This window comes from Caulobacter sp. GW821-FHT09H08 (assembly GCF_059415885.1).
Window position 1 is genome coordinate 1 of record NZ_JBWKOC010000007.1, and the last position, 219,148, is coordinate 219,148.

225 protein-coding genes, 1 tRNA gene and 5 pseudogenes (1 of these 231 cut by a window edge) are annotated in these 219,148 nt (G+C 67.9%); 106 read left to right on the forward strand and 125 right to left on the reverse strand.

Annotation, left to right across the window (positions count from 1 at the left end):
- The 4 genes from AC07NN_RS22320 to rimP all read right to left on the reverse strand — a co-directional run.
- Positions 1-431, reverse strand: a 431-nt coding sequence (locus tag AC07NN_RS22320; RefSeq protein ID WP_494645961.1) for a translation initiation factor IF-2 associated domain-containing protein, incomplete at its 3' end; no start/stop codon positions are given.
- A gap of 274 nt (positions 432-705) precedes the next feature.
- Positions 706-1,356, reverse strand: coding sequence for an RNA-binding protein (locus AC07NN_RS22325; RefSeq protein WP_494646325.1), 651 nt, complete (start codon positions 1,354-1,356; stop codon positions 706-708).
- An 80-nt stretch (positions 1,357-1,436) separates the two neighbouring features.
- The gene (gene nusA / locus AC07NN_RS22330) at positions 1,437-3,128 is read right to left on the reverse strand and encodes a transcription termination factor NusA (protein ID WP_494645963.1); all 1,692 of its coding nucleotides are present in this window, start codon (positions 3,126-3,128) and stop codon (positions 1,437-1,439) included.
- Between the two features lie 2 nt (positions 3,129-3,130).
- A complete protein-coding gene (gene rimP, locus AC07NN_RS22335) occupies positions 3,131-3,706 on the reverse strand; it encodes a ribosome maturation factor RimP (RefSeq protein ID WP_494645965.1) in 576 nt (191 codons plus the stop codon).
- A gap of 264 nt (positions 3,707-3,970) precedes the next feature.
- Between rimP and ppa the strand changes: the two genes are divergently transcribed.
- Both ppa and AC07NN_RS22345 read left to right on the forward strand, forming a co-directional pair.
- On the forward strand, positions 3,971-4,504 hold the full coding sequence (gene ppa, locus AC07NN_RS22340; protein ID WP_494645967.1) for an inorganic diphosphatase: 534 nt from the start codon (positions 3,971-3,973) through the stop codon (positions 4,502-4,504).
- A 5-nt stretch (positions 4,505-4,509) separates the two neighbouring features.
- Complete coding sequence (locus tag AC07NN_RS22345; protein ID WP_494645969.1) at positions 4,510-4,920, forward strand: DUF5990 family protein; 411 nt, start codon at positions 4,510-4,512, stop codon at positions 4,918-4,920.
- Positions 4,921-4,923: 3 nt separating this feature from the next.
- Here AC07NN_RS22345 and AC07NN_RS22350 read toward each other — a convergent pair whose 3' ends face one another.
- Together AC07NN_RS22350 and AC07NN_RS22355 are read right to left on the reverse strand one after the other, a co-directional pair.
- The gene (locus AC07NN_RS22350) at positions 4,924-5,634 is read right to left on the reverse strand and encodes a hemerythrin domain-containing protein (protein WP_494645971.1); all 711 of its coding nucleotides are present in this window, start codon (positions 5,632-5,634) and stop codon (positions 4,924-4,926) included.
- A 78-nt stretch (positions 5,635-5,712) separates the two neighbouring features.
- The gene (locus AC07NN_RS22355; protein WP_494645973.1) at positions 5,713-6,384 is read right to left on the reverse strand and encodes a glutathione S-transferase family protein; all 672 of its coding nucleotides are present in this window, start codon (positions 6,382-6,384) and stop codon (positions 5,713-5,715) included.
- A gap of 113 nt (positions 6,385-6,497) precedes the next feature.
- Between AC07NN_RS22355 and AC07NN_RS22360 the strand changes: the two genes are divergently transcribed.
- Positions 6,498-7,412: a LysR family transcriptional regulator gene (locus AC07NN_RS22360; protein WP_494645977.1), complete on the forward strand. Its 915-nt coding sequence runs from the start codon at positions 6,498-6,500 to the stop codon at positions 7,410-7,412.
- Between the two features lie 6 nt (positions 7,413-7,418).
- Here AC07NN_RS22360 and trmB read toward each other — a convergent pair whose 3' ends face one another.
- The 14 genes from trmB to AC07NN_RS22430 all read right to left on the reverse strand — a co-directional run bounded on the left by trmB (position 7,419) and on the right by AC07NN_RS22430 (position 19,001).
- The gene (gene trmB / locus AC07NN_RS22365; protein WP_494645980.1) at positions 7,419-8,099 is read right to left on the reverse strand and encodes a tRNA (guanosine(46)-N7)-methyltransferase TrmB; all 681 of its coding nucleotides are present in this window, start codon (positions 8,097-8,099) and stop codon (positions 7,419-7,421) included.
- 195 nt (positions 8,100-8,294) lie between these two features.
- The gene (gene metK, locus AC07NN_RS22370) at positions 8,295-9,518 is read right to left on the reverse strand and encodes a methionine adenosyltransferase (protein ID WP_494645983.1); all 1,224 of its coding nucleotides are present in this window, start codon (positions 9,516-9,518) and stop codon (positions 8,295-8,297) included.
- A 132-nt stretch (positions 9,519-9,650) separates the two neighbouring features.
- Positions 9,651-10,076: a helix-turn-helix domain-containing protein gene (locus tag AC07NN_RS22375; protein ID WP_494645985.1), complete on the reverse strand. Its 426-nt coding sequence runs from the start codon at positions 10,074-10,076 to the stop codon at positions 9,651-9,653.
- Between the two features lie 61 nt (positions 10,077-10,137).
- Positions 10,138-11,697 carry an apolipoprotein N-acyltransferase gene (gene lnt, locus AC07NN_RS22380; RefSeq protein WP_494645991.1) on the reverse strand — a complete coding sequence of 520 codons (1,560 nt, stop codon included), beginning with the start codon at positions 11,695-11,697 and terminating at the stop codon, positions 10,138-10,140.
- Positions 11,694-12,605 (reverse strand): hemolysin family protein, encoded by a 912-nt coding sequence (locus AC07NN_RS22385; RefSeq protein WP_494645996.1) that lies wholly within the window; start codon positions 12,603-12,605, stop codon positions 11,694-11,696. Before AC07NN_RS22385 ends, lnt begins: the two co-directional genes overlap by 4 nt.
- 8 nt (positions 12,606-12,613) lie before the next feature.
- A complete protein-coding gene (gene ybeY, locus AC07NN_RS22390) occupies positions 12,614-13,069 on the reverse strand; it encodes an rRNA maturation RNase YbeY (protein WP_494646326.1) in 456 nt (151 codons plus the stop codon).
- Between the two features lie 34 nt (positions 13,070-13,103).
- The gene (locus AC07NN_RS22395; RefSeq protein ID WP_494646000.1) at positions 13,104-14,048 is read right to left on the reverse strand and encodes a PhoH family protein; all 945 of its coding nucleotides are present in this window, start codon (positions 14,046-14,048) and stop codon (positions 13,104-13,106) included.
- Positions 14,045-15,397 (reverse strand): tRNA (N6-isopentenyl adenosine(37)-C2)-methylthiotransferase MiaB, encoded by a 1,353-nt coding sequence (gene miaB / locus AC07NN_RS22400; RefSeq protein WP_494646002.1) that lies wholly within the window; start codon positions 15,395-15,397, stop codon positions 14,045-14,047. Before miaB ends, AC07NN_RS22395 begins: the two co-directional genes overlap by 4 nt.
- Positions 15,398-15,461: 64 nt before the next feature.
- Positions 15,462-15,869 (reverse strand): Fur family transcriptional regulator, encoded by a 408-nt coding sequence (locus AC07NN_RS22405; RefSeq protein WP_184714897.1) that lies wholly within the window; start codon positions 15,867-15,869, stop codon positions 15,462-15,464.
- A gap of 45 nt (positions 15,870-15,914) precedes the next feature.
- Positions 15,915-16,367, reverse strand: coding sequence for a ribosomal protein S18-alanine N-acetyltransferase (gene rimI, locus AC07NN_RS22410; protein ID WP_494646006.1), 453 nt, complete (start codon positions 16,365-16,367; stop codon positions 15,915-15,917).
- Positions 16,364-16,999, reverse strand: a complete 636-nt coding sequence (gene tsaB, locus AC07NN_RS22415; protein WP_494646008.1) for a tRNA (adenosine(37)-N6)-threonylcarbamoyltransferase complex dimerization subunit type 1 TsaB — start codon at positions 16,997-16,999, stop codon at positions 16,364-16,366. Before tsaB ends, rimI begins: the two co-directional genes overlap by 4 nt.
- Positions 17,000-17,003: 4 nt before the next feature.
- Positions 17,004-17,651, reverse strand: coding sequence for a DUF1131 family protein (locus tag AC07NN_RS22420; RefSeq protein WP_494646010.1), 648 nt, complete (start codon positions 17,649-17,651; stop codon positions 17,004-17,006).
- A 91-nt stretch (positions 17,652-17,742) separates the two neighbouring features.
- Positions 17,743-18,330 carry a malonic semialdehyde reductase gene (locus tag AC07NN_RS22425; protein WP_494646012.1) on the reverse strand — a complete coding sequence of 196 codons (588 nt, stop codon included), beginning with the start codon at positions 18,328-18,330 and terminating at the stop codon, positions 17,743-17,745.
- Positions 18,331-18,425: 95 nt separating this feature from the next.
- Positions 18,426-19,001, reverse strand: coding sequence for a NifU family protein (locus AC07NN_RS22430; protein ID WP_494646014.1), 576 nt, complete (start codon positions 18,999-19,001; stop codon positions 18,426-18,428).
- A gap of 124 nt (positions 19,002-19,125) precedes the next feature.
- Between AC07NN_RS22430 and AC07NN_RS22435 the strand changes: the two genes are divergently transcribed.
- Entirely contained in the window at positions 19,126-20,394 is a 1,269-nt protein-coding gene (locus AC07NN_RS22435; protein WP_494646016.1) for a cytochrome P450, read from the forward strand.
- A gap of 27 nt (positions 20,395-20,421) precedes the next feature.
- Here the strand turns inward: AC07NN_RS22435 and AC07NN_RS22440 are convergent, their stop codons facing one another.
- The 5 genes from AC07NN_RS22440 to AC07NN_RS22460 form a co-directional block, all read right to left on the reverse strand.
- Positions 20,422-20,925, reverse strand: a complete 504-nt coding sequence (locus AC07NN_RS22440) for a universal stress protein (protein WP_494646018.1) — start codon at positions 20,923-20,925, stop codon at positions 20,422-20,424.
- 31 nt (positions 20,926-20,956) lie between these two features.
- Positions 20,957-22,003: a tryptophan--tRNA ligase gene (gene trpS, locus AC07NN_RS22445; protein WP_494646020.1), complete on the reverse strand. Its 1,047-nt coding sequence runs from the start codon at positions 22,001-22,003 to the stop codon at positions 20,957-20,959.
- A 99-nt stretch (positions 22,004-22,102) separates the two neighbouring features.
- A complete protein-coding gene (locus AC07NN_RS22450) occupies positions 22,103-22,150 on the reverse strand; it encodes a hypothetical protein (RefSeq protein ID WP_494646327.1) in 48 nt (15 codons plus the stop codon).
- Positions 22,151-22,182: 32 nt separating this feature from the next.
- The gene (gene murJ / locus AC07NN_RS22455) at positions 22,183-23,814 is read right to left on the reverse strand and encodes a murein biosynthesis integral membrane protein MurJ (protein WP_494646023.1); all 1,632 of its coding nucleotides are present in this window, start codon (positions 23,812-23,814) and stop codon (positions 22,183-22,185) included.
- Between the two features lie 63 nt (positions 23,815-23,877).
- Entirely contained in the window at positions 23,878-25,143 is a 1,266-nt protein-coding gene (locus AC07NN_RS22460; protein ID WP_494646025.1) for a family 43 glycosylhydrolase, read from the reverse strand.
- A 147-nt stretch (positions 25,144-25,290) separates the two neighbouring features.
- Between AC07NN_RS22460 and AC07NN_RS22465 the strand changes: the two genes are divergently transcribed.
- Positions 25,291-25,737 carry a hypothetical protein gene (locus tag AC07NN_RS22465; protein ID WP_494646027.1) on the forward strand — a complete coding sequence of 149 codons (447 nt, stop codon included), beginning with the start codon at positions 25,291-25,293 and terminating at the stop codon, positions 25,735-25,737.
- Here AC07NN_RS22465 and AC07NN_RS22470 read toward each other — a convergent pair.
- The 4 genes from AC07NN_RS22470 to mutS all read right to left on the reverse strand — a co-directional run bounded on the left by AC07NN_RS22470 (position 25,734) and on the right by mutS (position 32,109).
- A complete protein-coding gene (locus AC07NN_RS22470; RefSeq protein ID WP_494646029.1) occupies positions 25,734-25,901 on the reverse strand; it encodes a hypothetical protein in 168 nt (55 codons plus the stop codon). The two genes, AC07NN_RS22465 and AC07NN_RS22470, sit on opposite strands and share 4 nt — an antisense overlap.
- Positions 25,902-25,963: 62 nt before the next feature.
- On the reverse strand, positions 25,964-26,500 hold the full coding sequence (locus AC07NN_RS22475) for a hypothetical protein (RefSeq protein ID WP_494646031.1): 537 nt from the start codon (positions 26,498-26,500) through the stop codon (positions 25,964-25,966).
- A 62-nt stretch (positions 26,501-26,562) separates the two neighbouring features.
- Positions 26,563-29,385 carry a [protein-PII] uridylyltransferase gene (locus tag AC07NN_RS22480; protein WP_494646033.1) on the reverse strand — a complete coding sequence of 941 codons (2,823 nt, stop codon included), beginning with the start codon at positions 29,383-29,385 and terminating at the stop codon, positions 26,563-26,565.
- Between the two features lie 21 nt (positions 29,386-29,406).
- Positions 29,407-32,109: a DNA mismatch repair protein MutS gene (gene mutS, locus AC07NN_RS22485; protein WP_494646035.1), complete on the reverse strand. Its 2,703-nt coding sequence runs from the start codon at positions 32,107-32,109 to the stop codon at positions 29,407-29,409.
- 128 nt (positions 32,110-32,237) lie between these two features.
- Between mutS and AC07NN_RS22490 the strand changes: the two genes are divergently transcribed.
- A complete protein-coding gene (locus AC07NN_RS22490) occupies positions 32,238-32,471 on the forward strand; it encodes a hypothetical protein (protein ID WP_494646037.1) in 234 nt (77 codons plus the stop codon).
- A gap of 6 nt (positions 32,472-32,477) precedes the next feature.
- Here AC07NN_RS22490 and dnaJ read toward each other — a convergent pair whose 3' ends face one another.
- The 3 genes from dnaJ to AC07NN_RS22505 all read right to left on the reverse strand — a co-directional run bounded on the left by dnaJ (position 32,478) and on the right by AC07NN_RS22505 (position 38,694).
- Positions 32,478-33,629 carry a molecular chaperone DnaJ gene (gene dnaJ, locus AC07NN_RS22495; protein ID WP_494646039.1) on the reverse strand — a complete coding sequence of 384 codons (1,152 nt, stop codon included), beginning with the start codon at positions 33,627-33,629 and terminating at the stop codon, positions 32,478-32,480.
- 161 nt (positions 33,630-33,790) lie between these two features.
- Positions 33,791-35,692 (reverse strand): molecular chaperone DnaK, encoded by a 1,902-nt coding sequence (gene dnaK / locus AC07NN_RS22500; RefSeq protein WP_494646041.1) that lies wholly within the window; start codon positions 35,690-35,692, stop codon positions 33,791-33,793.
- Positions 35,693-36,018: 326 nt separating this feature from the next.
- Positions 36,019-38,694: a M1 family metallopeptidase gene (locus AC07NN_RS22505; RefSeq protein WP_494646043.1), complete on the reverse strand. Its 2,676-nt coding sequence runs from the start codon at positions 38,692-38,694 to the stop codon at positions 36,019-36,021.
- A 93-nt stretch (positions 38,695-38,787) separates the two neighbouring features.
- Between AC07NN_RS22505 and AC07NN_RS22510 the strand changes: the two genes are divergently transcribed.
- Positions 38,788-39,405: an alpha-ketoglutarate-dependent dioxygenase AlkB gene (locus tag AC07NN_RS22510; protein WP_494646045.1), complete on the forward strand. Its 618-nt coding sequence runs from the start codon at positions 38,788-38,790 to the stop codon at positions 39,403-39,405.
- Positions 39,406-39,439: 34 nt separating this feature from the next.
- Here AC07NN_RS22510 and AC07NN_RS22515 read toward each other — a convergent pair whose 3' ends face one another.
- The 5 genes from AC07NN_RS22515 to AC07NN_RS22535 form a co-directional block, all read right to left on the reverse strand.
- On the reverse strand, positions 39,440-39,943 hold the full coding sequence (locus tag AC07NN_RS22515) for a hypothetical protein (protein ID WP_494646047.1): 504 nt from the start codon (positions 39,941-39,943) through the stop codon (positions 39,440-39,442).
- 451 nt (positions 39,944-40,394) lie between these two features.
- Entirely contained in the window at positions 40,395-40,733 is a 339-nt protein-coding gene (locus AC07NN_RS22520) for an NUDIX domain-containing protein (protein WP_494646049.1), read from the reverse strand.
- A 90-nt stretch (positions 40,734-40,823) separates the two neighbouring features.
- On the reverse strand, positions 40,824-42,308 hold the full coding sequence (dnaA, locus tag AC07NN_RS22525; protein WP_494646051.1) for a chromosomal replication initiator protein DnaA: 1,485 nt from the start codon (positions 42,306-42,308) through the stop codon (positions 40,824-40,826).
- 400 nt (positions 42,309-42,708) lie between these two features.
- A complete protein-coding gene (gene rpsT / locus AC07NN_RS22530; RefSeq protein WP_004617408.1) occupies positions 42,709-42,984 on the reverse strand; it encodes a 30S ribosomal protein S20 in 276 nt (91 codons plus the stop codon).
- 135 nt (positions 42,985-43,119) lie between these two features.
- Positions 43,120-43,908 (reverse strand): enoyl-CoA hydratase, encoded by a 789-nt coding sequence (locus AC07NN_RS22535; protein WP_494646053.1) that lies wholly within the window; start codon positions 43,906-43,908, stop codon positions 43,120-43,122.
- A 135-nt stretch (positions 43,909-44,043) separates the two neighbouring features.
- Between AC07NN_RS22535 and AC07NN_RS22540 the strand changes: the two genes are divergently transcribed.
- Positions 44,044-45,657 (forward strand): hypothetical protein, encoded by a 1,614-nt coding sequence (locus AC07NN_RS22540; protein WP_494646055.1) that lies wholly within the window; start codon positions 44,044-44,046, stop codon positions 45,655-45,657.
- Between the two features lie 46 nt (positions 45,658-45,703).
- Here the strand turns inward: AC07NN_RS22540 and mutM are convergent, their stop codons facing one another.
- Positions 45,704-46,567 (reverse strand): bifunctional DNA-formamidopyrimidine glycosylase/DNA-(apurinic or apyrimidinic site) lyase, encoded by an 864-nt coding sequence (gene mutM / locus AC07NN_RS22545; RefSeq protein ID WP_494646057.1) that lies wholly within the window; start codon positions 46,565-46,567, stop codon positions 45,704-45,706.
- 82 nt (positions 46,568-46,649) lie between these two features.
- On the opposite strand from mutM, the gene AC07NN_RS22550 reads away from it, so the two are divergent.
- Positions 46,650-47,408, forward strand: coding sequence for a class I SAM-dependent methyltransferase (locus AC07NN_RS22550; protein WP_494646059.1), 759 nt, complete (start codon positions 46,650-46,652; stop codon positions 47,406-47,408).
- A gap of 4 nt (positions 47,409-47,412) precedes the next feature.
- Entirely contained in the window at positions 47,413-48,930 is a 1,518-nt protein-coding gene (gene ubiB / locus AC07NN_RS22555) for a 2-polyprenylphenol 6-hydroxylase (protein WP_494646061.1), read from the forward strand.
- Positions 48,931-48,953: 23 nt separating this feature from the next.
- On the opposite strand, the pseudogene AC07NN_RS22560 reads toward ubiB, so the two are convergent.
- Together AC07NN_RS22560 and AC07NN_RS22565 are read right to left on the reverse strand one after the other, a co-directional pair.
- Positions 48,954-49,128: pseudogene (locus AC07NN_RS22560) on the reverse strand (hypothetical protein); the annotation flags it as partial.
- Positions 49,106-49,636 carry a hypothetical protein gene (locus AC07NN_RS22565; protein WP_494646062.1) on the reverse strand — a complete coding sequence of 177 codons (531 nt, stop codon included), beginning with the start codon at positions 49,634-49,636 and terminating at the stop codon, positions 49,106-49,108. The pseudogene AC07NN_RS22560 and the gene AC07NN_RS22565, both read right to left, overlap by 23 nt.
- 194 nt (positions 49,637-49,830) lie before the next feature.
- Here AC07NN_RS22565 and coaBC point away from each other — a divergent pair, with 194 nt between their 5' ends.
- Together coaBC and dut are read left to right on the forward strand one after the other, a co-directional pair.
- Positions 49,831-51,027 carry a bifunctional phosphopantothenoylcysteine decarboxylase/phosphopantothenate--cysteine ligase CoaBC gene (coaBC, locus tag AC07NN_RS22570; RefSeq protein ID WP_494646063.1) on the forward strand — a complete coding sequence of 399 codons (1,197 nt, stop codon included), beginning with the start codon at positions 49,831-49,833 and terminating at the stop codon, positions 51,025-51,027.
- Between the two features lie 187 nt (positions 51,028-51,214).
- Entirely contained in the window at positions 51,215-51,682 is a 468-nt protein-coding gene (dut, locus tag AC07NN_RS22575) for a dUTP diphosphatase (protein WP_494646064.1), read from the forward strand.
- On the opposite strand, the gene AC07NN_RS22580 is transcribed toward dut, so the two are convergent.
- A complete protein-coding gene (locus AC07NN_RS22580; RefSeq protein WP_494646065.1) occupies positions 51,679-51,816 on the reverse strand; it encodes a hypothetical protein in 138 nt (45 codons plus the stop codon). The two genes, dut and AC07NN_RS22580, sit on opposite strands and share 4 nt — an antisense overlap.
- Positions 51,817-52,207: 391 nt before the next feature.
- Between AC07NN_RS22580 and AC07NN_RS22585 the strand changes: the two genes are divergently transcribed.
- From AC07NN_RS22585 to AC07NN_RS22600, 4 genes are all read left to right on the forward strand, one after another.
- Positions 52,208-53,998: a HAMP domain-containing methyl-accepting chemotaxis protein gene (locus AC07NN_RS22585; RefSeq protein ID WP_494646066.1), complete on the forward strand. Its 1,791-nt coding sequence runs from the start codon at positions 52,208-52,210 to the stop codon at positions 53,996-53,998.
- Between the two features lie 231 nt (positions 53,999-54,229).
- Positions 54,230-55,336, forward strand: coding sequence for an HlyD family secretion protein (locus AC07NN_RS22590; protein ID WP_494646328.1), 1,107 nt, complete (start codon positions 54,230-54,232; stop codon positions 55,334-55,336).
- Between the two features lie 14 nt (positions 55,337-55,350).
- Positions 55,351-56,949, forward strand: coding sequence for a DHA2 family efflux MFS transporter permease subunit (locus AC07NN_RS22595; protein ID WP_494646067.1), 1,599 nt, complete (start codon positions 55,351-55,353; stop codon positions 56,947-56,949).
- Between the two features lie 16 nt (positions 56,950-56,965).
- Positions 56,966-57,574 carry a TetR/AcrR family transcriptional regulator gene (locus AC07NN_RS22600; protein WP_494646068.1) on the forward strand — a complete coding sequence of 203 codons (609 nt, stop codon included), beginning with the start codon at positions 56,966-56,968 and terminating at the stop codon, positions 57,572-57,574.
- A gap of 10 nt (positions 57,575-57,584) precedes the next feature.
- Here the strand turns inward: AC07NN_RS22600 and AC07NN_RS22605 are convergent, their stop codons facing one another.
- The 5 genes from AC07NN_RS22605 to AC07NN_RS22625 all read right to left on the reverse strand — a co-directional run bounded on the left by AC07NN_RS22605 (position 57,585) and on the right by AC07NN_RS22625 (position 62,803).
- Positions 57,585-58,400, reverse strand: coding sequence for an enoyl-ACP reductase FabI (locus AC07NN_RS22605; RefSeq protein ID WP_494646069.1), 816 nt, complete (start codon positions 58,398-58,400; stop codon positions 57,585-57,587).
- Positions 58,401-58,465: 65 nt separating this feature from the next.
- The gene (locus AC07NN_RS22610) at positions 58,466-60,370 is read right to left on the reverse strand and encodes an O-linked N-acetylglucosamine transferase, SPINDLY family protein (protein ID WP_494646070.1); all 1,905 of its coding nucleotides are present in this window, start codon (positions 60,368-60,370) and stop codon (positions 58,466-58,468) included.
- A 17-nt stretch (positions 60,371-60,387) separates the two neighbouring features.
- Entirely contained in the window at positions 60,388-61,602 is a 1,215-nt protein-coding gene (fabB, locus tag AC07NN_RS22615) for a beta-ketoacyl-ACP synthase I (RefSeq protein WP_494646071.1), read from the reverse strand.
- A gap of 70 nt (positions 61,603-61,672) precedes the next feature.
- Positions 61,673-62,185, reverse strand: coding sequence for a 3-hydroxyacyl-[acyl-carrier-protein] dehydratase FabA (fabA, locus tag AC07NN_RS22620; RefSeq protein WP_494646072.1), 513 nt, complete (start codon positions 62,183-62,185; stop codon positions 61,673-61,675).
- Positions 62,186-62,245: 60 nt separating this feature from the next.
- The gene (locus AC07NN_RS22625; RefSeq protein ID WP_494646073.1) at positions 62,246-62,803 is read right to left on the reverse strand and encodes an SH3 domain-containing protein; all 558 of its coding nucleotides are present in this window, start codon (positions 62,801-62,803) and stop codon (positions 62,246-62,248) included.
- Between the two features lie 72 nt (positions 62,804-62,875).
- Here AC07NN_RS22625 and AC07NN_RS22630 point away from each other — a divergent pair, with 72 nt between their 5' ends.
- Positions 62,876-63,862 (forward strand): 2-hydroxyacid dehydrogenase, encoded by a 987-nt coding sequence (locus AC07NN_RS22630; protein ID WP_494646074.1) that lies wholly within the window; start codon positions 62,876-62,878, stop codon positions 63,860-63,862.
- Positions 63,863-63,977: 115 nt separating this feature from the next.
- Positions 63,978-65,951, forward strand: a complete 1,974-nt coding sequence (locus AC07NN_RS22635; protein ID WP_494646075.1) for a S9 family peptidase — start codon at positions 63,978-63,980, stop codon at positions 65,949-65,951.
- Positions 65,952-65,954: 3 nt separating this feature from the next.
- Here AC07NN_RS22635 and AC07NN_RS22640 read toward each other — a convergent pair whose 3' ends face one another.
- Both AC07NN_RS22640 and AC07NN_RS22645 read right to left on the reverse strand, forming a co-directional pair.
- Positions 65,955-66,914, reverse strand: a complete 960-nt coding sequence (locus AC07NN_RS22640) for an alpha/beta fold hydrolase (RefSeq protein ID WP_494646076.1) — start codon at positions 66,912-66,914, stop codon at positions 65,955-65,957.
- Between the two features lie 65 nt (positions 66,915-66,979).
- Positions 66,980-67,717 carry a HesA/MoeB/ThiF family protein gene (locus tag AC07NN_RS22645; RefSeq protein WP_494646077.1) on the reverse strand — a complete coding sequence of 246 codons (738 nt, stop codon included), beginning with the start codon at positions 67,715-67,717 and terminating at the stop codon, positions 66,980-66,982.
- Positions 67,718-67,755: 38 nt separating this feature from the next.
- Here AC07NN_RS22645 and hslV point away from each other — a divergent pair, with 38 nt between their 5' ends.
- The 3 genes from hslV (at position 67,756) to hslU (ending at position 70,550) form a co-directional block, all read left to right on the forward strand.
- On the forward strand, positions 67,756-68,319 hold the full coding sequence (gene hslV, locus AC07NN_RS22650; RefSeq protein ID WP_494646078.1) for an ATP-dependent protease subunit HslV: 564 nt from the start codon (positions 67,756-67,758) through the stop codon (positions 68,317-68,319).
- An 84-nt stretch (positions 68,320-68,403) separates the two neighbouring features.
- Positions 68,404-69,258, forward strand: coding sequence for a Cif family virulence factor (locus AC07NN_RS22655; protein WP_494646079.1), 855 nt, complete (start codon positions 68,404-68,406; stop codon positions 69,256-69,258).
- Positions 69,255-70,550, forward strand: coding sequence for an ATP-dependent protease ATPase subunit HslU (gene hslU, locus AC07NN_RS22660; RefSeq protein ID WP_494646080.1), 1,296 nt, complete (start codon positions 69,255-69,257; stop codon positions 70,548-70,550). Before AC07NN_RS22655 ends, hslU begins: the two co-directional genes overlap by 4 nt.
- Positions 70,551-70,666: 116 nt before the next feature.
- On the opposite strand, the gene AC07NN_RS22665 is transcribed toward hslU, so the two are convergent.
- Complete coding sequence (locus AC07NN_RS22665; RefSeq protein WP_494646081.1) at positions 70,667-71,569, reverse strand: methylated-DNA--[protein]-cysteine S-methyltransferase; 903 nt, start codon at positions 71,567-71,569, stop codon at positions 70,667-70,669.
- 98 nt (positions 71,570-71,667) lie between these two features.
- On the opposite strand from AC07NN_RS22665, the gene nth reads away from it, so the two are divergent.
- On the forward strand, positions 71,668-72,375 hold the full coding sequence (gene nth, locus AC07NN_RS22670; protein WP_494646329.1) for an endonuclease III: 708 nt from the start codon (positions 71,668-71,670) through the stop codon (positions 72,373-72,375).
- A gap of 157 nt (positions 72,376-72,532) precedes the next feature.
- On the opposite strand, the gene AC07NN_RS22675 is transcribed toward nth, so the two are convergent.
- Positions 72,533-73,390, reverse strand: coding sequence for an ATP-grasp domain-containing protein (locus AC07NN_RS22675; protein ID WP_494646082.1), 858 nt, complete (start codon positions 73,388-73,390; stop codon positions 72,533-72,535).
- A gap of 146 nt (positions 73,391-73,536) precedes the next feature.
- Here AC07NN_RS22675 and AC07NN_RS22680 point away from each other — a divergent pair, with 146 nt between their 5' ends.
- The 6 genes from AC07NN_RS22680 to AC07NN_RS22705 are packed head-to-tail and all read left to right on the forward strand — an operon-like array spanning position 73,537 to position 77,621.
- Positions 73,537-74,526 (forward strand): adenosine kinase, encoded by a 990-nt coding sequence (locus AC07NN_RS22680; protein WP_494646083.1) that lies wholly within the window; start codon positions 73,537-73,539, stop codon positions 74,524-74,526.
- Between the two features lie 26 nt (positions 74,527-74,552).
- Positions 74,553-75,143, forward strand: a complete 591-nt coding sequence (hisB, locus tag AC07NN_RS22685) for an imidazoleglycerol-phosphate dehydratase HisB (RefSeq protein WP_494646084.1) — start codon at positions 74,553-74,555, stop codon at positions 75,141-75,143.
- Between the two features lie 12 nt (positions 75,144-75,155).
- Entirely contained in the window at positions 75,156-75,797 is a 642-nt protein-coding gene (hisH, locus tag AC07NN_RS22690) for an imidazole glycerol phosphate synthase subunit HisH (RefSeq protein WP_494646085.1), read from the forward strand.
- Entirely contained in the window at positions 75,785-76,519 is a 735-nt protein-coding gene (hisA, locus tag AC07NN_RS22695; protein WP_494646086.1) for a 1-(5-phosphoribosyl)-5-[(5-phosphoribosylamino)methylideneamino]imidazole-4-carboxamide isomerase, read from the forward strand. The genes hisH and hisA overlap by 13 nt, the downstream gene beginning before the upstream one ends.
- Positions 76,519-77,301: an imidazole glycerol phosphate synthase subunit HisF gene (hisF, locus tag AC07NN_RS22700; RefSeq protein ID WP_494646087.1), complete on the forward strand. Its 783-nt coding sequence runs from the start codon at positions 76,519-76,521 to the stop codon at positions 77,299-77,301. The genes hisA and hisF overlap by 1 nt, the downstream gene beginning before the upstream one ends.
- On the forward strand, positions 77,298-77,621 hold the full coding sequence (locus AC07NN_RS22705; RefSeq protein ID WP_494646088.1) for a phosphoribosyl-ATP diphosphatase: 324 nt from the start codon (positions 77,298-77,300) through the stop codon (positions 77,619-77,621). Before hisF ends, AC07NN_RS22705 begins: the two co-directional genes overlap by 4 nt.
- 36 nt (positions 77,622-77,657) lie before the next feature.
- Here the strand turns inward: AC07NN_RS22705 and AC07NN_RS22710 are convergent, their stop codons facing one another.
- Genes AC07NN_RS22710 through timA form a run of 3 tightly spaced genes read right to left on the reverse strand, consistent with a single transcriptional unit; the run spans position 77,658 to position 80,003 of the window.
- Complete coding sequence (locus AC07NN_RS22710) at positions 77,658-78,227, reverse strand: Smr/MutS family protein (protein ID WP_494646089.1); 570 nt, start codon at positions 78,225-78,227, stop codon at positions 77,658-77,660.
- Position 78,228: 1 nt separating this feature from the next.
- The gene (gene mltA / locus AC07NN_RS22715) at positions 78,229-79,401 is read right to left on the reverse strand and encodes a murein transglycosylase A (RefSeq protein ID WP_494646090.1); all 1,173 of its coding nucleotides are present in this window, start codon (positions 79,399-79,401) and stop codon (positions 78,229-78,231) included.
- A complete protein-coding gene (timA, locus tag AC07NN_RS22720; protein ID WP_494646091.1) occupies positions 79,401-80,003 on the reverse strand; it encodes a TIM44-related membrane protein TimA in 603 nt (200 codons plus the stop codon). The genes mltA and timA overlap by 1 nt, the downstream gene beginning before the upstream one ends.
- Positions 80,004-80,163: 160 nt before the next feature.
- Between timA and secB the strand changes: the two genes are divergently transcribed.
- Positions 80,164-80,664, forward strand: a complete 501-nt coding sequence (gene secB / locus AC07NN_RS22725; protein ID WP_494646092.1) for a protein-export chaperone SecB — start codon at positions 80,164-80,166, stop codon at positions 80,662-80,664.
- 170 nt (positions 80,665-80,834) lie between these two features.
- Here the strand turns inward: secB and AC07NN_RS22730 are convergent, their stop codons facing one another.
- Entirely contained in the window at positions 80,835-81,521 is a 687-nt protein-coding gene (locus AC07NN_RS22730; RefSeq protein ID WP_494646330.1) for a response regulator transcription factor, read from the reverse strand.
- A gap of 74 nt (positions 81,522-81,595) precedes the next feature.
- Here AC07NN_RS22730 and AC07NN_RS22735 point away from each other — a divergent pair, with 74 nt between their 5' ends.
- On the forward strand, positions 81,596-82,102 hold the full coding sequence (locus tag AC07NN_RS22735) for a L,D-transpeptidase family protein (RefSeq protein ID WP_494646093.1): 507 nt from the start codon (positions 81,596-81,598) through the stop codon (positions 82,100-82,102).
- Positions 82,103-82,246: 144 nt separating this feature from the next.
- On the opposite strand, the gene AC07NN_RS22740 is transcribed toward AC07NN_RS22735, so the two are convergent.
- Positions 82,247-82,906, reverse strand: coding sequence for a YggS family pyridoxal phosphate-dependent enzyme (locus AC07NN_RS22740; protein WP_494646094.1), 660 nt, complete (start codon positions 82,904-82,906; stop codon positions 82,247-82,249).
- A 15-nt stretch (positions 82,907-82,921) separates the two neighbouring features.
- Here AC07NN_RS22740 and AC07NN_RS22745 point away from each other — a divergent pair, with 15 nt between their 5' ends.
- Positions 82,922-83,557 carry a thiamine phosphate synthase gene (locus AC07NN_RS22745; protein WP_494646095.1) on the forward strand — a complete coding sequence of 212 codons (636 nt, stop codon included), beginning with the start codon at positions 82,922-82,924 and terminating at the stop codon, positions 83,555-83,557.
- Here the strand turns inward: AC07NN_RS22745 and AC07NN_RS22750 are convergent.
- Positions 83,554-83,964, reverse strand: a complete 411-nt coding sequence (locus AC07NN_RS22750) for an NtrZ family periplasmic regulatory protein (RefSeq protein ID WP_494646096.1) — start codon at positions 83,962-83,964, stop codon at positions 83,554-83,556. The genes AC07NN_RS22745 and AC07NN_RS22750 overlap by 4 nt on opposite strands.
- Positions 83,965-84,216: 252 nt before the next feature.
- Between AC07NN_RS22750 and AC07NN_RS22755 the strand changes: the two genes are divergently transcribed.
- The 4 genes from AC07NN_RS22755 to holA all read left to right on the forward strand — a co-directional run bounded on the left by AC07NN_RS22755 (position 84,217) and on the right by holA (position 89,026).
- Complete coding sequence (locus tag AC07NN_RS22755; RefSeq protein WP_494646097.1) at positions 84,217-84,744, forward strand: DUF3576 domain-containing protein; 528 nt, start codon at positions 84,217-84,219, stop codon at positions 84,742-84,744.
- A gap of 138 nt (positions 84,745-84,882) precedes the next feature.
- Complete coding sequence (gene leuS, locus AC07NN_RS22760; protein ID WP_494646098.1) at positions 84,883-87,468, forward strand: leucine--tRNA ligase; 2,586 nt, start codon at positions 84,883-84,885, stop codon at positions 87,466-87,468.
- Between the two features lie 5 nt (positions 87,469-87,473).
- Entirely contained in the window at positions 87,474-87,974 is a 501-nt protein-coding gene (gene lptE, locus AC07NN_RS22765) for an LPS assembly lipoprotein LptE (protein WP_494646099.1), read from the forward strand.
- Positions 87,974-89,026: a DNA polymerase III subunit delta gene (holA, locus tag AC07NN_RS22770; protein WP_494646100.1), complete on the forward strand. Its 1,053-nt coding sequence runs from the start codon at positions 87,974-87,976 to the stop codon at positions 89,024-89,026. The genes lptE and holA overlap by 1 nt, the downstream gene beginning before the upstream one ends.
- 8 nt (positions 89,027-89,034) lie before the next feature.
- Here holA and AC07NN_RS22775 read toward each other — a convergent pair.
- The 7 genes and pseudogenes from AC07NN_RS22775 to AC07NN_RS22805 all read right to left on the reverse strand — a co-directional run.
- Positions 89,035-89,142, reverse strand: a pseudogene (locus AC07NN_RS22775) (hypothetical protein); the annotation flags it as partial.
- Positions 89,143-89,366: 224 nt separating this feature from the next.
- Positions 89,367-90,281 carry a ParB/RepB/Spo0J family partition protein gene (locus AC07NN_RS22780; protein ID WP_494646331.1) on the reverse strand — a complete coding sequence of 305 codons (915 nt, stop codon included), beginning with the start codon at positions 90,279-90,281 and terminating at the stop codon, positions 89,367-89,369.
- Positions 90,282-90,327: 46 nt separating this feature from the next.
- Positions 90,328-91,131, reverse strand: a complete 804-nt coding sequence (locus AC07NN_RS22785; RefSeq protein WP_494646101.1) for a ParA family protein — start codon at positions 91,129-91,131, stop codon at positions 90,328-90,330.
- Positions 91,121-91,774: a 16S rRNA (guanine(527)-N(7))-methyltransferase RsmG gene (gene rsmG, locus AC07NN_RS22790; protein WP_494646332.1), complete on the reverse strand. Its 654-nt coding sequence runs from the start codon at positions 91,772-91,774 to the stop codon at positions 91,121-91,123. The genes AC07NN_RS22785 and rsmG overlap by 11 nt, the downstream gene beginning before the upstream one ends.
- Position 91,775: 1 nt before the next feature.
- A complete protein-coding gene (mnmG, locus tag AC07NN_RS22795) occupies positions 91,776-93,632 on the reverse strand; it encodes a tRNA uridine-5-carboxymethylaminomethyl(34) synthesis enzyme MnmG (RefSeq protein WP_494646102.1) in 1,857 nt (618 codons plus the stop codon).
- 168 nt (positions 93,633-93,800) lie between these two features.
- Positions 93,801-95,141 (reverse strand): tRNA uridine-5-carboxymethylaminomethyl(34) synthesis GTPase MnmE, encoded by a 1,341-nt coding sequence (mnmE, locus tag AC07NN_RS22800; protein WP_494646103.1) that lies wholly within the window; start codon positions 95,139-95,141, stop codon positions 93,801-93,803.
- 4 nt (positions 95,142-95,145) lie between these two features.
- Positions 95,146-95,388: a DUF6489 family protein gene (locus tag AC07NN_RS22805; protein ID WP_494646104.1), complete on the reverse strand. Its 243-nt coding sequence runs from the start codon at positions 95,386-95,388 to the stop codon at positions 95,146-95,148.
- Between the two features lie 124 nt (positions 95,389-95,512).
- Here AC07NN_RS22805 and AC07NN_RS22810 point away from each other — a divergent pair, with 124 nt between their 5' ends.
- Together AC07NN_RS22810 and AC07NN_RS22815 are read left to right on the forward strand one after the other, a co-directional pair.
- Positions 95,513-96,208 carry a dienelactone hydrolase family protein gene (locus tag AC07NN_RS22810; RefSeq protein ID WP_494646105.1) on the forward strand — a complete coding sequence of 232 codons (696 nt, stop codon included), beginning with the start codon at positions 95,513-95,515 and terminating at the stop codon, positions 96,206-96,208.
- Entirely contained in the window at positions 96,208-97,173 is a 966-nt protein-coding gene (locus AC07NN_RS22815; protein WP_494646106.1) for a quinone oxidoreductase family protein, read from the forward strand. Before AC07NN_RS22810 ends, AC07NN_RS22815 begins: the two co-directional genes overlap by 1 nt.
- Before the next feature lie 223 nt (positions 97,174-97,396).
- Here the strand turns inward: AC07NN_RS22815 and rho are convergent, their stop codons facing one another.
- The 5 genes and pseudogenes from rho to hemE all read right to left on the reverse strand — a co-directional run bounded on the left by rho (position 97,397) and on the right by hemE (position 101,732).
- On the reverse strand, positions 97,397-98,833 hold the full coding sequence (rho, locus tag AC07NN_RS22820) for a transcription termination factor Rho (RefSeq protein ID WP_494646107.1): 1,437 nt from the start codon (positions 98,831-98,833) through the stop codon (positions 97,397-97,399).
- Positions 98,834-99,082: 249 nt separating this feature from the next.
- A pseudogene (locus tag AC07NN_RS22825) lies at positions 99,083-99,181 on the reverse strand (hypothetical protein); the annotation flags it as partial.
- The gene (locus tag AC07NN_RS22830; RefSeq protein ID WP_494646333.1) at positions 99,182-99,691 is read right to left on the reverse strand and encodes a CopD family protein; all 510 of its coding nucleotides are present in this window, start codon (positions 99,689-99,691) and stop codon (positions 99,182-99,184) included.
- On the reverse strand, positions 99,646-100,677 hold the full coding sequence (gene hemH / locus AC07NN_RS22835) for a ferrochelatase (protein WP_494646108.1): 1,032 nt from the start codon (positions 100,675-100,677) through the stop codon (positions 99,646-99,648). Before hemH ends, AC07NN_RS22830 begins: the two co-directional genes overlap by 46 nt.
- Positions 100,677-101,732 (reverse strand): uroporphyrinogen decarboxylase, encoded by a 1,056-nt coding sequence (gene hemE / locus AC07NN_RS22840; RefSeq protein WP_494646109.1) that lies wholly within the window; start codon positions 101,730-101,732, stop codon positions 100,677-100,679. Before hemE ends, hemH begins: the two co-directional genes overlap by 1 nt.
- A 446-nt stretch (positions 101,733-102,178) precedes the next feature.
- Here hemE and AC07NN_RS22845 point away from each other — a divergent pair, with 446 nt between their 5' ends.
- Genes AC07NN_RS22845 through dnaQ form a run of 5 tightly spaced genes read left to right on the forward strand, consistent with a single transcriptional unit; the run spans position 102,179 to position 105,873 of the window.
- Complete coding sequence (locus tag AC07NN_RS22845; RefSeq protein ID WP_494646110.1) at positions 102,179-103,084, forward strand: pyruvate, water dikinase regulatory protein; 906 nt, start codon at positions 102,179-102,181, stop codon at positions 103,082-103,084.
- Positions 103,081-103,674: a Maf family protein gene (locus tag AC07NN_RS22850; protein WP_494646111.1), complete on the forward strand. Its 594-nt coding sequence runs from the start codon at positions 103,081-103,083 to the stop codon at positions 103,672-103,674. Before AC07NN_RS22845 ends, AC07NN_RS22850 begins: the two co-directional genes overlap by 4 nt.
- Complete coding sequence (aroE, locus tag AC07NN_RS22855; protein ID WP_494646112.1) at positions 103,671-104,528, forward strand: shikimate dehydrogenase; 858 nt, start codon at positions 103,671-103,673, stop codon at positions 104,526-104,528. The genes AC07NN_RS22850 and aroE overlap by 4 nt, the downstream gene beginning before the upstream one ends.
- Before the next feature lie 3 nt (positions 104,529-104,531).
- Positions 104,532-105,131, forward strand: coding sequence for a dephospho-CoA kinase (gene coaE, locus AC07NN_RS22860; protein WP_494646113.1), 600 nt, complete (start codon positions 104,532-104,534; stop codon positions 105,129-105,131).
- A 31-nt stretch (positions 105,132-105,162) separates the two neighbouring features.
- A complete protein-coding gene (dnaQ, locus tag AC07NN_RS22865; RefSeq protein WP_494646114.1) occupies positions 105,163-105,873 on the forward strand; it encodes a DNA polymerase III subunit epsilon in 711 nt (236 codons plus the stop codon).
- Between the two features lie 9 nt (positions 105,874-105,882).
- On the opposite strand, the gene AC07NN_RS22870 is transcribed toward dnaQ, so the two are convergent.
- The 7 genes from AC07NN_RS22870 to AC07NN_RS22900 all read right to left on the reverse strand — a co-directional run bounded on the left by AC07NN_RS22870 (position 105,883) and on the right by AC07NN_RS22900 (position 113,305).
- Complete coding sequence (locus AC07NN_RS22870) at positions 105,883-107,166, reverse strand: RNA polymerase sigma factor (RefSeq protein ID WP_494646115.1); 1,284 nt, start codon at positions 107,164-107,166, stop codon at positions 105,883-105,885.
- Between the two features lie 8 nt (positions 107,167-107,174).
- Complete coding sequence (locus AC07NN_RS22875; RefSeq protein ID WP_494646116.1) at positions 107,175-107,600, reverse strand: YciI family protein; 426 nt, start codon at positions 107,598-107,600, stop codon at positions 107,175-107,177.
- Positions 107,601-107,685: 85 nt separating this feature from the next.
- Positions 107,686-108,492: an exodeoxyribonuclease III gene (locus AC07NN_RS22880; RefSeq protein WP_494646117.1), complete on the reverse strand. Its 807-nt coding sequence runs from the start codon at positions 108,490-108,492 to the stop codon at positions 107,686-107,688.
- Positions 108,493-108,794: 302 nt separating this feature from the next.
- Positions 108,795-109,430: an outer-membrane lipoprotein carrier protein LolA gene (locus AC07NN_RS22885; protein WP_494646118.1), complete on the reverse strand. Its 636-nt coding sequence runs from the start codon at positions 109,428-109,430 to the stop codon at positions 108,795-108,797.
- A 112-nt stretch (positions 109,431-109,542) separates the two neighbouring features.
- Complete coding sequence (locus AC07NN_RS22890) at positions 109,543-109,758, reverse strand: hypothetical protein (RefSeq protein ID WP_494646119.1); 216 nt, start codon at positions 109,756-109,758, stop codon at positions 109,543-109,545.
- Positions 109,759-109,767: 9 nt separating this feature from the next.
- Entirely contained in the window at positions 109,768-112,248 is a 2,481-nt protein-coding gene (locus AC07NN_RS22895) for an FtsK/SpoIIIE family DNA translocase (protein ID WP_494646120.1), read from the reverse strand.
- Between the two features lie 208 nt (positions 112,249-112,456).
- Positions 112,457-113,305 carry a glutamate racemase gene (locus AC07NN_RS22900; protein ID WP_494646121.1) on the reverse strand — a complete coding sequence of 283 codons (849 nt, stop codon included), beginning with the start codon at positions 113,303-113,305 and terminating at the stop codon, positions 112,457-112,459.
- A gap of 122 nt (positions 113,306-113,427) precedes the next feature.
- Here AC07NN_RS22900 and AC07NN_RS22905 point away from each other — a divergent pair, with 122 nt between their 5' ends.
- The 3 genes from AC07NN_RS22905 (at position 113,428) to AC07NN_RS22915 (ending at position 117,355) form a co-directional block, all read left to right on the forward strand.
- Positions 113,428-115,569: a M3 family metallopeptidase gene (locus AC07NN_RS22905; RefSeq protein WP_494646122.1), complete on the forward strand. Its 2,142-nt coding sequence runs from the start codon at positions 113,428-113,430 to the stop codon at positions 115,567-115,569.
- A gap of 197 nt (positions 115,570-115,766) precedes the next feature.
- Positions 115,767-116,759, forward strand: coding sequence for a TraB/GumN family protein (locus AC07NN_RS22910; protein ID WP_494646123.1), 993 nt, complete (start codon positions 115,767-115,769; stop codon positions 116,757-116,759).
- A 65-nt stretch (positions 116,760-116,824) separates the two neighbouring features.
- Complete coding sequence (locus tag AC07NN_RS22915; protein ID WP_494646124.1) at positions 116,825-117,355, forward strand: SRPBCC family protein; 531 nt, start codon at positions 116,825-116,827, stop codon at positions 117,353-117,355.
- Positions 117,356-117,526: 171 nt separating this feature from the next.
- Here the strand turns inward: AC07NN_RS22915 and creS are convergent, their stop codons facing one another.
- Both creS and ahpD read right to left on the reverse strand, forming a co-directional pair.
- Positions 117,527-118,900, reverse strand: coding sequence for a crescentin (gene creS, locus AC07NN_RS22920; RefSeq protein ID WP_494646125.1), 1,374 nt, complete (start codon positions 118,898-118,900; stop codon positions 117,527-117,529).
- Between the two features lie 151 nt (positions 118,901-119,051).
- Positions 119,052-119,606 carry an alkylhydroperoxidase, AhpD family gene (gene ahpD, locus AC07NN_RS22925; RefSeq protein ID WP_494646126.1) on the reverse strand — a complete coding sequence of 185 codons (555 nt, stop codon included), beginning with the start codon at positions 119,604-119,606 and terminating at the stop codon, positions 119,052-119,054.
- Between the two features lie 225 nt (positions 119,607-119,831).
- On the opposite strand from ahpD, the gene AC07NN_RS22930 reads away from it, so the two are divergent.
- On the forward strand, positions 119,832-120,734 hold the full coding sequence (locus AC07NN_RS22930) for a hydrogen peroxide-inducible genes activator (protein ID WP_494646127.1): 903 nt from the start codon (positions 119,832-119,834) through the stop codon (positions 120,732-120,734).
- On the opposite strand, the gene AC07NN_RS22935 is transcribed toward AC07NN_RS22930, so the two are convergent.
- Genes AC07NN_RS22935 through AC07NN_RS22960 form a run of 6 tightly spaced genes read right to left on the reverse strand, consistent with a single transcriptional unit; the run spans position 120,731 to position 124,807 of the window.
- Positions 120,731-121,183 carry a hypothetical protein gene (locus AC07NN_RS22935; RefSeq protein WP_494646128.1) on the reverse strand — a complete coding sequence of 151 codons (453 nt, stop codon included), beginning with the start codon at positions 121,181-121,183 and terminating at the stop codon, positions 120,731-120,733. The genes AC07NN_RS22930 and AC07NN_RS22935 overlap by 4 nt on opposite strands.
- A complete protein-coding gene (locus AC07NN_RS22940; protein WP_494646129.1) occupies positions 121,173-121,943 on the reverse strand; it encodes an ABC transporter ATP-binding protein in 771 nt (256 codons plus the stop codon). The genes AC07NN_RS22935 and AC07NN_RS22940 overlap by 11 nt, the downstream gene beginning before the upstream one ends.
- Positions 121,940-122,752 carry an MlaE family ABC transporter permease gene (locus tag AC07NN_RS22945; RefSeq protein ID WP_494646130.1) on the reverse strand — a complete coding sequence of 271 codons (813 nt, stop codon included), beginning with the start codon at positions 122,750-122,752 and terminating at the stop codon, positions 121,940-121,942. Before AC07NN_RS22945 ends, AC07NN_RS22940 begins: the two co-directional genes overlap by 4 nt.
- Position 122,753: 1 nt before the next feature.
- The gene (mlaD, locus tag AC07NN_RS22950; protein WP_494646131.1) at positions 122,754-123,266 is read right to left on the reverse strand and encodes an outer membrane lipid asymmetry maintenance protein MlaD; all 513 of its coding nucleotides are present in this window, start codon (positions 123,264-123,266) and stop codon (positions 122,754-122,756) included.
- Positions 123,267-123,302: 36 nt separating this feature from the next.
- Positions 123,303-123,974 carry an MlaC/ttg2D family ABC transporter substrate-binding protein gene (locus AC07NN_RS22955; RefSeq protein ID WP_494646132.1) on the reverse strand — a complete coding sequence of 224 codons (672 nt, stop codon included), beginning with the start codon at positions 123,972-123,974 and terminating at the stop codon, positions 123,303-123,305.
- On the reverse strand, positions 123,971-124,807 hold the full coding sequence (locus AC07NN_RS22960; RefSeq protein ID WP_494646133.1) for an MlaA family lipoprotein: 837 nt from the start codon (positions 124,805-124,807) through the stop codon (positions 123,971-123,973). The genes AC07NN_RS22955 and AC07NN_RS22960 overlap by 4 nt, the downstream gene beginning before the upstream one ends.
- Positions 124,808-125,149: 342 nt before the next feature.
- Between AC07NN_RS22960 and AC07NN_RS22965 the strand changes: the two genes are divergently transcribed.
- The 3 genes from AC07NN_RS22965 (at position 125,150) to AC07NN_RS22975 (ending at position 126,668) form a co-directional block, all read left to right on the forward strand.
- Positions 125,150-125,743 carry a PadR family transcriptional regulator gene (locus tag AC07NN_RS22965; RefSeq protein WP_494646134.1) on the forward strand — a complete coding sequence of 198 codons (594 nt, stop codon included), beginning with the start codon at positions 125,150-125,152 and terminating at the stop codon, positions 125,741-125,743.
- Between the two features lie 20 nt (positions 125,744-125,763).
- Entirely contained in the window at positions 125,764-126,099 is a 336-nt protein-coding gene (locus AC07NN_RS22970) for a DUF2218 domain-containing protein (protein WP_494646135.1), read from the forward strand.
- 89 nt (positions 126,100-126,188) lie between these two features.
- Complete coding sequence (locus AC07NN_RS22975) at positions 126,189-126,668, forward strand: hypothetical protein (protein ID WP_494646136.1); 480 nt, start codon at positions 126,189-126,191, stop codon at positions 126,666-126,668.
- On the opposite strand, the gene AC07NN_RS22980 is transcribed toward AC07NN_RS22975, so the two are convergent.
- The 5 genes from AC07NN_RS22980 to AC07NN_RS23000 all read right to left on the reverse strand — a co-directional run bounded on the left by AC07NN_RS22980 (position 126,665) and on the right by AC07NN_RS23000 (position 133,570).
- On the reverse strand, positions 126,665-127,750 hold the full coding sequence (locus AC07NN_RS22980) for a GNAT family N-acetyltransferase (protein WP_494646137.1): 1,086 nt from the start codon (positions 127,748-127,750) through the stop codon (positions 126,665-126,667). The two genes, AC07NN_RS22975 and AC07NN_RS22980, sit on opposite strands and share 4 nt — an antisense overlap.
- 114 nt (positions 127,751-127,864) lie before the next feature.
- Positions 127,865-130,009: a prolyl oligopeptidase family serine peptidase gene (locus tag AC07NN_RS22985; protein WP_494646138.1), complete on the reverse strand. Its 2,145-nt coding sequence runs from the start codon at positions 130,007-130,009 to the stop codon at positions 127,865-127,867.
- Positions 130,010-132,136: a prolyl oligopeptidase family serine peptidase gene (locus tag AC07NN_RS22990; RefSeq protein WP_494646139.1), complete on the reverse strand. Its 2,127-nt coding sequence runs from the start codon at positions 132,134-132,136 to the stop codon at positions 130,010-130,012. It lies immediately after the preceding gene.
- Between the two features lie 53 nt (positions 132,137-132,189).
- On the reverse strand, positions 132,190-132,978 hold the full coding sequence (locus AC07NN_RS22995; RefSeq protein WP_494646140.1) for a potassium channel family protein: 789 nt from the start codon (positions 132,976-132,978) through the stop codon (positions 132,190-132,192).
- Positions 132,971-133,570 (reverse strand): hypothetical protein, encoded by a 600-nt coding sequence (locus AC07NN_RS23000; protein WP_494646141.1) that lies wholly within the window; start codon positions 133,568-133,570, stop codon positions 132,971-132,973. The genes AC07NN_RS22995 and AC07NN_RS23000 overlap by 8 nt, the downstream gene beginning before the upstream one ends.
- A 60-nt stretch (positions 133,571-133,630) precedes the next feature.
- On the opposite strand from AC07NN_RS23000, the gene dapF reads away from it, so the two are divergent.
- Genes dapF through AC07NN_RS23020 form a run of 4 tightly spaced genes read left to right on the forward strand, consistent with a single transcriptional unit; the run spans position 133,631 to position 137,261 of the window.
- On the forward strand, positions 133,631-134,485 hold the full coding sequence (gene dapF, locus AC07NN_RS23005) for a diaminopimelate epimerase (RefSeq protein ID WP_494646142.1): 855 nt from the start codon (positions 133,631-133,633) through the stop codon (positions 134,483-134,485).
- A gap of 4 nt (positions 134,486-134,489) precedes the next feature.
- Positions 134,490-135,821, forward strand: coding sequence for a tRNA (N(6)-L-threonylcarbamoyladenosine(37)-C(2))-methylthiotransferase MtaB (gene mtaB / locus AC07NN_RS23010; RefSeq protein WP_494646143.1), 1,332 nt, complete (start codon positions 134,490-134,492; stop codon positions 135,819-135,821).
- 32 nt (positions 135,822-135,853) lie between these two features.
- On the forward strand, positions 135,854-136,813 hold the full coding sequence (locus AC07NN_RS23015) for an endonuclease/exonuclease/phosphatase family protein (protein ID WP_494646144.1): 960 nt from the start codon (positions 135,854-135,856) through the stop codon (positions 136,811-136,813).
- A 13-nt stretch (positions 136,814-136,826) separates the two neighbouring features.
- Positions 136,827-137,261: a GFA family protein gene (locus AC07NN_RS23020; protein WP_494646145.1), complete on the forward strand. Its 435-nt coding sequence runs from the start codon at positions 136,827-136,829 to the stop codon at positions 137,259-137,261.
- Positions 137,262-137,340: 79 nt separating this feature from the next.
- On the opposite strand, the gene AC07NN_RS23025 is transcribed toward AC07NN_RS23020, so the two are convergent.
- Positions 137,341-138,021, reverse strand: a complete 681-nt coding sequence (locus AC07NN_RS23025) for a trimeric intracellular cation channel family protein (RefSeq protein WP_494646146.1) — start codon at positions 138,019-138,021, stop codon at positions 137,341-137,343.
- A gap of 90 nt (positions 138,022-138,111) precedes the next feature.
- Between AC07NN_RS23025 and ftsY the strand changes: the two genes are divergently transcribed.
- The 3 genes from ftsY to AC07NN_RS23040 all read left to right on the forward strand — a co-directional run bounded on the left by ftsY (position 138,112) and on the right by AC07NN_RS23040 (position 140,326).
- A complete protein-coding gene (ftsY, locus tag AC07NN_RS23030; RefSeq protein WP_494646147.1) occupies positions 138,112-139,053 on the forward strand; it encodes a signal recognition particle-docking protein FtsY in 942 nt (313 codons plus the stop codon).
- A gap of 3 nt (positions 139,054-139,056) precedes the next feature.
- On the forward strand, positions 139,057-139,668 hold the full coding sequence (locus AC07NN_RS23035; RefSeq protein WP_494646148.1) for an inner membrane-spanning protein YciB: 612 nt from the start codon (positions 139,057-139,059) through the stop codon (positions 139,666-139,668).
- Between the two features lie 97 nt (positions 139,669-139,765).
- A complete protein-coding gene (locus AC07NN_RS23040) occupies positions 139,766-140,326 on the forward strand; it encodes a MarR family winged helix-turn-helix transcriptional regulator (RefSeq protein ID WP_494646149.1) in 561 nt (186 codons plus the stop codon).
- On the opposite strand, the gene AC07NN_RS23045 is transcribed toward AC07NN_RS23040, so the two are convergent.
- Together AC07NN_RS23045 and AC07NN_RS23050 are read right to left on the reverse strand one after the other, a co-directional pair.
- Complete coding sequence (locus tag AC07NN_RS23045) at positions 140,323-140,616, reverse strand: hypothetical protein (protein WP_494646150.1); 294 nt, start codon at positions 140,614-140,616, stop codon at positions 140,323-140,325. The two genes, AC07NN_RS23040 and AC07NN_RS23045, sit on opposite strands and share 4 nt — an antisense overlap.
- Positions 140,617-140,623: 7 nt before the next feature.
- Positions 140,624-140,899: a hypothetical protein gene (locus AC07NN_RS23050; protein WP_494646151.1), complete on the reverse strand. Its 276-nt coding sequence runs from the start codon at positions 140,897-140,899 to the stop codon at positions 140,624-140,626.
- Between the two features lie 118 nt (positions 140,900-141,017).
- On the opposite strand from AC07NN_RS23050, the gene AC07NN_RS23055 reads away from it, so the two are divergent.
- The gene (locus tag AC07NN_RS23055) at positions 141,018-141,401 is read left to right on the forward strand and encodes a hypothetical protein (protein ID WP_494646152.1); all 384 of its coding nucleotides are present in this window, start codon (positions 141,018-141,020) and stop codon (positions 141,399-141,401) included.
- 4 nt (positions 141,402-141,405) lie between these two features.
- Here AC07NN_RS23055 and AC07NN_RS23060 read toward each other — a convergent pair whose 3' ends face one another.
- The 4 genes from AC07NN_RS23060 to AC07NN_RS23075 form a co-directional block, all read right to left on the reverse strand.
- Positions 141,406-141,918: a DsbE family thiol:disulfide interchange protein gene (locus AC07NN_RS23060; RefSeq protein WP_494646153.1), complete on the reverse strand. Its 513-nt coding sequence runs from the start codon at positions 141,916-141,918 to the stop codon at positions 141,406-141,408.
- Positions 141,915-142,082, reverse strand: a complete 168-nt coding sequence (ccmD, locus tag AC07NN_RS23065) for a heme exporter protein CcmD (RefSeq protein ID WP_494646154.1) — start codon at positions 142,080-142,082, stop codon at positions 141,915-141,917. The genes AC07NN_RS23060 and ccmD overlap by 4 nt, the downstream gene beginning before the upstream one ends.
- Complete coding sequence (ccmC, locus tag AC07NN_RS23070) at positions 142,079-142,822, reverse strand: heme ABC transporter permease CcmC (RefSeq protein WP_494646155.1); 744 nt, start codon at positions 142,820-142,822, stop codon at positions 142,079-142,081. The genes ccmD and ccmC overlap by 4 nt, the downstream gene beginning before the upstream one ends.
- Positions 142,823-142,970: 148 nt before the next feature.
- Positions 142,971-143,666, reverse strand: coding sequence for a Spy/CpxP family protein refolding chaperone (locus tag AC07NN_RS23075; protein ID WP_494646156.1), 696 nt, complete (start codon positions 143,664-143,666; stop codon positions 142,971-142,973).
- Between the two features lie 264 nt (positions 143,667-143,930).
- Here AC07NN_RS23075 and AC07NN_RS23080 point away from each other — a divergent pair, with 264 nt between their 5' ends.
- Positions 143,931-144,824, forward strand: coding sequence for a DMT family transporter (locus tag AC07NN_RS23080; protein WP_494646157.1), 894 nt, complete (start codon positions 143,931-143,933; stop codon positions 144,822-144,824).
- Positions 144,825-144,919: pseudogene (locus AC07NN_RS23085) on the forward strand (hypothetical protein); the annotation flags it as partial.
- Between the two features lie 9 nt (positions 144,920-144,928).
- Here AC07NN_RS23085 and ccmB read toward each other — a convergent pair.
- A complete protein-coding gene (gene ccmB, locus AC07NN_RS23090) occupies positions 144,929-145,594 on the reverse strand; it encodes a heme exporter protein CcmB (protein WP_494646158.1) in 666 nt (221 codons plus the stop codon).
- Positions 145,591-146,220, reverse strand: a complete 630-nt coding sequence (gene ccmA, locus AC07NN_RS23095; protein ID WP_494646159.1) for a heme ABC exporter ATP-binding protein CcmA — start codon at positions 146,218-146,220, stop codon at positions 145,591-145,593. Before ccmA ends, ccmB begins: the two co-directional genes overlap by 4 nt.
- A 182-nt stretch (positions 146,221-146,402) precedes the next feature.
- Here ccmA and acnA point away from each other — a divergent pair, with 182 nt between their 5' ends.
- The 3 genes from acnA to AC07NN_RS23110 all read left to right on the forward strand — a co-directional run bounded on the left by acnA (position 146,403) and on the right by AC07NN_RS23110 (position 150,884).
- Positions 146,403-149,090 (forward strand): aconitate hydratase AcnA, encoded by a 2,688-nt coding sequence (gene acnA / locus AC07NN_RS23100; RefSeq protein WP_494646160.1) that lies wholly within the window; start codon positions 146,403-146,405, stop codon positions 149,088-149,090.
- Positions 149,091-149,257: 167 nt separating this feature from the next.
- Positions 149,258-149,986: a DUF1223 domain-containing protein gene (locus tag AC07NN_RS23105; RefSeq protein ID WP_494646161.1), complete on the forward strand. Its 729-nt coding sequence runs from the start codon at positions 149,258-149,260 to the stop codon at positions 149,984-149,986.
- A gap of 559 nt (positions 149,987-150,545) precedes the next feature.
- Entirely contained in the window at positions 150,546-150,884 is a 339-nt protein-coding gene (locus tag AC07NN_RS23110) for a DUF2794 domain-containing protein (RefSeq protein ID WP_494646162.1), read from the forward strand.
- A 12-nt stretch (positions 150,885-150,896) separates the two neighbouring features.
- On the opposite strand, the gene AC07NN_RS23115 is transcribed toward AC07NN_RS23110, so the two are convergent.
- Positions 150,897-151,259 (reverse strand): hypothetical protein, encoded by a 363-nt coding sequence (locus AC07NN_RS23115; protein ID WP_494646163.1) that lies wholly within the window; start codon positions 151,257-151,259, stop codon positions 150,897-150,899.
- Between the two features lie 105 nt (positions 151,260-151,364).
- Positions 151,365-152,117, reverse strand: a complete 753-nt coding sequence (locus AC07NN_RS23120; RefSeq protein WP_494646164.1) for a Bax inhibitor-1/YccA family protein — start codon at positions 152,115-152,117, stop codon at positions 151,365-151,367.
- A 199-nt stretch (positions 152,118-152,316) separates the two neighbouring features.
- On the opposite strand from AC07NN_RS23120, the gene AC07NN_RS23125 reads away from it, so the two are divergent.
- Both AC07NN_RS23125 and thpR read left to right on the forward strand, forming a co-directional pair.
- Positions 152,317-153,369 carry an aldo/keto reductase gene (locus tag AC07NN_RS23125; RefSeq protein WP_494646165.1) on the forward strand — a complete coding sequence of 351 codons (1,053 nt, stop codon included), beginning with the start codon at positions 152,317-152,319 and terminating at the stop codon, positions 153,367-153,369.
- Between the two features lie 13 nt (positions 153,370-153,382).
- Positions 153,383-153,922 carry an RNA 2',3'-cyclic phosphodiesterase gene (thpR, locus tag AC07NN_RS23130; RefSeq protein WP_494646166.1) on the forward strand — a complete coding sequence of 180 codons (540 nt, stop codon included), beginning with the start codon at positions 153,383-153,385 and terminating at the stop codon, positions 153,920-153,922.
- 68 nt (positions 153,923-153,990) lie between these two features.
- Here the strand turns inward: thpR and AC07NN_RS23135 are convergent, their stop codons facing one another.
- From AC07NN_RS23135 to AC07NN_RS23145, 3 genes are all read right to left on the reverse strand, one after another.
- Positions 153,991-154,422: a hypothetical protein gene (locus AC07NN_RS23135; RefSeq protein ID WP_494646167.1), complete on the reverse strand. Its 432-nt coding sequence runs from the start codon at positions 154,420-154,422 to the stop codon at positions 153,991-153,993.
- Positions 154,423-154,447: 25 nt separating this feature from the next.
- Positions 154,448-154,900 carry a hypothetical protein gene (locus tag AC07NN_RS23140; protein ID WP_494646168.1) on the reverse strand — a complete coding sequence of 151 codons (453 nt, stop codon included), beginning with the start codon at positions 154,898-154,900 and terminating at the stop codon, positions 154,448-154,450.
- 913 nt (positions 154,901-155,813) lie between these two features.
- Positions 155,814-156,197, reverse strand: coding sequence for a DUF2237 family protein (locus tag AC07NN_RS23145; protein WP_494646169.1), 384 nt, complete (start codon positions 156,195-156,197; stop codon positions 155,814-155,816).
- A gap of 132 nt (positions 156,198-156,329) precedes the next feature.
- On the opposite strand from AC07NN_RS23145, the gene AC07NN_RS23150 reads away from it, so the two are divergent.
- Both AC07NN_RS23150 and AC07NN_RS23155 read left to right on the forward strand, forming a co-directional pair.
- Complete coding sequence (locus tag AC07NN_RS23150; RefSeq protein ID WP_494646170.1) at positions 156,330-157,223, forward strand: HpcH/HpaI aldolase/citrate lyase family protein; 894 nt, start codon at positions 156,330-156,332, stop codon at positions 157,221-157,223.
- Between the two features lie 25 nt (positions 157,224-157,248).
- On the forward strand, positions 157,249-158,232 hold the full coding sequence (locus tag AC07NN_RS23155) for a hypothetical protein (RefSeq protein WP_494646171.1): 984 nt from the start codon (positions 157,249-157,251) through the stop codon (positions 158,230-158,232).
- Positions 158,233-158,341: 109 nt separating this feature from the next.
- Here AC07NN_RS23155 and AC07NN_RS23160 read toward each other — a convergent pair whose 3' ends face one another.
- A complete protein-coding gene (locus AC07NN_RS23160; RefSeq protein WP_494646172.1) occupies positions 158,342-158,767 on the reverse strand; it encodes an HIT domain-containing protein in 426 nt (141 codons plus the stop codon).
- Positions 158,760-159,806 carry a MaoC family dehydratase gene (locus AC07NN_RS23165; RefSeq protein ID WP_494646173.1) on the reverse strand — a complete coding sequence of 349 codons (1,047 nt, stop codon included), beginning with the start codon at positions 159,804-159,806 and terminating at the stop codon, positions 158,760-158,762. Before AC07NN_RS23165 ends, AC07NN_RS23160 begins: the two co-directional genes overlap by 8 nt.
- A gap of 133 nt (positions 159,807-159,939) precedes the next feature.
- Between AC07NN_RS23165 and mdh the strand changes: the two genes are divergently transcribed.
- Positions 159,940-160,902, forward strand: a complete 963-nt coding sequence (gene mdh, locus AC07NN_RS23170; RefSeq protein WP_494646174.1) for a malate dehydrogenase — start codon at positions 159,940-159,942, stop codon at positions 160,900-160,902.
- A gap of 54 nt (positions 160,903-160,956) precedes the next feature.
- Here mdh and AC07NN_RS23175 read toward each other — a convergent pair.
- A pseudogene (locus tag AC07NN_RS23175) lies at positions 160,957-161,058 on the reverse strand (hypothetical protein); the annotation flags it as partial.
- A gap of 11 nt (positions 161,059-161,069) precedes the next feature.
- On the reverse strand, positions 161,070-161,501 hold the full coding sequence (locus AC07NN_RS23180; protein ID WP_494646175.1) for a CBS domain-containing protein: 432 nt from the start codon (positions 161,499-161,501) through the stop codon (positions 161,070-161,072).
- A 120-nt stretch (positions 161,502-161,621) separates the two neighbouring features.
- Between AC07NN_RS23180 and AC07NN_RS23185 the strand changes: the two genes are divergently transcribed.
- The 5 genes from AC07NN_RS23185 to AC07NN_RS23205 all read left to right on the forward strand — a co-directional run bounded on the left by AC07NN_RS23185 (position 161,622) and on the right by AC07NN_RS23205 (position 165,670).
- Positions 161,622-162,128 carry a DUF1993 domain-containing protein gene (locus AC07NN_RS23185; RefSeq protein WP_494646176.1) on the forward strand — a complete coding sequence of 169 codons (507 nt, stop codon included), beginning with the start codon at positions 161,622-161,624 and terminating at the stop codon, positions 162,126-162,128.
- 218 nt (positions 162,129-162,346) lie between these two features.
- Complete coding sequence (gene ffh / locus AC07NN_RS23190) at positions 162,347-163,873, forward strand: signal recognition particle protein (protein WP_494646177.1); 1,527 nt, start codon at positions 162,347-162,349, stop codon at positions 163,871-163,873.
- A gap of 25 nt (positions 163,874-163,898) precedes the next feature.
- Positions 163,899-164,444 (forward strand): 30S ribosomal protein S16, encoded by a 546-nt coding sequence (gene rpsP, locus AC07NN_RS23195; RefSeq protein ID WP_494646178.1) that lies wholly within the window; start codon positions 163,899-163,901, stop codon positions 164,442-164,444.
- Positions 164,445-164,501: 57 nt separating this feature from the next.
- On the forward strand, positions 164,502-165,083 hold the full coding sequence (rimM, locus tag AC07NN_RS23200; protein ID WP_494646179.1) for a ribosome maturation factor RimM: 582 nt from the start codon (positions 164,502-164,504) through the stop codon (positions 165,081-165,083).
- A gap of 23 nt (positions 165,084-165,106) precedes the next feature.
- Positions 165,107-165,670, forward strand: coding sequence for an NUDIX hydrolase (locus tag AC07NN_RS23205; protein WP_494646180.1), 564 nt, complete (start codon positions 165,107-165,109; stop codon positions 165,668-165,670).
- Positions 165,671-165,788: 118 nt separating this feature from the next.
- On the opposite strand, the gene AC07NN_RS23210 is transcribed toward AC07NN_RS23205, so the two are convergent.
- Positions 165,789-166,643: an acyl-CoA thioesterase gene (locus AC07NN_RS23210; protein WP_494646181.1), complete on the reverse strand. Its 855-nt coding sequence runs from the start codon at positions 166,641-166,643 to the stop codon at positions 165,789-165,791.
- A gap of 80 nt (positions 166,644-166,723) precedes the next feature.
- On the opposite strand from AC07NN_RS23210, the gene AC07NN_RS23215 reads away from it, so the two are divergent.
- A complete protein-coding gene (locus AC07NN_RS23215; RefSeq protein WP_494646182.1) occupies positions 166,724-167,635 on the forward strand; it encodes a histone deacetylase family protein in 912 nt (303 codons plus the stop codon).
- 136 nt (positions 167,636-167,771) lie between these two features.
- On the opposite strand, the gene AC07NN_RS23220 is transcribed toward AC07NN_RS23215, so the two are convergent.
- The 3 genes from AC07NN_RS23220 to AC07NN_RS23230 all read right to left on the reverse strand — a co-directional run bounded on the left by AC07NN_RS23220 (position 167,772) and on the right by AC07NN_RS23230 (position 168,999).
- Positions 167,772-167,870: a hypothetical protein gene (locus tag AC07NN_RS23220; protein WP_494646183.1), complete on the reverse strand. Its 99-nt coding sequence runs from the start codon at positions 167,868-167,870 to the stop codon at positions 167,772-167,774.
- 218 nt (positions 167,871-168,088) lie between these two features.
- Positions 168,089-168,508, reverse strand: coding sequence for a PaaI family thioesterase (locus AC07NN_RS23225; protein ID WP_494646184.1), 420 nt, complete (start codon positions 168,506-168,508; stop codon positions 168,089-168,091).
- Complete coding sequence (locus AC07NN_RS23230; RefSeq protein ID WP_494646185.1) at positions 168,505-168,999, reverse strand: PaaI family thioesterase; 495 nt, start codon at positions 168,997-168,999, stop codon at positions 168,505-168,507. Before AC07NN_RS23230 ends, AC07NN_RS23225 begins: the two co-directional genes overlap by 4 nt.
- A 137-nt stretch (positions 169,000-169,136) precedes the next feature.
- Between AC07NN_RS23230 and AC07NN_RS23235 the strand changes: the two genes are divergently transcribed.
- Positions 169,137-170,165 (forward strand): ligase-associated DNA damage response exonuclease, encoded by a 1,029-nt coding sequence (locus AC07NN_RS23235; protein WP_494646186.1) that lies wholly within the window; start codon positions 169,137-169,139, stop codon positions 170,163-170,165.
- 107 nt (positions 170,166-170,272) lie between these two features.
- Here the strand turns inward: AC07NN_RS23235 and AC07NN_RS23240 are convergent, their stop codons facing one another.
- Complete coding sequence (locus AC07NN_RS23240; RefSeq protein WP_494646187.1) at positions 170,273-171,430, reverse strand: citrate/2-methylcitrate synthase; 1,158 nt, start codon at positions 171,428-171,430, stop codon at positions 170,273-170,275.
- Positions 171,431-171,507: 77 nt separating this feature from the next.
- Between AC07NN_RS23240 and AC07NN_RS23245 the strand changes: the two genes are divergently transcribed.
- From AC07NN_RS23245 to queG, 6 genes are all read left to right on the forward strand, one after another.
- Positions 171,508-172,593, forward strand: a complete 1,086-nt coding sequence (locus tag AC07NN_RS23245; RefSeq protein WP_494646188.1) for a citrate synthase/methylcitrate synthase — start codon at positions 171,508-171,510, stop codon at positions 172,591-172,593.
- 58 nt (positions 172,594-172,651) lie between these two features.
- The gene (locus AC07NN_RS23250; protein WP_494646189.1) at positions 172,652-172,996 is read left to right on the forward strand and encodes a hypothetical protein; all 345 of its coding nucleotides are present in this window, start codon (positions 172,652-172,654) and stop codon (positions 172,994-172,996) included.
- A gap of 31 nt (positions 172,997-173,027) precedes the next feature.
- On the forward strand, positions 173,028-173,948 hold the full coding sequence (locus AC07NN_RS23255; protein WP_494646190.1) for a cation diffusion facilitator family transporter: 921 nt from the start codon (positions 173,028-173,030) through the stop codon (positions 173,946-173,948).
- A 31-nt stretch (positions 173,949-173,979) separates the two neighbouring features.
- Entirely contained in the window at positions 173,980-175,431 is a 1,452-nt protein-coding gene (gene rfaE1 / locus AC07NN_RS23260) for a D-glycero-beta-D-manno-heptose-7-phosphate kinase (protein WP_494646191.1), read from the forward strand.
- A 125-nt stretch (positions 175,432-175,556) separates the two neighbouring features.
- The gene (gene fzlA / locus AC07NN_RS23265) at positions 175,557-176,243 is read left to right on the forward strand and encodes an FtsZ-binding protein FzlA (protein ID WP_494646192.1); all 687 of its coding nucleotides are present in this window, start codon (positions 175,557-175,559) and stop codon (positions 176,241-176,243) included.
- Positions 176,224-177,381 (forward strand): tRNA epoxyqueuosine(34) reductase QueG, encoded by a 1,158-nt coding sequence (gene queG, locus AC07NN_RS23270; protein WP_494646193.1) that lies wholly within the window; start codon positions 176,224-176,226, stop codon positions 177,379-177,381. Before fzlA ends, queG begins: the two co-directional genes overlap by 20 nt.
- A 77-nt stretch (positions 177,382-177,458) precedes the next feature.
- Here the strand turns inward: queG and AC07NN_RS23275 are convergent, their stop codons facing one another.
- Positions 177,459-178,334: a UTP--glucose-1-phosphate uridylyltransferase gene (locus tag AC07NN_RS23275; RefSeq protein WP_494646194.1), complete on the reverse strand. Its 876-nt coding sequence runs from the start codon at positions 178,332-178,334 to the stop codon at positions 177,459-177,461.
- A 150-nt stretch (positions 178,335-178,484) separates the two neighbouring features.
- On the opposite strand from AC07NN_RS23275, the gene bamJ reads away from it, so the two are divergent.
- Complete coding sequence (gene bamJ, locus AC07NN_RS23280; RefSeq protein WP_494646195.1) at positions 178,485-178,982, forward strand: BamJ family beta-barrel-assembly machinery protein; 498 nt, start codon at positions 178,485-178,487, stop codon at positions 178,980-178,982.
- Between the two features lie 29 nt (positions 178,983-179,011).
- Here the strand turns inward: bamJ and AC07NN_RS23285 are convergent, their stop codons facing one another.
- The 3 genes from AC07NN_RS23285 to rfbC all read right to left on the reverse strand — a co-directional run bounded on the left by AC07NN_RS23285 (position 179,012) and on the right by rfbC (position 181,896).
- Positions 179,012-180,214 carry a threonine ammonia-lyase gene (locus tag AC07NN_RS23285; protein ID WP_494646196.1) on the reverse strand — a complete coding sequence of 401 codons (1,203 nt, stop codon included), beginning with the start codon at positions 180,212-180,214 and terminating at the stop codon, positions 179,012-179,014.
- Positions 180,215-180,289: 75 nt separating this feature from the next.
- Positions 180,290-181,189, reverse strand: coding sequence for an alpha/beta fold hydrolase (locus tag AC07NN_RS23290; protein WP_494646197.1), 900 nt, complete (start codon positions 181,187-181,189; stop codon positions 180,290-180,292).
- Between the two features lie 149 nt (positions 181,190-181,338).
- Positions 181,339-181,896: a dTDP-4-dehydrorhamnose 3,5-epimerase gene (rfbC, locus tag AC07NN_RS23295; RefSeq protein ID WP_494646198.1), complete on the reverse strand. Its 558-nt coding sequence runs from the start codon at positions 181,894-181,896 to the stop codon at positions 181,339-181,341.
- A 37-nt stretch (positions 181,897-181,933) separates the two neighbouring features.
- On the opposite strand from rfbC, the gene AC07NN_RS23300 reads away from it, so the two are divergent.
- Complete coding sequence (locus tag AC07NN_RS23300; RefSeq protein ID WP_494646199.1) at positions 181,934-182,956, forward strand: glycosyltransferase family 2 protein; 1,023 nt, start codon at positions 181,934-181,936, stop codon at positions 182,954-182,956.
- Here AC07NN_RS23300 and argE read toward each other — a convergent pair.
- Complete coding sequence (gene argE, locus AC07NN_RS23305; RefSeq protein ID WP_494646200.1) at positions 182,953-184,128, reverse strand: acetylornithine deacetylase; 1,176 nt, start codon at positions 184,126-184,128, stop codon at positions 182,953-182,955. The two genes, AC07NN_RS23300 and argE, sit on opposite strands and share 4 nt — an antisense overlap.
- Before the next feature lie 111 nt (positions 184,129-184,239).
- On the opposite strand from argE, the gene AC07NN_RS23310 reads away from it, so the two are divergent.
- The 6 genes from AC07NN_RS23310 (at position 184,240) to AC07NN_RS23335 (ending at position 190,189) form a co-directional block, all read left to right on the forward strand.
- Positions 184,240-184,875, forward strand: coding sequence for a glutathione S-transferase N-terminal domain-containing protein (locus AC07NN_RS23310; protein ID WP_494646201.1), 636 nt, complete (start codon positions 184,240-184,242; stop codon positions 184,873-184,875).
- Between the two features lie 90 nt (positions 184,876-184,965).
- Entirely contained in the window at positions 184,966-185,808 is an 843-nt protein-coding gene (gene purU, locus AC07NN_RS23315; RefSeq protein ID WP_492816341.1) for a formyltetrahydrofolate deformylase, read from the forward strand.
- Between the two features lie 94 nt (positions 185,809-185,902).
- Positions 185,903-186,970 carry a dTDP-glucose 4,6-dehydratase gene (gene rfbB, locus AC07NN_RS23320; RefSeq protein ID WP_494646202.1) on the forward strand — a complete coding sequence of 356 codons (1,068 nt, stop codon included), beginning with the start codon at positions 185,903-185,905 and terminating at the stop codon, positions 186,968-186,970.
- Positions 186,967-187,833, forward strand: a complete 867-nt coding sequence (rfbD, locus tag AC07NN_RS23325) for a dTDP-4-dehydrorhamnose reductase (protein WP_494646203.1) — start codon at positions 186,967-186,969, stop codon at positions 187,831-187,833. The genes rfbB and rfbD (AC07NN_RS23325) overlap by 4 nt, the downstream gene beginning before the upstream one ends.
- A gap of 124 nt (positions 187,834-187,957) precedes the next feature.
- Entirely contained in the window at positions 187,958-188,842 is an 885-nt protein-coding gene (rfbA, locus tag AC07NN_RS23330; RefSeq protein ID WP_494646204.1) for a glucose-1-phosphate thymidylyltransferase RfbA, read from the forward strand.
- A gap of 69 nt (positions 188,843-188,911) precedes the next feature.
- A complete protein-coding gene (locus AC07NN_RS23335) occupies positions 188,912-190,189 on the forward strand; it encodes a serine hydrolase domain-containing protein (RefSeq protein WP_494646205.1) in 1,278 nt (425 codons plus the stop codon).
- Here the strand turns inward: AC07NN_RS23335 and AC07NN_RS23340 are convergent.
- On the reverse strand, positions 190,186-190,623 hold the full coding sequence (locus AC07NN_RS23340) for a COG3650 family protein (RefSeq protein WP_494646206.1): 438 nt from the start codon (positions 190,621-190,623) through the stop codon (positions 190,186-190,188). The two genes, AC07NN_RS23335 and AC07NN_RS23340, sit on opposite strands and share 4 nt — an antisense overlap.
- Before the next feature lie 47 nt (positions 190,624-190,670).
- Here AC07NN_RS23340 and AC07NN_RS23345 point away from each other — a divergent pair, with 47 nt between their 5' ends.
- The 4 genes from AC07NN_RS23345 (at position 190,671) to AC07NN_RS23360 (ending at position 194,522) form a co-directional block, all read left to right on the forward strand.
- Entirely contained in the window at positions 190,671-191,795 is a 1,125-nt protein-coding gene (locus AC07NN_RS23345) for a DNA cytosine methyltransferase (protein WP_494646207.1), read from the forward strand.
- 71 nt (positions 191,796-191,866) lie between these two features.
- Complete coding sequence (gene cysK, locus AC07NN_RS23350; protein WP_494646208.1) at positions 191,867-192,853, forward strand: cysteine synthase A; 987 nt, start codon at positions 191,867-191,869, stop codon at positions 192,851-192,853.
- An 8-nt stretch (positions 192,854-192,861) separates the two neighbouring features.
- Positions 192,862-194,070, forward strand: a complete 1,209-nt coding sequence (locus tag AC07NN_RS23355) for an FAD-dependent oxidoreductase (protein ID WP_494646209.1) — start codon at positions 192,862-192,864, stop codon at positions 194,068-194,070.
- Positions 194,067-194,522 carry a very short patch repair endonuclease gene (locus AC07NN_RS23360; RefSeq protein ID WP_494646210.1) on the forward strand — a complete coding sequence of 152 codons (456 nt, stop codon included), beginning with the start codon at positions 194,067-194,069 and terminating at the stop codon, positions 194,520-194,522. Before AC07NN_RS23355 ends, AC07NN_RS23360 begins: the two co-directional genes overlap by 4 nt.
- Here the strand turns inward: AC07NN_RS23360 and AC07NN_RS23365 are convergent.
- The 3 genes from AC07NN_RS23365 to AC07NN_RS23375 all read right to left on the reverse strand — a co-directional run bounded on the left by AC07NN_RS23365 (position 194,456) and on the right by AC07NN_RS23375 (position 196,999).
- Positions 194,456-196,222, reverse strand: coding sequence for an ATP-binding protein (locus AC07NN_RS23365; RefSeq protein ID WP_494646211.1), 1,767 nt, complete (start codon positions 196,220-196,222; stop codon positions 194,456-194,458). The genes AC07NN_RS23360 and AC07NN_RS23365 overlap by 67 nt on opposite strands.
- Positions 196,223-196,407: 185 nt before the next feature.
- A complete protein-coding gene (locus tag AC07NN_RS23370) occupies positions 196,408-196,692 on the reverse strand; it encodes a DUF167 family protein (RefSeq protein WP_494646212.1) in 285 nt (94 codons plus the stop codon).
- Complete coding sequence (locus AC07NN_RS23375) at positions 196,685-196,999, reverse strand: YggT family protein (protein ID WP_494646213.1); 315 nt, start codon at positions 196,997-196,999, stop codon at positions 196,685-196,687. The genes AC07NN_RS23370 and AC07NN_RS23375 overlap by 8 nt, the downstream gene beginning before the upstream one ends.
- Positions 197,000-197,112: 113 nt before the next feature.
- Here AC07NN_RS23375 and AC07NN_RS23380 point away from each other — a divergent pair.
- The 3 genes from AC07NN_RS23380 (at position 197,113) to AC07NN_RS23390 (ending at position 199,318) form a co-directional block, all read left to right on the forward strand.
- A tRNA-Ala gene (locus tag AC07NN_RS23380) sits at positions 197,113-197,188 on the forward strand.
- A 70-nt stretch (positions 197,189-197,258) separates the two neighbouring features.
- On the forward strand, positions 197,259-197,975 hold the full coding sequence (locus tag AC07NN_RS23385) for a DUF6538 domain-containing protein (RefSeq protein WP_494646214.1): 717 nt from the start codon (positions 197,259-197,261) through the stop codon (positions 197,973-197,975).
- Between the two features lie 200 nt (positions 197,976-198,175).
- A complete protein-coding gene (locus tag AC07NN_RS23390) occupies positions 198,176-199,318 on the forward strand; it encodes an AAA domain-containing protein (RefSeq protein ID WP_494646215.1) in 1,143 nt (380 codons plus the stop codon).
- Between the two features lie 388 nt (positions 199,319-199,706).
- Here the strand turns inward: AC07NN_RS23390 and AC07NN_RS23395 are convergent, their stop codons facing one another.
- Complete coding sequence (locus AC07NN_RS23395; protein ID WP_494646216.1) at positions 199,707-200,033, reverse strand: ArsR/SmtB family transcription factor; 327 nt, start codon at positions 200,031-200,033, stop codon at positions 199,707-199,709.
- Positions 200,034-200,119: 86 nt separating this feature from the next.
- Positions 200,120-201,307 carry a hypothetical protein gene (locus AC07NN_RS23400; RefSeq protein ID WP_494646217.1) on the reverse strand — a complete coding sequence of 396 codons (1,188 nt, stop codon included), beginning with the start codon at positions 201,305-201,307 and terminating at the stop codon, positions 200,120-200,122.
- Positions 201,308-201,868: 561 nt separating this feature from the next.
- Here AC07NN_RS23400 and AC07NN_RS23405 point away from each other — a divergent pair.
- Positions 201,869-203,056: a carbohydrate porin gene (locus AC07NN_RS23405; RefSeq protein WP_494646218.1), complete on the forward strand. Its 1,188-nt coding sequence runs from the start codon at positions 201,869-201,871 to the stop codon at positions 203,054-203,056.
- Positions 203,057-203,168: 112 nt separating this feature from the next.
- On the opposite strand, the gene tkt is transcribed toward AC07NN_RS23405, so the two are convergent.
- Positions 203,169-205,127, reverse strand: coding sequence for a transketolase (gene tkt / locus AC07NN_RS23410; RefSeq protein WP_494646219.1), 1,959 nt, complete (start codon positions 205,125-205,127; stop codon positions 203,169-203,171).
- A 199-nt stretch (positions 205,128-205,326) separates the two neighbouring features.
- Here tkt and AC07NN_RS23415 point away from each other — a divergent pair, with 199 nt between their 5' ends.
- Together AC07NN_RS23415 and AC07NN_RS23420 are read left to right on the forward strand one after the other, a co-directional pair.
- Complete coding sequence (locus tag AC07NN_RS23415; RefSeq protein WP_494646220.1) at positions 205,327-207,369, forward strand: NAD(+) synthase; 2,043 nt, start codon at positions 205,327-205,329, stop codon at positions 207,367-207,369.
- Between the two features lie 87 nt (positions 207,370-207,456).
- Positions 207,457-208,767: a mannose-1-phosphate guanylyltransferase/mannose-6-phosphate isomerase gene (locus AC07NN_RS23420; RefSeq protein ID WP_494646221.1), complete on the forward strand. Its 1,311-nt coding sequence runs from the start codon at positions 207,457-207,459 to the stop codon at positions 208,765-208,767.
- A gap of 109 nt (positions 208,768-208,876) precedes the next feature.
- On the opposite strand, the gene AC07NN_RS23425 is transcribed toward AC07NN_RS23420, so the two are convergent.
- Positions 208,877-210,046, reverse strand: a complete 1,170-nt coding sequence (locus AC07NN_RS23425; RefSeq protein ID WP_494646222.1) for an AGE family epimerase/isomerase — start codon at positions 210,044-210,046, stop codon at positions 208,877-208,879.
- Between the two features lie 71 nt (positions 210,047-210,117).
- On the opposite strand from AC07NN_RS23425, the gene AC07NN_RS23430 reads away from it, so the two are divergent.
- From AC07NN_RS23430 to AC07NN_RS23455, 6 genes are all read left to right on the forward strand, one after another.
- Positions 210,118-210,660, forward strand: a complete 543-nt coding sequence (locus AC07NN_RS23430; protein ID WP_494646223.1) for a D-glycero-alpha-D-manno-heptose-1,7-bisphosphate 7-phosphatase — start codon at positions 210,118-210,120, stop codon at positions 210,658-210,660.
- Positions 210,657-211,538: a dTDP-4-dehydrorhamnose reductase gene (gene rfbD, locus AC07NN_RS23435; protein ID WP_494646224.1), complete on the forward strand. Its 882-nt coding sequence runs from the start codon at positions 210,657-210,659 to the stop codon at positions 211,536-211,538. Before AC07NN_RS23430 ends, rfbD (AC07NN_RS23435) begins: the two co-directional genes overlap by 4 nt.
- A gap of 72 nt (positions 211,539-211,610) precedes the next feature.
- Positions 211,611-212,264, forward strand: a complete 654-nt coding sequence (gene fsa, locus AC07NN_RS23440) for a fructose-6-phosphate aldolase (RefSeq protein ID WP_492816370.1) — start codon at positions 211,611-211,613, stop codon at positions 212,262-212,264.
- A 140-nt stretch (positions 212,265-212,404) separates the two neighbouring features.
- Entirely contained in the window at positions 212,405-212,638 is a 234-nt protein-coding gene (locus tag AC07NN_RS23445; RefSeq protein ID WP_494646225.1) for a hypothetical protein, read from the forward strand.
- 71 nt (positions 212,639-212,709) lie between these two features.
- The gene (locus AC07NN_RS23450) at positions 212,710-214,110 is read left to right on the forward strand and encodes a pyridoxal-phosphate dependent enzyme (RefSeq protein ID WP_494646226.1); all 1,401 of its coding nucleotides are present in this window, start codon (positions 212,710-212,712) and stop codon (positions 214,108-214,110) included.
- Between the two features lie 151 nt (positions 214,111-214,261).
- Positions 214,262-215,437, forward strand: coding sequence for a trans-sulfuration enzyme family protein (locus tag AC07NN_RS23455; protein WP_494646227.1), 1,176 nt, complete (start codon positions 214,262-214,264; stop codon positions 215,435-215,437).
- On the opposite strand, the gene AC07NN_RS23460 is transcribed toward AC07NN_RS23455, so the two are convergent.
- On the reverse strand, positions 215,367-216,356 hold the full coding sequence (locus AC07NN_RS23460) for a mechanosensitive ion channel family protein (RefSeq protein WP_494646228.1): 990 nt from the start codon (positions 216,354-216,356) through the stop codon (positions 215,367-215,369). The genes AC07NN_RS23455 and AC07NN_RS23460 overlap by 71 nt on opposite strands.
- 143 nt (positions 216,357-216,499) lie before the next feature.
- Between AC07NN_RS23460 and AC07NN_RS23465 the strand changes: the two genes are divergently transcribed.
- Together AC07NN_RS23465 and AC07NN_RS23470 are read left to right on the forward strand one after the other, a co-directional pair.
- Positions 216,500-217,660 (forward strand): DegT/DnrJ/EryC1/StrS family aminotransferase, encoded by a 1,161-nt coding sequence (locus AC07NN_RS23465; protein ID WP_494646229.1) that lies wholly within the window; start codon positions 216,500-216,502, stop codon positions 217,658-217,660.
- A 244-nt stretch (positions 217,661-217,904) separates the two neighbouring features.
- Positions 217,905-219,148 carry the 5' portion of a multidrug effflux MFS transporter gene (locus AC07NN_RS23470; protein ID WP_494646230.1) on the forward strand. It continues 7 nt past the right edge of the window, so the window shows 1,244 of its 1,251 coding nt (coding positions 1-1,244); the start codon lies at positions 217,905-217,907; its stop codon lies off the right edge, out of view.

Sequence of the window (219,148 nt, forward strand, 5' to 3'; positions counted from 1 at the left end):
GCGGCGGCCTTGGCGGCCGCCTCGCGCTGAGCCGCTTCCTGCGCCGCGCGGACGCGGGCGTCGGCGGCGGCCTGGTCGGCGACCTGGCGAGCCTGGGCTTCGCGAGCGGCGTCGACGACGCGCTGACGAGCGCGCAGCTCTTCCTGCGAAAGACCGCCGGCCGAGCTACCGCCGCCGCCGCCTTGCGGCGCCTGCTGCGGGCGCGGAGCCGGGGCGTCGGTCGCGTGGCGACGTTCAGCCGAAGACGGCGCGGCGAGATTGCCGGTCACGGGCGCATGGGTGCGCGTCCGCTTGGTTTCCACCACCACCGTCTTGGTCCGGCCGTGGCTGAAGCTTTGCTTCACGACCCCGGCGCTCACCGAGCCCTGGCGGGGCTTCAGCGTCATCGGGGGTCGGTTGCCGGGGCGGCCGTTTTCGTTTTCGTCGCTCATGCGCTCGCTTGTACTTCCGCCAGGCGGTACCTGGCTAAAAAACCGTCCGTTCCATGTGAGAAAGGGGCCAGGACGTACCTGCCGAAGCAAGCGCGTTTCCCGACCCTTCACTCACGAACGCGACCCGGATGGCCGCGTCCAACGTCGAAGATTCTAGAGTCTTTCGATCGGACCGGCGGCCCGGTGCGGTCGAAAGACTCTAGAGCCCGTCCGGGTCGGCAAGCCGACCGGGGCATACGGGCTCGCCCCTATAGCGTGGAGGCCTTACGAACCTCTAGCTATCCTCACGTCCGTTCGCCGACCATTCGGGAGGCAAAAGCGGGCGGAAGCCTGATAAACGCTCGACATCCAATGTCCAGCTATCGATGCCGCGCCCGGCGAGGAGCGCCGTGTGTATCACATTCTCCCCGCCCAAGGCCAAACCCAATTCGTCCGAAGTGAAAGCACCCAGCAAACGGGGCGGTTTCGGAGCCTTTCGGGCGGCGGACAGGATCTTTCGGCGGCCGTCCTCGGCGCTGTCGGAAGCTTCGATCAGCCACGCGACATTGCCCGTCCCCAGGGCGGCGACCACCTTTTCGAAGCCTGAGATAATGGTCCCGGCCTTGCGCGCAAGTCCCAGGCTGTCCAGCACGCGGCGGGCCAGCAGGGCCTCGACCTGGTCGGCCAGGTCCGGCGGGACGGTCAGCTTGGTCTTGGCCGCGCGCGAGAACAGACCCTTCTTGGCGGCGGTCGCGATCGAGTCACGATCGGCGCCGACCCAGATCCCCCGGCCCGGCAGCTTGCGCGCCACGTCGGGCACCACGACCCCGTCCGGCCCCGCCACGAAGCGGACCAGGCGCGCCTCGTCGGTCGCCTCGCCCAGGACGATGTCCTTGCGCAGGCGATTGGCTTCGGCGTGGGTCTTGGGCGCGTTGGCTTCGGTCATCATCCGTTGAGCTTGGGTCTTGTCGAACGAACGGCCCCGCGGATCGCTCCGCGAGGCCGTCACGCATCCGTCGAAGACTCTTAGGCTTCTTCTTCCGAGGCGGCTTCGTCGGCGACGGCGTCTTCGGCGACAGCTTCGCCTTCGACTTCGGCGCCATCTTCGGCGTACTCGGCCTCAGCCTCGACTTCTTCCTCGTATTCCGGCTCCGGCGGGGCCTCGACCCAGCCCATGACGATACGAGCGCGCATGATCAGCGCCTCGGCGTCTTCCGGCGACAGGTTGAAGGTCTCCAGGATGCCCGGCTCGCGCACGCGCTCGCCGCCTTTGTTCTCGAACCAGCCGCGCATGTCGTCCGGGACCAGGCCAGCCAGGTCCTCAACCGACTTCACGTCGCCTTCGCCCAGGGCCACGGCCATGGCCAGGGTCACGCCCTCGATGGCCAGGACGTCGTCCTCGACGCCCAGCTCCAGACGCTTGGCGTCCAGGGCGGCGGCTTCCTTTTCCAGGAACTCGCGAGCGCGGGTCTGCAGTTCGTCGGCGGTCTCTTCGTCGAAGCCTTCGATCGAGGCGATCTCGTGCGGCTCGACAAAGGCCACGTCTTCCACGGCGGCGAAGCCTTCGGTGACCAGCAGCTGGGCGATGACTTCGTCGACGTCCAGGGCTTCCTGGAACAGGCTCGTGCGCTCGGCGAACTCGCGCTGACGGCGCTCGCTCTCCTGGCTTTCGGTCATGATGTCGATCTGCCAGCCGGTCAGCTGCGAGGCCAGGCGGACGTTCTGGCCGCGACGGCCGATGGCCAGCGACAGCTGCTCGTCCGGCACCACGACTTCGACGCGCTCGTCTTCCTCGTCCATGACGACCTTGGAGACTTCGGCCGGGGCCAGGGCGTTGACGATGAAGGTGGCTTCATCTTCCGACCACTGGATGATGTCGATCTTCTCGCCCTGCAGCTCGGCCACGACCGCCTGCACGCGCGAACCGCGCATACCAACGCAGGCGCCGACGGGGTCGATCGAGCTGTCGTTCGAGATGACGGCCATCTTGGCGCGCGAGCCCGGGTCACGGGCCACGGCGCGGATCTCGATGACGGCGTCGTAGACTTCCGGCACTTCCTGCGCGAACAGCTTGGCCATGAAGCCGCCGTGGGCGCGCGACAGCATGATCTGCGGGCCCTTGGTCTCGCGACGGACGTCGTAGATGTAGGCGCGGATGCGGTCGCCGACGTTGAAGTTTTCGCGCGGAATCGACTGGTCGCGGCGCATGATGCCTTCGCCGCGGCCCAGGTCGACGATGACGTTGCCGTATTCGACGCGCTTGACGCTGCCGTTGACGATCTCGCCGACGCGATCCTTGTACTCGTCGTACTGACGCTCGCGCTCGGCCTCGCGGACCTTATGCATGACGACCTGGCGGGCCATCTGGGTCTGGACGCGGCCGATCTCGAACGGCGGCAGGTTCTCTTCGTAGACCTTGCCGATCTCGGCGTCGCGCCAGGTGCGCTTGGCGATCGACAGCTGCATCTTGCCGATCTCGCCTTCGAGCTCGGCGTCGTCGGCGACGACCTCGATCACGCGCTTCTGGTTGGTCTCGCCCGTGCGCGGGTCGATCTTCACCCGGATGTCGTGCTCGGCGCCGTAGCGCGCGCGGGCGGCCTTCTGGAGCGCGTCCTCGATGGCCTCGATGACGACTTCCTTCTCGATGCCCTTTTCACGGGCGACCGCGTCGGCGATCTGCAGGAGTTCGAGCCGGTTGGCGGCAATGCCGATGGCCATGGTCAGTCCTCTTCACTTTCGGACAGGTCTTCGTTGTCGGATTTGATCCGGGCGGCGCGTTGCTTGGCCCCCCGGTCCATCAGGGCGTCGGTCATGACGAGCTTGGCGTCGATGATCCACGCGAAGGGGAAGTAGACGGTGACGTCGTCCTCGCCCTCGATGTTCAGGCCCACCTGGTCGTCCTCGATCCCGGCGAGTTCGCCCTTGAAGCGCTTGCGGCCCTCGGCCACGCGGTCGAGTTCGATGCGGGCCTCCAGGCCGGCATAGTCGTCGAAGTCCTTCAGGCGGGTGAGGGGGCGATCGACGCCGGGGCTGGAGACTTCCAGCGTATACTCGCCGGTGATCGGGTCGGCGGCGTCGAGAATTTCGGAGATGCCGCGCGACAGCTTCGCGCAGTCCTCGACGTTCATGTCGCCGCCGCTGCCGTCTTCCAGCAGCGGATGCTCGGCCATGATCTGCAGGCGACGCTGCTCGGCTCCGCCCATCAGGCGCAGGCGGACGATCTCGTAGCCAAGCGTCTCGGCCACGGGATCGAGCATCTCGATCAGGTCACGGTCTTCCTGCGTCTTGCCGCGCAACGTGTTTTCTCAGCTCACTCACGGGTCGCCAGGCGATCTAGCCGAGCGACCAAAGAAAAAGCGGCAGCCTTTCGGGCCGCCGCTCGAAAGCGCCATCAGCGCTAACGGACGATGTAGGACGCTTTATAGGCGAACCGCCTCCCGTTGTCGACTCGCCCATCGGAAATCTCCGACTCCGGCTTCCGCACCGCAGCAATTTGGGCCTATAAGCCCAGCCGCGCAGGACCGCCTCCCCGCGGACCTAACAGAATACGAAGAGTCACAATGGACCTCTCCAAGATCCCTACGGGCATCAACCCGCCCTACGATCTGAACGCCATCATCGAGATCCCGCAGGGCGGCGAGCCGGTGAAATATGAGATCGACAAGGACAGCGGCGCCCTGATGGTCGACCGCTTCCTGCATACGGCGATGTTCTATCCCGCCAACTACGGCTTCATCCCGCACACCCTGGCCGACGACGGCGACCCCGCCGACATCATGGTCGTGGGCCCGACCCCGGTGGTGCCGGGCGCGATCATCCGCTGCCGCCCGATCGGCACCCTGATGATGGTCGACGAAGCTGGTTCGGACGAGAAGATCCTGGCCGTGCCGGTCGACAAGCTGCACCCGTTCTACACGGGCGTGACCAGCTGGCGCGACCTGCCGGTGATCCTGACCGAGCAGATCGCCCACTTCTTCCAGCACTACAAGGACCTGGAAAAGGGCAAGTCGACCAAGATCACCGGCTGGGCCGATCCGGACGAGACCGCCGACATCATCCGCACGGCGATCAAGCGCTACAACGAAACGTACTAAGCGAAATGGCCAGGATCGATCTCACACTGCGGATCATCCTGGCCGACCCGCCCACCGGCGTGGTCTTTTCAAAGCAGGACGCCAAGAGCCGACCCGTCGATCCGATCCGGGCGGAAGGCGACCTCTCCTTCGACATCCCCATCACCCTGACGCCGACGCCCGAGGGCATGCGCCCCGGCGGCGGTTTCGTGCGCGTCGATGGTCGGGGACGGTTCGTCTACATCGCCTCGGGCCAGCAGGCGGGCGAGGCCAACACCGAATGGTCGCGGCGCATCAAGGTCTATCTGCACGACCTGCCGGGGCAGATCGCCAGCGGCAGCGTGCTGGAGGCGACCATCGCCGGCCGCTCGGGCGACGGCGGACCGGCCTGCGCGACAGTTCCCCTGCTCTCGCCTTGGCGGCTCGTGACCGCCTGAAGATCAGGCGGCCATTTCCAGGTCGCGGACCAGGGCTTCCCACTCGGCCGGCGGCAGCGACGGCTTGGCGCCGAAGTTCAGCAGGCCGGCGAAGGCTTCCGGCTGCGCGCCGTCGCGGATCATGCGGTCCCGCATCCGGCTCAGCATGACCAGCCGCTCGGCCGGCCGCGCCGCCGGGATCACGAGCTGGGAATAGGCGATCATCCGATCCGGCGCCACGGCCGCGCTGATCCGCGCCTCGATGGCCGCCAGTTCCTCGTCGGTGAACAGGTCCTGCAGCACCGGCAGGATCTCCTCTTCCTCCTCGGCCATGTGCGCGAAGTCGTCGGCGACGAAGCGCGTGAAGGTCAGGTAGAGGCGATGCAGGGCGGCCGGGCGCTTGCCGGGGTCGGAGCCCTCGACCGTGCAGATGGCGTTCTCGAGGCCGACGAAGTGGGCGCGGTGACGGTCGTGGTCGGCGCAGAGCTCGGCGGCGGCGCCTGGAGCGCGGGTCTCCAGCGCGGCGTGGACCTCGCGCTCCTCATGGTCCAGATGGGCCGAGGACAGGATCATCTGGGCGCGAAGATCGGCCATCAGGATGGCGACCGCGCCGCGATCGGCGGCGTCGACGCTGCCCAGGCGCATCGCCAGGCGGCAAAGGGCCAGGCGCAGGCCCTTGTGGATCGGACCGTAGAAGTCGTGGGTGGCGGCGGGTTTGGCGGGCAAATAGGACATGGAACCTCCTTTCGGCGCCCGTCCGGGGAGCGCCGTTGCTGTGGTTGATGGGACGGGTGGACTTTTAGGGGTGGGCGGTCAGCTCGCTTGGCGCTTCTGGGCCTCGACGGCGCTGATCCAGCCGTAGAAGGCGGCGTTGGCGATCGGCCAGGACTCGCGGGCGCTCATGCGCTCCAGCCAGGCGGCGACCTTGGGATAGGGCGAGAAATCGAATTCGACGATCCAGCCGAGAGTCAGGATCGCCGCGCCGAAATAGTCGGCCAGGGTGATGGCGTCGCCGCAGACGAAGGGACGGTCGCCCAGCATGTGGCGGTCCAGCACCGTCAGCCACTTCTCCGAGGCATGGGCGCCAAAGGCGATCAGGGCCGGGGTGGCCGAGATGTCAGGCATGTGGTCCGGCGGCAGGACCTGCGGATAGACCAGCAGGTGACCGAAGTCGCGATAGAGGTTGGTGTTGAACCAATCCATCGCCTCGTTGACCTTAGCCCGCGCCTTCAGGTCCGTCGGATAGGTCGGCGAGCCGATCTTGTCGGCCAGGTATTTCAGGATCGCCGAGGCCTCGCCCATCTCCAGGTCGCCGTCGACCAGATAGGGCACGATGCCGTTCGGATTGATCCGGCCGTAGGCCTCGCCGCGCTGCTCGTTCGACAGCAGGTCGACATGACGGTGCTCCAGCACCACGTCGTGCTCGACCGCGAACTGCAGGATCGGGCGGCAAACGGTCGAGAGCGGATCGCAATAGAACAGCATTTCAGGGGTCTTCCAGGGCGGTGATGTTTCGCCGCGTCTGGATAGGGCCTGAGGGCCAGCTTCAGCAATCAGCGTTCTTGCAACGTCACTATGCGAAACTGCATACTGATTGAATGTTCGACTGGGACGACCTCAAGCACTTCCTGGCCACCGCCCGCGCCGGCAGCACCCTGGGCGCGGCCAAGCGCCTGGGCGTGAACCAGAGCACGGTGACCCGCAGGCTGGATGCGCTGGAGGCCGCCTGCAGCCTGGTGCTCTTCGACCGGGGACGGGACGGCGCGATCCTGACTGCGGTCGGCCGTGACCTGCTGCCCTGCGCCGAGGCGGTGGAAAAGGCGATGGAGGCCGTCGAGCACCGAGTGTCCACCCACCGGCGCGGCATGGCGGGCGTGGTGCGCCTCACCGCCAGCGAGTCCCTGGCGACGATCGCGGTGATCCCGGGCCTGGGCGAGTTTCGCCGGCTCTATCCCGACATCCAGATCGACCTGGTGCTGACCGACGCGTTCCTCGACATCGAGAAGGGCGAGGCCGACATCGCCCTGCGCGCGTCATACGGCCTGGAGTCCTCGAACCTGGTGTCGCGCAAGGTCGCCGACGACTACTGGGGCGTCTATTGCAGCCATGGCTATGCCGAGACGCACGGCCTGCCGACCACGCCTGAGGCGCTGGTCGGCCACCCCATGGTCGACGGCGAGGGCGCGCTGGAGAACCTCCCGCCGGTGCGCTGGCTGCGCGAGGCCGCCGGCGGCGTGACCGGTCCGCTCCGCTGCAGCACCCTCAACAACATGGTCTCAGCCGCCTCGGCGAACCTGGGACTGGCGGCCCTGCCCTGCGGTCTTGGCGACCGCGATCCGCAGCTGGTCTATTGCCAGCCGGTGACCCTCGACATGCAGGCCTCTTACTGGATTCTCACCACGCAGAGCTTGAGACAGGCGCCGAGGATCCGCGCCTTCATCGACTTCATCATCCCGCACATGATGATCACCCTGCGCCAGACGCCCGATCGCTCGGGCCTGAACCGCTGGTGACCGGCCTCAGGCCCTGACGAAGTCCAGGAACACCGGGGCGCAGTCGCCCAGCTTCTTTTCCTCGTAGCGCGTCGTGACGTGGTCGGCCGGGATCGCGTTGCGGTCGGCGTCCGCCTCGGCGAAGCGGAAGTTCGGGTCGGCCAGCACCCGCTCGGTCGTCCACTCGCCGTAGTCCGCCCAGTCGGTGGCGAAGCGTAAGGAGGCGCCCGGCTTCATGACACGGGCCAGCCTGGCGACGAACTCGGGCTGGATCAGGCGGCGCTTGTTGTGGCGGGCCTTGTGCCAGGGATCGGGGAACATGATGAACACCCGGTCCAGGCACGCATCGGGCAGCCAGTCGACCACGTCGCGGGCGTCGCCCTCGTGGACGCGGACGTTCTTCAGGGCCTGTTCCTCGATGTGACGGACGGCGCTGGCCACCCCGTTCACGAAGGGCTCCGCGCCGATCACCAGGGTCTCGGGATTGCGGCCGGCCTGGGTCGCCATGTGCTCGCCGCCGCCGAAGCCGATCTCCAGCCACACGGCCTTAGCCGCGGGCATCAGGTCCAGCGGCTGGAAAGGGCCCTGCGGCACCGCGATCTCGGGCAGCAGGGTGTCGAGCAGGGCTTGCTGGCGCGGCTTCACCGGGCGCGACTTCAGGCGGCCGAACGAGCGCAGGGGGCCATGGGGTTGGGTCGGATTGGTCATGGGGCGGCGTCTTAGTCCCAAGCGCGGGAAAAACAAAATCCGCCTTCCTAGGCCTTGTGCCTAGGACCCATGGTCGGGCCAGGCTGAGAGGCCCAGAAAAGCAAACCGCCGGCGTTGCGGATCTCTGTCGAGCGCAACGCCGGCGGTAAGATGGGTCCTAGGCACAAGGCCTAGGAAGGCAAGTTATAGCGGCTGTTACGCCAGGCCCTTCAGTTCGCCCACGAGATCGGTCTTCTCCCAGGAGAAGCCGCCTTCATTGTCCGGCGTGCGGCCGAAGTGGCCGTAGGCGGCGGTGCGGGCGTAGATCGGGCGGTTCAGCTGCAGGTGTTCGCGGATGGCGCGCGGGGTGGCGCCGCCGATCAGTTGCGGCAGCAGCTTTTCCAGCACGGCCGGATCGACCTTGCCCGTGCGGTGCAGGTCGACGTGGAACGAGACCGGCTGGGCCACGCCGATGGCGTAGGCGATCTGGATCGTGCAGCGGTCGGCGAGGCCGGCGGCCACGACGTTCTTGGCCAGGTAGCGGCAGGCATAGGCGGCCGAGCGGTCGACCTTGGTCGGATCCTTGCCCGAGAACGCGCCGCCGCCGTGCGGCGAGGCGCCGCCGTAGGTGTCGACGATGATCTTGCGGCCGGTCACGCCGGCGTCGCCGTCCGGACCACCGATCTCGAAGCGACCGGTCGGGTTGACCAGCCACTGGGTCTTCTTGGTGACCAGGCCGTCCGGGAAGACCGGCAGGATGTGCGGCTTGATCAGCTCCAGCACGCGCTTGGAGGTCGCGGCCTTGCCGCCGATCTTCTTGGCGTGCTGGTGGCTCACGACGATCGAGACGACGCGGACCGGGCGGCCGGCGCCGTCGTACTCCAGGGTCACCTGGCTCTTGGCGTCGGGCTCCAGCTCCGAGAGCTCGCCCGAATGGCGCAGTTCGGCCAGGCGCTTCAGGATGTTGTGGCTGTACTGCAGGGTGGCCGGCATCAGCTCCGGGGTCTCGGTGCTGGCGTAGCCGAACATGATGCCCTGGTCGCCGGCGCCCTCGTCCTTCTTGTCGGTGGCGTCCACGCCCTGGGCGATGTGCGCCGACTGGCCGTGCAGGAAGTTGGCGAACTTCGCCTTCTGCCAGTGGAAGCCCTTCTGCTCGTAGCCGATGTCCTTGATCGCGGCGCGGACCTTGGGCTCCAGCGAACCCAGGATGTCCTTGGTCAGCTGCTTGTTGGCTTTCTTGTCGCCGTCCGGCTTGCCGGCGCGGACTTCACCGGCCAGCACGACGCGATTGGTGGTCACCAGGGTCTCACAAGCCACGCGGGCTTCGGGATCGACCGACAGGAAGGCGTCGACGACGGTGTCGCTGATGCGGTCGGCGACCTTGTCGGGATGGCCCTCGGAGACGCTCTCGCTGGTGAAGATGTAGGACGAACGGTTCAAGAGACAGCTCCGGCCATGAGATTGCGCGCGAGCGCGCGGGCGCCCAGTTCGGCGTCCTGATAGACCGAAACCATATAAAGATATGTTTATGCGAGCAAGCCGAGAGAACCTGCGGTCGCTTTCAGCCTGGCCTTAATCGGCGCCGACCGCTTCGTCCTCGGCCATCGACCGGACCAGCTCCAAGATCCGCCGCCGCACCTTCGGCTTGGTGATCTTCGGGAACAGCGTCGCCAGCTCCAGGCCTTCCGGGGTCATCAGGAAGTCGTGGACGAACGGCTCGCCGGTCTCGGAGAGACCATCGACCGTATCGGCCAGGCCTTCGAAGAAATAGCCGACCGACGACTGCAGGCTCTTGGCGATCTCATAGAGCTTGCTGGCGCTGACGCGATTGGCGCCGCGCTCGTACTTCTGGATCTGCTGGAAGGTCAGGCCCAGGTCCTCGGCCAGCCGTTCCTGGCTGACGCCGAGGATCTTCCGACGCATGCGGATGCGGGCGCCGACGTGCAGGTCGACCGGATTGGGGTTGCGCTCGGTGTCGGACAGCTCGCTCATACCCACGCTTGATAGCTGAAATTGCGGTTTTAATTCAGCCTAACTCTTTCAAGCGCGCAATAGAGGATTAGGTTTTACCTGCCCGCAAGCGAGCTGACGCAACCCCAGATATCAGTAGAAGCGCCATAAACGGCAGGTTTCCGAAGTCGTCGAAAGGTGTAACTCCACCCATTCCCGGTATAATCGCGTCGATGACTCCGCTTTTTCCTAAGCCGAGGGCGGTTCCGGGCACGATTCGACCGCGCGCATCGATCACCGCACTGACTCCGGTCGGCGTGGCGCGCAGGATCGGCCTGGCGCTTTCGATCGCGCGGTAACTGGCCAGGTTCAGGTGCTGCAGCGGACCCGAGGTCACCCCGAACCAGGCGTCGTTCGAGACATTGATCAGGACACGAACGTTCGGATCACGCCGGGCGAGGCCCGGGAACAGGCTCTCGTAGCAGATCAGCGGCTGGACCAGCAGGTCGCGCGAGACCCGCAGCGGCGCTGGGCGCGGACCAGTGGCGAAGCCGTCGCCGAGGTGCGCCAGGCTCTTGAAGCCGATGGCGGTGAGGAGCTTTTCAGCCGGCAGGTATTCGCCGAACGGCACCAGGCGGTGCTTGTCGTAGACGCCGACGACCTCGAGATCGGTGGCCGTACGTCTCAGGGCGACGAGGCTGTTATAGTAGGTCGGCTTGTCGATCGGGCCTTCATAGCGGTAGCCGCCGATCAGCAAGGTCTGGCCGGGCTGAAGCGCGTCGACAATCGCCTGCCGCACCCAGGTCCCGGGCGCGAGGTAGTCGTCGATCGCCGCCGGCAGCGCACCCTCGGGCCAGATGACGAGGTCAGTGGGCTTGCCCGCATAGGGTTTGGCGGTCAGCGAGACGTAGGACTGGACGATCTGGCTGAAGCGGGCGGCGTCCCACTTGGCGTCCTGCTGGATGTCGGCTTGGACGATGCGGACCGATATCGGGTCGCCCTGGGCCAGCGGACGCGACTGAACCACCGCGCCATAGCCGTAGAGCCCGACGAGGCCCGCGAAAGCGGCGCCCAACGCGATCTTCCCGCCCCGGCCTTCGCGCCAGACGGCGGGGGCGGCGGCGATCGTCAGGGTGATCCAGGTCAGGCCGTAGGCGCCGACCAGGGCCGCGGCCTGCGACGGGAACGAGCCCGCCTTCCAGGTCTCGCCGGGCAGGTTCCAAGGAAAGCCTGTCAGGACGTGGCCGCGCAACCATTCCAGCGCCGCGAAGGCGCCGGCGAACGTCAGGACGCGCCAGGCGCTGGCCGGCCGGAAACGGCGATAGAGCAGCGCCGCCAATCCCCAGAACAGCGCCAATCCGCCGGCCATGGCCGCCACCGCGAACGGGGCCATCCAGCCCTGGTTGGCCGCGTCGACCATGAAGGCCTCGCCGATCCACCAGGTGCCGAGGCCGAAATAGGCCAGGCCCGCCAGCCACCCGCGCCAGAAGGCCGAACGCAACGGCTTGGCGGCGTGGGCGTCATCGAGCAGGTAGAGGAGGCCCGCATAACCCAGCAGGCCCGGCAGCACGCCGAACGGCGGATGGGCCAGGGCGGCGGCGAGGCCGGCGACCAGCGCCAGCAGCGGACCGCTCCAGGCCTTCTCGCGGAAACGACCCCAAGCGCTCACGAAGCGGCGGCGTCCACGGCGGCGGCATGCGAGGAAGCCGGCGAAGGACCGCCGCGCACCCGCACACGACGCACGCGACGCGGATCGGCCTCGACCACCTCGAACTCGTAGCCGTCGGGGTGGGCGATCACCTCGCCCCGTTGCGGCACGCGGCCGGCCAGGGCGACGACGAGGCCGGCGACGGTGTCGATGTCCTCTTCCATGTCGGAGGGCGCCAGCTCGCGGCCCAGTGCGGCCTCCAGCTCTTCCAGCGGCGCGCGGGCGTCGGCGTCGAAGACGCCGCCGGGACGCGCCACGATGGCGACGGCCGCCGCGTCATCGTGCTCGTCGTCGATCTCGCCGACCACCGCCTCGATCAGGTCTTCCATCGAGACCAGGCCGTCGGTGCCGCCGAACTCGTCGATGACCAGCGCCATGTGGATGCGGCTGGTGCGCATGCGCAGCAGCAGGTCGGCGGCCCGCATCGAGGCCGGCACGTACAGCGCGTCGCGGCGCAGCTTGTTCAGGATCGCGTCGCCCGGCGCCGGCAGCTTCTCGTCGTCGGCCAGCAGGCGGAAGATGTCCTTGATGTGGATGACGCCGATCGGGTCATCCAGGGTCTCGCGATAGATCGGCATCCGCGAGTGCTCGGCCTCGGCGAACTGGGCCACCACCGCCTCGAACGGCGTCGAAAGCTCGACAGCCACGATGTCGGCGCGCGGGGTCATGACGTCGGCCACCCGCAGGGTCTGGAAGGCCTCGGCCTGGTCGACGATGTCGACGGCGCCGGTCGCGGGCGGCGGTTCGGGCGGCCGCGACGGCTCGCCGCCGCCGGTGAGTTGCCGGCGCATGCGTCGAAGAAACGCCCGCACGCCCCGGCTTCTACGAGCCGGAACGGCGGGCTGTTGACTAGGCTCGTCGCTGGGCATGGCCCTGTTTAGCGCCCCTGTTCGTCACTGGCGTAAGGGTCCGGAACGTCCAGACCCGCCAGGATTTCGCGTTCGAGCGCCTCCATGGCTTCCGCCTCGTCGTCGCCCTCGTGGTCGTATCCTAGGAGATGAAGCACGCCGTGCGCCACCAGATGTTGCAAATGGTGCGCAAGTGGCTTGCCCTGCTCGGCCGCCTCGCGGGCGCAAACCCCATAGGCCAGGGCGATGTCGCCGATCTGGCCTTCCGGGTTCGGCGGCGAGGGGAAGGACAGGACGTTGGTCGCGTAATCCTTCTGGCGGAAGTCGCGATTGAGGGTCTGGACGCTGTCGTCGTCGGTCAGCAGGATCACGATCCCCTGGCCTTCGATGTCCTCATGGGCGTCCAGCACGGCCTGGGCCGCGCGCCAGACCAGGGCCTCGGCGTCCTCGGCCGCCTGGGTCCAGGCCTCGTCCTCGATCTCGATGTCTACGGTAATCGTCATTTAGCGGGGCGTACCCTTATCTCGGCGTGCTTTGGGCCGCGTCAGCGTCATAGGCCTTTACGATACGCTCCACGAGCGGATGTCGCACCACATCCGAAGAGGTGAAGCGCGACACCGCCACGCCCTCGACGCCATCCAGGATCGAGACGGCGTGAGCCAGCCCCGAGTCCCGCGGATTCATCAGGTCGACCTGGGTCGGGTCGCCGGTGACGACCATGCGGGCGCCCTCGCCGATCCGGGTCAGGACCATCTTCATCTGCAGGCGCGAGCAGTTTTGGGCCTCGTCAACGATGACGAACGCGTGCGCCAGCGTGCGGCCGCGCATGAAGGCGATCGGGGCGACCTCGATCTCCAACTTCTCGCGACGGCGGCGCAGCTGGTCGGCGCCCATGATGTCGGTCAGGGCTTCCCAGACCGGAGCCATGTAGGGGTCGACCTTCTCGTTCAGGTCGCCCGGCAGGAAGCCCAGCTTCTCGCCGGCCTCGACGGCGGGACGGGTGACGATCAGGCGATCGACCTCGCCGCGCATCAGCATGCCGGCGCCGTGCGCCACGGCCAGGAAAGTCTTGCCGGTGCCGGCGGGGCCGAGGCCAAAGACCAGCGGATGGGTCGCCATCCGCTCCAGATAGACGGCCTGGCTCTTGGTCTTGGGCGAGACATTGCCCTTGCGCACCGCGCGCGGCGAAGCCTGGCCGCCGGTCTCGTGAGCGCTGCCGATAGCGATACGCACGTCGGCCTCGACCACCTCCTCGCCGGCGTCGGCGCGGGCGGCCAGGGTCTGCAGAACGCGCTTGGCGCCGGTGCGGCCGCGCGCGTCGCCGGTGATGGTGACACCGCCGCCCGGGGTCTCGATCAACACCTTGAAGGCGTCCTCGATCAGGGCGGCGTGACGGCCCGACGGACCGGTAACGGCGACGACGGCGTCGTCGGACAGCGGCAGGAACTCAGGGGTGCGACTCAAGCGGTCTCCAGAACGGCATTGGTTTCCAGAACCCCGCCCAGGCTCATCTTGGCGGCGCTCTCGATACGGACGGGCACGATCATCCCGATCAGGCTTTCAGGGCCTTCAGCATGGACGGCCTGCAGATATGGGCTGCGACCCACGATCTGGCCAGGGTGGCGGCCCGACTTCTCGAACAGCACCGGCATGACCTTGCCGACCTGCGAGGCGTTGAAGGCCCGCTGCTGATCGTCGAGGAGCTGGTTCAGGCGATCCAGACGCTCGGCCTTGACCGCTTCGTCGACCTGGCCGGGCATGGCCGAAGCGGGTGTCCCAGGGCGACGCGAATATTTGAACGAGAAGGCGCTGGCGAAGCCGACCTCGCGGACCAGCTCCAGGGTCTTCTCGAAATCGCCGTCGCGCTCGCCGGGGAAGCCGACGATGAAGTCGCCGCTCATGGCGATGTCCGGACGCGCGGCGCGGATCTTCCCGATCAGCTTCACATAGCTTTCGGCCGTGTGGTCGCGGTTCATGGCCTTGAGGATCTTGTCCGACCCCGCCTGCACCGGCAGGTGGAGGTAGGGCATCAGCTCCGGCAGTTCGCCGTGGGCCTCGATCAGATCCTCACCCATGTCGCGCGGGTGGCTGGTCGTGTAGCGGATACGGTCCAGGCCATCGATCTTGGCCAGCTGGCGGACCAGCTTGGCCAGGGTCGAACCATCGCCGTCATAGGCGTTGACGTTCTGGCCCAGCAGCGTGACCTCGCGCACGCCCTTGCCGGCCAGTTGCTTGGCCTCCTCGACGATGTCGTTCACCGGCCGCGACCACTCGCCGCCGCGCGTATAGGGCACCACGCAGAAGGTGCAGAACTTGTCGCAGCCCTCCTGCACGGTCAGGAACGCGGTGACCCCGGTCACATGGCGCTCGGCCGGCAGGGCGTCGAACTTCTCGTCGGCGGCGAAGTCGGCGGCCAGGCGCTCGCCGGTCGCCCGGTGGGCGCGGGCGATCAGCTCGGGCAGCTGGTGATAGGCCTGGGGACCGACGACCAGATCGACCGCCTTCTGGCGATGCATGATCTCCTTGCCCTCGGCCTGGGCCACGCAGCCGGCCACGGCGATGGTCATGCGACCGCCGTCCTGGGCCTTCCGGTCCTTCATCTGCTTGATATAGCCGAGCTCGGAATAGACCTTCTCGGTCGCCTTCTCGCGGATGTGGCAGGTGTTCAGCACCACCAGGTCCGCGCCCTCCGGATCATCGACCACGCCATAGCCCAGCGGACGCAGGACATCAGCCATGCGCTCGCTGTCATAGACGTTCATCTGACAGCCGTAGGTCTTGATATAGAGGCGCTTTTGCGGGGTCTCGCTCATGCGCGAGGTTATGCGGGCCGAAACCCCATTCCGCAAGGACGCGGAGGTCACACCTCCGCGACGCTCACTCCTCCAGCGGCATCCCGTAGAGCTCGAGCCGGTGGTCCACCAGCTTGTAGCCCAGCTTGCGGGCGATCGCGTGCTGGAGGGCCTCGATCTCCTCGTCCACGAACTCGACGACCTTGCCGGTCTTCATGTCGATCAGGTGGTCGTGGTGATGATCGGGCGTCTCTTCGTAGCGCGAGCGGCCGTCACGGAAGTCGTGACGCTCGATGATGCCGCTTTCCTCGAACAGGCGGACGGTGCGGTAGACCGTGGCGATCGAGATGTGCGGATCGATGGCGTGAGCGCGTCGGTGCAGCTCCTCGACATCCGGATGGTCCTCGGCCGACGACAGCACGCGTGCGATCACGCGGCGCTGGTCCGTCATGCGCATGCCTTTTTCGATACAGGCCTTTTCGAGTCGATCCACGGCGGAGCTCCGTCTTGAGTCGCGGGCAAGATAGGGGGTCGGCCCCTAAGTGTTAAGCGCTCGCCGCATGACAAGCGCGTCCTTGGCCCCATCGGGATGGGGATAATAGCCCTTGCGTACGCCGACCTTGATAAATCCGGTCGATTGGTAGAGCGCGATGGCCGCCAGATTGTCGGCCGCCACCTCCAGGAACATCGCCTCGGCCTGGGTCTCGAAGGCGATTCCGGCGGCGACCTCGACCAGGGCCGCGCCCCAGCCGCGACGGCGGGCGGCGGGATCGACGGCGACGGTCAGGATCTCGGCCTCGCCAGCGATCGAGCGGCAGAGGATGAAGCCCTTGGCCTGCGCGGGTTCGCCCGCCTCGCCCAGGATCGCGAAGGCGCCGGGGGACTTCAGCAGGTCGTCGAACTCGAGCGCCGTCCAGGGCCGGTCGAAGGCCTTGTCGTGGAGATCGGCGAGATCGAACGCGGCTTTCGAGCCGACAGGACGCAGGTTCATGCGGCGGGCAACGTGGCGTAGGGCGCGCGCAGGTACAGCGGACGCGGCGAGTGGGTCGGGGCCGGCTTGGCGGCGGCCAGGCGCGCGACGGCGACCGGATCAGGCGCGGCGGGCGTCAGGATCGTCGCGCTCGACAGCGTCTCGGCCAGCAGCGGCGCGCCGGAACCGACGAGGGTCGCGGGTCCGCCCGAATAGAGCTCGGCCAGTCGCGCGGCGGCCTCGCCCAGGCCCAGGGCGTCCGGGGCCATCAGCGAGACGCCGTCGGCGAAGACCTGGATATAGACCTGGCTCATCCGCGCATCGATGACGGCGGCGGAAAAGCCCTTGGTCCCGAAGGCGAGCGCCTCCAGCGTGTTGACGCCCACGCACGGGATCGACAGCGCCGTCGCCAGGCCCTTGGCGAAGGCCAGACCCACGCGCAGGCCGGTGAACGAGCCAGGACCGACCGTGACGCCTATCCGTGAGAGGTCGGCGAAAGCCACGCCGGCCTCGGCCGCGACCTCGCGAGCGATGATGCCGATGCGCTCCTGGTGGCCGCGCGTCATGGGCTCGCTGCGGGCGGCCAGTACGCGCTCGCCGTCCAGCACGGCGACCGAACTGGCGCCGAGGCAGGTGTCGATCGAGAGGATCATGCGATCAGGCCGAACCGACGACCGCGCCTTCGGCCGGGCGCCAGATCAGCTCGTTCAGCTGGCCCTTGGCTTCCAGGGCCTTTTCCGAGGGCAAGGCGGGCTTGTTCCAGTCGGGCACGCCGATCGAATAGAGCACCGTCGGCGCCTCGGGGCGCACGCAGAGGGTCAGGCCGACCTCGCGGCCCGTTCCCAGGCGGCAGTTCTCGAGGCTGAGACCCAGGTCGCTCCACTTGGCCAGCAACTGCTCGTCCTTGGGGCCCCGGATGTCGCCGGCGGCGGCGCGGACATAGGCGATCTCGCCCTCGTCGGTCTTGCCGATCTCCAGCAGCGGGACGTTGTCCTGCTCGACATTGATGATCGGCTGCGGCGGGCCCGCGCCGAAATGCATGAAGGCGCTCTCGACCTTGGCCTTGGGGAACAGGGCCTTGATCGTCGCCAGGTCGAAGGCCGTGGCGCTGGTGATCGGTCCGACCCCGTCCTTCGTGATCTTCAGCGGCCCGCCAACATAGGGCGTGATGCTGAGCTGCACGGAGCCCTTGCCCTCGGGCGAAGCGGCGGCCGGCGGCGCGGCGGCGGTCTCGTCCTTCTTGGCCGGCCCGCAGGCGGCCAGCAGGATCAGCGGCAGGGCGAGGAGGGTGTGGCGCAGGGTCATGACTCTCTTCTAGCGAATGCGGCGTGGATGCACAAAAGCCCGCCGTCCCTGAAAGACGACGGGCCTTCGAAAATCCAAACGCGCGGACGGATCAGAGGATCTTCGCCGCCTCGTCGAAATCGAGGCGCGGATTGCGGGCGAAGAGGCCCTCTTCCGAGCCGTGGCCGATCGAGACGATGAAGTTGCTCTTGATGTTGGTGCCCGCGAAGAACTCGGCGTCGACGCCGGCGTTGTCGAAGCCCGACATCGGACCGACGTCCAGGCCCAGGGCCCGCGCGGCGATCATGAAATAGCCGCCCTGCAGCGAGCTGTTGCGCAGCGCGCCCCACTCGCGGGCGGTCAGGTCGTTGAACCAGTCCTTGGCGCCCGGGGCGTGCGGGAACAGTTTCGGCAGGGTCGCGGGGAAATCGAGGTCGTAGCCGACGATCACCGTCACCGGGGCCTGGCGGATCTTCGGCGCGTTCGAGCCCGACGACAGCTTGGCCAGGCGCTCCTTGGCCTCCGGCGAGGTCAGGAAATAGAAGCGGGCCGGGGTCGAGTTGGCGGCGGTCGGGCCGAACTTGGTCAGCTCGTACAGCTCGCGCAGCACGCTCTCGGGCAGCGGCTCGGCGGTCCAGCCGTTACGGCTGCGCGCCTCGGTGAACAACTGGGCGAGCGTGGCGTCTTCGAGCTTGGCCATAGGGAATCCTTATAACGGCTATTCGCAACTCATATAGTTACAGTATAGTCGCGCCGCGAGGGGGATAACACCCCCATCCGAAAACAAAGGGCGGATCAGAGCGTCTGCTCGACCCGGGTCACTTCCGGCACATAGTGCTTGAGCATGTTCTCGACACCGGCCTTCAGCGTGGCCGACGAGGACGGGCAGCCCGAGCAGGCGCCGCGCATGTGCAGCCAGACCACGCCGGTCTGCGGCTCGAACTTCGAGAAGACGATGTCGCCGCCGTCCTGGGCCACGGCCGGGCGGATGCGGGTGTCGAGCAGTTCCTTGATCTCGGCGACGATCTGCGAGGCTTCCTCGTCATAGACGCCGTCCTCGTCGTGACCGCCACCCTCGGCCGCCGCGTCCAGCAGCAGCGGGCGGCCGCTGGTGAAGTGGTCCATGATAGCCGCCAGGATCGGCGCCTTCAGATGCGGCCACTGGGCGTCCTCGCCCTTGGTCACCGTCAGGAAGTCGGGCCCGAAGAACACCCGCGTGACGTCGCCCAGGTCGAACAGCGCCTTGGCCAGCGGCGAGGCGTCGCCCTCTTCCGGCGTGCGAAACTCGCGCGCGCCCTCCACCAGCACTTCGCGGCCGGGCAGGAACTTCAGGACCTCGGGGTTCGGGGTGGTTTCGGTCTGGATGAACATGAGCCTGAAATGGACCTCGCGACGTCTTGACGCAAGACCGACGGAAGGTCGCATTTTAAAAGTGACACAGGCGTCATTTTCTGGCGTGATGCCCGTAGAACAACGATCCGCGGGAGGATCCCCCATGAGCGACGGTTCGGTCGATCTCAAAGAAGCCGCGCGCGCCAAGGCCTATGCCACGCCGCTGGAGGACTATCACATCGCCGATCCGGCCCTGTTCCAGGCCGACGCCATGTGGCCGTACTTCGAACGGATGCGGAAGGAAGACCCGGTCCACTGGTCCAAGGGCGACGAGGAAACCGGGCCCTACTGGTCGATCACCCGCTACAACGACATCATGACCGTCGACACGACCCACCAGGTCTTCTCGTCGGACGCGCACCTGGGCGGGATCACGATCCGGAACTTCGACGAGGACTTCGTCCTGCCGATGTTCATCGCCATGGACCAGCCCAAGCACGACATCCAGCGCAAGACGGTCAGCCCGATCGTCTCACCGGCCAATCTGGGCCGCCTGGAAGGCATCATTCGCGAGCGGGTCTGCCAGATCCTGGATGCGCTGCCGATCGACGAGCCGTTCGACTGGGTCGACAAGGTCTCGATCGAGCTGACCACCCAGATGCTGGCCACCCTGTTCGACTTCCCGTGGGAAGAGCGCCGCAAGCTGACCCGCTGGTCGGACGTCGCCACCGCCTCGCCCGAGAGCGGCATCGTCGAGAGCGAGGACGCCCGCCGCGCCGAGCTGCTGGAGTGCCTGGGCTACTTCACCAATCTGTGGAACGAGCGGGTCAACCAGACCGAGCCGGGCAACGACCTGATCTCGATGCTGGCTCATGGCGAGGCGACCCGCGACATGCCGCCGATGGAGTATCTGGGCAACGTCATCCTGCTGATCGTCGGCGGCAATGACACGACCCGCAACTCGCTAACCGGCGGCCTCTACGCCCTGTCCAAGAACCCGCAGGAAGAAGCCAAGCTGCGCGCCGACCCGACCCTGATCCCGAACATGGTCTCGGAGATCATCCGCTGGCAGACCCCGCTGGCCCACATGCGCCGCACGGCGCTGGAGGACTTCGAGCTCAACGGCAAGACCATCAAGAAGGGCGACAAGGTCGTCATGTGGTACGTCTCGGGCAACCGCGACGACACCGTCATAGAGAACGCCGACGCCTTCATCGTCGATAGGCCCCAAGCGCGCCGCCACCTGTCGTTCGGCTTCGGCATCCACCGCTGCGTGGGCAACCGCCTGGCCGAGATGCAGCTGAAGATCGTCTGGGAAGAGGTGCTCAAGCGCTTCCCGAAGATCGAGGTGCTGGAAGAGCCCAAGCGCGTCTACTCGACCTTCGTGAAGGGCTACGAGCGGATGATGGTGCGGATTCCGGAGCGGAACTGATCCCTCTCCCCTTGCGGGAGAAGGAAATTAAGCCAGCTCTTCGATCTCCGCGTCCGTAATATCCCCCGGCACGACCGTCACCGGCAGCTTGCGCCCAGAGAACCCGACGCCCTCCTTGGCGATGGCCGAGATCAGGGGTCCCGGCCCGCGCCCCGCCGTGGATGTCGCCAGGATCAGGATCTTGATCGCCGGATCGGCCGCGACGACCTGCTTCAAGGCCGTGCGGACGCTGTCGGCGTGCTTGATGATGAACTCGGGCGGCAGGCCCGTAGAGGCCACGACTTGAGCGGCCAAGCTCTGCAAGAGAACCTCGGCCTCCTCGCGCTCCTGGCGTTCGATCTCTTCGCGGACCCCGCTCCAGTGCTCGAACTCGGCGGGCGAGATCACTTTCAGCAGGGCCACGTGACCGCCGGTCGAGCGGGCGCGGCGGCAGGCGTATTTGAGGGCCGCGGCAAATTCCGGGCTGTCGTCGGCGACGACCAGGAACTTGCGGCGACTCGTCGAGGCGGCGGATGAAGCGGCGTCGGTCATCGGCGGAGATGACGCCGCTTTCGCTCTAGTCTCAAGCCCCCCAGAAACCGACCAGCTTCTTGACCTCGGCCAGGGTCGGGGCGGCGGCTTCGCGGGCCTTTTCCGCGCCCTTGGCCAGGATGGCGTCCAGCACCGCCGGATCGCCCAGCAGGCCGCGCATCTTCTCGCCGACCGGCGCCAGTTTCTCGACCGCGAGGTCCGCCAGAGCCGGCTTGAAGGTCCCGAAGCCCTTGCCGGCGTATTCGGCCAGCACCTCGGCCTTGGTCTTGCCGGCCAGAGCCGCGAAGATGCCCACGAGGTTGTCGGCCTCGGCGCGGCCGGTCAGCTCTTCCAGGGTCTCGGGCAGCGGTTCCGGGTCGGTGCGGGCCTTGCGGACCTTGGCGGCGATGTCGTCGACCGTGTCGGTCAGGTTGATGCGCGAATAGTCCGACGGGTCGGACTTGCTCATCTTGGCCGAACCGTCGCGCAGGCTCATCACCCGCGCCCCCGGCCCCTGGATCAGCGGCTCGGGCTGCGGGAAGAACGCCGGGACGCCGCCGGGAATGCCGAAGTCGTGGTTGAACTTGCCGGCGATGTCGCGGGTCAGCTCCAGGTGCTGCTTCTGGTCCTCGCCCACGGGCACGTGGGTGGCCTTGTAGACCAGGATGTCGGCCGCCTGCAGCACCGGGTAGGTGTAGAGGCCCACCGAGCTGCGCTCCTTGTGCTTGCCGCTCTTCTCCTTGAACTGGGTCATGCGGTCGAGCCAGCCGAGGCGGGCGACGCATTGGAAGATCCAGGCCAGTTCGGCGTGTTCGCGCACCGCCGATTGCGGGAAGATCGTCGCCTTGTCCGGGTCCAGGCCCGAGGCGATATAGGCGGCGGCGATCTCGCGGGTCTGCTGGGCCAGCAGCGCCGGATCCTGCCAGACGGTGATGGCGTGCAGGTCGGCCACGAAGATGAAGGTGTCGATCTCGTGCTGCAGGCGGGTGAACTTCACCAGCGCGCCGAGATAGTTGCCCAGGTGCAGGGCGCCCGAGGGCTGGACGCCCGAGAGCACGCGGGCGGGGCCCGTATAGGCAGCGGGAGCTTGGTCGGTCATGGCTTCAGCCTTGGCTGTAGAATTCGAATGGGGTGGCTAGGCGCGAGCGCGCGCTCTGCGTCCCCCATCCCTAAGAAAGGGCGGACGCAAAGCCTAAAGTCAGAACGAGCCGCGCCATCGCGGCGCGTGGAGACCGATCGGAGCCATGCCCCGCTGGTTAGCCTCCCCGCCCGCATGGATCAAGCCTTGCCCCGACGGAGGGCCGCCTTCAGCTCGGACGGCTTCACCCCGCCGAACAGGAACAGCAGCGGCGGATAGACCGCCACGCCGGCCAGGCAGGTCAGGGCCAGGGCGAACTCCTTGGCGCCGATCGCGTGGCCCGTCAGGCCGATCCCGCGCAGCGGCGCCTCGATCAGGTCGCGCCAGTGGGCGGCGGCGACCAGCAGCAGGCCCATCCCTAAGCTGGCCAGCAGGATCCGCGTCAGCCGCGACCAGGTCTGGCCCGTCGGGCCGTAGTGGCCCTTGCGCCAGAGGCCGAAGGCCATCTGGCCGACATTGACCCACGAGGCCACGGCGGTGGCGGCGGCGATGCCCTTCACCCCGAACAGGTTGAAGAAGACGACGCCCAGGCCGATGTTCACCGCCACAGAGATCAAGGCAAAGCGCATCGGGCTCTTGGTGTCGCCGCGCGCGAAGAAGGCCCGCGAATAGAGCTGCTGCAGTACGAAGGCCGGGGTGCCCAGGCCGTAGAAGAACAGCGCCGACGCCGTCTGGCTGGCGTCGAAGGCGGTGAACTGGCCGCGCGTATAGAGGGCGTCCGACAGGAAGCCCGGCATGGCCACCAGGGCCGCGGCGGCGGGAAGCGTGAAGGCCATGGCCAGGGTCATGGCCTGGTCCATGGCGGTCTGGGCGTCGCCCTCGTCGCCGGACTGCACGGCCCGCGACAGGCGCGGCAGCAGGGCGACGCCGATGGCCACGCCGACCAGGCCCAGGGGCAGCTGATAGAGACGGTCGGCCGTCGCCAGCCAGGTCCGGCCGCCGGGCACGTGGCTGGCCAGGTTGCTGGAGATGAAGATGTTGACCTGGGTGGCGCTGGCCGCCAGGGCGCCAGGGATGGCCTTGCCGATCAGCTCGCGCACTTCCGGCGTCAGGCGCGGCAGCCGCCAGTGGACCTTGGCGCCGGACTTGTTGACGCCCCAGGTCAGCAGCGCCGCCTGGGCCACGCCGGCGACGATCACCCCGACCGAGCCCCACTGCGCCGCGCCGACCGCCGTGGTCTGGGGCAGGATGAAGATCAGGGTAGCGATGTTCAGCAGGATCGGCGCGCCGGCCGACAGGATGAAGTGGTCGCGGGCGTTCAACACGCCCGACAGGTGCGCGACGATGGCCATGCACGGCAGGTACGGCATGGTGATCTGGGTCAGCAGCACCGCCAGCTTGTACTTCTCGGTGCCCCAGCCGAAGCCCGGGCTGATCAGCATCATCAGCCACGGCATGGCCAGCTGGCAGATGACGGTGATCAGGATGGTCGAGGCCGCCAGGGTGGCCATGGCGTCGGCCGCCAGGATGTCGGCCTGCTCTTCGCCGTCGCGCTGCAGCGACTTGGCGTAGGCCGGCACGAAGGCGGCGGCGAACGCGCCCTCGGCGAAGAAGCGGCGGAACAGGTTCGGGAACGCCAGGGCGGTGTTGTAGGCGTCGGCCGCCGGCGTGGCGCTGGCCCCCATCCGGTAGGACACGGCGAGATCGCGCGCGAAGCCCATGAACCGGCTGACCAGGGTCAGGCCGGAATAGATCACCGAGGACCTGAACAGCCCGCCCTTCTTGGGGGTCGCGGCGTCTTCGGTCGGAGCGGGGGGTACGGCGTCGGTCACCTCCGGCTTCTGGGCGCTTGGCGGGGGAGCGTCAAGGGTCGCTCGACGCTCTCCCGCCTCACCCTAGGCGAACGGCTTGAACGGCTGGTCGGCGGAGGCCACGACGCGGCCGGCCTTGTCGAACGCGACGGCGATCAGGCCAGGCTTTTCGCGGAACGGCATCTGGTCGTCGTTGCCGAAGAAGGTCTGCCACCAGCGCCCCGACTTGTCGCGGAACAGGTTGCCGCCGCCTCCGCCCGGCGGGCCTTCATGGCGTCCGGCATAGGGACCCCGCAGCTTGTCCGACGAGGCGAACCAGAAGGAGTAGCGGCCTTCGTCCTTGTTGCAGGCCCCCACATAGTACCGGCCATTGGCCTTGAAGAAGGTCGCGCCCTCGAAACCCACGCGGCGCAGCGGCTTGCCGTCCTTCTGGGCCTTGGGATCGATGCCGCTGTCGTCGAAGGCGAGGTCCTGCCACTCGCCGACGAAGCCGCTGAAGTCGGGCTCGATCTCGCGGATCCTCGTGGCCGCGCCCCACGACAGATAGACCTTGCCGTCGTCGTCGCGGAACAGGGTCGAGTCGATGCCGCCCTTGATCGGCTGGTCCGAGATGACGTGGACATAGGGGCCCTCGGGCCGCTTGCTCCTCAGCACGCCCATACCGACGCCGCTGATACAGTGGCAGATGTAGTAGTGCCCATCGATGAAGTGGATTTCCGGCGCCCAGATCGAGCGGAACGGCACGCCGGCGCGAGCGGTCCAGTTCTTCTCCCAGGTCCCGTCGCGCTCGATGCTCCAGACCAGGCCCAGATAGTCCCAGGTCGTCAGATCGCGCGAGCGCCACAGCTCGACCCCGTCGTTCGAGGCCCAGCAGTTATCGCCGGTGGTGCCGGTCATGTAGTAGGCGCCGTCGCCGCCTTGGCAGATGACGGTGTCGCGGATGTGCGCGTCCCAGATCGGACGGATGGCGGGCAGCTTGCCGCTCTTCACCGCCGAGCCGGAGTCGGCGTCGCCCCAGGCCGCGATCGGATAGGCGCGCGGCTCGGGTCCCTTGTAGCTGACCTCCGAGAGGCCCGAGCGCCAGCCGCCGTCCTGGGTGGCCTTGGTCACGGCCCGCCCCGCGCCGCTGATCCCGGCATAGGGCCAGTAGTCCTTGGCCGGGGCCGGGATGACCCGGCGACTGTTGTCCGCACCCTCCAGCTTCGGCGTGCCCGGCTTGGGATAGGTCGGATAGAAGGCCTGGGCGAAGGCGGGCGCGGCCGAGAGGCCCAGGGCCGCGGTGCTCAGGCCCGTCAGGAGGGATCGGCGATCCAGTCGCTTGTCGGCCGTCGGTTCCCGGTAACGCTGCATTCCACCCTCACCATGCGCTTATTACTCAGACAAATATCGCGACCGAGGGCGATGTCAAACGCCTGGCGGCAAAAATGGGCTGCGACGGTTGGCTTGACGCGGCTCGCCCTCTGATTGCTGATGCCGGCTCACTTCGAAGGGCGTGCGATGGACAAGAGAAGCGGGGGCAACTTTGTCCTGGGCGTGTGCGGCGGCATCATCTTCGGCGCGCTGATCCACAACATGGCCATCGGCCTGCTGCTGGGCTTCGCCGTCGGCTTTGGGCTGGTGAAATTCAACGGGGGGAAGCCGAAGACGGAAAGCGCCGCGCCCCCTGCGCCGCGCGTTCCCGTCTCGATCGCCTGGGCCGACTGGAAGCTCGCGACGCTTCCCACGGGAGACAGGTACTCCACGGTCTCGAAGTTCCCGGGCGACGATCTCCAGGGCGACCGCTGGAGCGTCACGCTCCATTTCGACAGCGCCCAGACCGGCGCGGTCTGGCGTGGCGAGGCGGAATTCCTGGCCGCCGAGGCTCCGGCGGAGAGGCTCAAGCCTGGCGCGGTGTTCGAGATGCAGGAAGGCGATCGGGTCTCGGCCGTGGTGACGGTCGACTAGCCCTTCGGCGCCAGGTCCGGACGCGACGCCAGGAACGCCGCCTTCTCCTCGGGGGTCAGCACCTTGGCGGTCTTGCGGCGCACCACCTTCGGCGTCGGCCGCGCATAGGCGCCGGCGGTGACCTTGGGCTTGAGGTCGGCGAGACTCTTGATGGGCGGCTTCATGCGCTTTCCCTGGGTCGGCGTCCGAAAACTATGCGGTGATCCGCCAGGATCGCCAAGACGGCCTATTCCTCGCGCAGTTCCAGGGCCGTGAACGGCGCCTGGCCGCGCTCGATGCGGATCAGGTCCAGCACGCCGACGATCTGGCGCGCGCGCCATTGGCCTTGCAGGTAGGAGATCGGACCCAGGGTGATGCCCGCCGCGACCTGGATCGCCAGAGTGCTGTGCTCGCGAAGAAAGCTCAGCATGCTGTCGCCCGCGAGATCGGCTGTCAGGGCCGCGATCGACAGCGGCACGGTCAGGTAGGCCACGACGACCGCCTTCACCATCTGGTCATGCCGGCGAGCGTTCAGGTTGGCCAGGGCCGACAGGGCGTCGAATGTGGCGTCGTCGACGCCATCCAGCAGCGCGAAGGCCTTCGCCGTCGAAGGATTCCTGCGGAAGCCGCTGAGAAAGTCGACGCCCATATAGCCCCAGGCGCCGGGCGTGTAGAAGCCTTCCAGGAAGAGGTTCCAGGCCGGAAACAGGCGCTTGAGCTTGTTCCAGAGGGCCCAGGCTTCGGCGGCCCCGCCGCTCGCCGTCACCGCTACATCCTTGGCCATACGCCACGCCCCGCACCGACTTGAGCGGACAGGTCTAGGCAGCCTCGCCCGCGCTGTCGACCCTAGCGTGCAACACTCGCCCGCGCCCGCCGCAGGCCCGGACGCGCGGCCGGCGCCGTCGCCTCGTTCTGCTCCAGTGCCGCCAGCAGGTCGGCCTTCAGCGCGTTGACCTTGCGGGTCTCGGTCACCTTCCCGCCCTCGGCGGTCTGGACGTAGAAGGCGTCGACCGCCCGCTCGCCATAGCCGTCGATATGGGCCGACTGGATCGACAGGCCGCTGTCGGCCAGGGTCTTGGCCAGGGCGTGCAGCAGGCCGGGACGGTCGCGACCAGAGGCCTCGACCACCGTGGCGTCGTTGGAGGCCTCGTTGTCGACCGTGACCGACGGGGCGATGGCGAAGGCGGCGGCGCGGCCCTGCTCGGCGCCCCGGCGGGACTCGACGGCCAGCGGCGTCCCCTTGCCGGCGGCCTCCAGAGCGTCGGCCAAGCGGCGCAGGGCGCGAGGGTTCTCGCAGCCGAACGGCGCGCCGGTCACGTCCTGCACATAGAAGACGTCCAGGGCCTGACCCTGGCGGGAGGTGAAGACCCGTGCGCCCACGACGTTGCCGCCCAGGGACGAGATGGCGAGCGCGAGGTCGGCGAACAGGCCGCGCCGGTCCTTGGCGGCGACCACGATCTCGGCGGCGTTGTTGCCGGCCCGCACCTGGCCCTCGGCGGCGGCCCCGCCCTGGATCGCGGCGCGACGGGCGAGCTCGGCGTGGTGGAACAGGTCGTCCTGCGAGAAGGCGCTGAAATAGGCGTTCTCCATCGCCGACACCCAGCCCTTGGCGGCCGGATCGGTCTCCAGCAGCAGGGCGCGGGCGCTCTCGGCGGCGTTCTCCTGGTGGCGCAGGACATTGGCGGCGGCGTCGCTGCCGCGGCCGCCCCGGAACACCGCCTCGGTGGCGTTGTAGAGCTCGCGCAGCAGCTGGCCCTTCCAGCCGTTCCAGACCCCCGGGCCCACGGCCCGGATGTCGGCGACGGTGATGATCAGCAGCAGGCGCAGGCGCTCGGGGTTCTCGACGATGCGGGCGAAGGCGGCGACCGTACCGGGATCGGAGACATCGCGCTTCTGGGCGAAGTCGCTCATCACCAGGTGATGCTCGACCAGCCAGGCCACCAGCTCGACCTTGGCGCGGTCTACCCCTAAGCGTTCGCAGGCGCTGCGGGCCGAGCGGGCCCCGGCCTTCTCCTGACCGCCGACGCCACCCTTGCCGGTGTCGTGCAGCAGCATGGCCAGGAACAGGGCCTCACGATCCTCGATCAGCGGCATGATGGAGACGGACAGCGGATGGTCCTCGACCAGCTGGCCGGCGGCCATGTCACCGATCACGCCCACGGCCCGCAGGGTGTGCTCGTCCACCGTGTACGAGTGGTACATGTTGAACTGCATCTGGGCCACGACCCGGCCGAACTCCGGGATGAAGCGGCCCAGGACCCCGGCGTCGTTCATCAGGGTCAGGGTGCGGTAGCTGCGCTTGCCGCGCGCCAGCAGGTGCAGGAAGGCTTTGCAAGCCTCGGGATCGCGGCGGACCTTCGAGGTGATCAGCGGCAGACCACGCGTCACCGCCGTGAAGGCGTCGGGGTGCAGATCAAGGTCGCGCTCGTCGGCGATCTTGAACAGGCGGATCAGGTTGACGGGATCGGCCTCGAACACTTCGGGGCCGTCGATGTTCAGGCGACCGCCGTCCTCGTAGAAGCCCTCGACGTCCAGCGCCTTGCGCTTGGGCCGGCCGCCGGGGAGGAAGCGCGAGATGCCCTTGGGCTCGTTCTTGAAGTGCTCGGCTTCCAGCTTGGCCGAGAAGGCGCGGGTCAGGGTCCCGACCTCCTTGGCGATCAGGAAGTAGCGGCGCATGAACCGCTCGACCGCCGGCGCATCGCCCCGGTCGCCATAGCCCATCCGCCGCGCGATCTCGGGCTGCAGGTCGAAGGTTAGGCGCTCTTCCGGCCGGCCCGTCGTGAAGTGCAGGTGGGCGCGCACGGCGTGCAGGAAGTCGAAGGCGCGGATGAAGGCCTTGGTCTCGCGGGTCGAGAACACCTCCATCTTGAAGACGTCCTCGGGCCGGTCGACCGGGTGCAGATATTCGGCGATCCACATCAGGGTGTGGAGGTCGCGCAGACCCCCCTTCCCTTCCTTGACGTTGGGCTCGACCATGTAGCGGCTGGCCCCGGCGCGGGCCTGGCGGTCGTCGCGTTCCTTCAGCTTGGCGGCGACGAACTGGGCGCCCGTGCCCTTCATGACGTCGTCGCGGAAACGCTTCCTGAGATCGGCGGCCAGGCGCTCGTCGCCGGTCAGGCGGCGGGCTTCCAGGATCGAGGTGCGGATCGTGAAGTCTTCCTTCGAGAGGCGCACGCACTCCTCGATGGTCCGCGAGGCGTGGCCGACCTTGAAGCCCAGGTCCCACAGCGCATAGAGCATGAACTCGATCACGCTCTCGGCGTGCGGCGTCTGCTTGTAGGGCCGCAGGAACAGCAAATCGATGTCGCTGAACGGCGCCAGGGTCGCGCGGCCGTAACCGCCGACGGCCAGCAGGCACAGGCGCTCGCCCTCGGTCGGGTTGCGGGCCCGGAACACGTGAACCGTCGTGAAGTCGTAGAGGGCGGTGATCACCTCGTCGGTGACGCCCGAGAGGAGCCGGGCGGTCTCGACGCCACTGGCCCCGTTCTCCAGCCGCTCCTTGGCGATCATCCGGCCGCGAAACAGCGCCTGCTTGAGGATCTCGATGGCCCGCGACCGCTGCTCGGCCTCGTTGCCGATGGAGTCGAGGGCGGCGGCGGAGAGCCGAGCCCGAAGGGCGTGACCGTCGACGACGTGTTCCAGGCGGGTGGGGCGAAGGCGACGGGGCATGATGTTATATAGGGGTACCGGTTAGGTCTTGAGCAGACCCTTAAGACGATAGAGCGCCTCGAGGGCTTCACGGGGACTCATGCCGTCAACGTCGAGATCCGAAAGTGACGTCTCGACGGCGCTCGGCGCCGCTTTTATAGGCGCCTGAACCGCTTGGCTGACCGCGAACAGGGGCAGATCGTCCAGCTTGGCCGGCGACTGGTCCTTGCTTTCGAGTCGATCCAGCACCTCGCGGGCGCGGACGACCACCGGACCGGGCACGCCGGCCAGCTTAGCCACCTGGACGCCGTACGAGCGATCGGCCGGACCCGGCGCGGCCTCGTGCAGGAAGACGAGGTCGCCGTTCCACTCCTTGGCGCGCAAGGACAGGTTGGAGACGTGCGCCATCCGCTCCTCCAGCGTCGCCAGCTCGTGATAGTGCGTGGCGAACAGGGCGCGGCTCTTGTTGGTGTCGTGCAGGGCCTCGGCGCAGGCCCAGGCGATGGCCAGACCGTCATAGGTCGCCGTGCCCCGGCCGATCTCGTCCAGGATCACCAGGCTGCGCGGCCCGGCCTGGGTCAGGATCGCGGCGGTCTCGACCATCTCCATCATGAAGGTCGAGCGGCCACGGGCCAGATCATCGCCGGCGCCGACGCGGCTGAACAGGCGATCGACGACGCCCAGGCGGAAGCTGGCGGCCGGCACGTAGCAGCCGGACTGGGCCAGGATCGCCAGCAGGGCGTTCTGGCGCAGGAAGGTCGACTTACCGGCCATGTTCGGGCCGGTGACGATCGACAGCCGCGCCCCGGTCTCGCCCGAGGCGTCCAGGCAGCAGTCGTTCGGCGTATAGGGGTCGCCCGCGCGCTTCACGGCCGCTTCCACCACGGGGTGACGAGCGCCCTTGGCGTCGAAGGCGTAGGACGTGTCGACGATCGGGCGCACTGCGCCGGCGTCCTCGGCCCACTCGGCCAGGGCGGCGGCGACGTCGAGACGCGCCAGGGCCTCGGCGGCGATCTGGATGGCGTCGGCGTGGGTGCGGGCCTGTTCGCGCCAGTCCTCGAAGGCGGCGACCTCCATGGCCAGGGCCCGCTCGGCGGCCTGGGCGATGCGGGCGTCCAGGTCGGCCAACTCCACCGTGGTGAAGCGGACCTGGTTGGCCAGGGTCTGGCGGTGGATGAAGGTGGCGTTCAGCGGCGGCTGAAACAGCGGGTCGGCCTTGCCGGCCGTCGACTCCACGAAATAGCCGAGCACGCCGTTGTGGCGGATCTTCAGCGGCACGCCGCTCTCGGCCATCAGCTGGGCTTCCAGGGCGATGATGACCTTGCGGCTGTCGTCGCGCAGGCCGCGCGCTTGGTCCAGCTCCGGACGGATGCCGGCGGCGACGAACCCGCCGTCGCGAGCCAGGGCCGGCAGGTCTGGGCCGAGGCCCTGTTCCAGCACGTTGAGGAACTGCGACAGGCCCTCGTGCAGCGACGGGGTCAGGGCCTTGAAGGCGTGCTCCAGCTCGAACGGCGGCGGCGACAGCGGATCGGGTGAGCCGCCCGCCATGCCGGCCAGGCGCTCGCCGATCTTCAGGGTGTCGCGCAGGCAGCCGAGGTCGCGCGGACCGCCTCGACCCAGGGCCAGGCGCGACAGGGCCCGAGCCATGTCGCCGGCGCCCTTCAGCACCTCGCGCAGGCGCTGGCGCAGCTGGCGGTGCTCGACGAACCACTCGACGGCGTCCAGGCGCTGGTCGATGGCGCCGACGTCCAGCAGCGGCCGGGCCAGGCGCGAGGCCAGCATCCGCGCGCCGCCGGAGCTGACCGTGCGGTCGATCACCGCCAGCAGCGAGCCGTCACGGCCGCCGCTCTGGGTGCGGTCGATCTCCAGGCTGCCGCGCGTGGCCGGGTCGATGGCCATCACGTCCGCCTCACCAGCGCGACGCGGCGCACGCAGAGCCGGCAGCTTGCCGGCCTGGGTCATTTCCAGGTGGGCGGCGATCAGGCCCAAGGCTCCGATCTCGGCCGGCGACAGGCCACCGAAGCCGTCCAGGGTCTCCACGCCATAGAGGCGCTTCACGCGGGCTTCGGACGCCTGCGGCTCGGACAGGGCCGAGGGCATCGGCTGCACCAGGCCGCCGCAGATCTTCAGGGTCTGGGACAGGCTGTCATCCGACAGCAGGCGGTCGGCGACCAGGGTCTCGGACGGCGCCAGGGCGGCCAGGATCGGCGCGACGCCTTCCTTGGCCACGGCGAAGACCTCGACCTCGCCGGTGGAGAGCTCGACCGACGCCACCGCCGCTTGCCCCGCGCGCATCGCCACGGCCGCCAGGCGGTTGGCCCCGCGCGCGTCCAGCAGGCCATCCTCGGTCAGGGTGCCCGGCGTCACTACCCGGACGATGTCGCGGCGGACCACCGACTTGGAGCCGCGCTTCTTGGCCTCGGCCGGGTCTTCCATCTGCTCGCAGACGGCGACCTTGAAGCCCATGCGGATCAGCTTGGAGAGATAGGCCTCGGCCGCGTGCTGCGGCACGCCCGCCATCGGGATCGGCTGGCCGGCATGCGTGCCCCGGAACGTCTGGCTGATGCCCAGGGCTGCGGCGGCCTTGTAGGCGTCGTCGAAGAACAGCTCGTAGAAATCGCCCATGCGGAAGAAGATCAACGCATCGGGCTGCCGCGCCTTCATCTCGAAGAACTGCTGCATCACCGGCGTCGCGCCGGTGGGGTCGAGAAGGTGAGCCGGCGTCGGCGTGGCGTGGGCGTTCATGACGCCCGAAACTACAGAGCGTCGCGGGTCGCGTTAAGGGGCGGCATTAAGGAATTCGGGGGATGGAACACCCGAAGTCGAGACTTTCGCGCGCTTGACCGGCGGTTGGATGCGACTGAGTTTGTCCCATGATCGACGCACCGCGCTTGAAGCCGCCGCCCGCCAAGGCCGACAAGAAGGAAACGACGCTTCTGAAGCTTCCAGGCGTCAAGATCGGCTTGGTCAACGAACCTGAACCTCCGCAGCCTTCCGCGAAGCAACACCACGCGCCAATGAGCGTCACGGCGCTGATCGCCTTGGTCGCGGCTACAATCCTCTGCGGACTGTTCGCGGTTCTGGGTCGCCGGAAACGATGGGCCTAAGCCGCCCTAGTTCCCCGTGACCTCTTCCCAGAAGCGCTTGGCCTTGCCGACGAAGTTGGCGGACTTGGGGTTCTGTTTCTCGCCGCACAGGCCGGCCAGTTCGCGCATCAGTTCCTTCTGACGGGCGGACAGGTGGGTCGGGGTTTCGACGAAGAGTTCGACCACTAGGTCGCCGCGCTGGCGGCTGCGCAGGGACGGCATGCCCTTGCCCTTGAGGCGGACGGTCTTGCCGGTCTGGGAGCCCTCCGGCACCGCGACCGAGATCTTGCACTGGCCGTCGCAGGTCTCGCCGCCCAGCAGACAGGGAGCCTCGATCTCGCCGCCCAGGGCGGCCGTGGTCATCGGCACCGGCACGGTGCACAGCAGGTCCAGACCGTCGCGCTCGAAGAGCTCGTGCGGGGTCACCGACAGGAAGATGTAGAGGTCGCCGCGCGGACCGCCGCGCGCGCCCGCGTCGCCCTCGCCCGCCAGGCGGATCCGGGCGCCGTCGTCGACGCCAGCCGGGATGCGGACCGAAAGGATACGCTCGCGGCGCACCTGGCCGTGGCCGTGGCAGTTACCGCAGGGATCGAGCACCATGCGCCCCGAACCGCCGCAGCGCGGACAGCCGCGCTCGACAGCGAAGAAGCCTTGCGTCGCGCGGACCCGGCCGGCGCCGCCGCAAGTGCCGCAGACCGTCGGGCTGGTGCCCGGCTTGGCGCCCGAGCCCTCGCAGACCTCGCAGGTCATGGCGGCGGGCACCTTGATCGAGACCTCGGCGCCGGCATAGGCCTGCTCCAGCGAGATCTCCAGGTCGTAGCGCAGGTCCTGGCCGCGCTGGGGGCCGTTCTGCTGGCGACGACCGCCGCCGAACATCTCGCCGAACACGTCTCCGAAGACGTCGTTGAAGATGTCGCTGGCGTCGAAGCCCTGGCCGCCGCCGGCGCCGCCCTGCGGGCCATTCACGCCGGCATGGCCGAAGCGGTCATAGGCCGCGCGCTTCTGGGGATCGGACAGGACCGAATAGGCCTCGTTGATTTCCTTGAACCGACCCGTGGCGTTCTCGCAGCCGCCGTTGCGGTCGGGATGGTGCTCCATCGCCAGCTTGCGGAACGCGGACTTCAGACCAGCTTCATCGATGGTCCGGGTCACGCCGAGGATTTCGTAATAATCGCGCATCGTCAGCGTCTGGCGCCCAAAAGGCCCACGAGAGTGGCGTTGATAGGGAAAGAGGTGGGATAGCACGCGGCCCGGCGCAAGGCGTCCTCGGGCCGCGAGACAAGACGTCGCGGCCGCGGAACAGACCTATTGAGCATGTTCCGCGGCGCGCGCATGGCGAACTAGTTCGCCGGCTTGTTGTCGTCGACTTCTTCGAACTCGGCGTCGACGACGCCATCGTCCGCGGCTTCGGCGCCATCAGCGCCTTCGTCCGAGCTTTGTTGCGAAGCATACATGGCTTCGCCCAGCTTCATCGAAGCCTGAATCAGGGCTTGGGTCTTGGCCTGGATGGCGTCGACATCTTCGCCTTCCAGAGCCGTCTTCAGCTCGGTAATCCCGGTCTCGATCGCGCTCTTTTCAGCCGCGCCGACCTTGTCGCCGTGCTCGGCCAGGGCCTTCTCGGTCGAGTGCAGGATCGCCTCGCCCTGGTTCTTGGCCTCGACCAGCTTCTTCTTGGTCTCGTCCGCGGCCTTGTTGGCCTCGGCTTCCTTGACCATGCGCTCGATGTCGCTGTCCGAGAGGCCGCCATTGGCCTGGATGCGGATCGAGTGCTCCTTGTTAGTCGCCTTGTCCTTGGCGTGGACCTGCACGATGCCGTTGGCGTCGATGTCGAAGGTGACCTCGATCTGCGGGATGCCACGCGGCGCCGGCGGAATGCCGACCAGGTCGAACTGACCCAGGATCTTGTTGTCCTGCGCCATCGGGCGTTCGCCCTGGAACACGCGGATCGTCACGGCCGACTGGTTGTCGTCGGCGGTCGAGAAGGTCTGCGAGCGCTTGGTCGGGATGGTGGTGTTGCGTTCGATCAGCGGGGTGAACACACCGCCCAGGGTCTCGATGCCCAGGGTCAGCGGGGTCACGTCCAGCAGCAGCACGTCCTTGACGTCGCCTTGCAGCACGCCGGCTTGCACCGCCGCGCCCAGCGCCACGACTTCATCGGGGTTCACGCCCTTGTGCGGCTCGCGACCGAAGAAGTCCTGCACCGCCTGCTGGACCTTGGGCATGCGGCTCATGCCGCCGACCAGGATCACTTCGTCGATGTCGCTCTTCTTCAGGCCGGCGTCCTTGAGGGCCTGTTCGCATGGACCGATGGTGCGGGCGATCAGGTCGTCGACCAGGGCTTCCAGCTTGGCGCGCGACAGCTTGATGTTCAGGTGCAGCGGGCCCGAGGCGTTCATGCTGATGAACGGCAGGTTGACCTCGTACTGAGCCGTCGAGGACAGCTCCTTCTTGGCCTTTTCCGCCTCTTCGCGCAGACGCTGGAGAGCCAGCTTGTCCTTGCGCAGGTCGACGCCCTGCTCCTTCTTGAACTCGTCGGCCAGGTAGTCGACGATCCGAAGGTCGAAGTCCTCGCCGCCCAGGAAGGTGTCGCCGTTGGTCGACTTCACCTCGAAGACGCCGTCGCCGATTTCCAGGATCGAGACGTCGAACGTGCCGCCGCCGAGGTCATAGACCGCGATCTTCTTGCCGTCGTTCTTGTCCAGGCCATAGGCCAGGGCCGCCGCGGTCGGCTCGTTGATGATGCGCAGGACTTCCAGGCCGGCGATCTTGCCGGCGTCCTTGGTCGCCTGACGCTGGGCGTCGTTGAAATAGGCCGGAACCGTGATGACCGCCTTGGTCACCGGCTCGCCCAGGTGGGCTTCGGCGGCTTCCTTCATCTTCTGCAGGATGAAGGCCGAGACTTCCTGCGGGCTGTAGTCCTTGCCGTGCGCCTTCACCCAGGCGTCGCCGGTCGGGCCCTTGACGATCTCGTAGGGCACCATGCCCTTGTCTTTTTCCACGACCGGGTCGCTCGCGTTGCGGCCGATCAGGCGCTTGATCGCGAACAGCGTGTTGGTCGGGTTGGTCACCGCCTGGCGCTTGGCCGGCTGACCGATCAGGCGCTCGCCGTCTTCTTGGAAAGCGACGACCGACGGGGTGGTGCGAGCGCCTTCGGCGTTCTCGATCACCTTCGGGTTCTTGCCGTCCATGATGGCCACGCACGAGTTCGTGGTGCCAAGGTCGATGCCGATAATCTTGCTCATCTCAGGTACCTGTTCGCTCCTTTAGGCGGACGGGGGTGACGAGGGCCTTCTCGGAAGCGCCCCTGTTTTTCTCTTCCGTCCCCAGTGGGTTCGTACGCTCTACGGTTGGGTCCACATCTTGTTCCGTCGATGAAAATCGAGCGGGCAAGATGCGTTGTTCGAAGTTGACGAGCCCGTCAACCCCGGTTCGCAGCCGGATATGGGGGATACGTATCGGGGCGCAAGCCCATAACCCCATGCAACAAGGGGGAATCTGGTACCGCGACCAAGAAAAATGGCCGCACCCTTTCGAGCGCGGCCATGAAAAATATCACGTTATCCGAGATTTAGCTGCTTTTCGCGACCCAGGCCGTGATGGCCGGCAGGCGGCCCTGACGGATCTTGGCGCGGTTCACGACCGCGGCGGCGGCCTTGTCGGCCTCCTTGCGCGAGCCTTCGGCCAGGTTGGCCGCCGCATAGGCCTTGATCTTCTCGGCCGTGGCCGGGTTCGACGAGCCAGCGCCCAGGCCCGGGATGAACCGGGTCCGCGAGCTGCTGTCGACCTTTTCGTTGACCTTGTCCTTGTTGGCCACGGCCCAGTCGAAGGTCATGTCCGGGTGGTTGCCGGCCACGCGCGAGATCATCGAGCTGGACAGGGTCTCGCCCGGCTCCGGCGTCAGGGCCAGCTCCAGGGCCTTCTTGGCCAGGGCCTCGTTCTCGGCCGCCGCCAGCAGCGAGTAGAGCTGGTTGCGAACCAGCGGGGTCTTCTCGGCCTGGGCCTGGGCGCGGATGGCGTCCCAGGTCGCCTGGTCGGCGTGCTTGGCCACGACGCCCAGGATGGTCTTGCGCAGCGGGCCGGGGACGGCCGACGGGTCGGTCTTGTCGGCGTTGAAGCGGCGCGTGGCCTCGGCCACCACCTCCGGATCGCCCAGGCCGCCCAGCGCGCCGATCAGGTCGCCGCGCAGGATGCCGACATTGTCGGCCTCGCCAGCCTTGGCGGCCCAGCCCACCTTGGCCAGCAGCGGCCGCAGCTGGCCGATGGCGAACTTGCGGAACGCCGCGCGCTCGGCGGGCATGCCTTCGTAATAGCCGTCGATGGCGGAGAAGGTGCCGGCCACCTTGGACAGCACCTGCGGATCGGTGTCGGACGGCGTAGCCTTGGCCAGGTCGAGGAAGTCGGTGGCGGGCTGGTAGCCGGCCAGGCCCATCGACCAAGCGTCGCTCATCACGCCCAGCTGGTCGATCGACGGCAGCTTGGCGAAGCTCTTGGCCAGGGCCGCGAAATTGGCCGGGCCGTACTGGGTGCGGAAGTAGCCGCTCTGGCCGGCGTTGACGACCACGGGGCCGCAGCCGTCGATCGTGACCGAGCCCTTGCCGCCGGTGACCAGGGTCTTGGCCTCGCCGCCGCCCAGCGCCTTGACGGTGACCGGCGTGCGCCAGGTCAGCGGCTTGCGGTCGGGCGCGTCCTTGCTGAACTCGCCCTGGGTCAGGGTCAGGGTGGTCTTGCCGGCCGCGCAGCTCGTGTTGCTGACCGTGATCAGCGGCACGCCCGGCTGCAGGGTGAAGTCGTGGGCGATGGCCTTGATCGGCTTCTTGGCCGCCGTCTCGACGGCTTGCCACAGGTCGTCGCTGACCGTGTTGCCGTGGGCGTGCTTCTTCATGTAGGCGCGCACGCCGGCCCGCCAGGCGTCGTGGCCCACATAGCTTTCCAGCATGCGGATGACGGCCTCGCCCTTCTGGTACGTGATGGCGTCGAAGGCCTGGCTGGCTTGCTCGACGGTCTCGACGTGCTGCACCACCGGGTGGGTGGTGGCCAGGGCGTCCAGGCTCATGGCGTATTCACGGCCGCCCACGGCGTTCAGGGCCGCGTTCCATTCGGGGTGGAAGTGCTCGGTCGCCCGGCCCTCCATCCACGAGGCGAAGCCCTCGTTCAGCCACAGGTCGTCCCACCAGGCCATGGTGACCAGGTCGCCGAACCACTGGTGGGCCATTTCGTGGGCTACGGTCGTGAAGACGTTCTGGCGGTCGGTCTCGGTCGAGATCTTCGGGTCCAGATTCATGGCGTATTCGAAGTAGAAGATCGCCCCCCAGTTCTCCATGGCGCTGAAGAACTGGCTGCGGCCCGGGGCGGCGATGTTGTCCAGCACCGGCAGCGGATACGGCGTGCCGAAATAATCGTTATACCAGGGCAGGATGTCGGCGGCCGACTTCAGGGCGAACGCGGCCTTGGGCGTGTCGCCCGTCTTGGTGACCACGCCGACGTCGACGCCGGCGACCTTGACCGAGGCGCGGTCGAACTCGCCCAGGCCGAAGAACAGCAGGTAGGTCGACATCTTCGGCGAGGTCGCGAACTTCACGACAGTCTTGCCGCCGCCGACGTCCTTGGACGAGGTCACCGGCATGTTGCCCAGGGCCATCTGGCCCGTCGGGATCGTCGCCTCGACGGTGTAGGTGGCCTTGTAGAACGGCTCGTCCCACGAGGGGATGAAGCGGCGGGCGTCGCTGTTCTCGAACTGGGTGTAGATCGCGCGCTTCTTGCCGGCCTCGGTCTCGTAGTCGAGGGCGAACAGGCCTGCGGCCTGCTTGTAGATCTTGCCGGCGTAGTCGATCGACAGGACGTACTTGCCCTTCGGCAGCGGCTTGTCGAACGTGAAGGCGGCGGTCTGGGCCTCTTCGTCGACCTTGACCTTGGCGGCCCCGATACCGGCGATCTCGGCCTTGTCGAAGGTCAGGTCGGCGGCCTGGAGCGTCACCGTGTTGGTGGCCTCGACCACGTCGATCGAAATCTTCACCTTGGCGGTGAAGGTCATCTTGTCGGCGTCGGGCGTGAACGCCAGATCATAGTGCGAAGGCCGGACATTGCGCGGCAACTGGGTCGTCACGGTGGCGAAGGTCGCGCCCTTCGAGCCCATCTGGGCCAGGGCGGCGGGTTTGGCTTTGGTCTTTGCGGCCGGAGCGGCGGAAACGCTCCCGGCGGCGAACAAAATCACGGCCACGGCCGCGGAGGACATGAGACGACGCATGTTCGGTCCTAATAAGGAAAATTCATCCGGCCCCCTCAGCCGGCGGCGCAAACCAACACCTTCCGCCCTTCGTCCGCGCGTTAATTATCGGTAATGTCCAAGCCGCTCTCTATCGTTCCGGGTTTCGACCTCTGGCCAAGCTTTCTGGACCTTCCGGCCCAGCAGGCGCTGGTCGACGCCGCGCTGGCCGCCGCCGAGGCCGCGCCGTTCGCGCATTACGACACCGCCTACGGCAAGGCGATGAGCGTGGGCATGACGGCCTTCGGCCCTCTGGGCTGGACCAGCGACAAGACCGGATACCGCTACGCCGAACGCCATCCGGGCACGGACCGGGCCTGGCCCGCCCTTCCGCAGCCGCTGCTCGACCTGTGGGCCCAACTGGGCGACCCGGACACGCCGCCGGACTCGTGCCTGATCAACCTCTATCGCGACGACGCCCGCATGGGCCTGCACCAGGACCGCGACGAGGCCGATCCGCGCTTTCCCGTGCTGTCGGTCTCGCTGGGCGACACGGCCGTGTTCCGCATCGGCGGGACGAGCCGCAAGGACCCGACGCGGAGCCTGAAGCTGAACTCGGGGGATGTGTGCCGGCTGTCGGGACCGGCGCGGCTGGCGTTCCACGGGGTGGATCGGATTCTGGCGGGGTCGTCGGGGCTCGTGCCGGGCGGGGGGCGGATCAATTTGACGCTGAGGCGGGCGCGGGAGGGTTAGGGAACTGGCGTCCGGGGTGGGGGGTTAGCCAACTTCAGCCCCACCCAACGGTGTCGAGCATCTCTTTGCGTTCGTCTTCGGTGAGAAGCGCCATACGGGCAAGAGTACGCTTCCCTTTTGCGAGGGCGAGCACGGCCAGGATGCTGCTGACCAACTCATCGTCACTCGCTGGCGGCAACTCCGCCAGCGCACATGCTTCCAATTCTGCCCACCCCCGCTCGTAGCTCGGGGCTAGCCAAGCTGGCATCACGGGATTGCCGTTGCCGTGCCGAGCTTCTTCGATCATCGCTGCAAGGGCGTAAACGTTCCAATCCGGCTGCGTCCGCTCCGCATAGATGCGTACGATCGCTGGGATGGCGGCATACGACGCTTCGCCTACGTCGCCTTGATGATGCAGTTCTTCCCAGAATTCATCCCACACACCCCGATCTTCTTCAGCGAGCCGTCGAAGCGCTGGCCTCACGTCATAAGGTCGCCGGAAGGCCCCCTGGAGTTCGCCCCAGCGCTCGTCGGAAAGATCAATCGGAAGGGCAGTCATGGCGGGATCAAGACCCGAAGTCGGTTTGGTTCGCAATGGGTCGGCAATCGACCTCGGTCGGTGCGATCTTTAGATCTCTTGGAGGCTGCAGCGTGCAGGGCGGATCAGGTCAGTCAAGGACCGCTCTCCGAGCGGCCGCTGCGCGGCGGCGAAGCCGTCCTTGAGTGACCTGATCCGCCCTGCGATCGTCTCGCCGTGAGATGTAAGGAGGGCTCCTTCCCGGGGCGGGAAGCGGCCTCCACTGCGCGCTCTTCGGCAAGTCTATAACCTCTCACCCTCCCACCGCTTCGCGGCGGGCCCCTCCCTCCCTCTATGAGAGAGGGGACCACGAGCCCCTAGTCGAACGCGCGCCAGACGCCGGCGCCCGCCAACAGGTCCGGCAGGTCCTCCGGCCAGACCTGCTCGGTGGTCGATCGCAGCTCGGCCGCCGACCACCAGCGATGTTCGGCCATCACCTCGTGCTCCAGCGCGGTCCATTGCGCCCGCGAGAGGTCGAACGCCGCAACACGGACCAGGAAGAAGCGCTCGTCACCCGCTCGCCGTCCGGCGTCTGGAATTCCGCCCGCCGTTGGGCGATCTGGGGGCCGGGACGGTCGATGCTCAGGCCCGTTTCCTCGAGAAGCTCGCGACGCGCGGCGTCCTCGTAGGTTTCGCCGGGATCGAGACCCCCGCCCGGCGTGGCCCAGAACGCCTGCCCCGCCAGAGGCCCGGCCTTGTGTTCGAACCGGAACAGCAGAAGCCGGTCCTCGGGATCGATCACCAGTAGGCGGGATGAAGGCCGTTCGCGCATCCGGCCACTCTAGATGCTCGGCGACGACGCTCAAAAAGAAAGGGCCGTTCCTTTCGGAACGACCCCCTCCCCACAGCTTGTAAGCCCCGATCAGCCGCGCAGCTTGCGCGTCAGCGTCTCGAGGTCGTGGCTCAGGGCGCTGTCCTCGGCGCGCAGGGCCTCGATACGGCGCACGGCGTGCAGCACGGTGGTGTGGTCGCGACCACCGAAGCGACGGCCGATGTCCGGCAGCGAACGGGTGGTCAGCTGCTTGGCCAGCCACATGGCGGCCTGGCGCGGACGGGCCACGGCGCGGTTGCGGCGCTCGCTGAGCAGGTCGGCCTGCTTCATGCCGTAGTGATCGGCGGTGGCCTTCTGGATGTCGTCGATGGTGATGCGCTTCTCGCCCGACCGCAGGTGCGGACGCAGGATCGCCTGGACTTCGTCGAGGGTCATGCGCGAGAGCCCTTCTCCGGCGCGGGCCGACAGGGTGTTGAGCGCGCCTTCCAGTTCACGAACGCTGTCGGTGAAGCGGTCGGCGAGGAATTGCAGCACGTCCGGACGCATGGTCGGCTCGAAGCCGTGCGCCGCCGACAGGGTCTGGATCTTGCGCTCCAGGATGCCCAGGCGGAGGTTGCGGTCGGCCGGCTCCAGGCCGCAGACCAGACCCGCCGACAGGTGCGAACGCAGGTGGGCGTCCATCTCGGTCATGGCCGCCGGCGGACGGTCCGACGAGAACACGACGCGGCGGCCTTCCTCGACCAAGGCGGTGAGCGTGTGGAACAGCTCTTCCTGGGTCGATTGCTTGCCGGCGATGAAGTGGACGTCGTCGATGATCAGCAGGTCGGCCGCGCGCAGCTCTTCCTTGAAGGCCGCCGTCTGGCGATCCATCAGGGCGCGCACGAAGGTCGACAGGAAGCGCTCGGCGGTCAGATAGACCACGCGCTTTCCGGGCGCGTTGCGCATGGCTTCCCAGGCCAGGGCGTTCAGCAGGTGCGTCTTGCCGAAGCCGTAGGGGCCGTGGAACAGCACGGGGTTGAAGTGGCCGTCGGCCCAGTTGGCGATCCGGCGCGCCACGGCATGGGCGAACTCGTTGGCCGGACCCGGGACGAAGGTCTCGAAAGTAAAGCGTTCCTGCAGGCCCTGGGTGCGGGGCGACTTGGCGCTCGGGGCCACGACGGCCGGCGCGTCGCTCGACACGGGCAAGACGATCTCGATGGGTTCGGCGGCGACGGCCTTGGGGGCGGCCTCGACATAGGCGCCGCCATTTCCGGCCAGAGCGGCTTCGAACTCCAGACGCGACTTCAGGTCGATGCGACGACCGGTCGGGTCGTTGGCCGACCACAACTCGCCAATGCGACGCCAGGCGCTGCGACGGATCCAGTCGCGTGCAATGCCCGTCGGCGTGACCAGGACGACATCACCGGTCGCGGCTTCGCGCAGCATCGCGGGCGCGATCCATGACCCGAAGGCCGCGTCCCCAAGCTCGCGTTTCAAAGCCACGCTGACCTTCAACCATACGCTCGTCGCCGGCTCACAAGCCGACGCGATCGCCGCCGAGAAGTCCTGGCTGGCCACCCCGCCCTTCATCGTCATTACGTCCACCGCCTCGCACAAAACAACCGCCGCACCAAACAGCCGCCGCCCCCCATGGCGTACGACCGGTTTTCTCAACGCACACAGGTTCTTACTCGGCGGACTCGATAGGTCCGCCGCCGCCTCGTTTTTTCCAAGACTGGGAAAGCGCTGAGACCCTCAAATTAGCCAGCGGCGAGGGCCGGTCAAACGGAAAACTTGAGTCCGATCGCGGATATTTCTGTTGACTCGCGAGACCCCCTCGCCTGGCAAGGGAATAGTGAAGCCAAGCCCTCAGATCACAGATTGCAACGCGAGGAATAGAGCTTTGGATTCAAAGCAAAAGCCGGTCAGGCGAACCTGACCGGCTTCTGTAAATACTTGAATTCGTTGGACGAACGGCGTTCGTCCGAATTCTGGACTAGGCGGCGGCCTTATCCAGCTTCTTCAGACGAGCGGCCAGGCGCGAAACCTTGCGCGAGCCCGTGTTGGGGTGAACGACGCCCTTCGAAACCGCGCGCATCAGCTCCGATTGAGCTTCCACGAAAGCGGCCTTGGCGACGGCGACGTCACCCTTGGCGATCGCGTCTTCGAACTTGCGCAGGAAGGTGCGCACGCGCGAGCGGCGAGCGGTGTTCACTTCGGTACGGCGGGCGATCTTGCGGATAGCCTTCTTGGCGCCGGGATTATTGGCCATAGGTTGGACCTTCAAACGGACAGCCGCGCGGGCAGCCGCGAAGCAGGAGGAAATCGAGCGCGCGGATATACGAGAAGCGCTCGCCGGGGTCAACGGTCCACAGGCAGGATTCTGCGGAGGGGTCGCGCGGGACGATCACGTCCCCTTGAACGCCGGCTTCCGTTTCTCGACGAAGGCGGCCATGCCTTCCTTCTGATCATCGAAGGCGAACAGCGAGTGGAACAGGCGCCGCTCCAGCGCCACGCCCGTCGTCAGGGTGGTCTCGTAGGCGGCTTCGACCAACTCCTTGTTCATGGCCACGGCCAGGGGCGACTGGGCGGCGATCTTGGCCGCCACGGCCAGGACCTCGTCGATCAGGGTGTCGGCGGGGAAGACGCGGGACACCAACCCCGAGCGCTCGGCCTCCTCGGCGCCCATCATCCGGCCGGTCAGGATCATGTCCATGGCCTTGGACTTGCCCACGAAGCGGGTCAGGCGCTGGGTGCCGCCGATGCCGGGCGCGACGCCCAGGGTGATCTCGGGCTGGCCGAACTTGGCCGTGTCGGCGGCCAGGATGAAGTCGCACATCATGGCCAGCTCGCAACCACCGCCCAGGGCGTAGCCGGCGACGGCGGCGACGATCGGCTTGCGGCACTGCTCGATCGCGCGCGCGCCGGCGGTGAAGAAGTCGGCCTTGAACATCTGGGCGTAGCTCTTGTCCGACATCTCCTTGATGTCGGCGCCGGCCGCGAAGGCCTTGGCCGAGCCGGTCAGCACGATGCAGCCTACAGCGTCGTCGGCTTGGGCGACCGCAAGGGCCTGGGCCAGCTCGCCCAGCAGCTGGGTGTTGAGCGCGTTCAGCGCCTCGGGCCGGTTCAGGCGGATCAGGGTCACGCCCGGCGCGCTTTCCGGCGCCTCGACGATCAGGGTCTGGTAGTCGGCCATTCGGCATCTCTCCTCTTGCGCGCTGCTTTTATAGAGAGGGCGCGGAGCTTGGGCAGCCCCCGGCTTGATCGAAACGGCCTCTGCGCCTAGGTTCCGCGCCATCGCGGGGGCGCGATCGCTTACGGAGTCCAGTAAGTGCTGTACATTCCTCACCGCGCCGGTCAGCCGGCCGCGCGGCGCCTTCTTGCGTCGAGCGCGCTGTGCGCCCTCCTCGTCCCCTTCATCCTGCTTTCGCCCCTTGGGGCCGGAGACGCATCCGCTCAAGTCCAGACTCAGGCGCCCAAGAAGGCCTTCGGCGAAAGGGTCCTGTCCGATGAGAACGACACCGTCGCCAACGACACGACGCTCGACCTGACCGAGGACAGCGACTTCGCTGGCGGCACCGACCTGGTGATCAACAACGGCGTCCTCACCATCGGCGCCAAGGCGACCTCGCCCGTGTCGGTGTCGTTGCTGTCGCTCGAGCAGTTCAGGAACAACGGCCTGATCGACATGCGCAACGGGCATATCGGTGACGTCCTGACCCTGTCGACCGACTATGACGCCACCACGAGCGCGCGCCTGGCGCTGGACGTCACCGCCGCTGGCGCGGACAAGCTGGTCGTCGGCGGCGCGGCCTTCGGCAAGACCGCCATCACCCTGGGTGTCACGGGCGAAACCGCCGCCCTGACGGGCGACAAGGGTCCGATCCTGGTCCAGGCCAGCGGCTCGACCAAGGCCGACGCCTTCGGCATCGACAACTACGAGGTCGGCTTCGTCCGCTACAGCCTAGTCTTCGACGCCGACGCCAAGACCTTCCGCCTCAAGGGCGTGGCCGGCCAGCGGGCCTTCGAGACGCTGAAGGTATCCGAAGGCGCCTCGACCGTCTGGCGCCGTTCGGCCGACGCCTGGAGCGCCCACGCCGCCAACCTGCGCGACGCCGGGTCCGAGGCCAACGGCGCGGGCGCCTGGGCCCAGGCCTATGGCGAGAGCGCCGACCGCGAGGACAAGGTCGCTGGCAGTGATCGTGTCGTCGACGTCGACTACGACCAGACGACCTATGGCGGCCAGATGGGCGTGGACCTGATCAACGCCGGCCTCGACGACGGTCGCGTGCTGATCGGCCTGACCGGCGGCTATGCGGATTCCAAGATGCGTTTCAGCGGCGTCGCGGGCCAGGAGATGAAGCTGAGCGTCCTCAATCTCGGCGGCTACCTGTCGCTGGCGCGCGACGGCTACTTTCTCAATCTGCTGGCCAAGGCCGACCGCCAGTCGATCAAGGCCCGGGGCCAGGACATCGCCGCCAAGTTCGACGGCGTCTCGTACGGCGCCCAGCTGGAGGCCGGCCTCCGAACGGAGAGCGAGGACGAGGGACTGGCGTTCGAGCAGCTGCTGGGCGTCAGCTATGTCAGCACCCGCCTGGACGACACGACCATCCTGGCCAAGCGCCTGGACTTCAATGACGACGCCGGCTTCCTGGCGAAGCTCGGCCTGCGCGGCACGGCGCGGGGCGAGCTGTTCGGCGGAACGCTTTCGACCTATGGCGCGGCCTTCGTGGTCCACGACTTCACGGTCAAGAACGGCCTGACCCTGGTCAGCGGCGACCAGTCCGAAAACCTGTCGCGCGACGGCGGCCACACCTATGGCCAGGTCGCCATGGGCGTCAGCTACCGCGCCGGCGCGACGCTGGCGTTCCTGGAGGCCAATGGCGACTACGGCAGCGGTCGCGAGGTCCTGGGCCTGCGGCTGGGCGCGCGGGTCGGCTTCTAGCGTCCAGGGTGGCGGGCGGCTTTCGGGTCGCCCGCTCGCTCTCGCCTTAAACCTGACAGACCGGGCAGAAGAAGGTCGAGCGACCCGCCTGGACCTCGCGCCCGATCACGCCCTTGCAGTCCGATGTCGGGCACGGCTCGCCCTCGCGGTCATAGACGCGGAAACGGTGCTGGAAATAGCCCAGCGCCCCGTCGGCGGCGGCGAAGTCCTTCAAGGTCGAGCCGCCGACCTCGACGGCCTCGGCCAGCACCTCCTTGATCGCCGTGGTCAGCGGACCCAGGCGCTTCCTGGCAATCCCGCCCGACGGCTTGAACGGCGAGATGTGCGAACGGTGCAGCGCCTCGCACACATAGATATTGCCCAGGCCCGCGACCGTCTTCTGGTCCAGCAGCAGGGTCTTTGGCCCCTGCTTGCGATTGGCGAAGGCCTTTTCCAGCGTCTTGACGTCGAAGCCATCGCCCAGCGGCTCGGGTCCCATGGTGGCGAACCAGGGGTGACGCTCGACATGGTCGGTGGCGATCAGGTCCATGAAGCCGAACCGGCGCGGGTCGTAATAGGTGACCGTCGCGCCCTCTTCGGTCTCGAAGACGACGTGAGCGTGCTTGTCGTCAGGCGTGACCTCGCGGGCGAAGTCGCCGGGGCGTACTGAGCCTTCCGGCGCGGCGATTTCGAAGCGTCCGGTCATGCCCAGATGCATCACCAGGGTGTCGCCCCGATCCAGCGGCGCCAGGATGTATTTGGCCCGGCGATCCAGGCGCAGGATCTTCGCGCCGGTCAGCCGCTGGACGAAGCCGTCGGGCAGCGGGAAGCGCAGGTCCGGCCGGTTGGCGCGGACGCGGGAGAGGCGGGCGCCGGACAGGACGGGCTCCAGGCCCCGGCGGACGGTCTCGACTTCGGGCAATTCGGGCAAGGCGGGTCCTTCGGCGGATGACTGGACGCGTGTCGCGAGCTAATAGCGGACGTACATATAGAGAGCGCGACCCAAAGACGTCATGAGCAACACCTCCGCCAGCTTCGGTTTCAAGGACGTCGACGCCTCCCAGAAGGCGGGTCTGGTGCGCGGGGTCTTCGACCGCGTCGCCAAGAACTACGACATCATGAACGACCTGATGAGCGGTGGCGTCCACCGGCTCTGGAAGGACGCCGTGGCCGCGCGCCTCAATCCGCAGCCGGGCGAGGTGATCGTCGACTGCGCTGGCGGCACCGGCGACATGGCCCGCCGCTTCGCCAAGATGGCCCGCAATGCGCAAGAGCGCCGGGGTGGTCCGGACGCGACCATCAACATTGTCGACTACAATGCCGAGATGATCATGGCCGGCATCGAGCGCGGCGGTGAACCGGAGATCACCTGGACCGTCGGCGACGCCCAGCGCCTGCCGCTGCCCGACAACTACGCCAACGCCTATGTGATCTCGTTCGGCATCCGCAACGTCACCGACATCGATGCGGCCCTGCGCGAGGCGCGCCGGGTGCTGAAGCCGGGCGGGCGCTTCCTGTGCCTGGAGTTCTCGCGCCCGGTGACCGAGGCCCTGGCCAAGGCCTACGACGCCTACAGCTTCAAGGTCATCCCGCAGGTCGGCGAGTGGGTCGCCAAGGACCGCGAGGCCTATCAGTACCTGGTCGAGAGCATCCGCCGTTTCCCCGACCAGCGGACCTTCGCCGGCATGATCGAGAACGCCGGCTTCAAGCGGGTGACCGTCACCAACTTCACCGGCGGCGTCGCGGCCCTGCACCAGGGCTGGGCGCTTTAGGCGCGTGGCTAGCTTTGGAGCCTTCTGGCGACTGACCGGCGCGGGCTGGGCCCTGGTCCGGGCCGACGCCCTGATCCCGCGCGAGGTCGAGCCGCTGCTGCCGCCCGCCGCCAAGCTGGCCGGTCGGGCGCTGCGCCTGTTCGCCGGGCCAGCGGCCAAGCGCGGACGGCCGGGCGAGCGCCTGGCCCACGTGCTGGAGCAGCAGGGTCCGGCCGCGATCAAGATGGGCCAGTTCCTGTCGACGCGGGCCGACATCTTCGGGACCCCCTTCGCCGAGGACCTCTCGCGCCTGAAGGACAGGCTGGCCCCCTTCCCGCTGGCCGACGCCAAGGCCGAGATTGTCCGTAACCTCGGCAAGCCGCTGAGCGAGGTCTATGTCGAGATCGGCGAGCCGGTCGCCGCCGCCTCCCTGGCCCAGGCTCACCCGGTCACCCTGGTCGACGGCCGCAAGGCGGCGGTGAAGGTGCTGCGTCCCGGCATCGAGCGCCGCGTGGCCCAGGACAGCGCCGTGCTGCGCCTGGCCGCCCGCCTGGCCGAGAAGCTGGCCCCGGCCGCGCGCCGCCTGCGGCCCACCGAGTTCGTCGAGGTGGTGATCCGGGCGCTGGACCTGGAGATGGACCTGCGCTTCGAGGCCGCCGGCTGCGCCGAGCTGGGCGAAGCCATGGCCGCCGACCCCTATATGCGCGCGCCGCTGGTCTGCTGGGAGGGCGTGGGCAAGCGCGTCCTGACCCTGACCTGGGCCGAGGGCGCGCCCCTCTCCGACCCGGAGACGCTGGAACTGCCCGGCCTGGACCGCAAGGCCCTGGCCGAGAACGTCACGCGCGGTTTCCTGGCTCAAGCCCTGGATCACGGCCTGTTTCACGCCGACCTGCACGAGGGCAACCTGTTCGTGGCCGCCCCCTCGGCGATCACGGCCGTCGACTACGGCATCGTCGGGCGCCTGGGCCCCGGCGAGCGTCGCTACCTGGCCGAGATCCTCTACGGCTTCCTGAACCGCGACTATCCGCGTGTGGCCAAGGTGCACTTCGACGCCGGCTACGTCCCCGCCCACCAGGACATGGACGCCTTCGCCCAGGCCCTGCGCGCCGTCGGCGAACCGGTCTTCGGCCGCAACGCCCGCGACGTCTCGATGGGCCGCCTCCTGGCGCAGCTCTTCGAGATCACCGCTCTCTTCGACATGGCCCTGCGGCCGGAGCTGGTCCTGCTGCAGAAGACCATGGTCACGGTCGAGGGCGTCGCCCGCCGCATCGACCCAACCCATGACCTATGGGCCGCCGCCGACCCCGTGGTGCGCCGCTGGATCGGCCGCGAGCTGTCGCCCGCCGCCAAGGCTCGCGACTTCGCCGAGGAAGCCCTCCGCGCGATCAAGGCCCTGGCCCGCCTGGCCGAGGCCCCGCCGGCGCCGGCGCCGGTAGCGGTCGCCGTTCCCGAGCGCCAGCACACCTGGCCGCTGCTGTGGTTCTTGGTCGGCGCCGCGACGTCAGGCGCGGCTTTCGTCACGGGGATGCTGCTGGCGCGGTGAGGGGTCCCCGTCGCTCCAAATCTTCCCGTCACTCCCGCCCTTGTGGCGGGAGCCCCTGGTTCAGCTGACACGTGAGATGCAAGCGGACGGCTCAGCAGTCCGCCCCTCCCGCACCTGCGGCCGATAGAGGGGTTCCCGCCACAAGGGCGGGAATGACGGATGGAAGATAAGCTTACTACCCCTCGGCCTGATCCCGATCGCGCTTCTTGCTCGCCGAGGCCCGGCGCGCTTCGCGGGACTTCTGCTCGTCCCAATAGTCGGCGCCGTTGTCCGGCTTGAACATCGTACGCGGCGCGCCTTCGCGCGAAACCACCGCGAAGATATTGCTCTTGGGATCGTAGATCAGCAGGTCGCCGTTCGAGCGCTTCAGCGTCTCCGAGCCCTTCGGCGGATCGCTGACGAAGGCGTGGACCTTGGCGACGAAGTCGTCGGTGCTCTTGGCCCGGAAGACCTCGCCGTTACGCTCGAAGGCCCGCTGGGCGTTCTCTTCGGCCGTGCGCGTGCGGTTGGCGGCCCAGTACGGCTTGCCGGAGACCAGCTTGACCGGCGCATCGCGCGGGTCGGAGCGGCGCCCGCCCTCCCCTTCGAACGACGAGCCTGTCGCCGTCGGCGCGCCGGTGTCGGCGGCGCTGGTCCGCTCGCTGGCCTTGGGCGCCTTTACGGCCGAGGCCCCGCTATCGCAGGCCGCCAATCCGGCCAGAAGCATGAGCGCCGCCGCGCTCGTCACGATTTGTCGTGCAAACTTCATGATCGCATTTGTCCATTTGCTCTACTTTTACGTTTATTGAACGAAAGCGGAACGGGAGTCGAGTCCCTATCTTCGCCGTATGTTTCTCTCTGGCGCTTTGGCGCGCGGGTGGGCATGTGCAGGGGACAAGACGAACGCGGACGGAGCGCGACGTGAGCGGCAAAAGGGTTCTCTTGATCGTCGGCGGTGGCGTGGCGGCCTACAAGGCGCTGCTGCTGACCCGCCTGCTGCGCAAGGCCGGGATCGGCGTGCGACCGATCCTGACCAAGGCCGGCGCGGAGTTCGTGACGCCACTGTCCCTGGCGGCGCTCGCCGAGGACAAGGTCTATGACGACCTGTTCTCGCTGACCGACGAGGCCGAGATGGGCCATATCGAGCTGTCGCGCTCGGCCGACCTGGTGGTCGTGGCCCCCGCGACGGCGGACCTGATCGCCAAGGCCGCTCATGGCCTGGCCGGGGACCTGGCATCGACCACGCTGCTGGCCACCGACAAGCCGGTGCTGATGGCGCCGGCCATGAACGTACGGATGTGGCTGCACCCCGCCACCCAGCGCAACATCGCCACCCTGAAGGCCGACGGCGTCAGCTTCGTAGGCCCCAACGAGGGCGCCATGGCCTGCGGCGAGTTCGGCCCCGGGCGCCTGGCCGAGCCGGAAGAGATCTTTACGGCGATCATCGCGCAGCTGGAGGGGCCTGCCGCCCGACCGCTCGCCGGCAAACGCGCCCTGGTCACCGCCGGCCCGACCTTCGAGCCGATCGACCCGGTGCGCGGCATCACCAACCGCTCCAGCGGCAAGCAGGGCTTCGCGATCGCCGAGGCCCTGGCCAGGCTGGGCGCGGACGTCACCCTGGTGGCCGGCCCGGTCGGCCTGCCCACGCCCGTCGGGGTCAAGCGTGTGGATATCGAGACCGCTCGCCAGATGCTGGCCGCCAGCCAGGCCGCCCTGCCCGCCGATGTCGGGGTGTTCGTGGCCGCCGTCGCCGACTGGCGCGTGGACGAGGCGTTCGGGACCAAGCTGAAGAAGGAAAAGGGCGGCCCGCCGGCCCTGACTTTCGTCGAGAACCCGGACATCCTGGCGACCCTGTCGGCCACCGGCCCACAACGTCCCAAGCTGGTCGTCGGCTTCGCGGCCGAGACCGATCATGTCGAGGAGCACGCCCGCGCCAAGCTGGCCCGCAAGGGCTGCGACTGGATCATCGCCAATGACGTGACCCAGCCGGGCGTGATGGGCGGCGGCGAAAACGCCGTGCTGCTGATCACCAAGGACGGGACCGAGCGTTGGGATCGCGCGGCCAAGGGCCAGGTGGCGGCCCAGATCGCCCGACGGATCGCGGACGCTCTGGCCTGAGCGATCGGGAAGCCGAAACCCCTCCCTTCGACAAGCTCAGGGTGAGGTTTCTACTGCGACGCTAAAAGTAGTCCTCAGCCTGAGCCAGCCGAAGGGCGGCGACGGACCCTGGGTGTTGACCGCTCTGGCCTGATCCCCGGCAAATCAGCTACAGCCGGGCGACCTTTCCAGATCAGGAACCGCCCGCATGTCCGCCATCCCCGCCGGTCTCGCCATCCGCTTCAAGCGTTGGGAAGGCAATGCCGACCTGCCGGTTCCGGCCTACGCCACGGCCGGTGCGGCGGGCTTCGACCTGCGGGCCCATGTGCCGGAAGACGCGCCGATCGTGCTGAAGCCCGGTTCGCGCTGCATGGCCCCGACCGGCTTCTCGGTGGCGGTGCCGGACGGCTGGGAGATGCAGGTGCGCCCGCGCTCGGGCCTGGCCTTCAAGAACGGCGTCACGGTGGTCAATGCGCCCGGCACCGTCGACAGCGACTATCGCGGCCAGGTCTGCGTGCTGCTGATCAATCTGGGCGAAGAGGACTTCACCATCCGCCGGGGCGACCGCATCGCCCAGGGCGTCATCGCGGCGGCCCCGCAATGGTCGCTGATCGAGGTCGAGGACCTGGACGCCACGGATCGCGGCGCCGGCGGCTTCGGCTCGACGGGCGTCTAGCCGGCGGGGTGGATGGTCCGCAGGCCTAGCGCGATATAGCCGCCGAACCCGGCGACGAAGCCGACCGCGGCCATCCAAAGCACCGGACGGAACAGACCCAGAGGCGATTGGCCGATCGGGGGATGAGCTTTCATCGGGACCTCCTGCAGCCTGTAGGCGGAACCGGCGGAACTGCGCCGGAGGAGATACGCGCTGCCGAGCCTTTGGTTGCGGCGGGGGAGCGATTTCAATGTGCCGTGATTCCACCCCGGACCGAAATTGCGGCGCGCTGTCGCATGGTCAAGCTTGGATCCGCAGGAACAGTCTTAATTGTCCGGGTACGGATAGTATTCGCGAAAAGTAGATTCAGGTGTAGTTCGCTGCGTCAAAACGTCGCCGAATTCGAGGATTCCTGAGATTTACTGGCTCAGAAAACGATTTCTGACCGCAGAATCTCGGCTAACGCCGATCTTCATCATATCCCTTCGGGTTTGTTAACCCTGTGACGGCAGCCTGATCTGGACTTCGGGTCCGGGGGCACTGCTCATGTCTAATCTTAAGGTTGCACACAAACTTCTGCTTGCGTTCGCCGTTCTCGTCTTCGGCGTGATCGCCGCGGGCCTGCTGGTCGGATCGAGCATGGGGTCGATCCAGAAGATCGCCCAGCTCAACGAGCACAGCTACGCCTATGTCGACGCGATCGCCGACACGACGGGCGCGCTGGTCGAAGAGCAGAACGCGGTGCGCGGCTATGTGGCCAGCCTGGACCCTTCGTTCCTGAAGAAGCGCGACAAGTACGCGGCTGAGTACGAAAAGAACTTCAAGCGCATCACGGCCGGCGTCGAGGACGCCGACGAGAAGGCTCGCGTGGACGCCCTGACGGCCGCCGTCGGCGTGTTCCATGCTGAGATCGCCAAGCAGATCTCCGACGCCGACGATCCCGCCGCCCTGGAAGCCGCCCGCAAGGAGATCGCCACCACCGGCCGCCTGACCAACACCCGCAAGGTGCTGGAGGCGATGACCAAGGTCGAGGAGCAGCAGCTGACTGAGCGTTCGGCCGCGCAGGCCAAGGCCTTCCGCACCGGCATGATCACCCTGATCGCCGGCGGGGCCGTCGCCATCGGCGTCGCCGTCCTGATGGGCTGGCTGCTGTCGAGCAGCATCGCTGCCCCGATCACCGCCATGACCGCCGCCATGCGCCGCCTGGCCGGTGGCGACAACAGCGTCGCCGTGCCCGCCACGGGTCGCAAGGACGAGATCGGCGGCATGGCCGCCGCCGTGCTGACCTTCAAGGAAGCCGCGATCGAGAAAATCCGCTTGGAGGGCATGTCCGCCGAACAGCGCGCCGAGGCCGAGCGCAACCGCGCGGCCGGCGAGGCCGAACGCGCGGCCAACGCCCGCGAACAGTCGGTGGTGGTCGGCCGGGTCGGCGAGGGCCTGGAAGCCCTGGCCGGCGGCGACCTGACCTTCCGCCTGAACGAGGCCTTCCCGCCCGCCTATCGCAAGCTGCAGGCCGACTTCAACGCCGCCATGGACCAGATGGCCCAGACTATGACCGTCATCAACGGCGCCGTGGGCGGCATCCAGGCCGGCTCGGGCGAGATCAGCCAGGCCGCCGACAACCTGTCCAAGCGCACCGAACAACAGGCCGCCAGCCTGGAAGAGACCGCCGCCGCCCTCGACGAGATCACCGCCACCGTCCGCAAGACGGCCGACGGCGCCGGCGCCGCCCGCCGCACCGTCGACAGCGCCCGCAAGGACGCCGAGAAGGGTGGCGACGTCGTCGAGCGCGCCGTGGCCGCCATGGGCCAGATCGAAAGCAGCTCCCGCGAGATCGGCGCCATCATCGGCGTGATCGACGAGATCGCCTTCCAGACCAACCTGCTGGCCCTGAACGCCGGCGTCGAAGCCGCCCGGGCGGGCGAAGCCGGCCGTGGTTTCGCGGTCGTCGCCCAGGAAGTCCGCGCGCTGGCGCAGCGTTCCGCCGACGCCGCCAAGGAGATCAAGACCCTGATCTCGAACTCGACCCAGCAGGTCGACGAGGGCGTCAACCTGGTCGGCGAAACCGGCGAGGCCCTGCAACGGATCATCGCCGGCGTGCAGGACATCAACCGCATCGTCGCCGAGATCGCCGCCTCGGCCACCGAGCAGGCCACCGGCCTGAACCAGGTCAACATCGCCGTGAACCAGATGGACCAGGCCACCCAGCAGAACGCGGCCATGGTCGAGCAATCGACCGCAGCCAGCCACAGCCTCTCCAACGAAGCGCATGAGCTGGGCCGCCTGGTGCAGCGTTTCCGCCTGGCGGAGAATGGCCAGGCCCGTCGCGCCGCTTAAGGGCGTCGCGAAAACTTCTTCGAACGATCGTTGATTTCTGGACGACTGCGTCCATTTATCCCTTGAAGAGCGCGCCGGACAGGACTATCCGGCGCGCTCAATGTCTTGGAGCGTGGCAGCCGAAAGTGTGATCGGTTTCGGCGCCTGCCACGCTCCAAATGTTTGAGAGCGAGCCTGTTTATCCGCTCCTGATGTTTCCATCAGGGGCGGACAGGCTCTAGCGACAAGGGTCTGGTCATGGCGGCGTCCGCAAACAAGAAGCTGGTTCCGATGCTCGTGGGCGGGGTCGTCCTGGTCGGCGTGATCGTCGGCGGGACCTTCTGGTACCTCGACAAGAAGCACTTCGAAGCCACCGACAACGCCTTCGTCCAGGCCGACACCGTGCAGGTCAGCCCGCAGGTCTCGGGCTACGTGGCCCAGGTGCTGGTCGCCGACAACCAGCGCGTCGAGGCTGGCCAGGTCCTGGCCAAGATCGATCCCTCGACCTTCCAGGCCCGTGTCGACCAGGCCATCGCCAACGCCCAGGCCGCCGACGCCGCCATCAGCGCCATCGACGACAAGTCGAACCTGGAACAGGCGATGATCGCCCAGAAGGCCGCCGGCGTGACCAGCGCCCAGGCCGACGCCAGCCGCGCCAAGGCCGATCTCGACCGCTACAACAGCCTGGCCAACCAGGGCTGGGTCAGCCAGCAGAAGGTCCAGACCACCCGCGCCGCCGCCACCCAGAGCGCCGCCGGCGTCTCCAGCGCCCAGGCCGCCCTTGAGGCCGAGAAGCGCGCCGCCCATTCGCTCGGTTCGGCCAAGGCCCAGGCCGTGGCCCAGGCCGCCGCCGCCCATGCCGCCGTCGAAGCCGCCAAGCTCGACCTGGAACGCACCGTGGTCCGCGCGCCCGTCGCCGGCGTCGTCGGCGCCCGCTCGGTCCGTCCGGGCCAGCTGGTCCAGCCGGGCGTCGCCCTGATGTCGGTCGTGCCGCTGGGCCAGGCCTATATCGTCGCCAATTTCAAGGAGACCCAGGTCTCCCGCATCCGCATCGGCCAGCCGGTCGAGATCAAGGCCGACGCCTTCGGCAAGCAGAAGATCGTCGGCAAGGTCGACAGCTTCGCGCCGGCCACCGGCCAGGAGTTCGCCCTGATCCCGGTCGAGAACGCCGTCGGCAACTTCACCAAGATCACCCAGCGCCTGCCGGTGAAGATCGTGGTCGACCGCAGCCAGTTGGGCGCGGCCCTGCGTCCCGGCCTGTCGGTCGAGATCAAGGTCGATGTCCGCGACAGCTCGGGCGCCTCGTTCGCCGAGGCGGCCACGACCACCCAGGTCGCCCGCCAGGGCGCGAGCCGCTAAGCGAGGGACGCGTCATGACCGACGCCGCCCTCCCCGCAGCCTCCGCCCCCAGCGCGCCGCCCAGCGCCGCCCCCCAGGTCGACTGGGGCAAGCTGATGCTGGGCTTCGGGGCCATGGTCATCGGCCAGTTCATGGCCATTCTCGACATCCAGATCGTGGCGGCCTCGCTGCCGCAGATCCAGGCCGGCGTCGGGGCCAGCACCGACCAGATCAGCTGGATTCAAACCGCCTATCTGATCCCCGAGGTCGTGATGATCCCGCTGTCGGGATACCTGTCGCGGCTGTGGGGCACTCAACGCCTCTACCTGATCTCGTGCACTGGCTTCATCGTCATGAGCGTGCTGACGGGCCTCAGCTCGTCCATCGACATGATGATCCTGACCCGGGCCCTGCAGGGCTTCATCGGCGGGGCCATGATCCCGACGGTGTTCGCCGTGGCCTTCACCGCCTTTCCCCCCGAGAAGCGCGTGACGGCCAGCGTGATCATGGGCCTGATCGTCACCCTGGCGCCGACCGTCGGCCCCACCCTGGGCGGTCACCTGACCGAGGCCCTGTCCTGGCGCTGGCTGTTCTTCATCAACGTCCCGACCGGCCTGATCGTGCTGTTCGGCGTGGCCCGTTGGGGCGAGTTCGACAAGGGCGACCCCAGCCTGGCCAAGGGCTTCGACTGGTTTGGCCTGGCCGTCATGGCCGTCTTCCTGATGAGCATGCAGTACGTGTTGGAGGAAGGCGCCAAGAACGACTGGTTCGACGACAGCGAGATCTTGTGGCTGACCGTTCTGGCCGTCATCGGCGGCGCGCTGTTCATCTGGCGGCAGCTGACCTATCGCAACCCGATCGTCGAGTTGCGCGCCTTCGCCAATCGCAACTTCACGGTCGGCGTGGCGATGACCGCCGTCTCGGGCGCCAGCCTGTTCGGCGGCACGTTCCTGCTGCCGCAGTTCCTGGGCCGCGTGCGCCACTATTCGGCGTCGGAGGTCGGCACCACCATGGTGGTCTCGGGCCTCTCGATGTTCATGACCGGCCCGATCGCCGGCCGCTTGGTCCGCAAGACCGATCCGCGCGTGCCGATGTGCATCGGCTTCCTGCTGGCTGGCTGGGGCATGTTCATGGCCCACGCCGTCAACAAGGACTGGGGTTTCTGGGAGTTCGCCGGCGTCCAGGCCTGTCGGGGCGTCGGGGTCATGATCGCCATGATCGCGACCCAGCAAATCACGATGAGCACCCTGCCCCCGCACATGGTCAAGAACGCCTCGGGCCTGGTGAACCTGTCACGCAACACCGGCGGCGCCGTCGGTCTCGCCTTGCTGGCCACCTCGATCACCCAGCAGACGGCGCTCTACTACGACGACCTGACCTCCAAGGTGACGCAAGGCAGCCCGGCCGCCGGCATGATGGCGGGCCTGACCGAGCGGATGATGCAGCTGGGCGTCTCCGACCCTGGCGGCGCGGCGCGCAAGGCCATCGGCGGCATGATTCAACAGCAGGCGACGGTGCTGGCGTTCGGCGACAGCTTCACCCTGCTGGCCATCGGCTGCTTCATCGCCGCCGGCGTGTCGCTGTTGGCCCAGCCGGCCAAGAACGCCCCGCCGCCGCCTTCGGACGCTCACTGATGCCCAGAGTCCTCTGATGCCAAGGGTCCCCGGACAGATCGACGTCGCCAAGACCGAAGCGATCCTCGACGCCGCCGTCGAGGTGATCGGCGAGCGCGGCCTGGCGGCCCCGATGGAGGAGATCGCCCGCCGCGCGGGGGTGTCCAAGCAAACGGTCTATAACCACTACGGCTCGAAGGCCGAGCTGATGCGGGCCCTGATGCAGCGCCGGGTGGAAAGCATCACCGCCTCGCTGCGCGAGCCCGGCGCCGAGGAGAACCCGACCGAGACGCTGGAGGCCTACGCCCGCTCGGTTCTGGAAACGGTGATGACCACCAAGAACTACTCGATGATGCGGGTCATCATCCTGGGTTCGGGCGAGATGCCGGATATCGCGCGCGAGGTCTTCGAGGCCGGCCCGCTGAACGCCCGCCGGCAACTGGCCGCGTTCCTCGAGACGGAGACCAAGCTGGGCCGCATGAGGGTCGAGGATTTCGACCAGGCGGCGGAGTTCTTCTCCGGCATGGTCATGGGCCACAGCCAGCTGCGGTCCCTGCTGCGCCTGCCGTCCGAGAAGAGCCAGGAACAGTTCGGCCGCCTCGCGCGGGAGGCGGCCGAAAGGTTCATGCGGGCCTACGCGCCGTAGGTCTCGAGACTTACGCCTCTTCGGCGTCCGGCATGCCCATCATGTGGAAGCCGGCGTCGACGTGGACGACTTCGCCCGTGGTCGACTTGCCGAGGTCGGAGGCCAGCCACAGGGCGCAGCCGGCGACGCCTTCCATCGAGGTGTCTTCCTTCATGGCGCTGAAAGCACGGCCTTGGGCGATCATCCCGCGGCCGCCGGCGATGCCGGCCAGGGCCAGGGTGCGCATGGCGCCGGCCGAGATGGCGTTGCAGCGGATGCCCTTGGGACCCAGGTCACGGGCGATGTAGCGGGTCGAGGCTTCCAGAGCCGCCTTGGCCACGCCCATGGTGTTGTAGTTCGGGATGGTCCGCTCCGACCCCAGATAGGTCATGGTGATCAGCGAGCCGCCATTCGGCATGATCTTCGACGCGCGCTTGGCGACGTCCACGAAGCTGAAGGCCGAGATGTTCATGGCCAGCAGGAAGCCCTCGCGGGTCGTGTTGTCCACGAACGAGCCCTTCAGCTCGTTCTTGTTGGCGAAGGCCACCGAGTGGACGACGAAGTCGATCGTCCCGAATTCCTTCTCGATCAGCTCGAAAGCCGCGTCCATCGAGGCGTCGTCGGTGACGTCGCAGGGGATCATCGTCTTGACGCCGATGCTCTCGGCCAGCGGGCGCACACGGCGCTCCAGCTCTTCGCCCTGATAGGTGAAGGCCATTTCGGCGCCCTGGGCGGCCAGTTGGCTGGCGATGCCCCAGGCGATCGAGTTGTGGTTGGCCACACCCATCACGAGGCCCTTCTTGCCCCGCATCAGCTCGCCCTTGGGGAACGCGTAATCGTCGGCCATGTGTCGGGCCCCTTCTGAAAGTCGTTGTCCGCTGGTTAGCAGGGGGCGGGGCGGGGCGGAACCCTTCAGCGACGGACCAGATCCGCGAAGGCCGCTTCCAGCGACCGGGCGAAGGCGACAGGATCGAAGACGCTGGAGGTCTCCACGGCCTTGGCCAGCCTGACTTTCAGTGGGTTCAGCGACGAGGGATCGCCCGCGAAGCCGGCGGCCTTGGCGATATAGGCCTCGACATCGGGTGCGATCAGCTCGGGAAGATCGAGCGCCGTCAGCAGGCTGGCCCCGACACGGCTGGCGAAGCTCCGACCCGGCAGGGTCAGCACCGGTATGGCCATGCGCAAGGCGTCGCTGGCCGTGGTGTGGGCGCCGTAGGGCCAGGTGTCCAGAACGAGATCGGCCAGGGCGTGCCGGGCCAGGTGTTCGGCCTGCGGGACCGGTTCGGCGAAGATCAGGCGATCAGGTGAGAGACCGGCCGCAACCGCATGTTTCTTCAGATTTTCCGGGACGCCCGGCGCGCCGGAATAGAGCCAGAGCACGGTGTTCGGAGCGGCCTTGAGGATCGCCATCCAGGCCGCGAAGACCGGCGGCGTGATCTTGGCCGGATTGTTGAAGCAGCAGAGGACAAAGGCGTCTTCCGGGAGGCCCGCCTGGGCGCGGCTCGGCGGCGGTATGGCCGGTCCGAGCGCATCGTTCGGCTGGTAGAGCGGCAACCGCACCACCGCCTCGGACCAGTCGGACTCGGCCCCTGGCGGCAGAGTGACCGCATCGGCGATCACATAGTCGGCGTGGGCGGCCAGCGTGCCGGGATAGCCCAGCCAGCTGACCTGGACCGGCGCGGCGCGGTGGGCCAGGACCCCCGGTCGGCCGTCCTGGGTGTAGCCCTTCAGGTCGACGGCGATGTCGATCCCCAGCGCGCGGCAACGCTCGGCGACACCTTGATCCGTAAGGCTTTTCGCCTCGATCCAGTGCTCGCAGGCCGCCTTCAGGCGCTCGCGCATCGGGCCGCCGGCGTCGGGCCCGTACGAGACGGCGAAGACCTCGAACCGGCTTCGGTCGTGAGCCTCGAGCACTCCGGCCAGCAGCCGCGCTGTCGCGTGCTCGTGCAAATCCGCAGACAGATAGGCGACCCGCAGGCGCTCGCCAGACGGCCGGACCGGCCATACCGGCGCCGAAACCGTCGGCGGCGCGGCCAACTGGGCGCAGCGGCGGTGCACGACCGGCTCGTCGAAGATCGCCAGGGCCGCGAACGGCGCGATGGCGAGTCGGCCAAGCTTCAGCTCGGCCTTGACCAGCATGTCCAGCGCCGCGTCCTCGTCCCAGTTGCAGGCTTGGCGACGCGCCCACATCAGATCGCCCGTGACCCGGGGATAGAGCGGGTCGAGCTCCAGCACGGCTTCCAAGTCACGCGCCGCCTCGACCGGCCGGTTCAGCAGCGACTTGAGCGCGGCCCGGTTGGCCAAGGCCTTGGGCTCGCGCGGCGCGGCGTCGACGGCCTGGTCGAGCGCGGCCAGGGCCTCGTCGAAGCGACCGAGGTCCGTCAGCGCGATCCCGCGATTGCAGAGGGCGTCAATGAAGCCCGGCTGGGCCGCGAGCGCCGCGTCGTAGGCCGCCAGAGCCCGTTCGGGCTGGCCGAGCCGTCGCAGTGAGACGCCCAAAGCATTGAAAACGGGAGGATTTTTCGGATCGGCCGCGATCGCCGTCGTCGCGGCGACCACCGCCTCGTCGTCGCGCCCAAGGGCGTTCAGCACCAGGGTCCGCGCGGAAAGCACGCCGGCGCGAGCCGGATCCAGGACCAGCGCCGCGTCCAACGCTTCCAGGGCGCTCGCCGCCTGGTTCAGGCCGATGCGCGCTACGCCCAGGATATGCCAGGCCTCGACGCTGGGCGCATCGACGACCAGCCGCTCGCACAAGGCGGCGGCCTCGGCCATCCGGCCGGCTCTATAGAGATCGAAAGCCTCGCGGGCGGTCGTCAAACGCGCCCCCAAAGACGCTAGTCGACGCGGCTGAAGATCAGCGTGCCGTTGGTGCCGCCGAAGCCGAAGCTGTTGGACATCACCGTGTTCAGCGACTTGTCCGAACGCTCGCGCAGGATCGGCAGGTCGGCGAACTCGGGATCCAGCTCCTCGATATTGGCGCTCTCGGCCGCGAAGCCGTTGTTGAGCATCAGGATCGAGTAGATGGCCTCCTGCGCGCCGGCCGCGCCCAGGCTGTGGCCCGTCAGTGACTTGGTCGACGAGATCAGCGGCGGCTTGTCGCCGAAGACCTCGCGCACTGCGCCCATCTCCTTGCTGTCGCCGACCGGCGTGGAGGTGCCATGCGGGTTCAGGTAGTCGATGGTGCGGTTGCCGGCCTCGGCCATGGCCAGGCGCATGCAGCGCGCCGCGCCTTCACCGGACGGGGCGACCATGTCGTAACCGTCCGAATTGGCGGCGTAACCCACGACTTCGCCGTAGATCTTGGCCCCGCGCGCCTTGGCGTGCTCGTACTCTTCCAGCACCACGATGCCCGCGCCGCCGGCGATCACGAAGCCGTCGCGGTTCTTGTCATAGGCGCGGCTGGCCACGGCCGGACGGTCGTTGAAGTTGCTGCTCATGGCGCCCATGGCGTCGAACAGGTTCGACAGGCTCCAGTCCAGCTCCTCGCAGCCGCCGGCGAAGACCACGTCCTGCTTGCCCAGCTGGATCTGCTCGGCGGCCGCGCCGATGCAGTGGGCGCTGGTCGCGCAGGCCGAGCTGATCGAATAGTTGATGCCGCGGATCTTGAACCAGGTCGACAGCACCGCCGACGGACCCGAGCTCATGGCCTTGGGCACCGCGAACGGACCGATGCGCTTGGGACCCTTTTCCTTGGTCGTCGCCGCCGCGTCGATGATGACGCGGGTGGACGGACCGCCCGAGCCGACGATCAGGCCGGTGCGCTCGTTCGAGATATCGGCCTCCTCGAGGCCGGAATCGGCGATCGCCTGCTCCATGGCGATGTGGGCATAGGCCGTGCCGGGCGCGAGGAAGCGCGCCGCGCGGCGATCCACCAGCGACTCCCACTCGATCTGGGGCGCGGCATGGACCTGGCAGCGGAAGCCGAGCTCCGCATATTCGGGCGCGGCGACCACGCCGGACTTGGCTTCCCGCAGGGAGGCCAAGACCTCATTGGCGTTGTTGCCGATGGACGAGACGATTCCCAGTCCGGTGACGACGACGCGACGCATATCGTAAATCCTCTTCTCCCCCTCCAATCCGTCAGGGGCCGACTCTCAAGGGTCGGTCTCGTCTAACGGATCAAGCCATTTGTTCGGGCGTGAACAGGCCGACCTTGAGATCCTTGGTTTCGTAGATGGGCTTGCCGTCGGCCTCCAGGACGCCATCGGCGATTCCCATGACCAACTTACGCATGATCACCCGCTTCAAGTCGATCTTATAGACGACTTTCTTGACGTCCGGAGTCACCTGGCCCGTGAACTTCACTTCGCCGACGCCCAGGGCGCGGCCGCGGCCGGGACCGCCGGACCAGCCCAGGAAGAAGCCGACCAGCTGCCACATGGCGTCTAGGCCCAGGCAACCAGGCATGACGGGGTCGCCGATGAAGTGGCAACCGAAGAACCAGAGGTCCGGATTGATGTCGAACTCGGCTTCGACATAGCCCTTGCCGTACTTGCCGCCCTCGGATTCGATCCGGACGATCCGATCGAACATGAGCATCGGCGGGGCCGGCAGTTGAGCGTTGCCGGGGCCGAACAGTTCACCGCGGCCGCAAGCCAGGAGTTCTTCGAAGGTATAGGCGTTCTTCTGCATAAGGGACGCCCTAGCACGGCGGTGGGTCAGGTCTCAACGTTTCCCTGCCTACCTATGTTCCTATCCCTTGCGACACTGGACGGCGGGATCCGCCCCCCAGATGTCGCTCTCACGCGCCCAGCCCTGCGAACCGTCGGCGCGCAGGCGGCACCAGCCCTTCTCGCACTTGTCGAGGCCGGCCACCGAATGGCCCTTCAGATAGGCGCTGACCTTGGCCCCCGTTTTGGGGGCGCTGAGCAGCGGCAGGTTGGTCGGCTGGATCCGCATGGCCGAGCGCCGGCCATCGGTGGTCCGCTTGTGCACCCAGGCCAGCCCGCCTTCCGGATCGCAGATCCGCCGCCACTCGCGCGTTTCGGCCACCACCTGCACCGGCAGGCCCTTGGCGTGATAGATCCACAGCAGCTGATGGGCCTCGTCCGGGCCGTTGCGGGCGTTCACTTCGGCGTATTTCAGCGAGACATAGCGCGGCACTTCCAGGCCCGAGGGGGTGATTTTCGGCCCTTCGGCCGCCGCCGGGCCGGCCAGCATGGTCACGCTCGCCGCAATTCCGACGAGAGAAGCCGCCAAACGCATCCTGGACGACCCACGAGACGAACGTTGTTCTGATTTCCTCGGCATGTTGCTTGGCCCCTTCGGGCCCCTTTGCTACAGCTTTCAAACGCCCGTCAGTGAGAGCTTTTCAAACCGCCCATGGCCGCCCGCAAGCTCAAAGTCATCGTCACCCGCAAACTCCCGGATCCGGTGGAAACCCGGATGTGCGAGCTGTTCGACACCGAACTCAACGTCTCCGACAAGCCGTTGACGGCGGATGAACTGGTCGACGCCATGAGCCGGTGCGATGTGCTGGTGCCGACGATCACCGATCGTATCGACTCGCGTCTTCTGTCGCGATCCGGCGATCGGCTCAAGCTGATCGCCAATTTCGGCGCCGGCGTGGACAATATCGACGTCGCCACGGCCAACGCCCGGGGCATCATCGTCACCAACACCCCCGGCGTGCTCACCGAGGACACGGCCGACCTGACGATGACCCTGATCATGGCCGCCTCGCGCCGCATCGTCGAAGGCGCCGAGGTCGTGAAGGCCGGCGGCTTCCATGGCTGGTCGCCAACCTGGATGCTGGGCCGCCGTCTCTGGGGCAAGCGGATCGGCATCATCGGCATGGGCCGCATCGGCCAGGCCGTGGCCCGCCGCGCCAAGGCCTTCGGCATGCAGGTGCACTACCACAACCGCAAGCCGGTCAGCCCGCGCATCGCCGAGGAGATCGGCGCGACCTATTGGGAGAGCCTCGACCAGATGCTGGCCCGTATGGACTTCATCTCGGTCAACTGCCCGCACACCCCGGCCACCTACCACCTGCTGTCGGCCCGCCGGCTGAAGCTGCTGCGGCCGCACGCCGTGGTCGTGAACACCGCCCGGGGCGAGGTGATCGACGAAGGCGCTCTGGCCAACATGCTGGCCAAGGGCGAGATCGCTGGCGCCGGCCTGGACGTCTACGAGCACGAGCCGGCCATCAATCCCAAGCTCCTGAAGCTGCCCAACGTCGTGTTGCTGCCCCACATGGGCTCGGCCACGGTCGAGGGCCGCGTCGACATGGGCGAGAAGGTCATCGTCAACGTGAAGACCTTCATGGACGGCCACCGCCCGCCGGACCGCGTCATCCCGTCGATGCTGTAGTCGCGCTCGCAGGCCCATTGCGGATCAGCGGGTATCCTCGCTAAACCGTGATCTGGGGTTGTGTGGGACTACTCGAATGATTTCTCGTCGCCACGTTATCGCGGGCGCAGTCGGCGTGCCTTTGGCCATTCATGCGCTTCCGGCGCTGGCTCAAGCGGGACCGCACTCGATCGACGACCTGAACGCGCCGCAACGCGACCGCGACGCGGCTCTGTCGCCCGACGGCAAGAAGATCGCCGTCGCCTCGACCAACGAACTGGGCAACGACAAGGTCGATTCCCGCGTCACGATCATCCCGGCCGACGCGCCGGATCAGACGCTGGTGGTCCTGCCGCTGGGCGACCGCGAGGTCCAGAGCGTCTACTGGGCCACCGACACGCGGCTGCTGGTCACCCTGCTGGTCCCCCTGCGTCGGGCGCGGGCGGAGACCGGCACCCGCTTGGCCCGCAGCAGCGACACCTACGAGCGCGAACCGCCCAAGGCGCGACGGGTCCTGGCCATCGACGTGGACGGCAAGAACAGCGTCATCCTGTTCGACGACGGCACCGGCAAGCTGGCCGAGGTCCACGACCTGGGCTCGATCGTCGACCTGATGCCCGACGATCCCGATCACATCATGATGCGGGCGGCCAACTACAGCAGCCGGACCTACTGCCTCTACAAGGTCGACATCCACACCGGTAAGACCGAGCTGATCGAAACGGGCGCGCTCAAGACCTGGGCCTGGATGTGCCAGAACGGCGTCCCGGTCGTCCGTTACGACTACAATCAGCGCGGCACGGTCCAGACCATCTATGTCCGCCCGCCGGGCGCCGCCGAGTGGAAGTTCTTCCGCTCGCTGCGCAAGGACGAGTTCAACAAGCAGGAGTTCACCCTGGTCGGCAGCACGCCCGAGCCTGGCGTACTGCTGGCCGCCGCCCGCGAAGGCGTCGGCGGGACCCTGTCGCTGCGCAAGTTCGACGTCCGGAGCCTCGAGCTCGGCGAGACCCTGGCCAGCCGTCCCGACCGTGACGTCGAAGGCGCCCTGACCACCCGCAAGGGCCATTTCCTGGCCGCGACTTTCATCGACGATCGGCAGACCTACCAGTTCGCCGACCCGAAGATGGCCGCCGTCTATCGGGGCCTGAACAAGTATCTGGGCGACACCTGCAACGTCCGCATCTTCGACATCAGCGAGGACGGCAACCGCTTCCTGGCCTGGGCCAGCGGACCGCAGGAGCCCGGCACGATCTATTTCTACGACCGCCTGACCAAGCGCTTCGATGGTGTCGGCCAACGCTCGCCGAAGCTTGTTCCGGAACGGCTGGCGACCATGGAGACGATCGCGGTCAAGACCCGCGACGGCCTTCCGGTGACCGCCTATCTGAGCGTGCCGCTGGCCTCGGGTCCCCGGCCGCTGGTGGTGCTGCCGCACGGCGGTCCCGAGAGCCGCGACACCTATGGCTATGACGTCTTCGCCCAGGTGCTGGCGGCCCAAGGCTGGCTGGTCCTGCAGCCGAACTTCCGGGGCTCGGGCGGCTACGGCAAGGCCTTCGCCGACGCCGGCCGCAAGCACTGGGGCGACAAGATGCAGGAGGACGTCGAGGACGCCATCGCCCAGGTCGTCGCCAGCGGCCGCGCCGATCCCAAGCGCATCGCCATCTGCGGCGGCAGCTACGGCGGCTATGCGGCGCTGATGGGCGCGGTGCGCCGGCCCGAGCTCTACAAGGCGGTCGTCGCGATCGCCGGCGTCAGCGACCTGGTCGAGTCCGTCGAATCCACCAAGTTCTACGACGGCGCCGACGCACCCAGCTATTACTACTGGCTGGAGACGATCGGCGATCCAGCCAAGGACCGCGCCATGATGGAGGCGGGCTCGCCAGCGCTGCACGCCGCCAAGGTGGCCGCTCCGGTGCTGCTGATCCACGGGATCGAGGACGACATCGTGCCGGTCAAGCAGTCGCGGATCATGTATTCGGCCCTCAAGAGCGCCGGCAAGTCCGTGGAGATGGTCGAGCTGAAGGGCGCGGGCCACCGCGACCTGCAGCCCGAGGAATGGGACATCATCTACAAGAAGTCGGTCGCCCACATCGCCAAGGCGTTCGCCTAAGGCCTACTCGACCGGATGGGCCGACAGCCAGGTTTCCAGGTCCCGGGCCGAGCGGTCTGGGACCTGCTCCATCGGCACGTGGCCGACGCCGGGATAGAGGATCAGGGTCGCGCCCGGTATGGCCTTGTGGAACCGCTCGCCATCAGCGGCCGGGATCAGTTTGTCCTCCTGGCCGAACATCACCAGGGTGGGGACGTGGATCCGCGACAGGTCCGCCGTCGTGGCGGGACGACGCGGACCCGACTGCAGGCCGAGCAGGATGTCGCGATGCCCGGGACCTCGGGCGAGGTCGGCGTAGCGATCGATCAGCGCCGGGGTGACCAGCGTCTGGTCGACATAGCCCGCCCGCAGGCCCTGGGCGATCAGCGGCCGGGTGTCGATATCCTTCAGAACGGCCCGACCGATCGGATTGCGCAGGATGTTGAAGATCGTCGCGCCACTGGCCTTCTCCGCCGGCCAGCCCGCGGCGTCGACCAGGATCAGGCGCTGGACCTTGTCCGGATGGTCCAGGGTGAAGGCCCAGGCCACGCCGCCGCCCATCGAGTTGCCGCCCAGGGTGAAGCGGGTCAGGCCCAGCTTGCGGGTCAGCTCGTCGATCGTCGCCTCGAACCCGTCACGGCCAGCCGTATAGGCGCCGCTGGTCCGCGTCAGGCCATGGCCCGGCAGGTCCAGAACGATCACCCTGTGGCGCCAGGACAGGCGCTGCGCCCACTCGTCCCAGGCATGGGTCGAGGCCGAGAAGCCGTGGACCAGGATGATCGCCGGTGCGTCGCGCGGTCCCAGGTCGCGGTAGTGCACGCGGACGCCGCCCGAGAGCTCCGCATATTGGGAGTCCGGATAGCCATACCGCTCTTCCAGCGTGGCATAGGGTATGTCCGGCCGCTGCAGCAGCAGCCAGGCCGCCCCCGCGAGGACGACGATCAGCGCCAGGGCGATCGCGAGACCGCGCAAGAATGTCTTCATCTCGCCCTCCCCGCGATCTGAACAGGCGTTCCACAATTTGAACGAACGCCGTTCTTCTAAATCCGTCAAGCGCCGCAGAACGCGCAATGGGGATCGGGGCCGATGCGGACGGTGCGGGTTTCGGCGGAAAGAGCGTCATAGATCAGCAGCTTGCCGGACAGGGGCTCGCCCGCGCCGGTGATCAGCTTGACCGCTTCCAGGGCCATCATCGAGCCGATCACCCCGGCGAGCGCACCGACGACGCCGACCAGCGAGCAGGTTTCGGCGTCCGGCGGGACCTCGGGCACCAGGCAGCGGTAGCAGGGCTTGCCGTGGAACACCCCGACCTGGCCGGTCCAGCGGCCTAGGGCGCCGCTGACCAACGGCTTGCCGTGCGCGAGACACGCGTCGCTGACGGCGAAGCGCGTGGCGAAGTCGTCGGTACCGTCCAGGACGAGGTCATACTGGGCGACGATATCGCCGGCGTTCTCCGCGTTCAGCCATACCGGATGGGTTTCGACCACCGTGTGCGGGTTCAGGGCCGTCAGGCGCTCAACCGCCGCCTCGACCTTGGGCTGGCCGACATCGGCGGTGGCATAGAGGACCTGGCGCTGCAGGTTCGACAGCGAGACGACGTCCGGATCGACCAGGCCGATGGTCCCCACCCCGGCGGCCGCCAGATAGAGCGCGACCGGCGCGCCCAGGCCGCCTGCCCCGACGACCAGCACCCGCGCGGCCTTCAGCTTCTGCTGGCCGGGACCTCCGACCTCGCGCAGGACCAGATGGCGGGCATAGCGCTCGACCTCTTCCTGCGAGAAGCTCATCCTTGATCTCCGTGGTGAACCTCGCCACATGCGAAGCCATGCAAAGCTCGACTTCCTTCCCCGACTGGCACGGCACGACCATTCTGGCGGTGCGCAAGAACGGTCAAACCGTGATCGCCGGCGACGGACAGGTCTCCATGGGCCCAACCGTCGTCAAGGGCAACGCCCGCAAGGTCCGGCGTCTGGCCGGCGGCAAGGTGGTGGCGGGCTTCGCCGGCGCCACGGCCGACGCCTTCACCCTGATCGAGCGCCTCGAGGCCAAGCTGGAGCAGTATCCCGACCAGCTGGCCCGCGCCTGCGTGGATCTCGCCAAGGACTGGCGAACCGACCGCTATCTCCGCAAGCTGGAAGCCATGCTGCTGGTGGCCGACAAGACCGCCATCTACACCGTCACCGGCGTCGGCGACGTGCTGGAGCCGGGCGAAAGCGCCGACGGCAACGCCGTGGCGGCCATCGGCTCGGGCGGAAACTATGCGCTGGCGGCCGGCAAGGCGTTGATCGACCAGGATCTTTCGGCCGAGGAGATCGCTCGCAAGGCCATGGCCATCGCCGCCGAGATCTGCGTCTACACCAACGGCAACCTGACGGTCGAAGTCCTCTAGGACGAAGCCTGGTAGGCTTTCGTCGCAAACCGGGTGCGTGGCGCGCCTCCCCGGGCATGGCTGTGAGTTTGGGGAGGATCCTGCATGCTCAAGACCATTCTGACCGCCATCGTCGCGCTGACTGCCGCCACGCCCGCGCTCGCGGGCTCCAAGCCGCCCGCCGCCCAGATCGAGGCCGCCGAGCGCGCCTTCGCCGCCGATGGGCTGACCATGGGGGTCAAGGGCTCGTTCCTGAAGCACATGGCCGACGACGCCATCATTTTCGCCCCCACGCCGACCAGCGCCAAGGCCCTCTACAGCGCCAAATCCGGCCAGGGCGAGCCGAAGATCGAGTGGTGGCCGGCCTTCATCGTCGCGTCCAAGTCGGGGGATCTGGGGCTCTCGACCGGCCCGGCGGTCTATGACGGCGTGCCCGGCGGCTGGTTCTCCAGCATCTGGCGCAAGGACGCCGACGGGACCTGGCGCTGGATCTATGACGGCGGCGGCGCGGCCAATGCGGCGGCGGCGCCCAGCCAGGCGACCCCAGCGGTCCAGGGTCCGGTTTCCGCCAGGGGCGAAGGCTCGGCGGCCAAGGCCTTCGAAATCGTCCGCGCCGCCGAGGCCAGCCTGGCCGAAGCGACCGGCAAGGACGCCCCCGCCGCCTATCGCGCGGTGCTCAGCGGCGACGCGCATCTGCTCGGCCCGCGAGGCACGCGGCCCCTGCTGCCGACCGCCGTCGACACCCGACTTTCCCAGCGGCCCGCGACCATGACCCTGGCCCTGCGCGGCGGCGGCGCGTCCAAGGCCGGCGATCTCGTCTGGACCCAGGGGGAAGCCGGCTGGACGGAAACGACGAAGGACGGCGCTCAAAAAGTCGCCGCGGCCCACTATATGCATGTCTGGCAACGCCGCCCGGAGGGGTGGCGTCTGATCTTCGAGGCCCTGATCAACGACCGATGACTGAGTTTTCCCCCCGCGAGATCGTTTCCGAACTGGACCGCTACATCGTCGGTCACCACGAGGCCAAGAAGGCCGTGGCCGTCGCGCTTCGCAACCGCTGGCGTCGTCGCCGGGTCCCGGCGGACCTGCGCGACGAAGTCACGCCCAAGAACATCCTGCTGATCGGTCCCACGGGGGTGGGCAAGACCGAGATCGCCCGGCGCTTGGCCAAGCTGGCCCAGGCGCCCTTCCTGAAGGTCGAGGCCACCAAGTTCACCGAGGTCGGCTATGTCGGCCGGGACGTCGACCAGATCGTCCGCGACCTCATGGAAAGCGCCCTGGCCATGGTCCGCGACAAGCGCCGCGCCGCCGTCCGCGCCAAGGCCGAGGCCGCTGCCGAGGAGCGCATTCTCGACGCCCTGACCGGCCCGGGCGCCACGGCCGCCCGCGACAGCTTCCGCAAGAAGCTCCGCGCCAACGAGCTGGACGACAAGGAGATCGAGCTGCAGCTGGCCGACACCGGCGGCGGCCAAAGCTTCGAGATCCCCGGCCAACCGGGCGCGGCGGTGCTGAACCTGTCGGAGATGATGAAATCCTTCGGCGGCGGTCGCACTAAGACCCACAAGACCACCGTTTCAGCCGCCTGGACCCCGCTGATCGCCGAGGAGAGCGACAAGCTCCTCGACCAGGAGGCCCTCACGCAGGAGGCCCTGGAGCTGGCCGAGAACCACGGCATCGTCTTCCTGGACGAGATCGACAAGGTCGCCAGCAGCTCGCAGCGCTCGGGCGCCGATGTCTCCCGCGAGGGCGTACAACGCGACCTGCTGCCGCTGATCGAAGGCACGACGGTCTCGACCAAGTATGGGCCGGTGAAGACCGACCACATCCTGTTCATCGCCTCGGGCGCCTTCCACGTGGCCAAGCCGTCGGACCTGTTGCCCGAGCTGCAGGGCCGCCTGCCGATCCGCGTCGAGCTGAAAGGCCTGTCGCGCGACGACATGCGCCGCATCCTCACGGAGCCGGAAGCCAACCTGATCCGCCAGCACCAGGCCCTGATGCTGACCGAAGGCGTGACCCTGACCTTCACCGACGAAGCCATCGACGCCCTGGCCGACGCGGCCGTGGCCGTCAACAACTCGGTCGAGAACATCGGCGCCCGTCGCCTGCAGACGATCCTGGAAAAGGTGGTCGAGGAGGTCAGCTTCTCGGCGGCCGATCGCAGCGGCGAGACGGTGGTCGTGGACGCGGCCTATGTGCAGGAGCGTATCGGGGCTCTGGCGGCCAATGCGGATCTGAGCCGGTTTATTTTGTAGGAAGCTGGAGAACCGAAAACCTCGTCCTTCGACAAGCTCAGGATGAGGTTTTCTACTGAAGCGGCGCCAAAAGTAGTCCTCACCCTGAGCCTGTCGAAGGGCGAGGACGCCCCGCCCTAAGAGGCGGCGGCCACCGCCTCCATCCCCAGCATCGCCGCCTTACGCGCCAGGCCCCAGTGATACCCCGTCAGCCGGCCGCTCTTGGCGATGGCGCGGTGGCAGGGGATCAGCAGCGAGATCGGGTTGGCCCCGATGGCGCCGCCGGTGGCTTGGAAGGCCTTGGGCTTGCCGGCCCAGCCGGCGACCTGGCCATAGGTGGCCGTCTCGCCGGTCGGGATATTCAGCAGCGCCTTCCAGACCTGGATGTGGAACGGCGAGCCGATCAGCACCACCGGCAGCGGCCCCTCCCCGCCCGCAAAGGCGTGCAGGGCCGTGGCCTGGGCGGCCGCATCGTCGCGGGTCCAGTCAGCGGCCGGGAAACGGCGGTGCATGTCGGCAAAGGTCAGGTCGTCGTCGCCGTCCGAGAAGGCCAGGCCCGCGAGGCCCCTGTCCGCCATCACGAACAGGCCCCGGCCGAACGGCGTCGGGGCCCAGCCCCAGCGCAGCCGCATGCCCGCGCCACGCCGGCGCACCTCGCCTGGCGTCGCCGCCTCCTGGGCGATGAACAGGTCGTGCAGCCGCGACGGCCCCGAGAGTCCGGCGTCAAAGGCCGCGTCCAGCACCGTGCCGCCGGCCTCCAGCGAGCGCCGGGCCTCGGCATGGGCGATGGCCGAGACGAAGCTCTTGGGACTGACCCCGGCCCAGCGGGTGAAGATGCGCTGGAAGTGGAACGGCGACAGGCCCACGGCCTGGGCCGCCTCGTCCAGCGAGGGATGCTCCGACCACCGCTCGGCCAGCCAGTCCAGCGCCTTGGCCATGCGGTGATAGTCGATTGAGCGCTCCGCCAGACGGACCAGCTCTTCGTTGGCCGCTTCGGGAATCGCCGTCGCAAAGGGGGATGCGTCGTATGCCATGCTCATAGACTACGGCCCTCGCATAACGGCGTCCGCCCGGTTCTTGCTGTCGGTTCCGAACTTAGTGGCCCGCCCCATGCTTGGCGAGCGGTCCGCATCACGGCATGGTCCCGCCGATGGCCAAAGCCCCCGCTCCGAAAAAGAAGAAGCCGCCCGTCAAGCGCATCAGCCCTGCCGAGCGCGAACGCGTCGAGGTGCTGTTCGACCGCTTCGAGAGCCTGGACCTGCATCCCAAGACCGAGCTGAACTATTCCAACCCGTACGAGCTGGTCACCGCCGTCGCCCTTTCGGCCCAGGCCACCGACGTCCAGGTCAACAAGGCCACCGGCCCGCTGTTCCAGGTCGCCGACAGCGCCGAGAAGATGCTTGAGCTCGGCGAAGAGGGGCTGATCAAGTACATCGCCTCGATCGGCCTCTTCCGCACCAAGGCCAAGAACGTCATCGCCGCCGCCCATATCCTGATGAACAAGCACGGCGGCCAAGTGCCCCTGAACCGCGCCGACCTTGAGGCCTTGCCGGGCGTCGGTCGCAAGACCGCAAGCGTGGTGCTCAATGAACTGGACATCGAACCGGCCATCGCCGTCGACACCCACGTGTTCCGGGTTTCGCACCGGTTGAAGCTGTCCGCCGGCAAGGTCCCCGACGCGGTCGAGCAGGACTTGATGCGGATCGTGCCCGGGCCCTACCAGACGCGGGCGCACCACTGGCTGATCCTGCACGGGCGGTATGTCTGCGTGGCGCGCAAGCCGAAGTGCGAGGTGTGCAGGATCAGCGATCTGTGCCCGTCGCGGGAGTTGTTCCTGGGGGCGTAGGCATCAAATCTACTCCCCCTCTGGGGGAGGTGGCCCAGAGGGCCGGAGGGGGCAGCTCGGCAAAGGCCGCATTAGCCCCCTCAGTCGCGGAGTTTATCCTCGGGCCGACCTTCGGTCGGACCCGGGGGCGACAGCTCCCCCGAAGGGGGAGCAGAGGTTAGGATATCGCCCGCACCACTGCAGCCGCGAACGCGGCCCCACCGTCATGCGCGTGCTGCAGGAACAGGTCTGGCTCGATCACCTCCAGCTCCATCAGCTGCGGTGTGTGATCCAGGCCCCGGATCAGGTCCACTCGGGCATAGGTCAGCGGCTCGCCGGCCGCCTCCAGCACCATCTCGGCCGCCCGCAGAGCCTCGCGCTCCGGCGCGATCTCGCTGACGCGGCCGCCGAACTGCGGCTGGACGCGGAAGTCGCCCTCGACGGCGACCTTGGTCACCGCGTGGCTGAAATGGCCGTCGAAGAAGAACAGCGACAGCTCGCCCTCCTCGCCCACCGCAGGCAGGAACGGCTGGATCAGGGCCGGGCTGGTGGGGCCGCCCTCGAGAGAGCCATGGCGCTTCACGCGGATCGTCTCGTGCGAACCCGCCGAGACCTGCGGCTTGACCACCAGCTCGTCGCCGCCGAACGCATCGAACGCGGCCAGGACCGCCTCTTGCGTCAGGACGTCGTGGGCATGGGTCGGCACCACCGGCGCGCCCTTGCCCGCCAGCTCGACCAGATAGGTCTTGGTCGAGTTCCAGCGCAGCACCGACGGCGGATTGACCACCTTCACACCGGCGGCCTCCAGGGTGTCGAGCTTCTCGAACCATTCGGCCTGGCGACCGTGATAACCCCAGGCCAGGGACGGCATGACGAGGCGCGCCTGGTCTTTCTCGATCGCGTCGGTCCAGGGCTGGGAGGTTACCGTCAGCCCCTTGGCGCGCAACGGCGCGGCCAGGCGCTCGAACAGCGGCGCCCAGGCGTTCGCGAACAAGGGCTCGTCGCGGGCGGGGACCAGGAGCAGGACGTCGACCATCGGTTTACTCACGCTTGCTAGGAGTGTGCAGCTAGGATGTCGCAGACCCTCGGACAACCCCCGCGTTGCCTTGGCGAGCCACATCCTTTAATCGCAAACGCTGTTTGGCCTTTTGGCCCTGCTCTTTCAAAGGTTTGTTCCGTCCCATGACCGCGCTCTACGACGTCGCCGCCATCGGCAACGCCATCGTCGACGTCATCGCCCAGTGCGACGACGCCTTCCTCGCGCGCGAAGGCCTGGTGAAGGGCTCGATGGCCCTGATCGATCCGGCGCGAGCGGCCAGCCTGTACGACGTCATGGCCGCGGCCATCGAGGCCTCGGGCGGCAGCGCCGCCAACACCGTAGCCGGCGTCGCCAGCTTCGGTGGCAAGGCCGCCTTCATCGGCAAGGTCGCCGACGACCAGCTGGGCCGTGTGTTCCGCCACGACATGAACGCCATCGGCTGCGTGTTCACGACCCCGGCCCTGGCCGAGGGTCCGGCCACCGCCCAGAGCCTGATCAACGTCACCCCCGACGCCCAGCGCACCATGTCGACCTATTTGGGCGCCTGCGTCGAGCTGACGCCGGCCGATGTCGATCCCGAGATCATCGAAGCCGCCCAGTTCTCGTATCTGGAAGGCTATCTGTTCGACCCGCCGGAAGCCCGCCGCGCCTTCGCCAAGGCCGCCGCGCTGAGCCACGGCGCGGGCCGCAAGATCTCCATGACGCTGAGCGACAGCTTCATGGTCGACCGCCACCGCGGCGCGCTGCTGGGCTTCATCGAGACCCAGTGCGACATCGTCTTCGCCAACGAGGACGAGGTCTGCTCGCTGTTCGAGACCACCGACTTCGACGCTGCCGTTAAGGCCCTGGCCGAGCGCAGCGAGATCGCCGCCATCACCCGGGGCGAAAAGGGCTCGGTCGTGGCCGCTGGCGGTCAGCTTTACGAAATCTCGGCCTACCCCGTGGAAAAAGTCGTGGACACGACGGGCGCGGGCGACCAATACGCCGCAGGTTTCCTCTACGGCCTCTCCCAGGGCCGCCCGCTGCCGGTCTGTGGCCAGCTGGGCTCTCTGGCCGCCGCCGAGGTGATCGATCACTACGGTCCGCGCCCGCAGGTCTCCCTGCGTGAGCTGGCTGCGAAGAACGGCCTGTAAGCCAAGAACGGACTGTAAGGATTCAGATGGCCCGCACCGCTGAAGTGGTCCGCGAGACGAAAGAGACCCAGATCCGGGTCTGGATCGATCTCGACGGGACCGGCGTCTCGACGATCTCCACCGGCATTGGTTTCTACGACCATATGCTGGAGAGCTTCGCGCGCCACGGCGGCTTCGACCTGAAGGTCGAGACCAAGGGCGACCTGCATATCGACATGCACCATACGGTCGAGGACACCGGCATCGTGCTGGGCCTGGCGATCAACAAGGCGCTGGACGGCTTCAAGGGCATCCGCCGCTTCGGCCACGCCTATATCCCGATGGACGAGGCCCTGACGCGTTGCGCCATCGATCTCTCCAACCGGCCGTACCTGATCTGGAAGGTCGACTTCAAGCGGCCCAAGGTCGGCGAGATGGACACCGAGCTCTTCAAGGAGTTCCACCACGCGTTCGCGATGAATGTCGGGGCCTGCGTCCATCTGGAGACCCTGTACGGCGACAACACCCACCACGTGGCCGAAAGCGGCTTCAAGGCCCTGGCCCGGGCGCTGCGTCAGGCGGTCGAGATCGACCCGAAGACCGGCGGCCAGGCTCCGTCCACCAAGGGCGTGCTGTAGGAACCTGATTTCATGCAGACCGTCGCCCTGATCGATTACGGGTCGGGCAACCTGCGTTCGGCCGAAAAGGCCCTGCGCGAGGCGGCCCGCCGCTCCGCGATCGACGCCGATATTGTCGTCACCGCCGATCCCGACCTTGTCGCCAAGGCCGATCGCGTCTTCCTGCCCGGCGTCGGGGCCTTCGCCTCGTGCCGCGCGGGCCTGGACGCCACCGGCGTCTATGAAGCGATGAACCAGGCCGTGCACGGCCGGGGCGTGCCCTTCATGGGCATCTGCGTCGGTCACCAGCTCTTGGCCACCGAAGGCCTGGAGTTCGGCGTCACCCCCGGCCTCGACTGGATCGCCGGCCAGGTGAAAAAGCTCGAACCGACCGATCCCGCGCTGACCATCCCGCACATGGGCTGGAACGCCATCAAGTTCGCCCGCCCTCACGCCCTGTTCGCGGGCATCGAGGACGGCGCCCACATGTACTACGCCAACTCGTTCGCCCTGACGGCGGCCGACCAAGCCGACGTGGTTGCGATCACCGACCACGGTGGTCCGTTCACGGCGGCGGTGGCCAAGGGCAATGTCGCGGGCGTACAGTTTCACCCCGAAAAGTCACAAGCTTCAGGGCTCGCCCTGCTCGCCAACTTCCTGGAATGGCGCCCATGATCCTCTATCCCGCCATCGACCTGAAGGACGGCCAGTGCGTGCGCCTGCTGCACGGCGACATGGAGAAGGCCACGGTCTTCAACAACTCGCCCGCCGACCAGGCCCAGCGCTTCGTCAAGGACGGCTTCTCGTGGCTGCACGTCGTCGACCTGAACGGCGCCATCGAGGGCAAGTCGGTCAACACGGCCGCCGTCGAGACGATCCTGGAGTCGATTTCCATCCCCGTGCAGCTGGGCGGCGGCATCCGCACCCTGGAAGGCGTCGAGGCCTGGATCGAAGCCGGCGTCAGCCGCGTCATCCTCGGCACCGTGGCCGTGCACGACCCCGAACTGGTCAAGAAGGCCGCCCGCCTGTGGCCCGAGCAGATCGCCGTGGCCGTCGACGTCCGTGACGGCAAGGTCGCCATCGACGGCTGGACCGGCCTGTCGGACCTGTCGGCCATCGACCTGTCGCGTCGCTTCGAGGACGCCGGCGTCGCCGCCCTGATCATCACCGACATCAGCCGCGACGGCGCCCTGACCGGCGTCAACGTGGAAGGTGTGGGCGAGCTGGCCGACGCCGTCTCGATCCCGGTCATCGCCTCGGGCGGTGTCGCCGCCGTGGCCGACATCGAGCGTCTCAAGGCCCGCAAGGGCGTCGAGATCGCTGGGGCCATCCTGGGCCGCTCGCTCTATGCCGGCACCATCAAGCCGTCCGAAGCCCTGATCGCGGCGGCCGTCTGATGCTGAAGACCCGGATCATTCCCTGCCTCGACGTGAAGGACGGGCGGGTGGTCAAGGGGGTCAACTTCGTCTCCCTGCGCGACGCCGGCGACCCGGTGGAGCAGGCGCGGGCCTATGACGCCGCCGGCGCCGACGAGCTGATGTTCCTGGACATCACCGCCTCCAGCGAAGGCCGCGGCCTGATCCTGGACGTCATCTCGCGCACCGCCGAGGTCTGTTTCATGCCCGTCTCGGTGGGCGGGGGCGTTCGGCAGGTGTCGGACATGCGCCGGCTTCTGCTGGCCGGGGCCGACAAGGTCTCGACCAACACCGCCGCCGTCGAGAACCCCGACCTGATCGCCGGGGGCGCCGACGCCTTCGGCTCCCAATGCGTGGTCGTGGCCATCGACGCCAAGCTGCGCGAGGACGGCTCGGGCTGGAACGTCTGGACCTATGGCGGCCGCAAGGACACCGGCCTCGACGTCGTCGACTGGGCCGCCAAGGTGGTCGAGCGCGGTGCGGGCGAGATCCTGCTGACCTCGATGGACCGCGACGGGGCCAAGATCGGCTACGACATTCCGCTGCTGAAGGCCGTGACGAGCGCCGTCAACGTGCCGGTGATCGCCTCGGGCGGCGCGGGCAAGACCGAGCATCTGGTGGAAGCCGCCCGCGACGGCCACGCCGCCGCCGTGCTGGCCGCCTCGATCTTCCACTTCGGCGAGATCTCGATCGGCGAGGCCAAGCAGGCCATGGCCGACGCCGGCATCCCGGTGCGCCTGGACGCTCTGAAGGGGGCCGCATGAGCCGTCTGACTGAAGTCCTGGACCGCCTGGCCGCGACCATCGAAAGCCGCAAGGGCGGCGACCCGACAGCGTCCTACACCGCCAAGCTGCTGAACGATCCGGCGTTGGCGGCGAAGAAGCTGGGCGAGGAAGCTGTTGAGACGGTGATCGCCGCCGTGGCTCAGGGGCCTGAAGCCCTCGCGGCCGAGAGCGCCGACCTGCTGTATCACTGGCTGGCGCTGATGGCCGCTTCGGGCGTGTCGCTGGACGCGGTGGCTGAAAAGCTCGAGGCCCGCGAGGGCACTTCAGGCATCGCCGAGAAGGCGTCGCGGAAAAACTGAACCCCTCTCTCTATAAGAGAGGGTTTTTGTCGATCCTCAGCTCTTTCGCTTCAGCGCCACATAAAGCGCCCCATCGCCGCCATGGCGCTGGTCCGCCTGCGACACCCCGGCGATCATTTCCCGCACCGCCGGCCCGGCCAGCCATTCCGGCGTCCGCGACTTCAGCACGCCGTGCCCGACCTTGCCCTTGCCGGTGATGACCAGCACGGCGCGGTGGCCGTCCTCGTAGGCGCGGCGGATGAAGCCTTCCAGCGTGGCGCGAGCCTGGTCCTGGTCGAGGCCATGCATGTCCAGGCGCGCGCCGATCGGGTCGTGCGCCTTGACAATGCGGCGCTTGCGGTTGGGTTCGATGCGGTCGGCGGCGGTCTTGAAGACCCGAGACGGCCCCGGCTTGAGCTCTTCGGGATCGATGCGCAGCGGCGCGATCGAGGCCAGGCGTGTCGGGGGATCAGCCCCAACCGCCGTCTCGGCCTTCAACGAGGGCCGGATGCGCGCCTTGGACCGCATCTTCTCCGGTTTCTCCGGCGCGCGGGGAACTACCGTCGAGGCGACGAGCTTCCAGAGGCGTCGGTCGTCCTCCGGCCCGGGTGGCGGCTTCTTGGCCACGTCAGGGGTTCGGGACGAGCCGGTAGAGACGCAGGGCGTGGCGCACCCGCCCGGCCTCGGCTCCGGCGGCCGAGCCGCTGCCCATATAGAGGTCGGCGCGCACGTCGCCCTTGATCGCGCCGCCGGTGTCCAGCGCCACCACCGCCCGGCGATAGGCCGGGAAGGCCCCGGCCAGCTTCGGCGCGGCGGCGTCCAGCCAGTAGAGGCCGCCGTAGGGGTGACGGCTGGGATCGATCGCGATCGCGCGGCCGGGCGGCAGCGAGACGCCGGCTGAACCCACAGGCTCCTTGCCATCGTCCGGCGCGGTCTTGAAGAACACGTAGCGCGGGTTCAGCTGCATGATCGCGTCGGCCTCGGGCCCGCGATGGTCGGCCAGCCAGTTGCGGATGGCGTCGCCGGACGTGTTGTTGTCGGGCAGCAAGCCCCTGTCGCGCATGGCGTTGGCGATGCCGACGAACGGCTTGCCGTTGGTGCCGGCGAACAGCGCCCGCACCCGGCGGCCGTCGGGCAGCACCAGGACGCCCGAGCCCTGGATCTGCAGGAAGAACAGCTCCTCGGGCCGCATCCAGGCCAGGGGTCGATCGGTCGGGACGGTCTCGATCTCCGCGCGGGCCGGATAGGGGACGAAGGTCGGGCCTTCGACGTGGCCGGTGATCTTCTTGCCGATGAACGACGGCTCGAAGGCGCCCAGGTCCAGCACCACCAGGTCGGTCGGCAGGCCGCGCAGCGGAGCCGAGAACTCGGCGTTGCGCGACATCCGCGCCTCATACTGCGGGGCGAAATAGGCCGTCAGCAGGCCTTCGTCGCCGACCGGCTCGGGATGGAAGTTGGCTTCCAGGAACAGGCGCGCGCCGGCGTCGTCTTGAACGGCCGCGCCACGGGCCAGGCCGCAGGCCCGCGCCAGGGCGGCGTCCTTGGCCACGCCGCAGCCAGTGCGGAACGCATTCAGGGCCGCCAGGTGATCCTCGGTCGACCAGCCGGCCAGGCTGGAGAACGACAGCGCCGTCGGCGGCAGGGTCGTCACCGGCGGCGGCGGCGTGGGATGGCTGGTCGGCGGAGGCGTCGGGCCCGTGGTCGCCGTCGGCGGCGCGGTCGTGGCGGTGGCGCAGGCGCTCAGCAGCAGCGTCGCCAGAAGGAGCGGCGCGAAGGCCTTCGGGGTCGTCACACGGATCATCACGCCTCGGCGGCGGCCACGAACGACAGGAACCAGTTCGGATTGGCGCTCTGCACCTCGCGCTCGAAGGTCCACAGCTCGGCCGTGCGGCGATCGTCGACGCCCTCGCCACGCTCGTCCTTGGTGCGGGTGCGGACCTCGGCCAGAATGCGGACGACGGCCTTGGCCTGGTCGCCGACCACGTCGACGCTCTCCAGATCCAGGCGCGGCGGGGTCAGGAACTCGACCTTCTCGCTGCGGCCGGCGGTCTCACGGGCGATCATGGCCTGCTCGAAATTGATCATCACCTCGGGCGACAGCAGGGGCTTCAGCGCCTCGCGGTCGCCGTCGGCATAGGCCTTGACGATCTGCTCATAGGCCGAGCGGGCGCCGGCCAGGAAACGGGTCGGGTCGAAGTCGGGCTGGCGCGACTTCAGCGCCGCCATCCCTTCCGAACGGAAGCTGGGCGGCAGGTCGGCCAGGGCCGCGCCGGATCCTGGATTGGCCGTCACGGCGGCGTCCTCGGGCTGACGCCCCACCCGGCGGCCCAGGGTGGCGTACAGCTGGTACAGGACCACCGCGGCGACCGCGGCGAGGAATAGGATCTGCAGGTACTGGGCCACTTCGAGGTCCGGTAGCGGGCTTCAAGCCCTGGGGATCGTGTCTATATAGGCGAGACGCGCTCTCCCGTCAGGCGCCTGGCGTTGCGCCAGACCGGCCCTCATGGTAGCAGCGCCCACCTTTCTTCAGGCGTTCTAGCCGCCGATTACGGATTTTATCCTAATGACCGACACCACCGGCCCCAATGGCGCCCCTGAGGCGGCTCCGGAAGAGATCGCGGGCCAATCGGGCATCCGCATCCTGGCCCAGTTCGTTCGTGACTTCTCGTTTGAGAATCCGCTGGCTCCCGACAGCCTGCGCGCCGGCGCTCAGCAGCCCGCCATCGACATGGGCGTCGAGATGAACGCTCGCGGCCGCCCCGACGGCCTGTTCGAAGTAGACCTGAAGCTCTCGGCCCGCGCCCTGCGCGACGAGCAAGCCGTGTTCCACGTCGAAGTGGTCTATGGCGGCCTGTTCCACATCGAGGGCGTGCCCGAGGCCGACCTCGAGCCTGTGCTGCTGATCGAGTGCCCGCGCTTCCTGTTCCCATACGCCCGTCGCCTGATCTCGGACGTCACGGCCGAAGGCGGCTTCCCGCCCTTCCTGATCGACCCGATCGACTTCGCCGGCGTCTACGCCGCGCGCAAGGCCCAGGAAGCCGGTCAAGTGGTCGGCAACGCCTAGGCGTTTCGGAACTGCTGAATTTGGAGAGGGCTCGACCGGAAGGTCGGGCCCTTTTCTTTTGGCGCAAGGGGACGTCCTCGCCCTTCGACAAGCTCAGGGTGAGGACGACTTTTGACGGCGGTTCAGTAAAACCTCACCCTGAGCCTGTCGAAGGGCGAGGTTTGGCTCCTCTACGGCTGCAGCCGATAGCCGCCCATCTCCGTGATCAGGATCCGCGCCACGGCCGGATCGGGCTCTATCTTCTGGCGCAGGCGGTAGACGTGGGTTTCCAGCGTGTGGGTCGTGACCCCGGCGTTGTAGCCCCAGACCTCGGTCAGCAGCTCCTCGCGCGACACGGGCTTGGAGCCGGCGCGGTAGAGGTATTTGAGGATGTTGGTTTCCTTCTCGGTCAGCCGCACCTTCTTCTGCTTCTCGTCGACCAGCAGTTTGGCCGAGGGGCGGAATTCGTACGGACCGATGCGGAACAGGGCGTCTTCCGAGGCTTCGTAGCTGCGCAGCTGGGCGCGGATGCGGGCCAGCAGCACGCCGAAGCGGAAGGGCTTGGTGACGTAGTCGTTGGCGCCGGACTCCAGACCCAGGATCGTGTCGCTATCGCTGGCCGCGGCCGTCAGCATGATCACCGGGGCCGTGACGCCGTTCTTGCGCATCAGGCGGCAGGCCTCGCGGCCGTCCATGTCGGGCAGGTCGACGTCCAGCAGGATCAGGTCGGGCTTGATCTCGCGCGACATCCGCACGCCCTCGCCCGCGCTCGCGGCTTCGGAAACCGCGAACTCCTCGTGCAGGGCCAGTTGCTCGGCCAGCGCGCCGCGCAGGTCGTCATCGTCGTCGATCAGCAGAAGCGTCTTGCGTTGCGCCATAAGGCGGAACATGCACCGCTGCGGCCCTCGGGGACAACCCCGGGCACGTGCTTAAGTCTAGGAGTCGCCCAACCATGCTGTTCCGCGCCCACGCCGATGGTCGTTTCGAGCTGGATGGCCGGATCCTGCGCTGCGCGATCGGCAAGGCGGGCGCGATCGCCGCCGCCGACAAGCGCGAGGGCGACAACAAGAGCCCGCTGGGAACCTGGACGATGCGCGAGGTCTGGTACCGCCCGGACGTCTATCCCGAGGGCCCGAAGACCGCCCTGCCCGTCCGCGCCACACGGCCCGAGGATGGCTGGTGCGACGCGCCCGGCGACCCGAACTACAACAGCCCCGTCCTCCTGCCCTACCCGGCCAGCGCCGAGCGGATGTGGCGCGACGATCATGTCTACGACCTGGTGGTGATCCTGGGTCACAATGACGAGCCGCCGGTTCCCGGCATGGGCTCGGCGATCTTCATGCACCTGGCGCGGGACGGCTATCCGGGGACGGAAGGCTGCGTGGCGCTGGAGCGGCCGGACATCGAGGCGGTGCTGGCGGCGGCCAAGCCGGGCGATGCGGTCGAGATCGTCGCCTAACTCCCACAATCCGATTTCCCCGGCGAATGCCGGGGCCCAGATCGAGCCCAGAAACGTCAGCTAGCTCGCAAAGTTCGAAGACGCGTCATCCCCAAACTTTCCTGATGAAGCTGGGCCCCGGCAGTCGCCGGGGAGATCGGGGATTTAGGACGCTTGGTACGCCCTTGACCCAAAGATCGCCGACCCCACCCGCACTGACGTGGCCCCCTCGGCAATGGCGGTCTCGAAGTCGTCGCTCATGCCCATCGACAGCCGCTCGACGCCGTTGCGCTCGGCGATAGCGCGCAGCAGCGCGAAGTGCGGCGCGGGATCCGCGTCGAAGGGCGGGATGCACATCAGGCCCTCGACCGTCAGGCCGTAGGTCGCCCGGCATACGGCGATGAAGGCGTCGGCCTCGCCCGGCGCAATCCCGGCCTTCTGCTCTTCCTCGCCCGTATTGACCTGGACATAGAGGCGCGGAGCCTTGCCGGCCCGCTGGATCTCGTCGGCCAGCACCTTGGCCAGTTTCTCGCGGTCCACCGTCTCGATGACGTCGAAGAACGCCACCGCCTCGCGAGCCTTGTTGGTCTGCAGCGGACCGATCAGCCGCAGCTCCAGGCTCTCGCGGCGATCAGCCCAGCGCTCCATGGCTTCCTGGACGCGGTTTTCGCCGAACACTTTCTGTCCCCCGTCGAGCACGGGCGCGATATTGTCCCAGGCCTGGGTCTTCGACACCGCCACCAGGGTCACCGAACCCGCCGGACGCCCGGCGCGGGCTTCGGCGGCGGCGATGCGGCCTTGAATGGCGGCGAGGGCTTGGGACATGGAGACGAACCCGGCGTGGACGGCGTGAGCGAACTGGAGGTCCTGTCTAGGACGGCGGCCGCCTTCCCGCCAAGGACCGCGCGCGGGATCGTGCTGCCGGGCCTGCTGTTCTTCACCGATCCGGCCCGCGTCCCGAACCCCGAAGCCGTCGCCGAACGCCTGCCGCCCGGAGCCGGGGTGGTGTACCGGGCCTTCGGGGCCGCCAACGCGATCGAGCAAGGCCTCCGGCTGCGCGCCATCGCCGATTCACGTGGCCTACTACTGCTGGTCGGCGCTGCCGCCGAGCTGGCCGAGACCATCAAGGCTGACGGCCTGCACATGCCCGAGCGGCTGGCAGGCGATATTCCGAGCCTGCGCCAGGCGCATCCCGCCTGGTTGATCACCGCCGCCGCCCACGGGGCCGAAGCATTGCGGCGCGCGGAACACGCAGGAGCGGACGCGGCGATCGTCTCGCCGGTCTTTCCCAGCAACAGCCCGTCTGCGGGCGCACCGCTGGGCGTCGAGGGCTTGAAAGATCTCATCGCGGCCACGGCCCTGCCCGTCTACGCCCTGGGCGGCGTGCGTGCGGACACGGTTTCTCGCCTCGCGGAGAGCGGCATCGTGGGAATCGCGGCTGTGGAAGCGCTGGCCGGCCAGGCCAGCGGTTCTTAGAACTTGAAGGCCGTTTCCAGGCGCACGCGGGGCGCCGGGTCGGGCTGCTGGGCCTTGCGGGCGGCCAGGGCCGGATTGGATTCGCCGAGGCTGACGGCGCCGCCGACGCGGATCGAGGGGGTCACCTTGAAATAGGCGCCGGCCTGGACGTCCTGCATCTCCATTTCGCGGCTGGAGGGCTGGTCGAGGTCCAGCTTCAGGCCCCAGCGGCCCTTCTTGGCGTCGAAACGCAGGGTGCGCTTGTCATCCTGCGGATATTGGACACCCGCGGCGGCGCTGGTGAAATCGTTCTTCACGGAGAAATCAGGCGCGACGGCATGCGGCTTAGCCTGGGCAAACGCCATCGACGCCGATCCTGTCAGGATCAACGCAGCGGTCCCCGCTACAAAGAAACGCGTCGCGACCATCGCTACTCGCCGCCTACTCAAATGTCCCCAACTCATCCCCATGTAGGAACGAGCCCCTTGGATTGCGATTAAAGGCTTGGCTGGAACGCGGTCAACCGGCCTTTGGTCGCACTTCCCACCGAATTGGGCGATTCAATCGACTCCTGTGGCGACGAGGTCACGCGATTCCTGTTTTGAGGCGGCGTAGCCATGCTATAGACCGGCTCCCGGCCGCGGGGGCGCGCCTGGATGCGCGTCAGCGCCGGCGAGACATTGGAGCGAGGTACTATGGCGTTTGAGCGTGGGTCTGTGATGCGCGGCGTCGCCGCGGGCGTCCTGGCTCTGTCGATGCTGGGCATGACCGCATGCGCCAGCAGCAAGCCCCCGAAGACGTTCTCCACGCAAAGCGACGAACCGGGCCTGAACCCGTTCAAGCGCTTCGGCGGTGGCAGCAAGGCTCCGACCAGCGAAGGCTCGATCGGCGTCAACGGCTATCTGTGGCGCGCGAGCCTGGACACGCTGGCCTTCATGCCGCTGGCCTCGGCCGACCCGTACGGCGGCGTGATCATCACCGACTGGTTCGTGAACCCGGAAACCCCGGCCGAGCGCTTCAAGGCGACGGTCTACATCCTGGACACCCGCCTGCGCGCCGACGGCCTGAACGTCACGGTGTTCAAGCAGTCCAAGGACATCAACGGCGCCTGGGTCGACGCTCCGGTCGCCGAGCAGACCGCGACCGACCTGGAAAACGCGATCCTGACCCGCGCGCGTCAGCTTCGACTTTCGAACATCAAGGGCTAAGGCCCGAGGAAAGGGTCCTCTTCCGAGCGAAGAGGACCCCGACTTCCTATTTTCAGCGCGCTCCGGCCGCGAAACCGCTTACCTTGACGCGGCCGCGCTCCCTGGAGCGCTTTTCCGCATCTAAGACCCTGGTTTCCGATGGCCCGCTACAATCCCAAAGACACCGAGCCCAAGTGGCGTGAAGCCTGGGCGAAGGCCGACGTCTTCAAGACCGGCGAGATCAACAACGGCCGTCCGAAATACTACGTGCTCGAGATGTTCCCGTATCCGTCGGGCCGCATCCACATGGGCCACGTCCGCAACTACGCCATGGGCGACGTCGTGGCCCGCTACAAGCGCGCCCAGGGCTTCAACGTCCTGCACCCGATGGGCTGGGACGCGTTTGGCATGCCCGCAGAGAACGCGGCCATGGAGCGCGGCGTCCATCCCAAGGGCTGGACCTACGACAACATCGCCGCCATGCGCGAGCAGCTGAAATCGCTGGGCATTTCGGTCGACTGGTCGCGCGAGTTCGCCACCTGCGACCCGGAGTATTACGGCAAGCAGCAGGCCTGGTTCCTGCGCCTGCTGAAGTCCGGCCTGGTCTATCGCAAGGAAGCCTCCGTCAACTGGGACCCGGTCGACATGACCGTCCTGGCCAACGAGCAGGTCATCGACGGCAAGGGCTGGCGCTCGGGCGCGACGGTCGAGAAGCGCAAGCTGACCCAGTGGTTCCTGCGGATCACCCAATATGCCGACGACCTGATCGAGGGCCTGAAGACCCTGGACCGTTGGCCCGACAAGGTTCGCCTGATGCAGGAGAACTGGATCGGTCGCTCCAAGGGCCTGCGCTTCAAGTTCAAGTTCGAGGGTGAGGCCCCCGACGGCATGGCCGACGGGCTGGAGGTCTACACCACTCGTCCCGACACCCTGTTCGGCGCCAGCTTCGTCGGCATCGCGCCCGAGCATCCGCTGGCCGAGCGCCTGGGCATCGAGAACCCCGAGGTCCAGCAGTTCATCGCCGACTGCCGCAAGGGCGGCACCTCGGAAGCCGAGATCGAGAGCGCCGAGAAGCTGGGCTACGACACCGGCCTGCGCGTGCAGCACCCGCTGGATCCGTCGATCACCCTGCCCGTCTGGATCGCCAACTTCATCCTGATGGACTACGGCACCGGCGCGATCTTCGCCTGCCCGGCCCACGACCAGCGCGACCTGGACTTCGCCCGCAAGTACGACCTGCCGGTCCTGCCGGTGGTGCTGCCCAATGGCGAGGACGCCGCGACCTTCATGGTCGGCAAGGAGGCCTATGTCGGCCCCGGCAAGATCTTCAATTCCGAGTTCCTGGACGGCATGGACGTCGAGGCCGCCAAGGCCGAGGCCGTGTCCCGCATCGAAGCGGCCGGCCAGGGCCAGGGCGCGACGGTCTATCGCCTGCGCGACTGGGGCGTCTCGCGCCAGCGCTACTGGGGCTGCCCGATCCCGGTGATCCACTGCGAGGCCTGCGGCGTCGTTCCGGTTCCGGAAGACCAGCTGCCGGTCGCCCTGCCCGACGACGTCACCTTCGACAAGCCGGGCAACCCGCTGCTGCGTCACCCGACCTGGCGTCACACCAACTGTCCGTCGTGCGGCGGCCGCGCCGAGCGCGAGACCGACACGCTGGATACGTTCATCGACAGCAGCTGGTACTTCGCCCGCTTCGCCGACCCGACGGCTGACGAGCCCGTGGGCAAGGAAGCGGCCGACTACTGGATGGCCGTCGACCAGTATATCGGCGGCGTCGAGCACGCGATCCTGCACCTGCTGTACGCGCGCTTCATCACTCGCGCCCTGAAGGACGAGAACCTGCTGTCGGTCGAAGAGCCGTTCGCGGGCCTGTTCACCCAAGGCATGGTCACCCACGAGGCCTACAAGAACGAGGCCGGCGAGTGGGTCGAGCCATCGGACGTGGTGATCACCGCCGAGGGCAACAGCCGCAGCGCCAAGCACGCCAAGACCGGCGCGCCGATCGTCATCGGCGACATCGAGAAGATGTCGAAGTCCAAGAAGAACGTCGTCGCCCCCGAGGACATCTTCGAGGCCTACGGCGTCGATAGCGCGCGCCTGTTCGTGATGTCCGACAGCCCGCCTGAGCGCGACGTCCAGTGGACGAACTCGGGCGTCGAGGGCAGCTGGCGCTTCACGCACCGCCTGTGGAACGAGTTCGACAGCCAACCGGCCGGCGACTTCGCCCATGACGACGCCGACGAGGCGGCCGTGGCCTTGCGCAAGGCGGCTCACAAGCTGATCGGCTTCGTCACCGACAGCATCGAGGGTTTCCGCTTCAACAGCGGCGTGGCCCGCCTGTACGAGTTCCTGAACGCCCTGAAGGCCGCTCCGGCAGAAGGCGCGTCCAACGGTGTCCTGGCGGCCCGCAAGGAAGCCCTGAACATCCTGGCGCGCCTCGTCGCCCCGTTCACGCCCCACCTGGCCGAGGAAGCCTGGGCCAGCGTCGGCGGCGAAGGCATGGTCGTGAACGCGCCCTGGCCCAAGGCCGACCCGGCCCTGGCCGCGGACGACGAGCGCGTCCTGCCGATCCAGATCAACGGCAAGCGTCGCGGCGAGATCAAGGTCAAGGCCGGCGCTCCGGACGACGAGGTTCAGAAAATCGCTCTGGCGGATCCGAACGTCCTGGCCCACCTTGAGGGCGTCACGGTCCGCAAGGTGATCGTGGTCAAAGACCGTATCGTCAACATCGTGGCCAACTGAGACAGATGAAACGCTTCCTGACGGCCAGCGCCCTCACCCTCTCGACCCTGGCCCTCTCGGCCTGCGCCGGCTTCACGCCGCTGTACGGCCGTCCCGGCGTCGAGGGCGGCCTCACCAGCATCGAGACCGTCGCCTCCGAAGGGCGCGGCGGCTACCTGCTGCGCGAGCAGCTGGACGACGCCCTGGGCCACAAGGCTGGCGATGCGGTGGCCTACAGGCTGCAGGTCTCGGTCAACGAGGTGCGTTTCGCCCGTGGCGTGCGCCTCGACAACGTCGCCAACCGCTATGAACTGCGGATGGCCGTCGATTGGCGCCTGACGGACGCCAAGACCGGCGCCGAAGCCCACAAGGGCAAGACCGAGGTCTCGGTGACCTACGACTCCGCCGACCAGCCCTATGCCGCCATCGCGGCCCAGAACGACGGCCAGGAGCGGGCGGCGACCGAAGCCGCGCGCAAGATCCAGCTGGACCTCGCCACTTGGCTGGCGGGCCGGAAGCCGGCCTAATGATCCTCTCCAAGCGTCCGGACGTCGAACGCTTCCTGAGGGAGCCGACCCCGGACATCCGGGCCGTGGTCATCTACGGCAAGGACCGGGGTGTCGTGCGCGATCGCGCCAACGCCCTGGTCAAGCGCGTGGTCGAGCGCCCGGACGACCCCTTCGACACCGCCATGCTCACCGACGGCGACCTGGACGCCGATCCGGCCAAGCTGGAAGACGAGCTGTCGGCCATGTCGCTGATGGGCGGCCGGCGCCTGGTGCGCCTGCGCCTGGGCGGCGAGAAAGCCGGGCCCGACAAGCAGGCGGCCGAGGCGCTGACCCGTCACGTCGAGGGCCAGCTCAATCCCGACGCCTTCTTCCTGGTCGAGGCTGGCGCCCTGGGCCGCGACTCCCAGCTGCGCAAGGTCGGCGAGAAGGCTAACGGCTGCGCCGTCATCCCCTGTTACGAGGACGAGGCTGGCGACCTGGCCCGCCTGACCCGTGACACCCTGGCCAACGACAAGGTCAGCCTGAACAGCGAGGCCCTCGACCTCTTCGTCTCGCGCCTGCCCAAGGAGCGTGGCGTGGCCCGCGCCGAGATCGAGCGCCTGGCGCTGTACCTGGGTCCCAACAGCGGCATCAACGCCACCGCCGCGGACCTGACCGACTTCCTGGGCGTGGAGCCCGAAGCCTCGCTCAGCGACGCCGCCGCCGATGCGTTCGGCGGCAAGGCGGGTCTCGCCCAACAGGCCCTGCGCCGCGCGGCGGCCGAGGGCGAAGGCGGTCCGGCCGCCGTCCGGGCCATGGGCTATTATCTGGGCCGGTTGCGCCGTGTCCTGACCCTGCACAAGAACGGCGTCGACCTGCAGGCCGCCGCCAAGGCCTCCGGCATCTTCTGGAAACAGGAGCGCGAATTCCTCCGCCAGGCCCGCGCCTGGAACCTGGAGGCCATCCTGGAGATCCAGGGCGAGATCCTGACCGCCGACCGGGCGTGCAAGACTTCCGGTTCTCCCGACCAGTTGCTCGCCGAACGCCTGGCGCTGATGATCGCGGGTCGCGCGCGGCGCTTGGGGCTGTAACCCCTCTTGTCATCCCGGAAGCCTCGCAGAGGCTGTCCGGGACCCAGGAGGTGACGAAGCGCCATGCCAGCCGCCCCTGGGTCCCGGCTCTACGCTGCGCTTCGGCCGGGATGACAAAAATGAGGGAAAACACCCTCTTTGCGCGCCTGTGGACGGTTCTCGGGAAAGCCTTACGCCACAAGGGTTTGGAGTCTGATCGGACTCGTTTCCCCCTCGTCTCACGAAAACGGCGCCTCCCGGAGTACGGAAAGGCGCCGCTCGGTGCGCGACAGAGGCGATTTTAGAAGGGTCCAAAACCCGCTCATCCGCACGCTTTTGGGTGCGTCTGATCAGACTTGGATCAGACTCCGCGTGAGAGCCGATTACAGAGATCGTCCAGCTGCTCGAGCGTCGCGTAGCTGATGGTCAGCGCGCCGCCGGCGCCGCGATGGTCGATCGAGACATCGAGGCCGAGGACCGACGACAGGTCGGCTTCCAGCGCCTGGGTGTCGGTGTCCTTCACCTTGGGCGGACGGCCACCCTTGTTCTTGCTCGGGGTCGCGGTCGGGGCCTTGCGGGCCAGGGCCTCGGTCTCGCGGACCGACAGGCCGCCGTCGATGATCTGCTTGGCCAGGGCGACCGGGTCGGCCGCCGCGGCGATGGCGCGGGCGTGACCGGCCGACAGCTCGCCGCTGACCAGGTAGGACTGCACCTCGTCCGGTAGGGCCAGCAGGCGCATCGTGTTGGCGACGTGGCTGCGGCTCTTGCCGATGGTCTGGGCGATGGCCTCCTGGGTGCGCTCGAACTTCTCCATCAGCACCTTGTAGGAGAGCGCCTCTTCCAGGACGTTCAGGTCGGCGCGCTGGACGTTCTCGATGATGCCGATCTCCAGCACCGCCAGGTCGTCCAGCTCACGGACCATGATCGGCACGGCCCGCAGGCCGGCGCGCTGGGCCGCGCGCCAGCGGCGTTCGCCGGCGACGATCTGGAATTCACCGGGTGTGTCGGGCGAGGGCCGCACCAGGATCGGCTGCAGGACGCCCTTCTCGCGGATCGAGTTGGAGAGCTCTTCCAGGTCGTCCTCGCGGAAGGTGCGACGCGGCTGGTCGGGATTGCGCTTCAAGAGCTCGATCGGCGTATCGCGCGAACCGCTCGACTGCTCGCCCGGCGCCTGGGCCGGCGCGGACTCGACCTCGCCCAGCAAGGCGGAAAGTCCGCGACCCAGACCACGACGCCCTTCGGCCATACCCGGCTCTCCCACCACGGCGGTCTCCATCATCTTCTTCTTAGGTACGCTTACGGTTCAAACTTACAGGTAAGGCTCAGGCCGCTTGAGCCTGACGGTCACGCTCACGGCTGATCACCTCGCGCGCCAGCTTCAGATAGGCCTGGCTGCCGGCGCATTTCAGGTCGTACAGCAGCACGGGCTTGCCGAACGACGGCGCCTCCGAGACGCGGACGTTACGCGGGATGACCGCGTCATAGACCTTGTCGCCGAAGTGCTCGCGGACGTCCTTGGCGACCTGTTCCGACAAGCTGTTGCGGCGGTCGTACATGGTCAGCACAACCCCTTGGATCTCCAGACGCGGATTGAGGCTGCCCCGGACGCGCTCGATCGTGCGCATCAGCTGGGTCAGGCCTTCCAGGGCGAAGAACTCGCACTGCAGCGGCACGAACACCGCGTCGGCGGCGGTCATGGCGTTGATCGTCAGCACGTTCAGCGACGGCGGGCAGTCGATCAGCACATAGGTGTAGGGCCCGTTGGCGCGGATCGTCTCCAGCGCGTCGCGCAGTCGGTAGGACCGGCGGGCGGTCTGACCCAGTTCGATCTCGACACCCGACAGGTCGGCGTCGGCCGGTATGACGTCCAGGCCAGGCAGCTCGGTCTTCACGGCGGCGTCGATCACCGGCGACTCGCCCATCAGCACGTCATAGAGCGTGGTCCGGCGCGCGGTGCGGCCGATGCCCAGGCCGGTCGAGCAGTTGCCCTGCGGATCGGCGTCGATCAGCAGCACCCGTTCGCCGCACGCGGCCAGGGCAGTGCCCAGGTTGATGGCGGTCGTGGTCTTGCCCACCCCACCCTTCTGGTTCGAGATGGCGAGCACGCGGAGAGGATTAGCGGACACGGGAAAGCCTCTTCACTTGAACGATGCGGCCGCGAGGGTCGCTTTGACTGGTGCTGAGTTCGCTGGCGAACTTCCAGGCCTTGGAGGCCTCGGTCAGCTCGGCCGCGACATCCTGGCCCTTCAGGAACAGGCCCAAGGCGCCGCGATGCAGATAGGGTTCGGCGAAACCGAAAAGCTTGGTCATCGGCGCGCAAGCCCGCGCGGTGACGACATCGACCTTCAGCTTCAGGGTTTCGGCTCGAGCGTTGTGGATCTCGACCGGCAGGTCCAGCGCCTTGGCGGCCACCTCGAGGAAGCGGCAGCGCTTGGTCATGCTCTCGACCAGGTGGACCTTGGCGCCCTCCTGGCCTTTCAGGAGTATGGCCAGCACGACGCCGGGCAGACCAGCGCCCGCGCCGAGGTCGGCCCAGGTGCGAGCTTCCGGCGCCATGGCCAGCAACTGCGAACTGTCCAAGGCGTGGCGCGTCCAATAGGTGGCGATGGTCAGCGGGCCGACGAGGTTCATCACCTCGTTCCACTCGGCCAAGAGCGCCTGGTAGCGGGCCAGATCGTCGATCTGGGCGTCGCTGTAGCCGGTAAGGGCTTGGTAACCAGCCGCGTCGAGGACCGGCGGTTCCGCGAGGCCAATCTGCTCTTGAACCATGTCAGGCTGCACGGCTGCGCCTCACGTGGGCCAGCAGCGCGGTCAGCGCGCCGGGGGTCACGCCCTCGATGCGGGCCGCCTGGCCCAGGGTCAGGGGACGCACACGCGCCAACTTCTCACGCACCTCGTTGGAGAGACTGCCGATATCGGCATAGTCCAGGTCGGCCGGCAGGCGCAGGTCCTCGTCCTTGCGCAGTGACTCGGCGTCGGCGCGCTGGCGGTCGAGATAGCCGGCATAGGCGGCCTCGATCTCGATCTGCTCGCGGACGTCGGTGTTCCACGTGAAAACCTCGGGCCAGATACGGCCGAGATCGTCCAGCGTCACGTCCGGATAGGCCAGCATGGCGAACACGTCCCGGCGCACGCCGTCGCTGTTGACCTTGAAGCCGGCTTTCACCGCCTCGTTCGGGGTCAGGGTGACGGACCGAGCAAAGCTGCGAGCCGCTTCCAGTCGCGCTTTCTTCTCGCCCCAGGCCTGGGCGCGACCCTCGCCGACCACGCCCAGTTCGATCCCACGATCGGTCAGGCGCTGGTCGGCATTGTCGGCGCGCAGGGTCAGGCGGAACTCGGCCCGGCTGGTGAACATCCGGTACGGCTCGGTGACGCCACGTGTAACGAGGTCGTCGATCATCACCCCGATATAGGCCTCGTCGCGGGCGAAGACGGCGGGCTCCCTGCCCTGCTGCGCCAGCGCCGCGTTGAGGCCGGCGATCAGGCCTTGAGCCCCCGCCTCTTCATAGCCCGTCGTGCCGTTGATCTGGCCGGCGAGGTACAGGCCCGGCAGGCGCTTGGTCTCCAGCGTGGCGTACAGCTCGCGCGGATCGACATAGTCGTATTCGATCGCATAGCCGTAACGGATCACCTCGACCTTCTCGAGGCCGGGGATCGTGCGCAGGAACAGCAGCTGGGTCTCTTCCGACACCGACGTGGAAATGCCGTTCGGATAGACCGTGTCGTCGTCCAGGCCTTCCGGTTCCAGGAAGATCTGGTGGCTGGTCTTGTCGGCGAAGCGGACGACCTTGTCCTCGATCGACGGGCAATAGCGCGGGCCGACTCCCGTGGCGCGGCCGCTATAGACAAGCGACTCGCCAATGCGCTCGGCGATGATCCGGTGGGTCTCTTCGGTGGTGAAGGTGACGCCACAAGCGATCTGCGGAACGTCGATCTTGTCGGTCAGGTACGAGAACGGGACCGGCTCATCATCGGCCGCCTGGCTGTCCAGCTGGTCCCAGGCGATGGTCTTGCCGTCCAGGCGGGCGGGCGTGCCGGTCTTGAGGCGGCCCATCTGGAAGCCCAGGCCGTACAGGCGATCCGACAGGCCGATGGCCGGCTGGTCATCGACACGGCCAGCGGGGATGCGATCCTCGCCCCGATGGATGACGCCCTTCAGGAAGGTGCCGGTCGTCAGGATTACACGTGGCGCGCGGTAGCTCCGCCCTTCCCCGTCGACGGCGCCCGCCACCTTACCGTCCTCGACGATCAGATCCTCGGCGGCGGCGGCGATGATGTCGAGGTTTGCCGTGGCGGCCAGCTCGGCCTGCATGGCCTCGCGATAGAGCCGGCGGTCGATCTGCGAGCGCGGGCCGCGCACCGCGGGCCCCTTGGAGCGGTTCAGCATCCGGAACTGAATGCCGGCCTTGTCGGCCAGGCGGCCCATGACGCCATCCAGGGCGTCGATCTCACGGACCAGATGACCCTTGCCCAGGCCGCCGATGGCCGGGTTGCACGACATCTCGCCGACGGTTTCAAGCTTGTGGGTTAGCAGCAGGGTGCGCGCGCCCGCGCGCGCCGAGGCGGCCGCCGCCTCGCAGCCGGCGTGACCGCCGCCGATGACAATGACATCCCAGGACTTGGACAAAAGACTCGCCTCAATGCGAACGCCCCCGAACGAGCGGGGGCGTTGGACTCGACATATACGCCAATCAGGCGAGGCGGTCGATGTGACTCAACGGCGTTTCACGTGAAACACCCCCGCCGCAGCTGTGAGCGCGCTGTGGATGATATGGGGACAGTTCCACGTGAAACATCACTTGCCGATGCAGAAGGTCGAGAAGACGCGGCCCAGCACGTCTTCCGGATCGACCCGGCCTGTTATCTTCTCCAGCGCGCGGGCGGCCAAGCGGACATCCTCGGCGGCGAGTTCGACCTCCAGCCCCACCTCGGAAAGCGCGCGCGCAAGGTACCCTTGAGCCTCCCTCAGGCGCTCAGCATGGCGCAGGCGGGTCGCCGCTGGGAACTCGGCGCCCGAAAGGGCCTCGGCGACATGGGCGGATAGCGCGTTTCGCAGGGCGTCGATCGCTTCCCCAGACTTCGCGGAGAGGCGAACCGCGTTCAGGCCCCTCCCCGTCCAGTATGACTGAGCGGCGTCCAGCTCAGCGGCGTCCGCGATGTCGGCCTTGTTCAGCACCAGCCAATCGCCGGTCCCAACAGCCGCTTCAAGCTCCACCGCATGTTTCACGTGAAACCCATCAACAACCCAAAGTCTTAGGTCAGCTTCCTCAGCCCAGGCCCGCGCCCGGCGCACGCCTTCAGCTTCGATGAGGTCAGTGGTTTCCCGGATTCCCGCCGTATCCGCGATCAGAATCTTATAGCCGCCGAGCACCAGCGGAACCTCGATCACGTCGCGAGTAGTGCCGGGCGTATCCGTGACGATGGCCGCATCTCGCTCAACGAGGCCATTGAGCAGCGTGCTTTTGCCGGCGTTCGGCGCGCCGACCAGGGCAATGCGGAAGCCATCGCGAACCCGGCGACCACGGGAAACATCGGCCAGGGCCGCGTCCAGCTCGGCGCTCAGCGTGCGCAGGCCCGGCCGCGCCCGCTCGGCCACCTCTTCCGGCAAATCCTCATCCGGGAAGTCGACAGCGGCTTCCAGCATCGCCAGGGACTGAACCAGGAGATCACGCCACCGCTCATAGCGCTGGCTCAGCGCGCCGCCCACCTGGCCGAGCGCCTGCTTGCGCTGAGCCTCGGTCTCGGCGTCGATCAGGTCGGCCACGCCCTCGGCCTGGGCCAGGTCCAGCTTGCCGTTCTCGAAAGCCCGCCGCGTGAACTCGCCGGGCTCCGCCAGGCGCAGGCCCAGATCGACGAGGGCCGCCAGCAGCGCCTCGACCACGGCGCGTCCGCCGTGCACGTGAAACTCGGCGCTGTCCTCACCGGTATAGCTGGCCGGTCCCTCGAACCGCAGGACCAGCGCCTCGTCCAGTTCGACGCCCTGATGGCGGAGCTTCCGCACGGCCGCCATGCGCGGCGCCGGCGCCTTGCCACATAGGGCCTGAACAGTCGTCAGCGTCGCCGGGCCCGAGACACGGACCACGGCCACCGCTGCTCGCCCGGCCGCGGTGGCCAGGGCGAAAATCGTATCGCTCATGCGTCTAGGGCTTCCCGACCGCCGCGCCGGCGGCGGCCGTCATCAGCTTGCGGAACTGCTCCTGGGCTCCGGCGCCGAAGGCCATCCAGTTCTTCATCAGTTCCTCGGGCGCCAGCATCGCCATGTTGGCGTCCATGCGGTTCTGCATCTCTTTCACGAGATGGTCGTTGAGCGCGCTGACATCGGGCAGGCCCAGGAAGGTCCGCGCCTCCACCGGCGTGCAGTCGATCTCGATCGTCATCTTCATCGGAAGTTCCCTTCGGTCAGGGCACGATATTGTTATGGGGCATGGCCCGTCGGCGCAGGTTAGAGCGCTTTGGCCGAAAGTCACATTGGTCCTGGCCTGGGACCAGAAAAGCCGGAGAGCCCCGATGAGCGAGACCCTCACGATCACAACGCCCGACGGCGCCTTTTCGGCCTATGTGGCGCGACCTCAAGCACAGAGCGCCCCGGCCGTCGTCGTGATCCAGGAGATCTTTGGCGTCAACAAGGTGATGCGGGACATCTGCGATGGCCTGGCGTCCCAGGGCTTCGTCGCCATCTGCCCCGATCTCTTCTGGCGGATCGAGCCCGGCATCGACATCACCGACCAGTCCGAGGCCGAGTGGAAGCGCGCCTTTGAACTGTTCAACGCGTTCGACGTGGACGCCGGCGTGAACGACATCGCCGCCACTATCGCCGCGGTCCGCAAGCTGGACGGCGTCAACGGCAAGGTCGGCGCGGTCGGCTATTGCCTGGGCGGCCTGCTGGCCTTCCTCACGGCGACCCGCACCGACGTCGACGCCTCGGTTTCCTACTACGGCGTCGGCATCGAGAAGCATGTCGGCGAGGCCGAGAAGCTGAACAAGCCGCTGCTGATGCACGTGGCCGAGAAGGATCAGTTCGTCCCGCCGGAAGCCCAGCAGGTCATCTTCGCCGCCCTGAAGGACCACCCGCAGATCGAGCTCCATACCTATGCCGATCGCGACCACGCCTTCGCGCGGGAAGGCGGCGCGCACTACGACGCCGCCGATGCGGCCAAGGCCAATGGCCGCAGCCTGACCTTCTTCCAGAAAGTGTTGGGCTGATGCTGGCGATCCAAGCTGTCCGCACCGGCGGGCCCGAAGTCCTGGAGGCCGTCGAACTCGACCTCCCCTCGCCCGCCCCCGGTCAGATCCTGATCCGGCATAAGGCCGTCGGCCTGAACTATATCGACACCTATCACCGCTCAGGCCTCTACCCGCTGAAGATGCCCGTGGTCATCGGGCTCGAGGCGGCGGGCGTGGTCGAGGCCGTCGGCGATGGCGTCACGCGGTTCCAGGTCGGCGACCGCGTCGCCTACAACGGGACCATGGGCGCCTATGCCGAGGCGACTGTCGTACCGGCCGACCGCGCGGTGAAGGTTCCCGACGGCGTCAGCCTGGAGATCGCGGCCGCCGCCCTGCTCAAGGGCATGACGGCCGAGTTCCTGGTCCGCCGGTGTTTCCACGTGAAACCCGGAGACCTCGTCCTGGTCCATGCTGCCGCCGGCGGCGTCGGCCAGATCCTGGTCCAGTGGTGCAAGGCCCTGGGCGCCACGGTGATCGCCACGGTCGGCTCCGAGGCCAAGGCGGCCATCGCCCGCGATCTCGGTGCGGATCACGTGATCGACTATAGCCACGAGGACGTCGCCGTCCGCGTCGGCGAGATCACCGGCGGCAAGGGCGTGGCGGTCGTCTATGACGGCGTCGGCAAGGACACCTGGACGGCCAGCCTGAAGAGCCTGGCGCGTCGCGGCGTGCTGGTTACCTTCGGCAATGCCTCGGGTCCGGTCCCGCCGTTCGCCCCGCTGGAGTTGGGGGCCAAGTCGGCCTACGTCACCCGCCCGCGCCTGTTCGACTACATCGTCACGACCGAGGAGCTGGATGAGAGCGCTGAGGCCCTGTTCGCGGTCCTCGCCTCGGGCGCGGTGAAGATCGACATCGGCCAGACCTTCCCGCTCGCTGAAGCCCGCGCCGCGCATGAAGCCCTCGAGGGTCGCAAGACCACCGGGGCGACTTTGTTGATTCCCTGAATTCTGCTCCCCTCCCGGGGGAGCTGTCGCCCCCAGGACCGACCAGAGGTCGGCCCGAGGATAAACTCCGCGACTGAGGGGGCTACTCGGCCTAGGCCGCGCTGCCCCCTCCGGCCCTACGGGCCACCTCCCCTTAGGAGGAGGAGATGCCAAGTACGACCCAACAAAAAAGGCCCCGGGTAGAACCGGGGCCTTTCTCGTTTCGGTATGAGTCTGGTTGGACTCAGGTGTTCATCGACTGGAAGAAGTCGCCGTTGGTCTTCGACTGACGCAGCTTGTCGAGCAGGAACTCGATCGCATCCGACGCGCCCATCGGGTTGAGGATGCGGCGCAGGACGTAGGTCTTCTGCAGCTGGTCGCGCGGCGTGATGAGCTCTTCCTTGCGAGTGCCCGACTTGAGCACGTCGATGGCCGGGAAGATGCGCTTGTCCGCGACCTTGCGGTCCAGGACGATTTCCGAGTTACCGGTGCCCTTGAACTCTTCGAAGATCACTTCGTCCATGCGGCTGCCGGTGTCGATCAGGGCCGTGGCGATGATCGAGAGCGAGCCGCCCTCCTCGACGTTACGCGCCGCGCCAAAGAAGCGCTTCGGACGCTGCAAGGCGTTGGCGTCGACACCGCCGGTCAGCACCTTGCCCGACGACGGGACGGTGGTGTTGTAGGCCCGGCCCAGACGCGTGACCGAGTCCAGCAGGATGACGACGTCGCGCTTGTGCTCGACCAGGCGCTTGGCCTTTTCGATGACCATCTCGGCCACCTGCACGTGGCGGGTCGCCGGCTCGTCGAAGGTCGAGGCGATGACCTCGCCCTTCACCGTGCGCTGCATGTCGGTGACTTCTTCCGGACGCTCGTCGATCAGCAGGACGATCAGGTAGCACTCGGGGTGGTTGGTCTCGATCGACTTGGCGATGTTCTGCAGCATGACCGTCTTACCCACGCGCGGCGGGGCGACGATCAGGCAGCGTTGGCCCTTGCCGAGCGGGGCGACGATGTCGATGACGCGGCCCGAGCGATCCTTGATGGTCGGATCGGGCAGTTCCATGTTCAGGCGCTCGTCGGGATAGAGCGGCGTCAGGTTGTCGAAGTGGATCTTGTGCTTGACGTTGTCAGGCGCTTCGAAATTGATTTTGGCCACGCTGGTCAGGGCGAAGTAGCGCTCGCCTTCGCGGGGCGACCGGATGGCGCCGTCGACGCTGTCGCCGGTGCGCAGGCCATACTTCCGGATCTGCGAGGGCGAGACGTAGATGTCGTCCGGACCCGGCAGGTAGTTGGCTTCCGGCGAGCGCAGGAAGCCGAAGCCGTCCTGCACCACTTCCATGGTGCCCGAACCCGAGATCTCCACGCCTTCTTCGGCGAGGGTCTTCAGGATCGCGAACATCATGTCCTGCTTGCGCATGGAGTTGGCGTTCTCGACCTCGAAGGTCTCGGCGAACGCCAGCAGGTCGGCCGGGGATTTCTCCTTCAGCTCCTGCAAGGACATGGACTTCAGGCCCAGAGCCGCGACGGCCTCGGCGATGCCAGAGCCATCGTCGTCGCCATCGACTTCCGCTTCGGCGGCGGCTTCGGCGCTCGCGTCAACGGTCGTGTCGATATCGACGGAGGTCTCTTCGGTGGTCGCCTCTTCGGCAACCGGGATTTCGTTTTCGGTTTCTTCGGTCATGACAAGACTCAAGGAAGGGCTCGGGCTCCACGACGGAGTCCGGCCGGTAGAATTCATGGGTCATGCCGGCCTTGGGCCAACATGCGCGTCGGTTGACGATGACGCGGATCGTTCGGGGGACGGACCTTGGAGCGGATCGCTCGCGGGGCGCGCCAGGACGGGCGCCGGTCCGTGAAGAAGAAGTTCGGGAAAACCGAACTTCTTGGATGCAAACCACGCGTGGGGCAGCGGGTCAAGCGGTGGGACCCGAAACCCTCGTCCTTCGACGAGCTCAGGATGAGGGTTTCTACGGCCTCGGCGCCAAAAGTAGTCCTCACCCTGAGCTTGTCGAAGGGCGAGGACAGGCCCTCAGTGGTTCAGGAACTTCGTCGTCACCGAAATGACGATGACGATCGCCAGCACGAACGGGATCTCGTTGGTGATCCGCCAGAACTTCTCCGAGCGGGTGTTCTCGCCGCGCTCGAACTTCTTGCGCGAGGCCGACAGGAAGCCGTGCCAGCCATAGAGGCCGACCAGGGCGACCAGCTTGGTGGCCATCCAGGGCTGGGCCAGGAAGCCCCAGCCACGGATCGCACTGTCGGCCAGGATCAGACCGAGGCCGAAGACCGCCGTAGCGATCGACGCGGGATTGATGATCCCCCGCAGCAGCCGGCGCTCCATGACCTTGAAGGTCTCGTCCATCTCCGAACCCGGCGTGGCCTTGGTGTGATAGACGAACAGGCGCGGCAGGTAGAGCATCCCGGCCATGAAAGCGATGACCGACAGGATGTGCAGCCCGCGCACGACGTTGAAGTGCACCACCAGGAAATCGATCACGCCGAGGCCCCCTCTTTGCACGGGCAGTTGAATTCGCCACAGCGCCAGCCGCTGCCGGGGATGACCCCGCCGGCGCCCAAGGCTTGGCTGACCAGTCCAGCCAGGCCGCCGATGAACTCCGGCGCGACGCCCAAGGCCGGGACGCGGAGATAGGAAGCGACCCCGACCTCTTGCGCCAGCTCGGCATACTCGTGGTCCAGCTCGACCAGGGTCTCGACGTGCTCGGAGACAAAGGCGATCGGGGTGACGATCACGCCCTTGCCGTCGGCGCCCGCCCGGCGGATCTCGTCGTCGGTCGAGGGACCGATCCACTTCATCGGCCCGACCCGGCTCTGGTAGCAGACGATCCAGTCCAGTCCGGCCGGCAGCCTGGCCGCCACCGCCGCGGCTGTCGCTTCGACCTGCTTCTGGTAGGGATCGCCGCCCAGGATCACCTTCTCCGGCAGGCCGTGGGCCGAGAACAGCAGGCGCACGTTGCTCGGCGAACCGGCCTTCTCCCAGGTCTCGCGGATCAGACGGGCGTGGGCGTCGACCAGACCCGGCTCGTCCGGATAGCAGCAAACCGTCGTCTGGCGACCGCCGCCCGAATAGCTTTCCCGCCAGGCCTTCAGCGACGACGCCGTCGTGGTCGCCGAATATTGCGGATAGAGCGGCAGCAGCACGATCTCATCAGGTGCGAATGCACTCACCTGCTTCGCGGTCTCGCCAGTCAGCGGATGCCAGTAGCGCATGGCGATGAAGCACTTGGCCTCCACGCCCGGCAGCGTCCGAGCCAGTTCGGCCTCCAGCGCCCTCGCCTGCTTCTCCGTCTCCGGCAGCAACGGCGAGCCGCCGCCCATGATCGCGTAGTTGGCCTTGGCGCTCTTCGCGCGGGTCGAGGCGATCAGCGCCGCCAGCGGATAGCGGAACAGCGCCGGCAGGCCGATGATCGCCGGGTCGCGGAACAGGTTGAACAGGAACGGCCGCACCGCAGCTGGACCATCCGGCCCACCGAGGTTGAAGAGGACGACCGCGAGCTTCTTGGCCACTAGCTCGAAGCCTTTTGGGCGACCTTCTGGCCGGTCACCCGCTCCAGCACGAGCTCGACATTCGCGATCGGCGTGTCGGGCAGGATGCCGTGGCCCAGGTTGAAGATGTAGGGACCCTGGTTCCACTGTTCCAGGAGCTCGTCGACCCGCTTCAGCAGCGCATCGCCGCCGGCCCGCAGCAGCAGCGGATCGAGCGCGCCCTGGATGGTCTTGGTCTTCTGGATCGATTGACCGAGCTTGGCCGACGCCGAGGTGTCGAGCGCCACGCCCTGGACAGGAACCTTGGCCGCATAGTCCTCGACCAGCGTCCCGGCCCCGCGCGGGAAACCGATGATCGGCACGGTCACGCCCCGCGCTCGCAGGCCTTCGATGATCTTGATGTGCGGCTGGGTGACCAGGCGATCGAACAGCGGCTCGGACAGGCCCTCGGCCCAGCTCTCGAACAGCTTCAGGGCCTGGGCCCCCGCATCGACCTGCATGGCCAGGTAGTCGATCGTCGAGTCGACCAGCACCTGGATCAGGGCGTCCAGTTTCTCGGCGTTCTGGTAGGCGTAGGTCCGCGCGCCACTGCGATCGCTGGAGCCGCCCTCGATCATGTAGGTCGCCACGGTCCAGGGCGCGCCGGCGAAACCGATCAGGGCCTTGGACGGATCGAGCGCCGACCGAACCCGGGTCAGCGTCTCCCCGACGAGCTTGAGGGCCTCGCCCGCATTCCCGGCCTTGTCGGCCATGGACTCGATCGACGGCATTTCGCCGAGCTTCGGGCCTTCACCGGCCTCGAACCAGACCTTCTGGCCTAGGGCGCCCGGGATCAGCAGGATGTCGGCGAACACGATCGAGGCGTCGTACGGAAACCGGCGCATCGGCTGCAGGGTGACTTCCGCCGCCTTCTCCGGATCGAAGCAGAAGCTGATGAAGTCCGGCGCCGTGGCCCGCACCGCCCGATACTCCGGCAGATACCGACCCGCCTGACGCATGAACCAGATCGGCGGGTTCGCGTGGCGCTCGCCCGAAAGCGCGGCGAGGAATTTGGGGGTCTGGGCCGGAGACGTCATGGCTCGGGTTAAAGCCCGGCGAGCGTTCGGGCTCAAGTCCGTAAGGTCCCTAGGACCCTTCTATCATTTCTTAATAAGAATTTAAGAAGGAATGAGGATGTGGGAGGGCAACTGCAAAGTGGGGAAAACGCCTCGGAGGCGAGTGACTCCCACACCAGATGCGCTATTTCCCCCAGGCATCCTCACATGTGATTAAGGGTTTGTTAATCATGTGGATGGTCTGACAGCGCGCTGAAATTCTTAATGAATTCTTAATGCGCGGCGGCGCGCGAAAAACCCCTCACGGGATTCCGTCCAAGGTTTTGGACAACCGGGATTCAGACTTCGGGGGATGCGGGGTGAGCCTGGGGATGATACGCGAGCAATGCGACCGTTTATCACAGCGGCAGGATGTCACGACCGCTTGGAGCCGTTTCGGCGCCCAGGCGTCCCCAGAGGCAGTACAAGTGGTTAAGCAACCGTTAACGGATGATCCACAGGAGAGTCTGGCTCAGGGGGAAAGCGAACGGCTGCCGCCGCGCTTCGCCACCTACTTCCACATCCACCTGGTGTCCGACTCCACGGGCGAGACGCTGAACGCCATGGCGCGCGCCGTCTGCGCTCGTTTCACCGACATCCTGCCCATTGAACACATCTACGCGCTGGTCCGTTCCACGCGTCAGCTGGATCGGGCGCTGGAAGAGATCGCCGGCGCGCCGGGCGTGGTGATGCATACCATCGTTGATCCGGGCCTGCGCGCCGCGCTCGAGGAAGGCTGCCGCAAGCTGGAGATGCCCTGCATCGCCGCGCTCGATCCGGTGATCAGCGCCATGTCGCGCTATCTGGGCGCGCGAATCTCGACCCGGGTCGGCGCGCAGCACGCCCTGACCAACGACTATTTCGACCGCATCGAGGCCCTGGACTACGCCATCGCCCACGATGACGGCCAAGGCGGCCAGGACCTGACCCAGGCCGACGTCATCCTGGTCGGGGTGTCACGGACCTCGAAGACCCCGACCTGCATCTATCTGGCTCACCGGGGCGTGCGCGCCGCCAATGTGCCGCTGGTGCCGGGCCGTCCGCCGCCGCCCGAGCTGTTCGAACTGAAGAACACTCTGATCGTCGGCCTGATCACCTCGCCCGATCGCCTGATCCAGATCCGCCGCAACCGCCTGCTCTCTTTGAAGGAGACGCGCGAGAGCGACTATGTGGACGGCGACGCCGTGCGCCAGGAGATCATCGCCGCCCGCCGTCTGTTCGAACGGATGAACTGGCCGGTCATCGACATCACCCGCCGCTCGGTCGAAGAAACGGCGGCGGCGATCATCAACCTGCTGTCGGGCGGCCGCGGCAAGGTCGAGGTGATCGGATGACGCCTGTAACGCTCGCGTCCAAGAGCTCCGCCCGGCAGATGATCCTGAAGAACGCTGGCGTCGCCTTCGAGGCGGTAAGCCCCGGCGTCGACGAGGACGCCGCCAAGGCCGGCCTGCTGGCCGAAGAGGTCACGCCGCGCGACATCGCCGACGCCCTCGCCGAGATGAAGGCCGTCAAGGTCTCGACCAAGCGCCCCGGCCTGGTGATCGGCGCCGACCAGACGCTCGATCTCAAGGGCAAGCTGATCGACAAGGCGGAGTCGCTGGCTGAGGCCCGTGAGCGCCTGCTCGAACTGCGCGGTACGACCCACAAGCTGCACTCGGCCGTGGTCGTCGCCCGCGATGGCCAGCCGATCTGGCGGATCGTCGAGAGCGCCAAGCTGTCGGTGCGTCCGTTCAGCGAGGCCTGGCTCGACGCCTATATAGAGCGTCGCGGCGAGGCTCTGCTGTGGTCGGTCGGCTGCTACGAGCTGGAGAGCGAGGGCGTGCAGCTGTTCGACCAGGTCGACGGCGACTACTTCACCATCCTGGGCCTGCCGCTGATCGGCCTGCTCGACTTCCTGCGTCTTCACGGGGCTCTCGCCACATGAGTTCGACGATTTCGGGGGCCGCCATAGTCGGCGGAGTCTGTGGCCAGCCGATCAAGCATTCGATGAGCCCGCTGATCCACAACGCCTGGATCCAGGCGGCGGGTCTGGACGCGGCCTATGTCGCCTTCGCGCCTACGGTCGACAATTTCGAGACCTTCGTGAGCGGCTTCCGGGGCGGGGCGATCCGGGGACTCAACGTCACCATCCCGTTCAAGGAGCGCGCGCTCGCCGCCGCCGACCACGCCAGCGACCTGGCCAGGATGGCCGGCGCGGCGAACCTGCTGATCTTCGAGGCGGACGGCTCCATCCATGCCGACAACACCGACGGGCCGGGTCTGCTGGGCGCGATCGCTGAGCAGGCCAAGGGCTTCGACGTCTCGGCCGCACCGGTGGTGATCCTCGGGGCCGGCGGCGCCGCGCGCGGAGCGACCGCCGCCCTGCTGCTGGCCGGCGCGCCTCAGGTGCGGATCGTCAACCGCACGGTGGCGCGGGCTCAAGAGCTGGCCGACGCGTTCGGCGACAAGGTCGTGGCGGCCGGCGAGCCGGACCTCCCCGCCCTGCTGGCCGATGCGGGCCTGGTGATCAACGCCACCTCGCTGGGCCTGGGCGGCGGCGAGGGTCCGGCGGCGGATCTCTCCCTGACCCCGGAGACGGCCGTGATCATGGACATGGTCTACAAGCCGCTGCGCACCGAGTTCCTGCGCCGCGCCCAGGCCGCCGGCCGTCGCACGGTCGATGGCCTGGAGATGCTGCTGCGCCAGGCCGTCCCGACCTTCGAGCGGATGTACGGGATCACCCCGCCGGCGAACGTCGATGCGCGGGGCCTGCTGCTGCGCATCCTCGGCGAGGCTTGAGCCATGCTGATCCTCGGCCTCACCGGCTCGATCGGCATGGGAAAGTCGACGACCTCGAAGATGTTCCAGGACGAGGGCGTGCCGGTCTACGATTCCGACGCGGCCGTGCATGCGCTCTATGCGGTCGGCGGCGCGGCGGTCGCCCCGGTGGCCGAAGCCTTCCCTGGCGTGGTCGTCGACGGCGCGATCGACCGGGCCAGACTCAGCGCGGCTGTCGTCGGCAAGTCCGAGGCCCTGGCCAAGCTTGAAGCCATCGTCCACCCGCTCGTTGGCGCCCACCGGATCGGCTTCTTCGAGGAAGCCCAGGCCAAGGGCCAGGACATCGTCGTCCTCGACATTCCCCTGCTGTTCGAGACCAACGGCCACAAGAAGGTCGACAAGGTTGTCGTGGTTTCGGCCCCGGCCGACGTCCAGCGTGAGCGGGTCCTGGCTCGCCCCGACATGACCCCCGAGAAGTTCGAGGCGATCCTGGCCCGCCAGACGCCAGACGCCGAAAAGCGCGAGCGGGCCGATTTCGTCGTCGATACCGGCAAGGGCCTCGACCATGCCCGCGCCCAGGTCCGCGACCTTCTGACTCTGTTGAGAACTTCCAGCCCCGCTTGATGCGGGACTCGAACGGCTTCATTGAAGGGTCATGGCCCGGGAAATCATCCTCGACACCGAAACCACCGGCTTCGATCCGAAGACGGGCGACCGCCTGGTCGAAATCGGCTGCATCGAGGTGGTCGACTTCATGCCGACCGGCCGGTCGTTCCACGAGTATTGCGACCCGCTGCGCGACATGCCGGCCGAGGCCGAGAAGGTCCACGGCCTGTCGTCGGCCTTCCTGACCGGCAAGCCCAAGTTCCACGAGATCGCCGACAAGTTCATCGACTTCGTCGGCGACAGCGTCGTCGTCGCCCACAACGCCGCCTTCGACCGCTCGTTCGTCAATTTCGAGCTGGAGAAATGCGGTCGCGCGCCGATCGTCGAGGAACGCTGGATCGACACCCTGGCCATGGCCAAGAAGCGCTTTCCGGGCATGTACAACTCGCTCGACGCGCTGTGTAAGCGGTTCAAGATCAGCCTCGACAGCCGCGACAAGCACGGGGCCCTGATCGACTCCCACCTGCTGGCTGAAGTCTATCTGGAACTGCAGGGCGGCAAGGAACGCGCTCTGGAGCTGACCCACGTCGAGGCCCTGTCCGTCTCGGCCGCGATCCAGGGCTCGTATGGCGCTCGCCCTCGCCCCCTGGCGCCGCGTTCGACCGACGCCGAGCGCGAAGTCCACGCCGCCTGGATCCGCAAGAACCTCAAGGACAAGGCGCTGTGGATCCAGTTCGGGGTCGTCGCGGCCGAGGGCTAGCGCCCTCTCCTAGTGGACCGTGCCCACGCAGGCCGCCGATCGCGCCAGCAGGAAATCCCGTTCCCGTTCATTGCGCGTAAGCTCGGCGGCGGCGTCGAACGCGACGCGAGCCTCCGATAGCCGTCCGGCCCGGAACAGCAGATCTCCCTTCGCCGCCGGCAGCGGAGCGTAGTTGCGCAAGGCGGCGCCGTCGGCGATCTCGTCCACCAGGGCCAGGCCCGCCTCCGGGCCGAACGCCATGCCATAGGCCATGGCCCGGTTCAGCTCGACCACCGGCGACGGCATGACTACGCGCAGCCGATCATAGAGCCCGGCGATGCGAGCCCAGTCGGTGTCTTCGGCCTTGCGAGCCCGGGCGTGGCAGGCGGCGAGCGCGGCCTGCAAAGCGTAGGGGCCATCCGCGCCGCCCAGGGCTTCGGCGCGGGCCAGGGCCGCCAGACCCCGGCGGATCAGCAGCTGATCCCAGCGCGCCCGGTTCTGTTCGGTGATCGGCACGAAGCCGCCGTCGGGCCCGGTGCGGGCGGCCAGACGCGAGGCCTGGATCTCCATCAGGGCCAGCAGGCCATGGACCTCCGGCTCGTCCGGGGCGAGGCCGACCAGGATCCGGCCCAGCCTCTGGGCTTCGGCGCACAGCTTGGGCCGGATCAGGTCCTCGCCGGCGCTGGCGGCATAGCCCTCGTTGAAGATCAGGTAGACGACCTGCAGCACCGAGCCCAGGCGCGCATCCCGCTCGGCGCCACGCGGGACTTCGAAGGACAGGCCGGCCTCGCCGATCGCCCGCTTGGCCCGGACGATGCGCTGGGCGATCGCCGGCTCGCTGGCCAGGAAGGCTCGGGCGATCTCGTCCGTGGTCAACCCACCGATCAGCCGCAGGGTCAGGGCCGCACGGGCCTCGGATGAGATCACCGGGTGGCAGGCCGTGAAGATCAGGCCCAGCAGTTCGTCGCCGACAGGATCGTCCATGGTCGCCTCGATGGCCTGTGCGGCGGAATCGTCGGCCTCCTCCAGGCCGTGGCCGATCTCCGCGTGCTTGCGCGCCAGCATCTTGTCGCGGCGAAAGCGGTCGATGGCGCGCCGACGGGCGGCGGCCATCAGCCAGGCGGCGGGATTGTTGGGGACACCCGTCCTCGGCCACTCGGCCAGGGCGACGACCAGCGCGTCCTGGGCCAGCTCTTTGGCCAGGTCCAGGCTGCGGGTCACGCGGGCCAGGCCCGCGACGAGCCTGGTCCGCTCGATGCGGTAGACCGCCTCGATCGCCCTTTCCGTTTCAAGGCGGGTATCGTCCGCCGCCATCGCGGGCTTCAGGCGCCAGCCAGGCGGTCGCGATTGCGGTTGTGCAGGGCTTCCAGCTCCGGGGTCATGACCTCGCCGAAGTCCTCCATCATCTCGATGACGGGACGGATCTCGATCTCGCTGGGACCGGGCATCGGGTTGGGGCAGCGCTTCACCCACTCGACCGCCTCGGCCATGTCGCGGACTTCCCAGAGCCAGTAGCCGGCGACCAGCTCGCGGGTCTCGGCGAACGGGCCGTCGATCACGGTGCGCGACGCACCGTCGAAGGCGATTCGCTTGGCGTTCGAGGTGGGCTTGAGGCCATCGCCGCCGACCATGACGCCGGCATTGACCAGCTCTTCGTTGTACTTGCCCATCGCTTCGATCAGCTCAGCCGTGGGCAGGGCGCCCTGTTCGCTGTCCTCGGTCGCCTTCACGAACACCACCACACGCATCGTCCGTCTCCTTCGAATGATCGGGCCGGAAGCGGCCTCGTATCTTCATGACGAACGGGCGATGCCGGGATCGACAGCCTGTCCGCTAAATTTTTAGGTCGGCCGTCACGGGCGCGTGGTCGCTGGGTCGCTCCCACTCGCGGACATTGTCGTGAACGCGCGAGCTGACCTTGCCATCGATGAACGCCGCCTCGCGCAGGCCGGGGCTCGCCAGGATGTGATCCAGGCGCAGGCCGCGGTTGGACTTGCGGAAGTCGGCGGCGCGATAGCTCCACCAGGAAAACAGCTTTTCCGGCTCCGGCGTCGCCAGGCGCGGCAGGTCCAGCAGGTTCATCGAGGCCATCATGGCCTCGAAGGCCTCGAGTTCGGCCGGGGTATGGCTAACGACCTTCAGCATCTGGCGGTGGCTCCAGACGTCGTTCTCGCCGGGCGCGATGTTCAGGTCGCCGGTGACGATCAGCGGCGCCTTGGGGTCGCGTTTCTTCAGGGCGGCGGTCAGGGTCTCGTAGAAATCGAGCTTGTGGTCGAACTTGGGGTTGCCGACCCGGTCGGGCGTATCGCCGCCGGCCGGGATGTAGAAGTTCTGGATGTCGACGCCGGCCACCTTGACCGCCACGCAGCGGGCGTGGCCCTCGCGGCAGTTCATCAGCGTCGGGACGTCCTCGAACGGCAGGCGCGAGGCGATGGCCACGCCGTGCCAGCCCTTCTGGCCGGCGATCTTCAGGTAGGGCAGGCCCATGTCCTCGAAGGCCTGGCGCGGGAACTCGCCCTCCTGGCACTTGATCTCCTGCATGCACAGGACATCGGGCGCCTGCTCATCGACGAAACGGGCGGCCTGCTCGGCGCGGAGGCGGACGGAATTGACGTTCCAGGTGGCGATACGAAGGCGCATGGCTTGGCTGTATCGCGGTTTTCCGGACCCGAAAAGAAAAACGCCCCAGCGCCTCGGACGCAATTGCTGGCCGGAGGCCGGCCACCAGGAAGAAAAACGCCCCCGGGCGCCGAGCGCCCGGGGGACGAAAGTCTAGTCTCTCATGCCGCCGCCGGGAGGGGATAGGATCCGGCACGGTTCGCGAGGAGCGGGTCGGTCGCTCTTCGCCATGCGTGTTAAATATGCCACTTCCAAACGTTAAGTCAACCCCGAAGCGGGTTGATTCTTGCCTGTTGTGGTAATGTCACAATCGTTAAGTGGATCTACTTCCCGACTTTTCGACGCGGATCGGTCAGCACAAAGAGCTTCGGATCCAGGCCCGAGGTCTCGGCGAAATCGCTGAGGCGGACGCGGATCTGGCCGCCCTTGATGTCGGTCACCGTCCAGCCCATCAGGGCGACGGGGCTGTTCGAGAAATCCAGCGAGATGCGGCCCAGCGCCTGGCGCTTGGCGTCCTGGGCCACGATCGTGAAACCGTCGGCCAGCGGTCGGACGTCGGTGATGACCACGCCGCGATCCAGGCGGACCTCGCGGGCCAGCAACAGATTCAGCGGCGTCTTGCTGAGTGGATAGCTCTCATAGGTCTTCAGCCGGCTGTCGAAGATGTTGACGTTGTTGCCGTTGCTGACGACCAGCAGGCCGGCCGGCGGGTCGTAGGCGAACCGCGCCTTGCCGGGGCGCTGCATGTAGAAGGCGCCCTGCGTCTGGGTCCCGCGCTGGTCGGTCTGCACGAAGCGGCCCTTGGCCGACGACAGGCCCTGGATGTAGGCGGTGGCCTTGTCGACCAGCGCCTTCTGGTCGGCGGTCAGCGTGGCGGGGGCCGGCGCGGTCTGCGAGAACGCGGGCGAGGCGATGGCGACGGCCAGGCCGGCCGCCAGGAGGATACGGCGAGTGGTCATGCGAACTCCTTAGCCGCAACCTTGGCCTGCGCGAAGGCCGCCGCAAGGCCATTTTCCGGCGCTCCGATGAAGCGCCGTTCAGGTTGGGACGTAGGAGAACCCGCTTCAACCGTTATGGTTTCGCTTCCGTTGGCGTGGAAAGGACCCCGCCCATATCCTTGGCGGCCAACATTCGCTCGGGATCGCAGCGCCATAGCTCGGCGGCGATCCCGCCCATGTCCAGCTCTGCGAAGCTTACAAGCGCTGCGGCATCGTCCGCGAAGTCCATGGTTCCAAGCGCTTTCGGCTTCCGATAGCCGACGTAGTAGGCGAAGCGATACTTCGGCACCGCCCGCTCCTACATCGGCGGCGGTGGCGGCGCCAAAATCTCGCGCTTGCCGGCGTGGTTGGCGGCGCCGACGACGCCTTCCTTTTCCATCCGCTCCATCAGCGAGGCGGCGCGGTTGTAGCCGATCTGCAGGCGGCGCTGGATGTAGCTGGTCGAGGCCTTGCGGTCGCGGGTGACCACGGCCACGGCGTGGTCGTAGAGGTCGTTGGCCCCGCCCTCGCCGGCGAAGGCGCCTTCGATCGCCTCTTCCTGCTCCTCGTCGCCACCGGCGGTGACTTCTTCCAGGTACTGCGGAATGCCCTGGTCGCGCAGGAACTTGGCGACCTGCTCGACCTCGCCGTCCGAGACGAACGGACCGTGCAGGCGGGTGATGCGGCCGCCGCCGGCCATGTAGAGCATGTCGCCCTGGCCCAGCAGCTGCTCGGCGCCCTGCTCGCCCAGGATGGTGCGGGCGTCGATCTTCGAGGTGACCTGGAAGCTGATCCGGGTCGGGAAGTTGGCCTTGATGGTGCCGGTGATGACGTCGACCGACGGGCGCTGGGTGGCCATGATCAGGTGGATGCCGGCGGCGCGGGCCATCTGGGCCAGACGCTGCACGGCGCCTTCGATGTCCTTGCCGGCCACCATCATCAGGTCGGCGACCTCGTCGATCACCACGACCAGATAGGGCATGGCCTCGGGGCGGATCTGCTCGGTCTCGTAGATCGGGCGGCCAGCGTCGTCGAACCCCGTTTGAACAGTACGTTCAAAATGCTCGCCCTTGGCCGCGGCCTCGTTGGCCTTCTCGTTGTAGCCGCCGATGTTGCGCACGCCGATCTTGGACATGCGGCGATAGCGGTCCTCCATCTCGCGGACGGTCCACTTCAGGGCCACGACGGCCTTCTTCGGATCGGTCACGACGGGGGCCAGGAGGTGCGGGATGCCGTCATAGACCGACAGTTCCAGCATTTTGGGGTCGATCATGATGAAGCGGCACTTCTCGGGCGGCAGCTTGTACAGGATCGACAGGATCATGGCGTTGACGCCGACAGACTTGCCCGAGCCGGTCGTACCGGCGATCAGCAGGTGGGGCATCTTGGCCAGATCGGCGATATAGGGCTCGCCGCCGATGGTCTCGCCCAGCGCCATGGGCAGGATCTGGCTGGCCTTCTCGTAGTCGGCGCTGCTCAGCAGGTCGCGGAGGTAGACGGTCTCGCGGCGCTGGTTGGGCATTTCGATGCCGATGGCGTTGCGGCCCTGGGCCACCGCCACGCGGCACGAGATCACGCTCATCGAGCGGGCGATGTCATCCGCAAGAGCGACGACCCGGGCGGTCTTCACGCCTGGAGCCGGCACCAGCTCGTACATGGTGACCACGGGGCCGGGGCGGATCTGGTCGATCTGGCCCTTCACGCCGAACTCGGCCAGCACGCTTTCCAGCAGGCGGGCGTTCTGGCGCAGGGCGCCGGCGTCGACTTCCGACGAGCGCGGCTTGGACTTGGCCAGCATGGCCAGCTCGGGCAGCTGGAAGCCGGCGTCCTCGTCGAAGTCGAAGGCCTTCTGCTGCTCGCGGGCCTCGCGGCCGGATTCCTTGGGCGCGGTCTTGGGCTTGGCGATGGCCATCGGACGGGCGTCGAGCGAGTCCTCGAATTCGTCCTCGTCGTCCTGGACAGCGGGCGGTGGGGTGTAGGCGCGTTCGCTGACCGGGGTGGGCGCGGCGGCGACGGCGTCGTCGCGGTCGTCGGCGTCCAGGGGTGGCAGCGGGCCGCGCTCGCGGCGCGGCGCGGGCTCGGTCTTTTCCTTCTTGGCGCGGGCCGGCTTTGGCGCAGGCGCGGGCATCGGTTCCGGCTCGGGGCGGACGCGCGGCTGCAGGGCGTTGCTGACGGCGGTGTGGATGGCGTCCGGATCGACGTCGCGCACGCCGATCGCGAAGCCCAGGGCGACGATGGCCCCGATCGCGAACAGGATGGCCGAGATGACGGTCGCGCCGGGAATGTGGGCGAAGCCCAGGACGTTGGCGACCATGTGCAGCAGGCCGTCGCCCCAGAAGCCGCCCAGGCCCTTCTCCAGCTGCCAGATGGCCGGCGGCGGTGGCGCGGCCAGGGTGGCAGACAGCGCCAGCAGGCCCAGGGAGCCGATGACGGCGCGCTGGCGCAGGTCCTTGCGCTCGGCGTCAGGGTCGGCCTGGACCACGCGGGTGACGCCGAACACCAGCATCAGCAAGGCAATCCCCCAGGCCGACAGGCCGATGGACTGCATGAGCATGTCGGAAATCGCCGCGCCCAGGCCGCCCAGGGCGTTGCGGGCCGGCTCGCCGGTGACGGCGTTGAAGCTGGGATCGGTGGCGTTGTAGGTGGCGATGGCCAGCAGCAGGCCAGCCCCCAGGACGGTGACGATCCCGCCCCGGAACCGGGCCGTCCAAGGCTGGACCCAGCTGTAACGGAGGGCGTCCCAAAGGAGCTCCGTCGTGGATCGCCGCGCGGCTCGCGCCATGAAAGTCTCCGAACTCAACTTCGCATTCCAGGACCTGCCAGGCAGGTCCAATCGCGATGTTGTGCCCGAAGAGGGTTAAGGGGCGTTTACGGCGTTCGTCAGGAAATGATTCAGAACGTCGCGGATGCGTCCTCGCCCTTCGACAAGCTCAGGGTGAGGACGACTTTGAGTGGCGGCTCATTAGAAACCTCACCCTGAGCTTGTCGAAGGGCGGGGTTTCGGCTCCTCAAGCCGCGTCGAACGCCACCGGGCCACCCCAGAAGCTCTGGACCAGGCCGTTCTGCGGGCCCGGCGTTCCGGTCGTCAGGAACACCCGGCTGCCGCCGGTCCCCTGAACATAGTCCGGGTGACGCTCCAGATAGAGCTCCAGCGCGTCGGCCGTCGCCGCCGGCTGCTGGATCAGCGGCGTTCCCGCCGGCAGAGCCGCGCGGAACAGGTCGGCGATGATCTCGTAGTGGGTGCAGCCCAGCACCACCCGGTCCGGGAAGCGGCCGATCCGGGTCTTCAGGGCCTGGACGTGAGCCTCGACCGCCTTGGCGATCTCGACGACCGAAGCGTCGCCCTCGATCAGCGGCACCAGCTCCGGGCAGGGCTCGGAGAACACCGCCAGGTCCTGCTTGCGCTTGTCGATCTCGATCTCGTAGACGCGCGAACGCACCGTCGCCTGGGTGGCGAAAACGCCCAGGATGTCCAGCGCCTGGACCTTCTCGCCGCGCCGTTCGGCCTCGTGTTCCCACGGCAGGCCCGTGGCCTTCTCGATGGTCGGGACGATGATGCCCAGGATGTTGACCGGTCGGCCCAGTTCCTTGCGGTAGATGGGCAGCCAGGTCTGTTGCAGGCGGCGCAGGGCGATGGCCGAGGCGGTGTTGCAGGCCAGGACGACCAGGCTGGCGCCGCGGTCGAACAGGCGGATGCAGCCGGCCTTGGTCAGCTCGACGATCTCCTCGCCGGTCCGCACGCCGTAGGGCGCATTGGCCTGGTCGGCCAGATAGGTGAAGTCCGCCTGCGGCAGACGCTGCACGAGGGCGCGGTGGACCGAGAGGCCGCCCACGCCGGAGTCGAAGACGCCGATCATGGACCAAGCTGTAGCCGCCAATCCGACCATCGTCCACGTGATGACGAACGTTACCGTCCTGTCATGTGACGTGATCGGAGGCTTGTCCTAGGGTCGCCTCAAATCTTCACCGGAGACACTCCGTGCAACGTCGTACGTTCCTTGCTTCGGCCGCAGCCGCCGGGGCCGCCGCCGCCATCAGTCCGAGTCTCGCCATGGCCCAGTCCAACGCTTCTTTGGCCGCCAATCCCCTGACCCAGAAGTGGACCGGCCCCTACGGCGGCATTCCCGCCTTCGACAAGGTCAGGATCGCCGACTTCAAGCCGGCCCTCGAGGCGGCTATGGCCGCGAACCTGGCCGAGATCGACGCGATCACGGCGAACAAGGCCGCGCCGACCTTCGACAACACCATCGCCGCGCTGGAAGACGCCGGCCGCACGCTGGACAACGTCCGGACCGTCTACGGCATCTGGAGCTCCAACATGAGCTCGCCGGAATTCCAGGCCGTGGCGCGCGAGATGGACCCCAAGCTCTCGGCCCATAACGACAAGATCAACCAGAACGCCGCGCTCTTCGCCCGCATCGAGGCGGTCTACAATTCGCCCGCCAAGACCAAGCTGACGGCCGAGCAGCAGCGGGTGCTGTGGATCTACTACCGCAACTTCGTGCGCTCCGGCGCTAAGCTGGATACGGCCGCCAAGGCCCGGGTCGGCGCGATCAATACCGAGCTGGCCGGCCTGTTCAACCAGTTCAGCCAGAACCTTCTGGCCGACGAGAATACCTGGATCGAGCTTGGCGACGCCGAGCTGGCTGGCCTGCCCGAAGGCCTGAAGGCCGCCGCCGCCTCAAACGCGGCCTCGCGCAAGCTGCCGGGGAAGTTCATCGTCGTGAACACCCGCTCCAGCGTCGATCCGTTCCTGACCGAAAGCCCGGTCCGCGCCGCCCGCGAGAAGGTCTGGCGCGCCTTCGTCAATCGCGGCGACAACGGCGGGGCGACCGACAACAACGCCATCATCGCCAAGATCCTGAAGCTGCGCGTCGAGCGGGCCAAGCTGCTGGGCTACAAGACCCACGCCCACTGGCGCCTGGAAGTGGCCATGGCCAAGACGCCCGAAAACGCCATGGCGCTGATGGAGGCGGTCTGGAAGCCGGCCATCGCCCAGGTCGCCATCGACGTCGCCGACATGCAGGCGATCATCGACAAAGAGGGCGGCGGGTTCAAACTCGAGCCCTGGGACTACCGCTTCTATGCCGAGAAGGTCCGGGCGGCGAAGTACGACCTCGATATGAACGAGGTGAAGCCCTACCTGCAGCTGGACAAGCTGCGCGAGGGCATGTTCTGGGCCTCGGGCCAGCTCTATGGCTTCCAGTTCAAGAAGCTGGACGGCATCCCCGTCTATCACGAGGACATCACCGTCTATGAGGTGACCCGCGCCGGCAAGCATGTCGGCCTGTGGTACTTCGACCCCTATGCCCGTCCGGGCAAGCGCTCGGGCGCGTGGATGAACGCCTACCGCACCCAGGAGCGATTCAAGGGTGAGGTCACCACGATCGTCTCGAACAACTCCAACTTCATCAAGGGCAAGGCCGGGGAGCCGGTGCTGATCTCGTGGGACGACGCCAGCACCCTGTTCCACGAGTTCGGCCACGCCATCCACGGCCTGAACGCCAACGCCACCTATCCGCTGGTGTCGGGCACCCGGGTCGCGCGCGACTATGTCGAATTCCCCAGCCAGCTGAACGAGCACTGGCTGCCCACGCCGCAGGTGCTGAACCAGTTCGCCCTGCACTATCAGACCGGCAAGCCCATCCCGCAGGCCCTGGTCGACAAGATCGAGAAGGCCGGCCAGTTCGGCCAGGGCTTCGGCACGACCGAGTACCTGGCCTCGGCCCTGATCGACATGAAGCTGCACCTGGCCGGCGACGTCGACATCGATCCGGACACGTTCGAGCGCGAGGAACTGGCCAAGCTGAACATGCCCAAGGAGATCGTGATGCGGCACCGCACGCCGCAGTTCGGTCACGTGTTCTCGAGCGACGGCTATTCGGCTGGCTACTACAGCTACCTGTGGTCCGACACCCTGACCGCCGACGCGGCCGAGGCCTTCGAGCAGGCGCTGGGCGGGTTCTACGACAAGGCGGTCGCCAAGCGCCTTTACGAGACCATCATGTCGAAGGGCAACACGGTCGATCCCGCCGACCAGTTCCGCGCCTTCCGCGGTCGCGACGTGAAGATCGGCGCCCTGATGCGCAAGCGCGGCTTCCCGGTCCCGCCCGGGGCTTGAGCCTGAATCCCTCTCCCCTTGTGGGAGAGGGTGGCCCGCCAGGGCCGAGTGAGGGGTTGAAGAACAGAACCGCCGCGACAGCGTTCCAGCCGTCGCGGCGTTTCTGTCTGTGCGACCCCTCATCCGTCCGCTTTGCGGACACCTTCTCCCGCAAGGGGAGAAGGGTTAGATCAATAGTGGGGGCTGAAGGAGTTTCGATGGCCGCGTCCAAGTCCGCCCTGCCCGCCTTCGCGCTTTCGCTGATCCTTGCTGCTCCGGCGCTCGCCCAGACCCCTCCCCCGCCCACCGTCGACCTCGGCCAGGCCCCGGCCCAGGACGAGAGCGCGGTGGTCGCCGAGCTGACCATCATGGCCAAGCCGCCCGGCCCGGCCGTCTGGCTGGTCGAGAAGGACGGCGCCAAGCTCTACATCCTCGGCTCGGCCCCGCCCCTGCCCCATCAGCTGAAGTGGGAAAGCCCGCGCCTGAACAAGGCGCTCGACAAGGCCAGCCTGGTGCTGGTGCCGCCCGAGGCGTCGGTGGGCGTCACCCAGATCGCCGGCTTCATCCTGAAATTCGGCGGCGGCCTCCGCCAGCCAATGGGCAAGAACCTCGAAGACCAGCTGCCGCCCGACCTGAAGGCGCGCTTCATCGAGTCCCGCAACCAGGCCCGCAAGGGCGCTGGCGACTACAAGAACTGGAAACCGGCCGTGGCGGGCTTCCTGCTGCTGTCGGACTTCCGCCAGGCCGCCGGTCTCTCGGAAGCCAAGCCGACCAGCACGATCGAGCGCATGGCCAAGGCTCGCAAGCTGAAGACCAAGTCGGTCGGCCAGTACCGGATGAGCGCGATCACCACCATCGCCTCGAAGCTCTCGGACGAGGATCAGCTCTACTGCCTGCGCGTGGCGCTGGACGAGATCCGCTACGACGGCGCCCATTCCACGACCATCGGCCGCGACTGGACCGAGGGCGACCTGGCTTCGGTGCGCAACCGCTACAACGCCAGCGGCGCCCAGCGCTGCCTGCTGCGCGCGCCCGGCGGCGCCGCTCTGCTGGAGAAGGGCCTGGTCCAGACGACCGGGGCGATGACCGAAGCCCTGAAGCGTCCCGGTGTCACCGTGGCGGTGGTCGATCTGGGTTTCCTGCTGCCGGGCAATGGCGTGCTTGATCGCCTGAAGGCGGGGGGCGCGACCATCACCTCGCCGGTGGAATAGCGCGCGTCCTTGACGGCCGGCCTCCCCTGCCCCCAGCGTGCGGGCGGTTCGGGAGGAGAAGACGTATGAAGACGATGATCGCAGCCGCTGCCGCGACGCTGCTGCTGCTGGCCGCCGGCGCGGCGCGCGCCGAGGTGATCGACGCCCAGCCCAACGGATTCGAGGTCAAGCACGAGGTCATCGTCAACGCGCCGGCCGCCACGGTCTGGACGACGCTGGTCCAGCCGTCGAAGTGGTGGGCGTCGGAGCACACCTGGTCGGGCTCGGCCGCCAATCTCTCGATCGGCGCGGCCTCGGGCGGCTGTTTCTGCGAGCGCCTGCCGAACGGCGGCTCGGCGCTGCACATGACCACGGTCAACGCCGTGCCGGGCCAGAAGCTGGTCCTGGTTGGCGGCCTCGGACCCATGCAGAGCTCGGGCGCGTCGGGCGCGCTGACCTTCCTGCTCGCCGAGAAGGACGGCAAGACGACGGTGACGGTCACCTACGATGTCGGCGGCTATTTCCGGGGCGGGTTGGACAAGATCGCCCGGCCGGTGGACGGTGTGCTGGGCCAGCAGGTCGCGGGGCTGAAGGCGGCGGCGGAGGCCACAAAGTAACTGTCATCCCGGGCGAAGTGTAGCGAAGACCCGGGACCGCAACAGGCTCCGCGCTTCCGGCGGTCCCGGCTCGGCGCGCTCCGCGCTTGGCCGGGATGACGGCTTTCAAAACAAAAAACGCCCGCGAACCTCTCGGTCGCGGGCGTCTTCGTGTCGGTTTGGCTGAAAAGTCTACGCGCTCTCGGCCATATCCCCGTCCGAGGCGCCCAGCAGGGCCATCTGCAGGCGCGAGCGGTCGCGGCGGGCCGCTTCCAGGGCGCCTTCGGCCAGGGCGGCTTCCGAGGTGAGGCGCTCGATCGTGGCCTGCAGTTCGGAGACCTTCTCTTCGTGCTCGCGGCGCAGCTGGTCCTGAGCTTCCTGCATGCCGTCCAGGCGGGTGCGCAGCTGGGCGGCCCGTTCCTCGGCGCGCTTCATCGCCTTGTCCTGGGCGACGCCGCTCTTGGCCAGCTGGTCGGCGCGTTCGATGGCGGTGGCGCGGGCCGTGTCGACGCCGGCGTGGCGCTGACGCAGGCCGTCGGCCTCTTCCTCAAGCGCGCGGACGCGTTCCAGGGCGCGTTCCAGGGCGACGTTGAGATCGCCGGCGCGGCGCTCGACGGCCTTCTGGTGGGCCGAGGACTCGGCCAGGCGGGCCGAGATCTGGCCGTTCATCTCTTCCAGCTTGTCGGCGCGACCGGTGGCGGTCTCCAGGCGGGTCTGCAAGGCCGAGATCTCGGCGCGGGCGGCCTCGACCTGGCTTTCCAGGTTGCGGATGGTGCGGCCGCTGTCGGTCTGGTGGGCCGCGATGGCGTTCTCGAGCGCCTGGATGCGGGCGCGTTCGTTGGCCAGCTGGGCTTCGAGGTCGGTCTCGATGCGCGACAGGCGGGCGACGTCCAGGCCGGCCTGGTCGACGCGCTTCTTCAGGGTCGCGGATTCCTCGCCCAACAGGGCGTTGTCCTGGTTGGCGCGGGCCAGGGCGGCCTCGGCGTCGCCACGACGGGTGTCGATGTCCTGGGCCTGGGTGCGCAGGCCGTCGACGTCCTGGGTCAGGTGCTCGATGCGGGCGGTGGAGTCGCGCAGGGAGGCGTCGAGGCTGGAGACCTTCAGGTCCGACTGCAGCAGGGCGTTGCGCAGACGGTCGATCTCGAGGGCGTTGTCCTCCAGCGCCGCGTCCAGGGTCTGGCGGCGGGCGTCGGATTCGCCGAGGGCGGTTTCGGCGGCGGCCAGGCGGGCGCTGACTTCGCGCTCCTCGGCCTGGATCAGGGTGACCTGGCGCTGGGCCGTGTCGTAGTTGGCGCGCAGGGCGATCAGCTCGGCGTGCTCGGCGCGGCGGGCTTCGAACTCCTGACCGACCGGACCACGGATCTCGGCGATCAGCGGCTCGATGGCCTTCAGGTGCTCCATGACCCGACCAATGCTGTCGAGGCCACCATGGATGGTCTCGTAGCGTTGGCCGATGGCCTGGGTGGATTCGATCTGGTGCTGCACGGCCTCGCTCCGGGTGTCCTCACCCAGAACGGTCGGCTTGGCGCCTTTGTTCTCGCGCGAATTCTTCGACAGCAGTCTCATCTAGCCCACCTTCGCCCCGTGCGAGTCCGCCGCGTCCTGAAGGACGCCCTTGCGGAAGCCGCGAATCTCTTACCCAGAGGTTAACAACTTAGTTTACGGACAGGATGAATGTCGAGGGCCCGACCCCGCGACCGGGCGTCGCGGACAGGCTTCAAACGCCCGAAAACTGGGGACGATCGACGGTTTCGGCGGCCAGGACCCGACCAGCGGCGGTTACAACGGCCGCGATGCGCAGCGCGGACTGTACTTCCACGGGTTGTACGCCCCGCGCGCGCAGCTCCGCTTCATGGCTGTCCAGGCACGCGCCGCAGGCGTTGATCGCCGAGACGGCGACGCACCAGAGCTCGTAGTCGACGGTCTCGACGCCTGGATGATGCGCCAGTCGGTTCATGCGCAGGCGCGACGGCAGGTCCCGGTACTCGGGCGCTTCCATCAGGTGCAGGGCGCGGAAATAGACGTTGTTCATCGCCATGATCGCTGCGGCGGTCCGAGCGGCCTCGAAGGCCTGCGGCGACAGGCCGGCCTCCCGCGCCGCCGTGTTGATCGCCGCCAGCGTCTCGGGCTCGCCGACCGCGCAGGCGCTGGCGACGAAGCAGCCCCACTTGGCCTGGTCGGACAGGATGGTCTCGCTCGCCAGCACGCCGAGATTGGTCCCGATGTCCCGGGCATAGGCGGGCAGCTGGGCGCGCAGGACCTCGATCGACATGGGGGCGCTCCATCCGGAAGGGACTGGCGGCTTAGCACTGTGGGGACGGTTCGTCCCGGTCCGCGCGCTGGGGGGAAAAGACGCGGACCGGGACTTGCGGGACTTCCGACGCCGGGAGGGGAGAAGCGCCGGTGTCTTCACCGTGAAGATGGGATACGCCGCCGCTCGAAAGTTATCCAATCGATAGTTTTTGGAAGTTCGATAGATACGGCCTATATAGGAGCCATGCTCCTCCCGACCCTTCGCCAGCTGCAATATCTGAAGCTCCTGTCCGAGCACGGCTCGTTCAGTCGCGCCGCCGAGAGCGCCTATGTGACCCAGCCGACCCTGTCGGCGGGGATCCAGGAACTGGAGAAGATTCTGGGCGCGCCGGTCGTGGATCGGGCGCGCTCGGGCGTGATCCTGACCGCCGCCGGCCAGGAGGCCGTGCGCCGGGCCGAGGACATCCTGGCCAGGACCGAGGACCTGGTGCAGGCCGCGCGGGGCGCCGGCCAGCCGCTGGCGGGCCGCTTCCGGCTGGGGGTGATCCCGACCGTGGCGCCCTACCTGCTGCCCCGCGCCCTGCCCGTGCTGCGCGACCGCTTCCCGAAGCTGAAGCTGTTCCTGCGCGAGGACCTGACCCAGCGGCTGATCGCGGCCCTGAAGACCGGGGCCCTCGACGCGGCTTTGATTGCCCTGCCCTACGACATGAGCGGCCTGGACTGGGCCCATGTCGAGGACGACGAACTTCTGGCCGCCGCGCCGGCCAACCACCCGATGGCGGCCTCGGTTCGCGTCGATCCGGCCAGCCTGGAGGGCGACGACCTGATCCTGCTGGAAGACGGCCACTGCCTGCGCGACCACGCCCTGGCCGCCTGTGGCCTGGAGCCGCCCAAGGGGTTCGGCGACGATGAGACCTTCGCCGCGACGTCCCTGCCGACCCTGGTTCAGATGATCGGTTCGGGCCTGGGCGTCTCGTTCCTGCCGGCCATGGCGGTCGAAGCGGGCCTGACCGACAAGGCGGCGATCACCGTACGGCCGCTCGCCACCGAGCACCCCAGTCGCGAGATCGTCGTGGCGTGGCGCTCGGGCTCCAGCCGGGGCGTCGAGGGTAAGCTCCTGGCGGAGACGCTGCAGAAGGCGGCTTAGCGCACCGCCAGCTTGGCCCGGGCGGACTGCTCGATCCTGTCGAGGCCCTTCAAGGTGTCGGCTGAGGCTTCCAGCGTGGTGTTGAAGATCCGCAGGTCGGCGGTGGTGATCCTGCGGATCGCCTTCTCCCGCGACCATTCCAGGCCGATCAGTTGACCCAGGCGGCAGGACTTGGGCAACACGGCGGCGCGTTGGGCGGGACCGGCTTTGACCACCAGCTTGGCGACCACCTCGTTCCAGTTGGGCGCGCCGGGGATGCACATCGGCAGCCGATCGCACTGGCCGGTCCAGAACCGCTTGTACCAGCGCTCGTGCTCGGCCGTGTCGTAGCGATTGGCGGTCGCGACCAGCGCCTGGCAATCGGCGCGAACATACGACTGCGCCTGCGCGCCGCCGGCCGCCAGCACGGTCGCCGCCAGCAGGGCGACGCCGAAGACCTTAGACACCATGAGAGATCGGACCCTCGGCGCGGCCTTCCACGAACTGGCGGACATAGGGGTTGTCGGTCGTGCGCAGTTCGGCGGCCGGACCGCGCCAGATGATCTTGCCGTCGTGCAGCATGGCGATCTCGTCGCCGATCGTCTGGGCCGAGGCCAGGTCGTGGGTGATCGACACCGCCGTGGAGCCGAGGCGACGCACCTGGTAGGAGATCAGCTCGTTGATCGCGGCGGCCGTGATGGGGTCCAGGCCCGTGGTCGGCTCGTCGAAGAACAGGATCTCCGGCTGGGCGACGACGGCGCGGGCCAGGCCGGCGCGCTTCTGCATGCCGCCGGACAGCTCCGAGGGGAAGCGGTCGGCGACGGCCGGCGCCAGGCGGACCTGCTCCAGCGCCTCGATCGCCCGCTCGCGGGCTTCCTTGCGCGGCACGCCATCGGCGTTGATCAGGCGGAAGGCGACGTTCTCCCAGATGGTCAGGCTGTCGAACAGGGCCGCGCCCTGGAACAGCACGCCGATGCGCGAGAACATTTTGCGCCGCTTGGTCTCCGACAGGCCGACGATGCACTGGCCGTCCAGCGTGATGCTGCCGGCGTCCGGGCGCATCAGGCCCATGGCGGTCTTGATGGTCACCGACTTGCCCTGGCCCGAGCCGCCGATGATCACCAGCGACTTGCCCGGCGCGACCGACAGGTCGAGGCCGTCGAGGATCGTGCGGTCGCCGAAGCGCTTGGTCACGCCTTTCCAGGCGAGCTTGGGGATCGCGTCGGTCATTTGGCCGCGTGGGTGAAGAAGGTGGTCAGGAGGTAGTCGGAGGCGAAGATCAGGATCGCCGAGGAGACCACCGCGTGGGTCGTGGCCCGGCCGACGCCGCGCGCGCCGCCCGAGGCGTTGTAGCCGTGATAGCAGCCCATCAGCGCCACGATGAAGCCGAAGACACCGGCCTTGATCAGGCCCGAGACGATGTCCCAGCCCTGCAGGAAGTCGATGGTGTTGCGGATGTAGATCGCCGAGCTGAAGTCCAGCACCCGGGTCGCCACCAGCCAGCCGCCGGCCACGCCGATGGTGTCGGCCACGGCGGTCAGCAGGGGCAGCATCAGGACGCCGGCCAGCAGGCGCGGGGCGACCAGGTAGCGGAACGGGTCCGTCGACAGGGTGCGCATGGCGTCGATCTGCTCGGTGGCGCGCATGGCCCCGATCTCGGCGGCGATGGCGGCCGAGACGCGACCGGCCAGCATCAGGGCCGCCAGCACGGGACCCAGCTCACGCGTGATGCCCAGAGCCACGATCTGCGGCATCACCTGCTCGGCGTTGAAGCGTCCGCCGCCGGTGAAGATGTTCAGGGCCAGGGCCGCGCCGGTGAAGATGGCGGTCAGGCCCACCACCGGCAGCGAGAAGAAGCCGATGGCCACGAACTGGCGCAGCAACTGAGCGCCGAACCAGCGCGGGGTCAGGGCGGCTGCGACGCCGCGCACGGCGAAGACGCCCACGGAGCCGACCATGCGGACGGCCCCCAGGGTCGAGCGTCCCAGCACCTGGACGGGATTTCTGGCGACCTTCCGGGCCGCCTCGGCCGCGGTCATCTCAGTAGCTCTCGGCCGGCTGGGTAGCCGGGTTGGCGGGCGCCGGGGCCGCCGCCTCGCTGCTCGCGCCGCCACCTTGCGGGCGGATCACCGAGCCGATCAGGCCGAACAGGTCGACCGCGCCTTGCGTGTTCTCGATCTGGCCGCCGGGCTTGATGTCGTCCAGCGAAGCGCCGGGGGCGATCGAGATGTGCGCGCCGCCCAGGATGCCGTCGCTGGTGATCTTGGCGGTCGAGTCGGCCGGCAGCTTCACGGTCGGATCGATGCTCAGCCTGGCCACGGCCAGGTAGGTCTTCGGCTCCAGCGTGATCTCCGAGACCGTGCCGACCTTGACGCCCGCGACGCTGACCGCCGCGCCGGGCGCCAGCGAGCCGGCCTCGCCGAACTTGGCGCTGATCTCGTAGTTGCCACGCTTCATGGCGACGCCGCCGACGCTCAGCGAATAGGTCAGGAACCCCGCCGCGAGGGCGAGGACGACGACGCCCATGGCCGTTTCGGCCCATTGTTCGCGCAAAGCAAATCCCCTCTGTTCTTGAACCCGAGGCCGCTCTTAGCGGCGGCCCTTCGCGTTCGAACCACCCTTTTGGAGTTGATTGATCAGGACGTCGATGTTGCCGCCGGCGTTGTCGATCGTCGAGACGAAGTCCTGCTGCTGGGTGATGGCCAGCCAGACGCCTTTGAACTGGACGTCGACGACCTTCCAGGTCTGGCCGCCGCCCAGCACGCGCCAGGAGACTTGCACGGGCTGGCTCAGCTGGCCGCCGGCGACCGTCGTGTTGACGATCACGTCGCCCGGCTTGCGGACGACCGAGCCGGTGACCTTCAGCTGCTCGCCGCGATAGTCGTCGATGCGGTTCTGGTAGACGCCTTCGGCATAGGTGCGGAACACCGGCGTGAAGCGGGCGCGCTGGTCCGGCGTGATGGTGCGGGCGTACTTGCCGAGCACGAAATTGGTGATGCGCGGCACGTCGGCCAGCTCGTCCACCGCCTGGTGGAAGGTCTGCTTCTTCTGCGCCTCGCTCATGCCCTTGTTGGCCAGGACCGAGATCACCTTCTGGGCGCGGGTCTGGACGAAGGCCTCGGCGCCAGGGTCGCGGGCGTTCTGGGCGAGGGCGGGCGTGGCGAGCGACAGGGCCGCGGCCCCGAAGAACGTCAAAAGCGCGGCGTTGGCGCCGCGCCGGGTAGGGGAGGTGTTCTGCATGGTGTTACCGGGGGAGGTCATGGTTTGGGCGTCCCAGCGGGACTTGGCGCCGGCGCGGGGGCGTCCGGCGTATCGAAATCGGGGAGCTGCTCGGCCTCGCCGGTGGCTTCACGGATGAAGGCCTCGCGGTACTGGGTATAGGCCGAACGGGCGGTGACGTAAGGATCGGCGGCGTCCTTCAGGGCGTCGAAGGCCGGGTCGGCCTGGGCGCGCAGGTCGAGGACGGTGACCGCCGCCCGGGCCTTGCCGAAGTCGCTTTCCAGGCCGCCGACATAGAGCGAGACCGGGTCGGTGACGAAGTCCAGCGCACGGCCGATGCCGTCGCGAACGTTCAGCGGACCCATCACCGGCACATAGAGATAGGCGCCGGGCTTGACGCCCCAGACGCCGAACGTCTGGCCAAAGTCCGCGCCGCGCGGCGGCAGGCCCATCTTGGCCGCCACATCGAACAGGCCCAGCACCCCGACCGTCGAATTGACGACGAAGCGCGTGGTCGTGCGGGCCGCGCGCCGGGGCTTGCCCTGCAGCACGTTGTTCATGAACGTGTTGGGCTCGCCCAGATTATAGACGGCCGAGCTGACGCGATTGCGGACGACCTTGGGCGTGACGGCCATGTAGCCGTGGGCGATCGGGCCGATCAGGGCCTTGTCGAGGCCCATGCTGAACTTGAACGAGCCCCGGTTGAAGCCCTCCAGCGGATCGCTGACGACCTGGGCCGGCGCTTGGGTCTGATCCTGCGCGTGGGCGGCGGGCGCGAGCGCCAGCAGGCCGGCGGCCACGACCGCTCCAGCGGCGGCGAAACGCCGTCCGTCGGCCTTGCGGCGCGGGCTCTGGGACTGCTCGCTCAAGCTCATGCTCCTGCTTCTCACACGCGCCATGTATTCACGGCGTCTTCCGTATCAAGATTGCCCCAGACTATTTCGGCGACGTGTGGCCGCCTTGCCCCGAACGGGCCCCTCTTGAACGGGCCGGCTGCGAAACGCTGATTCGATCCCGTGCGCCAGAAGCGGATCGCCCGGATGCGGCCGGATAAACACCCTGAATGGGGGTGTGCTGACGTTTTCCAGCCGATCGTTGTTTCCCTGCCGCGCTTAAACCTCCGCGCGACATAATCAGATATATCGGAAATAGCTCTTGACGATCGGCCAATCCGATATATCTATCATTTCGATATAACGAAACAGGATCTAAAAGACATGTTTGGACGACACCATCACCACCGCGGCCACTGGCGCGGCCAGGCCGACGAGCATCACGGCCGTCATCCCTTCGGTTTCCACGGCGGTCATCACGGCGGCCCGCATCATGGCCCGCGTGGTCGCGGCGGCCGCATGGGCCGGTTCTTCGACCACGGCGACCTGCGCTTCGTGGTGCTCAAGCTGATCGCCGAAAAGCCCAGCCACGGCTACGAGCTGATCAAGGCGATCGAGACGGCGGCCGGCGGCGCCTATAGCCCCAGCCCGGGCGTGGTCTATCCGACGCTGACCCTGCTGGAAGAGCTAGGCTACGTCACCGCCAGCGACGCCGGCGGCGGCAAGAAGCTCTACACGATCACCCCCGAGGGCGAGGCCTTCCTGGCGGGCAACGAACAGCCGGTCCGCTCGCTGTTCGAGCGCATGGCCGAAGCCGCCTCCGCCAGCGCGGCCTTCTCGCCGCAGATCCTGCGGGCCCGCGAGAACCTGAAGACGGCCCTGAAGCTGAAACTGCACGGTGGCCAGCTCTCTCCCGAGCAGATCGCGGCCATCGCCAAGGCCATGGACGACGCCGCCGCGGCGATCGAAGCCATCTGAACCGAAACCGGAGGGACAACATGGAAAGCCACGCCCGCGTCGCCACCGAAAAGGCGGCCCGCTACATGGTCCAGCTGGCCAAGCACTGGAGCCACAAGTTCGAGGTCCGCTACGACGAGACCACGGCCTTCTTCCCGCTGCCGGCGGGGACCTGTCGGATGACGGCCCATGCGGACGGTCTCGACATTACGGTCGAGGCCCCCGACATGGAGAGCCTGGCCCGCCTGGAAGACGTGGTGGCCAAGCACCTGGACCGCTTCGCCTTCCGCGAGGGCGAGCTGCAATACGGCTGGACCCGCGCCTGGCCGGCGGGCGGGGTGGACCCGCGCGCGGTGCGGATCAACGCGATCCACTAGAGGCTTCAGCCTAGGACTGGGCGAACGTCGGTCATCTCCGGTTCATCCAAGCTTCGCTTTAACGAGCGCCGAGCTTGAGAGAGATGACCATGAAGACCCTGCTGACCGCCACCATGCTGCTGGCCCTGACCTGTGCGGCGAGCGCCGAAGCCGCGCCGCAACGAACACCCAAGGCTCGGGTGCGCGACGTCGTCATCCACAGCGGCTGGACCTGGGGCCAGGGCCCCAGCAAGGCCTTCGCCTCGACCCTGACCGAGACCGTGAACGACGGCCTGGCGACCTGCGCGGCCGGCCAGGATCTGCGCCTGGACCTGAAGATCGAGAAGCTGAACATCCGGCAGGCCGGCGACGTCCGTTTCAGCGATCGCCCCAACCGCCTGGTCGCCCAGGTCAAGGTGCGGCAGGCGCGGGACAAGAGCGTGATCGATCTACAGCGCATCGATGTCCAGACGCCGGACGAGGGCATCCTGGCGTTGATCCGCGATCCGGAGATCATCCTGGCCGAAGCGACCAGCCAGGCGATCTGCGGCGCCTTCTTCGCGAAGGGTCCGGAGCTGGCTTCCCGCTAGTGCAGACCGCGCAGCAGATCCATGCGCCGCATGGCCTTACCGGGGATCTCTGAAATCCGGCCCAGCGGCAGGGCCTCGGCGAAGCTGCGCACGCCATAGGCGGCGTGGCGGACCAGGGTCGGGACCGAGGGCGAACCCAGGAAGCCGAACACCACGGTCTGGCGGGCGTTGGAAAGCTCGCGCTTGAAGCGGTAGTCGCCGGTGCCCAGGTCCAGCCGCGCATAGGGCGTGCCGTCCATGCTCTTCAGGATGTCCTGGAACAGCAGCATGCCCGGCGAATAGCGGTCCAGCTCGGGATTGTGCGCGATCAGCCAGCCATGGATCGTGTGCTCGCCGCGCAGGTGCAGATGCACGGCAGCCAGCTGGTCGCCCAGGTGCAGGGTGTAGAGCCCGCCGCCGAAGTTCGGCTCGCGCCCCTGGAACAGGGCCTCGACCAGGTTGTTGACCCAGGGCGTCTTGAAGAGGTCGGTCTGGCCGGTCGCCAGCAGCTGGGCCCGCTTCCAGGCGATCAGCTGCTCGAAGTCGGCGCGATCGGCCGACATGGCGGTGAAGCGGCTGGGGCCGACCTCGCGCTCGGCCTTGCGGCGCTTCTTGTCGATGTCCTTGAGCACCCCGACATTGGCGGCCTTCCGCTCGGCGGCGTAGGCCTCGTAGCCCTCGGGGGTTTCGACGATCCAGGAATCGGCCCGACCTCGGCCATGGCGCGCCAGGGTCTCGTCGTCGGCCAGCATGTGGCAGAAGTCGATGCGCGAAACGCCGAGCGCCGAAAGCAGGTCGCGCGGATTGAGCGTCACGCCCGGCGCCGAAACCAGCGCCTGATAATCGCACATCGGCGCGCCGACGGGCATGGCTACGCCGTGCTTGGTGCGCGCCGGGAGAAAGGCGACGGGCTCGCCCTCGGCGCCGCGCAGGATCGCGACCTTCACGTGTTGAGATTTTTCGCCCTGCGCCTGCGCGACCACGCGGGTCCAATGTGGCGACAGGAAAGGCGAGTCCAACCGCGTCTGGCCACGCTGCAGCTCGACCCACCGCGCGAGGTCGGCAGGCGAGAGGTCCAGCGCTTTGACGACTTCGATAGACAAGGAAAACGCCCCGACGGCATGAGTCGGGGCGCATCCTGATCCCGATAACTTTCCTTATGGTTGACGAGACAGCGTTATGTGAAACGGCCGTCTCGCCCATCCACCAGGCGCCGATCAGTCCATCAGCTTGCGCGTCAGGTAGGTATATTCCAGCGCCTGACGGCGCGCGGTCTCGGCCAGGTTGGCGCTGGCGGCGTGACCGCCGTCGACGTTCTCGTAGTACAGGACCGGATAGCCCAGCTCCTCCAGACGCGCCGCCGCCTTGCGGGCATGGGCCGGATGGACGCGGTCGTCCTTGGTCGAGGTCTCGATGAAGACCTCGGGATACTTCTGGCCGGCCTTCAGGTTCGAATAGGGGTCGTACTTGGCGATCACCGCCCGCTCGGACGGGATGGCCGGGTCGCCATACTCGCCCACCCACGAGGCGCCGGCCCCGATCTGGCTGTAGCGGATCATGTCGAACAGCGGCACCTGCACGACGATGGCGTTGTAGAGCTCGGGCCGCTGGGTCAGGGCCACGCCCATAAGCAGGCCGCCGTTCGACCCGCCCATGATCCCCAGCCGGCGCGGCGAGGTGATCTTGCGGGTGATCAGGTCCTGGGAGACGGCGAAGAAATCGTCATAGACCTTCTGGCGGTTCTCCTTGAGGCCCGCCGTGTGCCAGGCCGGACCGAACTCGCCGCCGCCGCGGATGTTGGCCACCACATAGGCGCCGCCGCGCTCCAGCCACAGCTTGCCCATGCCGCCCGAATAGCCGGGGGTCATGGCCTGCTGGAAGCCGCCATAGGCGTAGAGCAGGGTCGGGGTCGCGCCGTCGTACTTCACGCCCTTCGGACGGACCAGGAAGTAGGGGATCTTGGTCCCGTCGGTGCTGGTCGCCTCGAACTGCTCGACCACGTGGGTCGAGGCGTCGAAGCGGGCCGGCGAGGCCTTGACCTGTTCCAGCTTCAGCGAGCCGGCGTCGGCCAGCCAGTAGGTGGTCGGGGTCAGGTAGCCGGTGACGGTGACGAACAGGCGGTCACCCTTGTCGTCGGTCGAGCCCAGGCCGATCGAGCTGCTGGCCGGCAGGTCCAGGGCCTTGGCGGTCCAGCCCTTGGCGCCGTGGGTATAGACACGCGCCGCGCCCTTGACGTTGTCCAGCATGCCCACGACCAGCGTGTTGCGGGTCGTCTGGACTTGCTCCACCGACTTGCGGGCGGTCGGGCGCAGGACGAGCGTGGCCACGGCCTTGTCCGGCGCGGCCTTCAGCTTGGCCAGGTCGAAGCTGATCAGGTCGCCGGTCTTGAAGCCCTTTTGCGGCCAGTCCTGCTCCATCAGTACGACCATCTGGCCGGCGACATAGCCTTGGATCGAGCTCTTCAGCGGCAGGTCCAGCTTCACGGGCTTGGCGCCCTCGATCAGGTAGGTCTCGCTCTCGAAGAAGGTGACGCCGCGATGGGCCATGGTCGCCACGACCTTGCCGTCGGCGTCACGCAGCACGAACGGGCTGACCGAGACGTCGGTGTCGACGCCGCGGAAAACCTCGACCGCCTGCTCCAGGCCCTGGCCGCGCTTCAGCGTCTTCAGCACATAGGCGTAGCCCGACTTGGTCAGTTCGCCGGGCTTCCACTCGCGGCCGACCAGCAGGGTGTCCTTGTCCAGCCAGGTGTAGTTCTGCTTGCCTTCGGGCAGGACGAAGCCGCCGGCCACGAAGCTCTTGGTGGCGGTGTCGAACTCGCGGACCGTCACAGCGTCCTTGCCGCCGTTCGAGAGGGTGACCAGGCAGCGGGTCTCCTCGGGCGGCAGGCAGCTGGCGCCCTTGAACACCCAGTTGGCGTCTTCGGCCTTCGACAGGGCGTCGACGTCAAGGATCGTCTCCCAGGCCGGTTGCGCCGTGCGATAGCTCTCCAGCGTCGTCTTCCGCCAGACGCCGCGCACATGCTCCTTGTCCTGCCAGAAGTTGCGCAAAGACCCGTCGCCGGCGAACGAGACGCCCGGCACGCGGTCCTTGGCGTTCAGGATGGCCAGGGCCCTGGCTTCCAGGTCGGCATAGCGCGCGTCGCCCTGCAGCACAGGCAGGGTCTTGGCATTCTGGGCCTTGGCCCAATCGAGGGCGCGGGTCCCCTCGATCTCTTCCATCCAGAGATAGGGATCGTTCTTGCCCAGCTCCGACAGCGGCGTGCGGGCCTCGGCAGCGGGTTTGTCGGGTTCTGCGGCGATCGTGGGGGTGATGGTCATCAGGCTCGTGGTGGCGAGGAGGGCGGTCAGTATCTTACGCATCTAGTGATCCATCAGCTGGCGCGACAGGTAGGTGTAGTGCAGGGCCCAGCGGCGGGCGTTGGCCTTGGGGTCGGCCCCATTGGCGTGGCCGCCGTCGGTGTTCTCGAAATAGAGGTGGTCGACCTTCAGGTCGTCCAGGCGCGCGGCGAACTTGCGGGCGTGGCCGGGGTGGACGCGGTCGTCCTTGGTCGAGGTGGTGATATAGGCCAGCGGGTATTTCACGCCGGCCTTCAGGTTCTGGTACGGCGAGTACGCCTCGATGAAGGCCCGCTCTGCCGGTATGGCCGGGTCGCCATACTCGCCGATCCACGAGGCGCCGGCGGGCAGCTGGGTGTAGCGGATCATGTCCAGCAGCGGGCTTTCGACCACCACCGCGTTCCACAGGTCCGGCCGCTGGGTCAGGGCCACGCCCATCAGCAGGCCGCCGTTCGAGCGGCCATAGGCGCCCAGGTGGCGGGGCGAGGTGATCTTCTTGGCGATCATGTCCTCGGCCACGGCGAAATAGTCGTCGAAGGCGCGCTGGCGATGGGCTTTCAGGGCCGCGTCGTGCCAGGCCGGGCCGAACTCGCCGCCGCCCCGGATATTGGCCACGGCATAGCTGCCGCCGCGTTCCAGCCACAGCTTGCCGATCAGCGGGTCATAGACCGGCAGCTTGGACAGGTTGAAGCCGCCATAGGCGTGCAGCAGGGTCGGATTCGAGCCGTCGTGCTTGTGGCCCTTCGGATGGATCAGGAAGTAGGGGACCTTGGTCCCGTCCTTGGAGGTGGCGATCTTCTGCTCGACCTCCAGCTTGCTGGCGTCGAACTGGGCGGGCAGGGCCTTCACGGGCTCGGACGCGCCGGTGGCCGCGTTGGCCAGGCGCAGGGCGGTCGGGGTGGTGAAGCCCTCGACGCTGTAGAACACCTCATCGCCCTCGTCGGCGTGCGAGCCCAGGGAGACGGCGGCATTGTCGATGACGGGAAGGTTCGTGGCCGTCCAGCCATCGGCCCGCCGGCCGCCGGTGAAGCGGCGAACCTGGCCGCGCACATTGTCGTAGATCACCGCGATCACCGCATGGTCGGTCACGCTCGCGTGGTCCACCGACTGAGTCGCGGAGGGGGCGAACAGCACCTTGGCGGTGAGGACATTGTCCGTGCGGCCTGGCTCCGGCGCCGACGGGGCCACCGAGATCAGCGCGCCGGCCTTCAGGGCCTGGGGCGCGCCGCCGTGCTGGTAGGTCCAGTCCTGTCGCAGGGTGACGATCAGCTCGCCGCCAAACAGACCGTGGATCGAGGCCTTGGTCGGCAGGTCCAGCGCCGTCACCGCGCCCGTCCCGGGCGTCCACTGGAAGCGCAGCGTGTTGAAGAAGTCGACGCCGCGCTCGATCAGCACCAGCTGGTGGCCCTCGGCGTCGCGCAGCACGTTGGGCCGCACCGAGACGTCGCTCTTCTGGCCGCGATAGACCTCCACCGCCTGGTCCAGGGCCTGGCCGCGCTTCAGCGTCTTGATCACGAAGCCGTAGCCGCTGTCGGTGGTCGTGCCTTCGCCCCAGTTGCGGGTCAGGATCAGGGTGTCGGCGTCCAGCCACTCGATGGACTGCTTGCTTTCGGGCAGGACGAAACCGCCCTCCACGAAAGTCCTGGTCGTCAGGTCGAACTCGCGGACGGTCACGGCGTCCTTGCCGCCGTTCGACAGGTTCACCAGGCATCGATCATGGGTCTTGGGCCGGCAGTCCGCGCCCTTCCAGATCCAGTTCTTGCCCTCGGCCTTGGTCAGGGCGTCCAGGTCGATGACCGTTTCCCACTGCGGGTTCGCGGTCTTGTAGGACTCCAGGCTGGTGCGCCGCCAGACGCCGCGCACGTGGGTCTCGTCCTGCCAGAAGTTGAACACCGTCTTGCCGACGAAGCTGGGCGTGGCGATCCGGTCCTTGGTCGCCAGGATCTTCAGCGCGTCGGCCTGCAGGCCGGCATAGCGCTTGTCGCCCGACAGGACCGGCAGGGTCTTGTCGTTCTGGGCCTTCACCCAGGCCAGGGAGTCGGGGCTCTCCACCGCCTCCAGCGCCAGGTGGGGATCGGCCTCCTGCGCGAAGGCGGGAGCGGCGAGGACGGCGGCCAGGGCGAGGGCTGAACAGGTGCGGAGCAGGATCATGGCGGGGGACGGTATCGCAAAATCCTCCCCACGCCAGAGCTTCTAGAGAACGATCAGACCCCGTCGTCGGGAATGTTCAGCAAGCGCCCGCACGCCTTGCAGTGGACGGCGTCCGGATCGTGCCGGCGCAGGCCGCAGTCGTGGCACTGGTAGATCACCTTGTGCGGCCGCAGGATCGACTGGATCAGGCCGATGAACAGCGACACCCCGCCCAGCATCACCGCCATCGACAAGAGCTTGCCCCACACCCCCGGCAGGGTGACGTCGCCATAGCCGGTGGTCGTCAGGCTGGTGACGGTGAAATAGAGCGCGTCGACATAGCCGGTGACCCCGTCGTGGCGGCCCACGAAGCTCGTATAGACGAAGCCCGTGACCACGAAGATGAAGGTCAGCAGCGACGCGCTGGCTCGGGTGATGTCCTCGACCCGGGTGTCGTCATAGCGCCGGCCGACCGTGCGCCAGAAGAACTCGCTGTGGATCAGGGTCCACAGGCGCACCACCCGCAGGAAGCCGAAATTGAACAGCCAGGCCGGGAACAGCAGGGTGGCCAGCACGAACAGGTCCAGCCAGACGATCGGCTTCTTCAGCCACGACTTGACGTCGCCGTGGGCTGTGGCCCGCGCGGCCAGGTCCAGCCCCAGGAACGCCGCCACCCCGTAGTCGATCAGGTAGAACGTCAGGCCGTGGCGCTGCATCAGCGGCGCGGCGATGAAGAAGGCGATGATCGCCAGGTCGATCAGGATGATCGCGTAGCGAAACCGCACGGCCGCCGGCGAGGCGCCGTGATAGAGCGCTCGCAGACGGGCGCGGAGACGCAGGTCCTCGTGGATGGGCTCAGCCATTGTCGGTCACCAGGCGCAGGAGCGGAGGCGCGGCCTGGGGCGCCGGCGCCGGGCCGCCAACCAGGGCCAGCGCCGTCTCGTAGGCGCCGCCGAAATCGATACGTGTCACGTGCTCGAGCTGTCGGGCGGTCGGCTTGGCGTCCCAGGCCGCGTCGGGGCCGATGTCGCGCATCCAGGCCACCCCGCCTTCGATACTGACGAACGCGCCGATGTGGCAGGTCTCGGGCTTGCCGCCTTCGGCCTGGAAGACCGCCAGCATCGGGAACAGCTTGCCGGCGGTCTCCAGGATGTCGCTGACACTATCGAGCGTCACGGCCGGTGTTTCCGGCGCCGTCTCGCCCAGGCCAGCGAGCGCGGCTTCCACGAAATCCGCGAACGGCGCGGGCTGCAGGTTCTTGACGTCTGCCAGGCGATAGCAGCCGAAGCCGTTGAACCGGACGTGGTCGCTGACCTCGGCCAGCATCAGGAAAGCCGGGCCGATTCCGACCACATAGCCCCTGACCCAGCCGTCCTCGAAGCGCCGGTGAAAGCGCATCAGGCGGCGATCCCGCAGGGCGCTGGTCAGCTGTTCGCGAATGTCCGTGGCCGCCATATCTACTGCGTCGTCCCGCTGCGGTGCATTTCGCGTCGCTTTCCACTATATAGCCGCGTCATGGCCCGCACCTTCCTGAAGATGAACGGGCTCGGCAACGACTTCGTCGTCATCGAGACCGCCACCCAGAGCTTTGAACCGACTCCCGAGGAGATCCGCGCGATCGCCAAACGGGGAGACGGCGGCATCGGCTGCGACCAGGTCATCGCCATCGATCCGCCGCGGACCGAGGGCGCCAGCGCCTATGTGCGCTTCTGGAATTCGGACGGCGAGGAGACCGGCGCCTGCGGCAATGGCACGCGCTGCGTGGCGTGGCTGCTGATGCAGTCGGCCGGCAAGGACGCCGTGGCCTTCGACACCGTCGCGGGTCGCTTGTCGGGCGTCGCGGCCGGCGAGAAGCTGGTCACCGTCGACATGGGCCAGCCGGGCCTCGACTGGACCCAGATCCCGATGTCGGAAGAAATGAACACCGAGCGGGTGGAGCTGCAGGTCGGTCCGATCGATGCGCCGCTGGTCCACACGCCGGTCTGCGTCTCGATGGGCAATCCGCACGTGGTGTTCTTCGTCGACGCCCCGGTCACCGACGCCTTCGCCACCGGCACGGGCTCGCTGGTCGAGCATCACCCGCTCTTCCCGGAAGGCGTCAATGTCGGCTTCGCGCACATCGCGGCGCGGGATCACATCCAGCTGAAGGTCTGGGAACGCGGCGCGGGCTTGACGTCCGCCTGCGGCACCGGCGCCTGCGCGGCCCAGGTCGCCGCCGTGCGTCGCGGCCTGACCGATCGCACCGCCCGTGTCGAGTTCGAGAGCGGCTCTCTGACCATCGAATGGCGCGAGAGCGACGGCCACGTGATCATGACCGGCCCGATCACCATGGAATACGCCGGCAAGCTGCCGGAGCTGGTCGCGGCTTAAGGCCATGGCGAGCTACACCGTCATCAAGGCGACACCGACGCCCAAGCCAGCCGTTGGTGAAGAGGGCGGTCCGGCCACGACGCTGTCCGGCCCGGACGGCGTCGACGTCGTCACCTTCGGCTGTCGCCTCAACGCCTATGAGAGCGAGGCCATGCGGGCCCGCGCTTCGGCCGACGGCCTGTCGGACGCCGTGGTGTTCAACACCTGCGCGGTGACCAACGAGGCCGTGCGCCAGGCGCGCCAGGCGATCCGCAAGGCCCGCCGCGAGCGCCCGGGCGCGCGGATCATCGTCACCGGCTGCGCCGCCCAGGTCGATCCGGCCGCCTTCGCCGCCATGCCCGAGGTCGACCTCGTGCTGGGCAACGCCGAAAAGGCCGCGCCGGGCGCCCTGACCGACACCTCCACCCGCGTGCGGGTCAACGACATCATGTCGATCAAGGAGACCGCCGGTCATCTGATCGACGGCCTCAAGGACCGCGCCCGGGCCTATGTCGAGGTCCAGAACGGCTGCGACCACCGCTGCACCTTCTGCATCATCCCCTATGGCCGGGGCAATTCGCGCTCGGCTCCGGCCGGCGAGGTCGTCGAGCAGGTCCGCAAGCTGGCGGCCGAAGGCTATCGCGAAGTCGTGCTGACTGGCGTCGACGTCACCTCGTGGGGCGCGGACCTGCCGGGCCAGCCGACCCTGGGCCAACTGGTCGGCCGCATCCTGCGCATGGTCCCGGACCTGCCCCGCCTGCGCCTGTCGTCGATTGACGCGGCCGAGATCGATCCGGACCTGTTCAAGCTGCTCGAGACCGAGCCGCGCCTGATGCCTTATCTGCATCTGTCGCTGCAAGCGGGCGACAACATGATCCTCAAGCGCATGAAGCGCCGCCACAGCCGCGAGGACGCGCTGAAACTGGTCGCCGAAGTGCGCCGCGTGCGCCCCGACACGGCCTTCGGCGCCGACCTGATCGCCGGCTTCCCGACCGAGACCGAGGAGGCGTTCGAAAACACGCTGAAACTGGTCGAGGAGGCGGGCCTGGCCTTCCTGCATGTCTTCCCCTACAGCGCCCGCCCCGGCACGCCGGCCGCGCGGATGCCGCCGGTGAAGGGACCGCTGATCAAGGACCGCGCCAAGCGCCTGCGCGAAGCCGGCCAGCGCGGCCTGGAACGTCACCTTCAGCGCCAGGTCGGCCGCACCCTGTCGGGCCTGGTCGAACGCGAGGGCGTGGCCCGGGCCGACGACTTCACCGAGATCCGCTTCGAGGGCGAGGCCCCGCTGGGCGAGATCGCCCTCTTCACGGTGACCGGCCACGACGGCGCCCATGTCCTCGCGGAGCGGGCGGCCTGATCCGGCTGGCGTCGGTCGCTTTAGCGCTGGCCTTGCTGGCTGGTGTCCCCGCGCGCGCCGATGAGGGCGCGGCGACCTCCGCCGCCAAGCCCGTGACCTTCAGCGTCATGACCTACAACGTCGAAGGCCTGCCCTGGCCGGTCCGCTCGGGTCGCGGGTCGGCGCTCAAGAAGATCGGCTACGAGCTGGCCGCCATGCGTTCCCAGGGCAAGGAGCCCGACGTCGTCCTGATCCAGGAAGGTTTCCGCGACGAGATCTGGGACCTGATCGACGAGAGCGGCTACCCGTACGTCGCCCGGGGACCCCGCAAGGGCCAGCGCGACCCCAACTACTTCCCCAAGCACGAACGGCCCGACTACCGGAGGGTGAAGTACCGTCGCAAGGGCGAGGGCCTGGGCAAGTGGGGGTCCAGCGGCCTTTGGGTGCTGTCCAACCACCCGATCGAATGGGTCAAGTCGCACGCCTATCGCTACTGCGCGGGCCTGGACTGCCTGGCCAACAAGGGCGTGATGCTGGTGGCGGTGCAAGTCCCCGGCCTGCCGGTCCCGGTCGAGATCGCCGACACCCACCTCAATTCCAAGGGCGCCTCGGGTGTACCGCGCAAACGGGCGACGGCGGCCCATCACCTGCAGGCCGACGAGCTGAAGCGCTTCATGCAGGCCGACCGCACGCCGGGCGCGCCGCTGATCGTCGGCGGCGACTTCAACGTCATGCATTCGCCCGACCGCTTCGACTATGTGATGAGCGACTATCCGTTCGCGGTGGTCAGCCGCTGGTGTCACGAGCGGCCCAAGGCCTGCGACACCCAGATCTCGTATGACGGCGACGCGCCGTGGCTCGATACCCAGGACCTGATCGGCTTCCTCGGCGGCAACGCCGTCGACGTGGTTCCGGTCGCGGTCGAGGCCACGTTCGACGGCGCCAGCGAGCCGGTGCTGTCCGACCACGACGGCTACAAGGTGACTTTCAGGCTGACACCGAAGGGCCAATAGGAAGGGCGAGGGCATGACGTTGAGCGGCGGCTGCCAATGCGGCGCGGTGCGGTTCCGGGTGGAAGGTCAGCCGGGGCGAGCCTCCATCTGCTGGTGCCGCATGTGCCAGAAGGCCTATGGCGGCCCATTCGGCTCGCTGGTGACAATCAGGATCGCCGAGCTGATCTGGACGCGCGGCCAGCGCTCGACCTTCCAGAGCTCCGACGCGATCACGCGCGGCTTCTGCGCCGCCTGCGGCACGCCGCTGACCTATGAGTACAGCGCCGACCACATCGACCTCTCGACCTTCGCCTTCGACGACCCGTCGGCGGTGACGCCGGTCGTCCAACTGGCGGTCGAGGGTCGCCCGGCCTGGATGGAGCACCTGGCCGACATGCCGGTGCGTCCGCCGATGGGCGGGTCGAGCGTGCCGGTGGTGTCGAGGCAGCATCCGGATCGGGATATCTAGTTCCTTCTCCCCTTGTGGGAGAAGGTGGCCCAAAGGGCCGGATGAGGGGTCGATAGGCCTGTCGGGTTAGTGAGACCCCTCACCCGTCCGCTTCGCGGCCACCCTCTCCCGCAAGGGGAGGGGGGGTCTTCTCGTCACCGCCCGCGAACCCCGGCAAACTCCACCCAAACTTGATCGCCGCCGCCCGCAGGCCGAACGCCGCAACGAACCCCGCGATCCCGGCCGGCCAGAACGGCACGTGCAGCAGCTGCAGCACCGCGAACACCCCCGCGCCCAGCAGCGCCGCCGTGATGTAGATCTCCCGGCGCAGCAGCAGGTTCGGCTCCTCGGCCAGCACGTCGCGGATCACGCCGCCGAAGGCGGTGGTGAGCACGCCCATGACCACGGCGCTGAACGGATGGACGCCCAGGCCCAGAGCCTTGGCGGTGCCGACCACGGCGTAGGCGGCCATACCCAGGGCGTCGAGCCACAGCAAGGCCCGGAACCGCCAGCCGCGCTTGCCCAGCAGCCAGACCACCGTGGCCGCCGCCAGACAGGCGAGAATGTAACCGGGCCGCTGCACCCAGAACACCGGCGCCCCGATCAGCAGGTCGCGCAGGGTGCCGCCGCCCACGCCGGTGATGGCGGCGAAGAATCCGAAGGTGATGATGTCGTGCTTGCGCCGGGCGGCCGCGAGGGCGCCGGTTGCCCCGAAAACGGCTACGGCGGCGTAATCGAGCCAGAAAAGCGCCGCGCCGAGCGGGTCAAGCTGCAAGTCCATGCCCCTACATGCCATGCACGGAACCACCGCGCTAACCATCACCCGTTAAAACCGATTTACACTTTCGCCCGTTCGACTAAAGGGGCGCGGATGAGCGATAAGCCCGAGCAGAAAAAAGGCTGGTTCCAGCGCCTGACGTCAGGCCTGACCCGGTCCTCTCAGCAGATGACCGACCAGGTCACGGGGGTCTTCACCAAGAAGCCCCTGGACCAGGAGCAGCTGGACGCGCTGGAAGAGATGCTGATCGAGGCCGACCTCGGTCCGCAGATCGCCGCCCGTATCACCGAAGCCTTCGGCAAGGCGCGCTTCGGCAAGTCGTCGACCGACGATGAGGTCAAGGAGGCCCTGGCCGAATTGATCTCCGCTGAACTGGCCGACCGCCAGGGCAGCTTCGACCCGCTGGCCGGCCCGCGCCCCTATGTGGTGCTGTTCATCGGCGTCAACGGTTCGGGCAAGACCACGACCCTGGGCAAGATCGCCGCCGATCTGACCGAGAAGGGCGCCCGCGTCCTGATCGCCGCCGGCGACACCTTCCGCGCCGCCGCCGTCGAGCAGCTGAAGGTCTGGGCCGACCGGGCCGGGGCCGACTTCATGTCGAAGCCCACCGGCTCCGACGCCGCCGCCCTGGCCTACGAGGCCGTCGAGCGCGCCAAGGCCGAGCACTATGACGTGGTGCTGATCGACACCGCCGGCCGCCTGCAGAACAAGCAGGGCCTGATGGACGAGCTCCTGAAGGTGATCCGTGTCGTGAAGAAGGTCGATCCGGACTATCCGCACGAGACCCTGCTGGTGCTGGACGCCACCGTGGGCCGCAACGCCCTGGCCCAGGAGAAGATCTTCGGCAACCAGGTCGGCGTGTCCGGGATTGTCATGACCAAGCTGGACGGCACCGCGCGCGGCGGGGTGCTGGTGCCGGTGGCGCGCGCTTCCGACAGCCCGATCAAGCTGATCGGCGTCGGCGAGGGCGTGGAAGACCTGCAACCGTTCGACGCCCGCGCCTTCTCGCGCTCCCTCGTCGGCCTGAAGGACTGATCCGTGAGCGAAGCGCCAGCTGCGGCCAAGAAGAAGAACAACGGCTGGGTGCGGACGGTCGTCGACTACGGCGCGGCCCTCGCGTTCGGCGCGGCCTATTTCATTACCAAGGACTTCCAGAAGGCGACCTGGGTGCTGGTCGCCGCCTCGGCCGCGGCCCTGGCCATCGGCTACGCCGTTGAGCGCCGGGTGGCCCTGCTGCCGCTGTTCTTCGGCGGCATGGCGCTGATTTTCGGCACGCTGGGCCTGATCTTCCACTCCGACGTGTTCGTGAAGATCAAGGTCACGGTGATCAACCTGGCCTTGGCCGCCTTCCTGTTCGGCGGGGTCCTGACCAAGCGCCAGCCGCTGAAACTGATCATGGGCGAGGCCCTGCACATGTCCGACGCGGCGTGGCGGACCCTGACCCTGCGCTATGGCGGCTATTTCGCCGTGGTGGCGCTGCTGAACGAGATCGTCCGCAACACGCAGGACACCGACACCTGGGTGAAGTTCCGCCTGGGTTTGTTGCCCCTGGCCCTGGTGTTCGTGGCGACCCAGGTGCCCTTCATGATGAAGCACATGGCCAAGGGCGACGAGCCGGCCGCCGTCGAACCGCCTGACGCGGGCTTCTAGCTTTCAACCGTCCACGGACCGTTGTCGTCAAACCGACGCGTTCGGGTGCTAGCCTTTGTCCGTCGGCCGAGAAAGGCCGTGCGGATAGGGGCGCGAGATGGCCAAGAGCAAGGGCGAGAAGGCGATCGGGGGTTTGCTGGAGCGTTCGCCCAGCCACCTGCTGCACCGGGTCCTGCAACTGGCGCTCGACATCTATGCGGAAGAGTGCGGCGAGGCCGGGGTGACCCAGCGCCAGTTCGCCGTCCTGGCCGCCGTGGCCGAGAATGAGGGTGTCACCCAGACGGCCCTGGTCCGCGCCACCGGCATCGACCGCTCGACCCTGGCCGACATGGTCGCCCGCATGATCACCAAGGGTCACCTGGAGCGCCAGCGCTCCAGCGAGGACGCCCGCGCCAACAGCGTCCGCCTGACCGACGCCGGCCGCGAGGCGCTGGAAGCCATCCGCCCGATGGTGGCCATGGCCGACGCCCGCATCCTCGCCCTGCTGAAGCCGGGCAAGCGCGAGGGTTTCCTCGACCTGCTCTCCGACATGGCCGGCGCCGAGCTGCACCCGGCCGAAGGCGAGCCCAAGGCCAAGAAGCTCAAGGCGCCGAAGGCCGAGAAGGTGAAGAAGGACAAGAAGCCGAAGAAGGACAAGGCCGCGAAGAAGGCGGCTTAGGGCGCCTCTCGAAATATCACTTGCGGCAGCTTGGCCCGGACGCAGGCGATCGTGCGCGGCGTGGGCAGGGTGGGCCGGAACATCACCGAAGCAGCGCCGTCGGTATGGATCAGCGTGCGCGCCTCGCGGCCACCACAGGCCTGTATGGCCTTGATCACGACGGGAGCACCGCCGGCCACGTAGTCCGAGGCGGGCGTTTTGCCGGGCGCGAGGGGTAGGAACGGCGTCAGGCCAAAATCGACCGTCAAACTGGGCGATGCGAAGATCAGCAGCAGCCCAGCGGTCGCCAACAATCGATCAGACCAGGATATTCAGCAACGACCCCGGACGCAGGACCTTCGTCGGCTGTGCGTCCGGCTGGACGAACGGCTTCGGCGGGGCCTGGCGCTGTTGCGGCTGGGCCATGGTCTGCATCTGCACGGTCGAGGGCGCGGTCGCCGGGCGAGCGGGGGCCGCATCCGTCATCGCCGCCTGGAAGAAGGCCGCGCGCGTCTGAGCGCCCTGACCCGCGGCGGGGGTCTGGGTGGTCTTCGCGGGGACGGACGGCCAACCGGCGGGACGAACGTTGCTCATGACTCAGACTGTATCATGGTTAACGGAGGGTCGGCGAGTATGGTCAACGCCGCGTTAACGCGATAGCTCCGCGACCTGAGAGCGCACCCTTGCGCGCGACGAGACGCTTGGAGAGCCCGTGACCCGCCAGAAGATTATCTTCCTGATCGTGCTGGTCGCGGTCGGCCTGTTCATCGCGGCCATCGTCGGCTCGATGTTCGCCGCCAAGGAAAAGCTCCCGAACGGCTACGAGATCTCGGTCGGCGGCAAGGGCGAGACCTGGCTCCGGTCGCCGGATCGCCAGGCGCTGACGACGGACGTGACCTCGGTGTGGACCTCCGCCGACCGGATGCTGGTCGAGCGGCGCCAGACCGACGAGAAGCCGCCCTTCAAGCTGCTCGACTGCGACTACCAGGTCGCGGAGGGGCGCGGCCCCCTGCGTCCGGTTGCGAAGACCGACGCCCTGGCCATGCTCGCGGGCATGGAGCGCCAGGTCGCGTCGCCGAAGACCTGCGTGAAATAGAAGCCTAGCGGGCCTTGCTCAGCAGGTCCTCGGCCGCGTCCGGGGTCAGGGGGCCCGTGTGCTTGGCGATGATCACGCCGTCGGAGCCCACCAGATAGGTCTCCGGCACGCCCGTGACGCCGAACTCCAGCCCCACGCGGCCGTCTCGATCGACCAGGCGCTGGGCGAAGGGGTCGCCCAGGCGGCCCAGGAAGGCCTGGGTGTTGGCCGGGGCGTCCTTGTAGGCGATGCCGACCACCTTCACGCCCTGGGCCTTCAGCGCCATCAGCTGCGGGTGCTCGACCTCGCACGGGGCGCACCACGAGGCGAAGAAGTTCACCAGGATCGGCCCCTCGCCGGCGGCGCGGATCGGGGTCTCGCGGCCGCTGGTCAATTCGGGCAAGGCCAGGGCCGGCATCGGCTTGCCGACCAGGGCGTGCGGCTGAACGTGCGGGTCGCGCTTCAGGGCGTAGCCGGCGAACAGGGCCGCCAGGGCGATCAGGACCACCAGCGGCGCGAAGGCCAGGAAGCGCTTCACTTCGAGGTCTCGTCCAGCTCGGCCTGCAGGCGTTCGGCCTCGCGCTTCCAGCGGCGGGCGGTCAGCAGGCTGTCGCTGATCATCCAGGCGAAGGCGACCGCCGAGATGGCGAAGGCGGGCCACAGGTAGACGGCGTACTTGCCGGCGTCGAAGTCGAAACTCATCGCGCGCCCTCCGCCAACTTCATGGCCAGGCTCCGCGCCTTGCGCCGCCAGATCAGGGCGCGGATGCGGACCAGCCACAGGGCGCCGAAGCCGCCCAGATAGGCCAGGCCCATCAGCACGGCCGGCCAGGCATAGATGGCCGGGAGGCCGTCGCCCTTGGCGGCCATGAAGGTCGAGGAGCCCTGGTGCAGGGTGTTCCACCACTCGACCGAGAACTTGACGATCGGCAGGTTGATCAGGCCCACCAGGGCCAGGATGGCTGCGGCGCGCGCGGCCTTCTGCTCGTCCTCGAGCGCCCCGCGCAGGGCCACGTAGCCGAGATAGAACAGCAGCAGGACCAGCACCGAGGTCAGGCGCGCGTCCCACACCCACCAGGTCCCCCACATCGGCTTGCCCCACAGCGAGCCGGTGACCAGGGCCAGCACCGTATAGACCGCGCCGATCGGGGCGCAGGCCTGGGCGGCCAGATCGGCCAGGGCCTGGCGGAAGACCAGCGCCAGCAGGCTGGCGATCCCGAGGCAGAGATAGATGAAGATGGCGATCGAGGCGGCCGGGATGTGGATGAACATCATCCGCACCGTGTCGCCCTGCTGATAATCCTCGGGGACCAGGAAGGTCAGGACCAGGCCGGCCAGGGCGGCGGCGGCGGACAGGGCGCCCAGCCACGGCGCGGCCCACCGCGAGAAAGCCATGAACCGCTCGGGATTGGTCAGGAAATCGAACGGGTGGCGCGCGTCCATGATCACGCTCTAGAGCGGCGCGTCCGCCTGGGCAATGGCCGTATGTCTACGGAAACCGATCGCCAAAAGGAAAGGAGCGGCGCGTGCAGGCGCGCCGCTCCCGTGACGCAGGCCGTGGTCATCCGGCTCTGCGCTGTTCCAGGTGGCGTCAGCCCACCTTGCGCTGGATGATCACCTTGCGCTCGCCGTCCTTGAAGACCTGCGGACCCTTGGTGTCGAAGCGTTGGATGAAGACGTGGTTGTCGCCGCCCATGCCGGCGCCGGCGCCGTCGCCCATGCCGAGGATGTCGAAGGTCTTCTGCTGGGCGGGGGTCAGGGCCGTGTAGAAGGCGCGGGTGGCTTCGGCGCGCTTCTTCATGGCGTCGGCCGCCTTGGTCATGCGGTCGAGGCGCTCCAGGGTGGTCGGCGGCTTGCGCTCGGCCCACTCCATCTTCTCGCCGTCCTTCTTGTCCGCCTTGTCGCCCTTGGCGTCCTTGTCGGTCCGGATGACGACGTCGCGCTTGATCTCGATCTTCTGCGGCGCGGTGGCCTCGATATAGGTCTTCAGGGCGCCGTCCTGGTCTGCGCGCAGCTGCAGGATGTCGCGCAGGCGTTGAGCGCGCTTTTCCGGATCGGCGCCGTGGCCGCGATGCGAGAGCATCATCTCCATGCCCGGACCCATGGCCATCATGGCTTCCATCGGAGGCATGGGCGGCATCGGGGGCATGGGAGGCATCGGCGCCATGGCCGGCGGGGGAGGCGGTGCGGGCGGAGCCGGAGGCGCTGGGATCTGGGCGACGGCGGCCCCGGCGAGAACGGCGACGGCGGCGCTGCCGAGCGCCAGGCGGATAAGCGTTTTACGCATGGTTGTGAGCTCCCTGTCGTAATTTGAAGCTGGAGCTTGGCCACGCGGATATGGCGCGAAAATGTCCGATTACATGAACAATGTTACATGTTTGGCGGACATCGGAGACGGGTCCGAAAGGCCGCTTCGACTTGCGCTCCCGCTTGCGGACGCTATGTCAGCTGCCAGTTCCGGGACATCCCTCCTCCACAAGACGCACGGCTCGCCGCGCGGTTCGCCCGGCCGTCCCCGTTTCCGGCCCCCGATATGGGGAGGGAGTTCCGCATGAAGTCGCTCGCTTTCGTCGCCCTGGCTCTCGCGGGACTGTGCTGGGGCCTGGGCTTTCCGACCGGCAAGCTGATCCTGACGCAGATGGACGCGGCCCACATGGTGCTGCTGCGCTTCGTGGTCGCCGCCCTGGCCGCCGCGCCGTTCGCCCTGCGCCGTCCCGAGGTCCGCGCCCTGTTCAAGTCGCCGGTCGTGCTGCTGGCGGGCGTCCTGTACGGCGTGGCCTTCATGGTCCAGTTCGAGGGCCTGGCCCATGTCAGCGTCACGGTCGCGGCCCTGCTGGTCGGGGCCATGCCGGCCCTGATCGCGGTCAGCGCCAAGCTGCTGGGCGAGAAGGTCTCGAAGCTGTCGTGGGCGGGCGTGGCGGCGGCGACCCTGGGCGCGGCCTTCATCGCCGGCAAGCCGGACGGCGCCAGTTCGCCCTACGGCGTGGCGCTGTCGATCGGGGCGCTGTTCCTGTTCCTGGCCTGGCTGCTGACCCTGCGCAAGGCGCCGCCCGCCCCGAATCCGATGGCCATTCCGGCGGTGTCGATCATCGTCGCGGCCTTCACCATCCTGCCGATCGCCTTCGCCATGCATGGCGCGCCGAAGCTGGATCTCAGCGCCCCGGTCTGGATCGCCGTCGTCGCCCAGGGCGTGCTGGCGACCCTGCTGGCCACGGCCGCCTGGCAGTACGGCGCCTCGAAGGTCGGAGCGGCCAGCGCCGGGGTGTTCATCAATATCGAGCCGCTGATCGGCGCGGCCTGCGGCGTGCTGCTGTTCGGCGACCACCTGACGGCGGCCCTGTTCGCGGGCGGCCTGCTGATCATCGGCGGCAGTTTCGCGGTGGTGCTGGGCGAGCGGAAGGCGCAGCCTGGGGAGGTCCAGGCGACGGTGGCGCCGACGCCGTAGGGGCCCGTCCTCGCCCTTCGACAAGCTCAGGGTGAGGACGACTTTGATGGCGGTTCAGTAGAAAACCTCACCCTGAGCGTGTTGAAGGGCGAGGTTTGCGGTCCCTAGTCCAGCGCGTTCCGACACGCCGCGCCCATCGCCAGCGGCGACAGGGCCGCCGCCCCGACGCAGTAGGCCAGCAGCAGCAGCAGCCCCCCCGTCCACGGCAACCCCGCCGAAAACCCGTCCAGCGCCCCGGCCCCGAAGATCACCGGCGGTGCGAACAGCGGCAGGACGATCACCGCCACCAGCAGGCCGCCGCGCTTGCTGCCCAGGGCCAGTGCCGCGCCCAGCCCGCCCAGGAAAGCGAAGGCCAGACCCCCCGCCAGGCAGCACAGCACCAGCAGGGGCAGGACCTTGGGCTCCGCGCCCAGCATCAGGGCCGCGACCGGAGCGGCCAGGGCCAGGGGCGCGCCGGTGGCCAGCCACTGGGCCAGACACTTGGCGACGGCGACGGCCTCCAGTGGCGCCGGACCCAGGGCCAGCAGGTCGAGGGTCCCGTCCTCATAGTCGCGCTCGAATAGCCGCTCCAGCGACAGTAGGGCCGCCAGCGCCAGGGCCAGCCAGGCGATGCCCGGCGCGATGGCGGCCAGGCGTTCGGGCGCGCGGCCCGAGGCCATCGGCAGCAGCACGACGACGCAGGCATAGAAGGTCAGGGCCAGCAGCGGTCCGCCGCCCCGGCCCCAGGCCAGGGCCAGTTCCCGCCGCAGGAGGACGCCGAACGCCTTCATGCGCCCACCTCCCCAAGTCCAATTGGCACCGCTCGAGACGGGATCGGCAGCGGGTCGTGCACCGAGGCCAGGATCATGCCCCCGGCGGAGAGGTGCTCGGCCATCACCGCGCCGAACGCCTCGCGTTGGCCGGCGTCCAGCGGGGCCATCGGCTCGTCCAGCAGCCACAGGGCGCGCGGACTGGCCGCCAGCCGCGCCAGAGCCAGGCGGCGGCGCTGTCCAGCGGACAGCCGGCGAACCTCCAGGTCCATCAGGCGCAGCAGGTCGAAGCGCCTGGCCGCCGCCCGGGCGCCGTCCTCGGTCCCGCCGGTCCACAGGGTCTGGAAGCGCAGCTCCTCCCAGGCGGTGCGGCTGGATTTCAGCCCGTCCTGGTGGCCCAGCAGATGTAGCTGTTCGGCCCGCGCGGCGTCGGCCTCGATCGGGCCGGCTTCGTCCTCGAAGGCGATGGTCCCGTCGACGGGGCGCAGCAGCCCCGCCACGGCCCGCAGAAGGCTGGTCTTGCCGGCCCCGTTACGCCCCACCAGGGTCGCCGCTTCGCCCGCGCGAAGCGTCAAATCCATGTGCGAAAACAGCAAGCGTTCGCCGCGCGCGATCGCTAGATTCTTAATGAGAACAACTCTCAACATACCAAGACCCCGCGCGCGACATGGACGTTGAGCAGCGGTGGCGCTAAGAAGCGGCCGGTCGCCCCCCTCCAGTCGTTCAGGGTGGTACGCGGCGCGGAGGTGGAACCTGTGTGTCCCTTCCGATTTGCGCGTGATCCCGGGAGTGGTTTTCGGGCGGCCGTGGACAGAGAAGGATCCTTAGAATGGCGTCTGTTGACAGCCTTAAAGCCCGCCGCGAACTGAAGGTCGGCAATAAGTCTTACGTCTATTACAGCCTTCGCGCCGCCGAGGAAGCCGGTCTTGCCGGAACTTCGTCGCTGCCGGTCTCGATGAAGGTGCTGCTGGAAAACCTGCTGCGCAACGAAGACAGCGTCTCGGTCAATGAAGCCGACCTGAAGGCCGTCGCCGCCTGGCTCGACAACAAGGGCTCGGTCGAGCACGAGATCAGCTTCCGCCCCGCGCGCGTGCTGATGCAGGACTTCACCGGCGTTCCCGCCGTCGTCGACTTGGCCGCCATGCGCGACGCCATGGTCGCCCTGGGCGCCAACCCGGCCAAGATCAACCCGCTGAACCCGGTCGACCTCGTGATCGACCACTCGGTGATGGTCGACAACTTCGGCAACCCGAAGGCTTACGACGACAACGTCAAGCGCGAATACGAGCGCAACATCGAGCGCTACCGCTTCCTGCGTTGGGGTTCGTCGGCGTTCAACAACTTCCGCGTTGTCCCGCCCGGCACCGGCATCTGCCACCAGGTGAACCTGGAATACCTGGCCCAGACCGTTTGGACCAACGAAGTCGACGGCGCCGAAGTCGCCTATCCCGACACCGTCGTCGGCACCGACAGCCACACGACCATGGTCAACGGCCTGGCCGTCCTGGGCTGGGGCGTGGGCGGCATCGAGGCTGAGGCCGCGATGCTGGGCCAGCCGATCCCGATGCTGATCCCGGAAGTCATCGGCTTCAAGCTGACCGGCGCCATGCCGGAAGGCGCGACGGCCACCGACCTGGTGCTCACCGTCACCCAGATGCTGCGCAAGAAGGGCGTGGTCGGCAAGTTCGTCGAATTCTACGGCGACGCCTTGGCCAACCTGACCCTGGAAGACCAGGCGACGATCGCCAACATGGCTCCGGAATACGGCGCCACCTGCGGCTTCTTCCCGATCTCGGCGGCGACCATCGCGTTCCTGAAGGGCACCGGCCGCACCGCCGACCGCGTCGCCCTGGTCGAAGCCTATGCCAAGGAACAAGGCCTGTGGTGGGAGCCCGGCGTCGCCGAGCCGACCTTCACCGACACGCTGGAACTGGACCTCTCGAGCGTCCAGCCGTCGCTGGCCGGCCCGAAGCGCCCGCAGGACCGCGTCCTGCTGGCCGAGGCTTCCTACAAGTTCCAGGAATCGCTGACGGGCGAGTTCGGCAAGGCCGAGCAGCCTGACCTGCGCGCCCCGGTGGAAGGCGAAAACTTCGACGTCGGTCACGGCGACGTGGTCATCGCCGCTATCACCTCGTGCACCAACACGTCCAACCCCTCGGTCCTGATCGCCGCCGGCCTGGTGGCCAAGAACGCGGTGGCCAAGGGCCTGAAGGTCAAGCCGTGGGTGAAGACCTCGCTGGCCCCCGGCTCGCAAGTCGTCACCGACTACCTGGCCAAGGCCGGCCTGACCAAGCACCTCGACGCGCTGGGCTTCAACCTGGTCGGCTACGGCTGCACCACCTGCATCGGCAATTCGGGTCCGCTGCCGGAAGCCATCAGCAAGACGATCAACGACAACGACCTGGTCGCCTGCTCGGTGCTGTCGGGTAACCGCAACTTCGAAGGCCGCGTGAACCCGGACGTCCGCGCCAACTACCTGGCCTCGCCGCCGCTGGTGGTGGCCTACGCCCTGGCCGGCACCCTGAAGATCGACCTGGCCACCCAGCCGATCGGCCAGGACAAGAAGGGCAAGGACGTGTTCCTGGCGGACATCTGGCCGTCGAACGAGGACATCGCCGCCCTGCAGCGCAAGGCCATCAACGAGAAGATGTTCGCCACCCGTTACGGCGACGTCTTCAAGGGCGACAAGAACTGGCAGGGCATCAAGGTGACCGGCGGCCAGACCTACGCCTGGGAAGGGGACTCGACCTACGTCCAGAACCCGCCGTACTTCCCCAACATGTCGATGACGCCGGCTCCGGTGACCGACATCGTGGAAGCCCGCGTCCTGGCCGTGTTCGGCGACTCGATCACCACCGACCACATCAGCCCGGCCGGTTCGATCAAGACCAGCAGCCCGGCCGGTCAGTACCTGATCGACCAAGGCGTCGAGCCGGTGGACTTCAACGGCTACGGCGCGCGTCGCGGCAACCACCAGGTGATGATGCGCGGCACGTTCGCCAACATCCGCATCCGCAACAAGATCACGCCGGACATCGAAGGCGGCGTGACCAAGCACTTCCCGACCGGCGAAGTGATGTCGATCTACGACGCGGCCATGAAGTACCAGGCCGAAGGCCGTCCGGCGGTCGTGTTCGGCGGCAAGGAATACGGCACCGGCTCGTCGCGTGACTGGGCCGCCAAGGGCACCAAGCTCCTGGGCGTCCGCGCGGTGATCTGCGAGAGCTTCGAGCGTATCCACCGCTCGAACCTGGTCGGCATGGGCGTTCTGCCGCTGCAGTTCGTCCAGGACGGCTGGCAGAAGCTGGAGCTGACCGGCGAGGAGATCGTCTCGATCCGTGGCCTCACCGACCTGGCGCCGCGCAAGCAGCTGATCGTCGAGCTCTACCGCCCGACCGACGGCCGCATCGCCCGCTTCCCGGTGCGTTGCCGCATCGATACGCCGACGGAGCTTGAGTACTTCAAGAACGGCGGCGTGCTGAACTACGTGCTGCGCAACCTGGCTCGCGCCGAGTAGCAGCAGGCGTTCCGACGCTCGAAAAGGCGGCCGGCTCCTTCGCGGGGGCCGGCCGTTTTCGTCTCGCGAGGCTCTGACAACGATGTCTCGCCGTTTTCTTCCCTGGAGAGCGCTATTCACGGCCTCGTGAACGGCTATCCGGGGCGTTCTTGGATTAAGTGCGCTCGATGCGTAAGGCCGCCCTCTCCCTGCTCGCCCTGGCCCTGTCCGGCGTTTTTGTTTCCGCCGCCTGGGCCCAGCCCCAGAGGGCCAAGGCGCCCGTGGTGGTCGAGCTGTTCACGGCCCAGGGCTGCTCCTCGTGCGGCAAGGCCAACCAGCTGGCGGCCGAGCTGTCGCAGCGCGACGGCGTCCTCGCTTTGACCTACTCGGTCGACTACTGGGACTATCTCGGCTGGAAGGACACCTTCGCCAAGCCGGTCTTCGCCGAGCGCCAGCGCGCCTACGCCAAGAAGTTCGCCCTGCGCGACGTGCCCACGCCCCAGATGGTGGTCGGCGGCCGCGTCCAGGCCTCGGGCGCCAAGGCCGAAGCCGTCGAGGACCTGGTGAAGACGGCCGCGCGCGCGCCGCTCAATCCGCCGGACATGCAGTTCGTGGGCAAGACCCGGGTCGCCATCGGCTCGGCCTCGGCCCCGCGCGGCGGCGGCGAGGTCTGGCTGGTCCGCTACGATCCGCGCGAGCAGGACATCGCGGTCAAGCGCGGCGACAACAAGGGCCAGACCCTGGTCCACCGCAACGTGGTGCGCGAGCTGGTCCGCCTGGGCCCCTGGGCCGGCAAGCCCAAGCTGTTCCGCCTGCCGGTCGCCAGCGACGCTGAGCTTGAGACGGTGGTCCTGGTGCAGGGCGGCAAGGGCGGCCGCATCCTGGGCGTGCTGCACGCGCCGGCCACTGAGCGCTAGTTCGCGCCTCGCACTGATTTTCCAGGAATCCGGACAAAGGAAAACCCGCGCGACGGGAGGGGATTGTCGCGCGGGTCCTTTGGGCTGCGTCGGCGAGATCCGCTCGTGACCGGGTGGGCTGGGGGGGCTGGACAGGACCCCGGTCCGGACGTCGTCGACGGTCTCTTTATCCAGCCCCAAACCGGCGAGGGCTGGACCAAACCAAGGTCCTTTCGCGGCGCGGCGTGGCGAAGATGCGGCGGGTGTTTCAGGCCCGCCAAACGCCCAAAACGCAAAGAACCCGCGCGTTCGAAACGCACGGGCTCCTTGGGGGAGGGGGATTTTGGGTTTGCCGGCCGACCGGCCCGCGATCTGGGGGGCTGGGGGGGCTGTTCAGGATCCTGGACCACAGGGTGTCCGATCAGCCGACACCGTCTTTATCGAGGGGCAAGGCGGCGGGCGATGGACCGAAATAAGGTCATATCGGGGCGTAGCGTGACCATGGGATTTCATTTTCCCGGTCCGTGATGGCGCCGACACGGGCTGGTCCAATCGTCCGAATTGGGATTAGATTCCGTCGATGGCCCTGGAATCCCAGCCCCCGTCCGCGCCTGTTGGCGGCGTCGTCTTCTTCGAGCGACGCGAGCTAGACCAGCTGATGCGCTTGTATGGCCGCATGGTCGCGGCGGGCGAATGGCGCGACTACGGCATCGCCGGCCTGTCCGAGAGCGCGGTGTTCTCGATCTTCCGCCACGCGGCCGAGGCGCCGCTCTATCGCGTGGAAAAGCGCCCGGCCCTGGCGCGCAAGCAGGGCGCCTGGGCGGTGCTGGGCCAGGGCGGCCAGATCCTCAAGCGCGGCCACGAACTGGCCCAGGTGCTGCGGGTGTTCGAGAAGGGCAAGTTCTCGGTCGTCGACTGAGGCGGCGAGCCCCTAGAACGAGAAGCCCAGCTTGGCCCCGACGAAACGGCCATCGTTGTCATAGCCGCGCGCCGTGCCGATCCCGCTGGTGTCGGCGCTGGGCTGGATGCCGCACAGCAGGCCGACACCGCCCGAAACCCCGCCTGAATGGCGTTCCACGGCGGTCCGGGCCACGCCGCGCGGCAGGGGCGCGGGGGCCTGGGCGTAGCGCAGCTCGATCGGACCGAGCGGTTTCAGGTTCAGGGGCGTGGCGAGGATGGGCGCCCTGACGGCCGGCGGATAGGTCGGCGCGGACTCGGCCCGCGCGGTCTGGGCCCGCATGCCGGCGCCCAGCGCCAGGGCGGCGGCGAGGGAAAGGCTCACGGCTCCGGTCATCGTCGTCTCCATAGGCCCCCGCGACCAATGTGGGCCTTGCGCGGCCAAAGAAAAAGCCCCGGCGGTTTCCCGCCGGGGCTTCGTCGTCTCAGTTCTCTGCGCGCCTTAGCGGCGGCTGCCCAGGATGCTGAGCAGGAAGGAGAACAGGTTGTAGAAGTTCAGATAGAGGTTCAGCGCGCCGTAGTTGGTGGCCACGGCCATCGACTGCTGGTCGCCACCCATCTGATAGTACTGCGTCTTCAGGTTCTGGGTGTCGTAGGCGATCAGGCCCGCGAAGATGAACACGCCCAGGATGCTGATGATGAAGGACAGGCCCGGCAGGTTCAGGAACATCTGCACCAGCGAAGCCAGCACCAGGCCGATCAGGCCCATGATCAGGAAGCTGCCGAAGCCGGTCAGGTCCTTCTTGGTCGTGTAGCCGAACAGGCTCAGGCCGCCGAAGGCGATGGCCGTGATCAGGAAGGTCGAGGCGACCGAAGCGCCGGTATAGGCCAGCAGCCACACGCCCGCGCCGGCGCCGATCGAAGCGACCAGGCCCCAGTACAAGAGGCCCGACGAGCGGGCCGTCGGGTTGCGCATGGCGAACATGGCGATCAGCATCATCGCCAGCGGGGCGAAGCGGATCACCGTGCCCAGCAGGGTGAAGCCGGCCAGACGGCCGTCCGGGGTCAGCACGTACAGCAGGTTGGCGACCGGCGCGTAGGCGCTGGTCAGGAAGGCCAGGACCGCCGACAGCAGGAGACCCAGCGCCACCTTGTTGTAGACGCCGAGCATGAAACTACGCAGGCCGGCGTCAACCGACATGTCGGCGCGATCCGCCGGGATCGAGCGCGCGTAGCCGCGGTTGAAGTCGTTCATCGAATAAGCCCTTGAGCTAGGCGTCCACGATGGACGCTCTCGAAATATCGGGTGTCCCGGCCCAACGCGCAATCCCTGGCATGCGTTCATGGTATGCGTTCGCGAAAGAAAAGGCGGCTTCGACCCCTTTCAAGGACGCCTTGCGGCGCAGCCTTGGCTCCTCCTAGAACGGTCGCCAGGGAAAACGAGGGGCTCGCCCATGCAGTACGTCAAGCTCGGCCGCACGGACATCGACGTTTCGCGCTGCTGCCTGGGCACCATGACCTGGGGCTCGCAGAATAGCGAGGCCGAGGCGCACGAGCAGATGGACTACGCGCTGGGACGCGGCGTGACCTTCTGGGACACCGCCGAGATGTACGCCAGCCCGCCCAGCCCCGAGACCCAAGGCCGCACCGAGCAGTATATCGGCTCGTGGCTGGAGAAGACCGGCAAGCGCCACGAGATCGTGCTGGCCTCCAAGGTCGCCGGCCAGGGCGCGGCGTTCGGCGGCCTGTCCTGGATGCGCAAGGACGGCGCCGTCACCCGCCAGACCAGGGCCCAGATCGACGAGGCTGTCGAAGGCTCGCTGCGCCGGCTGAAGACCGACTATCTGGACCTCTACCAGCTGCACTGGCCCGACCGGAAAGTCCGGGTGTTCGGCGGCGCCGGCTACAAGGACTACGACCAGGATTTCGAGGCGTTCGGCGACATCCTCGAGGCGCTGGACGCCCATGTGAAGAAGGGCTCGATCCGCCACGTCGGGGTCTCCAACGAGTTCCCCTGGGGCGTGATGCGCTTCCTGGCCGAGGCCGAGACCAAAGGCCTGCCGCGCATCGCCTCGATCCAGAACGCCTATCACCTGGCCAACCGCACCTTCGAGACGGGCCTGGCCGAGATCGCCATGCGCGAGCAGGTCGGCCTCTTGGCCTATTCGCCCCTGGCCCAGGGCCAGCTGACCGGTAAGTACCTGGACGGCGCCCTGCCCGAGGGCTCGCGCAAGGCGCTCTACAACCGCATGCAGCGCTACGAAGGCCCCGGCGCGGTCGAGGCCTTCCGCGCCTATGTCGAGCTGGCCAAGGCCAACGGCCTCGACCCGGCCCAGCTGGCCCTGAAGTTCTGCGACACGCGGCCTTTCGTGACCGCCACCATCATCGGCGCGACCTCGATGGCGCAGCTGAAGACCGACATCGACGCCTTTGACGTGACCTGGACCGACGACCTGGAAAAGGCCGTCGACGTCATCCACGTCCGCCAGCCCAATCCGTGCCCGTAGGCTTCAGGTCGAGATGATCCGCCTCTTCACCGCCATCGCCATTCCGCCGGAGATCGGCCAGGGCCTGCTTTCGCGCCAGCACGGCATCGAGGGCGCGCGCTGGCGGCCGCTGGAGGCGTTCCACATCACCCTGCGCTTCATCGGCGACGTGCAGGAGCCGGTGGCGGCCGAACTGGACGAGGCGCTGGCCGAGATCGCGGCGCCGGCCTTCGATCTCGAACTGACCCGCGCCGGCTGCTTCGGGGAGGGCGCCGACATCCACGCCGTCTGGGCCGGGGTCGAGGACAGCGCCCCCCTGCGCCGCCTGCAGAAGGCCAATGAGAGCGCCGCCCGCGCGGTCGAGCTGAAGCCCGAAAGCCGGCTCTACACGCCGCACGTCACCCTGGCCTATCTGAAGCGCCCGGCGGTCGCCGAGGTCGGCGCCTGGATCCAGGCCAACAACCTGCTCCACTCGCCCAGCTTCCTCGTCGATCGTTTCGGCCTCTATTCCAGCTGGCAGACCCGCGAAGGCTCGGCCTATCGGCTGGAGCGCGAATACCCGCTCCAGGGATGATGTTGGGCCAAGCCTTGCGCTGGGCGTTCGACGCCGGGGCGCAGGCCCCGGCCTGAAGACGGGGTAGATCAGTTCGCAGGGAACGGCGTCGGCGCCATCGGGCCCGGATCGGCTCTGACCACGCCGCCATAGAGCGTGCTGGGGGTCGCTTGCCAGTTGAGCGATGAGGTGTACGTCGAACTCGCTCGGAAGGGGTCATACCGCATCGCGGCGCTGCTCTTCACATACTCGTCCACCCAGCCGGCTCCCTTGCAGGTGCGCGCATCGACCGAGGTTTCGGCCTTGCAGCTGAAGCCGCCCTCGGTCGCCTGGCACTCGCGGACCTGGCGCGCGGGCCGGTAGCAGGCGTTCGAAGCCTGGGCCACGGCGCGGGCCTTGGCTGTCGCCAGCAGCTTGGCTTCCTTCTTGGTCGAAGCGGTGGCGTAGTGCTGACCATCCGCGAGGGCGGTGGTGGCGCCGAGGGCCAAGAGCAGGCTCAGAGCGACGAGACGCTTCTTCATGAGGTCTGATCTCCTTGCGCGTCGATCAATTCGGGGCGGAAAACTGAATACGCAGGGGCGTGGTGAACACCTGGTTCCTGCCGTAGTTGGGGTCCGGATTGACCGAGTACCCCGGAGGATAGGCATAGCTGTACGGAGAGCCAACCGGCGGCGCGTAGTCGAGCCAGGTCGTCTGGGCCAGGGGCAGCCGGCTTTGGTCCGCATCGCGCACCCAGCCGATGCGATGACAGGTGCGGGCGTCACCGGAACTGTCGGCCCGACATTGGAAGCCGCCCTCGGCCTTCTGGCATTCACCGATCTGGTAGGCCGGACGGAAACACAGCGCCGACGTCCGCGCCGTGGCCCGCGCCTCGGCCGTGGCCAGGAGCTTGGCCTCCTTCTTGGTCGACGCGGTGGCGTAGTGCTGTTGGCTCCCGGCGACGGCCCCCGTGGCCATCAGCGACAGGAGCAGCCCGATCGCGACGAGGCGCTTGCGCATGATCTCGACCTCCCCAGACGCAAGGGGATCAACCCCTCAGTGCTCTCTATTTATCATACATTCCATAGGTAGCATCAAGGGGTGGCGGAGAACGACGTTCGGCGGCGTGGGAATAGTGGAGCGCGGAATCCCTCTCCCGCCGGGAGAGGGCGGGGCCCGCGCCGCAGGCGTGGGAGGGTGAGGGGTTTCACCGCTGTCCGGAAAGCCCGCCACCTCAACGCCCGTCATTCCCGCCCTTGTGGCGGGAACCCCTCTGTCGGTCGCATGTGCGGGAGGGGCGAACCGCCGGCGGTTCGCTTGCATCTCACGTGTCAGCTGAACCAGGGGTTCCCGCCACAAGGGCGGGAATGACGGGAGGTTATGGGGATTGGCGGGTGGCCATCCTCGGAGTTCGCCGCCCAAATCCCAACAAATCCAACCGCTTCTCACTTTTACGCCCCCGCCAGTCATCCGCGCTCAAACCCACTGCACAATCATAGCCATCCCCGTCGCGGGGGAGGGCGTTTGGATCCGGCCCAAAACGGCGGCGGGGGTAGGTTGAGCGGGGCCGCTGGCGGCTCCCGGAGGCTCGAAGGTCGTCGCATCCTCGATGAGGATCGGCAGGCGATCGGGCTAGCGCCGGGATCCAGCCGACAGCGGAGCGACAGGGCGGTGATCGTACAAGCCGCCTATCGTGGATCGTCGGGGTCGAGACGGATGTAGCCGATCGACTTGGTCCGCGCCCGTCCGGGGGCTAGTGGGGTCCCGAGCTGAAAGACGCTCACGCCCCCCATCCTCACGAGCAAGAACAGCCTGGCGGAGCGGTCTGCGAGCCGAAACACAACAAACCAATACGGTCTCCGGGTTCGCCCGGCCGCTCCGTCGCCTCCCCACACATCTTCAGCGGCAAGCCGCGTGAAGCAGCGACGCCGTGTCAGGCCACCGCATGGTCCTTCAGGACACCCAGAGTCACCACGGCCAGCATCTCCTCGTGCGTCGCCTCCAGCACAACCTGCGGCGCCATGCCGGCGTCGAGGGCTTCCTTCCAGCGGCCGGCGCACAGGCACCAGCGGTCGCCTTCCTTCAGGCCGGGAAAGGCCAGGTCCGGCCGGGGCGTCGAGAGGTCGTTTCCCTGGGCCTTGGAGAAGGCCAGGAAATCCTCGGTCATCACCGCGCAGACGGTGTGCAGGCCCAGGTCGTGGGGACCCGTCTCGCAGCAGCCGTTGCGGTAGAAGCCGGTGACGGGGTCCACGGAACACGAGGCGAGCTCGCCGCCCAGGACGTTCTTGGCGCTCTTGTCGTACCGCATGATGCTCATGACGTGACCTTACGCGCGCCAAGACCGGCGCCAAGCCGCTTCGCCTCAGAAAGCGTTTTCGGAAGGGAAGGCTTTTGCTGCAGCGCAGCAATGCTAAGGTCGGGGCAACAGACAAATAAGCAGGGGAGCCCCATGACCGCCAACACCAATCCCTCGGTTTCAAGCCGCCCGCGCCGCAGCGCCCTCTACATGCCGGCCTCCAACGCCAAGGCGGTCGAGAAGGCCCGCACCCTGGACGCCGACGTGATCATCCTGGACCTAGAGGACGCCGTCGCGCCGGAGACCAAGCCGGCGGCGCGCGAGGCGGCCGTGGCCGCGGTCAAGGCCGGCGGCTTCGGGGGCCGCGAGGTGGTGATCCGCGTCAACGGCCTCGACACCCCCTGGGGCGCCGACGACCTGAAGGCGGCCGCCGAGGCCGGCCCGGACGCGGTGCTGGTCCCCAAGGTCAACGACGCGGCCGACGTCCACGCCTATCACCAGGCCCTGCATGCCGCCCCGACCCACACCAGGCTGTGGACCATGATCGAGACGGCCAAGGCCGCCTTCCACCTGTGGGAGATCGCCGGGGCGAGCTCGACGACCCGCCTGTCGGCTTGGGTCATGGGCGTCAACGACTTCGCCAAGGAGATGCGGGCTCGCCAGACCCCGGACCGCGCGCCGTTCCTGCCGCTGCTGACCCTGTCGGTCGCCGCGGCGCGGGCCCACGGCCTGACCATCCTGGACGGCGTGCACAACGACATCGAGGATCTGGCGGCCCTTGACGCTGTTTGTGTCCAAGGCGTCGACTTCGGTTTCGACGGCAAGACCCTGATCCATCCCAAGCATCTGGAGATCTGCAATCGCGTCTTTTCGCCTTCGCCGGAGGACATCGCCTGGAGCCAGGCGGTGATCGCGGCCTTCAACGCGCCCGAAAATTCTGGCAAAGGCGCCTTGCGGGTGGACGGCAAGATGGCCGAACGTCTGCATCTGGCGCAGGCCGAGCGTCTGGTCGCGGTGGCGGAGGCCATCGGCGCGCGTTCGGCTTGAGGCCTGAAGTGTTAGAAGGTTTCGAATGCGGGCTATTGTTCTCTCCGTCGCTCTGATCGCCAGCCCGGCGCTGGCGCAGCAGACTCCGGCGACGACAGCGCCCGCTTCGCAGCCTCCGCCCGCCGATGCGCCGGTTAGCACGGCCGCGCCCCAGGTCCAGCCGGCGCCCGCAACCGACTCCTCGCAGATCCCGCAGGCCATCGATCCGCTGGCCGACCTGATCTCGCAGAGCAACCAGTCGACCGACGAGGATGAAGCCGAGGCCGCGCCCGCCAAGCCGGCCCCCCGGCACAAGGGCGTGATCCTGCCAATCCCGCCACCCGAAGCGACGGTCGGGCCGGACGGCGCGCCGACCAAGGCCCAGGTCTACGAACTGCGGGTCAAGGGCTCGATCGCGGCCGCCCAGAGCCTGCAAGGCCCGCTGGACGGCGCCTGGCGGGTCATCGGCGCGGACGGCGCCCAGATCTACGCCCTGCAACTGGTCGACAAGGCCGGCGGCCAGGGCGAGCTGGAAGGCGCCTGGCGCGATGTGCGGCGACCGGGGACGGTGGGCTCGACAGGCCTGATCGAGGAGCTGCGCCGCGAAGGCGACGACATCGTCGTTCGCTTCAGCCCCAAGGTCGGCCAGTCGTCGACCCTGACCCTGCGGTCCTCGGGCTACGAGCAATGGTCCGGTCAGCTGGTCGAGAACGGCGCGACCATGGCCGTCGCGGCCCAGCACATCCTGCCCCAGGCCCCGCCCGGCTACGAGGGCCAGGGGCGCGGCCCCTATGTCTGGCCGCCGCGCGTGGTCGCCAGCCGTCCCGCGCCCGCCGCCGCCCCGGCCTGCTCGACCAAGGGCAAGAAGGGCAAGGCCCTGAAAGCCGCCAAGGCCAAGTGCGCGGCCGCCGCCAAGCGCAGCAAGGCCTCGGCCCTGAAGAAGGGCAAGGGCGCCAAGGCCAAGGCGACGGCCAGCAAGCGCGGCAAGGCGACGACGAAGAAGAGCACGTCGAAGAAGAAGCGGCGTTAGGCGCGGGGCCGTCCTCGCCCTTCGACAGGCTCAGGGTGAGGACGACTGGGATGCTTCGGTAAGAAACCTCACCCTGAGCTTGTCGAAGGGCGAAGTTTCGGGACTTGGCTCAAGCCTTCAGCGCGTCCCGCGCCGCCGCGATCGGCGCGGCCAAGGCCTCGGTCGAGTAGACGCTCGCCGGGCTATGGCCCCAGACCGGCCCCGGCCAGGCCGGATCGTCCTTGCGCCGCCCGACGATATGGACATGCAGCTGGGCCGTGACATTCCCCAGCGCCCCGACGTTCAGCTTGTCGACCGCCAGACCCAGAGCCGCCCCGACGGCGCGCACGGCCGAGCCGGTCAGGACGATCTCCTCCATCAGCTGGAGGCGATGGGCCGTATCCAGTTCCTCGATCTCCCGCAGGCCGGGCTGGCGCGGGATCAGCACCAGCCACGGATAACGGGCGTCGTCCTGCAGCCGCACCTCGCACAGCGGCAGGTCCGCTACCTTGTGCGAGGTCGCCACGAAGGCCGGATCGATCTGGAAATCAGCCACGCTTGGGAACCGCCGCCCAGTAATCGAAGTCGAGTATGACGGCCGGATCATAGGCCCCCTCGGCGTTCTTGTCTGGGAAGCCGGCGCAGGGCTGGTCTTTCGTGGCGACCAGCCGCAGGCGCAGAGCCCCCACGCTCCCGAGGTCAGCCTTGTCCAGCACTTCGCTCCAGGCGAACACCGTGCCGCCGGCGAAGAACGGGGCCACGTGCCGTCCGCCATTGATCGCCAGGATAAGGCCGGCGTTCTGCAGCCCGTTGAACGACAGCGCCTTGGCCGTCGAGATCACCACGCCGCCATAGACCAGGCGCTTGCCCGACGGATCCTTGGCCCGCTCGAACTGGTTGAAATGGACCTTGGCCGTGTTCTGCCACAGGCGGGTGGCCATCTGGTGCTCGGCCTCCTCGACCGCCATGCCGTCGACGTGGTCGATCTTTTCGCCGACTGCATAGTCCTCGAAGGCGTGCGGCGCGCCAGCCAGGGCCCAGTCATAGGCCGAGAAATCGAGGCCGGCGGGCGTGACGAGATCAGCCGGAGCCACCGCGGCCGACAGGGTCGGGACCGTCTGCTCGGGGATCTCGGCGCCGGCGTCGCGCTTGCGCACCATCACCCAGCGCACATAGCTCAGCACCGCTTCGCCGCGCTGGTTGACGCCGGTCGTGCGGACATAGACGACGCCGGTCTTGCGGTTGGAATTCTCCTTCAGCCCGATGACGTCCGACACCGCGCTCAGCGTGTCGCCGGGAAAGACCGGGGCCAGGAAACGGCCCTCGGCATAGCCCAGATTGGCGACGGCGTTCAGGCTGATGTCGGGCACGGTCTTGCCGAACACCACGTGGAAGGCGACCAGCGGGTCCACCGGCGCCGCAGCAAGACCGCTGGCCCGGGCGAATTCGTCGGACGAGAACAGCGAAAAGCGCGGACCGTAAAGCGCCGTGTACAGCGCGACATCCCCGGCCGTGACCGTCCTTGGCGTGGCATGCACCAGCCTCTGGCCCAGCTTGAAGTCCTCGAAATAGTTCCCTGGATCGGTCTTGCTCATCCCCGGCGCCTCTTCTTGTCGTTGACCCATCTTTGCCGCAGTGCAGCGAAACGGGAAAGAGGGCTTGAGACTGAGCCGCAGCGGGCGTAGACCGCGCGCGACATTTCTCGTCCACAGCCTTGATGGAGACCCCATGGCTCGCGCGAAGATCGCCCTCATCGGCGCCGGTATGATCGGTGGCACCCTGGCTCACATCGCCGCTCGCGAAGAGCTGGGCGACGTGATCCTGTTCGACATCGCCGAAGGCACCCCGCAGGGTAAGGCCCTCGACATCGCCGAAGCCTCGGCCGTGTTCGGCAAGGACGTGGCCCTGAAGGGCGCCAACGACTACGCCGACATCGCCGGCGCCGACGTCTGCATCGTGACGGCCGGCGTGCCGCGCAAGCCGGGCATGAGCCGCGACGACCTGCTGGGCATCAACCTGAAGGTCATGAAGGCCGTCGGCGAAGGCATCAAGGCCCACGCCCCGAACGCCTTCGTCATCTGCATCACCAACCCGCTCGATGCGATGGTCTGGGCCCTGCAGCAGTTCTCGGGCCTGCCGAAGGAAAAGGTCATCGGCATGGCCGGCGTCCTCGACTCGGCCCGCTTCGCCTACTTCCTGGCCGAAGCCACCGGCGTGTCGGTCGAAGACATCCACGCCTGGACCCTGGGCGGTCACGGCGACGACATGGTCCCGATGGTCCGTCACTCGACGGTCGGCGGCCTGCCGCTGCCGGAACTGGTCAAGCAAGGCTGGCTGACCCAGGAAAAGCTGGACGCCATCGTCGAGCGCACCCGCAAGGGCGGCGGCGAGATCGTCGCCCTGCTGAAGACCGGCTCGGCCTTCTACGCCCCGGCGGAATCGGCGATCGCCATGGCGACGTCGTACCTGAAGGACAAGAAGCGCGTCCTGCCGTGCGCCACCTTCCTGACCGGCCAATACGGCCTGGACGGCCTCTATGTCGGCGTGCCGGTCGTCATCGGCGCCGGCGGCGCCGAGAAGATCGTCGAGTTCGAAACCAACGACGCCGAGAAGGCCATGTTCGCCGCCTCGGTCGCCTCGGTTCAGGGCCTGATGGAAGCCTGCAAGGCCATCGACAGCTCGCTGGTCTAAGCGACTTTCGATCCAAAACGACGAAGGGCGGCTCCTCGCGGGGCCGCCCTTTTTCTTGGTCCGGAAACCTCGTCCTTCGACAAGCTCAGGATGAGGTTTCCTACTGATCCGGCGCCAACAATCATCCTCACCCTGAGCCTGTCGAAGGGCGAGGATGACGCAAGCGCCTAGTGCGCCGCGTCGCCCGGCTCCTGGGAGATCTCCTCCAGCGTCTTGCCGACCTGTTTGGCGCCGTAGTCCTTGGCGACGTCGCCCAGGGACAGGATGCCGGTCAGGTTGCCAGATTCATTGAGCACGACCAGGCGGCGGACCTGATTATTGGCCATCTTGGCGGTGGCGTCGGCCAGGACGTCGTCTTCCTTCACGCTCAACACCTCGCCGTCGGACATCACGTCCGAAATGGCGCTGTCGAAGCTGCGGCCTTCGGCGACCACGCGCAGGACGATGTCGCGGTCGGTGACCAGGCCGACCACCCTGCCGTTGTCGACGACCGGCACCACGCCGCTGTCGACCTTGGCCATGGTCTCGGCGACCTTGCGGATGCTGTCGGTGGGGCGGGCGATCGAGACCTGGCTGGTCATGGCGTCGCTGACTTTCATGGCGGAACCTCTTCGGTTTGAACTCGAGGCTCTAAAACCCGCGCCATCGCCCAACCGTTCCGCTTCCGAAGCCGGACCAACCGCCCTATCTAGGCGCATCTCGTCTTCCCGGAGCTTCCCATGTCGATCTCGATCCATCAGGCCAGCGCGCCCGTGTTCATCCAGGGCCTGAAGGGTCTGAAGGGCGTGCTGGCCAAGGCCGCCGCCCTGGTCGAGGCCAAGAAGTGGGACCCCGAGGCCCTGCTGAAGGCCCGGCTCTATCCCGACATGTTCCCGCTGATCCGCCAGGTGCAGATCGCCACCGACTTCGCCAAGGGCGGCGCCGCGCGCCTGGCCGCTGTCGAGGTTCCGGCCTGGGACGACACCGAGGCCTCGTTCGAGGACCTGATCGCCCGCGTGGACCGCGCCATCGCCTATGTGGAAGGCCTGGACCCGGCGGCGTTCGAAGGCGGTCACGACCGTGACGTCCAGCTGGTCCGCCGCGGCGAGACCTACACCTTCAAGGGCCTGGACTATCTGCAGGGCCAGGCGATGCCGAACTTCTTCTTCCACATCACCACCGCCTACGCGATCCTGCGCCACAACGGCGTCGAGGTCGGCAAGCGCGACTTCCTGGGCACGGCCTGATCCATCCGGTCAAAGGCGGGCTCGCCCGCCTTTGACTCTTCCGCCTTTTCTGTGCATAAGCCCCGGCTTCCGGCGCTTTATCAGCAGCGCCTCCACCGTCACGACCCCGGCCTGTTAGCGCAGGATCCATCCGGACGAGGACGGCGAGGACCCCCGTCGACGTGATCGTCCACGGGGGCTGATCGCGTTTGGAGCTTTGAGTTTCAACAGGGTTCGACATGTTCGACGGCCTTACAGAGCGACTTTCCGGCGTATTCGAACGCCTCGGCGGTCGCGGCGTGCTGTCCGAAAAGGACATCGACGAGGCGCTGCGCGAGGTCCGCGTCGCCCTGCTCGAGGCCGACGTCGCCCTGCCGGTCGTCAAGGACTTCATCAGCAAGGCCAAGGAGCTGGCTTCGGGTGAAGCCGTCATCCGTTCGGTCAAGCCGGCCGACCAGGTGGTCAAGATCGTCTATGACGGTCTGGTCGACATGCTGGGCGGCGAAGTCCCGACCGGCCTGAACCTGGCGCTGAACCCGCCGTCGATCATCCTGATGGCGGGCCTGCAGGGCTCGGGCAAGACCACCACCACCGGCAAGCTGGCCCTGCGCCTGTCCAAGACCGAGCGCAAGAAGGTGCTGGTCGCCTCGCTCGACACCCGTCGTCCGGCCGCCATGGAGCAACTGGCGACCCTGGCCAAACAGGTCGAGGTCGAGAGCCTGCCGATCGTCCCGGGCCAGAGCGCCACGGACATCGCCAAGCGCGCCATGAGCGCGGCCAAGCTCGGCGGCTACGACGTCCTGATCCTCGACACCGCCGGCCGCACCACGCTGGACGAGGCGATGATGAGCGAAGCGGCGGAAATCGCCCGCATCGCCACGCCGACCGAGACCATCCTGGTCGCCGACAGCCTGACCGGTCAGGACGCCGTGCGTACGGCCAAGGCGTTCCACGAGCGCCTGCCGCTCACGGGCCTGATCCTGACCCGCGCCGACGGCGATGGCCGGGGCGGCGCGGCGCTGTCGATGCGCCACGTCACCGGCCTGCCGATCAAGTTCCTCGGCGCTGGCGAGAAGATCGATGCGCTGGACGTGTTCGACGCCCGCCGCGTCGCCGGTCGTATCCTGGGCCAGGGCGACGTCGTCGCGCTGGTCGAGAAGGCCGCGGCCGATCTCGACCATGCCGAAGCCGAGCGCATGGCCAAGAAGCTGGCCAAGGGCCAATTCGACCTGAACGACCTGTCGGCCCAGCTCTCGCAGATGCAGAAGATGGGCGGCATGGAAGGCATCATGGGCCTCCTGCCGGGCGTCCAGAAGGTCAAGAAGCAGATCGCCGAAAGCGGCATCGACGACAGCATCTTCCGCCGCCAGCAGGCGATCATCAGCTCGATGACCAAGCTGGAGCGCAAGAAGCCCGACGTCCTGGCCGCTTCGCGCAAGCGCCGCATCGCGGCCGGCGCCGGCGTCGACGTCGCCGAGATCAATCGCCTGCTCAAGCAACACCGCCAGATGGCCGACATGTTCAAGGCCATGTCCAAGGACGGCGGCAAGGGCCTGGCCCGCATGGCCGGCATGATGGGCGGCGGCGACATGGCTCGCCTGAAGAATTTGGGCGGCGGCAAGATGCCGGTGTCCGATCCCAATGCAGCGGGGGGCCAAGGCCTCTCGGGGCTGCCCGGTCTGCCGGGCCTCGGGAGTGGCGGCGACGCCAAGCCCAACCCTCTCTCCGGCCTGGGCCTGCCCGGCTTCAACCCGTTCAAGAAATAGAACTTTAGACCAAGGACTACCTCAAATGCTGAAGATCCGTCTCGCCCGTGGCGGCGCCAAGAAGCGTCCGTACTACTCGATCGTCATCGCCGACAGCCACTCGCCGCGCGATGGCCGCTTCATCGAGAAGGTCGGCACCTACAACCCGCTCCTCAAGAAGGACGACGCCAACCGCGTCACCCTGAAGGTCGAGTCGATCCAGGAGTGGCTCAAGAAGGGCGCTCAGCCGACCGACCGCGTCGCGCGCTTCCTGGCCGCTCAAGGCCTGGTCGCCTGGACCCACGGCAACAACCCGCAAAAGGGCGAGCCGGGCAAGAAGGCCAAGGAACGTTCGGCCGAGCGCGCCCAGCGCGAAGAAGACCGCAAGCAAGCCGAAGCCGACGCCAAGGTCGCCGCCGCCGAAGCCGCTGAAGCCGCCAAGGTCGCCGCTGCTGAAGCCGCTGCTGCCGCCGCCGCTGCTCCGGCCGTCGAAGAAGCTCCGGCTGAAGAAGCCCCGGCCGCTGAAGCCGCTGCTGAAGAGGCTCCGGCCGCTGAAGAAGCTGCTCCGGCTGAAGAAGCCTCGGAAGGCTAATCAGGGTTCCAGCGCCGTCGTCTCTTTCCGAGGCGGCGGCGCGACTCTGTTTGCACGATGGCAGTCTCTCCCGATGATCCGATGATCCTGGTCGGCCGCGTGGCCGGCGGCTTCGGCGTGCGCGGCGAGGTGCGGATCACGACCTACACCGAAGACCCGATGAGCATCGCGGCCTTCAAGACGCTGAAGCGCCAGGACGGCTCGCTCGCCCTGACCATCGCCTCGGCGCGCAAGACCAAGGACGGCGTCGTCTGCCGCTGTCCCGGCGTCGAGACCAAGGAAGCGGCCGATGGCCTGCGTGGTCTTCGCCTGTACGTCCCCCGCTCGGCCCTGCCCGAGCCGGACGAGGACGAATTCTATCTGAGCGACCTGGTCGGCCTGACGGTCCGCCATATCGCCACCGACGTCCTGCTGGGCCGCGTGAAGAGCGTCCAGAACTTCGGCGCGGGCGACATCCTCGAGATCACGCCCGACCTGGGCGGTCCGACCTGGTACCTGCCGTTCACCCGAGCGGCCGTGCCCGAGGTCAAGATCGCCGACGGCCTGATCCTGGCCGATCCGCCTGCCCTGGTGGGCGAGCATGAAGGCCCCGAGGAAAAGGGCCTGGACGAAGACGAAGAACTGGGCGACCGGGACTGATCTTCCGCCAAAAGGCCTTAGCGATGTCGGACGGAAAATGGCGGGTCACCGCCTCGCGCTACATCCACAAGGACCGCTGGATCAGCCTGCGCGCCGACGACTGCGTGACCGACGAGGGCGCGGTGGTCGCGCCCTACTACGTTCTCGAATATCGCGACTGGGTCGAACTGGTCGCGCTGGACGCCGACAATAACGTCCTGCTCGTGAAGCAGTACCGCCACGGCCTGGGCGACATCTCCACCGAACTGCCGGCGGGCGGCATGGATCCTGGCGAGACCGATCCCGTGGTCGCGGCGGCGCGGGAACTGCTGGAAGAAACGGGCTGCGCGGGGACCTTCAGCCTGGTCGGCGAGAGCCGCCCCAACGCGGGCACGCACAGCAACCGCACCCACATCGTGCTGGCCCGAGATGTCACCCGCGTCGCCGAGCCCAAGGACGATCCGGCCGAGCGCATCGAGACGATCTGGGTCTCGGCGGCCGAGGCCATCCGCATGGCCCTGGCCGGCGAACTCACGGTCGGCATGCAGATCAGCGCGCTGCTGCGCGGCCTTGCGGCCGCTGGGGTGGCGAAGATCGCGTTGGCCTAGGGAAGAGCCGAAACCTCGCCCTTCGACAGGCTCAGGGTGAGGTTTCTACTGCGATGCCGGAAGTCGTCCTCACCCTGAGCTTGTCGAAGGGCGAGGACGGACCCCAGGCCTACAAAATCTACTTCCGAACCCGCATCAGGCATTCCTGGGCCACCGAGGCCACCAGCTTGCCGTCCTTGCTGAACATCTGACCGCGCACCAGGCCGCGACCGTGTGAGGCGGCCGGGCTGTCCTGGGCGAACAGGGTCCAGTCGTTGAAGTCGAACGGCTGGTGGAACCACATGGCGTGGTCGAGGCTGGCGGCCTGCAGGCCCGGCGTCGTCCAGATCAGGCCGTGCGGACGCAGGGCGCTTTCCATGAAGGCCATGTCCGAGGCGTAGGCCAGGGCCGCCTGCTGCATCTTCACGTCGTCGCCCAGCGGAGCCTTGGCCCGCATCCAGACATTCTTTGTGCCCGACTTTTTCACTGGGGCGACGGGGTTCTGCATGTCGACCCAGCGCACGTCGACCGGGCGCGGGCGCTCGGACATAGCGATGAACCGCGGATGGATCTGGTCGCCCAGGCTCCGCAGGAACTCGGCCTCGGTGGGCAGGCTCTCGGGATCGGGCGCGTCGGGCATGTCCGACTGGTGCTCGAAGCCCTCTTCCGGCGTCTGGAACGAGGCGGCCAGGTTGAAGATCTGCTCGCCGTGCTGGATGGCGGCCACGCGGCGCGTGGTGAAGGTGCCGCCGTCACGGGCGCGCTCCACCTCGTAGAGCACCGGGGCGGTCACGTCGCCGGGGCGGATGAAATAGGCGTGCAGCGAGTGGCAGACCCGCTCGGGCACGGTCTTGTAGGCGGCCAGCAGGGCCTGGGCGATCACCAGGCCGCCGAAGATGCGTGGGAAGCCGTCGTTCGGGCTGATGCCGCGGAACAGGTTCACCTCGATCGGTTCGAGGTCGAGGATGTCGGCGAGGTTCTCGGTCGTTCGCATGGCGCCTGCGATAAGCTTCTGTGTGCGGCGCCGCAAGCGGTCACCTTGCGTCAGGCGGTCGCGGTCACCATCGTGAGGCGATGTCTCGCGCTCCGCCCATCATCCACCACCCCGCCTTTCGCGCCGAAATGCCGGCGGGGCACCGCTTCCCGATGGACAAGTTCTCGCGGCTGGCCAGCGTGCTGGAGGCCGACGGCGTTCCGGGGCCGGAGGGTTTCGCGCGGCCCGAGTTCATCGATGTCGAGACCCTGCGGCTGGCCCACACCGAGGACTATGTCCGGGGCGTGATCGAGCTGTCCCTGCCGGCCGATGTCGTCCGGCGGATCGGCATGCCCAATACCGACAGCGTCGCCACCCGCGCCCGGGCGGCGACGGGCGGCACCTTGCTGGCGGCGCGCCTGGCGCTGGAGCACGGGATCGCCTGCAACACCGCCGGCGGCAGCCATCACGCCTCGGCTGAGAGCGGGGCGGGGTTCTGCGTGTTCAACGACGTGGCGGTGGCCGCGCGGCGGTTGCTGGCGGAGGGCGCGATCGGCAAGGCGCTGGTCGTCGATCTCGACGTCCACCAGGGCGACGGCACGGCGCGAATCTTCGAGGACGACCCCAGCGTCTTCACCTTCTCGATGCACGCCGAGAAGAACTTCCCGCATCGCAAGGCGGTCAGCGACCTCGACATCGAGCTGGCCGACGGCACGGGCGATGCGGCGTATCTGGAAAAGCTCGGGGAGATCCTGCCGGCGCTGCTGGGCGGCGTCCGGCCGGACATCGTCTTCTTCAATGCGGGGGTCGATCCCCACGCGGAGGACAAGCTGGGTCGACTGTCGCTGACCGACGAAGGTCTGGAGCGACGGGAGGCCTTTGTCCTGGGCGCTTGTCTCGACAGGGAGATCCCGGTGGTCGGGGTCATCGGCGGCGGCTACGACGCGGATATCGATCGTCTGGCGGCCCGCCACGCCATCCTGCATCGGACGGCTAAATCCCTGTTTTCCTAAAGGTCTTATTCTTGATTGGGGTCCTTGAGACCCGGAGGCTTCGAGCCTCGCGGCGATCGCTCGATCGCCATCTCCGTCGGGGCGGTTCCGGATCGATCCGGAACGGGGCGCCCGACGAAGGCTACGCGGCGATCACTTAGATGCTCGAGGCGAGCGAACCGACGATAACGACGAGCGGCAGAACCGCGAGAACGAGCGAGGCGAAGCCGGCGACGGCGTTGGTCTTCATGGTCATGGTCTTGATCCCTGTTTTCTGTTGTCCGGCGCCCGTTGGCATCCGGTGATCAGGGATATAGGCGGTGACTCTCGTTAATGCACGTTACCCTTGCTTCATTACCCCGATTTAAGAAACTTTGTCGCACCCAACCGGCGTTACAGAGGATTAATGTTGTCGTTTGAAATTGTTTCTTGGGAAACTTTATCCTTTGAGACCATTCCTCCGGGCCCGGAACATCACTCCTCGCTGGGCGCCACCAAAAAGAGTCCACGCATCGTCGCGATCGGGGCAGACCGTGTCTCCTGCCAGGCCTCGACGTGCACATTGGCGATGCGGCGGCCCAGTTTCTTGATGCTGGCGCGGGCGTAGGTGGTCAGCGGCCGGCCCGAGCGCAGGTACTCGATCGAGACGTCGATCGTGCGCGGCTGGCGCTTCATCGGCGCCGCCACGGACAGCTGGGCGAGCGCCGTCATCTCCATGAAAGCGCCCAGCACCCCACCGTGGATGGCGGGCAACATCGGGTTGCCGACGATGTGCTGGGCGAACGGCAGGATCGCGGTCATCTCGTCGCCAGCCAGCTCGGCCTTGATCCCCAGGAAGCGGGCGTAGGGGATCGAGTCCAGCATCGAGACCAGGCGGGTGTCGGTGTCGCTCATTGGCCAGCTCCTTCGATCTTGGACCGCGGAGGCTTGAAGTTCGCGCCCGGCTTCTTGCCGGCGCTGCTGTCGAGCATGAAGGTCGCCTGGGCGGTGGCGACGGGGTCCTCGGGATCGCGGTCGTAGGCGACGGCGCGGACGAAGGCGACCGAGCGGGTCATCTTGTAGCAGTGGGCGCGGGCCAGCACGTCCAGGCCCGGCTCGGCCGCGCGCATGTAGTCGATGCGCAGGTCCAGCGTGGCGATCGAGGTCCAGGTGTCCATGGCCGCGTGCACGGCCTGGCCGCTGGCATGGTCGAGCAGGGTGGTGACCACCCCGCCGGCGATGACCCCCGTCTCGGGATCGCCGACGATCTCGGTGCGGTAGGGGACCTTCAGCACGGCGACGGCGTCGCCGATCTCCAGGGTCGAGAAGCCCAGCGCCTTGGCCTGGGGGCTGCCCTCGTTCATCGCCGTGGCGATGAGCTTGGTCTGTTCATGATCGATGCTCATGCGGATAGGCTTAGAGCCTGTCCGCTTTGGATGGAAACATCCAAAGCGGATAAACAGGCTCGCGCTCTTAGAGAAGGAACGTGGCAAGCGCTGAAACCGCAGACACTTTCAGCTGCCACGTTCCGGCCCTTCAGGCGTTGTCATATCCAGCCGTGATCAGACCCGAAGACCTTCTCTGTCCCCGACCGGATGGCCTCTACTGCCCGCCGGGAGACTTCTACATCGACCCCGTCCGCCCCGTGGGCCGGGCCGTGATCACCCATGGCCACGCCGACCATGCCCGCGCGGGGCACGGGGCGGTGGCCGCCACGCCCGAGACCCTGGCGATCATGGCCACGCGGTATGGCGAGGACTTCACAGAGCGCCGCCAGGCCGTCGCCTATGGCGAGACGGTCAGCCACAATGGCGTCGAGGTGACCCTGGTCCCGGCTGGCCACGTCCTGGGCTCGGCCCAGGCAGTGGTGCGGTGGAAGGGCCTGACCATGGTTGTGTCGGGCGACTACAAGCGTCGCCGCGATCCGACCTGCGCGCGGTTCGAGCCGGTCCCGTGCGACGTCTTCATCACCGAGGCGACGTTCGGCCTGCCGGTCTTCCGCCATCCTGACGACGCCGGCGAGATCAGGAGCCTGCTGGCCTCGGTCGAGCAGTTCCCGGAGCGCTGCCACATCGTCGGGGCCTATGCCCTGGGCAAGGCGCAGCGGGTGATCAGGCTGCTGCGCGAGGCGGGCTGGGAGAAGCCGATCTTCGTCCACGGGGCGCTGGAGCGGTTGAACGCCCTCTATGAAGCGCATGGCGTCGAGCTGGGTCCGCTGGCGCCCGCGACCGCGTCGGGTCCTAAGGAAGACTTCGCCGGCCAGATCATCATCGCCCCACCCAGCGCCGTGGCCGATCGCTGGTCGCGGCGGTTTCCCGATCCGGTCGACTGCTTCGCCTCGGGCTGGATGCGGGTGCGAGCCAGGGCGCGACAACGGGGCGTCGAGCTGCCGCTGATCCTTTCGGACCACGCCGACTGGGATGAGCTGACCGCGACCTTGTCGGAGCTTCGCCCAGGCGAGGTCTGGATCACCCACGGGCGGGAAGAGGCGCTGGAGCGGTGGTGCGAGCTGGAAGGCTTGCCGGCGCGGGCGCTGCGGCTGGTCGGCTACGACGAGGAGGAGGGGGAATGATCTCCCTTCCCCCTTGATGGGGGAAGGGGCGGGGATGGGGGTGATCTACTGAGCTACCGGTGTGCGCGGCATCGACCGCCGTATCACCTCACCCCTGCCCCTCCCCATCAAGGGGAGGGGATTGGATTTTCGCCCACGTATCGCGCCCGAGGCCGGATCAGCCGTCCCGTCTGCAGCTGCTCGATGGCATGCGCGGCCCAGCCGGCGCTGCGCGCCGTGGCGAACAGAATGAACGGCGCGTCGGGCGGCAGCATCAGGGTACGCGCCAGGCTGACCAAGGCGAAATCGATGTTCGGCAGGAGCCCTGTAGCGGTCTCGGTCGTCGTGCGCAGGTCGGCCAGCAAAGGCGGGGCTTCGAAGGCCGTCAGCAGCGCCGCCGCGCGCGGGTCGCCGTCGGGATAGAGCGGATGATCGAAGCCCGGCATCGACGCGCCTCGGGCGAGTCTCGCCGACACCGCATGCGTCGGGTCCCGGCGCTCTGCTTCCTCGACGAAGGCCTCGACCCGCGCGGCCATGCCGCCGTGCAGAGGGCCCGAAAGGGCTGAAAGTCCCGCCAGGCAGGCCGCCGACAGCGACGCTCCGGTCGAGGCCGCCACCCGCGCGGCGAAGGTCGAGGCGTTCAGCTCGTGGTCGGCCAGCAGCACCAGGGTGCGTCGGACAAGGTCTGCGCCGGCGGCGTCCAGCCCCCAGGCGGCGGCGAAGCGGACGTGGGCCGGGCCTTCGCCGGCCTGACCGGTGGCGGCGTCGACCACGGCCTCCAGCAGGTCGGCGGCCTCCATGGCTAGGGCGAGCGGCGCCCGCCCCCGCGCCGGCGGTTCGCGACCGGCGCGGGCGGCCAGGGTCAGGAACAGCCGACCGCGCGCGGTATCGGCGACGGGCGGCTCGGAACGACGCGAGGATTTCAGCGCCGCGCCATGGCCGCCGCGCAGCAGACGGCCGACATTCTCCAGGGTGAGGCCCTGGTCGGCCAGCTCCACAGCGTCGCGGCCGCGATACCAGAGGCGTCCGCCGGCCACGGTCGTGATCGCCGAGGGCAGTACGGGCTCGCCCCAGGCGATAGCCTCGGCGGCGACGTCGGCGGCGCGGCGCCCGCGCGCCTTCTTCTGGGCCAGAGCGGCGACATCCGAGGCGCGATAGAGGCTGCGGCGCGGGTCCTGCGGGTGGGCGGCGGCCTCGATCCGGCCCCGGCTGACATAGGCGTAGAGGGTCTGCGGCCGGATCCCCAGCCGTTCCAGAACCTGATCCGCGTCGAGCCAATCCGCCATATAGATTGATTATATTGATCAAGATTGACGATCAAGTCAAATCGGCGCGTTGTGCACTGCGAAAGGAGACCACTTCCATGTCTGATGGTCTTGAGGGCGTCATCGCCGCCCGCACCGTTCTGTCCGATGTCGACGGCGCCAAGGGCCGCCTGGTGATCCGAGGCTACGCCGTCGAGGATCTCTCGGGCCGCACCCGCTACGAGGAAGCCGCGCACCTGCTGTTCGACGGTTTCTTCGAGGACGCGCCCAGCGATCTGGCGCCGGCTCTTGGCGAGGCCCGTGTCCGCGCCTTCGCCGAGGTCGCCGCCCTGGACGAGGCCCTGGCCCGCCGCGATCCGGTCGAGGCCATGCGCGCCCTGCTGGCCCGCCTGCCCGACGGCGATGACCTGCCGACCGCCCTGCTGCTGATCGCCGCGCCGGCAGTCTTCACCCCGGCGGTGCTGCGCGTGGCGAAGGGCGAGCGCCCGGTCGCGCCCGATCCGGCCCTGTCGCACGCCGCCGACATCCTGCGGATGACCCGCGGGACGCCCGCCGCCGACGCCGAAGCCGCCGCCCTGGACGCCTATCTAGTCACGGTCTGCGATCACGGCCTTAACGCCTCGACCTTCGCCGCCCGCGTGGTGGCCTCGACCCGTGCGGGCCTGACCTCGGCGGTGCTGGCCGGGCTGTCGGCCTTGAAGGGCCCGCTACATGGCGGCGCGCCGGGACCGGTGATCGACATGCTCGACGAGATCGGCACGCCGGAAAACGCCCGTCCCTGGCTGGAGAAGGCCCTGGCGCGGGGCGATCGGCTGATGGGCTTCGGCCACCGGATCTACCGCGTACGCGACCCCCGCGCCGACGCCCTGAAGGCGGCCGTGCGCAAGCTGTCGGCGGCCTCCGGCGGCCTGCCGGGTCGCGTGGCCTTCGCCGAGGCCGTCGAGCGCGCCGCCCTGGAGATCCTGCGCGAGCACAAGCCCGACCGGCCGCTGGACACCAATGTCGAGTTCTACACGGCGCTGTTGCTTGAAGCGCTGGGCCTGCCCCCGTCCAGCTTCACCTGTGTCTTCGCCATGGGCCGCGTCGCCGGCTGGCTGGCCCACGCCCGCGAACAGCTGGCGGGCGGTCGCCTGATCCGGCCGCAGTCGGTCTATGTCGGACCGGAAGCGCGGGCGGCGGCTTAACGTCTGGTTAACCATGATTATCCACCCTGGGTAGCGGATACTATCCAGGGGGATTTTCATGCTCGCCTTCGTTGTGCTCGCCGCCGCTGTCGCTACGCCCGTCGAGACCGCCGGTGTCGACATGAGCTGCAGCGTGGGTGGCGCGCACCTGACCGTTTGGCAGGCCGGGCCGAACGGCACGACCCGCTCGCTTTCGGCCGACGCCAAGCCCGGCGAGACCTTCGTCGTCGACCTGGCCGCCTGGACGGCGACGGCCAAGCCCGTCATGGCCCTGAAGCCGACGGAATTTGGCTATCAGTCGAGCAACGGCGTGAACGGCGCGCGGCAGAGCACGGTGATCGATTGCGCCGCCCCCGACACGCCGCCGCTGCGGTTGCGGACGATGGCGTTCCCCGCCGGCTAGAACCGACGGGGCGGCATGGTAGAAGTCGGTCATGTCCTCGCCCGCAGCCGATCCCAAGGCCAGCCGAAACGTCGCCCTGCTGTCCGTCGCGACGGCGGCGATCCTGATCGCGGTCAAGGCGGTCGCCTGGCAGGCCAGCGGCTCGGTGGCGATCCTGGCTTCGCTGTCGGATTCAGCGCTGGATTTGGTGGCCTCGCTGATCACCCTGTTCGCGATCCGCTATGCCCAGGCCCCGCCGGACGCCGAGCACCGGTTTGGGCATGGCAAGGCCGAGGCCTTCTCCAGCCTGATGCAGGGCGGCCTGGTCTTCGCGTCGGGCGCCTTGATCGGTCGCGAGGCCTTCCACGCCTTCTTCAATCCCCGTCCGGTTGAGCACGGCCTGGCGGGGGTGATCGTCATGGTCGTCTCGATCGTCCTGACCCTGGCCCTGGTCGCCGCCCAGACCCGGGTACTGAAGGCCAGCGGTTCGATCGCCATCGCCGGCGACCGCGCCCACTACGCCGCCGACCTGGCCGCCAACGCCGTCGCCCTGGTCGGGGTCGGGGCCGCCGCGTGGCTGGGCCTGTCCTGGGTGGACGCGGCGGCTGGCCTGATCGTGGCCCTGTGGCTGGTCTGGGGCGCGGTGGGCGTGTTCCGCGAGGCCTCCAACCAGCTGATGGACCACGAACTGCCCGAGGAAGACCGCGCCAGGATCCTGGAGCTGGCGACCGCCGATCCGCGCATCCTGGGCGTCCACCAGCTGCGGACGCGGGCTTCGGGACCGTATGTTCATATGCAGATGCACGCCGACCTGGCCGCCGACATCTCGTTGACCGAGGCCCACACCATCATGGTCGAGGCCGAGAACCGCCTGCTGGAAGCCTTCCCGGCGGCCGATATCCTGATCCACCCCGACCCGCGCGGCCGGGCCGAGAAACACGGCGGGCTGTTCTCGCAAGCCGTCGAGGGTTGAGTTCTCCGAGCGTGTGAGAGTACGGAACCGTATGGACGACGCTCTCTCCCATCTCCCCCGCGCCTTCGCCGGCAAGACCGTGCTGGTCCTCGGCGACGTGATGCTGGACCGCTTCATCTACGGCGCGGTCGACCGGATCTCGCCCGAGGCGCCGGTGCCGGTGATCGCGGTGGAGAAGGAAACCGCCATGCTGGGCGGCGCGGGCAATGTCGCCCGCAACGTGGCGGCGCTCGGCGCCAAGGCCGTGTTGATCGGCCTGGTCGGCCAGGATGACGCCGGCGCGGCCCTGCGCGGCATGATCGACGCCGAGGCCGGCCTTGAGGCCGAACTGGTCGTCGATCCCAAGCGCCGCACGACCGAGAAGGTTCGCTACATTTCCGGCTCGCACCAGATGCTCCGCGTCGACCGCGAGGATCGGGGCGCCGGCGACGGCGCTGCGCTGCTGGCGGCCTTCAAGGCGCGCTTGGCCACCGCCGATGTCGTGGTGCTGTCAGACTACGCCAAGGGCGTGCTGACCCCCGAGGTCGTGCGCGGCGCCATCGACGCGGCCCGCGCCGCCGGCAAGCCGGTGATCGTCGATCCCAAGAGCCGCGACTTCGCCCGCTACGACGGCGCGACCCTGATCAAGCCCAACCGCAAGGAAGCCGCCGAGGCCACGGGCATCACCGACAACAGCGACGAGGCCTCCGAAGAGGCCGGCGCGGCGATCTTGGCCATGGCGCCGGGCCTGGACGCCGCGCTGATTACGCGGGGCGGCGCCGGCATGACCCTGTCGGTTCGTGGCCAAACTCCCGTCCACCTGCCGGCGACCGCCATCGAGGTATTCGACGTCTCGGGCGCGGGCGACACGGTGGCCGCGACCCTGGCGCTGTCGGTGGCGGCGGGCGCGAGCCTGGCCGACGCGGCCCATCTGGCCAACCTGGCCGGTGGTCTGGTCGTCGCCAAGCTGGGCACCGACGTGGTCACCGCCGCCGAACTGATGGCCCGCGCCGGCTCGGCCCAGGGCGAGCCCGGCGAGATCAAGATCGCTGACCGCGACCAAGCCCGGCAGATCGTCGAAGGCTGGCGCACGCGCGGCCTGAAGGTTGGCTTCACCAACGGCTGCTTCGACCTGCTGCACCCCGGCCACGTCTCGCTGCTGTCGCAGTCGAAGGCGGCCTGCGACCGGCTGATCGTCGGCCTCAACACCGACGCTTCGGTCTCCAAGCTGAAAGGGCCGACCCGTCCGGTGCAGAAGGAGCAGGGCCGCGCCACGGTGCTGGCGTCGCTGTCGTCGGTGGACCTGGTGGTGCTGTTCGACGAGGACACGCCGCTGGACTTGATCAAGGCCTTCCGCCCCGACGTGCTGGTCAAGGGCGCCGACTACACGGTCGAGACCGTGGTCGGTTCGGACGTGGTTCTGGGCTATGGCGGCAAGGTCGTCCTGGCCGAGCTGAAGCAGGGCCAGAGCACGACGAACCTCATCGCGCGCATGAACAGCTGATCTCGCGACGCGTGAGTCAAAACGCCGCGCAAAAGCCTGGATTTCCAGGCTAAACGCCGTTCAGCAATCTCTTGTTAAGCAAAGCGGCGCATCGCTCCTACGATGCAGCCTGAGCGCAACTGGGCATGAGCGTCGAACGCACCCTTCACCATTTCCCCCTGGACCCCGCCTCGCGGCAGGTGCGTCTTGCGCTGGGCGAGAAGCGGCTCGTGTTCGTCGAGGTCCAGGTCCGCTACTGGGAAATGCCGCCCGAGTTCACGTCGCTGAACCCGTCGGGCCTGCCGCCGGTGCTGGTCGAGACCCGCAACCAGCGCAATCTCGTCGTCTGCGAGACCCGGGCCATCCTCGAACACATCGAAGAGACGGAAACCGAGCCGCCGTTGCTGGGTCGCGACCCGGCCGAGCGCGCCGAGGCCCGCCGTCTGCTGCAATGGTTCGACCGCAAGTTCGACAACGAGGTCAACGGCTTCCTCCTGCACGAGAAGATGGAGAAGCGCCTGCTGCGCATGGGCGCGCCGGACCTGGCCGCCCTTCGCCAGGGTCGCGAGGCCCTGCGCATGCACCTGGGCTATATCGACGGCCTGCTGCAGACCCGCGACTGGCTGGCCGGTCGCCGCATGAGCCTGGCCGATTTCGCCGCCGCGGCGCACCTGTCGGTCATCGACTATTTCGGCGACGTCCCGTGGAAGGACTTCCCGACCGCCAAGACCTGGTACATGAAGCTGAAGTCGAGGCCGGCCTTCCGTCCGATCCTGGCCGACCGCTGGCCCGGCCTCGCGCCGGCCGCGCACTATGACGACCTCGACTTCTGAGCTGACGCCCGAAACGATCAAGGACGAGATCCGCGCCGAGGCCCTGAAGCTGGGCTTCTCGGCCTGCGGCTTCGCGGACGCGGCGGCGGCCTGGCCCAATGGCGAGTGGCTGCGTGAGTTCGTCGAGGCCGACCGCCACGGGGCCATGGGCTGGATGGAGGAGACGCTGGAGCGGCGCTCCCACCCGACCGCCATGTGGACCGACGCGAAGTCGGCGGTGGTGCTCGGCGTCAACTACGGGCCCGACATCGATCCGCTGGAGCAATTGGCGGCCACGGATCGCGCCGCCATCTCGGTCTACGCCCAGGGCGACGACTACCACGACGTGATCAAGAAACGCCTGAAGGAGCTGGCCGGTTGGATGCATCGCCGGTTCGGCAACGAGGTGAAGGTCTTCGTCGACACCGCCCCGCTGATGGAAAAGCCGTTGGCGGAGCGCGCGGGCCTGGGCTGGCAGGGCAAGCATACCAACCTGGTCTCGCGCCAGTTCGGCTCGTGGCTGTTCCTGGGCAGCGTGCTGACGACGCTCGACCTGCCGCCGGACGACGCTGAGGTTGATCACTGCGGCTCGTGCCGGGCGTGTCTGGACATTTGTCCGACCAACGCCTTCCCGACGGCGCGCCAGCTGGATGCGCGACGGTGCATCTCGTACCTGACCATCGAGCTCGCGGGGCCGATCCCGGCGGAGTTTCGCGAGGCCCTGGGCAACCGGATTTATGGCTGCGACGACTGCCTGGCTGTCTGTCCGTGGAATAAGTTCGCGTCGCTTTCCAGCGAGGCCAAGCTGCAGGCGCGGGAGGCGCTGAAGCAGCCGTCCCTGGCCGAGCTGGCGGTTCTGGATGACGCCGAGTTTCGGGCTCTGTTCTCGAAGAATCCGATCAAGCGGATCGGGCGGGACCGCTTCGTGCGCAACGTGCTCTATGCGATCGGCAACAGCGGCGACGCCGCGCTCATCGCGGTGGTCGAGCCGCTGTTGAGCGACCCAGCGCCGGTTGTGCGCGGGGCGGCCGTTTGGGCGGCGCGGCGGTTGGTGGGAGGCGGGGCGGCAGCGCTCAAGGGCGCCGAGGATGACGCCGAGGTGCTGGCGGAGTGGGGCCGGCGACTTGCCCCCTCCGCGCTTCGCGCTCCTCCCCCATAGGGGGAAGAAGGATCACGCGTCTCCTTCCGCCCGCCTTTGGGGGCGGACGACCTGCGAAGCAGGTCAGGTGGGGGGAATTACCCTTTAAGCGCGGCTTCCACCGCCGCCCGCGCCGCCGCGCCCAGGTCGGCGCGCTTCAGCGCCAGGGCCACGTTCGCCTTCAGCAGACCGATCTTGTCGCCGCAGTCGTGGGTCACGCCTTCGTAGACATAGGCGTGGAAGTCCTGCTGGGTCATCAGCTTGGCCATCGAGTCCGTAAGCTGGATCTCGTTGCCCGCGCCCTTTTCCTGTTCAGCCAGCAGGTCGAAGATCTCGGGCTGCAGGATGTAGCGGCCGGCGATCGACCAGTTCGAGGGCGCCGTGCCCTGGGGCGGCTTCTCGACCATGCCGGTCATGGTGGCCAGGCGACCGTCGATCTGGCCGGGGGCGACGATGCCGTACTTGTGGGTCTCGCTGTCGGGCACTTCCTCGACGCCGATGACATTGCCGCCGCCGACCTTGTCATAGACCTCGATCAGCTGGCCCAGCGCCGAGGGATCGGCATCGACGATGACGTCGGGCAGCATGACCGCGAACGGCTCGTCGCCGATGATGTCGCGGGCGCACCAGACGGCGTGGCCCAGGCCCAGCGGGGCCATCTGGCGCACGAAGCTCATCTCGCCGGGCTTGGGCAGCTCGTCGCGCAGTTGCTTGAGGATATCGTGCTTGCCCTTGGCTTCCAGCTGGGCTTCCAGCTCGACCTGATGGTCGAAATAGTCCTCGATCGCGCCCTTGGAGCGGCCGGTGACGAAGACGAAGTGCTCGATGCCGGCCTTGCGGCCTTCCTCGACGATGTACGAGAGGATCGGCCGGTCGACGACGTTCAGCAGTTCCTTCGGCGTCGTCTTGGTGCCGGGCAGCACGCGGGTGCCCAGGCCGGCGACGGGGAGGACGGCTTTACGAACGGGTTTCATGAGCGGCTCGTCTGACTGTTCGGGAGGCCGGTTTTAGAAGGCGTCGCGACCGAACGCCACCATTGTTCGGTGGTTCCCGGAAACCTGCGGAGATGGCGAAGCGGGCGGTTCGTGCTAGCTGAACGGCCAGTTTCGTCCGAGGTCCGCCCAATGCAACGCCGCGCCCTGCTTCTCACCCTCGCCGCCGCTGGCCTGACCCTGGCCGCCTGCGAACCCAGCAAGACGGCGCAGGAGAACCTCTCGATCGCCGACGAATTCATGGCCAAGAACGCCAAGGAGCCGGGGGTCATCACCCTGCCCCAGGGCCTGCAATACAAGATCGTGCGCGAGGGCCCACAAGGCGGCATGCACCCGACCAAGGCCGACGAGGTCAAGGTCCACTACGAGGGCAAGCTGATCGACGGCACGGTGTTCGACTCGAGCTACGAGCGCGGCGTGCCGGCGGTGTTCCCGCTGGACGGCCTGGTGCCGGCCTGGATCATCGCCCTGCAGCGCATGAAGGCGGGCGACGAATGGATGCTCTACGTGCCGCCGGCCCTGGGCTACGGCGACGCGGACAAGGGCGCGATCCCGCCCAACAGCGTGATGATCTTCCGCATCGAGCTGCTGGACGTGAACCGGATCGGGTCGGGCAAGCCGAAGGAATAAATCCTCCCCCCGAGGGGGAGGATTTCAGATCAAACCGCCCGCGGCGGGTAACCGCTCTCGCGCAGCGCATCCATGACTTCCTGGGTGTGCTGGGCGTCGCGGGTCTCGATGGTGATGTCGAACTCCGCGCCCTTGGCCGGGACGTCCAGGGCCAGGCGGTTGTGGTTCACCTCGATGATGTTGGCGCCCATGGTCCCGATGACGGAGGCCACGGTCGACAGCAGCCCCGGACGGTCGTCGCCGATGATGCGCAGGCTGATCAGGCGCTGGGCGCGGACCAGTTCGCGGGTCAGGACTGAGGCCAGCAGGCGGGTGTCGATGTTGCCGCCGCACAGGATCAGGCCGCACTTCTTGCCCCGGAAGCGCTCCGGATAGGCCAGCAGCGCCGCCAGTGAGGCCGCGCCCGCGCCTTCAGCAATGGTCTTTTCGACATTGCAGTACAGCGAGACGGCCTGCTCCAGGTGAGGCTCTTCCAGCAGCAGCACATCGTCGATCAGCGGGCGCACGACACCGTAGGTCAGCTCGCCGACCTGCTTGACCGCCACGCCCTCGGCGATGGTCTGGCCGCCGCAGTGGGCCGCGACGCCGCGCATCTTGGCGGTGAAGGACGGATACATCGCCGGCTCGCAGCCGATGATACGGATGTTCGGGTTCAGCGCCTTGGCCGCCGTGGCCACGCCGCTGATCAGGCCGCCGCCGCCGATCGGCACGGGCAGGATCTCCAGATCTGGCGCGTCTTCCAGCATTTCCAGGGCGATCGTGCCCTGGCCGGCCATGATGTCGTAGTCGTCGAACGGGTGGACGAAGGTCAGGCCCTGCTCGTCGCGCAGCTTGCGAGCGTGGGCGTTGGCGTCGTCATAGGTCTCGCCTTCGATAACCACGGTCGCGCCGAAGTCGCGGGTGTGCTGCACCTTCACGAAGGGCGTGGTCTTGGGCATGACGATGGTGACGGGCACGCCGAGGCGGGCGCCGTGATATGCGAGGCCTTGCGCGTGGTTGCCGGCGCTGGCGGCGATGACGCCCTGCTTCTTCTCGGCTTCCGAGAGCAGCATCAGCTTGTTCAGCGCGCCGCGCTCCTTGTAGGCGGCGGTGAACTGCAGGTTCTCGAACTTCACCCACACCTCGGCGCCGGTAATCTTCGACAGGGTCTTGGAGTGGCGGCACGGCGTGCGCTCGATCTGACCCTGGAGACGGCCGGCGGCGGCCTGGATGGCGGCGAGGTCGAGGGTCATGTCATCCACTTCTGTCGCGGCGAGAACGCGCCGTGGCGCGGCCTCTAGCACGACCAGGCGCTCCGGGCACGTCTCTTAGGGCGCTTCGTTCAGCAGCTTTTCTATCGCCGCCCAGGCTTCCGGCTCGCTCAGCATGGGCGCGTGACCGACGCCGGGGACCTCGGCATAGGCCATGGACGGGGCGGCGGCGCGCATGCGCTCGGCGATGCCGGCGTCGATCAGGTCGGAGATTTCGCCGCGCACCAGCAGCAGCGGGCGGTCCTTCGCGAGGGCCCGGAACAGCGGATACATGTCGGGCGGGGCGAGAGCCGCACCGCCGTCGGCCTGGCTTTTCGCGGCCGCTTCGGCGGCGGCCTTGATTGGGGCCGAGATGTCCGGGTCGTAGGCCAGGACGTAGCCGCCGTCCGTCTCGTCGAACAGCCGGCGGGCGAAGACGTCCCAGTCGTCGGGGCCGTAGGCCGGGAAGGCGGCCTGGTTGATCGCCTTGGCGTAGGCGACGGCGGCGTCCCAGGTCTCGAAACTGCTGGCCATACCGGTATAGCCGGCGATGCGGGCCAGGCCGACGGGCGAGAGCTCCGGGCCGACGTCGTTCAGCACGGCCGCGGCGATCGCCTGGGGCATGATCGAGGTCAGCACCATGGTGATCAGGCCGCCCATGCTGGTGCCGACGAACACCGCTTTCTCGATCCCGGCCGCCTGGAGCAGCGAGATGACGTCGGCGGCATAGGTCCCAGGATGGTAGTTCATCGGGTTCGGATCGCGAGCCGACAGGCCTCGGCCGCGCACGTCGACGGCCAGCACACGGCGACCGGTGGCGGCGATGCGCGGCGCCAGGTCCTCGAAGTCGCGGGCGTTGCGGGTCAGGCCGTGGATGCAGATCACCGGCAGCTTCTGTGCGTCGCCGACGGGCGCATAGTCGCGGGCGTGCAGCGGCAGGCCTTCGTGCGAGGTCCAGAAGAAGTCGGTGAAGGTCATCTCGTGTTCCTTCTCATCACTTGCCCCCTCGGCGCCTGCGGCGCTCCTCCCCCGGAGGGGGAAGAAGGATATGCGCGAACCTTCTGCCCCCTATGGGGGCGGACGACCACGCAAAGCGTGGCCAGGTGGGGGCCTGCGGCGTTGGCCGCCTAGTACGCGAACGGCGTCTCGATCTCGCTCAACAATGGCGCGGCGTTGTCGCGATCGTTAGCGGTGATCTCGCTCACCGCGATCGGCCAGTCGATTCCGATCGCCGGATCGCTCCACCGCACCGCGCCCTCGGCCGTCGGGGCGTAGTAGTCCGTCACCTTGTAGAGCACCTCGCAGGCGTCGGTCAGGGTGACGTAGCCGTGGGCGAAGCCCTTGGGCACCAGCAGTTGCTGGCGGTTCTCGGCCGACAACTCGGCGCCGACCCACTGGCCATAGGTCGGCGAGCCTTCGCGGATATCCACCGCCACGTCGAAGATCGAGCCGACCACGCAGCGCAGCAGCTTGTCCTGGGCGTGCGGCGGCTTCTGGTAGTGCAGGCCCCGCTGGATGCCACGCGTCGTCGAGCGCACATGGTTGTCCTGGACGAAGGCGGCCTTGAATCCAGCCTCTTCCAGCGCCGACTGGCGGAAGGTCTCGGAAAACCAGCCGCGCTCATCGCCATGGCGCGCGGGCGTGATAAGCAGCACTTCGGGGATCGCCAGCGGCGTGATCTTCATGACGCGTACTTCGATTTGAGAAACGAACTGGCCACCGATGCCGCCTGAAGCGACCGAAAACAAGGCCCCGGCGGTGACCGTGGTGATCGTCTCCTACCAGAGCGGCCCGACGCTGGAAGAGTGCCTCAAGCGCCTGCAAGCCCAGACCTTCCGCGATTTCGAGACCATCCTGATCGACAACGCCTCGACCGACGGCGCCCCGCAGGCGGCGGCCAAGGCCCATCCGTGGGTCGATTTTGTCGAGGCGGGTTCGAACTTGGGCTTCGCGGCCGGCAACAACTTCGCGGTCCGGCGCGCCAAGGGCCGCTGGCTCGTTCTGCTCAATCCGGACGCCTATGCCGAACCCGATTGGCTGGAAGAGCTGATGGCCGGCGTGGAGCGCCACCCGACGGTAAAGAGCTTCGCCTCGCTGCAGCTGTCGGCCGACCGGCCGGGCCTGCTGGACGGGGCCGGCGACAACGTCACCAGCGCGGGCATACCGTTCCGGGGCGGGTATGGCCGCAAGCTGCCGGCGGTTTTGCCCGAGGGCGAGGTGTTCTCGGCCTGCGGCGCGGCCATGCTGATCGATCGGGAGCTGTTCCTCGAGGTCGGCGGCTTCGACGAGCGCTACTTCTGCTACTGCGAGGACGTCGACCTGGGCTATCGCCTGCGCCTCTATGGTCAGCCGACCCTGCTGCTGCCCAAGGCCAGGGTCGCCCACGTGGGGTCGGCCAGCACCGGGGTGCGGTCGGACTTCTCGATCTTCCACGGCTCGCGCAACCGAGTCTGGACATTCCTCAAGAACACGCCCGGCTGGCTGTTCCCGGTCACCCTGCCGCTGCATGTGGCGGTGACGGCGGGTCTGCTGTTGCTGCACTGGCGGCGCGGCGACGTCGCCCCGGCGATCCGGGGCATCAAGGCGGCGCTGAAGCGCGAGGACCTCGACCAGGTGATGGCCGACCGCCGCGCGATCCAGGCCAAGCGCAAGGCCTCGCCCGGCGCGATCCTGCGGGTGATGTCGATCGATCCGGCGGCGTTTATCGGCCGCCGCTTCGTGATCCGCAGCGCGCGGGATCTCTAGACCGACAGGTCCTCGATCAACCTTCTCATGAAGGCCGCGCCGCGCTGCATCTGGCTGATCTCGACATACTCGTCAGGCTGGTGGGCCTGGTCGATCGAACCGGGACCACAGATCACCGTTGAGAAGCCCGCACCCTGGAACTGCCCGGCCTCGGCGGCGTAGGGCACGACGCGAGCGGGGCCGTTGTCACCGGCCAGCCTGCGGGCGAAGGTCTCGGCGACGCCGTCCTCCTCGGGCGCGAAGGCCGGAGTCAGGGAGCGGCGCTCGACCTTGACGCCGCCTTCCGGGGCCTTGGCCTTGATCTCGGCGTCCATCCGCGCGGCCTCGGCGAAGAACTCGGCCAGGATCGCCATCGGTTCCATGCCGGCCGGTGTGCGCAGGTCGAACAGGAACGAACATTCGCGGGCCAGGATGTTCCCTGCCGTGCCGCCATGGATCATGCCGATAGTCAGGGACGCGCCCTTGGGCGTGAACGGCGAGGTCGGATCGGCCTCGCGCTCCAGCTTTTCCGAGAGCTCGACCAGCATCGCCATCAGCTTGATGGCCATGGTGTTGGCCGAGACGCCCAGGTGGGTAAGGCTGGAATGGGCTTCGCGGCCGGTGACGGTGACCGTGAAGGTGGCGATGCCCTTGTGGCCGCGCACCGCGACCATGTCGGTGGGCTCGCCGACCACCACGAGGCCCGGGCGCGGCGTCTCGCGGGCGATGGTCGCGATCATGTCCGGCGCGCCCAGGCAGCCGACCTCCTCGTCATAGGAGAAGGCCAGGTGGACGGGCTTGCTCAGCGTGGCCTGGGCCAGGTCCGGCGCGGCGGCGAGGGCCAAGGCCAGGAACCCTTTCATGTCGCAGGTGCCTCGGCCGTAGAGCCGGCCGTCCCGCTCGGTTAGCACCCAGGGGTCGCTGGACCAGGGCTGACCGTCGACCGGGACGACGTCGGTATGGCCGGACAGCACCACCCCGCCATCGACCGCCGGGCCGATGGTCGCCATCAGGTTCGACTTGGTCCCGTCGGCGTTCGGCACGCGGCGGGTCGGAACATCGAGATCGGCCAGATAGGCCTCGACCCACTGGATCAGCTCCAGGTTCGAGCGGCGCGAGGTGGTGTCGAACGCCACCAGCGTTCTGAGGATGTCGACGGCGCGGTCAGACAGGACTTCGGATGAGGAAACCATGGCGGAAGCCTAGACCCGTTCTCCCCGCGCCGCCTACCCGGGCGCAGCAAGATCGCGCTCCCATGCGTTGTTGATCGCGAAAAGCACAGCAAAAGCCCATGGGAGACGCCCGTGATCGACCTTTACACCTGGACCACGCCCAACGGCCGCAAGGCCTCGATCATGCTGGAAGAGGTCGGGCTGCCGTACCGGGTGCATCCCGTGGATCTGTCCAAGGACCAGCAGTTCGACCCGAACTTCCTGGCCATCTCGCCCAACAACAAGATCCCCGCCATCGTCGACCACGATGCCCCCGGCGGTCCGCAGGCGGTGTTCGAGAGCGGCGCGATCCTGGTCTATCTGGCCGAGAAGACGGGCAAGTTCCTGGCCCCGGAGGGGCCGGAGCATTGGGCGGCCCTGGAGTGGACCTTCTGGCAGGTCGGGGGCCTGGGGCCCATGGCCGGCCAATACGGCTATTTCGCCATCCGCGCCGAGGAGAAGGTCCCGGCCGCTATCACCCGCTTCGGCGGCGAGGTCGCGCGGCTGCTGGGCGTGCTGGACCGGCGGCTGAACGACCATCCTTGGATCGCCGGCGAGCACTATTCGATCGCCGATATCGCCAGCTACAGCTGGACCCGGGCGGTGCTGGACGCCCTGGCCAAGGCCGATCCGGACAGTGATCCCGGCGTCCCGGCGGTCGAGGCCTGGCTGATGGCCGTGGAGGCCCGCCCCGCCGTTCAACAGGGCATGGGCGTGCCCAAGGTTTAGGAAAACTCCGCCCGGTCGGGGAAAATCGGCCTCGCCCGACGCGTTCAGCCGCTTTTCTTCGGCGACGCTGTTCTCTAGAGGGAACGGACCATGATCCTGACCCTCTCCTGCCCCGACCAGCGCGGCATCGTCGCCAAGGTGTCCGCCTTCCTGTTCGAGCGCGGCTGCAACATCCTCGACGCCCAGCAGTTCGACGACCAGGAGACCGGTCAGTTCTTCATGCGCGTGGTGTTTGACGCCGATGGCGCCGACCGCTCGGCCGTGCGTGGCGAGTTCGGCGCCCTGGCCGAGCCGTTGAAAATGAAGTGGTCCCTGCGTGATCGCGCCGAGCGCTATCGCGTGCTGCTGCTGGCCAGCAAGTTCGACCACTGCCTGGCCGACCTCGTCTATCGCTGGCGGATCGGCGAGCTGCCGATGGACATCGCCGGCGTGGTCTCCAACCACCCGGCCGAGACCTACGAGCACATCGACCTGTCGGGCCTGCCCTTCCACCACATGCCGGTGACCAAGGAGACCAAGTTCGAGCAGGAAGCCGACCTCTGGAAGCTGATCCAGGAGACCAAGACCGACATCGTCGTCCTCGCCCGCTACATGCAGGTTCTGTCGGACGGCCTGTCGGCCAAGCTCCAGGGCCGCTGCATCAACATCCACCACTCGTTCCTGCCGGGCTTCAAGGGCGCCAAGCCCTATCACCAGGCCCATGCGCGCGGCGTGAAGTTGATCGGCGCCTCGGCCCACTACGTGACCGGCGACCTCGACGAAGGTCCGATCATCGAGCAGGACGTCGAGCGCATCAGCCACCGCGACACGCCGGAAGACCTGGTCCGCAAGGGTCGCGACATCGAACGCCGCGTGCTGGCGCGGGCCCTGCGCTACCGCCTCGAGGACCGCGTCCTGCTGAACGGCCGCAAGACCGTGGTGTTCACGGACTAGGGTTCTGCTACCCGTGTTCGAGCGCGAAATGTTGCGCGTACACTAAAAACTGGATACGGGGCGTCCTCTTCTCCGCCCCAAGGCTACCTGGCGAATGTCGCAGCAGAATCTTCGCGTGATGGTGACCGGCGGGTCGGGCTTCATCGGCTCGGCCGTGTGCCGTCACCTGGCCGGCCAGAACGATGTCGCGATCCTCAACTACGACAAGCTGACCTATGCCGCCTCGCCGGCCAGCTTGGCCATGCTGGAAGGCAAGGCCGACTACCAGTTCGTGCAGGGCGACGTCGCCGACGCGGCGGCGGTCTCGGCCACGATCAAGGCCTTCCGCCCCAACGTGGTCATGCACCTGGCCGCCGAGAGCCACGTCGACCGCTCGATCACCGGCCCGGGTGAGTTCATTCAAACGAACATCGTTGGCGCCTATGTCATGCTGCAGGCGGCGCTGGAGCACTGGCAGGGTCTCGAGGGCGCCGAGAAGGAAGCCTTCCGTTTCCACCACATCTCGACCGACGAGGTGTTTGGAAGCCTGGGCGCCGAGGGGCTGTTCTCCGAGACCACGCCCTACGATCCGCGTTCACCCTATTCGGCGTCGAAGGCCTCGTCCGACCACCTGGCCCGCGCCTGGCATCACACCTACGGCCTGCCGGTGGTGGTCTCCAACTGCTCGAACAATTACGGCCCCTATCACTTCCCCGAGAAGCTGATCCCGCTGGTCACGCTGAACGCGCTCAAGGGCAAGCCGCTGCCGGTCTACGGCAAGGGCGACAATGTCCGCGACTGGCTGCACGTCGAGGACCACGCCCGCGCCCTGCACCTGATCGCCACCAAGGGCGTCCCGGGCGAGAGCTACAATGTCGGCGGCCGCAACGAACGCACTAATCTCCAGGTCGTCGAGACGATCTGCGACATCCTCGACGAACTGCGCCCGATCGCGGGCCAGAGTCGCCGCGACCTGATCACCTTTGTCGCCGACCGTCCGGGCCACGACGCCCGCTACGCCATCGACGCCACCAAGCTGGAAACCGAGCTGGGCTGGCAGGCCCAGGAGACCTTCGACACCGGCTTGCGCAAGACCATCCAGTGGTACCTCGACAACGAGGCCTGGTGGGCGCCGCTGCGCGAGCGCTATGCCGGCCAGCGCCTGGGGTTGAAGACCGCTTGACGCCCCGCATCGCCCTCTTCGGCGCCAACGGCCAGCTGGGTTCGGATCTCCAGGTCCTGGCGAGCCGGCGTGGCTTGGACCTGCTGCCAGTGACCCGCGCCCAGGTGGACGCGACCGATCCGGCGGCGAGCTTCGATGGCTTGGACTTCGACGTCGCCATCAACTGCGTGGCCGCGACCCGCGTCGACGACTGCGAGAAGGACCTGGTTCCGGCCGAGGCGATCAACGCTGTCTTCGCCGGCCACCTGGCCCAGGCCTGCGCCGCCAAGGGCGCGCGGCTGGTGCAGGTCTCGACCGACTATGTCTATGGCGGCCAGGCCGAGCGCGAGCCGCTGTCGGAAGCCGTCGAGCGCGCCCCGGTCAATGTCTATGGCGCGACCAAGGCCCTGGGCGAGGACCTGGCGTTTCAGGCGCACGGCGACGTCATCGTCGCCCGCGTCGCCTCGCTGTTCGGCGTGGCCGGGGCCAGCGGCAAGGGCGGCAACTTCGTCGAGACCATGATCCGTCTGGCTAAGGAGCGCGGCCGTCTCACCGTCGTCGATGACCAAGTGATGTCGCCGACCGCCTCGTGGGACGCGGGCGAGGCGATCCTCGACCTGATCGCGGCCCAGGCGCCGGCGGGCGTGTATCACGTGGTCAATTCGGGCGTGGCCAGCTGGTGCGCGTTCGCCCAGGCGATCATCGAGAAGGCCGGCGTGGAGGCCGAGGTCGTCCCGATTCCGACGTCACAGTTCCCGACCCCCGCGCGCCGGCCACCGTATAGCGCGCTGTCGAACGCCAAGCTGGAGGCCGCGATCGGTCGCCCCATGCCGCCCTGGACCGACGCCCTGGATCGCTACCTGGCGGCCAAGGGTTACGTCTGAGACCGGTATCGCCAAAATTTCTTCCAAATCATCGCGTTGAAACGCCGGCCCCGGATCGAAAGCGCTCACGCTCGTGAGAATTCCGCTCTAGATTCCGGCCGTCAGGACTGAAGAAGAAGACGTAATGAAGGGCATCATCCTCGCGGGCGGATCGGGTACGCGCCTCCATCCCGTGACCATGGCGATCAGCAAGCAACTGCTGCCGGTCTTCGACAAACCCATGATCTACTATCCGCTGTCGGTTCTGATGATGGCCGGCGTGCGCGACGTGATGATCATCTCCACCCCGCGCGACCTGCCCCTGTTCCAGGGACTGCTGGGCGACGGGTCGAAGTGGGGGATCAACATCGTCTATGCCGAGCAGGCCAATCCGAACGGCCTGGCCGAGGCTTACCGCATCGGCGCGGACTTCGTCGGCAATGAGCCCAGCATCCTCGTCCTGGGCGACAACCTGTTCTACGGCGCGGGCCTGGGCCGGCTTTTGAGCGCCGCCAAGGAGCGCTCCAAGACCGGGGCCAGTGTCTTCGCCTATTTCGTCAACGATCCGCAGCGCTACGGCGTCGTCGAGTTCGACGGGGCCGGCAAGGCCGTCTCGATCGAGGAGAAGCCGCAGAAGCCGCGCTCGAACTGGGCGGTGACGGGCCTCTACATGTACGACAAGCGCGTGGTCGACTTCGCCCGCGACCTGCAGCCCTCGGCGCGCGGCGAGCTGGAGATCACCGACATCAACCGGATCTACCTGGAAGCCGGGGACCTGTCGGTCGAGCGCATGGGCCGAGGCTTTGCCTGGCTGGACACCGGCACCCACGACAGCCTGCTGGAGGCCTCGGAATTCGTGCGCACGCTCGAACATCGGCAGGGCCTGAAGATCGGCTGCGTCGAGGAAGTCGCCTACCAGAACGGCTGGATCTCGACCGAGCAGCTGCTGGGCCTGGCCCACGAGCTGAACAAGTCGCCGTACGGCGCCTATCTCGCGATGATCGCCTCCCAGGAGCGGGATCGCCTCTAGTCGCTTGGCAAACCGCCGGTTTCCAAGCCAAAGTCCAACGTTGTCATAAGAAGACCGTTGGGAGGCCGCGTGCCCAAGAAGACCATCCTCGCCGCCGTCGCGGCGGCGGCGCTGTGCGCGCCCGTCTCCCCCGCCCTGGCGCGTCCGGCCCCGGCCGCTGAAGCCGCCGCGCCCGTCAAGATCGACAAGGCGAGGATCGACAAGGCGCTGAAGGCCATGGTCGACAGCGGCCGCGCCGTCGGCGTCTCGGCCCTGGTCTGGCAGGACGGCAAGGAGCGCTACTTCGGCGCCACGGGCATGGCCGACCGCGAAGGCGGCAAGCCGATGAAGCGCGACACGCTGGTGCAGATCTTCTCGATGACCAAGCCGGTCACCGGCGTGGCGCTGATGCAGCTGTGGGAGCAGGGCAAGTTCGGCCTGGACGATCCGCTATCGCGCTACCTGCCCGCCTTCGCCGACATGAAGGTCATGGACGCCCAGGGCCAGACGCGTCCGGCGTCCCGGCCGATCCTGATCCGCGACATCATGCGCCACACGGCGGGCTTCTCGTACGGGGGCATGGCCACGCCGGCCGACGCGGCCTTCCAGGCCGCCGATCCGCTGAATTCGAAGAACGACCTGACCGAGTTCGGCCGCCGCCTGGCCACCGCGCCCCTGCTGTTCGATCCGGGCGAGCGGTGGAGCTACAGCGCCGCCGTCGACGTCCAGGCCCTGCTGGTCGAGAAGCTCACCGGCCAGACGTTCGAGGCCTATGTGAAGGCCCATGTTCTGGACCCGCTGGGCATGACCCAGAGCGGCTGGACCCAGCCGGAGGCCGCCTTCGCCCGCCTGGCCGCGACCTATAACAAGGGCCCCGACGGCAAGCTGGTCCGCCAGGACGACGTCGAGACTCGCCGCCTGAACTTCGACCCGAGCCGTCGCCTGACGATGGGCGGGGCCGGGATCGTCGCCCCGATCGACGACTACGCTCGCTTCTCGCGCATGCTGCTGAACGAGGGCGAGCTGGACGGGGTGCGGATCCTCAAGCCCTCGACCGTGCGGCTGATGGCTACCGACCACCTGGACGCCCGGGTGACCCAGCGCAGTTGGTTGCCCAGCAAGGGCACGGTGGGCTTCGGCCTCGACTTCACCGTCCGCAAGAGCCAGCCCCAGACCGCGACCGAGAACCGCGGCGCGGTCGGGGAATTCTTCTGGGACGGCCGAGAGACGACCCTCTTCTGGGTCGATCCGGCCAATCACCTGACGGCCGTGTTCTTCGTCCAGACCTTTCCGTTCGATGGCACGTTGCACCACGACTTCCGCGAAGCCGTGTACGGGCCGAACTACCTCGGACCGAAGGGCGACTAGGGCTTAGGTTGGGCGGCGAGGTCCTGAGGTCGCGCCGCGCAGCCCTTCAGGGTCTCGCCGTCGATCCAGACCTCGGCCGTGTAGCCGTAGCGGCGGTCGGACATGCCGTCGGAGCAGTCGCCGGGCGTGAGGCGCAGAACCAGCCGCTGCTCGCCCGTCGAAGCGTCGAATACGCCCTGGTCGCCGTCGGCGCGGGCACCAGGATTCGCGGTGGTCACCTCGGCATGATCGGGTCTCGCCAAGGTCATGCCGCCAGCGCGGACCTTTACGTTCCAGAACGGTTCGGTTCCGACCGCGTCGAAGTCGCCGGAATAGTCCGGTCCCACGGCCACCGGCGCGTCGGCGGGCGGCGGGGCCTGCTCCGTCGAGCCCATCGGCGACTGGCCGCAGGCGGTCAGGAGGAGAGTGGCGGCGATCAGGCTGGGGATACGCATGTCTTTGGCTATCAACTCCTGGCCCGGTGAGGCTAGACTCAGCCGCGATGAATCGGAACGCCCTGCCCACCTTTCTGGAGTTCTTCGCCGGCGGCGGCATGGCCCGCATCGGCCTGGGCGAAAGCTGGGCCTGCGGCTTCGCCAACGACTTCGACGCGGTGAAATCGGCCACCTACCGGGGCAATTTCCCGGACGCCGCTGAGCACTTCCATGAGGGCGACGTCTTCGCTCTGGACGCCGCCGCCCTACCGACGGCCGACTTGGCCTGGGCGTCCAGCCCTTGCCAGGACTTCAGTCTGGCCGGCGCCCGCGCGGGGCTGGCGGGCGGCAAGTCCTCGGCCTTCTTTGGCTTCTGGACCCTGATGAAGGCCCTGTCGGCCCAGGATCGCGCCCCGCCCGTGATCGTGATCGAGAACGTGGTCGGCCTGCTGACCTCGCACCACGGCGACGACTTCACCGCTCTATGCGGCGCGCTGTCGGAGGAGGGTTATCGCTTCGGGGCGATGGAGATCGACGCCAGCGCCTTCGTGCCGCAGTCGCGGCCACGGGTCTTCGTGGTCGCCACCCGCCTGCCGACCGGCGCGCTGGAGGGGCCGAGCGCCTTCCACACCCGCGCCGTGCGCGAGGCGGCGGCTCGGCTGCCCGACGATCTGAAGGAAAACTGGATCTGGTGGGGCGCGCCCTCGCCGCCGGCTCGTAACACTGACCTCGCCGTGGTGCTCGAACCCGACAACGCGGTGACCTGGAACCCGCCGGAACGCACCGAGGCCCTGCTGGCCCTGATGGCCGACAGCCATCGCGAGGCGGTCGAGCTGCGCATCAAGGCCGGCGGCCGGTCTGTCGGGGCGGTGTTTCGGCGGATGCGCGGCGGCGACCAGCGGGCCGAGGTGCGGTTCGACGGCGTCGCCGGCTGTCTGCGCACCCCGCGCGGCGGCTCTTCGCGCCAGACCCTGCTGGTCATCGAGAACGGCCAGGTCCGCTCGCGCCTGGTCACCCCGCGCGAGGGCGCCCGGCTGATGGGCCTGCCCGACAGCTACCAGCTGCCGCGCTCGCAGACGGCGGGCCTGCAGGTGATCGGCGACGGTGTGGCGGTCCCGGTCGTGCGCTGGCTGGCCCAGACCCTGCTGGAGCCGCTTCTCGATAGCAAAACTGCAAGCCTGGCCGCCGAATGACCCCCTGACAGCTGGGTTTTGCAGCGCTAGGGTGACCATGCTTCCCGCAATCCAAGGCTCCAGGTGCTTCGATGGACGACGCTTCCTCCCTCTATGACGCCGCTCGCTTCAAGCGGGCCGGTCGCGGCAAGATTTACGACTCCATCATCGACACGATCGGCGACACGCCGCTGATCCGCCTGCCGCGCCTGTCGGCCGAGCTGAAGCCCAAGGGCGAGGTCCTCGCCAAGCTGGAGTTCTTCAACCCGATCGCCTCGGTGAAGGACCGCATCGGCGCCGCCATGATCGAGTCGCTGGAGGCCCAGGGCATCCTGAAGCCGGGCGCGACCATCGTGGAGCCGACCTCGGGCAACACCGGAATCGCCCTGGCCTTCGTGGCCGCCGCCAAGGGCTACAAGCTGATCCTGGTCATGCCCGAAAGCATGTCGATCGAGCGCCGCAAGATGCTGCTGCTGCTGGGCGCCAAGCTGGAGCTGACTCCGGCCGAGAAGGGCATGCGCGGCGCCGTCGGCCGTGCGCAGGAACTGATCGAGGCCATCCCCGGCGCGGTGATGCCGCAGCAGTTCGAGAACGGCGCCAACCCGCTGGTGCACCGCGTCTCGACCGCCGAGGAGATCTGGAACGACACCGCCGGCGCCGTCGACGCCGTGGTCTCGGGCGTCGGCACCGGCGGCACGATCACCGGCGTCGGCCAGGTGCTGAAGGCCCGCAAGCCATCGCTGAAGATGGTCGCCGTCGAGCCCGAGGCCTCGGCGGTGCTGTCGGGCGGCGCGCCCGGCCCGCACAAGATCCAGGGCATCGGCGCCGGCTTCGTGCCGGGCATCCTGGATCGTGGGATCATCGACGACATCGTCCAGGTCAATAATGACGACGCCTTCGCCATGGCCCGCCGCGCGGCGGCCACCGAAGGTCTGCCCGTCGGCATCAGCTCAGGCGCGGCGCTGACCGCCGCCTTCGACCTGGCCCTGCGCGACGAGTACAAGGGCAAGCTGATCGTGGCGATCATCCCCAGCTTCGCCGAACGCTACCTCTCCACGGCCCTGTTCGAAGGTCTCTAGCTCCCCAGATGGGGCGCTTGCGCATCGGCGTCGTCGGGTGCGGAGTCGGCGGCATGGCCGCCGCCGTCGCGCTCGCGCGCCGAGGCCATGAGGTCACCCTGCTGGAGGCCTTCGCCGCGCCGCGTCCGCTGGGCTCGGGGCTGCTACTGCAGCCGACCGGCCTGGCGGCGCTGAGAGCGCTCGACCTGGACGACGCGATCCGCGCCGCTGGCGCTCGGGTCGATCGGCTGGAGGGCAAGGACACGCGCGGCCGGCGAGTCATGGACCTGGACTATGCCGACTGGCGGCCGGACGCCCACGGCGTCGGCATTCACCGCGCGGTGCTGTTCGACACCCTGCACGACGCCCTGGCCCCGGCCGGGGTCGAGGTGATCACCGACGCCCGGATCGTCCGCATCGAGAACCCGGCGAGGCCCATCCTCCACGACCAGCACGGCCGCGTGTTCGGGCCTTTCGACCTGGCCATCGTCGGCGACGGCTCGGCCTCGACCCTGCGGACGGCGGTTCGCCCCCGTGCGCGGGCGCCGATCTATCCCTGGGGCGCGGTCTGGACCAACGCCACCGACCACGATGGTCGCTTCGCCGGCGCCCTGCGGCAGGTCTATCACCGCGCCGAGACCATGACCGGCGTCCTGCCTGTCGGCCTGGGCGCCGAGGGCGAGACCAACCAGGTCAGCCTGTTCTGGTCCGTACCGGTGAAGGACCTCGACGCCTTCCTGGCCGGCGACTTCGAGGCCTGGCGGCGCGAACGGCTGGGCGTGCTCTGGCCCGAGGCCGCCGCCTTGCTGGAGGGGCGGGAAGCCTGGGAAGGTTTCTCGCGCGCGGTCTATCGCGACGTCTCCGTCGGACGCTGGAACCGCGAGGCCAGCGTCCTGATCGGCGACGCGGCCCACGGCACCAGTCCGCAGCTGGGTCAGGGCGCGAACCTGGCCCTGATGGACGCCGTCGAACTCGCCGCGCGCCTGGACCGGGATCATCGCGCCGTCGCCGTGGCCGTCGCGGGCTGGCAGGCCGACCGGCGGCGGCATACCGGCATCTATCAACTGGTCTCCAAGGCCCTCACGCCGCTGTTCCAGGCCCACGGCGCCTTCTGGCCGTTCGTGCGGGACTGGTTCTTCACGCCGATGTCGCGCTGGCCGGGGCTGAAGCAACTGGGCGTGCTGCTGTTGACGGGAACCCTGCGCCTGGGCCGCTTCCCGCCCGAGACGCGGCCATGACCGACGTCTACGACAAGGCCAAGCGCTCATCGGTCATGGCGCGGGTGAAGAGCAAGGACACGACGCCGGAAAAGGCCCTGCGCCGCATCCTGACCGGCTTGGGCGCGCGCTATCGCCTGCACCGCAAGGACCTGCCCGGCAATCCGGATCTGGTGATGCCCGGCCGCAAGCTGGCCATCTTCGTCCACGGCTGTTTCTGGCACGGACACGACTGCGCCCGGGGCTCGCGGGTGCCCAAGGCCAATCGCGACTACTGGCTGGCCAAGGTGGGCCGCAACGTCGCGCGCGATGAACGCTCGCTTGCCGCCCTAGAGGCGGCCGGCTGGCGGGTCGAGGTGGTCTGGGAGTGCGACTTCAAGGACGAGGCGGCGCTGACGGCGCGGCTTCAGGCCCTGCTGGAGCGGGCCTCGCCGTCATCGGACGCCTCGACGGCAACCTCCGCCAGCACCTGAGCCAGGGCGGTGAACAGCTCGACCGGGTCGATCGGCTTGGCGACGTGGGCGTTCATGCCGGCGGCGGCGCAGGCTTCCCAGTCCTTGGGGGTGGCCGAGGCGGTGACGGCGATCACCGGCGTGTCGCGGTTGGGGCTGGTCCCGGCGCGCAGCACGCGGGTCGTCTCGCGACCGTCCATGCCGGGCATGTAGACGTCCATCAGCACCGCGTCGAAGACCTCCGAGCCCAGGAGCTCCAGGGCCTCTTCGCCGGACTCGGCCAGGGTGGCGTCGACGCCGAAGGGCTGCAGCACCAGCTCGATGGCGCGGCGGTTGACCACGTGGTCGTCGACCACCAGCACCCGCAGGCCAACGATCGACGGACCCTCTTCCTCGGCGCGCGGCGCGGCGGCCGGCTCCAGGGTGGCGGTCAGGGTGAAGTGGGCGCCGTGGCCCGGCGCGCTGCTGGCGACCAGGTCGCCGCCCATCAGCCGGGCCAGTTCGCGCGAGATGGCCAGGCCCAGGCCAGAGCCGCCATGCTGGCGCACGACGGCGGCGTTCAGCTGGTCGAACGGGGTGAACAGGCGCGGCAGGGCGGCTTCCGGGATGCCCTTGCCGGTGTCGATGACGTCGATCGTCAGGATCAGCTGCTCGCCGTCCGGGCGGGCATGCAGGTCGACCGTGACGCCACCGCGGGCGGTGAACTTGATGGCGTTGCTGAGCAGGTTGTTCAGCACCTGCTTGATCCGCATGGCGTCGCCGATCGCCCAGCGGGGCAGGCTGGCCGCGCCGGTGACCCGCAGGCGCAAGCCCTTGCGCGCGGCTTCGGGCCGCCACAGGCGCAGGGTGTCGGCCAGGGTCTGGCGCAGGTTGAAGGGCGTCTTCTCGACCGACATCCGGCCGGCCTCGAGCCGCGAGAAGTCCAGCAGGTCGTTGAGCAGGGTCCGCATCAGCCCGCCGGCGTCGGCGATCAGCTGGGCGTGGACCTTGGAGCTAGCCTCGGGCGCCTCGTTATGCAGGCGGGCGGCGCCGGCCATGATGGCGCTGATGGGCGTGCGAAGCTCGTGGCTGATCATCGCCACGAAGGCCGACTTGGCGGCGACGGCTTCCTCCGCTTCGTGGCGGCGGCGCTCGGCCTCCTCCTTGGCGTCGGCCTCGGCCTTCAGCGCGCCGCGCAGGGTGCGGGCCGCGACGGCGACCGAGGCGATCAGCAGCAGGGCGCCGAACCAGAGGGCGTTGGCCAGGGGCGAACCGGGATTGGCCTGGCGCGCGACGATGGGGATGATCAGCAGGTAGATGACGTGCGGCGCGGCGGCCGACAGGGTCGCGGCGCGCAGGCTGCCATTGACCACCACGACGTTCAGCAGTGCGCCGGCCAGCAGCATGCCACCCAAGGTGGGGGCGAAGCGCTCGTGCGAGGCGAACAGCGGGATCGACAGGAAGCCGAAGATGGCCGAGGTCAGGAACGGGGTGACGGTCGTGGCGATGCGTCGCGAGAGCGGCGCGATGCGTTCCGGATCGGCGACGATGCGGCCCGCCTGCCAGATCTCGAACAGCTGGACGGCGGTGTAGATGGCCGCCCAGATCCAGACCCAGCGCATGCCGATGAACAGATGCAGGATGACGGCGATGGCCAAGGTGGAGCCGAGGCGCAGATATGTGTTGGCGCGTCGCGAGGCGACGGCGCGAGCCACGTCCCTGTCCATCGCATTCGCGCCCATCCGCGCCTTGCCCCCTGGAGACCTCTGAAGGATCTCTCCCACGGCCAGGCTAGCCGCGAAGCGCTAAGAGGAAATGAAAGAACGCCGTCTCGTCAATGGCTTGCGTAAGGCGGGCGTCGAGGCGCCATCGTGCGTGCAAACAGGCGTTTGAGGTCTTTTCGGGAAAGATTTTTCCTCGAGCGGCCCTAGGGGCGTGGTCCGAAGGCGCGATCCAGGTCTTCCGGAGCCACGCCATCGAGCTCCAGGCGTTTCACGCGCGCCGTGTCGCCGGCCGTCAGGCGCACGGCCGAGCGCGGCAATTTCAGGGTCTTGGCCAGGAAGGCGGTGAGCGCGGCGTTGGCCGCGCCGTCGACCGGAGGGCTGGCCACGCGCACCTTCAGATAGGGGCGTCCGTCGGCGTCCAGGGCCCAGCCGTCGACGGCGTCACGGCCGCCGCGCGGCGTCAGCCGGACAGCCAGGGCCTCAGGCAACGAGACGGATCAGGGCGACGTGCAGGGCCGGCAGCAGGATGTTCTTGACACCGAGCAGGACGAGCAGCGCCACGATCGGGCTGATGTCGACGCCGCCCAGCGGCGGGATGAAGCGGCGGAAGGGTCGCAGCAGCGGGTCGTTGATGCGGTCGAGCACGCTGCTGATCTGGTAGACCGCCTGATTGCGGCGATTGATCACCTCGAAAGCGAACAGCCAGCTCATCACGGCCGAGATGATGACCGCCAGCCACAGCAGCCACAGCAGGTTGTCGGCAATGAAGAAGACGAAGTTGATGATCGCGACCATGAGGGTTCCATCCAGAGGCCCACGTTTCTTGCCGCGCTTGGCGTCTGCTTGCAAGGCGCGGTGAGAACCCCGCTTGACGTACGCGCGCGGGGGCCGTATCTCCGCCGCTCCTTGGGGCCGTAGCTCAGATGGTAGAGCGCCTCGTTCGCAATGAGGAGGTCAGGGGTTCGATTCCCCTCGGCTCCACCAAGGACCTCATTTCAAGCACTTAAGTCCATCCCGCGAGCGCTGCTACGTCGCACTGCTACGTGGAGCCGTCATGGCCGTGCTTTCCAACGTCTTCCGACGCGGTCGGATATTCTATTTCCGGGCCAGTGTTCCCGCGCACCTTCAGGTAAAAATTGCCCGAAAGGAGCTTTGGAAATCCCTGAGGACAAGTGACCCGAATAGGGCGCGGCATTTCGGCGCAGAACTCATTTGCTTGACGGAAGCGCTGTGGCGCGATCTGGACCGGGCCATGAGTCCCGATGAAGTTCGATCGCTTATTGGCAGCTGGGTCCATGCGCGTCTGGACGACGACCGTACAGCACGACGTGGAAAGAGCGCCGACGAGATCGCTGCCCACGACGTAGTCCAGCAAGAAGCTTTGGCTCCGGCGGCTGCGGCCAAGCTATTGGGCGACCCATCAATGGCCCAAGCGCTGCTGGATAAGCTGCTGGAGGGTGTCGGTGAGACACTGTCAGGGGCTGACTACGACAGTGCAGTGGCGCAGACCTCGAAGGCCCAGCTTGATCTGCTCAGGGCTGTGGTGCTTCGACGTGAGCGACTTTGGCGGCCGATGCTCGACGCTGATCCAGCTCAGTCGCTATTGGAGTCGTACGAAGCGCCCGGTGTCGCGACGGCTTCGGTCGCGAGCGCCGGTTCCGAGCAGCCGATTTTGGGGTCTCTTCAGAAGATTGCGAAAGAGGCGATCGAAGATCTGGCGCGTTCCGAGGGGTTCGCGCCAAAGCGTGTTGCGGACTCTCGATCGTCCTGATCTCCGCGATGGTGGCGGGCGCGCTATTAGGGTTGGCTTTGGCGTGGGCGGCCAGAAGGGCTCGGACCGCCGCCCGCACGCTCCGGGAGGCCCGCAGACGGGCCAGGGAAGCCCAGATCGGTCGCGACGGTGATGGGGTCTAGTCCAAAGCCTTTCGGGCCTAGAGAAGTCTTAGCGAGGGGCGAGCCTGCGGGATCACGGTGCCATTCGTCGCCGAGCAGCGGGAACGATGGGTCCCTTACCGTCTTCCACGGCTAGAGTTGGCCCACGCTAAACACCGGACACTTCCAGCCCTACTGCAGGGCCGCATTACCGCGTCCAGCGGTTGGTCGCCGACGCTGAATATCGGCCCGGGGGTCGTAGTCACCAATGCCCACCTGCTGGCATCCTATCTTGCCCAGCTCGGCCCCAACGCCTTCGACCTGATGATCGTCGATGAGGCCTATCAGTTGGCTGCCTCTGACTTCATGCCGGTGGCAGATCTGGCGCGACGAGTGCTGATGGTTGGTGACCCGGGTCAGCTCGACCCGGTGAATTCGGCTGACACTAGCAACCTTGAGGCCAGCCCCCACAAGATTCACTGGTCGGCCCCCGCCTACGTCCTAGATCGTTTTTCAAATACCCCGGTCTATTCCCTGCCGGTCACACGCCGCCTACCGCCTTCGACGTCCGGCCTCGTCCAGGCCGCATTCTATCCAGATCTTCCTTTTGAATCAGTCGTCGATGCCGCCGACCGTCGACTTCGTTTCAACATCGCAGGTATGGAACCTGGCATCGATGCCGCATTGGACGCGATCGCCGCCGGCGCGAGCCTCGTGGCGATCACCATCCCGGGCTCCGCACCTGCGCACGAGGAAGCTGATGCTGAGGTTGCGGCGATCATGGCCGGCGTCGCCGATCGCCTGCTGGTCCGGCAAGGAGAGTGGGTGGGGCACCGGCGCCTGACTGAAGCGGACATCGGGTGCATCGATCCTCACGTCATTTCTGGAGGCGCGATCGGCGAGCGTCTTCGCGAACTCGATCGCACCGCGATCCGGATCGAAACTGTGGAGCGCTGGCAAGGCCTCCAGCTTCCCGTCTCGATCGTGCGGCATCCGCTCTCGCGGTCGGGAGCCCCGATCGCGTTCGATCTGGAGGCTGGGCGATGGTGCGTGTCGCTTTCGCGCCATCAAGTGGCATGCGTTGTGGTCGCTAGGGCCTCGGTAACTGACGTGATCGCCAACTATGTCCACGGCTGCGACACCGTCGCGGCCGGTGCCAAGGACGCCACTTGGTCGGGCTTCAACGCCCACCGCACCATTTGGCAAACGCTACTCGATCAGGGACAGGTGTTCACCGTCTAGGGACCGATGGCCCTAACCAGCTCATCCCGCCTTCATGCGCTCGATGTGGTGTGCGAGATCCAGTGCGAAGGCCTCTTCATAGCGCAGGCTGCTCCGGGTCAGGCGACTGTGGAAGCCTGCAGTCGCCTTCGCTGAAAGCGGGCGCGGCTCGCGCTTGAGGAATCCCGATAAATGAAGCGCCTCGGCGGAGACGGGCCACTCAGATGCGGTCGACTTCCCTCGCTGCCCGCCGTGACCCCAGCCGGCAGACGGCCAGCCTCGATCGTTCGGCAAGCCGCCTGACGTCTCGGCTTTCCTAAAGAGAAGGCCGCAGGCGACGATAAGCTGTAGCACTGCTCAAGCGCGCCAGCCTCTGGTTCACGTAGCGTGTTGGCGAAACCACCGTCGGTCATGAGTGGTCCACCTCCTGCTTGGCCCCGGTCAGGTTTGCAGGCCTCAAGCCGCATCTGTCTCGCAAGAAGGATGCGAGCGACAACAGGCGGCTTCCGTCAGCTCGGTAGATGATGTTCCGACTACGTCTTTCCGATCGGATTAGGCCCGCGCGAGCGAGAGTCGCAAGGTGCGTCGACATCGTATTCTGAGGAACAGCCAATCGGTGGGCCACTTCTCCCGCTGCAAGGCCGTCCTCGCCGCTCCTAAGCAACAGCTCGAACGCATCGAGGCGTGTGCTCTGACCCAGAGCTGCCAATGCCTCAATTGTCTCACTTCGATCCATATATCCACGCTAGTAGATATATGGATCGAATTCAATCGATGGCATCACGCGTCAGCATCGTCGTTGAGCGGGGAGCGGCGGCTACCTCATGCAGTCATCCTGAATCCTACGCCACCGTCTTCGAGGGTCGTAAGGTATCGCCACGGACTCTCGGTCTCACGCTTCCGCAACCGCCCCCACGTGGACAGGGTGTGGGTGGCCAAGCCGACAAGAAGGCCGCCGCTCGCCCCAACCAGCGTATGGGCGGTCAGGCCACCGACGAGCGTGCCGGTTCCAGTGGGGCCGCCGACCTCCGCAGTCTTCTCGATGATTTTCTCAAGAAACCTTGCAGGCTCGCTGATCGCGCCGGTCCCAAAGACACTTTTGGCTAGGGTTCCAAAGTTGGCGCGGTCAGCGCGCCATCTGCAGAAGATGTCGTTGATCGTATCGTCGAGCATCTGTTGAAGTCGGCGTGGGTCCTCGGTCGCGACAGGGAAAGCCTTGGCCTCAGCTTCTAGGGCTTGGCGGAAGCGAGCGAAAACGGCGCGCTCATCGCGAAGGGCGGCCATGTCCGCCGCGCGCAGGCTGCTAACGTCGCATCTTTGATAGACGATCACCTCTGCGAGATGACGTGCCCCTCGGGGGCCATTGAGTGGTTCTTGTGTATCCTTTTCGACCTCGATCAGGTCCTCGAAGACGTTTTGCGAACGCGCGCCAATGGCTCTCCCGTGTACTTCGGGAAATTCTGTTACGATCTGCAGGCCTTCGTTTCTCGCGCAGGCCATAGCCAAGGTCGTCATAATCGCGCTCCCCAACCGGGGATTCATCTCGATATAGCCGGCACCATGGGGTTTCTCGGGCCGCCAAGCCAAGCCGACACTTTCGAGGTAGCGGATCAGTCTATAGTTCACCTTGTCTTGGTGCAGCTGGAACGCTGCATCACCATTCGTTCGCATCTCCCAGAGGTCGAGGTTTGAGTCGAGCGGACGAAATCGCTGCAACGAGTCCACGCGGCCAAAGCGGCGCCTCATTCCCTCGGCGTCTTCTTCCATCCTTTCCTCAAGGTCGAGCAACAACCGTTGCTGTGCGCGGATGACCCTCTCAGCATAAATGTCTGCGCGCCTTAGCAATGGCTCAGACCCATTTGCGGCCCAGCAAAACTCCTCGATCTCAGGTGCATCATCGGGCGCATCGTGGAAGGGTGTCATGCGTGCGACGTGGGGAAACAGTAAGAGCGTTCGCTTCAGCCATTCGACATCGCGAATCCGAATGTACGGGTAGTTGAGAGCGTCCATGGTTTCGAGCCGACTATTCGCTGACGTCAAAGCTTCACCATTCTTCGATCGATCCGCAAGTTGATCCGCGCACCAATCTCGCCCCTACGCTGAGTGGCCTGCAGGATCGTTTTTCGAACCGAACCAGCGACAGCCTGTACTGAACCCAGCCATCGCGGCGGTGCCGGCGCGCCGGGCCATCTACAAAGTCGAAATAAGATGCGCCCCTAGCCGCCCCAAACCCGAGCTTGAACTGCTACGGCTAACTGCTACGTTTCGAGCAAAGCAGCCGTTCTCGAACGACTGAAGTGACTGAATAGGCCTTGGATTTTTCCGATGGGTTCGCCTCCCCTCGGCTCCACCAAGGACCTCCCAGACACTCCTGCCTGACCACCGTCCAGCGGTCGATCACGCACGTTCATGCCTTTTCGCGGCCCAGCGTCATCTCGCCGCAGGGGGCGGAATCGCCTGGAGTCGCGACCAGGCTGCGACGACTCGCCACAGTCAAGGTTTACCGGATGGCGCCTCGCCGCGTGGAGGCTGGTCTTCGCCCGATCGAACGTCGGGTGAGCGGGGGCTAGAATGCGCCAGACCAAGACTAACCGGATCGCCCATGGCCTCGCGGCTGGCTCCTTCTTCATCGCAGCGACGCTCATGGCGGTCAGCGCGAAGGCAGAGGAGGGCTCGGCCTTTACCCTGAGCGGCGGCTACAAGGCCGACATCGCCGGCACGGTCAGCGGCGGGCTCGCCAAGCGTGGCCGGGTGCTGGACAATCTTCAGGTCTTCGGCGACCTCGACCTCGACAAGGCCGTCGGCTGGAAGGGCGCGACCGCCCACGTCCAGCTGCTGAACAACAGCGGCGCCATGCCCAACGACGACGCCGGCACCCTGCAGGGCGTCGACAATATCGAGGTCTCGCGCCAGCGCGCCCGCCTGTTTGAGGCGTGGGTCGAGCAGGGCTTCGGCGACAAGGGCTCAGTCAAGGTCGGCCTCTATGACCTCAACAGCGAATTCTACGCCAACGAAAGCGCCGGCCTGCTGCTGGCGCCCGCGTTCGGCATCGGCTCGGAACTGGCGGCCACGGGCCCCAACGGTCCGTCGATCTTCCCGTCCACGGCCCTGGCCGTCCGCGCGCGCTGGACGCCCGTCGAGAGCACCTACGCCCAGGTGGCCGTGCTGAACGCCAATGCCGGCGTGCTGGGCGATCCCGGCGGCGTGCACACCTCGTTCGACAACGGCGTGCTGGTGATCGGCGAGGCCGGCATCGAAGGCCGCGGCAAGATCGCCTTCGGGACGTGGGCCTATTCCGACAAGCAGGACGACCTTCGCGCCGTGACGTCCACGGGCGCTCCGGTCCACAAGACCGCCCGGGGGGCCTATGTGCTGCTGGAGCGCCGGATCAGCGGCGACGAGGACTCGGTCCGCAAGACGACGGCCTTCGCCCGCATCGGCGCGTCGGACGGCGACACGACCTCGTTCAAGGGCGGCTGGCAGGCCGGTGTCCTGATCGAGCACGTCTTCGAAAGCCGTCCCGACAGCAGCTTCTCGGTGGGGGTGAACCAGGCGTTCCTGTCGCGCAAATATCGCGACAACGCCCTGGATCTCGGCCAGCACCTGATCAGCACCGAGAGCGCGATCGAGGTGACCTATTCCGACAAGATCGGCCCGGTCACGATCCAGCCCGACGTGCAGTACGTGCAGCATCCCGGCGCGGACCGAGGCATCGGCCACGCGCTGGTGGCGATCGTCCGGTTTGGGGTGGAGTTCTAGGCCGCAGAAACGGCAATCCCGGCCCCGCGCATAGCGCGCCGAGCCGGGATCACAACAAACTCAAAGCTTCCGGCGGTCCCGGCTCGCGCAAGCGCGTCCGGGATGACAGCCGTTACTGGGCAGCTTCCGCGACGGCTTCGGCGGTGATGCCGAATTCCTTGTAGAGACGCTCGAACGGGGCCGAGGCGCCGAAGCTCTTCATGCCGACGAACTTGCCGTTCTCGCCGATGAAGCGCTCCCAGCCCATCTTGATGCCGGCTTCCACCGCCACGCGCACCGGCGCCTTGCCGATGACCGAGGCCTGGTAGGCGGCGTCCTGCTTGTCGAACAGTTCCCAGCAGGGGGTCGAGACGACGCGGGTCGGCTTGCCCTTGGCCTGCAGGATGTCGCGCGCGGCGACGGCCACGCCGACCTCGGTGCCCGAGGCGAAGATCGTGACTTCCGCCTCGCCGCCCTCGGCCGCCAGCAGCTCGTAGGCGCCCTTGGTCGAAAGATCGCCGGCCGCCGTGCGGACGTGCGGGGTCTTCTGGCGCGACAGGGTCATGACCGACGGCGTGCGCTGCTGTTGCAGGGCGATCTTCCAGCATTCGGCGGCTTCCACCGCGTCGGCCGGACGGAAGACCAGCAGGTTCGGAATGGCGCGCAGGGACGCCACGTGCTCGACTGGCTGGTGGGTCGGACCGTCTTCGCCCAGACCGATGGAGTCGTGGGTCATCACGTGGATGACGCGGGCTTCCATCAGCGCGCCCAGGCGGATCGCGGCGCGGCTGTAGTCGGCGAAGGCCAGGAACGTGCCCGAATAGGGGATCACGCCGCCGTGCAGCGACATGCCGTTCATGGCCGCGGCCATGCCGAACTCGCGCACGCCATAGTGGACGTAGCGGCCGGCGTAGTCGGGCGTGTCGAACGCGCCCATGCCCTTGACCAGGGTGTTGTTCGAGCCGGTCAGGTCGGCCGAGCCGCCGATCATTTCCGGGATGGCCGGGATCAGCTGGTCCAGGGCCGAGCCCGAGTGGACGCGGGTGGCGTTGACCGGCTTGGTCTCCACGGCCTTGGCGATGTGGGCGTCCAGCGCCTCGAAGGCGCCCGCCGGCAGTTCGCCCTTCATGGCGCGGGTGAAGTCGGCGCCCTTGGCCGAGGCGGCGACCTTGGTCTCCCAGGCCTTGCGGACCTTGGCGCCGCGACGGCCGAAGCTCTTCCAGGCCTTGGCGATGTCATCCGGCACCGTGAACGGCGCGGCGTCCCAGCCCATGGCGACGCGCGAGGCGGCGATCTCGTTGTCGAACAGCGTGTAGCCGTGGCTGTGGGGGTCACCTTCTTTCGGACCCGCGCCCTTCGAGATCAGCGTCTTGCACGCGATCATGGTCGGACGGTCCTGCTTGGTCGCCCAGCGCAGGGCGGCGGCGATCTTGCCGTGGTCGTGACCGTCGACGACCTTCACGGCCCAGCCGGCGGCCTTGAAGCGAGCGACCTGGTCGCCGGTCTCCGAGATGGTGGCGACGCCGTCGATGGTGGTGTTGTTGTCGTCGAACAGCACCGTCAGCTTCGAGAGCTTCAGGCGGCCGGCGATGCTGATGGCTTCATGGCTGACGCCTTCCATCAGGCAGCCGTCACCGGCGATCACCCAGGTGCGGTGGTCGACCAGCTCGGCGCCGAAGCGCGAGGCCAGGTGAGCCTCGGCCATGGCCATGCCAACGGCCGTGGCCAGGCCCTGGCCCAGCGGGCCGGTCGTGGTCTCGACGCCGGGGGTGTGGTGGACTTCCGGGTGGCCGGGGGTCAGCGAACCCCACTGACGGAAGTTCTCGATCTCCTTCATCGTCACGGCCTTGAAGCCGGTCAGGTGAAGCAGGGAATAGAGCAGCATCGAGCCGTGGCCGGCCGACAGGACGAAGCGGTCGCGGTCGGCCCAGTCGGGCTTGCTCGCGTCGAACTTCAGGAACTTGCCCCACAGGACGGTCGCCACGTCGGCCATGCCCATCGGCATGCCTTGGTGACCGGACTTGGCCTTGTGCACGGCGTCCATGGAAAGGACGCGGATCGCGTCGGCCATCTTGATGGGCGAAACGGGCATGGAAGTTCCGTCTTGTCTTTGTTTTGCGGGGCTGCGCGAGGGGCGCAGTCGCATGGGAACCCCTGAGGGTCAACCCGCGACACGGGCTTATAATGGCCCCCGAACACAGTCCGTGGGCGCTAGGCAACATCGCCTGGAGGCGCTATAGCTGGAAGCAGACTTATGCTCAGTTTCAGCATAACCCTGAAAGGCCGGTCTCTTGGGTAGTCCGTCGTTCTTCTCGCCGTACCGTCATGGCTTCGTCCGCGTGGCGACCGCCGTTCCCAAGGTGAAGCTGGCCGATCCGGCCGCGAACGCTCAAAGCGTCCTGGCCCTGGCCCGCGAGGCGCATGACGCGGGCGTGGCGGTGATCGTGTTCCCGGAGCTGGGCCTGACCGGCTACACGATCGACGATCTGCTGCAGCAGGACGTGCTCCTGGACGCCGTCGAGGCGGCGGTCGCGACCCTGGCCGAGGCCAGCGCCAAGCTCGCTCCGATGATCGTGGTCGGCGCGCCGCTGCGCGATGGCGGCCGGCTCTACAACACCGCCGTGGCGATCCAGGGCGGCAAGGTGCTGGGCGTCGTGCCCAAGAGCTTCCTGCCCAATTACCGCGAATTCCACGAGCGCCGCTGGTTCACGCCGGGCGCGGGCGTCACGGGCAAGACCCTGATCCTGGCCGGCCAGGACGTTCCGTTCGGGACCGATGTCCTCTTCCGCGCCGACGCCCCGACGCCCTTCACCGTCGGTGTCGAGATCTGCGAGGACGTCTGGACGCCCACGCCGCCCAGCACCGCCCAGGCCATGGCGGGCGCCGAGATCCTGCTGAACCTGTCGGCCAGCAACATCACCATCGGCAAGTCCGAGACCCGCCGGATGCTGTGCGCCAGCCAGTCGTCGCGGATGATCGCAGCCTATGTCTACGCCGCCGCCGGAGCCGGCGAGAGCTCGACGGACCTGGCCTGGGACGGCCATGTCGACATCCACGAGATGGGCGCCCTGCTGGCCGAGAGCCCGCGCTTCTCGACGGGGCCGGCCTGGACCTTCGCCGATGTCGATGTCGACCGCATCCGCCAGGAGCGCATGCGGGTGGTCAGCTTCGGCGACGCCATGGCCCTGAACCCGCCCAAGGTTCCGTTCCGCGTCGCGCCGTTCGCCTTCGAAGCGCCGGCCGGCGATCTCGCCCTGGCCCGCAATGTCGAGCGCTTCCCGTTCACGCCGTCGGATCCGGCCAAGCTGCGGGAGAACTGCTACGAGGCGTACAACATCCAGGTCCAGGGCCTGGCGCGCCGCGTCGAGGCGACCGGATCCAAGAGCCTGGTGATCGGCATTTCGGGCGGCCTGGACTCGACCCACGCTCTGATCGTCGCCGCCAAGGTCATGGACCAGCTGGGTCGGCCGCGCTCGGACATCCTGGCCTACACCCTGCCGGGCTTCGCCACCTCGGACCGCACCAAGTCGAACGCCTGGAAGCTGATGAACGCCATGGGCGTCACGGCCGAGGAGATCGACATCCGTCCGGCCGCCAAGCAGATGCTGGCCGACATGGGCCACCCATTCGCCAAGGGCGAGGCGGTCTATGACGTGACCTTCGAGAACGTCCAGGCCGGCCTGCGCACCGACTACCTGTTCCGCCTGGCCAACCATCACAAGGGCATGGTGGTCGGGACCGGCGACCTGTCGGAACTGGCCCTGGGCTGGTGCACCTACGGCGTCGGCGACCACATGAGCCACTACAATCCCAACTGCGGGGTTCCCAAGACGCTGATCCAGCACCTGATCCGCTTCGTGGCCCACTCGGGCGACGTCGACGCGGGAACGACGGCGCTGCTGGAAGACATCCTGGCCACCGAAATCTCGCCGGAGCTGGTGCCGGGCGAAGAGGTGCAGGCCACCGAGAGCTTCGTCGGCCCGTACGCCCTGCAGGACTTCAATCTCTACTACCTGACCCGCTACGGCATGAGCCCGTCCAAGATCGCCTTCCTGGCCTGGACGGCCTGGCACGATGCGGACAAGGGCGCCTGGCCGGTCGGCCTGCCCGAGGACGCCCGGCGCGCCTACGATCTGGCCGAGATCCGCAAGTGGCTGGAGCTGTTCCTGAAGCGGTTCTTCAACAACCAGTTCAAGCGTTCGGCCATCCCGAACGGGCCGAAGATCTCGTCCGGCGGGGCGCTGTCGCCGCGCGGCGACTGGCGGATGCCGTCGGACGCCTCGGCCGACGCCTGGCTGGCCGAACTGGCGGCGGGGGCGCCGGACCAAGCTTAAGGGCTCGCCCTAAAAAGCTTTGGTTTCTCGCGCGCTCCACGATATCCCCCGGTCAAGCAGGGGTGCTTAGTCAGTCTGGGGTTACTCTTGGCCGCGATCTATCCGGTTATCCTTTGCGGCGGTTCGGGCACGCGTCTCTGGCCCGCCTCGCGCAGCGACCAGCCCAAGCAGTTCCTGAAATTGGTCGGCGACCGCTCGTCCTTCCAAGAGACGGTGCTGCGCGTGCGCGACCTGCCGGGCGTGGCCGAGATCGTCGTGGTCACCGGCGAGGCCATGGTCGGCTTCGTCGCCGAACAGACCGCCGAGATCGAGACCTGGGCCACCATCCTGGTCGAGCCCGAAGCCCGCGACTCCGCCCCCGCCGTGGCCGCCGCCGCCGCCTATGTCCAGGGCCTGGACCCGGACGGTGTGGTGCTGATGCTGGCCGCCGACCACCACGTGGCCGATCCCGAGGTGTTCGGCGAGGCCGCCGTCACCGCCGCCAGGGCGGCCGAGCACGACCTGATCGTCACCTTTGGCGTCAAGCCGACCGTGCCCGCCACCGGTTTCGGCTACATCCGCCCCGGCGCGCCGCTGCTGGACGGCTCGGTGCGCGAGGTCGCCGCCTTCGTCGAGAAGCCCGACCGCGAGACCGCCGAGCGCTACCTGCTGGAAGGCTATCTCTGGAACAGCGGCAACTTCGCCTTCAAGGCCTCGACCCTGCTGGCTGAGTTCGAAGCGTTCGAGCCCTCCGTCGCGGCGGCCGCCAAGGCCTGCGCCGCCAAGCTGGTGCTCGAGGCTGGCGTCGGCCGCCTGGACCGCGAGGCCTTCAGCGGCGCGGCCAAGATCAGCCTCGACTATGCGGTGATGGAGCGGACCAGCAAGGCCGCCGTCGCCCCCGCCGCCTTCGCCTGGTCGGACCTGGGCGCCTGGGACGCGATCTGGGAAGCCTCGGACCGCGACCACGCCGGCAACGCCAGCGACGGCGATGTCGACCTGCACAACGCCTCCAACGTCCTGGTCCGCTCGACCGGCCCCTATGTCGGGGTGATCGGGGTCAGCGACATCGTGGTGGTGGTCGAGCCGGACGCGGTGCTGGTCTGCCATCGCAATGAGAGCCAGGCCGTGAAGGGTCTCGTCGATGGCCTGAAGGCCAAGGGTCGCTCGATCGCCTTGCGCAAGAGCGCCTCGCCGAACGGGACCGAGACCCTGGTCAGCACCGATGGCTTCGACGTCGAGCTGCGACGCGCGCCGGCCGGCGAGACGATCAGCCTGCCGGCCTCGACCGTGCAGGTGCTGGAAGGCGTGATCGAGATGGACGGCGACGTCTACGCGGCCGGTTCGATCATCCCGCTGGAGGCTGACGTCCGCGCCCGCGCGATCGGCGCGGCGACGCTGCTTGTGACCAAGCCGCGATAGTTGACGAAAACCTCGCCCTTCGACGATCTCAGGGTGAGGTCTTCTACTGCGGCGCTGAAATCGTCCTCACCCTGAGCTTGTCGAAGGGCGAGGACGGCTCCGCCGTCATTCAAGCCTTGGCTCTGGCCCCGCTGATGGCGCGGTCCATTTCCAGGATGCCCAGGACGATGTGGTAGAAGGAGCTGGCCGGCGCCGGCTCCTCCACGAAGGTCTCGTTGGCCTGGTATTTGTCGCGCCACAGGCCAGGAACGGGCGTGCGCAGATAGGCCAGAAGGCCCTCGGCCGCGCTCGCCGCCATGTTCCAGTACTTTGCATCGCCCGTGACCTCGGCGGCCAGGACGGCGGCCTTGATGCGTTCGGTCTGCGGCCACAGGCGCGCGCTGTCGTCGTGGATCGAAAGGTCGTCCAGCAAGGCGTTGATCGCCACGCCGCGCGCGAAGTCGGTCCCTTTGGCCTCGGCGGCGTCGATCATCCGCAAGGCCGCCGCCGTGGCGTCGGCGCGGTTCGCCAGCTTGCCCCAGCGCAGCAGCAGCCAGCCCCATTCGAACTGGTGGCCCGGCTCGCAGATGCGGCCCTCGACGCTGGGCGCGGGGTTCCAGTCCAGGTCGTAGAACTCGCGGACCATGCCGGTCTCGGGATGGATGAACCGCGACAACGCCAGCTCGGCGATCTCGTCGGCCAGGGCGCGCCAGGCCGGGTCGCCGTCGATCTCCGCCCAGGCCAGCATGGCCTCGAACAGGTGCATGTGGGGGTTGGACTGCAGCGGCGCGGTCGGCGGGTTCGACTGATGGAAGCCCGCCACCGGATGCTTGCGCTCCGCGACAAGGTTCTCGCGGACGCCCACGGCGATCGCCTTGGCCTCGTCGGCGCGGGCCGGCAGGGCCTTGGCGACGGCGGCCAGGGCGAAGATCGCGAAAGCCTGGTCGTAGAGGTCGGCGGTCTCGTCCAGGCTCTCGCCGCTCGGCCCGACCAGGGTGCGGAACAGGCCGTCGGGACGACGATAGGCCGAAAGGTAGAACGCCAGGCCGTGCTCGACCGCCGCGCGCCAAGGGCCTTCCCAGCCCAGCTCGCCGGCGATGGCGTAGGCGTAGATCTGGCGCGGCAGCACCCGGCCACGACGCGGGCCGTCGATGGCCTGACCCGCCAGGTCGATCTTCTCGAAGAAGCCGCCTTTCACGTGATCGCCGCCGACTTCCCACCACAGCGGATAGGCCGTCGCGGTCGCCCAGGTCTTCAGGCGGTCGCGCAGGCGGGCGGCGTCGGCGAGGGGGCTGCTCATGGGGGTCTTTCTAGGGAGGTTGGACGGGAAGGCCAAGACATCCGGCGCGGGTCGCGGTACTCCTCCCGTCCATGAGCGACGCCGCCGATCTCCCGCTGAAAGCCGTGTTCCTGGACCGGGACGGCGTGCTGAACGTCGACCACGGTTATGTGTTCGATCCGGCCAAGCTGAATTGGATCGACGGCGCCCGCGAGGCCGTGGCCGCGATGACGGCGGCGGGATTGAAGGTGCTTGTCGTCACCAACCAGTCGGGCATCGGCCGGGGCTATTTCGACGAGGTGGCGATGGATCGGTTCCATGCAGTCATGCAGGAGCAACTGGCCGAGCTCGGTGGCCGGATCGACGCCTTCTACCACTCGCCCTACCACGAGACGGCCGTCGTCGAGGCCTACCGCGTCGCCGACCACCCGGACCGCAAGCCCAATCCCGGCATGATCCTGCGGGGTCTTTCCGACTGGAACATCACGCCCGAGGAGGCTGTGATCATCGGCGACCGCCATATCGACGTCGAGGCGGGAAACCGGGCGGGCATTCCCGGTTATCTGTTCAAGGGCGGCAATCTGCGGACCTTCGTCGGCCAGGCCCTCGGCGATCGGGTTCCCGCGCTGAAATGAAGATCCTGCAGTTCGGCAAGACCGGCCAGGTCGCCACGGCGGTCCAGGCGGCCGCCGCGGGCCGTGTTGAAGTCATCGCCCTGTCCCGCGCCGACTGCGATCTCGAAAATACCGAGGCCGTCCGCGCCGCGATCCTGGCCGCAGACTGCGACCTCGTCCTCAACACCGCTGCCTTCACCCACGTCGACCCGGCCGAGGCGCGGCCAGACGAGGCCTTCGCGGTCAACGCCGTCGCGCCGGGCGCCATGGCCGCGGCCTGCGCCGAGCGCGGCCTGCCGTTCGTGCATCTCTCCACCGACGCGGTGTTCGACGGCCTGACCGACCGGCCCTATGTCGAGACCGATGAGGCCCGGCCGCTCAACGTCTACGGCCGCTCGAAGCTGGCCGGTGAGCAGGCGGTGCTGGCCCACCCGCGCACCACGGTGTTGCGGATCTCGTGGGTCTTCTCCCGCTACGGCCGAAACTATGTGAGCTTCATGCTGCGCCTGGCCCGCGAGCGCGAGGTGCTGGAGATCGTCGCCGACCAGTTCGGCACGCCGACCGACGGCGAGGCCTTGGCCGATTTCCTGATCGCCACCGCGCCGCGCTGGGCCGCCGCCTCGGCGGACGATCCCGCCTTCGGCCTCTTCCACTTCGCCAATACCGGCGAGACCAGTCGTTTCGACTTCGCCAAGGCCGCCATCGACCGCGACCCGCTGACCAGGGCGCGCCTGGAGCCGACCACCCAGGCCGCCTTCGCCGAGCCCGCCCCGCGTCCGCCGCGCTCGCCGCTAGGCACCGGCAAGCTGCAAAGCGTCTTCGGCTTCACGCCTGAACCCTGGCGCACGGCGGTCGAGCGCACCGCCGATCGGCTCGTGGCGGCCGGTTTCCAGGCCTAGGCGCTGGCGTCGCTGGCCCGCTCGCGATAAACCAGCGCCCAACTTTCCCATAAAATACAGCGCAAGAGACCCATGCAGATCTTCCTCGACAGCACCGACACCAAGGTCATCGCCGATCTGGCCTCGACCGGCCTGATCGACGGCGTCACCACCAACCCGACCCTGATCGCCAAGTCGGGCCGTCCGATGCTGGAAGTGATCGCCGAGATCTGTGACATCGTCCCGGGTCCGATCAGCGCCGAAGTGGCCGCCACCACGGCCGACGCCATGATCGCCGAGGGGCAGAAGCTGGCCAAGATCGCCCCGAACGTGGTGGTCAAGATCCCGCTGACCCGCGATGGCCTGATCGCCTGCGCCGCCTTCGCCGACGAAGAGATCAAGACCAACGTCACCCTGTGCTTCTCGCCGACCCAGGCCCTGCTGGCCGCCAAGGCCGGCGCGACCTACATCTCGCCGTTCATCGGCCGCCTGGACGACTATGGCTTCGACGGCATGGACCTGATCCGCGACATCCGCGCGATCTATGACAACTACGGCTACGAGACCGAAATCCTGGCCGCTTCGGTGCGTAACGCCGCCCATGTCAAGGAAGCCGCGATCATCGGCGCCGACGTCGTGACGATCCCGCCGGCCGTGTTCGCGGAACTCTACAAGCACCCGCTGACCGACAAGGGCCTGGAGCAGTTCCTGAAGGACTGGGCCTCGACGGGCCAATCGATCCTCTAGGACGACTTCAAGCGCTCCGGACGGCCCGTGCGCCGTCCGGAGGCCTTTCAACTGATCACAGTTTATTTCGCAATGGCGAAGCTGGTTCGCAAATGCGAGTTCGTGCGTTAAAGGTGGTCCGTCCACTGAGGGCCACGCACATGGCGCTGACGACCGCAGAAACCGAAGTCCGTCTGGCCGGTCCCGAAGAGGCCGACCGGTTCTCGCGATTCCTGCACGGCTTCCTGTCCGCCAACGGCTTCCCGTTCGTCATCGTGCACGACACACCCGAGCTGCTGGGCCAGCTGCGCAAGGTGGTGTTCGAGGACGTCTGCCTCAGCCGCAAGTTCGCCAGCGAGTGGCTGAGCCAGCGCGGAACGGCGGGCGCGGCCTAAGGCCTCTTCCCTTATTCCAAGAACAGCGCCTACCTAGGGGAAATCGTTTCACCCTGCAGCGGAGCTGCGCCATGAACGACCCCAAATCCGGCCTTCCTGCAATGGCTGGTTCTGCCCTCGACCTAATCGGCCGCACCCCGATGGTCGAGATCAAGCGCCTCGACACCGGCCCCTGCCGTCTCTTCCTCAAGCTGGAAAGCCAGAACCCCGGCGGTTCGATCAAGGACCGCGTCGCCCGGTCGATGATCGAAGCCGCCGAAGCCGACGGCCGGTTGAAGCCCGGCGGCACCATCATCGAGGCCACCGCCGGCAATACGGGTCTGGGCCTGGCCCAGGTGGCCACCCTCAAGGGCTACAAGCTGATCCTGATCGTCCCCGACAAGATGGCGCGGGAGAAGATCCTGCACCTGCGGGCCATGGGCGTGGACGTGCGGCTCACGCGCAGCGACGTCGGCAAGGGCCACCCGGAATACTACCAGGACATGGCCCAGACCCTGGCCCAGTCGATCCCCGGATCGCTCTACGCCAACCAGTTCGAGAACCCGGCCAATCCGCTGGCCCACGAGAAGACCACCGGTCCCGAAATCCTGGCGCAGATGGACGGCGACATCGACGCCATCGTCGTCGGCGTCGGCTCGGGCGGCACCCTGACCGGTGTCGGCCGCTACATGAAGGCCAATTCGCCGAAGACCAGGATGGTCCTGGCCGACCCGGTCGGCTCGATCCTGCGCGACTATGTCGAGACCGGGACGTTCGGCGAGGCCGGGTCATGGATCGTCGAGGGCATCGGCGAGGACTTCATCCCCGACAACGCCCAGATGGACCTGGTGTCCAAGGCCTATTCGATCAGCGACCGCGAGAGCGTCGAGACCGCCCGCGAGCTGCTGCAGAAGGAAGGCGTCCTGGCCGGCTCGTCGTCGGGCTGCCTGCTGGCGGCGGCGTTGAAATACTGCCGTGAGCAGACCGAGCCGAAGCGGGTCGTGACGCTCGTCTGCGATACGGGCTCGAAGTACCTGACCAAGATGTTCAACGACCTGTGGCTGGCCGCGCATGGTTTCGACGGGCGCGAGATCCACGGCGACCTGCGCGACCTGATCGCCAAGCGCTACGCCGACGGCGGGGTGATCGCCATCGGACCCGACGACACCCTGATGACCGCCTACAACCGCATGCGCTCGTCCGACATCAGCCAGCTGCCGGTTGTCGATCACGGCCGCCTCGTGGGCATCCTCGACGAGAGCGACATCCTGGCCGTCGTCGAGGGCGCTGACGACCATCGCGAGGGGCGCTTCAAGACCCCCGTCGGCGAAGCCATGACCCGCGAGGTGAAGACCCTGCAGGCCCACCAGTCGGTCGACGCCTTGCCCGAGGTGTTCGATCGCGACGAGGTGGCCCTTGTGGTCGACGGGGAGGAGTTCCTAGGTGTGATCACCCGGGTTGATCTGATCAATCACCTGCGGATGAGCGCCTGAACGCGGCGCTACAACAACCTCTCTCCACGGGTCCGGCTTCGCCGGCCCGAGGACATGCTTCGACAAGCTCAGGATGAGGTTGTTGAATGAGGCGTCGCAGTAACCCTCACCCTGAGCCTGTCGAAGGGCGAGGGTGGCCCAAGGACCCTTCATGACCGACATCCCCGGCAAGAACCGCCTGGACTTCGCCACCCGCACCATCCACGGCGGCCAGTTCCCCGACCCGACGACCGGGGCGGTGATGGTGCCGATCTACGCGACCTCGACCTACGTCCAGTCCAGCCCCGGCGAGCACAAGGGCTTCGAGTACAGCCGCAGCCACAACCCGACCCGCTTCGCCTTCGAGCGCAGCATCGCGGACCTGGAGAGCGGCACGGCGGGCTTTGCCTTCGCCTCGGGCCTGGCGGCGGCCTCGACGATCCTGGAGACGCTGGACAGCGGCGCGCACGTCATCGCCAGCGACGACCTCTACGGCGGCTCGTTCCGGCTGTTCGACAAGGTGCGGAAGCGCTCGGCCGGCCTGACCTTCAGCTTCGTCGACATGGGCGACCTCTCGGCCGTCGAGGCGGCGATCACCTCGGCCACGCGGATGATCTGGGTGGAGACGCCCACCAACCCGATGCTGCGCCTGGCTGATCTGGCGGGCATTGCCGCCATCGCCAAGAAGCACAACCTCGTCACCGTCGCCGACAACACCTTCGCCAGCCCCTACATCCAGCGGCCCCTGGAACTGGGCTTCGACATCGTCATGCACTCGGCGACCAAGTATCTGAACGGGCACTCCGACGTGGTCGCGGGCGTGGCGGTGGTCGGCGACAACGCCGAGGTCGCCGACAAGATGAAGTTCCTGCAGAACGCCGTCGGCAGCGTGCTCGGCCCGTTCGACAGCTTCCTGGCCCTGCGCGGCGTGAAGACCCTGGCCCTGCGCATGCAGCGCGCCTGCGAGAGCGCTCTGGAGATCGCCCAGTGGCTGGAGAAGCACCCGGGCATCGAGCGGGTGATCTATCCGGGTCTGGAAAGCCACCCGCAGCACGACCTGGCCAAGCGCCAGATGACCGGCGGCTTCGGCGGCATCATCTCGGCCGACGTGAAGGGGGGCCTCGCCCCCGCGCGCCGGATGCTGGAACGCACGCGCCTGTTCACCCTCGCGGAAAGCCTGGGCGGGGTCGAGAGCCTGATCGAGCATCCGGCCATCATGACCCACGCCTCGATCCCGGCCGATCAGCGCAACGCGCTGGGCATCACGGACGGCCTAATCAGGCTTTCGGTGGGGATTGAGTCTTGCCGGGACCTGATTTCCGACCTCGACGCGGCTTTATCAGGCTGAGCAGGTGATGGTGCTCGCCCTCGCCCGGCATGACGGGTGAGGGGTCCTTGGCCTTGGTCGGACGCGGCGGCGGCAGGTCGACGCGGGTCGGGTCCTCGGCCAGCAGGTGAGCGCTGAGCATCAGGTCGGTCTTGGCCGGTCCGAAGTCGGCCGCGGCTACCCACACGCGGATCGCGGCCTGCGCGTAGGCTTCCGACAGGTCCGTCACCTCGATCATCGGCGCCGGGTCCTTGCGGATGCGGGGATCGTTCTCGGCCCGCTCGCGCAGGCGCTTGAGCACCGCGACCAGATCGGTCTTCAGCGGCACCTTGAACAGCACGTCCACGCGCCGGTTACGGTGGGTCGAGTAGTTCAGGATGACGTCGCCGAACACCTTGCTGTTGGGGATCATCACCTTGACGTTGTCGGGGGTGGCGATCTCGGTGAACAGCAGGTCCAGCGACTTCACCGTGCCCTGGCGGGTCGAGGTCTCGATCAGGTCGCCGACCTTGTAGGGGCGGATCAGCAGGATCATCACGCCCGCCGCCACGTTCGACAGGGCGCCTTGCAAGGCCAGGCCGATGGCCAGCGAGGCCGCCCCCAGCACGGCCAGGATCGAAGTGGCCTGCACGCCCAGCTGCTGCAGCACGGCCACCAGGCCGACGGCGATGATCGCGTAGCGGGCCAGGGAGGCGCTGAAGCTTTCCAGCGTCGGGTCGGGGTTGTTCCGATGCACGCGCATCAGGGTGCGGCGCATGAACTTGGCGGCCCAGCCGGCAACCCAGAAGGTCACGACCAGGATCAGGGCGGCGACCACCAGGTTCACCGCCAGCTTGCCCAACCAGTCGAGGAAATGTCCGAACATGGTCTCGTCGGCCTTCACATTGGTGAGGGACGGCAGCTTGGCGTCCGCCGGGATCAGGCTGGGCTTCGTACTCATAAGGCTCTCGATAGGCGCCCCCGCGCCCTGCGGTCAACGAGAGGATGAGCGGGTGGTTCCGCTCGGCTTCTCTTGTGGCGGGAAACAGTCGGTTACATCAATTGGCTCGAAATCGTCATGAACCGCCCCTATGAGGCCGCGCCATGAGCATGCCCTTCATCGACCTCGCCGCGCAGCAGCGCCGGATCCGCGACAAGATCGACGTCGCGATCGCCAAGGTGCTGGACAGCGGCGCCTATGTCATGGGCCCGCAGGTCCGCGAGTTCGAAGCCAAGCTGGCGGAATTCGGCCAGGCCAAGCTCGCCCTGTCCTGCGCCAACGGCACCGACGCCATCGCCCTGCCGCTGATGGCCTGGGGCGTGGGCAAGGGCGACGCGGTGTTCTGCCCGTCCTTCACCTTCGCCGCGACGCCGGAAGTGGTGCCGTGGGTTGACGCCACGCCGGTGTTCGTCGACGTGCTGCCAGACACCTTCAATCTCGACCCGGCCAAGCTGGACGCCGCCATCGCCGCCGTGAAGGCCGAGGGCCGCCTGACGCCCAAGGTGGTGATCGCCGTCGACCTGTTCGGCCAGCCCGCCGACTATCCGGCCATCAAGGCCATCTGCGACCGCGAAGGCCTGAAGCTGATCTCCGACAGCGCCCAGGGCTTCGGTTGTACGCTCAACGGTCAGCATCCGCTGCACTGGGCCGATGTCGCCACCACCAGCTTCTTCCCGGCCAAGCCGCTGGGCTGCTACGGCGACGGCGGGGCGGTGCTGACCAATGACCAGACCCTGTGGGACCTGATGGATAGCTACCGCGTCCACGGCAAGGCGGTCGGTCCGGACCTCGAGGGCAAGACCTTCGACCACGACCCGAAATATCTGAACACCCGCATTGGCATGAACTCGCGCCTGGACACCATCCAGGCGGCGATCCTCATCGAGAAGCTGGCGATCTTCGCCGAGGAGATCGCGCTGCGCCAAGTGGTGGCCGATCGCTATGCCGAAGGCCTGAAGGGCGCGGTGCTGTCGACCCCGGCCGTGATCGACGGCGGCGTCTCGGTCTGGGCGCAATATGTGATCGAGCACGAGAACCGCGACGGCCTGGCCGCGCACCTGCGCACCCAGGGCATTCCGACGGCGGTCTACTACCCCGTTCCGATGCACGTGCAGGCGCCCTACGCCCACTTCCCGCGCGGCGCCGGCGGCCTGCCGGTGACGGAAGCCAAGGCCGAGACCGTGCTGGCCCTGCCGATGCATCCGTATCTGGGTGAAGCCGATCAGGCGAAGGTCATCGACGCGATCCGGGCGTTCAACGGCTGATCGGCGGAGGGGCCGCCCCCGCCCTTCGACAAGCTCAGGGTGAGGACGACTATCGACGCCGGTTCAGTAGAAACCTCACCCTGAGCCTGTCCCCCGGGTCCGACCGCAGGTCGGCCCGCGGATGAACTCCGGGCGGGGTTTCGGCCCCGCTAGCGGCCGAAGGGTCTGGCTTCTGGCGCGCCAAACCCTATATGCCGCGCGAACGCGTCTCGTGCCTGGGGCGTCCCAGACCGCGAGAGCTCCCATGTCAGACAGCAACCCGTCGCCGCACCCCGGCATGGGCTTTGGCCAATTCGTCGCCCTGATCGCGGCGATGATGGCCACCAACGCCCTGGCCATCGACTCCATGCTGCCGGCCCTGCCGCACATCGGCGAGGCGCTGGGCGTGCACGATCCCAACGCGCGCCAGTGGGTGATCACCGCCTATCTGCTGGGCTTCGGCGTCGCCCAGCTGGTCTATGGCTCGTTGGCCGACCGCTATGGCCGCAAGCCCGTGCTGATGGTCGGGCTGACGCTCTACACGATCTTCGCCGCCCTCTGCGCCTTCGCCACCTCGTTCGAGACCCTGCTGCTCGCCCGCTTCCTGACCGGCCTGGGCGCGGCCTCGACGCGGGTGCTGACCATCTCGATCGTTCGCGACTGCTATTCGGGCCGCCAGATGGCGCGAGTGATGTCGCTGGCCTTCATCGTCTTCCTGGCCACGCCGGTGATCGCGCCGTCGCTGGGCCAGGCGATCATGCTGTTCGCCTCGTGGCGCTGGATCTTCGGCGTCCTGTCGATCTTCGGCCTGGTCGTCATGGCCTGGGCGGCGATCAAGCTGCCCGAGACCCAGCACGTCGAGGACCGCATCCCGATCTCGGTGAAGGGCGTTAGCTCGGCCTTCAAGATCTCGCTGACCGACCGCGTGGCCATGGGCTACACGATCGCCTCGACCCTGGTGGTGGCCGGCCTGTTCGGCTTCCTGAACTCGGCCCAGCAGGTGTTCTCGCAGGTGCTGGGCGCGGGCGACATCTTCCCGCTGGTCTTCGCCGGCATCGCCGGGACCATGGCGATCTCGTCGTTGTGGAACTCGCACATCGTCGAGAAGCTGGGCATGCGCAAGGTCTCGCACTGGGCCCTGATCGGCTTCATCGGCGTCGCCGCCGCCCATGCGGTGGTGGCGATCACCGGCCATGAGACCCTGCTGAGCTTTGCCTTGATGCAGGCCGCGATGATGTTCTGCTTCGGCCTGGTCATGTCGAACTTTGGCGCCATCGCCATGGAGCCGCTGGGCCACGTGGCCGGCGCGGCCGCCTCGATCCAGGGCTTCATCACCACGGTGGGCGGGGCGCTGGCGGGCTTCCTGATCGGCCAGCTGTTCGACGGCACCACCGTGCCGCTGACCCTGGGCTTCGTCGCCTTCGGCGTCGCGGGCCTGATCGCCGTGCTGGCGACCGAGAAGGGCAAGCTGTTCCAGACCGGCTCCGGCGGCGGCGCCCCGGTGGCGGC

What these genes read in the sequence shown, in the direction of transcription:
- AC07NN_RS22325 (WP_494646325.1), bottom strand. Translation starts at nt 1,356, where the DNA reads ATGACCGAAGCCAACGCGCCCAAGACCCACGCCGAAGCCAATCGCCTG.
- nusA (WP_494645963.1), bottom strand. Translation starts at nt 3,128, where the DNA reads ATGGCCATCGGCATTGCCGCCAACCGGCTCGAACTCCTGCAGATCGCC.
- ppa (WP_494645967.1), top strand. Translation starts at nt 3,971, where the DNA reads ATGGACCTCTCCAAGATCCCTACGGGCATCAACCCGCCCTACGATCTG.
- AC07NN_RS22345 (WP_494645969.1), top strand. Translation starts at nt 4,510, where the DNA reads ATGGCCAGGATCGATCTCACACTGCGGATCATCCTGGCCGACCCGCCC.
- AC07NN_RS22350 (WP_494645971.1), bottom strand. Translation starts at nt 5,634, where the DNA reads ATGTCCTATTTGCCCGCCAAACCCGCCGCCACCCACGACTTCTACGGT.
- AC07NN_RS22355 (WP_494645973.1), bottom strand. Translation starts at nt 6,384, where the DNA reads ATGCTGTTCTATTGCGATCCGCTCTCGACCGTTTGCCGCCCGATCCTG.
- AC07NN_RS22360 (WP_494645977.1), top strand. Translation starts at nt 6,498, where the DNA reads ATGTTCGACTGGGACGACCTCAAGCACTTCCTGGCCACCGCCCGCGCC.
- trmB (WP_494645980.1), bottom strand. Translation starts at nt 8,099, where the DNA reads ATGACCAATCCGACCCAACCCCATGGCCCCCTGCGCTCGTTCGGCCGC.
- AC07NN_RS22385 (WP_494645996.1), bottom strand. Translation starts at nt 12,605, where the DNA reads ATGCCCAGCGACGAGCCTAGTCAACAGCCCGCCGTTCCGGCTCGTAGA.
- miaB (WP_494646002.1), bottom strand. Translation starts at nt 15,397, where the DNA reads ATGAGCGAGACCCCGCAAAAGCGCCTCTATATCAAGACCTACGGCTGT.
- rimI (WP_494646006.1), bottom strand. Translation starts at nt 16,367, where the DNA reads ATGAACCTGCGTCCTGTCGGCTCGAAAGCCGCGTTCGATCTCGCCGAT.
- tsaB (WP_494646008.1), bottom strand. Translation starts at nt 16,999, where the DNA reads ATGATCCTCTCGATCGACACCTGCCTCGGCGCCAGTTCGGTCGCCGTG.
- AC07NN_RS22420 (WP_494646010.1), bottom strand. Translation starts at nt 17,651, where the DNA reads ATGACCCTGCGCCACACCCTCCTCGCCCTGCCGCTGATCCTGCTGGCC.
- AC07NN_RS22425 (WP_494646012.1), bottom strand. Translation starts at nt 18,330, where the DNA reads ATGGCCAAGCTCGAAGACGCCACGCTCGCCCAGTTGTTCACCGAGGCG.
- AC07NN_RS22430 (WP_494646014.1), bottom strand. Translation starts at nt 19,001, where the DNA reads ATGTTCATCCAGACCGAAACCACCCCGAACCCCGAGGTCCTGAAGTTC.
- AC07NN_RS22435 (WP_494646016.1), top strand. Translation starts at nt 19,126, where the DNA reads ATGAGCGACGGTTCGGTCGATCTCAAAGAAGCCGCGCGCGCCAAGGCC.
- AC07NN_RS22440 (WP_494646018.1), bottom strand. Translation starts at nt 20,925, where the DNA reads ATGACCGACGCCGCTTCATCCGCCGCCTCGACGAGTCGCCGCAAGTTC.
- trpS (WP_494646020.1), bottom strand. Translation starts at nt 22,003, where the DNA reads ATGACCGACCAAGCTCCCGCTGCCTATACGGGCCCCGCCCGCGTGCTC.
- AC07NN_RS22460 (WP_494646025.1), bottom strand. Translation starts at nt 25,143, where the DNA reads ATGCAGCGTTACCGGGAACCGACGGCCGACAAGCGACTGGATCGCCGA.
- AC07NN_RS22465 (WP_494646027.1), top strand. Translation starts at nt 25,291, where the DNA reads ATGGACAAGAGAAGCGGGGGCAACTTTGTCCTGGGCGTGTGCGGCGGC.
- AC07NN_RS22470 (WP_494646029.1), bottom strand. Translation starts at nt 25,901, where the DNA reads ATGAAGCCGCCCATCAAGAGTCTCGCCGACCTCAAGCCCAAGGTCACC.
- AC07NN_RS22475 (WP_494646031.1), bottom strand. Translation starts at nt 26,500, where the DNA reads ATGGCCAAGGATGTAGCGGTGACGGCGAGCGGCGGGGCCGCCGAAGCC.
- AC07NN_RS22480 (WP_494646033.1), bottom strand. Translation starts at nt 29,385, where the DNA reads ATGCCCCGTCGCCTTCGCCCCACCCGCCTGGAACACGTCGTCGACGGT.
- mutS (WP_494646035.1), bottom strand. Translation starts at nt 32,109, where the DNA reads ATGAACGCCCACGCCACGCCGACGCCGGCTCACCTTCTCGACCCCACC.
- AC07NN_RS22490 (WP_494646037.1), top strand. Translation starts at nt 32,238, where the DNA reads ATGATCGACGCACCGCGCTTGAAGCCGCCGCCCGCCAAGGCCGACAAG.
- dnaJ (WP_494646039.1), bottom strand. Translation starts at nt 33,629, where the DNA reads ATGCGCGATTATTACGAAATCCTCGGCGTGACCCGGACCATCGATGAA.
- dnaK (WP_494646041.1), bottom strand. Translation starts at nt 35,692, where the DNA reads ATGAGCAAGATTATCGGCATCGACCTTGGCACCACGAACTCGTGCGTG.
- AC07NN_RS22505 (WP_494646043.1), bottom strand. Translation starts at nt 38,694, where the DNA reads ATGCGTCGTCTCATGTCCTCCGCGGCCGTGGCCGTGATTTTGTTCGCC.
- AC07NN_RS22510 (WP_494646045.1), top strand. Translation starts at nt 38,788, where the DNA reads ATGTCCAAGCCGCTCTCTATCGTTCCGGGTTTCGACCTCTGGCCAAGC.
- AC07NN_RS22515 (WP_494646047.1), bottom strand. Translation starts at nt 39,943, where the DNA reads ATGACTGCCCTTCCGATTGATCTTTCCGACGAGCGCTGGGGCGAACTC.
- AC07NN_RS22520 (WP_494646049.1), bottom strand. Translation starts at nt 40,733, where the DNA reads ATGCGCGAACGGCCTTCATCCCGCCTACTGGTGATCGATCCCGAGGAC.
- dnaA (WP_494646051.1), bottom strand. Translation starts at nt 42,308, where the DNA reads ATGACGATGAAGGGCGGGGTGGCCAGCCAGGACTTCTCGGCGGCGATC.
- rpsT (WP_004617408.1), bottom strand. Translation starts at nt 42,984, where the DNA reads ATGGCCAATAATCCCGGCGCCAAGAAGGCTATCCGCAAGATCGCCCGC.
- AC07NN_RS22535 (WP_494646053.1), bottom strand. Translation starts at nt 43,908, where the DNA reads ATGGCCGACTACCAGACCCTGATCGTCGAGGCGCCGGAAAGCGCGCCG.
- AC07NN_RS22550 (WP_494646059.1), top strand. Translation starts at nt 46,650, where the DNA reads ATGAGCAACACCTCCGCCAGCTTCGGTTTCAAGGACGTCGACGCCTCC.
- AC07NN_RS22565 (WP_494646062.1), bottom strand. Translation starts at nt 49,636, where the DNA reads ATGCTTCTGGCCGGATTGGCGGCCTGCGATAGCGGGGCCTCGGCCGTA.
- dut (WP_494646064.1), top strand. Translation starts at nt 51,215, where the DNA reads ATGTCCGCCATCCCCGCCGGTCTCGCCATCCGCTTCAAGCGTTGGGAA.
- AC07NN_RS22580 (WP_494646065.1), bottom strand. Translation starts at nt 51,816, where the DNA reads ATGAAAGCTCATCCCCCGATCGGCCAATCGCCTCTGGGTCTGTTCCGT.
- AC07NN_RS22585 (WP_494646066.1), top strand. Translation starts at nt 52,208, where the DNA reads ATGTCTAATCTTAAGGTTGCACACAAACTTCTGCTTGCGTTCGCCGTT.
- AC07NN_RS22595 (WP_494646067.1), top strand. Translation starts at nt 55,351, where the DNA reads ATGACCGACGCCGCCCTCCCCGCAGCCTCCGCCCCCAGCGCGCCGCCC.
- AC07NN_RS22600 (WP_494646068.1), top strand. Translation starts at nt 56,966, where the DNA reads ATGCCAAGGGTCCCCGGACAGATCGACGTCGCCAAGACCGAAGCGATC.
- AC07NN_RS22605 (WP_494646069.1), bottom strand. Translation starts at nt 58,400, where the DNA reads ATGGCCGACGATTACGCGTTCCCCAAGGGCGAGCTGATGCGGGGCAAG.
- fabB (WP_494646071.1), bottom strand. Translation starts at nt 61,602, where the DNA reads ATGCGTCGCGTCGTCGTCACCGGACTGGGAATCGTCTCGTCCATCGGC.
- fabA (WP_494646072.1), bottom strand. Translation starts at nt 62,185, where the DNA reads ATGCAGAAGAACGCCTATACCTTCGAAGAACTCCTGGCTTGCGGCCGC.
- AC07NN_RS22625 (WP_494646073.1), bottom strand. Translation starts at nt 62,803, where the DNA reads ATGCCGAGGAAATCAGAACAACGTTCGTCTCGTGGGTCGTCCAGGATG.
- AC07NN_RS22630 (WP_494646074.1), top strand. Translation starts at nt 62,876, where the DNA reads ATGGCCGCCCGCAAGCTCAAAGTCATCGTCACCCGCAAACTCCCGGAT.
- AC07NN_RS22640 (WP_494646076.1), bottom strand. Translation starts at nt 66,914, where the DNA reads ATGAAGACATTCTTGCGCGGTCTCGCGATCGCCCTGGCGCTGATCGTC.
- AC07NN_RS22645 (WP_494646077.1), bottom strand. Translation starts at nt 67,717, where the DNA reads ATGAGCTTCTCGCAGGAAGAGGTCGAGCGCTATGCCCGCCATCTGGTC.
- hslV (WP_494646078.1), top strand. Translation starts at nt 67,756, where the DNA reads ATGCAAAGCTCGACTTCCTTCCCCGACTGGCACGGCACGACCATTCTG.
- AC07NN_RS22655 (WP_494646079.1), top strand. Translation starts at nt 68,404, where the DNA reads ATGCTCAAGACCATTCTGACCGCCATCGTCGCGCTGACTGCCGCCACG.
- hslU (WP_494646080.1), top strand. Translation starts at nt 69,255, where the DNA reads ATGACTGAGTTTTCCCCCCGCGAGATCGTTTCCGAACTGGACCGCTAC.
- AC07NN_RS22665 (WP_494646081.1), bottom strand. Translation starts at nt 71,569, where the DNA reads ATGAGCATGGCATACGACGCATCCCCCTTTGCGACGGCGATTCCCGAA.
- nth (WP_494646329.1), top strand. Translation starts at nt 71,668, where the DNA reads ATGGTCCCGCCGATGGCCAAAGCCCCCGCTCCGAAAAAGAAGAAGCCG.
- AC07NN_RS22675 (WP_494646082.1), bottom strand. Translation starts at nt 73,390, where the DNA reads ATGGTCGACGTCCTGCTCCTGGTCCCCGCCCGCGACGAGCCCTTGTTC.
- AC07NN_RS22680 (WP_494646083.1), top strand. Translation starts at nt 73,537, where the DNA reads ATGACCGCGCTCTACGACGTCGCCGCCATCGGCAACGCCATCGTCGAC.
- hisB (WP_494646084.1), top strand. Translation starts at nt 74,553, where the DNA reads ATGGCCCGCACCGCTGAAGTGGTCCGCGAGACGAAAGAGACCCAGATC.
- hisH (WP_494646085.1), top strand. Translation starts at nt 75,156, where the DNA reads ATGCAGACCGTCGCCCTGATCGATTACGGGTCGGGCAACCTGCGTTCG.
- hisA (WP_494646086.1), top strand. Translation starts at nt 75,785, where the DNA reads ATGGCGCCCATGATCCTCTATCCCGCCATCGACCTGAAGGACGGCCAG.
- hisF (WP_494646087.1), top strand. Translation starts at nt 76,519, where the DNA reads ATGCTGAAGACCCGGATCATTCCCTGCCTCGACGTGAAGGACGGGCGG.
- AC07NN_RS22705 (WP_494646088.1), top strand. Translation starts at nt 77,298, where the DNA reads ATGAGCCGTCTGACTGAAGTCCTGGACCGCCTGGCCGCGACCATCGAA.
- mltA (WP_494646090.1), bottom strand. Translation starts at nt 79,401, where the DNA reads ATGATCCGTGTGACGACCCCGAAGGCCTTCGCGCCGCTCCTTCTGGCG.
- secB (WP_494646092.1), top strand. Translation starts at nt 80,164, where the DNA reads ATGACCGACACCACCGGCCCCAATGGCGCCCCTGAGGCGGCTCCGGAA.
- AC07NN_RS22730 (WP_494646330.1), bottom strand. Translation starts at nt 81,521, where the DNA reads ATGGCGCAACGCAAGACGCTTCTGCTGATCGACGACGATGACGACCTG.
- AC07NN_RS22735 (WP_494646093.1), top strand. Translation starts at nt 81,596, where the DNA reads ATGCTGTTCCGCGCCCACGCCGATGGTCGTTTCGAGCTGGATGGCCGG.
- AC07NN_RS22740 (WP_494646094.1), bottom strand. Translation starts at nt 82,906, where the DNA reads ATGTCCCAAGCCCTCGCCGCCATTCAAGGCCGCATCGCCGCCGCCGAA.
- AC07NN_RS22750 (WP_494646096.1), bottom strand. Translation starts at nt 83,964, where the DNA reads ATGGTCGCGACGCGTTTCTTTGTAGCGGGGACCGCTGCGTTGATCCTG.
- leuS (WP_494646098.1), top strand. Translation starts at nt 84,883, where the DNA reads ATGGCCCGCTACAATCCCAAAGACACCGAGCCCAAGTGGCGTGAAGCC.
- lptE (WP_494646099.1), top strand. Translation starts at nt 87,474, where the DNA reads ATGAAACGCTTCCTGACGGCCAGCGCCCTCACCCTCTCGACCCTGGCC.
- holA (WP_494646100.1), top strand. Translation starts at nt 87,974, where the DNA reads ATGATCCTCTCCAAGCGTCCGGACGTCGAACGCTTCCTGAGGGAGCCG.
- AC07NN_RS22780 (WP_494646331.1), bottom strand. Translation starts at nt 90,281, where the DNA reads ATGGAGACCGCCGTGGTGGGAGAGCCGGGTATGGCCGAAGGGCGTCGT.
- rsmG (WP_494646332.1), bottom strand. Translation starts at nt 91,774, where the DNA reads ATGGTTCAAGAGCAGATTGGCCTCGCGGAACCGCCGGTCCTCGACGCG.
- mnmE (WP_494646103.1), bottom strand. Translation starts at nt 95,141, where the DNA reads ATGAGCGATACGATTTTCGCCCTGGCCACCGCGGCCGGGCGAGCAGCG.
- AC07NN_RS22805 (WP_494646104.1), bottom strand. Translation starts at nt 95,388, where the DNA reads ATGAAGATGACGATCGAGATCGACTGCACGCCGGTGGAGGCGCGGACC.
- AC07NN_RS22810 (WP_494646105.1), top strand. Translation starts at nt 95,513, where the DNA reads ATGAGCGAGACCCTCACGATCACAACGCCCGACGGCGCCTTTTCGGCC.
- AC07NN_RS22815 (WP_494646106.1), top strand. Translation starts at nt 96,208, where the DNA reads ATGCTGGCGATCCAAGCTGTCCGCACCGGCGGGCCCGAAGTCCTGGAG.
- rho (WP_494646107.1), bottom strand. Translation starts at nt 98,833, where the DNA reads ATGACCGAAGAAACCGAAAACGAAATCCCGGTTGCCGAAGAGGCGACC.
- hemE (WP_494646109.1), bottom strand. Translation starts at nt 101,732, where the DNA reads ATGACGTCTCCGGCCCAGACCCCCAAATTCCTCGCCGCGCTTTCGGGC.
- AC07NN_RS22850 (WP_494646111.1), top strand. Translation starts at nt 103,081, where the DNA reads ATGACGCCTGTAACGCTCGCGTCCAAGAGCTCCGCCCGGCAGATGATC.
- aroE (WP_494646112.1), top strand. Translation starts at nt 103,671, where the DNA reads ATGAGTTCGACGATTTCGGGGGCCGCCATAGTCGGCGGAGTCTGTGGC.
- coaE (WP_494646113.1), top strand. Translation starts at nt 104,532, where the DNA reads ATGCTGATCCTCGGCCTCACCGGCTCGATCGGCATGGGAAAGTCGACG.
- dnaQ (WP_494646114.1), top strand. Translation starts at nt 105,163, where the DNA reads ATGGCCCGGGAAATCATCCTCGACACCGAAACCACCGGCTTCGATCCG.
- AC07NN_RS22870 (WP_494646115.1), bottom strand. Translation starts at nt 107,166, where the DNA reads ATGGCGGCGGACGATACCCGCCTTGAAACGGAAAGGGCGATCGAGGCG.
- AC07NN_RS22875 (WP_494646116.1), bottom strand. Translation starts at nt 107,600, where the DNA reads ATGCGTGTGGTGGTGTTCGTGAAGGCGACCGAGGACAGCGAACAGGGC.
- AC07NN_RS22880 (WP_494646117.1), bottom strand. Translation starts at nt 108,492, where the DNA reads ATGCGCCTTCGTATCGCCACCTGGAACGTCAATTCCGTCCGCCTCCGC.
- AC07NN_RS22885 (WP_494646118.1), bottom strand. Translation starts at nt 109,430, where the DNA reads ATGACCACTCGCCGTATCCTCCTGGCGGCCGGCCTGGCCGTCGCCATC.
- AC07NN_RS22900 (WP_494646121.1), bottom strand. Translation starts at nt 113,305, where the DNA reads ATGATCGGCGTCTTCGACTCCGGCGTGGGCGGCCTCTCGGTCCACCGC.
- AC07NN_RS22910 (WP_494646123.1), top strand. Translation starts at nt 115,767, where the DNA reads ATGGCCGCGTCCAAGTCCGCCCTGCCCGCCTTCGCGCTTTCGCTGATC.
- AC07NN_RS22915 (WP_494646124.1), top strand. Translation starts at nt 116,825, where the DNA reads ATGAAGACGATGATCGCAGCCGCTGCCGCGACGCTGCTGCTGCTGGCC.
- creS (WP_494646125.1), bottom strand. Translation starts at nt 118,900, where the DNA reads ATGAGACTGCTGTCGAAGAATTCGCGCGAGAACAAAGGCGCCAAGCCG.
- ahpD (WP_494646126.1), bottom strand. Translation starts at nt 119,606, where the DNA reads ATGTCGATCGAGGTCCTGCGCGCCCAGCTGCCCGCCTATGCCCGGGAC.
- AC07NN_RS22930 (WP_494646127.1), top strand. Translation starts at nt 119,832, where the DNA reads ATGCTCCTCCCGACCCTTCGCCAGCTGCAATATCTGAAGCTCCTGTCC.
- AC07NN_RS22935 (WP_494646128.1), bottom strand. Translation starts at nt 121,183, where the DNA reads ATGGTGTCTAAGGTCTTCGGCGTCGCCCTGCTGGCGGCGACCGTGCTG.
- AC07NN_RS22940 (WP_494646129.1), bottom strand. Translation starts at nt 121,943, where the DNA reads ATGACCGACGCGATCCCCAAGCTCGCCTGGAAAGGCGTGACCAAGCGC.
- AC07NN_RS22945 (WP_494646130.1), bottom strand. Translation starts at nt 122,752, where the DNA reads ATGACCGCGGCCGAGGCGGCCCGGAAGGTCGCCAGAAATCCCGTCCAG.
- AC07NN_RS22955 (WP_494646132.1), bottom strand. Translation starts at nt 123,974, where the DNA reads ATGACCTCCCCCGGTAACACCATGCAGAACACCTCCCCTACCCGGCGC.
- AC07NN_RS22960 (WP_494646133.1), bottom strand. Translation starts at nt 124,807, where the DNA reads ATGAGCTTGAGCGAGCAGTCCCAGAGCCCGCGCCGCAAGGCCGACGGA.
- AC07NN_RS22965 (WP_494646134.1), top strand. Translation starts at nt 125,150, where the DNA reads ATGTTTGGACGACACCATCACCACCGCGGCCACTGGCGCGGCCAGGCC.
- AC07NN_RS22970 (WP_494646135.1), top strand. Translation starts at nt 125,764, where the DNA reads ATGGAAAGCCACGCCCGCGTCGCCACCGAAAAGGCGGCCCGCTACATG.
- AC07NN_RS22975 (WP_494646136.1), top strand. Translation starts at nt 126,189, where the DNA reads ATGAAGACCCTGCTGACCGCCACCATGCTGCTGGCCCTGACCTGTGCG.
- AC07NN_RS22985 (WP_494646138.1), bottom strand. Translation starts at nt 130,009, where the DNA reads ATGCGTAAGATACTGACCGCCCTCCTCGCCACCACGAGCCTGATGACC.
- AC07NN_RS22990 (WP_494646139.1), bottom strand. Translation starts at nt 132,136, where the DNA reads ATGATCCTGCTCCGCACCTGTTCAGCCCTCGCCCTGGCCGCCGTCCTC.
- AC07NN_RS22995 (WP_494646140.1), bottom strand. Translation starts at nt 132,978, where the DNA reads ATGGCTGAGCCCATCCACGAGGACCTGCGTCTCCGCGCCCGTCTGCGA.
- AC07NN_RS23000 (WP_494646141.1), bottom strand. Translation starts at nt 133,570, where the DNA reads ATGGCGGCCACGGACATTCGCGAACAGCTGACCAGCGCCCTGCGGGAT.
- dapF (WP_494646142.1), top strand. Translation starts at nt 133,631, where the DNA reads ATGGCCCGCACCTTCCTGAAGATGAACGGGCTCGGCAACGACTTCGTC.
- mtaB (WP_494646143.1), top strand. Translation starts at nt 134,490, where the DNA reads ATGGCGAGCTACACCGTCATCAAGGCGACACCGACGCCCAAGCCAGCC.
- AC07NN_RS23020 (WP_494646145.1), top strand. Translation starts at nt 136,827, where the DNA reads ATGACGTTGAGCGGCGGCTGCCAATGCGGCGCGGTGCGGTTCCGGGTG.
- AC07NN_RS23025 (WP_494646146.1), bottom strand. Translation starts at nt 138,021, where the DNA reads ATGGACTTGCAGCTTGACCCGCTCGGCGCGGCGCTTTTCTGGCTCGAT.
- ftsY (WP_494646147.1), top strand. Translation starts at nt 138,112, where the DNA reads ATGAGCGATAAGCCCGAGCAGAAAAAAGGCTGGTTCCAGCGCCTGACG.
- AC07NN_RS23040 (WP_494646149.1), top strand. Translation starts at nt 139,766, where the DNA reads ATGGCCAAGAGCAAGGGCGAGAAGGCGATCGGGGGTTTGCTGGAGCGT.
- AC07NN_RS23050 (WP_494646151.1), bottom strand. Translation starts at nt 140,899, where the DNA reads ATGAGCAACGTTCGTCCCGCCGGTTGGCCGTCCGTCCCCGCGAAGACC.
- ccmD (WP_494646154.1), bottom strand. Translation starts at nt 142,082, where the DNA reads ATGAGTTTCGACTTCGACGCCGGCAAGTACGCCGTCTACCTGTGGCCC.
- ccmC (WP_494646155.1), bottom strand. Translation starts at nt 142,822, where the DNA reads ATGGACGCGCGCCACCCGTTCGATTTCCTGACCAATCCCGAGCGGTTC.
- AC07NN_RS23075 (WP_494646156.1), bottom strand. Translation starts at nt 143,666, where the DNA reads ATGCGTAAAACGCTTATCCGCCTGGCGCTCGGCAGCGCCGCCGTCGCC.
- AC07NN_RS23080 (WP_494646157.1), top strand. Translation starts at nt 143,931, where the DNA reads ATGAAGTCGCTCGCTTTCGTCGCCCTGGCTCTCGCGGGACTGTGCTGG.
- ccmB (WP_494646158.1), bottom strand. Translation starts at nt 145,594, where the DNA reads ATGAAGGCGTTCGGCGTCCTCCTGCGGCGGGAACTGGCCCTGGCCTGG.
- ccmA (WP_494646159.1), bottom strand. Translation starts at nt 146,220, where the DNA reads ATGTTGAGAGTTGTTCTCATTAAGAATCTAGCGATCGCGCGCGGCGAA.
- acnA (WP_494646160.1), top strand. Translation starts at nt 146,403, where the DNA reads ATGGCGTCTGTTGACAGCCTTAAAGCCCGCCGCGAACTGAAGGTCGGC.
- AC07NN_RS23105 (WP_494646161.1), top strand. Translation starts at nt 149,258, where the DNA reads ATGCGTAAGGCCGCCCTCTCCCTGCTCGCCCTGGCCCTGTCCGGCGTT.
- AC07NN_RS23110 (WP_494646162.1), top strand. Translation starts at nt 150,546, where the DNA reads ATGGCCCTGGAATCCCAGCCCCCGTCCGCGCCTGTTGGCGGCGTCGTC.
- AC07NN_RS23115 (WP_494646163.1), bottom strand. Translation starts at nt 151,259, where the DNA reads ATGACCGGAGCCGTGAGCCTTTCCCTCGCCGCCGCCCTGGCGCTGGGC.
- AC07NN_RS23120 (WP_494646164.1), bottom strand. Translation starts at nt 152,117, where the DNA reads ATGAACGACTTCAACCGCGGCTACGCGCGCTCGATCCCGGCGGATCGC.
- AC07NN_RS23125 (WP_494646165.1), top strand. Translation starts at nt 152,317, where the DNA reads ATGCAGTACGTCAAGCTCGGCCGCACGGACATCGACGTTTCGCGCTGC.
- thpR (WP_494646166.1), top strand. Translation starts at nt 153,383, where the DNA reads ATGATCCGCCTCTTCACCGCCATCGCCATTCCGCCGGAGATCGGCCAG.
- AC07NN_RS23135 (WP_494646167.1), bottom strand. Translation starts at nt 154,422, where the DNA reads ATGAAGAAGCGTCTCGTCGCTCTGAGCCTGCTCTTGGCCCTCGGCGCC.
- AC07NN_RS23140 (WP_494646168.1), bottom strand. Translation starts at nt 154,900, where the DNA reads ATGCGCAAGCGCCTCGTCGCGATCGGGCTGCTCCTGTCGCTGATGGCC.
- AC07NN_RS23145 (WP_494646169.1), bottom strand. Translation starts at nt 156,197, where the DNA reads ATGAGCATCATGCGGTACGACAAGAGCGCCAAGAACGTCCTGGGCGGC.
- AC07NN_RS23150 (WP_494646170.1), top strand. Translation starts at nt 156,330, where the DNA reads ATGACCGCCAACACCAATCCCTCGGTTTCAAGCCGCCCGCGCCGCAGC.
- AC07NN_RS23155 (WP_494646171.1), top strand. Translation starts at nt 157,249, where the DNA reads ATGCGGGCTATTGTTCTCTCCGTCGCTCTGATCGCCAGCCCGGCGCTG.
- AC07NN_RS23165 (WP_494646173.1), bottom strand. Translation starts at nt 159,806, where the DNA reads ATGAGCAAGACCGATCCAGGGAACTATTTCGAGGACTTCAAGCTGGGC.
- mdh (WP_494646174.1), top strand. Translation starts at nt 159,940, where the DNA reads ATGGCTCGCGCGAAGATCGCCCTCATCGGCGCCGGTATGATCGGTGGC.
- AC07NN_RS23180 (WP_494646175.1), bottom strand. Translation starts at nt 161,501, where the DNA reads ATGAAAGTCAGCGACGCCATGACCAGCCAGGTCTCGATCGCCCGCCCC.
- AC07NN_RS23185 (WP_494646176.1), top strand. Translation starts at nt 161,622, where the DNA reads ATGTCGATCTCGATCCATCAGGCCAGCGCGCCCGTGTTCATCCAGGGC.
- ffh (WP_494646177.1), top strand. Translation starts at nt 162,347, where the DNA reads ATGTTCGACGGCCTTACAGAGCGACTTTCCGGCGTATTCGAACGCCTC.
- rpsP (WP_494646178.1), top strand. Translation starts at nt 163,899, where the DNA reads ATGCTGAAGATCCGTCTCGCCCGTGGCGGCGCCAAGAAGCGTCCGTAC.
- rimM (WP_494646179.1), top strand. Translation starts at nt 164,502, where the DNA reads ATGGCAGTCTCTCCCGATGATCCGATGATCCTGGTCGGCCGCGTGGCC.
- AC07NN_RS23205 (WP_494646180.1), top strand. Translation starts at nt 165,107, where the DNA reads ATGTCGGACGGAAAATGGCGGGTCACCGCCTCGCGCTACATCCACAAG.
- AC07NN_RS23210 (WP_494646181.1), bottom strand. Translation starts at nt 166,643, where the DNA reads ATGCGAACGACCGAGAACCTCGCCGACATCCTCGACCTCGAACCGATC.
- AC07NN_RS23215 (WP_494646182.1), top strand. Translation starts at nt 166,724, where the DNA reads ATGTCTCGCGCTCCGCCCATCATCCACCACCCCGCCTTTCGCGCCGAA.
- AC07NN_RS23220 (WP_494646183.1), bottom strand. Translation starts at nt 167,870, where the DNA reads ATGACCATGAAGACCAACGCCGTCGCCGGCTTCGCCTCGCTCGTTCTC.
- AC07NN_RS23225 (WP_494646184.1), bottom strand. Translation starts at nt 168,508, where the DNA reads ATGAGCGACACCGACACCCGCCTGGTCTCGATGCTGGACTCGATCCCC.
- AC07NN_RS23230 (WP_494646185.1), bottom strand. Translation starts at nt 168,999, where the DNA reads ATGAGCATCGATCATGAACAGACCAAGCTCATCGCCACGGCGATGAAC.
- AC07NN_RS23240 (WP_494646187.1), bottom strand. Translation starts at nt 171,430, where the DNA reads ATGGCGGATTGGCTCGACGCGGATCAGGTTCTGGAACGGCTGGGGATC.
- AC07NN_RS23245 (WP_494646188.1), top strand. Translation starts at nt 171,508, where the DNA reads ATGTCTGATGGTCTTGAGGGCGTCATCGCCGCCCGCACCGTTCTGTCC.
- AC07NN_RS23250 (WP_494646189.1), top strand. Translation starts at nt 172,652, where the DNA reads ATGCTCGCCTTCGTTGTGCTCGCCGCCGCTGTCGCTACGCCCGTCGAG.
- AC07NN_RS23255 (WP_494646190.1), top strand. Translation starts at nt 173,028, where the DNA reads ATGTCCTCGCCCGCAGCCGATCCCAAGGCCAGCCGAAACGTCGCCCTG.
- rfaE1 (WP_494646191.1), top strand. Translation starts at nt 173,980, where the DNA reads ATGGACGACGCTCTCTCCCATCTCCCCCGCGCCTTCGCCGGCAAGACC.
- fzlA (WP_494646192.1), top strand. Translation starts at nt 175,557, where the DNA reads ATGAGCGTCGAACGCACCCTTCACCATTTCCCCCTGGACCCCGCCTCG.
- queG (WP_494646193.1), top strand. Translation starts at nt 176,224, where the DNA reads ATGACGACCTCGACTTCTGAGCTGACGCCCGAAACGATCAAGGACGAG.
- AC07NN_RS23275 (WP_494646194.1), bottom strand. Translation starts at nt 178,334, where the DNA reads ATGAAACCCGTTCGTAAAGCCGTCCTCCCCGTCGCCGGCCTGGGCACC.
- bamJ (WP_494646195.1), top strand. Translation starts at nt 178,485, where the DNA reads ATGCAACGCCGCGCCCTGCTTCTCACCCTCGCCGCCGCTGGCCTGACC.
- AC07NN_RS23285 (WP_494646196.1), bottom strand. Translation starts at nt 180,214, where the DNA reads ATGACCCTCGACCTCGCCGCCATCCAGGCCGCCGCCGGCCGTCTCCAG.
- AC07NN_RS23290 (WP_494646197.1), bottom strand. Translation starts at nt 181,189, where the DNA reads ATGACCTTCACCGACTTCTTCTGGACCTCGCACGAAGGCCTGCCGCTG.
- rfbC (WP_494646198.1), bottom strand. Translation starts at nt 181,896, where the DNA reads ATGAAGATCACGCCGCTGGCGATCCCCGAAGTGCTGCTTATCACGCCC.
- AC07NN_RS23300 (WP_494646199.1), top strand. Translation starts at nt 181,934, where the DNA reads ATGCCGCCTGAAGCGACCGAAAACAAGGCCCCGGCGGTGACCGTGGTG.
- argE (WP_494646200.1), bottom strand. Translation starts at nt 184,128, where the DNA reads ATGGTTTCCTCATCCGAAGTCCTGTCTGACCGCGCCGTCGACATCCTC.
- purU (WP_492816341.1), top strand. Translation starts at nt 184,966, where the DNA reads ATGATCCTGACCCTCTCCTGCCCCGACCAGCGCGGCATCGTCGCCAAG.
- rfbB (WP_494646202.1), top strand. Translation starts at nt 185,903, where the DNA reads ATGTCGCAGCAGAATCTTCGCGTGATGGTGACCGGCGGGTCGGGCTTC.
- rfbA (WP_494646204.1), top strand. Translation starts at nt 187,958, where the DNA reads ATGAAGGGCATCATCCTCGCGGGCGGATCGGGTACGCGCCTCCATCCC.
- AC07NN_RS23340 (WP_494646206.1), bottom strand. Translation starts at nt 190,623, where the DNA reads ATGCGTATCCCCAGCCTGATCGCCGCCACTCTCCTCCTGACCGCCTGC.
- AC07NN_RS23345 (WP_494646207.1), top strand. Translation starts at nt 190,671, where the DNA reads ATGAATCGGAACGCCCTGCCCACCTTTCTGGAGTTCTTCGCCGGCGGC.
- cysK (WP_494646208.1), top strand. Translation starts at nt 191,867, where the DNA reads ATGGACGACGCTTCCTCCCTCTATGACGCCGCTCGCTTCAAGCGGGCC.
- AC07NN_RS23355 (WP_494646209.1), top strand. Translation starts at nt 192,862, where the DNA reads ATGGGGCGCTTGCGCATCGGCGTCGTCGGGTGCGGAGTCGGCGGCATG.
- AC07NN_RS23360 (WP_494646210.1), top strand. Translation starts at nt 194,067, where the DNA reads ATGACCGACGTCTACGACAAGGCCAAGCGCTCATCGGTCATGGCGCGG.
- AC07NN_RS23365 (WP_494646211.1), bottom strand. Translation starts at nt 196,222, where the DNA reads ATGGGCGCGAATGCGATGGACAGGGACGTGGCTCGCGCCGTCGCCTCG.
- AC07NN_RS23375 (WP_494646213.1), bottom strand. Translation starts at nt 196,999, where the DNA reads ATGGTCGCGATCATCAACTTCGTCTTCTTCATTGCCGACAACCTGCTG.
- AC07NN_RS23385 (WP_494646214.1), top strand. Translation starts at nt 197,259, where the DNA reads ATGGCCGTGCTTTCCAACGTCTTCCGACGCGGTCGGATATTCTATTTC.
- AC07NN_RS23395 (WP_494646216.1), bottom strand. Translation starts at nt 200,033, where the DNA reads ATGGATCGAAGTGAGACAATTGAGGCATTGGCAGCTCTGGGTCAGAGC.
- AC07NN_RS23400 (WP_494646217.1), bottom strand. Translation starts at nt 201,307, where the DNA reads ATGGACGCTCTCAACTACCCGTACATTCGGATTCGCGATGTCGAATGG.
- AC07NN_RS23405 (WP_494646218.1), top strand. Translation starts at nt 201,869, where the DNA reads ATGCGCCAGACCAAGACTAACCGGATCGCCCATGGCCTCGCGGCTGGC.
- tkt (WP_494646219.1), bottom strand. Translation starts at nt 205,127, where the DNA reads ATGCCCGTTTCGCCCATCAAGATGGCCGACGCGATCCGCGTCCTTTCC.
- AC07NN_RS23425 (WP_494646222.1), bottom strand. Translation starts at nt 210,046, where the DNA reads ATGAGCAGCCCCCTCGCCGACGCCGCCCGCCTGCGCGACCGCCTGAAG.
- AC07NN_RS23430 (WP_494646223.1), top strand. Translation starts at nt 210,118, where the DNA reads ATGAGCGACGCCGCCGATCTCCCGCTGAAAGCCGTGTTCCTGGACCGG.
- rfbD (WP_494646224.1), top strand. Translation starts at nt 210,657, where the DNA reads ATGAAGATCCTGCAGTTCGGCAAGACCGGCCAGGTCGCCACGGCGGTC.
- fsa (WP_492816370.1), top strand. Translation starts at nt 211,611, where the DNA reads ATGCAGATCTTCCTCGACAGCACCGACACCAAGGTCATCGCCGATCTG.
- AC07NN_RS23445 (WP_494646225.1), top strand. Translation starts at nt 212,405, where the DNA reads ATGGCGCTGACGACCGCAGAAACCGAAGTCCGTCTGGCCGGTCCCGAA.
- AC07NN_RS23450 (WP_494646226.1), top strand. Translation starts at nt 212,710, where the DNA reads ATGAACGACCCCAAATCCGGCCTTCCTGCAATGGCTGGTTCTGCCCTC.
- AC07NN_RS23455 (WP_494646227.1), top strand. Translation starts at nt 214,262, where the DNA reads ATGACCGACATCCCCGGCAAGAACCGCCTGGACTTCGCCACCCGCACC.
- AC07NN_RS23460 (WP_494646228.1), bottom strand. Translation starts at nt 216,356, where the DNA reads ATGAGTACGAAGCCCAGCCTGATCCCGGCGGACGCCAAGCTGCCGTCC.
- AC07NN_RS23465 (WP_494646229.1), top strand. Translation starts at nt 216,500, where the DNA reads ATGAGCATGCCCTTCATCGACCTCGCCGCGCAGCAGCGCCGGATCCGC.